At 59.1% G+C, this 230,686-nt stretch carries 201 protein-coding genes and 6 pseudogenes (2 of these 207 only partly in view); 93 read left to right on the top strand and 114 right to left on the bottom strand.

Translation table 11 applies throughout. The features are described from left to right. From JFT87_RS10575 to rpsB, 10 genes are all read right to left on the bottom strand, one after another. A protein-coding gene (locus JFT87_RS10575; protein WP_054047181.1) for an OmpH family outer membrane protein crosses the window boundary here: on the bottom strand, positions 1-35 show its start. Its footprint begins 469 nt before the window's first position; 35 of the gene's 504 nt are visible here — the first part of the coding sequence; its start codon is at positions 33-35; the stop codon falls past the left edge of the window. Positions 36-80: 45 nt separating this feature from the next. Continuing rightward, a complete protein-coding gene (gene bamA, locus JFT87_RS10570) occupies positions 81-2,471 on the bottom strand; it encodes an outer membrane protein assembly factor BamA (protein WP_201201075.1) in 2,391 nt (796 codons plus the stop codon). 74 nt (positions 2,472-2,545) lie between these two features. Beyond that, on the bottom strand, positions 2,546-3,898 hold the full coding sequence (gene rseP, locus JFT87_RS10565; protein WP_201201074.1) for a sigma E protease regulator RseP: 1,353 nt from the start codon (positions 3,896-3,898) through the stop codon (positions 2,546-2,548). Between the two features lie 54 nt (positions 3,899-3,952). Then, entirely contained in the window at positions 3,953-5,143 is a 1,191-nt protein-coding gene (gene ispC / locus JFT87_RS10560; RefSeq protein ID WP_201201072.1) for a 1-deoxy-D-xylulose-5-phosphate reductoisomerase, read from the bottom strand. Beyond that, a complete protein-coding gene (locus tag JFT87_RS10555; protein ID WP_201201070.1) occupies positions 5,140-5,946 on the bottom strand; it encodes a phosphatidate cytidylyltransferase in 807 nt (268 codons plus the stop codon). The genes ispC and JFT87_RS10555 overlap by 4 nt, the downstream gene beginning before the upstream one ends. Further along, the gene (gene uppS / locus JFT87_RS10550) at positions 5,946-6,701 is read right to left on the bottom strand and encodes a polyprenyl diphosphate synthase (protein WP_201201068.1); all 756 of its coding nucleotides are present in this window, start codon (positions 6,699-6,701) and stop codon (positions 5,946-5,948) included. Before uppS ends, JFT87_RS10555 begins: the two co-directional genes overlap by 1 nt. A 13-nt stretch (positions 6,702-6,714) precedes the next feature. Further along, positions 6,715-7,272 carry a ribosome recycling factor gene (gene frr / locus JFT87_RS10545; RefSeq protein WP_201201059.1) on the bottom strand — a complete coding sequence of 186 codons (558 nt, stop codon included), beginning with the start codon at positions 7,270-7,272 and terminating at the stop codon, positions 6,715-6,717. Beyond that, positions 7,269-8,012 carry a UMP kinase gene (pyrH, locus tag JFT87_RS10540; RefSeq protein WP_003172271.1) on the bottom strand — a complete coding sequence of 248 codons (744 nt, stop codon included), beginning with the start codon at positions 8,010-8,012 and terminating at the stop codon, positions 7,269-7,271. Before pyrH ends, frr begins: the two co-directional genes overlap by 4 nt. Before the next feature lie 212 nt (positions 8,013-8,224). Beyond that, positions 8,225-9,088, bottom strand: a complete 864-nt coding sequence (gene tsf / locus JFT87_RS10535) for a translation elongation factor Ts (RefSeq protein ID WP_201201057.1) — start codon at positions 9,086-9,088, stop codon at positions 8,225-8,227. Between the two features lie 189 nt (positions 9,089-9,277). Continuing rightward, positions 9,278-10,015: a 30S ribosomal protein S2 gene (rpsB, locus tag JFT87_RS10530; RefSeq protein ID WP_003219330.1), complete on the bottom strand. Its 738-nt coding sequence runs from the start codon at positions 10,013-10,015 to the stop codon at positions 9,278-9,280. Between the two features lie 373 nt (positions 10,016-10,388). Between rpsB and map the strand changes: the two genes are divergently transcribed. From map to JFT87_RS10505, 5 genes are all read left to right on the top strand, one after another. After that, the gene (gene map, locus JFT87_RS10525) at positions 10,389-11,171 is read left to right on the top strand and encodes a type I methionyl aminopeptidase (RefSeq protein WP_201201055.1); all 783 of its coding nucleotides are present in this window, start codon (positions 10,389-10,391) and stop codon (positions 11,169-11,171) included. 44 nt (positions 11,172-11,215) lie between these two features. Continuing rightward, positions 11,216-13,918 carry a [protein-PII] uridylyltransferase gene (locus JFT87_RS10520; RefSeq protein WP_201201053.1) on the top strand — a complete coding sequence of 901 codons (2,703 nt, stop codon included), beginning with the start codon at positions 11,216-11,218 and terminating at the stop codon, positions 13,916-13,918. A 196-nt stretch (positions 13,919-14,114) separates the two neighbouring features. After that, on the top strand, positions 14,115-15,314 hold the full coding sequence (gene dapC / locus JFT87_RS10515) for a succinyldiaminopimelate transaminase (RefSeq protein WP_201201051.1): 1,200 nt from the start codon (positions 14,115-14,117) through the stop codon (positions 15,312-15,314). Between the two features lie 164 nt (positions 15,315-15,478). Continuing rightward, a complete protein-coding gene (locus JFT87_RS10510) occupies positions 15,479-16,207 on the top strand; it encodes a M12 family metallopeptidase (protein WP_201201046.1) in 729 nt (242 codons plus the stop codon). A 101-nt stretch (positions 16,208-16,308) separates the two neighbouring features. Then, a complete protein-coding gene (locus JFT87_RS10505) occupies positions 16,309-16,950 on the top strand; it encodes a hypothetical protein (RefSeq protein WP_201201045.1) in 642 nt (213 codons plus the stop codon). Between the two features lie 12 nt (positions 16,951-16,962). Here the strand turns inward: JFT87_RS10505 and JFT87_RS10500 are convergent, their stop codons facing one another. Then, on the bottom strand, positions 16,963-18,594 hold the full coding sequence (locus JFT87_RS10500; protein ID WP_201201043.1) for a Na+/H+ antiporter: 1,632 nt from the start codon (positions 18,592-18,594) through the stop codon (positions 16,963-16,965). A gap of 294 nt (positions 18,595-18,888) precedes the next feature. On the opposite strand from JFT87_RS10500, the gene JFT87_RS10495 reads away from it, so the two are divergent. The 4 genes from JFT87_RS10495 to JFT87_RS10480 all read left to right on the top strand — a co-directional run bounded on the left by JFT87_RS10495 (position 18,889) and on the right by JFT87_RS10480 (position 22,086). Continuing rightward, complete coding sequence (locus JFT87_RS10495; protein WP_201201042.1) at positions 18,889-19,251, top strand: ArsC family reductase; 363 nt, start codon at positions 18,889-18,891, stop codon at positions 19,249-19,251. A 33-nt stretch (positions 19,252-19,284) separates the two neighbouring features. Continuing rightward, positions 19,285-20,319, top strand: coding sequence for a 2,3,4,5-tetrahydropyridine-2,6-dicarboxylate N-succinyltransferase (gene dapD, locus JFT87_RS10490; RefSeq protein WP_201201041.1), 1,035 nt, complete (start codon positions 19,285-19,287; stop codon positions 20,317-20,319). Positions 20,320-20,473: 154 nt separating this feature from the next. Next, a complete protein-coding gene (locus JFT87_RS10485) occupies positions 20,474-21,679 on the top strand; it encodes an aminotransferase class V-fold PLP-dependent enzyme (protein WP_201201040.1) in 1,206 nt (401 codons plus the stop codon). Next, complete coding sequence (locus JFT87_RS10480; protein WP_201201039.1) at positions 21,676-22,086, top strand: SufE family protein; 411 nt, start codon at positions 21,676-21,678, stop codon at positions 22,084-22,086. Before JFT87_RS10485 ends, JFT87_RS10480 begins: the two co-directional genes overlap by 4 nt. Positions 22,087-22,165: 79 nt before the next feature. On the opposite strand, the gene tcdA is transcribed toward JFT87_RS10480, so the two are convergent. Continuing rightward, a complete protein-coding gene (gene tcdA / locus JFT87_RS10475) occupies positions 22,166-22,972 on the bottom strand; it encodes a tRNA cyclic N6-threonylcarbamoyladenosine(37) synthase TcdA (protein WP_201201038.1) in 807 nt (268 codons plus the stop codon). A 228-nt stretch (positions 22,973-23,200) separates the two neighbouring features. On the opposite strand from tcdA, the gene JFT87_RS10470 reads away from it, so the two are divergent. The 4 genes from JFT87_RS10470 to JFT87_RS10455 all read left to right on the top strand — a co-directional run bounded on the left by JFT87_RS10470 (position 23,201) and on the right by JFT87_RS10455 (position 28,435). Next, a complete protein-coding gene (locus JFT87_RS10470) occupies positions 23,201-25,792 on the top strand; it encodes a glycosyltransferase (RefSeq protein ID WP_201201037.1) in 2,592 nt (863 codons plus the stop codon). A 220-nt stretch (positions 25,793-26,012) separates the two neighbouring features. After that, complete coding sequence (dapE, locus tag JFT87_RS10465; protein WP_201201027.1) at positions 26,013-27,164, top strand: succinyl-diaminopimelate desuccinylase; 1,152 nt, start codon at positions 26,013-26,015, stop codon at positions 27,162-27,164. Continuing rightward, entirely contained in the window at positions 27,164-27,973 is an 810-nt protein-coding gene (locus tag JFT87_RS10460) for a putative RNA methyltransferase (RefSeq protein ID WP_201201025.1), read from the top strand. The genes dapE and JFT87_RS10460 overlap by 1 nt, the downstream gene beginning before the upstream one ends. A gap of 84 nt (positions 27,974-28,057) precedes the next feature. Further along, complete coding sequence (locus JFT87_RS10455; RefSeq protein ID WP_201201024.1) at positions 28,058-28,435, top strand: hypothetical protein; 378 nt, start codon at positions 28,058-28,060, stop codon at positions 28,433-28,435. A gap of 92 nt (positions 28,436-28,527) precedes the next feature. Here JFT87_RS10455 and JFT87_RS10450 read toward each other — a convergent pair whose 3' ends face one another. Further along, positions 28,528-28,737 carry a cold-shock protein gene (locus JFT87_RS10450; protein ID WP_010462862.1) on the bottom strand — a complete coding sequence of 70 codons (210 nt, stop codon included), beginning with the start codon at positions 28,735-28,737 and terminating at the stop codon, positions 28,528-28,530. A gap of 166 nt (positions 28,738-28,903) precedes the next feature. Between JFT87_RS10450 and plsB the strand changes: the two genes are divergently transcribed. From plsB to JFT87_RS10435, 3 genes are all read left to right on the top strand, one after another. Further along, on the top strand, positions 28,904-31,405 hold the full coding sequence (plsB, locus tag JFT87_RS10445) for a glycerol-3-phosphate 1-O-acyltransferase PlsB (RefSeq protein WP_201201022.1): 2,502 nt from the start codon (positions 28,904-28,906) through the stop codon (positions 31,403-31,405). Positions 31,406-31,521: 116 nt separating this feature from the next. Then, positions 31,522-31,920, top strand: a complete 399-nt coding sequence (locus JFT87_RS10440; protein ID WP_201201013.1) for a YbaY family lipoprotein — start codon at positions 31,522-31,524, stop codon at positions 31,918-31,920. Positions 31,921-31,947: 27 nt separating this feature from the next. Further along, a complete protein-coding gene (locus JFT87_RS10435) occupies positions 31,948-32,637 on the top strand; it encodes a DUF4197 domain-containing protein (RefSeq protein WP_201201011.1) in 690 nt (229 codons plus the stop codon). 57 nt (positions 32,638-32,694) lie between these two features. On the opposite strand, the gene JFT87_RS10430 is transcribed toward JFT87_RS10435, so the two are convergent. The 3 genes from JFT87_RS10430 to JFT87_RS10420 all read right to left on the bottom strand — a co-directional run bounded on the left by JFT87_RS10430 (position 32,695) and on the right by JFT87_RS10420 (position 38,711). Continuing rightward, positions 32,695-33,819, bottom strand: coding sequence for a Fic family protein (locus JFT87_RS10430; protein WP_201201009.1), 1,125 nt, complete (start codon positions 33,817-33,819; stop codon positions 32,695-32,697). A 716-nt stretch (positions 33,820-34,535) separates the two neighbouring features. Beyond that, the gene (locus JFT87_RS10425) at positions 34,536-37,604 is read right to left on the bottom strand and encodes an efflux RND transporter permease subunit (RefSeq protein WP_201201007.1); all 3,069 of its coding nucleotides are present in this window, start codon (positions 37,602-37,604) and stop codon (positions 34,536-34,538) included. A 6-nt stretch (positions 37,605-37,610) separates the two neighbouring features. Continuing rightward, entirely contained in the window at positions 37,611-38,711 is a 1,101-nt protein-coding gene (locus JFT87_RS10420; protein ID WP_201201005.1) for an efflux RND transporter periplasmic adaptor subunit, read from the bottom strand. A gap of 94 nt (positions 38,712-38,805) precedes the next feature. Here JFT87_RS10420 and JFT87_RS10415 point away from each other — a divergent pair, with 94 nt between their 5' ends. Further along, positions 38,806-39,450: a TetR/AcrR family transcriptional regulator gene (locus JFT87_RS10415; RefSeq protein ID WP_201201002.1), complete on the top strand. Its 645-nt coding sequence runs from the start codon at positions 38,806-38,808 to the stop codon at positions 39,448-39,450. A gap of 119 nt (positions 39,451-39,569) precedes the next feature. Here the strand turns inward: JFT87_RS10415 and JFT87_RS10410 are convergent, their stop codons facing one another. Then, positions 39,570-40,352, bottom strand: coding sequence for a class I SAM-dependent methyltransferase (locus tag JFT87_RS10410; protein WP_207200186.1), 783 nt, complete (start codon positions 40,350-40,352; stop codon positions 39,570-39,572). 93 nt (positions 40,353-40,445) lie between these two features. Between JFT87_RS10410 and JFT87_RS10405 the strand changes: the two genes are divergently transcribed. Next, positions 40,446-41,066 (top strand): energy transducer TonB, encoded by a 621-nt coding sequence (locus JFT87_RS10405; RefSeq protein ID WP_201201000.1) that lies wholly within the window; start codon positions 40,446-40,448, stop codon positions 41,064-41,066. Between the two features lie 4 nt (positions 41,067-41,070). Here JFT87_RS10405 and JFT87_RS10400 read toward each other — a convergent pair whose 3' ends face one another. The 7 genes from JFT87_RS10400 to ppc form a co-directional block, all read right to left on the bottom strand. Further along, positions 41,071-41,763 (bottom strand): extensin-like domain-containing protein, encoded by a 693-nt coding sequence (locus JFT87_RS10400; RefSeq protein ID WP_201200998.1) that lies wholly within the window; start codon positions 41,761-41,763, stop codon positions 41,071-41,073. A 2-nt stretch (positions 41,764-41,765) separates the two neighbouring features. After that, entirely contained in the window at positions 41,766-42,587 is an 822-nt protein-coding gene (locus tag JFT87_RS10395; RefSeq protein ID WP_201200990.1) for an isocitrate lyase/PEP mutase family protein, read from the bottom strand. A 32-nt stretch (positions 42,588-42,619) separates the two neighbouring features. Then, the gene (locus JFT87_RS10390) at positions 42,620-43,480 is read right to left on the bottom strand and encodes a DUF72 domain-containing protein (RefSeq protein WP_201200988.1); all 861 of its coding nucleotides are present in this window, start codon (positions 43,478-43,480) and stop codon (positions 42,620-42,622) included. Continuing rightward, entirely contained in the window at positions 43,480-43,788 is a 309-nt protein-coding gene (locus tag JFT87_RS10385; RefSeq protein WP_201200986.1) for a hypothetical protein, read from the bottom strand. The genes JFT87_RS10390 and JFT87_RS10385 overlap by 1 nt, the downstream gene beginning before the upstream one ends. Before the next feature lie 233 nt (positions 43,789-44,021). Next, positions 44,022-44,696: a tRNA (adenosine(37)-N6)-threonylcarbamoyltransferase complex dimerization subunit type 1 TsaB gene (gene tsaB, locus JFT87_RS10380; protein WP_201200984.1), complete on the bottom strand. Its 675-nt coding sequence runs from the start codon at positions 44,694-44,696 to the stop codon at positions 44,022-44,024. A gap of 93 nt (positions 44,697-44,789) precedes the next feature. Further along, the gene (gene adk / locus JFT87_RS10375; RefSeq protein WP_054047246.1) at positions 44,790-45,437 is read right to left on the bottom strand and encodes an adenylate kinase; all 648 of its coding nucleotides are present in this window, start codon (positions 45,435-45,437) and stop codon (positions 44,790-44,792) included. 288 nt (positions 45,438-45,725) lie between these two features. Then, complete coding sequence (gene ppc / locus JFT87_RS10370) at positions 45,726-48,356, bottom strand: phosphoenolpyruvate carboxylase (protein ID WP_201200978.1); 2,631 nt, start codon at positions 48,354-48,356, stop codon at positions 45,726-45,728. Positions 48,357-48,556: 200 nt separating this feature from the next. On the opposite strand from ppc, the gene JFT87_RS10365 reads away from it, so the two are divergent. The 3 genes from JFT87_RS10365 to JFT87_RS10355 all read left to right on the top strand — a co-directional run bounded on the left by JFT87_RS10365 (position 48,557) and on the right by JFT87_RS10355 (position 50,535). After that, the gene (locus JFT87_RS10365; RefSeq protein ID WP_201195553.1) at positions 48,557-48,901 is read left to right on the top strand and encodes a pilin assembly protein; all 345 of its coding nucleotides are present in this window, start codon (positions 48,557-48,559) and stop codon (positions 48,899-48,901) included. 376 nt (positions 48,902-49,277) lie between these two features. Further along, on the top strand, positions 49,278-49,691 hold the full coding sequence (locus tag JFT87_RS10360; RefSeq protein ID WP_201200977.1) for a DUF4398 domain-containing protein: 414 nt from the start codon (positions 49,278-49,280) through the stop codon (positions 49,689-49,691). A 55-nt stretch (positions 49,692-49,746) separates the two neighbouring features. Then, positions 49,747-50,535 (top strand): OmpA family protein, encoded by a 789-nt coding sequence (locus JFT87_RS10355; protein ID WP_201200976.1) that lies wholly within the window; start codon positions 49,747-49,749, stop codon positions 50,533-50,535. 246 nt (positions 50,536-50,781) lie between these two features. Here JFT87_RS10355 and JFT87_RS10350 read toward each other — a convergent pair whose 3' ends face one another. From JFT87_RS10350 to JFT87_RS10285, 14 genes are all read right to left on the bottom strand, one after another. Continuing rightward, complete coding sequence (locus tag JFT87_RS10350; protein WP_201200974.1) at positions 50,782-51,111, bottom strand: hypothetical protein; 330 nt, start codon at positions 51,109-51,111, stop codon at positions 50,782-50,784. Further along, positions 51,108-52,022 (bottom strand): alpha/beta hydrolase, encoded by a 915-nt coding sequence (locus JFT87_RS10345; RefSeq protein ID WP_201200973.1) that lies wholly within the window; start codon positions 52,020-52,022, stop codon positions 51,108-51,110. Before JFT87_RS10345 ends, JFT87_RS10350 begins: the two co-directional genes overlap by 4 nt. Before the next feature lie 213 nt (positions 52,023-52,235). Then, the gene (locus JFT87_RS10340) at positions 52,236-53,513 is read right to left on the bottom strand and encodes a flavohemoglobin expression-modulating QEGLA motif protein (RefSeq protein ID WP_201195562.1); all 1,278 of its coding nucleotides are present in this window, start codon (positions 53,511-53,513) and stop codon (positions 52,236-52,238) included. A gap of 36 nt (positions 53,514-53,549) precedes the next feature. After that, entirely contained in the window at positions 53,550-54,110 is a 561-nt protein-coding gene (locus tag JFT87_RS10335; protein WP_201200972.1) for a hypothetical protein, read from the bottom strand. A gap of 144 nt (positions 54,111-54,254) precedes the next feature. After that, the gene (locus JFT87_RS10330; protein ID WP_201200970.1) at positions 54,255-54,971 is read right to left on the bottom strand and encodes a TetR family transcriptional regulator; all 717 of its coding nucleotides are present in this window, start codon (positions 54,969-54,971) and stop codon (positions 54,255-54,257) included. A gap of 102 nt (positions 54,972-55,073) precedes the next feature. Continuing rightward, a complete protein-coding gene (gene lysS / locus JFT87_RS10325; protein ID WP_201200969.1) occupies positions 55,074-56,576 on the bottom strand; it encodes a lysine--tRNA ligase in 1,503 nt (500 codons plus the stop codon). Between the two features lie 103 nt (positions 56,577-56,679). After that, positions 56,680-57,775 (bottom strand): peptide chain release factor 2 gene (prfB, locus tag JFT87_RS10320; protein WP_201195569.1). Its coding sequence is split into 2 segments (ribosomal slippage): positions 56,680-57,702 and positions 57,704-57,775, totalling 1,095 coding nucleotides; the frame shifts between segments, so codons are not numbered across the junction. Positions 57,776-58,071: 296 nt separating this feature from the next. Then, positions 58,072-59,073, bottom strand: coding sequence for a response regulator (locus JFT87_RS10315; RefSeq protein ID WP_201200968.1), 1,002 nt, complete (start codon positions 59,071-59,073; stop codon positions 58,072-58,074). Between the two features lie 48 nt (positions 59,074-59,121). Next, entirely contained in the window at positions 59,122-60,132 is a 1,011-nt protein-coding gene (gene cheB, locus JFT87_RS10310) for a chemotaxis response regulator protein-glutamate methylesterase (protein ID WP_201200967.1), read from the bottom strand. Next, positions 60,129-62,420 carry a hybrid sensor histidine kinase/response regulator gene (locus tag JFT87_RS10305; protein ID WP_201200966.1) on the bottom strand — a complete coding sequence of 764 codons (2,292 nt, stop codon included), beginning with the start codon at positions 62,418-62,420 and terminating at the stop codon, positions 60,129-60,131. The genes cheB and JFT87_RS10305 overlap by 4 nt, the downstream gene beginning before the upstream one ends. Then, positions 62,417-63,100, bottom strand: a complete 684-nt coding sequence (locus JFT87_RS10300) for a chemotaxis protein CheW (RefSeq protein WP_201200965.1) — start codon at positions 63,098-63,100, stop codon at positions 62,417-62,419. The genes JFT87_RS10305 and JFT87_RS10300 overlap by 4 nt, the downstream gene beginning before the upstream one ends. Further along, positions 63,097-64,368 (bottom strand): CheR family methyltransferase, encoded by a 1,272-nt coding sequence (locus tag JFT87_RS10295; protein ID WP_201200964.1) that lies wholly within the window; start codon positions 64,366-64,368, stop codon positions 63,097-63,099. The genes JFT87_RS10300 and JFT87_RS10295 overlap by 4 nt, the downstream gene beginning before the upstream one ends. Further along, positions 64,365-64,895 carry a chemotaxis protein CheW gene (locus tag JFT87_RS10290; RefSeq protein WP_201200963.1) on the bottom strand — a complete coding sequence of 177 codons (531 nt, stop codon included), beginning with the start codon at positions 64,893-64,895 and terminating at the stop codon, positions 64,365-64,367. Before JFT87_RS10290 ends, JFT87_RS10295 begins: the two co-directional genes overlap by 4 nt. Then, the gene (locus JFT87_RS10285; RefSeq protein ID WP_201200962.1) at positions 64,895-66,517 is read right to left on the bottom strand and encodes a methyl-accepting chemotaxis protein; all 1,623 of its coding nucleotides are present in this window, start codon (positions 66,515-66,517) and stop codon (positions 64,895-64,897) included. Before JFT87_RS10285 ends, JFT87_RS10290 begins: the two co-directional genes overlap by 1 nt. 525 nt (positions 66,518-67,042) lie before the next feature. Between JFT87_RS10285 and JFT87_RS10280 the strand changes: the two genes are divergently transcribed. From JFT87_RS10280 to JFT87_RS10240, 10 genes and pseudogenes are all read left to right on the top strand, one after another. Further along, positions 67,043-67,558: an Hcp family type VI secretion system effector gene (locus tag JFT87_RS10280; protein WP_054051032.1), complete on the top strand. Its 516-nt coding sequence runs from the start codon at positions 67,043-67,045 to the stop codon at positions 67,556-67,558. A 132-nt stretch (positions 67,559-67,690) separates the two neighbouring features. Continuing rightward, a complete protein-coding gene (gene tssI / locus JFT87_RS10275; RefSeq protein WP_201200961.1) occupies positions 67,691-69,775 on the top strand; it encodes a type VI secretion system Vgr family protein in 2,085 nt (694 codons plus the stop codon). Then, positions 69,772-70,317: pseudogene (locus JFT87_RS10270) on the top strand (DUF4123 domain-containing protein); the annotation flags it as partial. The gene tssI and the pseudogene JFT87_RS10270, both read left to right, overlap by 4 nt. A gap of 245 nt (positions 70,318-70,562) precedes the next feature. Beyond that, positions 70,563-74,354 carry a hypothetical protein gene (locus JFT87_RS10265; RefSeq protein WP_201200957.1) on the top strand — a complete coding sequence of 1,264 codons (3,792 nt, stop codon included), beginning with the start codon at positions 70,563-70,565 and terminating at the stop codon, positions 74,352-74,354. Then, the gene (locus tag JFT87_RS28360) at positions 74,354-74,611 is read left to right on the top strand and encodes a hypothetical protein (protein WP_242487246.1); all 258 of its coding nucleotides are present in this window, start codon (positions 74,354-74,356) and stop codon (positions 74,609-74,611) included. The genes JFT87_RS10265 and JFT87_RS28360 overlap by 1 nt, the downstream gene beginning before the upstream one ends. A gap of 152 nt (positions 74,612-74,763) precedes the next feature. Continuing rightward, positions 74,764-75,417 carry a hypothetical protein gene (locus JFT87_RS10260; protein ID WP_242487245.1) on the top strand — a complete coding sequence of 218 codons (654 nt, stop codon included), beginning with the start codon at positions 74,764-74,766 and terminating at the stop codon, positions 75,415-75,417. Positions 75,418-75,505: 88 nt separating this feature from the next. Then, the gene (locus JFT87_RS10255; protein ID WP_201200955.1) at positions 75,506-75,925 is read left to right on the top strand and encodes a hypothetical protein; all 420 of its coding nucleotides are present in this window, start codon (positions 75,506-75,508) and stop codon (positions 75,923-75,925) included. Between the two features lie 128 nt (positions 75,926-76,053). Beyond that, a complete protein-coding gene (locus JFT87_RS10250; protein WP_201200953.1) occupies positions 76,054-76,869 on the top strand; it encodes a hypothetical protein in 816 nt (271 codons plus the stop codon). Between the two features lie 282 nt (positions 76,870-77,151). Then, positions 77,152-78,303: a hypothetical protein gene (locus tag JFT87_RS10245; RefSeq protein WP_201200951.1), complete on the top strand. Its 1,152-nt coding sequence runs from the start codon at positions 77,152-77,154 to the stop codon at positions 78,301-78,303. A gap of 1,148 nt (positions 78,304-79,451) precedes the next feature. Further along, on the top strand, positions 79,452-80,120 hold the full coding sequence (locus tag JFT87_RS10240; RefSeq protein ID WP_201205148.1) for a hypothetical protein: 669 nt from the start codon (positions 79,452-79,454) through the stop codon (positions 80,118-80,120). Positions 80,121-80,137: 17 nt separating this feature from the next. Here JFT87_RS10240 and JFT87_RS10235 read toward each other — a convergent pair whose 3' ends face one another. After that, the gene (locus tag JFT87_RS10235; protein WP_201200948.1) at positions 80,138-80,857 is read right to left on the bottom strand and encodes a tellurite resistance TerB family protein; all 720 of its coding nucleotides are present in this window, start codon (positions 80,855-80,857) and stop codon (positions 80,138-80,140) included. 198 nt (positions 80,858-81,055) lie between these two features. On the opposite strand from JFT87_RS10235, the gene JFT87_RS10230 reads away from it, so the two are divergent. The 8 genes from JFT87_RS10230 to JFT87_RS10195 all read left to right on the top strand — a co-directional run bounded on the left by JFT87_RS10230 (position 81,056) and on the right by JFT87_RS10195 (position 91,182). After that, entirely contained in the window at positions 81,056-81,970 is a 915-nt protein-coding gene (locus JFT87_RS10230) for a LysR family transcriptional regulator (protein ID WP_201200946.1), read from the top strand. Positions 81,971-82,102: 132 nt separating this feature from the next. Further along, positions 82,103-83,560, top strand: coding sequence for a gamma-aminobutyraldehyde dehydrogenase (locus tag JFT87_RS10225; protein WP_201205146.1), 1,458 nt, complete (start codon positions 82,103-82,105; stop codon positions 83,558-83,560). Positions 83,561-83,642: 82 nt separating this feature from the next. Further along, the gene (ydcS, locus tag JFT87_RS10220; protein WP_201200944.1) at positions 83,643-84,794 is read left to right on the top strand and encodes a putative ABC transporter substrate-binding protein YdcS; all 1,152 of its coding nucleotides are present in this window, start codon (positions 83,643-83,645) and stop codon (positions 84,792-84,794) included. Positions 84,795-85,059: 265 nt separating this feature from the next. Then, positions 85,060-86,097, top strand: coding sequence for an ABC transporter ATP-binding protein (locus JFT87_RS10215; RefSeq protein WP_201200942.1), 1,038 nt, complete (start codon positions 85,060-85,062; stop codon positions 86,095-86,097). A 1-nt stretch (position 86,098) separates the two neighbouring features. After that, entirely contained in the window at positions 86,099-87,046 is a 948-nt protein-coding gene (locus tag JFT87_RS10210; RefSeq protein WP_201200941.1) for an ABC transporter permease, read from the top strand. Further along, the gene (locus JFT87_RS10205) at positions 87,036-87,863 is read left to right on the top strand and encodes an ABC transporter permease (RefSeq protein WP_108574865.1); all 828 of its coding nucleotides are present in this window, start codon (positions 87,036-87,038) and stop codon (positions 87,861-87,863) included. Before JFT87_RS10210 ends, JFT87_RS10205 begins: the two co-directional genes overlap by 11 nt. Before the next feature lie 174 nt (positions 87,864-88,037). Further along, a complete protein-coding gene (locus JFT87_RS10200) occupies positions 88,038-89,462 on the top strand; it encodes a gamma-aminobutyraldehyde dehydrogenase (RefSeq protein ID WP_201200940.1) in 1,425 nt (474 codons plus the stop codon). A 235-nt stretch (positions 89,463-89,697) separates the two neighbouring features. Next, a complete protein-coding gene (locus JFT87_RS10195) occupies positions 89,698-91,182 on the top strand; it encodes an APC family permease (protein ID WP_201200939.1) in 1,485 nt (494 codons plus the stop codon). 58 nt (positions 91,183-91,240) lie between these two features. Here JFT87_RS10195 and JFT87_RS10190 read toward each other — a convergent pair whose 3' ends face one another. The 3 genes from JFT87_RS10190 to JFT87_RS10180 all read right to left on the bottom strand — a co-directional run bounded on the left by JFT87_RS10190 (position 91,241) and on the right by JFT87_RS10180 (position 92,951). Further along, on the bottom strand, positions 91,241-91,798 hold the full coding sequence (locus tag JFT87_RS10190) for a hypothetical protein (RefSeq protein WP_201200938.1): 558 nt from the start codon (positions 91,796-91,798) through the stop codon (positions 91,241-91,243). A gap of 5 nt (positions 91,799-91,803) precedes the next feature. Then, entirely contained in the window at positions 91,804-92,385 is a 582-nt protein-coding gene (locus JFT87_RS10185) for a ComF family protein (RefSeq protein ID WP_201200937.1), read from the bottom strand. 380 nt (positions 92,386-92,765) lie between these two features. Beyond that, on the bottom strand, positions 92,766-92,951 hold the full coding sequence (locus JFT87_RS10180; protein WP_201200936.1) for a hypothetical protein: 186 nt from the start codon (positions 92,949-92,951) through the stop codon (positions 92,766-92,768). A 402-nt stretch (positions 92,952-93,353) separates the two neighbouring features. Here JFT87_RS10180 and JFT87_RS10175 point away from each other — a divergent pair, with 402 nt between their 5' ends. After that, complete coding sequence (locus tag JFT87_RS10175; RefSeq protein ID WP_201200934.1) at positions 93,354-94,979, top strand: glucan biosynthesis protein D; 1,626 nt, start codon at positions 93,354-93,356, stop codon at positions 94,977-94,979. 193 nt (positions 94,980-95,172) lie between these two features. Here the strand turns inward: JFT87_RS10175 and JFT87_RS10170 are convergent, their stop codons facing one another. The 3 genes from JFT87_RS10170 to JFT87_RS10160 form a co-directional block, all read right to left on the bottom strand. Next, complete coding sequence (locus tag JFT87_RS10170) at positions 95,173-96,279, bottom strand: NADH:flavin oxidoreductase/NADH oxidase (protein ID WP_201200932.1); 1,107 nt, start codon at positions 96,277-96,279, stop codon at positions 95,173-95,175. A 270-nt stretch (positions 96,280-96,549) separates the two neighbouring features. Further along, positions 96,550-98,259 (bottom strand): single-stranded-DNA-specific exonuclease RecJ, encoded by a 1,710-nt coding sequence (gene recJ, locus JFT87_RS10165; RefSeq protein WP_201200930.1) that lies wholly within the window; start codon positions 98,257-98,259, stop codon positions 96,550-96,552. A 66-nt stretch (positions 98,260-98,325) separates the two neighbouring features. Then, positions 98,326-98,868 (bottom strand): YaeQ family protein, encoded by a 543-nt coding sequence (locus tag JFT87_RS10160; RefSeq protein ID WP_008151638.1) that lies wholly within the window; start codon positions 98,866-98,868, stop codon positions 98,326-98,328. Positions 98,869-99,014: 146 nt separating this feature from the next. On the opposite strand from JFT87_RS10160, the gene JFT87_RS10155 reads away from it, so the two are divergent. Further along, the gene (locus JFT87_RS10155) at positions 99,015-100,214 is read left to right on the top strand and encodes a CaiB/BaiF CoA transferase family protein (protein ID WP_201200928.1); all 1,200 of its coding nucleotides are present in this window, start codon (positions 99,015-99,017) and stop codon (positions 100,212-100,214) included. Further along, a complete protein-coding gene (locus tag JFT87_RS10150; RefSeq protein ID WP_201200926.1) occupies positions 100,168-101,121 on the top strand; it encodes a TIGR02285 family protein in 954 nt (317 codons plus the stop codon). The genes JFT87_RS10155 and JFT87_RS10150 overlap by 47 nt, the downstream gene beginning before the upstream one ends. A gap of 170 nt (positions 101,122-101,291) precedes the next feature. Here the strand turns inward: JFT87_RS10150 and JFT87_RS10145 are convergent, their stop codons facing one another. The 8 genes and pseudogenes from JFT87_RS10145 to xerD form a co-directional block, all read right to left on the bottom strand. Continuing rightward, entirely contained in the window at positions 101,292-101,579 is a 288-nt protein-coding gene (locus JFT87_RS10145; protein ID WP_201200924.1) for a DUF3509 domain-containing protein, read from the bottom strand. A gap of 168 nt (positions 101,580-101,747) precedes the next feature. Then, positions 101,748-102,155, bottom strand: coding sequence for a DNA-binding protein (locus tag JFT87_RS10140; RefSeq protein WP_201200922.1), 408 nt, complete (start codon positions 102,153-102,155; stop codon positions 101,748-101,750). 117 nt (positions 102,156-102,272) lie between these two features. Then, on the bottom strand, positions 102,273-103,646 hold the full coding sequence (locus tag JFT87_RS10135; RefSeq protein WP_201200920.1) for a transporter substrate-binding domain-containing protein: 1,374 nt from the start codon (positions 103,644-103,646) through the stop codon (positions 102,273-102,275). Between the two features lie 120 nt (positions 103,647-103,766). After that, complete coding sequence (thrC, locus tag JFT87_RS10130) at positions 103,767-105,176, bottom strand: threonine synthase (RefSeq protein ID WP_201200918.1); 1,410 nt, start codon at positions 105,174-105,176, stop codon at positions 103,767-103,769. Between the two features lie 66 nt (positions 105,177-105,242). Next, positions 105,243-106,547, bottom strand: coding sequence for a homoserine dehydrogenase (locus JFT87_RS10125; protein WP_092281511.1), 1,305 nt, complete (start codon positions 106,545-106,547; stop codon positions 105,243-105,245). 131 nt (positions 106,548-106,678) lie between these two features. Next, a complete protein-coding gene (gene dsbC, locus JFT87_RS10120) occupies positions 106,679-107,410 on the bottom strand; it encodes a bifunctional protein-disulfide isomerase/oxidoreductase DsbC (protein WP_201200916.1) in 732 nt (243 codons plus the stop codon). A 367-nt stretch (positions 107,411-107,777) separates the two neighbouring features. Then, positions 107,778-107,903: pseudogene (locus tag JFT87_RS10115) on the bottom strand (tyrosine-type recombinase/integrase); the annotation flags it as partial. A 199-nt stretch (positions 107,904-108,102) separates the two neighbouring features. Then, positions 108,103-108,999 (bottom strand): site-specific tyrosine recombinase XerD, encoded by an 897-nt coding sequence (gene xerD, locus JFT87_RS10110; protein WP_201200906.1) that lies wholly within the window; start codon positions 108,997-108,999, stop codon positions 108,103-108,105. Positions 109,000-109,107: 108 nt separating this feature from the next. On the opposite strand from xerD, the gene JFT87_RS10105 reads away from it, so the two are divergent. Continuing rightward, complete coding sequence (locus JFT87_RS10105; RefSeq protein WP_201200904.1) at positions 109,108-110,916, top strand: cation:proton antiporter; 1,809 nt, start codon at positions 109,108-109,110, stop codon at positions 110,914-110,916. A gap of 117 nt (positions 110,917-111,033) precedes the next feature. Here JFT87_RS10105 and JFT87_RS10100 read toward each other — a convergent pair whose 3' ends face one another. From JFT87_RS10100 to ffh, 6 genes are all read right to left on the bottom strand, one after another. Beyond that, a complete protein-coding gene (locus tag JFT87_RS10100; RefSeq protein ID WP_122598059.1) occupies positions 111,034-111,447 on the bottom strand; it encodes an acyl-CoA thioesterase in 414 nt (137 codons plus the stop codon). A gap of 148 nt (positions 111,448-111,595) precedes the next feature. Further along, positions 111,596-111,946: a 50S ribosomal protein L19 gene (gene rplS / locus JFT87_RS10095; protein WP_003175895.1), complete on the bottom strand. Its 351-nt coding sequence runs from the start codon at positions 111,944-111,946 to the stop codon at positions 111,596-111,598. A 45-nt stretch (positions 111,947-111,991) separates the two neighbouring features. Next, positions 111,992-112,765, bottom strand: a complete 774-nt coding sequence (gene trmD / locus JFT87_RS10090; RefSeq protein WP_201200902.1) for a tRNA (guanosine(37)-N1)-methyltransferase TrmD — start codon at positions 112,763-112,765, stop codon at positions 111,992-111,994. Next, a complete protein-coding gene (gene rimM, locus JFT87_RS10085) occupies positions 112,747-113,283 on the bottom strand; it encodes a ribosome maturation factor RimM (protein ID WP_201195606.1) in 537 nt (178 codons plus the stop codon). Before rimM ends, trmD begins: the two co-directional genes overlap by 19 nt. Before the next feature lie 5 nt (positions 113,284-113,288). Continuing rightward, positions 113,289-113,540 carry a 30S ribosomal protein S16 gene (gene rpsP, locus JFT87_RS10080; RefSeq protein WP_201195607.1) on the bottom strand — a complete coding sequence of 84 codons (252 nt, stop codon included), beginning with the start codon at positions 113,538-113,540 and terminating at the stop codon, positions 113,289-113,291. Between the two features lie 250 nt (positions 113,541-113,790). Then, a complete protein-coding gene (gene ffh, locus JFT87_RS10075) occupies positions 113,791-115,167 on the bottom strand; it encodes a signal recognition particle protein (RefSeq protein ID WP_201200893.1) in 1,377 nt (458 codons plus the stop codon). Positions 115,168-115,377: 210 nt separating this feature from the next. Here ffh and JFT87_RS10070 point away from each other — a divergent pair, with 210 nt between their 5' ends. The 3 genes from JFT87_RS10070 (at position 115,378) to JFT87_RS10060 (ending at position 119,066) form a co-directional block, all read left to right on the top strand. Continuing rightward, entirely contained in the window at positions 115,378-116,190 is an 813-nt protein-coding gene (locus JFT87_RS10070) for a cytochrome C assembly family protein (RefSeq protein WP_201200891.1), read from the top strand. A 12-nt stretch (positions 116,191-116,202) separates the two neighbouring features. Further along, entirely contained in the window at positions 116,203-117,447 is a 1,245-nt protein-coding gene (locus JFT87_RS10065; RefSeq protein WP_201200887.1) for a transporter associated domain-containing protein, read from the top strand. A gap of 302 nt (positions 117,448-117,749) precedes the next feature. Beyond that, a complete protein-coding gene (locus JFT87_RS10060; protein ID WP_201200881.1) occupies positions 117,750-119,066 on the top strand; it encodes an MFS transporter in 1,317 nt (438 codons plus the stop codon). 116 nt (positions 119,067-119,182) lie between these two features. On the opposite strand, the gene purT is transcribed toward JFT87_RS10060, so the two are convergent. From purT to JFT87_RS10035, 5 genes are all read right to left on the bottom strand, one after another. Next, positions 119,183-120,364, bottom strand: coding sequence for a formate-dependent phosphoribosylglycinamide formyltransferase (purT, locus tag JFT87_RS10055; RefSeq protein ID WP_201195614.1), 1,182 nt, complete (start codon positions 120,362-120,364; stop codon positions 119,183-119,185). A gap of 99 nt (positions 120,365-120,463) precedes the next feature. Further along, positions 120,464-120,931: a VUT family protein gene (locus JFT87_RS10050; protein ID WP_201200880.1), complete on the bottom strand. Its 468-nt coding sequence runs from the start codon at positions 120,929-120,931 to the stop codon at positions 120,464-120,466. 177 nt (positions 120,932-121,108) lie between these two features. Next, a complete protein-coding gene (locus tag JFT87_RS10045) occupies positions 121,109-121,324 on the bottom strand; it encodes a DUF1289 domain-containing protein (RefSeq protein ID WP_201200876.1) in 216 nt (71 codons plus the stop codon). Next, positions 121,321-121,845: a gamma carbonic anhydrase family protein gene (locus tag JFT87_RS10040; protein WP_201200874.1), complete on the bottom strand. Its 525-nt coding sequence runs from the start codon at positions 121,843-121,845 to the stop codon at positions 121,321-121,323. Before JFT87_RS10040 ends, JFT87_RS10045 begins: the two co-directional genes overlap by 4 nt. Positions 121,846-121,900: 55 nt before the next feature. After that, the gene (locus JFT87_RS10035; protein WP_201195620.1) at positions 121,901-122,500 is read right to left on the bottom strand and encodes a CoA pyrophosphatase; all 600 of its coding nucleotides are present in this window, start codon (positions 122,498-122,500) and stop codon (positions 121,901-121,903) included. A 303-nt stretch (positions 122,501-122,803) separates the two neighbouring features. Between JFT87_RS10035 and JFT87_RS10030 the strand changes: the two genes are divergently transcribed. The 7 genes from JFT87_RS10030 (at position 122,804) to nagE (ending at position 131,438) form a co-directional block, all read left to right on the top strand. Next, complete coding sequence (locus JFT87_RS10030; protein ID WP_201200872.1) at positions 122,804-123,355, top strand: NUDIX hydrolase; 552 nt, start codon at positions 122,804-122,806, stop codon at positions 123,353-123,355. 52 nt (positions 123,356-123,407) lie between these two features. Next, on the top strand, positions 123,408-123,911 hold the full coding sequence (locus tag JFT87_RS10025) for a L,D-transpeptidase family protein (RefSeq protein WP_201200870.1): 504 nt from the start codon (positions 123,408-123,410) through the stop codon (positions 123,909-123,911). A 340-nt stretch (positions 123,912-124,251) separates the two neighbouring features. Continuing rightward, a complete protein-coding gene (locus JFT87_RS10020) occupies positions 124,252-124,983 on the top strand; it encodes a GntR family transcriptional regulator (protein ID WP_092272830.1) in 732 nt (243 codons plus the stop codon). A gap of 37 nt (positions 124,984-125,020) precedes the next feature. Next, the gene (gene nagA / locus JFT87_RS10015; RefSeq protein ID WP_201200866.1) at positions 125,021-126,127 is read left to right on the top strand and encodes an N-acetylglucosamine-6-phosphate deacetylase; all 1,107 of its coding nucleotides are present in this window, start codon (positions 125,021-125,023) and stop codon (positions 126,125-126,127) included. Next, complete coding sequence (locus JFT87_RS10010) at positions 126,108-127,130, top strand: SIS domain-containing protein (protein WP_201200863.1); 1,023 nt, start codon at positions 126,108-126,110, stop codon at positions 127,128-127,130. Before nagA ends, JFT87_RS10010 begins: the two co-directional genes overlap by 20 nt. 38 nt (positions 127,131-127,168) lie before the next feature. After that, a complete protein-coding gene (gene ptsP / locus JFT87_RS10005; RefSeq protein ID WP_201200862.1) occupies positions 127,169-129,685 on the top strand; it encodes a phosphoenolpyruvate--protein phosphotransferase in 2,517 nt (838 codons plus the stop codon). A gap of 43 nt (positions 129,686-129,728) precedes the next feature. Further along, on the top strand, positions 129,729-131,438 hold the full coding sequence (gene nagE / locus JFT87_RS10000; RefSeq protein WP_201200861.1) for an N-acetylglucosamine-specific PTS transporter subunit IIBC: 1,710 nt from the start codon (positions 129,729-129,731) through the stop codon (positions 131,436-131,438). Positions 131,439-131,614: 176 nt separating this feature from the next. Here nagE and JFT87_RS28810 read toward each other — a convergent pair. The 5 genes and pseudogenes from JFT87_RS28810 to purL form a co-directional block, all read right to left on the bottom strand. Next, positions 131,615-131,701 (bottom strand): annotated as a pseudogene (locus JFT87_RS28810) (DUF6124 family protein); the annotation flags it as partial. Then, positions 131,689-131,994, bottom strand: coding sequence for a hypothetical protein (locus JFT87_RS09995; protein WP_201200860.1), 306 nt, complete (start codon positions 131,992-131,994; stop codon positions 131,689-131,691). The pseudogene JFT87_RS28810 and the gene JFT87_RS09995, both read right to left, overlap by 13 nt. A 302-nt stretch (positions 131,995-132,296) precedes the next feature. Further along, positions 132,297-132,668, bottom strand: a complete 372-nt coding sequence (locus JFT87_RS09990) for a DUF6124 family protein (RefSeq protein ID WP_201200859.1) — start codon at positions 132,666-132,668, stop codon at positions 132,297-132,299. A 991-nt stretch (positions 132,669-133,659) separates the two neighbouring features. After that, positions 133,660-133,971 carry a YqfO family protein gene (locus JFT87_RS09985; RefSeq protein ID WP_201200858.1) on the bottom strand — a complete coding sequence of 104 codons (312 nt, stop codon included), beginning with the start codon at positions 133,969-133,971 and terminating at the stop codon, positions 133,660-133,662. 5 nt (positions 133,972-133,976) lie between these two features. Beyond that, the gene (gene purL, locus JFT87_RS09980) at positions 133,977-137,873 is read right to left on the bottom strand and encodes a phosphoribosylformylglycinamidine synthase (protein ID WP_201200856.1); all 3,897 of its coding nucleotides are present in this window, start codon (positions 137,871-137,873) and stop codon (positions 133,977-133,979) included. Between the two features lie 274 nt (positions 137,874-138,147). Between purL and mltF the strand changes: the two genes are divergently transcribed. Then, positions 138,148-139,608 (top strand): membrane-bound lytic murein transglycosylase MltF, encoded by a 1,461-nt coding sequence (gene mltF / locus JFT87_RS09975; protein WP_201200855.1) that lies wholly within the window; start codon positions 138,148-138,150, stop codon positions 139,606-139,608. A 126-nt stretch (positions 139,609-139,734) separates the two neighbouring features. Here mltF and pdxJ read toward each other — a convergent pair whose 3' ends face one another. The 8 genes from pdxJ to lptF form a co-directional block, all read right to left on the bottom strand. Then, positions 139,735-140,481, bottom strand: coding sequence for a pyridoxine 5'-phosphate synthase (gene pdxJ, locus JFT87_RS09970; RefSeq protein WP_201200854.1), 747 nt, complete (start codon positions 140,479-140,481; stop codon positions 139,735-139,737). A gap of 49 nt (positions 140,482-140,530) precedes the next feature. After that, entirely contained in the window at positions 140,531-141,220 is a 690-nt protein-coding gene (gene recO / locus JFT87_RS09965) for a DNA repair protein RecO (RefSeq protein ID WP_201200853.1), read from the bottom strand. 175 nt (positions 141,221-141,395) lie between these two features. Continuing rightward, positions 141,396-142,298 (bottom strand): GTPase Era, encoded by a 903-nt coding sequence (gene era / locus JFT87_RS09960; protein ID WP_123405550.1) that lies wholly within the window; start codon positions 142,296-142,298, stop codon positions 141,396-141,398. Further along, positions 142,291-142,980 (bottom strand): ribonuclease III, encoded by a 690-nt coding sequence (gene rnc, locus JFT87_RS09955; RefSeq protein WP_201200852.1) that lies wholly within the window; start codon positions 142,978-142,980, stop codon positions 142,291-142,293. The genes era and rnc overlap by 8 nt, the downstream gene beginning before the upstream one ends. Positions 142,981-143,164: 184 nt before the next feature. Next, complete coding sequence (gene lepB, locus JFT87_RS09950; protein ID WP_201200851.1) at positions 143,165-144,019, bottom strand: signal peptidase I; 855 nt, start codon at positions 144,017-144,019, stop codon at positions 143,165-143,167. Positions 144,020-144,024: 5 nt separating this feature from the next. Beyond that, positions 144,025-145,824: a translation elongation factor 4 gene (gene lepA / locus JFT87_RS09945; RefSeq protein WP_201200850.1), complete on the bottom strand. Its 1,800-nt coding sequence runs from the start codon at positions 145,822-145,824 to the stop codon at positions 144,025-144,027. A 171-nt stretch (positions 145,825-145,995) separates the two neighbouring features. Beyond that, positions 145,996-147,063 (bottom strand): LPS export ABC transporter permease LptG, encoded by a 1,068-nt coding sequence (gene lptG / locus JFT87_RS09940; protein WP_201200849.1) that lies wholly within the window; start codon positions 147,061-147,063, stop codon positions 145,996-145,998. After that, on the bottom strand, positions 147,056-148,174 hold the full coding sequence (gene lptF, locus JFT87_RS09935) for an LPS export ABC transporter permease LptF (RefSeq protein ID WP_201200847.1): 1,119 nt from the start codon (positions 148,172-148,174) through the stop codon (positions 147,056-147,058). Before lptF ends, lptG begins: the two co-directional genes overlap by 8 nt. Positions 148,175-148,481: 307 nt before the next feature. On the opposite strand from lptF, the gene JFT87_RS09930 reads away from it, so the two are divergent. The 5 genes from JFT87_RS09930 (at position 148,482) to rlmF (ending at position 155,195) form a co-directional block, all read left to right on the top strand. Beyond that, a complete protein-coding gene (locus tag JFT87_RS09930; RefSeq protein ID WP_201200845.1) occupies positions 148,482-149,972 on the top strand; it encodes a leucyl aminopeptidase in 1,491 nt (496 codons plus the stop codon). 60 nt (positions 149,973-150,032) lie between these two features. Beyond that, complete coding sequence (locus tag JFT87_RS09925) at positions 150,033-150,461, top strand: DNA polymerase III subunit chi (protein WP_201200843.1); 429 nt, start codon at positions 150,033-150,035, stop codon at positions 150,459-150,461. An 8-nt stretch (positions 150,462-150,469) separates the two neighbouring features. Next, positions 150,470-150,853 (top strand): DNA polymerase III subunit chi, encoded by a 384-nt coding sequence (locus JFT87_RS09920; RefSeq protein WP_201200841.1) that lies wholly within the window; start codon positions 150,470-150,472, stop codon positions 150,851-150,853. A 241-nt stretch (positions 150,854-151,094) separates the two neighbouring features. Then, positions 151,095-153,941: a valine--tRNA ligase gene (locus JFT87_RS09915; RefSeq protein WP_201200839.1), complete on the top strand. Its 2,847-nt coding sequence runs from the start codon at positions 151,095-151,097 to the stop codon at positions 153,939-153,941. A 219-nt stretch (positions 153,942-154,160) separates the two neighbouring features. Further along, positions 154,161-155,195 carry a 23S rRNA (adenine(1618)-N(6))-methyltransferase RlmF gene (rlmF, locus tag JFT87_RS09910; protein WP_201205144.1) on the top strand — a complete coding sequence of 345 codons (1,035 nt, stop codon included), beginning with the start codon at positions 154,161-154,163 and terminating at the stop codon, positions 155,193-155,195. A gap of 200 nt (positions 155,196-155,395) precedes the next feature. Here rlmF and JFT87_RS09905 read toward each other — a convergent pair whose 3' ends face one another. After that, positions 155,396-155,677 (bottom strand): HU family DNA-binding protein, encoded by a 282-nt coding sequence (locus JFT87_RS09905; RefSeq protein ID WP_007905514.1) that lies wholly within the window; start codon positions 155,675-155,677, stop codon positions 155,396-155,398. A gap of 486 nt (positions 155,678-156,163) precedes the next feature. On the opposite strand from JFT87_RS09905, the gene yejK reads away from it, so the two are divergent. Both yejK and JFT87_RS09895 read left to right on the top strand, forming a co-directional pair. Further along, entirely contained in the window at positions 156,164-157,168 is a 1,005-nt protein-coding gene (yejK, locus tag JFT87_RS09900) for a nucleoid-associated protein YejK (protein ID WP_201200832.1), read from the top strand. Continuing rightward, entirely contained in the window at positions 157,168-157,518 is a 351-nt protein-coding gene (locus JFT87_RS09895) for a glutaredoxin family protein (protein ID WP_201200831.1), read from the top strand. Before yejK ends, JFT87_RS09895 begins: the two co-directional genes overlap by 1 nt. A gap of 99 nt (positions 157,519-157,617) precedes the next feature. Here the strand turns inward: JFT87_RS09895 and JFT87_RS09890 are convergent, their stop codons facing one another. From JFT87_RS09890 to JFT87_RS09870, 5 genes are all read right to left on the bottom strand, one after another. Next, on the bottom strand, positions 157,618-158,553 hold the full coding sequence (locus JFT87_RS09890; protein ID WP_201200830.1) for a glutathione S-transferase family protein: 936 nt from the start codon (positions 158,551-158,553) through the stop codon (positions 157,618-157,620). 84 nt (positions 158,554-158,637) lie between these two features. After that, complete coding sequence (locus tag JFT87_RS09885) at positions 158,638-158,934, bottom strand: GIY-YIG nuclease family protein (RefSeq protein ID WP_201200829.1); 297 nt, start codon at positions 158,932-158,934, stop codon at positions 158,638-158,640. Positions 158,935-158,974: 40 nt separating this feature from the next. Beyond that, positions 158,975-159,445 carry a nuclear transport factor 2 family protein gene (locus JFT87_RS09880; RefSeq protein ID WP_201200828.1) on the bottom strand — a complete coding sequence of 157 codons (471 nt, stop codon included), beginning with the start codon at positions 159,443-159,445 and terminating at the stop codon, positions 158,975-158,977. Positions 159,446-159,559: 114 nt separating this feature from the next. Beyond that, the gene (locus JFT87_RS09875) at positions 159,560-160,867 is read right to left on the bottom strand and encodes a CynX/NimT family MFS transporter (protein WP_201200827.1); all 1,308 of its coding nucleotides are present in this window, start codon (positions 160,865-160,867) and stop codon (positions 159,560-159,562) included. Continuing rightward, positions 160,857-161,516 carry a FadR/GntR family transcriptional regulator gene (locus JFT87_RS09870; RefSeq protein ID WP_201200825.1) on the bottom strand — a complete coding sequence of 220 codons (660 nt, stop codon included), beginning with the start codon at positions 161,514-161,516 and terminating at the stop codon, positions 160,857-160,859. Before JFT87_RS09870 ends, JFT87_RS09875 begins: the two co-directional genes overlap by 11 nt. Before the next feature lie 165 nt (positions 161,517-161,681). Between JFT87_RS09870 and JFT87_RS09865 the strand changes: the two genes are divergently transcribed. Then, a complete protein-coding gene (locus tag JFT87_RS09865; protein WP_201200823.1) occupies positions 161,682-161,993 on the top strand; it encodes a type II toxin-antitoxin system MqsR family toxin in 312 nt (103 codons plus the stop codon). Continuing rightward, a complete protein-coding gene (locus JFT87_RS09860; RefSeq protein ID WP_201200821.1) occupies positions 161,990-162,472 on the top strand; it encodes a type II toxin-antitoxin system MqsA family antitoxin in 483 nt (160 codons plus the stop codon). Before JFT87_RS09865 ends, JFT87_RS09860 begins: the two co-directional genes overlap by 4 nt. 55 nt (positions 162,473-162,527) lie before the next feature. On the opposite strand, the gene JFT87_RS09855 is transcribed toward JFT87_RS09860, so the two are convergent. The 4 genes from JFT87_RS09855 to JFT87_RS09840 all read right to left on the bottom strand — a co-directional run bounded on the left by JFT87_RS09855 (position 162,528) and on the right by JFT87_RS09840 (position 166,690). Continuing rightward, complete coding sequence (locus tag JFT87_RS09855) at positions 162,528-163,292, bottom strand: amino acid ABC transporter ATP-binding protein (protein ID WP_003171943.1); 765 nt, start codon at positions 163,290-163,292, stop codon at positions 162,528-162,530. A gap of 11 nt (positions 163,293-163,303) precedes the next feature. Next, on the bottom strand, positions 163,304-164,401 hold the full coding sequence (locus JFT87_RS09850; protein WP_201200819.1) for an amino acid ABC transporter permease: 1,098 nt from the start codon (positions 164,399-164,401) through the stop codon (positions 163,304-163,306). Between the two features lie 10 nt (positions 164,402-164,411). Next, a complete protein-coding gene (locus JFT87_RS09845; RefSeq protein WP_201200817.1) occupies positions 164,412-165,593 on the bottom strand; it encodes an amino acid ABC transporter permease in 1,182 nt (393 codons plus the stop codon). Between the two features lie 65 nt (positions 165,594-165,658). Beyond that, a complete protein-coding gene (locus tag JFT87_RS09840) occupies positions 165,659-166,690 on the bottom strand; it encodes an amino acid ABC transporter substrate-binding protein (protein ID WP_201200815.1) in 1,032 nt (343 codons plus the stop codon). A 468-nt stretch (positions 166,691-167,158) separates the two neighbouring features. Here JFT87_RS09840 and JFT87_RS09835 point away from each other — a divergent pair, with 468 nt between their 5' ends. The 5 genes from JFT87_RS09835 (at position 167,159) to JFT87_RS09815 (ending at position 172,440) form a co-directional block, all read left to right on the top strand. Then, a complete protein-coding gene (locus tag JFT87_RS09835) occupies positions 167,159-167,815 on the top strand; it encodes an alpha/beta hydrolase (RefSeq protein ID WP_201200813.1) in 657 nt (218 codons plus the stop codon). A gap of 108 nt (positions 167,816-167,923) precedes the next feature. Continuing rightward, on the top strand, positions 167,924-169,411 hold the full coding sequence (gene rhlB, locus JFT87_RS09830; protein ID WP_201200811.1) for an ATP-dependent RNA helicase RhlB: 1,488 nt from the start codon (positions 167,924-167,926) through the stop codon (positions 169,409-169,411). 140 nt (positions 169,412-169,551) lie between these two features. Then, a complete protein-coding gene (locus JFT87_RS09825) occupies positions 169,552-170,499 on the top strand; it encodes an ornithine cyclodeaminase family protein (RefSeq protein WP_201200809.1) in 948 nt (315 codons plus the stop codon). A 96-nt stretch (positions 170,500-170,595) separates the two neighbouring features. After that, positions 170,596-171,723, top strand: coding sequence for an NAD(P)/FAD-dependent oxidoreductase (locus JFT87_RS09820; RefSeq protein ID WP_201200807.1), 1,128 nt, complete (start codon positions 170,596-170,598; stop codon positions 171,721-171,723). A 90-nt stretch (positions 171,724-171,813) separates the two neighbouring features. Continuing rightward, the gene (locus JFT87_RS09815; RefSeq protein ID WP_201200805.1) at positions 171,814-172,440 is read left to right on the top strand and encodes a helix-turn-helix transcriptional regulator; all 627 of its coding nucleotides are present in this window, start codon (positions 171,814-171,816) and stop codon (positions 172,438-172,440) included. Positions 172,441-172,545: 105 nt separating this feature from the next. Here the strand turns inward: JFT87_RS09815 and JFT87_RS09810 are convergent, their stop codons facing one another. From JFT87_RS09810 to JFT87_RS09785, 6 genes are all read right to left on the bottom strand, one after another. Next, positions 172,546-173,322 carry an ABC transporter substrate-binding protein gene (locus JFT87_RS09810; protein ID WP_201200804.1) on the bottom strand — a complete coding sequence of 259 codons (777 nt, stop codon included), beginning with the start codon at positions 173,320-173,322 and terminating at the stop codon, positions 172,546-172,548. 295 nt (positions 173,323-173,617) lie between these two features. Next, positions 173,618-174,070 carry a molybdopterin synthase catalytic subunit MoaE gene (moaE, locus tag JFT87_RS09805; RefSeq protein ID WP_201200803.1) on the bottom strand — a complete coding sequence of 151 codons (453 nt, stop codon included), beginning with the start codon at positions 174,068-174,070 and terminating at the stop codon, positions 173,618-173,620. 2 nt (positions 174,071-174,072) lie between these two features. Next, positions 174,073-174,315: a MoaD/ThiS family protein gene (locus JFT87_RS09800; protein WP_201200801.1), complete on the bottom strand. Its 243-nt coding sequence runs from the start codon at positions 174,313-174,315 to the stop codon at positions 174,073-174,075. Next, a complete protein-coding gene (moaC, locus tag JFT87_RS09795) occupies positions 174,312-174,785 on the bottom strand; it encodes a cyclic pyranopterin monophosphate synthase MoaC (protein ID WP_077430837.1) in 474 nt (157 codons plus the stop codon). The genes JFT87_RS09800 and moaC overlap by 4 nt, the downstream gene beginning before the upstream one ends. Positions 174,786-175,025: 240 nt before the next feature. Continuing rightward, positions 175,026-176,420 (bottom strand): PhoH family protein, encoded by a 1,395-nt coding sequence (locus JFT87_RS09790; protein ID WP_054049712.1) that lies wholly within the window; start codon positions 176,418-176,420, stop codon positions 175,026-175,028. Positions 176,421-176,767: 347 nt separating this feature from the next. Further along, the gene (locus JFT87_RS09785; protein WP_201200797.1) at positions 176,768-177,892 is read right to left on the bottom strand and encodes a polysaccharide deacetylase family protein; all 1,125 of its coding nucleotides are present in this window, start codon (positions 177,890-177,892) and stop codon (positions 176,768-176,770) included. Positions 177,893-178,218: 326 nt separating this feature from the next. Here JFT87_RS09785 and yaaA point away from each other — a divergent pair, with 326 nt between their 5' ends. From yaaA to JFT87_RS09720, 13 genes are all read left to right on the top strand, one after another. Then, entirely contained in the window at positions 178,219-178,998 is a 780-nt protein-coding gene (gene yaaA, locus JFT87_RS09780) for a peroxide stress protein YaaA (protein ID WP_201200790.1), read from the top strand. A gap of 823 nt (positions 178,999-179,821) precedes the next feature. Then, complete coding sequence (locus tag JFT87_RS09775; protein ID WP_201200788.1) at positions 179,822-181,138, top strand: nucleotide sugar dehydrogenase; 1,317 nt, start codon at positions 179,822-179,824, stop codon at positions 181,136-181,138. Between the two features lie 189 nt (positions 181,139-181,327). Beyond that, entirely contained in the window at positions 181,328-182,809 is a 1,482-nt protein-coding gene (gene alg8 / locus JFT87_RS09770; protein WP_416350750.1) for a mannuronan synthase, read from the top strand. 36 nt (positions 182,810-182,845) lie between these two features. Continuing rightward, positions 182,846-184,018, top strand: a complete 1,173-nt coding sequence (locus JFT87_RS09765; protein ID WP_201200786.1) for an alginate biosynthesis protein Alg44 — start codon at positions 182,846-182,848, stop codon at positions 184,016-184,018. 15 nt (positions 184,019-184,033) lie between these two features. Continuing rightward, positions 184,034-185,536, top strand: coding sequence for an alginate biosynthesis TPR repeat lipoprotein AlgK (gene algK, locus JFT87_RS09760; RefSeq protein ID WP_201200784.1), 1,503 nt, complete (start codon positions 184,034-184,036; stop codon positions 185,534-185,536). After that, the gene (locus tag JFT87_RS09755) at positions 185,533-187,017 is read left to right on the top strand and encodes an alginate export family protein (protein WP_201200777.1); all 1,485 of its coding nucleotides are present in this window, start codon (positions 185,533-185,535) and stop codon (positions 187,015-187,017) included. Before algK ends, JFT87_RS09755 begins: the two co-directional genes overlap by 4 nt. A gap of 26 nt (positions 187,018-187,043) precedes the next feature. Then, complete coding sequence (algG, locus tag JFT87_RS09750; RefSeq protein ID WP_201200774.1) at positions 187,044-188,630, top strand: mannuronan 5-epimerase AlgG; 1,587 nt, start codon at positions 187,044-187,046, stop codon at positions 188,628-188,630. 10 nt (positions 188,631-188,640) lie between these two features. Then, positions 188,641-190,104 carry an alginate O-acetyltransferase gene (locus tag JFT87_RS09745; protein WP_201200772.1) on the top strand — a complete coding sequence of 488 codons (1,464 nt, stop codon included), beginning with the start codon at positions 188,641-188,643 and terminating at the stop codon, positions 190,102-190,104. Between the two features lie 11 nt (positions 190,105-190,115). Beyond that, positions 190,116-191,249, top strand: a complete 1,134-nt coding sequence (locus JFT87_RS09740; protein WP_201200771.1) for a mannuronate-specific alginate lyase — start codon at positions 190,116-190,118, stop codon at positions 191,247-191,249. Positions 191,250-191,585: 336 nt separating this feature from the next. Next, positions 191,586-193,151: an MBOAT family O-acyltransferase gene (locus JFT87_RS09735; RefSeq protein ID WP_201200769.1), complete on the top strand. Its 1,566-nt coding sequence runs from the start codon at positions 191,586-191,588 to the stop codon at positions 193,149-193,151. An 11-nt stretch (positions 193,152-193,162) separates the two neighbouring features. Beyond that, positions 193,163-194,338, top strand: a complete 1,176-nt coding sequence (locus JFT87_RS09730) for an alginate O-acetyltransferase (protein ID WP_201200767.1) — start codon at positions 193,163-193,165, stop codon at positions 194,336-194,338. Positions 194,339-194,353: 15 nt separating this feature from the next. Next, complete coding sequence (locus JFT87_RS09725) at positions 194,354-195,007, top strand: alginate O-acetyltransferase AlgF (protein WP_201200766.1); 654 nt, start codon at positions 194,354-194,356, stop codon at positions 195,005-195,007. Between the two features lie 213 nt (positions 195,008-195,220). Next, positions 195,221-196,672 (top strand): mannose-1-phosphate guanylyltransferase/mannose-6-phosphate isomerase, encoded by a 1,452-nt coding sequence (locus JFT87_RS09720; RefSeq protein WP_201200763.1) that lies wholly within the window; start codon positions 195,221-195,223, stop codon positions 196,670-196,672. Between the two features lie 88 nt (positions 196,673-196,760). Here JFT87_RS09720 and JFT87_RS09715 read toward each other — a convergent pair whose 3' ends face one another. From JFT87_RS09715 to JFT87_RS09695, 5 genes and pseudogenes are all read right to left on the bottom strand, one after another. Beyond that, a complete protein-coding gene (locus JFT87_RS09715) occupies positions 196,761-197,345 on the bottom strand; it encodes a hypothetical protein (RefSeq protein ID WP_201200761.1) in 585 nt (194 codons plus the stop codon). A 281-nt stretch (positions 197,346-197,626) separates the two neighbouring features. Next, positions 197,627-197,776 (bottom strand): annotated as a pseudogene (locus JFT87_RS28355) (RHS repeat-associated core domain-containing protein); the annotation flags it as partial. A gap of 39 nt (positions 197,777-197,815) precedes the next feature. After that, a complete protein-coding gene (locus JFT87_RS09705) occupies positions 197,816-198,649 on the bottom strand; it encodes an IS3 family transposase (RefSeq protein WP_201200759.1) in 834 nt (277 codons plus the stop codon). Next, a complete protein-coding gene (locus JFT87_RS09700; RefSeq protein WP_201200757.1) occupies positions 198,646-198,942 on the bottom strand; it encodes a transposase in 297 nt (98 codons plus the stop codon). Before JFT87_RS09700 ends, JFT87_RS09705 begins: the two co-directional genes overlap by 4 nt. 48 nt (positions 198,943-198,990) lie before the next feature. Then, positions 198,991-200,811, bottom strand: a pseudogene (locus JFT87_RS09695) (RHS repeat domain-containing protein); the annotation flags it as partial. 179 nt (positions 200,812-200,990) lie between these two features. On the opposite strand from JFT87_RS09695, the gene JFT87_RS09690 reads away from it, so the two are divergent. Further along, the gene (locus JFT87_RS09690) at positions 200,991-201,455 is read left to right on the top strand and encodes a multidrug transporter (RefSeq protein WP_201200753.1); all 465 of its coding nucleotides are present in this window, start codon (positions 200,991-200,993) and stop codon (positions 201,453-201,455) included. A 33-nt stretch (positions 201,456-201,488) separates the two neighbouring features. Next, positions 201,489-202,313: an SDR family oxidoreductase gene (locus tag JFT87_RS09685; RefSeq protein ID WP_201200751.1), complete on the top strand. Its 825-nt coding sequence runs from the start codon at positions 201,489-201,491 to the stop codon at positions 202,311-202,313. Positions 202,314-202,327: 14 nt separating this feature from the next. On the opposite strand, the gene JFT87_RS09680 is transcribed toward JFT87_RS09685, so the two are convergent. Both JFT87_RS09680 and JFT87_RS09675 read right to left on the bottom strand, forming a co-directional pair. Continuing rightward, positions 202,328-202,732 (bottom strand): DUF3592 domain-containing protein, encoded by a 405-nt coding sequence (locus JFT87_RS09680; protein ID WP_201200750.1) that lies wholly within the window; start codon positions 202,730-202,732, stop codon positions 202,328-202,330. 471 nt (positions 202,733-203,203) lie between these two features. Continuing rightward, positions 203,204-204,085: a LysR family transcriptional regulator gene (locus tag JFT87_RS09675; RefSeq protein ID WP_201200749.1), complete on the bottom strand. Its 882-nt coding sequence runs from the start codon at positions 204,083-204,085 to the stop codon at positions 203,204-203,206. Positions 204,086-204,194: 109 nt separating this feature from the next. Between JFT87_RS09675 and JFT87_RS09670 the strand changes: the two genes are divergently transcribed. Continuing rightward, positions 204,195-205,565 carry an MFS transporter gene (locus JFT87_RS09670; protein ID WP_201200748.1) on the top strand — a complete coding sequence of 457 codons (1,371 nt, stop codon included), beginning with the start codon at positions 204,195-204,197 and terminating at the stop codon, positions 205,563-205,565. Next, positions 205,562-205,960, top strand: a complete 399-nt coding sequence (locus JFT87_RS09665) for a DUF4440 domain-containing protein (RefSeq protein ID WP_201200747.1) — start codon at positions 205,562-205,564, stop codon at positions 205,958-205,960. The genes JFT87_RS09670 and JFT87_RS09665 overlap by 4 nt, the downstream gene beginning before the upstream one ends. Positions 205,961-206,073: 113 nt before the next feature. Here JFT87_RS09665 and JFT87_RS09660 read toward each other — a convergent pair whose 3' ends face one another. From JFT87_RS09660 to JFT87_RS09645, 4 genes are all read right to left on the bottom strand, one after another. Continuing rightward, the gene (locus tag JFT87_RS09660; RefSeq protein ID WP_201200745.1) at positions 206,074-206,940 is read right to left on the bottom strand and encodes an efflux RND transporter periplasmic adaptor subunit; all 867 of its coding nucleotides are present in this window, start codon (positions 206,938-206,940) and stop codon (positions 206,074-206,076) included. Positions 206,941-206,950: 10 nt separating this feature from the next. Further along, a complete protein-coding gene (locus tag JFT87_RS09655) occupies positions 206,951-207,151 on the bottom strand; it encodes a DUF1656 domain-containing protein (protein ID WP_201200743.1) in 201 nt (66 codons plus the stop codon). After that, positions 207,141-209,345 (bottom strand): FUSC family protein, encoded by a 2,205-nt coding sequence (locus JFT87_RS09650; RefSeq protein ID WP_201200742.1) that lies wholly within the window; start codon positions 209,343-209,345, stop codon positions 207,141-207,143. The genes JFT87_RS09655 and JFT87_RS09650 overlap by 11 nt, the downstream gene beginning before the upstream one ends. A gap of 1,974 nt (positions 209,346-211,319) precedes the next feature. Next, positions 211,320-212,819 (bottom strand): efflux transporter outer membrane subunit, encoded by a 1,500-nt coding sequence (locus JFT87_RS09645; protein WP_201200740.1) that lies wholly within the window; start codon positions 212,817-212,819, stop codon positions 211,320-211,322. Positions 212,820-213,140: 321 nt separating this feature from the next. Here JFT87_RS09645 and JFT87_RS09640 point away from each other — a divergent pair, with 321 nt between their 5' ends. Together JFT87_RS09640 and JFT87_RS28805 are read left to right on the top strand one after the other, a co-directional pair. Beyond that, positions 213,141-214,109 (top strand): LysR family transcriptional regulator, encoded by a 969-nt coding sequence (locus tag JFT87_RS09640; protein WP_201200738.1) that lies wholly within the window; start codon positions 213,141-213,143, stop codon positions 214,107-214,109. Between the two features lie 114 nt (positions 214,110-214,223). Further along, positions 214,224-214,360 (top strand): annotated as a pseudogene (locus JFT87_RS28805) (DUF6124 family protein); the annotation flags it as partial. 112 nt (positions 214,361-214,472) lie between these two features. Here JFT87_RS28805 and JFT87_RS09635 read toward each other — a convergent pair. Both JFT87_RS09635 and JFT87_RS09630 read right to left on the bottom strand, forming a co-directional pair. Beyond that, positions 214,473-214,934: a hypothetical protein gene (locus tag JFT87_RS09635; protein WP_201200736.1), complete on the bottom strand. Its 462-nt coding sequence runs from the start codon at positions 214,932-214,934 to the stop codon at positions 214,473-214,475. Positions 214,935-215,308: 374 nt separating this feature from the next. Beyond that, positions 215,309-215,785, bottom strand: coding sequence for a hypothetical protein (locus JFT87_RS09630; protein ID WP_201200733.1), 477 nt, complete (start codon positions 215,783-215,785; stop codon positions 215,309-215,311). A 468-nt stretch (positions 215,786-216,253) separates the two neighbouring features. Here JFT87_RS09630 and JFT87_RS09625 point away from each other — a divergent pair, with 468 nt between their 5' ends. Next, positions 216,254-217,228, top strand: coding sequence for a 2-hydroxyacid dehydrogenase (locus JFT87_RS09625; RefSeq protein WP_201200731.1), 975 nt, complete (start codon positions 216,254-216,256; stop codon positions 217,226-217,228). Between the two features lie 75 nt (positions 217,229-217,303). Here JFT87_RS09625 and JFT87_RS09620 read toward each other — a convergent pair whose 3' ends face one another. Then, positions 217,304-218,209 carry a DMT family transporter gene (locus JFT87_RS09620; protein WP_201200728.1) on the bottom strand — a complete coding sequence of 302 codons (906 nt, stop codon included), beginning with the start codon at positions 218,207-218,209 and terminating at the stop codon, positions 217,304-217,306. A gap of 273 nt (positions 218,210-218,482) precedes the next feature. Between JFT87_RS09620 and JFT87_RS09615 the strand changes: the two genes are divergently transcribed. After that, positions 218,483-219,358 (top strand): helix-turn-helix domain-containing protein, encoded by an 876-nt coding sequence (locus JFT87_RS09615; RefSeq protein ID WP_201200726.1) that lies wholly within the window; start codon positions 218,483-218,485, stop codon positions 219,356-219,358. Between the two features lie 135 nt (positions 219,359-219,493). Here JFT87_RS09615 and JFT87_RS09610 read toward each other — a convergent pair whose 3' ends face one another. From JFT87_RS09610 to JFT87_RS09585, 6 genes are all read right to left on the bottom strand, one after another. After that, on the bottom strand, positions 219,494-221,923 hold the full coding sequence (locus JFT87_RS09610; RefSeq protein WP_201200723.1) for a TonB-dependent siderophore receptor: 2,430 nt from the start codon (positions 221,921-221,923) through the stop codon (positions 219,494-219,496). Between the two features lie 221 nt (positions 221,924-222,144). After that, the gene (locus tag JFT87_RS09605) at positions 222,145-223,134 is read right to left on the bottom strand and encodes a FecR domain-containing protein (RefSeq protein ID WP_201200721.1); all 990 of its coding nucleotides are present in this window, start codon (positions 223,132-223,134) and stop codon (positions 222,145-222,147) included. Beyond that, positions 223,131-223,697 (bottom strand): RNA polymerase sigma factor, encoded by a 567-nt coding sequence (locus tag JFT87_RS09600; protein ID WP_201200718.1) that lies wholly within the window; start codon positions 223,695-223,697, stop codon positions 223,131-223,133. The genes JFT87_RS09605 and JFT87_RS09600 overlap by 4 nt, the downstream gene beginning before the upstream one ends. 1 nt (position 223,698) lies before the next feature. Then, the gene (locus JFT87_RS09595) at positions 223,699-224,025 is read right to left on the bottom strand and encodes a DUF3325 domain-containing protein (protein ID WP_201200716.1); all 327 of its coding nucleotides are present in this window, start codon (positions 224,023-224,025) and stop codon (positions 223,699-223,701) included. Continuing rightward, entirely contained in the window at positions 224,025-225,608 is a 1,584-nt protein-coding gene (locus tag JFT87_RS09590; protein ID WP_201200715.1) for a PepSY-associated TM helix domain-containing protein, read from the bottom strand. The genes JFT87_RS09595 and JFT87_RS09590 overlap by 1 nt, the downstream gene beginning before the upstream one ends. Continuing rightward, the gene (locus JFT87_RS09585) at positions 225,605-225,910 is read right to left on the bottom strand and encodes a DUF3649 domain-containing protein (RefSeq protein ID WP_201200712.1); all 306 of its coding nucleotides are present in this window, start codon (positions 225,908-225,910) and stop codon (positions 225,605-225,607) included. The genes JFT87_RS09590 and JFT87_RS09585 overlap by 4 nt, the downstream gene beginning before the upstream one ends. A 190-nt stretch (positions 225,911-226,100) precedes the next feature. On the opposite strand from JFT87_RS09585, the gene JFT87_RS09580 reads away from it, so the two are divergent. Together JFT87_RS09580 and JFT87_RS09575 are read left to right on the top strand one after the other, a co-directional pair. Next, on the top strand, positions 226,101-226,589 hold the full coding sequence (locus tag JFT87_RS09580; RefSeq protein WP_201200711.1) for a sigma-70 family RNA polymerase sigma factor: 489 nt from the start codon (positions 226,101-226,103) through the stop codon (positions 226,587-226,589). Next, a complete protein-coding gene (locus JFT87_RS09575) occupies positions 226,586-227,518 on the top strand; it encodes a DUF4880 domain-containing protein (RefSeq protein ID WP_201200710.1) in 933 nt (310 codons plus the stop codon). Before JFT87_RS09580 ends, JFT87_RS09575 begins: the two co-directional genes overlap by 4 nt. Here the strand turns inward: JFT87_RS09575 and JFT87_RS09570 are convergent. Then, positions 227,515-227,700 carry a hypothetical protein gene (locus JFT87_RS09570; protein ID WP_201200708.1) on the bottom strand — a complete coding sequence of 62 codons (186 nt, stop codon included), beginning with the start codon at positions 227,698-227,700 and terminating at the stop codon, positions 227,515-227,517. The two genes, JFT87_RS09575 and JFT87_RS09570, sit on opposite strands and share 4 nt — an antisense overlap. Here JFT87_RS09570 and fecA point away from each other — a divergent pair. After that, positions 227,699-230,032 (top strand): TonB-dependent Fe(3+) dicitrate receptor FecA, encoded by a 2,334-nt coding sequence (gene fecA / locus JFT87_RS09565; protein ID WP_201200701.1) that lies wholly within the window; start codon positions 227,699-227,701, stop codon positions 230,030-230,032. The two genes, JFT87_RS09570 and fecA, sit on opposite strands and share 2 nt — an antisense overlap. Before the next feature lie 381 nt (positions 230,033-230,413). Then, positions 230,414-230,686, top strand: partial view of an endonuclease domain-containing protein gene (locus JFT87_RS09560; RefSeq protein WP_201200699.1) — the 5' portion only. The gene runs 96 nt beyond the window's last position; the window shows 273 of its 369 coding nt (coding positions 1-273); it begins with the start codon at positions 230,414-230,416; its stop codon lies beyond the right edge, outside the window.

The raw sequence follows: 230,686 nt of genomic DNA, 5'->3' as shown, positions 1-230,686 counted from the left end.
GTCGCCAGGAGAACCAATTGAGTCAACTTACGCACGATGCACTCCTACAAAATCCATTGTCGTTATCTTGGGTCAGACGCTTAGAACGTCTGGCCGAGGGAGAATTGGAAAATCTGGGTTTCAGCGTTATCCGGTTTCTTGACCGGCATGGCCAACGCGAAACTCAAAGGCCCCAGCGCGGTGACCCAAGTCAGACCAACACCAACGGAACTGGCCATATTGCTCAGGCTGATGTCGTTGCACTGCGTGTTGGACGGTGTTACCCCGTTAGAGTTTGTAGCTTGTTGGCACTTGGAATCGAACACGTTACCCACATCCCAGAATACCGACGTACGCAGGGAGCGCTGGTCCTTGACGAATGGCAGCGGGAACAGAAGCTCTGCACCACCTTGAATCAGAACGTTGCCACCGAATGGCAGTGGATCTTGATCCGGGTCCGCTAATGTTCCGTTGTTGCCCGTGGCAGTTTGACCACGGCTTGGAGTACTGCGCGGACCCAGGGTGCTGTCCTTGAAACCACGAACCGAGTTGAAACCACCAGCATAGTAGTTTTCATAGAATGGCAAGCCATCTGTCGAACCATAACCATCGCCATAACCCAATTCAGTGTGCAGGCGTACGGTGTAGTTTTCGCTCAGAGGCTGGAACAACTGGCCACGGTAGTCGAGTTTGAAGAACGACAGGTCGCTGCCCGGCGTGGTGGCTTCCAGTGTCAAGCTCTGGGAATGACCACGGGTCGCCAGTACACCTTTGTTCAGGGTGGACTCGGACCAGCCGGCCGAAGCCTTGAAGTTCAGGTAGCTATCGCCTTCGCGGTTAACGAAGTCGAAGATTTCGTCGACGGTGTACTGACCTGTCTTGATCTTGTCTTGTTGCGCAGTCAGGCCGAAGGTCAGGCGCGACGTCTCGCTGATCGGATAACCGACGCTTACGCCAGCACCCAGGCTATCTACCGCGTAGCTTGCAACGTTGACGTCGAGGTCTTTGTAGTCAGTGGTGCGATAGAACGCGTTGTAACCCAGGCTCACACCATCAGCAGTCCAGTACGGGTCGACATAACCGAAGTTATAGCGGGTCTGGTATTGGCTTTTGGTCAGGCCGATGCTGACCTTGTTACCGGTACCCAGGAAGTTGTTCTGGGTGATCGAACCACCGAGGATCAGACCGGCGCTCTGGGCGAAACCGACACTGGCGGTAATCGAACCGGAAGCCTGCTCTTCAACGCTGTAGTTCACATCAACCTGGTCATCCACGCCCGGTACGGCAGGCGTTTCAACGTTAACTTCCTTGAAGAAGCCCAGACGTTCAAGACGCGTCTTGGATTGGTCGATCAGGTAGGTCGAAGCCCACCCGCCTTCCATCTGGCGCATTTCACGACGCAACACTTCGTCCTCAGACTTGGTGTTGCCGCGGAAGTTGATACGGTTTACGTAAGCACGCTTGCCTGGATCAACAGCGAAAGTGATGTCTACCGTGTGGTCATCATCGTGCGGCTGAGGAACGCCGTTGACGTTGGCGAAGGTGTAACCCTCGTTACCGAGACGACGAGTGATCAGTTCCGAGGTAGTGGTCATCAGCTTGCGCGAGAACACCTGGCCTTTCTGAACCAGCAGCAGGGACTTGACCTGGTCTTCAGGCACTTTCAGGTCGCCGCTGAGCTTCACGTCACGAACGGTGTACTTCTCGCCTTCGTTGACGTTGACCGTGATGTAGACGTGTTTCTTGTCCGGGGTGATGGACACCTGGGTCGAAGCGATATCCATATTGATATAGCCGCGGTCCAGGTAGTAGGAGCGCAGACGCTCCAGGTCACCGGAAAGTTTTTCACGAGCATACTTGTCGTCGTTCTTGAAGAACGACAGCCAGTTGGTGGTCTTGAGTTCGAACAGGTCGATCAGGTCTTCATCAGGAAAGACCGTGTTACCCACCACGTTGATGTGCTGGATAGCAGCGACGGTGCCTTCATTGATATTGACCTTCAACGCGACGCGGTTACGCGGCTGCGCCACCACTTCGGTGTCGACAGTTGCCGAGTAGCGACCCTGAGCGACGTACTGGCGCTGCAGCTCGTTACGCACACCTTCGAGGGTGGCACGCTGGAAGATCTCGCCTTCGGCCAGGCCAGATTGCTTGAGGCCCTTCATCAGGTCTTCAGTGGAGATGGCCTTGTTACCGTCGATCTCGATACTCGCGACCGAAGGACGCTCGACTACCGTGATAACGAGGACATTGCCTTCGCGACCCAGCTGGATATCTTGAAAGAAACCGGTTTTGAACAACGCACGAGTGGATTCCACCAGGCGACGATCATCCGCCTGTTCGCCGACGTTCAACGGCAAGGCACCAAAGACACTACCCGCGGAGACCCGCTGGAGGCCATTGACGCGAATATCAGAGATAGTGAAGGACTCGGCGTGAACTTCGGCGATCATCAATACGGTGAGAACCGCAGTTAGCAGCAGACGTTTCATGAAGTCCTTTCTTATTCCAACTGGCAATAAACAAACTGCCGCAAAATGCGGCAGATTCGCAATTCAGCGAAGCGTTACAGTCGACCCAGATCATTGACCAGAGCAAGCAACATCACCCCGACCACCAAACTGATGCCGATCTGTATCCCCCAACCCTGCACCCGATCTGACAAGGGGCGACCACGCACCCACTCGATCAGATAAAACAACAAATGTCCCCCATCCAATACAGGAATGGGCAACAAATTCAGAACTCCCAGGCTAATACTCAGATAAGCAAGGAAATTCAGGAAATCAGCGACACCCGACTGGGCAGAAGCGCCCGCCACTTTAGCAATGGTTATCGGTCCACTCAAGTTTTTTACCGAGAGCTCGCCGAACAACATTTTCTTGAGCGAATCGAGGGTCAGTACACTCATGGTCCAGGTGCGTCGGGCACCCTCCCCAATCGCGGCCAGCGGACCGTAGCTGACCTCACGAATCATCTCTGGTGGCCAATCGACTGCTTTCACCCCGGCACCCAGATAACCCGTGGGTGCCTTGCTCTCGCCGCGAGCGGCCAGCGTCACAGGGACGTCGATTTGAGCACCATCGCGCTCAACGCGCAGCATGATTTTGGTATCCGGATGCATACGGACGGTATCAACCACCTGCTGCCAGTCATTGAGCGACTGGCCATCAAGGGTCAACAGACGATCACCGGTCTTCAGACCCGCCGCTTGCGCCGGCCCTTTCGAATCGAGTTCAGCCAGGATCGGCGGTAACGCCGGACGCCATGGGCGAATGCCAAGCGAACGAATCGGGTCCGGCTCATCGGCGCCCTTGAGCCAGTGATCCAGCATCAGCTCTCGAGGTGAATCGGTGGTTGAACCCTGCTCACGCACCAGCAACTGCAAGGCACCGCTCTCGCCAAGGCGACGGACCAATTGCAAATTAACGGCCGCCCACCCGGTAGTCGGCTCGCCATCGATGGCAACGATTTCCTGATTCGGGCTCAAGCCGGCCTTGGCAGCGATGCTGCCCGACTCGACGGCGCCGATAATCGGGCGTACCTGCTCGCTGCCGAGCATGGCCAATACCCAGAAAAAAACCATCGCCAGCAGAAAGTTGGCGATTGGACCCGCAGCAACGATGGCAATGCGTTGGCGGACAGATTTGCGATTGAAGGATTGATCGAGCTGATCGGCGGGTACTTCGCCTTCGCGCTCGTCGAGCATCTTCACGTAGCCGCCCAGCGGGATGGCCGCCAGCACGAACTCAGTGCCTTGCTTGTCATGCCAGCGCAACAACGGCATGCCAAAGCCCACGGAAAAGCGCAGCACTTTGACCCCACAGCGACGCGCGACCCAAAAGTGGCCGAATTCGTGGAAGGTGACCAGCACGCCCAAGGCTACCAGGGTGCCGACAATCATATAGAGCGCGCTCATCTACTTTCTCCGCAATCCTATCCGGTGCTGCATTGGGCCAGCGTACTGCAGCACTTATCGCCCGTGACGACTCAACCACTGCTCGGCCAGCACACGCGCCTTGGCGTCTGCCGTGAACACCGCCTCGAGATCGTTTACCGCAACCACAGGTTCAAGATTCAAGACTTCCTCGATGATACTCGCGATTTCCGGGTAACGAACCCGTCCATCGAGAAAGGCTGCAACAGCCACTTCATTTGCCGCATTGAGCACCGCCGGCGCGCTATTGCCAGCCTCTGCCGCCTGTCGAGCCAGGCGCAGACATGGAAAACGCTCTTCATCGGGCGCCTGGAAATCCAGACGTGCGATGGCAAACAGATCCAGCGGTGCGACCCCCGAGTCGATGCGTTCTGGCCACGCCAGAGCGTTGGCAATTGGCGTACGCATGTCCGGATTGCCCAACTGCGCCAATACCGAACCATCGACATAATCGACCAGCGAATGAATAACGCTCTGCGGGTGAATCACCACTTCGACCTGGGAGGGCTTGGCATCGAACAGCCAGCAGGCTTCGATCAGCTCGAGCCCTTTGTTCATCATGCTGGCCGAATCGACCGAGATCTTGCGACCCATGGACCAGTTCGGATGGGCACATGCCTGCTCGGGAGTAACATGCGCCAACTCAGCCATCGGCGTCTGTCGGAACGGACCGCCAGAGGCTGTCAGCAAAATCCGACGCACACCGACTGCCCCCAGACCACGAGCAAAATCCTGTGGCATGCACTGGAAAATCGCGTTGTGCTCGCTGTCGATCGGCAGCAGTACCGATCCGCTTTTGCGCACAGCCTGCATGAACAGCGCACCGGACATCACCAGCGCTTCCTTGTTGGCCAGCAGGATTTTCTTGCCCGCCTCGACTGCCGCCAGGGTCGGGCGCAAGCCCGCCGCGCCAACGATGGCCGCCATGACCGCGTCGACCTCAGGATCGGCAGCGACCTGGCAAAGGCCCTCCTCCCCCACCAGAACACGAGTCGACAGACCGGCCGCGTGCAAGTCGTCCTGCAAACCACGGGCAGCGCCCGCTTCAGGCACGACCGCATAACGTGGAGTGTGCCGTACACACAAGGCCAGCAGCTCACTCAGTCGAGTGAAACCACTCAGCGCGAAAACCTGATAGCGCTCGGGATGACGAGCAATGACATCCAGGGTGCTCAGGCCAATCGAACCGGTCGCCCCCAGAACGGTAATCTGCTGTGGGCGGCTCACGGTGCCGCCATCCACAACAGCACCGCAAACACGGGGATCGCCGCCGTCAGGCTATCGATACGGTCCAGAATACCGCCGTGACCCGGCAGCAGATTGCTGCTGTCCTTGATCCCGGACTGGCGCTTGAACATGCTTTCGGTGAGGTCGCCCACCACCGAAATGAACACGATCAATGCTGCGCCGATCAGACCTTTAAACAGCTCCGCCACCGTCCAGTCGCGAACCAGGCCGACAATCAACGTGATAACCAGGCTCAGCGCCAGGCCACCGTAGACGCCTTCCCAGCTTTTGCCAGGACTGACCTGCGGCGCGAGCTTGCGCTTGCCGAAAGCCCGACCGGAAAAGTACGCACCGATATCGGCACCCCAGACCAGCACCATGACCGCCATGATCAGCCAGTTGCCCAAAGGCTCTTGCTTGATCTGCACCAGACCTTGCCAGGCCGGCAACAGGATCAACAGGCCGATCACCAGCTTGCAGGCCGCGCTGGCCCAGTGTTCGCTGGAGCGTGGATACGTCAGCACCAGATAGGTTGCCACCGCCCACCACAGCACAGAGGCGCCCAACACCCAAGGCGCGAGCCCGGGAAGGATATGCATGACAAACAGCATCAGCGCGACCACAGCGGCATAGGCAACACGAATCGGCTGAGCAGTGAAACCTGCCAGACGAGCCCACTCCCATGCACCCAGGGTCACGACCAGCCCGATGAACAGCGCAAAACCGGAGCCTTCGAGCAGGAAAAACCCGCACAAGGCAATCGGTAGAAGGATCAGCGCAGTGATGATTCGTTGTTTAAGCATTAAACCCGGGCTCCAGCCTCGACCTGCTCGCTCGTCTTACCGAAGCGGCGCTGCCGAGAAGCGAAATCGGCCAGCGCAGTGCGCATGGCGTCGTGTTTGAAGTCCGGCCAGAACAGGTCGGAGAAGTACAGTTCGGTGTAAGCCAGCTGCCACAGCAGGAAATTGCTGATGCGGTGCTCGCCACCGGTACGAATGCACAAGTCCGGCATAGGCAGATCGCCAGTCACCAGACAGGTTTGCAGCAATTCCGGGGTGATGTCTTCCGGACGCAGATGCCCGGCCTGGACTTCGCGCGCCAGACGCTGTGCGGCTTGTGCGATATCCCACTGACCACCGTAGTTGGCGGCGATCTGCAGGATAAAGCGATTGGTACCGGCAGTAATCGCCTCGGCTTCGCGCATGGCAGCTTGAAGCTCGGGGTGAAAACGCGAACGGTCGCCAATGATGCGCAGGCTGATGTTGTTGTCGTTGAGGCGCTTGGCCTCACGACGCAACGCCTTGAAGAACAGGTCCATCAAGGCGCTGACTTCATCGGCCGGACGCTGCCAGTTTTCACTGGAGAAGGCGAACAGGGTCAGCACCTCGACCTTGGCCTCGGCGCACACCTCGATCACTGCACGAACGGCATCCACACCCGCTTTATGCCCGGCAACACCCGGCATAAAGCGTTTTTTCGCCCAGCGATTGTTACCATCCATGATGATCGCGACATGGCGCGGCACCGCGGACGGCGCAGTCTGCTTGGTCTTATCCATGAAAACGGGACCCTTATACGGCCATCAGGTCCGCTTCTTTTTGCTTGGTGGCTGCATCGATGTCAGCCTCAGCCTTGTCGGTCAGCTTCTGGATATCGGCAGCGCCACGACGCTCTTCGTCTTCGCTGATTTCCTTGTCCTTGACCAGTTTCTTAAGCTCACCCAGTGCGTCGCGGCGAATGTTGCGCACGGCAACGCGAGCATCTTCAGCTGCGCTACGCGCCTGTTTGGTGAAGCCCTTGCGGGTTTCTTCAGTCAGGGCAGGCATGGAGATCAGCAGTAACTCGCCCAGGTTGGTCGGGTTGAGGTTCAGGCCAGCACTCTGGATTGCCTTGTCGACGGCCGCGAGCATGTTGCGCTCAAACGCCACGACCTGCAGGGTCCGGGAATCTTTCACGGTAACGTTGGCAACGCCGCTCAATGGGGTGTCAGCGCCGTAGTAAGGAACCATCACGCTACCGAGGATGCTCGGGTGCGCCTTGCCGGTACGAATCTGACCAAATGCATGGGACAGAGACTCCAGGGATTTCTGCATACGCTCTTGAGCGTCTTTCTTGATTTCGTTGATCATTGTTGGCCTTCCTCGATCAGGGTCCCTTCAGCGCCGCCATGCACGATATTCAGCAGGGCGCCAGGTTTGTTCATGTTAAAAACGCGCAACGGCATCTTGTGGTCGCGGCACAGGCAAATGGCCGTCAGATCCATCACGCCCAGCTTGCGATCCAGCACTTCATCGTAAGTCAGATGATCGAACTTCTCGGCATGCGGGTCTTTGAATGGATCGGCGGTGTAGACGCCATCGACCTTGGTCGCCTTGAGCACGACATCGGCATCGATTTCGATTGCACGCAGGCAAGCGGCCGAATCCGTGGTGAAGAACGGGTTGCCAGTACCGGCCGCGAAAATCACGACTTCCTTGGCGTTCAGGTGGCGCATGGCCTTGCGACGATCGTAGTGATCGGTCACGCCAACCATGGAAATGGCCGACATCACGATGGCCGAGATATTGGCACGCTCCAGCGCATCACGCATGGCCAGGGCGTTCATCACAGTGGCCAGCATGCCCATGTGGTCACCCGTTACCCGATCCATACCGGCCGCGCTCAGCGCTGCACCGCGGAACAGGTTGCCGCCGCCGATCACCAGACCGACCTGTACACCGATGCCGACCAGTTGGCCAACTTCCAGCGCCATGCGATCCAGAACTTTCGGATCAATCCCGAACTCTTCCGAGCCCATCAGGGCCTCGCCGCTAAGCTTGAGTAGAATGCGTTTATAGCGAGCCTGATAACCACTGCCCTGCTGAGCCATTGCGAATCTCTCCTGCGGCGTATTTTAAAAATTCTTTGCGAGCTGTTTACAGCTGGCGTTCACTCTAGCTTGGCGCTGCTTCAGCGCCATCGGAACATGGCTTTGTAAGCCAGTTCCAAAGGGAAACCAATTAAAAAATTGATACCCCATCTGAAAAGAGGCTGCGCGCGTAAGCGGGCAGCCTCTTCAGGGCGACAGTTTAAAAAACCGTCTTATTGCTTGGCGGCAGCCAGCTGGGCAGCAACTTCTTCAGCGAAGTTGTCGACCGGCTTCTCGATGCCATCGCCTACTTTGAAGTAGGTGAAGGAAACGATTTCAGCACCGGCTTTCTTGGCCAGTTCGCCAACCTTGATTTCAGGGTTCTTGACGAACGCCTGCTCAACCAGGCTCGCTTCAGCCAGGAACTTGCTGATACGGCCTTTGACCATGTTTTCAACAATGTTTTCTGGCTTGCCGGCGATCTTGTCAGCGTTGAGGGTCAGGAACACGCCCTTCTCACGCTCAACCGCTTCAGCGGAAACTTCCGATGGCAGCAGGAATTCAGGGTTGGTCGCCGCTACGTGCATGGCGATGTCTTTGGCCAGCTCAACGCTGCCGCCTTTAAGGGCAACCACAACACCGATCTTGTTGCCGTGCAGGTAACCACCAACAACATCACCTTCAACGCGAGCCAGGCGACGGATGTTGACGTTTTCGCCAACCTTGCCGACCAGAACCAGGCGATCGGCTTCTTGAGCGGCGATCAGCGGAGCAACGTCAGTCAGTTTGTCAGCGAACGCTTTTTCAACGCTGGAAGCGACAAATGCCTTGAAGTCATCCTGCAAAGCCAGGAAGTCGGTCTGCGAGTTCACTTCCAGCAGAACGGCGGATTTACCGTCTTCCTTCAGAGAGATTGCGCCTTCAGCAGCCACGTTGCCTGCTTTCTTGGCAGCCTTGATAGCGCCAGAAGCACGCATGTCATCAATGGCTTTTTCGATGTCGCCGCCGGCCTTGGTCAAGGCCTTTTTGCAATCCATCATGCCTTCGCCAGTACGCTCACGCAGTTCTTTAACCAACGCTGCAGTAATCTCTGCCATTTCAAAAATCCTCTTGGATAGGTTATCAACCATTCCACCCGATCAAACGGGCGTTCAATTCTTCCCGAACCTTCTTGTAGCCGCTGCACGTTACAAAGCTGTAGCTGCGCTGCCGACAAACGGTTTTCGAGGTGGCAAAAAGGGGGCCAAGCCCCCTTTTTGCTTACTGAGTTAACGCCAAGGCGTCAATTACTCAGCTGCTGCTACCGGAGCTTCTTCAACGAACTGCTCGGTGCCGCCAGCAACGTGGTTGCGACCGCGGATTACAGCGTCAGCCATCGAACCCATGTACAACTGGATAGCGCGGATTGCGTCATCGTTGCCTGGGATGATGTAGTCAACGCCTTCCGGGCTGCTGTTGGTATCGACTACGCCGATAACCGGGATGCCCAGCTTGTTGGCTTCGGTGATCGCGATGCGCTCGTGATCAACGTCGATAACGAACAGTGCGTCTGGCAGACCGCCCATGTCCTTGATACCACCCAGGGAACGATCGAGCTTCTCAAGATCGCGAGTGCGCATCAGCGCTTCTTTCTTGGTCAGCTTGGCGAAAGTACCGTCTTCGGCTTGCACTTCAAGGTCACGCAGACGCTTGATGGAAGCACGGATGGTTTTGAAGTTGGTCAGCATGCCGCCCAACCAGCGGTGATCGACGTACGGCGAACCGCAACGTGCTGCTTCTTCAGCAACGATCTTGCCAGCGGAACGCTTGGTGCCGACGAACAGAATCTTGTTTTTGCCCTGGGCCAGACGCTCTACGAAAGTCAGAGCTTCGTTGAACATTGGCAGGGTTTTTTCAAGGTTGATGATGTGGATCTTGTTACGCGCGCCGAAAATGTATTTACCCATTTTCGGGTTCCAGTAACGGGTTTGGTGACCGAAGTGCACACCGGCCTTCAGCATATCGCGCATGTTGACTTGGGACATGATAGTTCCTTAATAAGTCGGGTTTGGCCTCCACGTATCCCAATGACCAACCAGCAGCATCAGCTGAAGGCACCCAGGTCATCGTGTCGACACGTGTGTGGATTTAAGCCTTTCGGGGTATACCCGGAAAGCGGCGCATTTTATATCACAAGGCTGTAAAAAACGGAACCCGGATTCTCAATTCCTGGCGCGCGCCTTCAATCGCGCCCTTGGAATCGCTCAAGAATGCGCCTATCTATAGAGAGAAGCGATGCACAGAGGCTCAGATTTGCGCTGATCGTCTGTTAGAATCGCGTTTTTCAGGGCCGCGAATATCAACCGCGCAACGCCCATTCCGAATTAGAAAGCGCCATTGAGCGCAGAGAGAGCCTGTATGACCGTCACCCTCAAAACCCCAGAGGACATCGCAAAAATGCGGATCGCCGGCAAACTGGCCGCCGATGTGCTGGAAATGATTGCCGAACATGTCAAACCGGGCATCACCACCGAAGAACTGGACCGCATCTGCCACGACTACATCGTCAACGAGCAGCAAGCCATCCCAGCCCCGCTCAACTACAAAGGCTTCCCGAAGTCGATCTGCACCTCGATCAACCACGTGGTCTGCCACGGTATCCCGAACGAGAAAGCGCTGAAGGATGGCGACACGCTGAACATCGACGTCACGGTGATCAAGGATGGCTACCACGGCGACACCAGCCGTATGTTCCACGTCGGTACCGTGCCGGTCTGGGCCGAGCGCCTGTCGCAGATCACTCAGGAATGCATGTACAAAGCCATTGAACTGGTCAAACCCGGCTGCCGCCTGGGCGACATTGGTGAAGTGATCCAGAAACACGCCGAGAAGAACGGTTTCTCGGTGGTTCGCGAGTTCTGTGGCCACGGTATCGGCAAGGTGTTCCACGAAGAGCCGCAGATCCTGCACTACGGCCGCGCCGGCACCGGCATGGAACTCAAGGCGGGCATGACCTTCACCATCGAGCCGATGATCAACCAGGGCAAGGCCGACACCAAGGTACTGGGCGACGGCTGGACCGCGATCACCAAGGACCGCAAACTTTCCGCCCAGTGGGAACACACCCTGCTGGTGACCGACACCGGTTATGAGATCTTCACCCTGCGCGCCGATGACACTATCGCGCGCGTTTCGGCCTGATCGACCCGTTCTGCCCATAGCCTTATAGAAAGGAAAGCCAATCGATGCCGCAGGTGGATCCCGAACTCTTCGACCGTGGCCAGTTCCAGGCTGAACTGGCCCTGAAGGCAAGCCCGATCGCGGCCTTCAAGAAGGCGATTCGCCAGGCCCGCGAGGTGCTCGACGGGCGCTTTCGCAGCGGCCGGGACATTCGCCGGCTGATCGAGGATCGCGCCTGGTTCGTCGATAACATCCTGCAAAAGGCTTGGGAGCAGTTCAACTGGAGCGAAGACGCCGACATCGCGCTGGTCGCGGTCGGCGGCTACGGTCGCGGCGAGTTGCACCCCTATTCCGACATTGATCTGCTGATCCTGCTGGACAGCGCTGACCACGAAGTCTTCCGCGATTCTATCGAGCGTTTTCTGACGTTGTTGTGGGACATCGGCCTGGAAGTCGGTCAGAGCGTGCGCTCGGTGGACGAATGCGCCGTTGAGGCCCGCGCCGACCTGACGGTCGTCACCAACCTGATGGAAAGCCGCACCATCTGCGGCCCCGAGCGCTTGCGCCAGCGCATGCTGGACGTCACCAGCACCGCGCACATGTGGCCGAGCAAGGACTTCTTCCTGGCCAAACGTGCCGAGCAGAAGGCCCGTCACCACAAGTACAACGACACCGAATACAACCTGGAACCCAACGTCAAAGGCTCGCCTGGCGGCTTGCGGGATATTCAGACGATTCTCTGGGTCGCCCGTCGCGAGTACGGCACCCTGAACCTGCGGGCCCTGGCCGGCGAAGGCTTTTTGGTAGAGAGCGAAAACGCCCTGCTGGCCTCGTCCCAGGAGTTCTTGTGGAAGGTCCGTTACGCCCTGCACATGCTCGCCGGGCGCTCCGAGGACCGCTTGCTGTTCGACCACCAGCGCTCCATCGCCGGGCTGCTGGGTTTCAAAGGCGATGACGCCAAGCAAACCATCGAAAACTTCATGCAGCAGTATTACCGGGTGGTCATGAGCATTGCCCAGCTCAGCGACCTGATCATCCAGCATTTCGAGGAAGTCATCCTCGCGCCGGAAGACGAAGCACCGCCGCAGCCGATCAACTCGCGATTCCAGCTGCACGATGGCTACATCGAGGCACGCAACAACAACGTGTTCCGCCGCACGCCGTTTGCCATGCTCGAGATCTTCGTGTTGATGGCCCAGCAACCGGAGATCAAAGGCGTTCGTGCCGATACCATCCGCCTGCTGCGCGAACACCGTCACTTGATCGACGACGACTTTCGCAACGACATCCGCAACACCAGCCTGTTCATCGAGCTGTTCAAGTGCAAGATCGGCATTCACCGCAACCTGCGGCGGATGAACCGTTACGGCATCCTTGGGCGCTATTTGCCGGAGTTCGGCTTTATCGTCGGGCAGATGCAGCACGACCTGTTTCACATCTATACGGTCGACGCTCACACCCTGAACCTGATCAAGCATCTGCGTAAGTTGCAGTACACCCAGGTGTCGGAAAAATTCCCACTGGCCAGCAAGCTCATGGGCAAACTGCCCAAGCCCGAGCTGATCTACCTGGCCGGCCTGTACCACGACATCGGCAAGGGTCGGCACGGCGACCATTCGGACATTGGCGCCGTGGATGCCGAAGCCTTTTGCCAGCGCCATCAGTTGCCGGTATGGGATAGCCGGCTGATCGTCTGGCTGGTGCAAAACCATCTGGTGATGTCGACCACCGCCCAGCGCAAGGACTTGTCCGACCCGCAGGTCATTCACGACTTCGCGCAGATTGTCGGCGATGAAACCCATCTCGATTATCTGTACGTGCTGACCGTCGCCGACATCAACGCCACCAACCCGACGCTGTGGAACTCCTGGCGCGCCAGCCTGTTGCGCCAGCTCTACACCGAGACCAAGCGTGCCTTGCGCCGCGGCCTGGAAAACCCGGTGGACCGCGAAGAGCAAATCCGCCAGACCCAGAGCGCTGCCCTGGACATCCTGGTGCGCGGCGGCACCGACCCGGACGATGTCGAGCAGTTGTGGGCGCAATTGGGCGATGACTATTTCCTGCGTCATACCGCTGGCGATGTGGCCTGGCACAGTGACGCGATCCTCCAGCAACCGGCCGACGGCGGCCCGCTGGTGCTGATCAAGGAAACCACCCAGCGCGAATTCGAAGGCGGCACGCAGATCTTCATCTACGCGCCGGACCAGCATGACTTCTTCGCCGTGACCGTGGCCGCGATGGACCAGCTCAACCTGAACATTCATGACGCCCGGGTTATCACCTCCAGCAGTCAGTTCACCCTCGACACCTACATCGTGCTCGACACCGACGGCGACTCAATCGGTGACAATCCGACGCGGGTCAAGCAGATCCGCGAGGGCCTGACCGAAGCCCTGCGTAACCCGGACGACTACCCGACGATCATCCAGCGCCGGGTACCGCGCCAGCTCAAGCATTTCGCGTTTGCGCCACAGGTGACGATCCACAACGACGCCCAGCGCCCGGTCACAGTACTGGAGCTGAGCGCACCCGACCGCCCGGGCCTGCTGGCGCGGATCGGCACGATCTTCCTCGAGTTCGACCTGTCGTTGCAGAACGCCAAGATTGCCACCCTCGGCGAGCGCGTGGAAGACGTGTTCTTTATCACCGACGCACACAACCAGCCGTTGTCCGACCCGCTGCTGTGCAGCCGCTTGCAGGATGCAATCGTTGAACAGTTGAGCGTCAGCCACGAACCGGATATCAAACTGTCGCGCATCAGCATTTGAACTAACAAATTTCCCCTGTTGGAGCGGGCTTGTGTGGCGAGGGGGCTTGCCCCCGTTGGGCTGCGAAGCGGCCCAAAAATCTGCAACCGCGGTGTATCAGGTACACCGCATACAATGTTTACGACAGCTGCGCAGCCGAACGGGGGCAAGCCCCCTCGCCACAAAAGCCAGCGCCCACATTGCATGAGATCTATCGATGAACAACGCTCTGAACCAGCTGCAACCCTACCCGTTCGAGAAGCTCCGCGCCCTGCTCGGCAGCGTCACGCCAAACCCGGACAAGCGCCCTATCGCGTTGTCCATCGGTGAACCGAAGCACCGTTCGCCAAGCTTTGTCGCCGAAGCCCTGGCCAACAACCTGGATCAGATGGCCGTGTACCCGACCACCCTCGGTATCCCGGCTCTGCGTGAAGCCATCGCCGCCTGGTGTGAACGTCGTTTCAACGTCCCAAGCGGCTGGCTCGACCCGGCGCGCAATGTACTGCCGGTCAACGGCACCCGTGAAGCGCTGTTTGCCTTCACCCAAACCGTGGTCAATCGTGGCGAAGACGCGCTGGTGGTCAGCCCGAACCCGTTCTATCAGATCTACGAAGGCGCCGCGTTCCTCGCCGGTGCCAAGCCGCATTACCTGCCATGCCTGGACGAAAACGGCTTCAACCCGGATTTCGACGCCGTCTCGCCAGACATCTGGAAACGCTGCCAGATCCTGTTCCTGTGCTCGCCGGGCAACCCGACCGGCGCGTTGATCCCGGTTGAAACCCTGAAAAAGCTGATCGCCTTGGCCGACGAATACGACTTTGTGATCGCCGCCGACGAGTGCTATAGCGAGCTGTACTTCGACGAACAAACCCCGCCAGCCGGTCTGCTCAGCGCCTGCGTCGAACTGGGCCGCAAGGACTTCAAGCGCTGCGTGGTCTTCCACAGCCTGTCCAAGCGCTCCAACCTGCCGGGCCTGCGTTCGGGTTTTGTGGCCGGTGATGCCGACATCCTCAAGGGCTTCCTGCTCTATCGCACCTACCACGGCTGCGCGATGCCGGTTCAAACCCAACTGGCCAGTGTCGCTGCATGGAACGACGAAGTGCATGTACGCGCCAACCGGGCGCTGTATCGCGAGAAGTACGATGCGGTGCTGGAAATCCTCAGCCCGGTGATGGATGTGCAGCGTCCGGACGGTGGTTTCTACCTCTGGCCAAGCGTTGAAGGCGATGACGAGGCGTTCTGCCGGGATTTGTTTGTGCAAGAACATGTGACTGTAGTGCCGGGGTCTTATCTGTCCCGCGACGTTGATGGTTTCAATCCGGGCGCCGGGCGCGTGCGTATGGCATTGGTTGCGCCGCTGGCGGAGTGTGTCGAAGCGGCCGAACGAATTCGTGACTTCATCACCCGCCAACGATAAGTACTCCACCGTGCCAGCAATACTGGCACGGTAACTTTCCATATCAAGAAACACTTCCAACGTATATATAAATCCACTTCTCACCGAGAGACGTTTACTCTTCCGGTGCGCACTTTCCTATGCCTGATAACAAACCAACCACCACTTCATGGAAGAAGTAAAACATGAATACCCTTCAAGACTGCACGCTCGTTCAATGGCCGGATGATCAAGCGGCCTATGAAGCCGCCATCAATGAAACTCCGGCGAATGCAGGTACTCGCAATAGCGGCCGTTCCAAACGTTCGCTTATCAACTATTCCAAACTATGGGCGAATGGTCGCACCTTAAAGATTGCGTTCATTGATGAGGTCGATGCGGATCACAAACAGAAAATCATCGACGCTGCCAGTCGCTGGTTACCGTTTATCAACCTTACTTTCGATTTCGTTGATGATCTGCAAGGCGATATTCGTATCGCCACGAAGAACAACGACAACAGCTCCATGCTCGGCACAGACGCGTTACTCATTCATCCGGACTGGCCCACCATGAACCTTGGGGTCACAACCGACCATGAGGATTTCGATGTCATCGTCACCCATGAATTTGGCCACGCACTGGGTGCCATGCATGAGCATCAACACCCGAAAGCCAACATTCCCTGGGATAAACCGAAGGTGTACGAATTTTATCAGAATCGCGAAATGAACCCGCTGACCCGCGCGCAAGTCGACCAAAACATGTTCACGCCCTTCGGGACCATCGAGGCGATTTATACCGATTACGATCGCAAATCCATCATGCATCATCCCGTCGCTAAAACGCTGACTCTGGGAGACTGGGAAAACCCAATCAATCGGACAATCAGCAAGAAAGACAAGAAGATGATGGCATTACTTTATCCGCGCTGAACACTGACTAAAAAAATGAAACAAGGAAGTTACAACATGCTTATCAAATCAACTTGCATCACCTGCATCCGTCTTAACACTCGCATGGAGCAAGACGCATAATGTGGGCCAAAAACAACCCTTGCAAACTCTGGACGCCCGGTCAGACGTTACGCATCGCTTTCCTCAACGGTACAGAGGAATTCAAGACTGCCACCATCGCTGCGGCCAACAATTGGCTGCCACACATCAATTTGAAGTTCGATTTCGTTGAAGGTATAGAAGGCGACATCCGCATACTCAGCAGGGAAGGCGAATTTTCGTCCAGCATCGGTACCGATGCACTGCTCAAAATCGACGAACAAACGATGACGCTCTGGCCCCACTCACCCATTCATGCTCGTTATTTCGCCGCCAATGTGATGCATGAGTTCGGTCACATGCTGGGCGCAGAGCATGAACAGACCAACCCTACGGCAAACATACCTTGGGACAAACCAGCCTTTTACAAGCAACATGGGCTGACTGCCCAGCCTGAAGAAGATGACGCCCAGGCGAGCGCCACGCGTCAAAGACTGCACGATTGGTATCTTGATCGTTCAGCTCCCAGTGAAAGCATTTATTCCGAGTACGACCGCAAGTCGATCATGCACTACGTCATCCATCAGTCCTGGACCGAGGGCGGCTTTCAGAACTTTTTGAATCTGGTTCTCAGCGAGAAGGATAAAGCCTTCATGGCAAAGGCCTATCCCTGTCCGGTATAAACCCGAAATCGGCTATTTGACCTGCCCCAGATTAGCCTCACTTAAATCCAGCTCCCCCAATACTTCACGCAGTACGTCATCACCAATTTGGTGATGACGACTGAGGCTGTACAACTCCAGGCGTTGCGCCCGCAGCGCTTTCAAACGCAAGCGGCGCTCCAGCAAATCCATCTGAAACGCCAAGGCCTGGGCTTCGGCGGAATCGTTAAAGACTTCCAGTTGATGACGATACTCGGACATGATTCGCGCCTTGAGCTCCGCCGCCAACGCCGCCTCTGCCGCATCTACAGGCTTGGCCTCTTCGACTTCCAGCGCATGGATCGCCGCTTCAGCGGTTTTTCGCCAGGCGTCGCGCACTTCATTGCGGCGCTTGTCGTCTGGGCTTTTCTCGATACCACGCAACAACAGCGGCAAGGCGATGCACGCGGCAATCAGCGACAGCAGAATCACCCCGGCGGCGATGAAAATCAGCAGGTCACGCTCGGGAAACGCGTCGTTCCCCATCAACAGCGGCACCGACAGCACACCCGCCAGGGTCACCGCGCCGCGTACGCCACCGACCGTCAGCAACCAGCAGGACCGCGCCGTGGGCACCAGCGTCAGCTCGCCCTTACCGCGCCATCGCCGCAGCAGCCCCGACACCCGCCAAATGCTCTGCACCCAGATAAACCGCAACACCAGTAACACCATAAAAACCGCCACAACGTCCAGGCAACGGTAGAGCAACGTCGGCCACATTGACGCTTCCTGGCTGGCCACCGCCTTGATGATGTCCGGCAGCTGCAAGCCCAGCAGCAGGAAGATCAAGCCGTTGAAGGCGAATTCCAGCAATGACCAGACGCTGCGATTGAGCAAACGCGTGCTGGTCTGACGCGGCAGCAGGTCGAGCCAGCTCTGCATCATCCCCGCTGCCACTGCCGACAAAATGCCCGAGGCACCGAGCCGTTCGGCCAGTACGTAAGCGGCGAACGGCAGCAACAGCATGAACACCACGTGAGTCGCCGGGTCATCCCAGCCTCGGGCGATCATCCACGAGCGCAAGCGACCGACCAGCCAACTCAGCGCCACACCGGTGGCCAGACCACCCACTGCCACCAACACGAACGTCAGACTGGCATTGGCCAGGGAAAACACCCCGGTTATGGCCGCCGCCAAGGCAAACTTGAAGGTCACCAGGCCCGAGGCGTCGTTCATCAAAGCCTCGCCCTGGAGCATGTGCATCAACGGTGTCGGCAAGCGGTTCTGGGAAATCGCCGAGACCGCCACGGCGTCGGTCGGCGACAACACCGCCGCCAATGCGAACGCCACCGGCAGCGCAATACTCGGCAATAGCCAATGAATGAAATACCCGGCGCCGACCACGGTGAACAGCACCAACCCCACGGCCAGGGTCAGGATCGGCCCGCGCAAGCGCCACAACTCACGCTTGGGCATGCGCCAGCCATCGGAAAACAACAACGGCGGCAGAAACAGAAAGAGGAACAGTTCCGGATCAAGCGCCACATGCAGCCCCAACGTCGGCCAAGCCAGCAAAGCGCCCGCACCGATCTGCACCAACGGCAACGGCAGCGGGATCACTCGCCCGATCAGGCGTGAAACGCCGACCAACATCAGCATGATCAGGACGGTGTAGGCGGTTTGCATAAAGCGCTTTTCCCAGGCTATCGACAGCATTGAAGTGCCATATTAGCCGCTTAGGCTGCGTAAGACCGTTGCACCTATGTCGCAGCCCTGCAACATATCCCCTTGTAGGAGTGAGCCTGCTCGCGATAACGGTTTAACGTTCAACAAAGTCAGTGGCAGGTAAATCGCCATCGCGAGCAGGCTCACTCCTACAGGGTTTTGCGGTGGGAAATCGACCTCAGGCGCCGCGAAACCGTTTGGTCATGGCATAATCCGTCACCTTTTTTTTCCAGCACCTGTAAAGGGGGCAATTCCTTGACCGTTTCAAGTAAAACGTTGCACCTTTTCGGCATCAAAGCCTGCGACACCATGAAAAAGGCGCGCACCTGGCTCGATGAACACGCTGCCAGCTATGACTTCCATGATTACAAAACGGCCGGAATCGACCGTGAACACCTGACGCAATGGTGCGACGAGCACGGCTGGCAAGTGGTGTTGAACCGCGCAGGTACGACCTTTCGCAAACTCGAAGACGAACGCAAAGCCGATCTCGACCAAGCGAAAGCCATCGAATTGATGCTCGCACAACCCTCGATGATCAAGCGCCCGGTGCTTGATCTCGGTGACCGAACCCTGATTGGCTTCAAGCCAGATATCTACGCGGCCGCACTCAAGTAAGGCAGCCCGTTCCTTTTTGTTAGAGGTATCAACATGTCCAATACTCTGTTCAGCCTGGCCTTTGGTGTCGGCACTCAAAACCGTCAAGGCGCATGGCTGGAAGTGTTTTACGCACAGCCACTGCTCAACCCGTCGGCCGAACTGATCGCCGCTATTGCTCCGGTTCTGGGCTACACCGAAGGCAACCAGGCCATCGCGTTCAGCACTGCACAGGCCTCGCAACTGGCTGAAGCGCTGAAAAGCGTCGACGCCGGCCAGGCCGCATTGCTGACCCGTCTGGCCGAGAGCCACAAGCCGCTGGTCGCGACCATTTTGGCCGAAGACGTGCAACTGACTTCCACGCCGGAGGCCTACCTCAAGCTGCACCTGCTGTCCCATCGTCTGGTCAAGCCGCACGGCCTGAACCTGGCCGGCGTGTTCCCGCTGCTGCCGAACGTTGCCTGGACCAGCCAAGGCGCTATCGACCTGACCGAACTGGCCGAGCATCAACTGGAAGCCCGTCTGCGCGGCGAGCTGCTGGAAGTGTTCTCGGTGGACAAGTTCCCGAAAATGACCGACTACGTGGTTCCGGCCGGCGTGCGTATTGCTGACGCAGCGCGTATCCGCCTGGGCGCCTACGTGGGCGAAGGCACCACCGTAATGCACGAAGGTTTCGTCAACTTCAACGCCGGCACCGAAGGCCCGGGCATGATCGAAGGTCGCGTGTCGGCTGGCGTGTTCGTCGGCAAGGGTTCGGACCTGGGCGGCGGTTGCTCGACCATGGGCACCCTGTCGGGTGGCGGCAACATGGTGATCAAGGTGGGCGAAGGCTGCCTGATCGGTGCCAACGCCGGTATCGGTATCCCGTTGGGCGACCGCAACACCGTTGAATCGGGCCTGTACGTGACCGCTGGCACCAAGGTCGCGCTGCTGGACGAAAACAACAAACTGGTCAAAGTCGTGAAGGCCCGTGAACTGGCCGGTCAACCTGACCTGCTGTTCCGCCGCAATTCGGAGACCGGTGCCGTGGAATGCAAAACCCACAAATCGGCCATCGAACTGAACGAAGCGCTGCACGCTCACAACTAAGCAGAGCGTCACACGATCACCTGTCCTCGTAGGAGCGAGGCTTGCCCGCGAAGGCGTCTTCACTGACGCCAAAAGCTTCGCGAGCAAGCTTCGCTCCTACAAGGTCAGGGAGGTCAGGCGTACACCCCGCCCATGTTCACCAGGGCCGAACAACATGATGATTCCTTCTCCCTGGCGCGCCGATTTTCCGGCGATCGCCGCATTGCAACGGCAAGACCAGACGTATCTGGACAACGCCGCCACCACACAAAAACCTCAAGCCCTGCTGGATGCCCTGGCGCATTACTACGCTAATGGCGCGGCTAACGTGCATCGGGCGCAACACTTGCCCGGCGCCCACGCCACCCAGGCGTTCGAGGACAGCCGCAGCAAGGTCGCCCAATGGCTTAACGCTGGCGATTGCGGGCAGATCATCTTCACCCACGGCGCTACCTCGGCGCTGAACCTCTTGGCCTATGGCCTGGAACATCTATTCAATCCAGGCGATGAGATTGTCATCAGCGCCCTGGAGCACCACGCCAATCTATTGCCCTGGCAGCAACTGGCCCTGCGCCGCGCGCTGAAACTGGTGATTTTGCCGCTGGATGCCGACGGTGTGATCGACCTTGAGGCTGCCGCGCAGTTGATCGGCCCACGCACCCGATTGCTGGCGGTCAGCCAGTTGTCCAACGTACTTGGCGCCTGGCAGCCGCTGCCCGAGTTGCTGGCGCTGGCCAAGGCCCACAACGCGCTGACCGTCGTCGATGGCGCGCAGGGCGTGGTCCATGGCCGGCACGACGTTCAGGCGCTGGGTTGCGACTTTTATGTGTTTTCCAGCCACAAGCTCTATGGCCCCGATGGCCTGGGTGTGCTGTTCGGGCGTAACGAAGCCCTTGAACAAGTGCGTGCGTGGCAATTCGGCGGTGAGATGGTGCTGGACGCCAACTACCACGACGCGCGCTTTCGCCCGGCACCGCTGGGTTTCGAGGCGGGTACGCCGCCAATCGCCAGCGTAATTGGTCTGGGGGCGACCCTGGATTATCTCGGCGGACTGGATCAGGAAGCGGTTTCTGCTCACGAAGCGGCGCTACATGACTATTTGCTCAAAGGTCTAGAGGCGCGCAATGGCATTCGACTGCTGGGTAAACCGCACTTGGCACTGGCCAGTTTTGTCGTCGAGGGTGTGCATAACTCGGACCTGGCGCATTTGCTGACCGAGCAAGGGATCGCCGTGCGCGCCGGTCATCACTGCGCCATGCCCCTACTCAAAAGCTTCGAGCTGGCCGGGGCGATTCGGGTGTCGCTGGCGCTGTACAACGATTCCGAAGATCTGGAACGCTTCTTTGAAGCGCTGGATCAGGCGCTGGAGTTATTGCGATGAGCTTGCCCGCCGAAGCCGTTACAGCGCTGGAGACTTTTCAGAATGCCGCTGGCTGGGAACAACGGGCGCGCCTGTTGATGCAATGGGGCGACCGCCTGCCAGCGTTGAGCGCTGTGGATAAAGTCGACGCGAACCGGGTGCATGGCTGTGAAAGCCAGGTCTGGTTGGTGGGCGCGTTGCGCGACGGTCATTGGCAATTCAGCGCGAGCAGCGATGCGCGATTGATTCGCGGGTTGGTGGCGTTGTTGCTGGCGCGGGTCAACGGGTTGTCGGCGGCCGAGTTGCAGCAGGTGGATTTGCCGGAGTGGTTTAATCAGCTCGGGCTCAGCCGCCAACTGTCGCCGTCGCGCAGTAATGGCCTCAATGCCGTGTTACAGCGAATGAATGAGTTGGCCGCGCCCCTGTAGGAGCAAGGCTTGCCCGCGATGCGTCTTGCCCGGTTCCAAATGGACACCGGAGCGCTACCTTCGCGAGCAAGCTTTGCTCCTACGGTTTGACCCGCTCTGCCGGGCGCCGCACGCCCGCCACAATCTTATCCACAGCTTTGGTCGCCGCGACCATGCCGAACGTCGCCGTCACCATCATCACGGCGCCAAACCCGCCGGCGCAATCGAGTTTCACGCCATCACCGACAAAACTCTTCTGCAGGCAAATGCTGCCATCCGGTTTCGGGTAGCGCAGCTGCTCGGTCGAGAACACGCACGGCACGCTGTAATGGCGGGTCACGGTGCGGGAGAAGTTGTAGTCGCGGCGCAACGTCGAGCGCACTTTCGAGGCCAACGGGTCGTTGAAGGTACGGTTGAGGTCGCAGACCTGGATTAGCGTCGGATCAATCTGCCCGCCCGCACCGCCGGTCGTGATGATCTGGATCTTGCGGCGTTTGCACCAGGCAATCAGCGCAGCCTTGGCGTTGACGCTGTCGATGCAATCGATCACGCAGTCGATGTTCGGCGTGATGTACTCGGCCATGGTTTCGCGCGTCACGAAGTCCGCCACCGCGTGCACCGTGCAATCCGGGTTGATCCCGCGCAGACGCTCGGCCATCACTTCGACCTTGGGTTTGCCGACGGTGCTGTCCAGCGCATGCAACTGACGGTTGGCGTTGCTGACGCAGACGTCGTCCAGGTCGAACAGCGAAATCTCGCCCACGCCACAGCGGGCAACGGCTTCCGCCGCCCAGGAACCAACGCCGCCGACACCGACGATCGCCACATGGGCCGCGCGCAAGCGCTCCAGGCCTTCAATGCCATACAAACGAGCGATGCCAGCAAACCGCGGATCTTCTGTACTCATGACCATTACCCCAAAAACCGGCGCGCATTATAGGGCCACAGCGCGAGAACTTTTAACCTTCCGGCTATAAGTGTAAGAACTTATGTGAAACCGCAGTGCCCAATGCCGGGCATTTCCCTGTTCGCTGTACGGTCAGAGAACCTCCAGTGTAGGATGCGCGCCCTGCCCCCCGGCAGCCAGCCGCCAACCGTTCCTTCGTTCCACAGCCTTTGGAACCCGAAAAAAACTATGTCATCGCGTAAATTTGGACTCAACCTGGTCGTGGTGCTCGCCATCGCAGCCTTGTTTACCGGCTTCTGGGCGCTGATTAACCGCCCGGTCTCCGCCCCCAACTGGCCTGAACAGATCTCCGGTTTTTCGTACTCGCCGTTTCAACAAGACCAGTACCCACAGAAAGACCAGTACCCGACCGACGATGAAATGCGTCGCGACCTGGAGATCATGAGCAAGCTGACGGACAACATCCGTACCTACTCGGTCGACGGCACGCTGGAGGACATCCCCAAACTGGCGGAAGAGTTCGGCCTGCGGGTGACCCTGGGGATCTGGATCAGCCCGGACCAGGAACGCAACGAGCGCGAGATCCTGCGCGCCATCGAACTGGCCAACACCTCCCGCAGCGTGGTTCGCGTGGTGGTCGGTAACGAGGCGATCTTCCGTAAGGAAATCACCGCCAAGGACCTGAGCGTGATCCTCGATCGCGTCCGCGCCGCCGTGAAAGTGCCGGTGACCACGTCCGAACAATGGCACGTCTGGGAAGAACACCCGGAACTGGCCAAGCACGTCGACCTGATCGCCGCGCACGTTCTGCCCTACTGGGAATTCATCCCGGTGGACAAGGCCGGTCAGTTCGTCCTCGACCGCGCCCGGGACCTGAAAAAGATGTTCCCGAAAAAACCACTGCTGCTTTCGGAGGTTGGCTGGCCGAGCAACGGCCGGATGCGTGGCGGCACCGATGCGAGCCCGGCGGATCAGGCGATCTACCTGCGGACTTTGGTCAACAAGCTGAACCGCCAGGGCTTCAACTACTTCGTGATCGAAGCGTTTGACCAGCCGTGGAAAGCCAGCGACGAAGGCTCGGTGGGCGCGTATTGGGGCGTGTTCAACGCCGCGCGCCAACAGAAATTCAACTTCGAAGGCCCGGTGGTCGCGATTCCGCAATGGCGCGTGCTGGCGATCGGCTCGGCCGTACTGGCGTTGCTGTCCCTGACCTTGCTGATGATCGACGGCTCGGCCCTGCGCCAGCGTGGCCGGACCTTCCTGACCTTTATCGCCTTCCTGTGCGGTTCGGTTCTGGTGTGGATCGGCTACGACTACAGCCAGCAATACAGCACCTGGTTCAGCCTGACGGTGGGCTTCTTGCTCGCCCTCGGTGCGCTCGGGGTGTTTATCGTGCTGCTGACCGAGGCCCACGAACTGGCCGAAGCGGTCTGGACCCACAAGCGCCGGCGAGAATTCCTGCCGGTCGAAGGTGATTCGGACTACCGACCAAAAGTCTCGATTCACGTACCGTGCTACAACGAACCGCCGGAGATGGTCAAACAGACCCTCAACGCCCTGGCCAACCTCGACTATCCGGATTTCGAAGTCCTGATCATCGACAACAACACCAAGGACCCGGCGGTCTGGGAACCGGTGCGCGATTACTGCGAAACCCTCGGCCCGCGCTTCAAGTTCTTCCACGTCGCCCCGTTGGCCGGTTTCAAGGGTGGCGCGCTGAACTACCTGATTCCGCACACCGCCAAGGATGCCGAAGTCATTGCGGTGATCGACTCGGACTACTGCGTCGACCCGAACTGGCTCAAGCACATGGTGCCCCACTTCGCCGATCCGAAAATCGCCGTGGTGCAGTCGCCACAGGACTATCGCGACCAGAACGAAAGCACCTTCAAGAAGCTCTGCTACGCGGAATACAAAGGTTTCTTCCACATCGGCATGGTCACCCGTAACGACCGTGACGCGATCATCCAGCACGGCACCATGACCATGACCCGTCGCTCGGTGCTCGAGGAACTCGGCTGGGCCGACTGGTGCATCTGTGAAGACGCCGAGTTGGGCCTGCGCGTATTCGAAAAAGGCTTGTCGGCGGCGTATTACCACACCAGCTACGGCAAAGGCTTGATGCCCGATACCTTTATCGACTTCAAGAAACAGCGTTTCCGCTGGGCCTATGGCGCGATTCAGATCATCAAGCGTCACACCGCCAGTTTGCTGCGCGGCAAGGGCACCGAGCTGACCCGTGGCCAGCGCTACCACTTCCTCGCGGGCTGGTTGCCCTGGGTTGCCGATGGCATGAACATCTTCTTCACCGTCGGCGCCCTGTTGTGGTCGGCAGCGATGATCATCGTGCCGCAACGGGTCGATCCACCGCTGTTGATTTTTGCAATCCCGCCATTGGCGTTGTTCGTGTTCAAGGTTGGCAAGATCATCTTCCTGTACCGTCGTGCGGTCGGGGTCAACCTGAAAGATGCGTTCTGCGCGGCACTGGCCGGGTTGGCGTTGTCGCACACCATCGCCAAAGCGGTGCTGTACGGCTTCTTCACCAGCAGCATTCCGTTCTTCCGCACGCCGAAAAACGCCGATAACCACGGCTTCTGGGTGGCGATTTCGGAAGCTCGCGAAGAGATGTTCATCATGCTGCTGTTGTGGGGCGCTGCGCTGGGGATCTTCCTGGTGAACGGCTTGCCGAGCAACGACATGCGCTTCTGGGTGATCATGTTGCTGGTGCAGTCGCTGCCGTACCTGGCGGCGCTGATCATGGCGTTCCTGTCTTCGCTGCCCAAACCGGTTGCCGAGCCTGAGCCTGCACCGGCTGTCTAAATCAGTACAGATGCACTAAACGGCGGCCAATGGCCGCCGTTTTGCTTTAAGATAACCGCCATTTTGCAGGCCTTGGCCGGGCCCGGTTTAACGGCCGAACGCCTTACCTGTGGGAGCGGGCTTGCTCGCGAAGCTTTTGGCGCCAGTGATGGCCCCTTCGCGAGCAAGCCCGCTCCCACATTTTAGTCCGCGCCCAAATTCATGTTTTTCGGAGTTTTCCATGACGGCCCACGCCGACCTTTCGCCGACCCTCCAACTCGCCATCGACCTGATCCGCCGTCCGTCCGTGACGCCGGTCGACGCCGATTGCCAGAAGCAGATGATGCAGCGCCTGGGCGATGCCGGTTTCAAACTGGAACCGATGCGCATCGAAGATGTGGATAACTTCTGGGCCACCCACGGTAAACACGACGGTCCGGTGCTGTGCTTCGCCGGTCACACCGACGTTGTCCCGACCGGTCCGGTAACCGCTTGGCAGATCGACCCGTTCAACGCGGTGATCGACGAACACGGCATGCTCTGCGGCCGTGGCGCGGCAGACATGAAAGGCAGCCTCGCCTCCATGACCGTCGCCGCCGAGCGTTTCGTCACCGACTACCCGGATCACAAGGGCAAGGTCGCTTTCTTGATCACCAGTGACGAAGAAGGCCCGGCGCACCACGGCACCAAGGCTGTGATCGAACGCCTCGCCGCCCGTAAAGAACGTCTGGACTGGTGCATCGTCGGCGAACCGTCGAGCACCACCCTGGTCGGTGACGTGGTCAAGAATGGCCGTCGCGGTTCCCTCGGCGCCAAGCTGACCGTACGCGGTATTCAGGGCCACGTGGCCTATCCGCACCTGGCGAAGAACCCGATCCACCTCTCCGCCCCGGCACTCGCGGAACTCGCCGCCGAGCATTGGGACCACGGCAACGACTTCTTCCCGCCGACCAGTTTCCAGATTTCCAACGTCAACTCCGGCACTGGCGCGACCAACGTGATTCCGGGGGATCTGGTGGCGGTGTTCAACTTCCGCTTCTCCACCGAATCCACCGTCGAAGGCCTGCAAAAGCGGGTGGCCGATATCCTCGACAAGCATGGCCTGGACTGGCACGTGGATTGGGCGCTGTCGGGCCTGCCGTTCCTCACCGAACCGGGCGCACTGCTGGATGCCGTGGCATCGAGCATCAAGGACATCACCGGTCGCGAGACCAAGGCTTCCACCAGTGGTGGCACCTCGGACGGGCGCTTCATCGCGACCATGGGCACCCAAGTGGTTGAGCTGGGGCCGGTCAACGCGACGATTCACCAGGTCAACGAGCGCGTGCTGGCCGCCGACCTCGATGTGCTGACCGAAATCTACTACCAGACCTTGATCAAGTTGCTCGCCTGATGCTGGCCTGCCCGATCTGCAGTGAACCGCTGAACGCGGTGGACAACGGCGTGGCCTGCCCCGCCGGGCATCGTTTCGACCGCGCGCGCCAGGGGTATCTGAACCTGCTGCCGGTGCAGCATAAGAACAGCCGCGACCCTGGGGATAACCTGGCAATGGTCGAGGCCCGACGCGATTTCTTGAACGCTGGCCATTACGCGCCGGTCGCCAAGCGTCTGGCGGAACTGGCGGCGCAGTACGCGCCGCAGCGCTGGCTCGACATCGGTTGTGGCGAGGGTTACTACACCGCGCAAATCGCCGAGGCCTTACCGAATACTGACGGCTACGCGCTGGACATCTCCCGGGAAGCGGTCAAACGCGCCTGTAAACGCAACCCGGCGCTGACCTGGTTGATCGCCAGCATGGCGCGGGTGCCGTTGGCGTCCGGCAGTTGCCAGTTTCTGGCCAGCGTCTTCAGCCCATTGGACTGGGAAGAAGCCAAACGCTTGCTCAGCCCTGGCGGCGGCTTGATGAAGGTCGGCCCGACCAGCGGCCACCTGATGGAATTGCGCGAAAGCCTGTACGACGAAGTGCGTGAATACACCGACGACAAGCACCTGGCCCTGGTGCCGGAAGGCATGGCGCTGGCGCACAGCGAAACCCTGGAATTCAAACTGACGCTGGAAAGTGGTCAGGACCGCGCCAACCTGTTGGCCATGACGCCCCACGGCTGGCGCGCCAGCGCTGAACGCCGAGCGGCAGTCATCGAGCAGGTCGAGCCGTTCGAAACCACGGTTTCGATGCGCTACGATTACTTTATTCTTCAGTAACTTTTCAATTTCTGGGTCTACGGCATTTGCCGTGGACCGGCTAAATCCGCGAATGGATTTTTCAAGACCGCAGTGAGGACATCCATGCGCCAACCCGATATCGAGATTTACCTGAAAGACGCCGACGTCGACTACAAAGCCGTCGCCGCCTGGCTGGGCGCCGCTCTGGGCCCGTGCACCGACTGGGTACAGAAAGGCCAGACCTACAAATGCAAGGCCGGTAACGTGCCAGTGACCTGGCTGCCAAAAGCCGTCGGCAAATGGAACAGCCTGTTTCTGGACAGCGACCAGACCCCATGGGAAGACGATATCGCCTGCGCCCGCGCAGCCTTTGCCGCGCTGAACGTCGAAGTGCGTTGCGCGCCGGGTACGTGGGTCGAGGAAGAAGGTGAAGAATTGGCCGATCGCTGGATGCGAATCAGCGTTGACGGTGAAGAAGAGATCACCTGGAAAACCGTGTAAAACCAAAAAGATCGCAGCCTTCGGCAGCTCCTACAGGGTCATGTGTACACCTGTAGGAGCTGCCGAAGGCTGCGATCTTTTGATCTTAAAGCTTACAGCCCCACCACATCCTCAGCCTGCAACCCCTTCTCGCCTGTCACTACGGCATACTCAACCTGCTGACCTTCAGCCAGCGAGCGGTGGCCTTCACCGCGGATCGCACGGTAGTGCACGAACACGTCCACCCCGTCCTCGCGTTGAATGAAGCCGTAGCCCTTGGCATCGTTGAACCACTTTACATTGCCGGTTTCGCGCGTAGCCATGTCTCGTTACCCCCTTCTTTTTATTTTGAGCGGTCGAGTATATGACAGCCGCCAAAACTCTCAACTCAAGTTTACTTAGCCGCTTTTTTGCCGATTTTCGATGAATCCGGCACACTATCGGCCTCCCGAGCAAACGCTCGGTTTTATTCACTCACGCAGAAGCCGTATGACCCGTTCCCCGTTTCGCCGTCTTGTGTTTGGCACCCTGCGCCGACTGTTGTACCTCTGGGTTCGCTCGGAGACGATCAACCAGTCGTCCCTTACCCTCAACCTCGACCGCAGCCGTCCGGTGTTCTACGTCCTGCAAAACCCTTCGCTGACCGACCTCGCGGTGGTCGACACCGAGTGCACCAAAGCCGGCCTGCCGCGCCCGGTGCTGCCGGTGTCGGTGGGTAATCTGTTGGAGCCCGCCGCGTTCTTTTACCTGACACCCGAGCCCGACTGGCTCGGCCGCCAGGACAAACGCGGCGCGCCGCCGACCCTGACCCGCCTGGTCAGCGCCCTGAGCCAGAACGCCGCCGAAGACGCGCAGATCATCCCGGTCAGCGTGTTCTGGGGCCAGTCGCCGGACAGCGAATCCAGCCCGTGGAAGCTGTTGTTCGCCGACAGTTGGGCGGTCACCGGGCGTCTGCGCCGCTTGCTCAGCATCATCGTGCTGGGGCGCAAGACCCGCGTGCAGTTCTCGGCGCCGATCCATCTGCGCGAACTGATCGACCACAATAAGGGCCACGAACGCACCGTGCGCATGGCTCAGCGGATCCTGCGGGTGCACTTCCGCAACCTGAAAGCCGCGGTGATCGGTCCGGACATTTCCCACCGCCGAAACCTGGTCAAAGGCTTGCTCAATCAGCCCTTGGTCAAACAAGCGATCCTCGATGAAGCCGAGCGTGAAAACATCTCCCCGGAGAAAGCCAAGGCCCAGGCCCTGCGCTACGGCAACGAGATCGCCTCGGACTACACCTACACCGCGATCCGTTTTCTGGAAGTAGTGTTGAGCTGGTTCTGGAACAAGATTTACGACGGGGTGAAGGTCAACCACATCGAAGGTGTGCAGAAAGTCGCCCAGGGTCACGAAGTGATCTATGTGCCTTGCCACCGCAGCCACATCGACTACTTGTTGCTTTCGTATCTGTTGTTCCGCAATGGCCTGACTCCGCCGCACGTTGCCGCCGGGATCAACCTGAACATGCCGGTGATCGGCAGCCTGCTGCGTCGCGGCGGTGCGTTCTTCATGCGCCGCACGTTCAAGGGCAACCCGCTCTACACCTCGGTGTTCAACGAATACCTGCACACTCTGTTCACCAAAGGCTTCCCGGTCGAGTACTTCGTCGAGGGCGGCCGGTCGCGCACCGGGCGCATGCTGCAACCGAAAACCGGGATGCTGGCGATCACCCTGCGCAGCTTCCTGCGTTCGTCGCGGATGCCGATCGTGTTCATCCCGGTGTACATCGGTTACGAGCGGGTTCTGGAAGGCCGGACCTACCTCGGCGAACTGCGTGGCGCGACCAAGAAGAAAGAATCGATCTTCGACATCTTCAAAGTCATCGGCGCGCTCAAGCAGCGCTTCGGCCAAGTGGCGGTGAACTTCGGCGAACCGATCAAACTGGCGGAGTTCCTAGACAGTGAACAACCCGACTGGCGCTCCCAAGAGCTTGGCCCGCAGTTCAAACCGGCCTGGCTCAACGAAACCACCAACCGCCTCGGCGAGAAAGTCGCGCAGCATCTGAACGAAGCGGCGGCGATCAACCCGGTGAACCTGGTGGCGCTGGCATTGCTGTCCACCAGCCGTTTGGCCCTGGATGATCGCGCCATGGCGCGGGTGCTTGATCTGTATCTGGCGCTGTTGCGCAAGGTCCCGTACTCGCCGCACACCACGTTGCCGGAAGGCGATGGTCGGGCGCTAATCGAGCACGTGAAGGACATGGACCTGCTGTCCGAACAGAGTGATGCCTTGGGCAAGATTTTGTACCTGGACGAGCAGAACGCTGTCCTGATGACCTACTACCGCAACAACGTGCTGCACATCTTCGCCTTGCCAGCGCTGTTGGCGAGTTTCTTCCAGAGTGCGTCGCGCATGAGCCGCGAACAGATCCTGCGCTACACCCGCGCGCTGTATCCGTACCTGCAATCAGAGCTTTTCATTCGCTGGTCCATGGATGAGCTGGATGGCGTGGTCGATCAGTGGCTCGAAGCCTTCGTCGAGCAAGGCTTGCTGCGTTTCGAGAACGATGTGTACCTGCGTCCGGCACCGAGTTCGCGGCATTTCGTACTGCTGACGCTGCTGTCGAAAAGCATCGCCCAGACCCTGCAACGTTTTTACATGACTGTTTCCTTGCTGCTCAACAGCGGCCAGAACAGTATTAGCGCCGAAGAACTGGAAGACCTGTGCACCGTCATGGCCCAGCGCCTGTCGATCCTCCACGGTTTGAACGCCCCGGAGTTTTTCGACAAGAGCCTGTTCCGTCACTTTATCCAGACCTTGCTCGACCTCGACGTGCTGCGTCGCGACGAAGCCGGGAAGCTGAGCTATCACGCGCAGCTCGGCGAACTGGCTGAAGGCGCGGCCAAACGCGTATTGCCGGCGGAGATTCGCTTGTCGATCCGTCAGGTGGCGTTGCATCGCAGTGAAGATGCGGCGGACCAGGTCGCCACACAACCCGAGACTTGATGAAATCCCTGTGGGAGCGGGCTTGCTCGCGAAGGCGGTTCAACATTCAACATCTGTGTTGTCTGGCGCACCGCTTTCGCGAGCAAGCCCGCTCCCACATTAATTGGAGATATTCGATGAAAAAACTCTCTCTATTGGCCATGACCGCGCTACTGGGAGCCTGCCAATCCATGCACCCCGCCGCTAAAACCAGCCTCGATGGCGAAGTGTTCTACCTGCAACGCATCGCTTTGCCGCCAAGCGCCACGTTGAGTGTCAGCCTGCAGGACGTGTCCCTGGCCGACGCCCCAGCCGTAGTCATCGACGAACAGAAAGGCCCGGTCAAAGGCCAGGTGCCGCTACCGTTTCATCTGAGCTACGATCCGTCGCAGGTCAAACCTGGCCATCGTTACTCGGTCAGTGCGCGGATCGAAGTCAACGGCGAACTGATGTTCATCACCACCGAAAACCACGCCGTAAAACTCGACGGCAACGATCCGCAACCGCTGAAAATCCGCGTCGACGCCGTTCGTTAAATTCCGCTCAAGATCAAGGAAGCTGCCATGTTCCGCCCTACCCTTCGCTTTGCCGGCCTGTGCGCAGGCTTGATGATTTCCGCCAACGCCCTGGCGCTGTCCCTCAGTGACCTGTCGCAAAACGATGCCACTGGCGGCCTCAAGGACGCGCTGACCCAAGGCGCGCAAATCGCTGTCAAGCAACTGGGCGCCCCTGGCGGTTTCAGCAACAACCCGGACGTGAAGATCGAACTGCCGGGCAAGCTGGGCAAAGTCGCGAAAAAAATGAAGCAGTTCGGGATGGGCGACCAGGTCGATCAGCTGGAAACCAGCATGAACAAAGCGGCTGAAACCGCCGTGACGCAGGCCCAGCCGATCCTCGTGGATGCGGTGAAAAAGATGAGCGTGGCCGATGCCAAGGGCATTCTCAGCGGCGGCAAGGACTCGGCCACCCAGTACCTGGACAAAACCAGCCGCGAACAGATCCGCGCCAAGTTCCTGCCGATCGTCAAACAGGCGACCGACAAGGTTGGCGTTGCGCAGAAGTACAACTCCTTCGCCGGCCAGGCTGCTGCATTCGGTGTTGTCGATGCGAAGAGCGCAAATGTCGAAAACTACGTGACCGAACAGGCATTGAATGGCCTGTTCGAAATGATCGGCAAACAAGAAGAAACCATCCGCCAGAACCCGGCCGCTGCGGCGACCAGCCTGGCGAAGAAAGTCTTTGGCACGCTGTAGGTTCTGACTCTGTAGGAGCTGCCGAAGGCTGCTCCTACAGGGTTTGTTTCGTCAGTGTCAGGCTGCATTGCTCGACGTTAAGGCATCGGAGTAAATCACGCTGTTGCGGTAAACGTCCGTGAGCCGGCTCACGGCTCGCTGAATCACCGAACACTGAAACTCGATGAAGTAAGTCAGATCGAGCTCGTCCGCCTCGGTATGCAAATAAGACCGCCCATACTTCACCGGCGCATTGCGCAGCAGCAAACTGATCGCAATGTAACGAAACGCGGCGAATTCGTTTTTGAACATCAACCAGTAGAACAACGCCCGCGCGACCCGCCCGTTACCGTCGCGAAAGGGGTGCTCGTAGCCCAAAGCAAAATGCAGCGTGATCGCCTTGATCAGCGGATGCACATAACGCCTGTCCTGAGGTAATCCTTGGGGCAAATTGATCCAGTTCGACAACCTCTCCAAGCGCAAAATCAGCCCAGCAGCGTGCGGTGGACGATGTACCGTGTTGCCTGAACCGTCCTGGACAACCACCTCATCATTTGTCCTGAAAACGCCCGGAGAATATTGCTCGTCAGCAATCCCCTCCACGCCCACCCGATGCATCGCTGCGATCAAATCCACGCTCATGGGCTCATAGCGTCTTTCCCAAGCGAAGTTCATCATCCTGTAGTTGCCCATCACCATGCGCTCATCCGGCGTACGCGGCTGACGCTGGTGCTTGAGCATGTCTTTGGCGACACGTGTAGTGGTCGCCGCGCCCTCCAACTGGCTACTGGCGATGGCCTCATCCTCGATCAGATCATTAAGCAGATAACTGAAATGCGCCCGCTCGCCGATCCGACGGGTCATGTCATCCAGGGCGGCGGTAGTCGTCTGCCGATCCACCACCGAAAGCGTCATCTGCGCCAACGGCGTCAGCAGATATTTCCCCCAGTGCACCGGGTCCCCCAGTGGCAGCAGATTGACGTACTGCGCCACCCGCGCCTTTTTGACCAAAGCCCAACACAAATTGACATCCAAACCGGGTGCCCAGCGATAGCGCAGTGCCTCGAACGGCAGATAACGCCCCTGATCATCAACAGGTTTAAGCAACGCCAGATAATCCGCCAGACGCTGCTTGTGCGGTGGGCGCGCCAACAGGTCGAACACGGGATCGGATCTGCCCTTGGAGACTGGCGGCTTTTTCATCAGAAGGTGTGCTCGAGGGCTGTGAAAGCAGAGGCAGAAGTACAACACCCGAGGGACACGGGCTCAATATCAGAGGTTTCTGAAAAAGATGTAGGAAGAAAGTAGAGGATATTCAGGGAGAAATTAGTCGGCTAGCAGGCCGTCATCGCGAGCAAGCTCGGCTCCTACAATTGGGTCGGATGCGGGCGGGGAGAAATGGGTCGGTTGGCAGGCCGTCTTCGCGAGCAAGCTCGGCTCCTACAATTGGGTCGGGTGCAGGCGGGGAGAAATTGATCGGTTGGCAGGTCGCTTTCGCGAGCAAGCTCAGCTCCTGCGAAGCCAAGATCAAAAGATCGCAACCTTCGGCAGCTTCTGCACCGGATGAGCGCAAGCTCGACAAAGCTCTTGATCTTGCCGTACTGGCCCCTTCGGCAGGCTGAGTGGAGGGATTGATCCGGGGGTGGGCGCGCAGCGCCGTTCGACGGAGTCGAATGCATCGAAAGGAGGTGCAGCGAAGCAAACCGGAAGCGATGCCCCCGGATCAATTCCGGAGCGAAGGAACCCCGAGCCCCAGCGAGCGGGCCGAACGCCGGGGCCCAGCCTTTTGGTTACTTTTTGGCGTCTGAAAAAGTGACCCGCCGTAAGGGCGGAACCGCCAGCCGCCGCACCCCAAAAAACGGATATTAACCAAGAACACCCAAAGCATGGTCGGCCCAAAGGCCGCCAAGCCCAAAAAATCAAGCCTCCCGCCGAACCCGGAACCACGCCGCATACAGCGCCGGCAGGAACAACAGCGTCAACGCCGTCGCCACAATCAACCCGCCCATGATCGCCACCGCCATCGGCCCGAAGAACACGCTGCGGGACAGCGGGATCATCGCCAGCACCGCGGCAAGTGCCGTCAGCACAATCGGCCTGAACCGCCTTACTGTCGCCTCGATGATCGCTTGCCAAGGCTTGAGCCCGGCGGTGATGTCTTGCTCGATCTGATCCACCAGGATCACCGAGTTACGCATGATCATCCCGGACAACGCGATGGTCCCGAGCATGGCGACGAAGCCGAACGGCTGACCGAACACCAACAGGAACAACGTCACGCCAATCAACCCCAATGGCGCGGTCAGAAACACCATCGCCGTGCGTGAGAAGCTGCGCAGTTGCAACATCAGCAAGGTCAGCACCACCACGATAAACAGCGGCACACCGGCCTTCACCGAGTTCTGCCCGCGCTCCGAGTCTTCCACCGTACCGCCGACATCCAGCAAGTAGCCGTCGGGCAGTTCGGCGCGGATCGGGTCGAGGGTCGGCATGATCTGCTGAACCAGGGTCGCCGGTTGTTCCTTGCCGTAGATGTCGGCGCGAATCGTCACGTTGGGCAAGCGATTGCGGTGCCAGATGATGCCCTCTTCGAAGCCGTATTCCAGGGTCGCGATCTGCGACAGGGCAACGCTTTTTCCGTTGTCCGTCGGCACCGCCAGGCTCGGCAGCAACGACAATTCGGTACGCTCATGCACGGTGCCGCGCAGCAGGATTTCGATCAACTCGTTGTCTTCGCGGTACTGGCTGACGCTGGAACCGGTCAGCGAGCTTTGCAAAAACCTCGACAGGTTGGCGGTACTCACGCCGAGTGCCCGGGCGCGGTCTTGATCGACGTTCAGGTAAACCACTTTGCTCGGCTCTTCCCAGTCCAGATGGACGTTGACCACGTGCGGGTTCTCGCGAACCTTGGCCGCGACTTTACGCGCCAGCGCACGGACTTCTTCGATGTGCTCGCCGGTAACGCGAAACTGCACCGGATAACCCACTGGTGGACCGTTTTCCAGCCGCGTGACTCGCGAACGCAGTTCCGGGAATTGTTCGTCGAGGGTTTCGATCAGCCAGGTGCGCAGGGCTTCGCGCTCCTCGATGGTTTTCGCCAGGACGACAAACTGGGCGAAGCTCGCCGCCGGCAGTTGCTGATCCAGCGGCAGGTAAAAGCGCGGTGAACCGGTGCCGACGTAAGCCACGTAATTGTCGATGCCAGCGTGTTCCTTCAGCAGGCCTTCAAGGCGTTTAACCTTCTCGGTGGTGTTGCTCAGGGACGCGCCTTCCGCCAGTTTCAGATCGACCATTAACTCCAGACGACTCGAAGCCGGGAAGAACTGCTGCGGCACGAAACGGAACAGCACGATGGAGCCGATGAACAACACCACGGTCAGCAGGATCACGGTTTTGCGCCAGCGCACACACCACTCGACCAAGCGCCGGACGCGCTGATAGAACGGCGTGCCATAAGGGTCGGGTTGACCGTCGCCGGTGCCGTGTTTGGCGGCATGAATTTTCGCCAGGTCCGGCAGGAGTTTTTCCCCCAGGTACGGCACGAACACCACGGCGGCCACCCACGACGCCAGCAGTGCGATGGTCACCACCTGGAAGATCGAGCGGGTGTATTCACCAGTGCCCGATTGCGCAGTGGCAATCGGCAGGAACCCGGCGGCGGTGATCAACGTGCCGGTGAGCATCGGGAACGCGGTGCTGGTCCAGGCATAGCTGGCGGCTTTGATCCGGTCGAAGCCCTGTTCCATTTTGATCGCCATCATTTCCACGGCGATAATCGCGTCATCCACCAGCAACCCCAAGGCCAGTACCAGTGCGCCGAGGGAAATCTTGTGCAGGCCGATACCAAGGTAATACATGCAGGCGAAGGTCATCGCCAGCACCAGTGGAATGGTCAATGCCACCACCATCCCGGTGCGCACGCCGAGGGAGAAAAAGCTCACCAGCAACACAATCGTCAGGGCTTCGACCAGCACCTGAACGAATTCGCCGACACTGGTTTTTACCGCGGCCGGCTGGTCCGAGACCTTGCGCAGTTGCATACCGGCGGGGAGGTTTTTCTGGATGCGGTCGAACTCGCCTTCCAGAGCCTTGCCGAGCACCAGAATGTCGCCACCGTCCTTCATGGCCACGGCCAGACCGATGGCGTCTTCGCCCATGAAGCGCATGCGCGGCGCCGGTGGATCGTTGAAGCCGCGACGCACGTCGGCGACATCGGCGATACGAAATGTACGATCACCGACCCGGATCGGGAAGTTCTTGATCTGGTCGACCGTCTGAAAATTCCCGGTGACCCGTAGCTGCAATCGCTCGCTGCTGGTTTCGAAGAACCCGGCGGTGGACACCGTGTTCTGCTCTTCAAGCGCTTGCTGTACTGCCGCCAGTGGCAGCCCGAGGGTGGCGAGCTTGACGTTGGACAGTTCGATCCAGATCTTCTCGTCCTGCAAGCCAAGCAGGTCGACCTTGCCCACATCCTTGACCCGTTGCAGTTGAATCTGCACCCGGTCGGCGTAATCCTTGAGCACCGCGTAGTCAAACCCGTCGCCGGTCAGGGCGTAGATATTGCCGAAGGTGGTGCCGAACTCATCGTTGAAAAACGGGCCTTGAATGCCCGGTGGCAGAGTCTGGCGGATGTCGCTGATCTTTTTGCGAACCTGATACCAGAGATCCGGGATCTGCGCCGAATGCATGGAGTCGCGAGCAATGAAGGTCACCTGGGACTCGCCGGGGCGCGAGAACGAAACGATGCGCTCGTACTCGCCGGTTTCCATCAGCTTCTTTTCAATGCGCTCGGTCACCTGGCGCGACACTTCCTGGGCCGTCGCCCCAGGCCAGCTGGTACGAACCACCATAGCCTTGAAGGTGAAAGGCGGGTCTTCGCTTTGGCCGAGTTTGGTGTAGGAAAGCGCGCCGACAATTGCCAGCAAGAGCATCAGGAACAGTACGATCTGGCGATTACGCAGCGCCCATTCGGAAAGATTGAAACCCATCGGGGATTACTCCTTGGCCGCCAGATTAACCACGCGGTTGGAGCGATCCACCGGGCGCACTTGCTGCCCGTCGTGAAGCACATGAACGCCGGCGGCCACCACCCAGTCACTGGCGTTCAGGCCTTCGAGTACCGGTACGGTTTTCTCACCGAAGGCACCGATCCGCACCGGGGCTTTTTTCAAGGTGTTGTTGGCGCCAACGATCCACACGTAGGTCGCTCCGTTTTCGGCGGTGACGGCTGACAGCGGCACAGACAGCGGCACGACCTGGGCGGTCTGGATAAACACTCGGGCACTCTGGCCAAGTTCGGCGGGGACTTTGCCGGAGGTGAAGGAAATACGCGCGGCGAAGGTCCGCGATTTGGGATCGGCCGCCGGCGACAGTTCACGAATGCGCCCGGTAAAACGTTGATCGGGTTGGGTCCAGAGCTCCACCGTCACCGGCTGATCAACCTTGAAGCGCCCAAAGCTTTGCTCCGGCAAGCTGATCAACACTTCACGCTCGCCATCGGTGGCGAGCGTGAACACGGTTTGCCCGGCGGCCACCACTTGGCCGACTTCGACCGCGCGTTTGGCGACCACACCGTCCTGAGGCGCGCGGAGCACGGCGTAGCTGGCCTGATTGGTCGAGACGTTGAACTCGGCTTTGATCTGCTTGAGGCGTGCTTCGCCGGATCGGTAGAGGTTTTCAGAATTGTCGTACGCAGAGCGGCTCACCATCTGACGGTCCATCAGCGTCTTGTAGCGATCGCGTTCGGCGCGGACCAGGCTCAGGTTGGCCTCGGCGGCGGTCACCTGGGCGCGAGTGGCTTCCAGTTGCAGACGTACGTCCTGGGGATCGAGCTCGGCCAACGGCTGATCGGCCTTGACCCGCTGGCCTTCCTCGACCAGTCGTCGGCTGACTTTGCCACCAATGCGGAACGCCAGATCCGGCTCGTAACGGGCGCGAACTTCACCGGGATAGCTTTCCATCGCCTGGGCCGAAGGCTCTGGCTGAACCACCATGGCCGGGCGCACGCTGACTTGCGGCGCCTCGTCGTGACCGCACGCCGACAATAAAAAAGCCAGGCTGACTGGCAATGCGAGGGGCAAGGCATAGCGGAACATGGTGAAGGACCTTTCGCTAATGGTGCTTGGAATAATTATACTGGCCGGTATGTTATTAATAGCAAACTCACCAGTCCAGTATTAAAAGCGAATAATGTCGAACAATCTTTCAGCACCTAACGGTCCGGGCCGCCCCAAGGATCTGGCCAAGCGCCAGGCCATCCTCGACGCGGCGAAAATTCTGTTTCTGACGAAGGGTTACGCGAGCACCAGCATGGATGCCGTGGCCGCCGAGGCCGGGGTGTCGAAGCTGACGGTCTACAGCCACTTCAACGATAAGGAGACGCTGTTCTCCGCTGCCGTGGTGGCCAAGTGCGAAGAGCAACTGCCACCGCTGTTTTTCGAATTGCCCGACGGCATCGCGGTGGAAACGGTGCTGCTGAACATCGCCCGCGGCTTTCATCAACTGATCAACAGCGATGAATCGGTGAACCTGCATCGTTTGATGATGACGCTGGGCAGCCAGGACCCGAAGCTTTCGCTGATCTTCTTCGAAGCCGGGCCAGAGCGCATGTTGAGTGGGATGGAGCGGTTGCTGAGCAAAATTGATCAGACCGGTGCACTGGGCATCGATAAACCGCGCAATGCGGCCGAGCATTTCTTTTGCCTGCTCAAGGGCGCGGGGAATTTTCGCTTGCTGTATGGCTGCGGCGAACCGCTGGAAGGGGACGCGGCCGAGAGCCATGTGCGGGAAGTGGTGGGGTTATTTATGCGGGCTTATCGGCCTGGGACAGCCTGATCATTTTGTAGTGTTTTGAAGGACGCTATCGCGAGCAAGCTCGCTCCCACAGGGGATTTGTGAACGCTACAAATCCAATGTGGGAGCGAGCTTGCTCGCGATGGGGGGGCGACTCGGTCTTAAGGCTTGAGCGCTTTCTTCGGATAAATGTCATACCGGCTGGATTTCCCGTCCAGCGCATGACTCGGCTTCGGCCCTTCAATGCATGGCGCCTTGCGCGGGCGCTTGACCACCACCCGGTGGCTGGCCAATGCCAATGCCGCTTCGAGCAATGCCGGCGCATCCGGGTCATCGCCCACCAGCGGGCGGAACAGACGCATTTCCTTCTTCACCAATGCCGTTTTCTCACGATGCGGGAACATCGGGTCGAGGTAGATCACCTGCGGCGGCTCACCTTCCCAATTGCGCATCACTTCAATTGAATTGCCCTTGAGCAAACGCATCCGCGCCACGATGGGCGCCACGTCGAAATCTTCCGCGCCACGGGCCAGGCCATCCTCAAGCAACGCGCCGATCAGCGGCTGGCGCTCGATCAGGCTCATTTCGCAACCCAGGCTCGCCAGCACGAACGCATCCTTACCCAACCCCGCCGTGGCATCCAGCACCCGTGGGCGCACGCCTTGGGCGATGCCGACCGCTTTGGCGATCATCTGCCCGGTGCCGCCACCGAACAACCGACGATGCGCCGCGCCACCCTCGACGAAGTCCACCCGCACCGGCCCCGGCGCGTCAGGCCCCAGTTGCTGGAGCTGCAAGCCCTGCTCGCCGACCTGCAGGGCAAACTCGCCGTCATCCACTTGCATAGGCAGGCCCAGGCGTTCGGCCCATTGCTCGGCCTGTGGCTGAAACGCCGGGGCCGAAGCCTCGACATGGATGCGGCAGGCCGCGGGTTGCTCAATCATGGGAAAAAACGCTCAAAAAATTAATGATCGGCAAAAACGGCCGATAACAAAACTATCGAGCATTTTGCCAGACCTGAGCGTCGACCGAGAGAAATGTCAGACATTCAACGCACATCCGTAGGCTACATATCGCGTCATGGCGATTATGGCCTGCGAAACTCCCAGGCACTGAGCGGCGTCAGTCACCTGTGGCAAGATTTTTTTGCCCAGGCCCTGTCCGAACAGTCGAGCGATGTTGTGCCTGCGTGCGGTACCTTTCCACCGGTTGATCTGGAAAGCCCGGTCGAGCCGACCGTCGGCAGCGAGCTGTTGGCGCACATCGTTTCCCAGCGTGAATGCGACGTGGTTGAAACCGAAGTCAAACCGCCAGAGCCGCTGTTCCTGCCGATTGCCGAGTTCGAAATGGACCTGGCCGACAAACCTTTCCCACCGTTCCCGCCGGAAGAGCTCAAGGCCCAGCAAGCGCAGCAGGATTTCGACAGCAGCTGGGTACGTCCGGTGGTGATCAACAACGGTCAACCTGTACCGGAACCTGGCGCCGCGCCGCAGAAACGTCCGCTGCACCTGCCAATCGCCGAGTTCGAACTGCACCTGCTGGACAAGCCGTTCCCGCCGTTCTCGCCCGCAGAGCTGGTGGAGCAACAGAAACAACTCGATTTCGATAACGGCTGGGCTCGCCCGATCGTTCTGCAGAACCTGCGCATCGCCGCTTAAGCTTTCAGCGACACACCCACCACGGCCCGACATCCAGATGAAAGTGATTACGATGGGCGGCGTTGTAGTCCGGGCTCAACACCACACTGAACATGTCGCAGGCGCCGTCACGCACTTGCCGCAGGAACCGCGCGTCCTGATTATCCTTGGGCCAATCCTTGAGCACGCTGATCGTTCGGCCGTCGGCCAGGCGAAAACCGGCGATGTCCAGCGCGTTGGCGCTGGCGTGCTGGCTGCGGGCGCCGTGCTCGCGGTTGTACATGTTGCGGCAGGCGAAACTGCCGAGGTGATCGACCCGCGTCACGGCCTGGCCGTAAACCGCCTGAGATGCTGGCTGCAAGGCGTGGCGCTCGAACAGGGCAAACGCTACCGCCAACGGGCAACTGGCGAGGAAACTGCTGCTCAGGGCCACCTCGCCGCCCTGAACGCGCAAAGCGCCGATCAGCGGGCACTTGGCGTCGGGACTGTCGGATTGTCGTGTGACGCGCAGATTGGAGCTGGCCAGCGCCTGCGCGCAGAGGTCGGGGTCACCACGCAAACGCATCAGCTTATAGCCGGTCAGCCAATTGGGCGTGGCTTTAACGTCCAGTGGCGCCCATGGATTCCACTCCGGCGGGATGTCCAGCCAACCGCGCCAGACACTGACCAACGCGGCGCCGATGATCAGCAATACGCTGAGTGCAAGCCAACGCGCCATGCTCAGCCTTTGAAAAACTTATTGGCCTGCGCGTACGGCATGGAGCGCGACGTAAAGCTGAACGTGCCCGACGTCTTGATCTCTTCAGCCGCGCGGAAGAACTCGCCATACGCCGCAAGGGCTAGCGCCGAGCCGACGCTGATGCGCTTGACGCCCATATCGCTCAGTTCCTCGACCGTCAACTTGCGCCCGCCGGACATCAACACATTGACCGGTTTCGGCGCCACGGCACGGACCACCGCCAACACCTCTTCGGCACTGCGCAGACCCGGCGCATACAACACGTCGGCGCCCGCTTCGGCGAACGCCTGCAAGCGGCGGATGGTGTCGGCGAGATCAGGATTGCCGTGCAGAAAATTCTCGGCCCGGGCCGTCAACATGAATGGGAAAGGCAGGCTACGCGCCGCCGCGACCGCCGCTTCGATACGCGCCACGGCATGTTCGAAGCAGTAGATCGGCGCCTCTTCACGGCCAGTTGCATCTTCGATCGAGCCGCCGACAGCGCCCGCCGCCGCTGCGCGCAAAATACTCTGCGCACATTCGGCCGGGTCGTCTGCGAAGCCGTTTTCCAGATCGACCGCCACCGGCAGATCCGTGGCCGCAACAACCGCCTGGACGTTCAGCAGGGTGTCGTCGAGGGTCAACGCACCATCGGCACGACCGTTAGAAAAAGCATAACCGGCACTGGTGGTCGCCAGCGCCTCGAAGCCAAGGCTGGCGAGCATTTTCGCCGAGCCGGCGTCCCAAGGGTTGGGAATGACAAAAGCCCCCGCGCGTTCATGCAGTGCTTTGAACGCCTGGGCTCGAAGGGTTTGCGCATCCATTGGCAGGCTCCTGAGAAGAGGAAGAATCCACCTCAGAGCAGACCAAGTTGCTCCGCGGCGGGTTCTCTGTATAGCTCAGGCAGCGGCGGCAAGCCAGGCAAACGCGTCATCAGCTTGGCGTGAAAACGTTGCGCCAGTTTCGCCGCCAACAGGTTGTCGGCGGTGTGCAGGAAGATATAGGGCGTACGACCCTCTTCGATCCACACGGCAATTTTCTCGACCCACGGCACCAGGAATGGATCGTTGGCCTCAAGCTGCGGATGGCCGATAAAACGCACCTGCGGAAATTGCGTGAATGCCGCCGGGCGCACTGGCACTTTGGGCTTTTTCGATTGGGCGTGGAGCACCGAAGGGTCGGTAGAAATACAGCTGAACAACGCGCGTGGATCGAGGCAGATACGCTCGACACCGCGGTCCAGCAGCAGGCGATTGAGCATGCGTTCGGCATCGCCCTTGGCAAAGAATGCGTCATGCCGCACTTCGACCGCCAGCGGTCGGTCGACGGCGTCGATAAAACCGGCCAGCTCGGAGAGTCGTTGCGGGGTGAAGCTTTTGGATAATTGCAGCCAGACCGGGGAAACCCGCTCGCCCAGTGGGCTGAGCAGTTGAAGGAAGGTTTCGGCAGCGGTCAGTTGTTCACGCAGGTCACCGCTGTGGCTGATGTCGCCGGGGAATTTGGCGGTGAAGCGAAAGTGTTCGGGCATGATCTCGGCCCAGCGCTGCACGGTGGCGGCAGACGGGCTCGCGTAGAAGGTCGTGTTGCCTTCGACGGCGTTGAACACTTGGGAATAGAGATTCAGGAATTCGGCGGGTTTGGCGTCTTGCGGATAGAGGTAATCGCGCCAGGCGTTTTCACTCCAGGACGGGCAGCCGAGGTAGTAAGGCAGCAGCATCAGATGTACAGGTCGAGGCCCAGCACATCAGCATCCCAATCGACAAAACCGGCGGTGCTCAGGTAGCTGGCCAGGGCCATCGCTACGCTTTTGCTCATGGCGCGGTGATAAATCATGTCTTGCTGACGGGCGGGGAGATTGCTCAAGCGTTGTGCGGAGGCTTTGGCAGCGCGGGCGGCCAGTTGCTCTTCAGTCGGAAATTCCAGCTCGCCGTCGATGTCATCGACGGATTCATCCAGCGCGACATTGCCTTTGCGAGGCTTGCGCTTGATGGGGTAGGACTGAGAGGAAAGGCCGTCTATACGCATAAGTGCATGCTCGGTATCAGTGATGGCAGTTTAGTGGCGCATTACCCACTTCGCAAACTGTCGAGTGATAACTAGAACACATAAAAGGAAAAAGGTTTAAAGCGGGCGGGTAGAAACTGACGATTGGCGTCGTCTGCAGAAATCTTTCGCGAGCAGGCTCGCTCCCACAAGGACGGCGCAGTACCTGTGGGAGCGAGCCTGCTCGCGAAAGGGCCAACTCGGTATCGAGTGAATCAACGGGCCTTGGGCGTGGCGACCTTGTCGCGCAGATAAACCGGCTGCGCCTCATCCGCCACAATCGCCTCCCCTCGCGCCCAGGCAAACCGCGCCAGCGTCAGCAGGTCTTCAGCATGGGGCAACATTCCCGCATCCTGCCCGATCAGGTTAACGCCGATACGCTCGGCATACCCCCAACCGGTGCCCGCGCCGAACCACTCGCCGCTGGCATCGGCCGGCAATGCTGCGACTTCCGGCGGCAACACGGCTTCGTTACCGACAAGCCGCATCTCCCCCGCCGTTTCGCGGTAGCAGCCCCAATACACTTCATCCATCCGCGCATCGATGGCCGCTGCGACTTGGCTTACGCCGTGTTCGCGATAGGCACGCTGGGCCAGTACGGCCAGATCAGACACCGGCAACACCGGACGCTCCAGCGCAAACGCCAAACCCTGCACCACGCCAATGGCGATCCGCACACCGGTGAAAGCGCCGGGCCCACGGCCGAACGCGATGGCATCCACCGCTTGCAGGGTGGTACCGGCGTCGGCCAGCAATTGCTGGATCATCGGCAGCAGCTTCTGCGCATGCAGGCGCGGGATCACCTCGTAATGGCTCGTGACCTTGCCGTCATGCAGCAAGGCAACGGAGCAAGCTTCAGTCGCGGTGTCCAGGGCCAGCAAGGTGCTCATCGATGTTTCCGTAAGAGAGGTCAGAAAAAGTGCGCCAGTATAAACAACTACGACCCGCAAGCGGGCCGTAGAAGATGAAGCGATTCAGACTTTTCAGTTCAGCGCTTCAAGCACTTTGCCGGTGATCGCTTCAACCGAGCCAACACCTTCGATGTGGCTGTACTTCGGTTTGCCCTGAGCGGTGGACAGCTCCTGGTAAAACTTCACCAGCGGCTCGGTCTGAGCGTGGTAGACCGAGAGACGATGACGCACGGTTTCTTCGGTATCGTCTTTGCGCTGCACCAGTTCGTCACCGGTGATGTCGTCTTTACCGGCAATTTTCGGCGGGTTGTAGACGATGTGGTACACGCGGCCGGAAGCCTCGTGAACACGACGCCCGGCGATACGCTGGACGATGTCTTCGTCTTTGACGTCGATTTCGACCACGTGGTCCAGTTCGACGCCGGCCTTCACCAGGGCTTCAGCCTGGGGAATGGTGCGCGGGAAACCGTCGAACAGGAAACCGTTGGCGCAATCGGCCTGGCTGATGCGTTCCTTGACCAGGTTAATGATCAGGTCATCGGAGACCAGACCACCGCTGTCCATGACGCTCTTGGCGATCAGGCCCAGCTCAGTGCCGGCCTTGACCGCTGCACGCAGCATGTCGCCAGTGGAGATTTGCGGAATGCCGAATTTTTCGGTGATGAACTTAGCCTGAGTACCTTTACCGGCCCCGGGAGCTCCCAGCAGAATGACGCGCATCGATGTGCTCCTCAATTTTTTATATAGATAACGTCAGATTCGCCTCGTGGGGCCAATCTCAAAAATAGGGTCGTGGCCGCCCAAACGGCCAAAGGCTGATCAAGATACACAGCAGGCCCTGCCCACACAAGCCGCCGAAAGTCGGAGAAACCCGCGCCCATCGTGACCTTGGGACGGGGTACCCCAAGTCGTAACCCCATCATTAACTGTCGCCTGCCAGACCTTTTCCGGCCTTCGCCCAAGGGCACCCGGCCTGCGTGCCGAGCGCCCGGACCCAAGAGGAAAACCTTAGCCGGTATTTCGCAAACCGGCGGCAATCCCCGCCACAGACACCAGCAGCGCCTGTTCTACCGGGCTGCCCTGCGCCACTTCCTGTTGCCGCGAACGGGCCAACAGCTCAGCCTGCAATAGATGAAGGGGGTCGAGGTAAGTGTTGCGCAGGCGAATGAATTCGAGGGTGTCTGGGCTATGTGCCAGTAGCTGCGACTGGCCAGTCAGGCCAAGGACCACCGCACAGGCCTGCGACAATAGGTCGCGTAAGTGCGCGCCCAAAGGTAGAAGATCCGGCTCCACCAGCCGCTCATCGTAAGACAGCGCGATGTCCGCGTCAGCCTTGGCCAGCACCATTTCCAGCATATCGATGCGCGTGCGGAAGAACGGCCACTGCTCGCGCATCTGCCCCAGCAACTCACCTTCACCACGTTCCAGTGCCTTGCTCAGGGCAGCCTCCCAACCGAGCCAGGCCGGCAGCATCAGGCGTGTCTGGGTCCAGCCGAAGATCCACGGAATCGCTCGCAGGCTTTCAATCCCGCCAGCGCGGCGCTTGGCCGGGCGACTGCCCAACGGCAACCGTCCGAGTTCCTGTTCCGGCGTGGACTGACGGAAGTACTCGACGAATTGTGGATTCTCGCGCACCACGGCGCGGTAAGCACTGACACCATCCGCCGCCAATTCGTCCATCAGATGACGCCAGGCAGGCTCCGGCGGCGGTGGCGGCAGCAAGGTCGCTTCGAGCACCGCGGCCAGATACAGATTGAGGTTCTGCTCGGCGATGTCCGGCAAACCGAATTTGAAACGGATCATTTCCCCCTGCTCAGTGGTGCGGAAACGCCCCGCCACCGAACCCGGCGGCTGCGACAGAATTGCCGCGTGCGCCGGGCCGCCACCACGGCCCACGGTGCCACCGCGACCGTGGAACAACAGCAACTCCACTTGCTGCTCGCGGCAGATATCCACCAAACGTTCCTGCGCCCGATACTGCGCCCAGGCCGCCGCCGTGGTGCCGGCGTCCTTGGCCGAATCGGAGTAACCGATCATCACTTCCTGCGGCCCTTGCAGGCGCGCGCGATAGCCCGGCAGCAGCAACAGCTTTTCGATCACCGGGCCGGCGTTATCGAGGTCGGCGAGGGTTTCAAACAGCGGCACCACGCGCATCGGCCGCAATACGCCGGCCTCTTTGAGCAACAGTTGCACCGCCAGCACATCGGAAGCGGCGCCGGCCATGGAGATCACATAAGAGCCGAGGGACGCGCCCGGTGCAGCGGCGATTTCCCGGCAGGTCGCCAGCACTTCGGCGGTGTCAGCGGACGGCTTGAAATACGCCGGCAACAATGGCCGACGATTGTTCTGCTCGCGCATCAGGAAGGCGATGCGCTCTTCCTCGCTCCAGTCTTCGTAGCGACCGAGGCCCAGGTAATCGGTGATTTCAGTCATGGCAGCGGTGTGCCGCGACGAATCCTGACGCACGTCGAGACGGACCAGGAACAAGCCAAAGGTCACCGCACGACGCAGGCAATCGAGCAGCGGACCGTCGGCAATCACGCCCATGCCGCATTCATGCAGCGAGTTGAAACACAGTTCCAGCGGATCAAGCAGGTCGCGGTTGTTTTGCAGCACATCGGCGGTTGCTGACGTGCTCACTTTCAAGGATGCCTGGGCCCAATTGCGAGTTGCCCGCAGACGTTCGCGCAATTGCTTGAGCACCGCGCGGTAAGGTTCGGCGCTGTCGCCGGCCTTGGCTTTCAGGGCTTCACTGGCCTGCTGCATCGACAACTCGGCGGCCAGATGATCGACATCACGCAGGTACAAATCAGCCGCCATCCAGCGCGCCAGCAACAGCACTTCGCGGGTGACGGACGCCGTGACATTCGGGTTGCCGTCGCGATCGCCGCCCATCCACGAAGCAAAGCGGATCGGCGCCGCCTCCAGTGGCAAACGCAGGCCGGTGGCGGCGTGCAGCGCTAGATCGGCCTTGCGCAAATAGTTGGGAATCGCTTGCCACAGCGAATGTTCGATCACCGCAAAGCCCCATTTGGCTTCGTCGACAGGCGTTGGGCGGGTGCGGCGGATTTCTTCGGTGTGCCAGGCTTCGGCGATCAGACGCTGCAATTTCGCCTGGATCTGCTCGCGCTCGGCGCTGGTCAGGTCACGATGGTCCTGGGCCGCCAGTTGCGCGGCGATGGCATCGTATTTCTGGATCAGCGTGCGGCGGGCCACTTCGGTCGGGTGAGCGGTTAACACCAACTCGATTTCCAGTCGACCGAGCTGTCGCGCAAGGGATTCGGCGCTGTGGCCTTCAGCACGCAGACGGGCGAGCAGTTCCGGCAGCACCCGGGCTTCGAACGGCGCGGGCTGCGACTCTTCGCGGCGGTGAATCAGCTGATATTGCTCGGCGATATTGGCCAGGTTGAGGAACTGGTTGAACGCCCGCGCCACCGGCAGCAACTCGTCTTCGCTCAATTGGTTGAGGCTGGCGCTGAGTTCGGCGTCCATCGAACCGCGACGGTCGGCCTTGGCGCCCTTGCGGATCTGCTCGATCTTGTCGAGAAAACCATCCCCGTACTGTTCACGAATGGTGTTGCCCAACAGTTCACCCAACAGGTGAACGTCCTCGCGCAAGCGTGCATCAATATCGGTCATCAGCAGTTCTCCAGCAAAAATCCGGGCGGCTATGAACGTTAAGAGTGCCGCCGTAAAGCGGTTCTTACAAGCAAACGACGAAGGGACTTTAAACCTTAGGCGTTAAAGCTAGTCTCAACAGTAAGCCGTACAACGGCTGCCGCCGGCCAAAGCCGGACACTCACCCTGCCTGCCACGAGCAGGTGTGCCATGAGGTCATTATGAAAATTCGCGAGCTAGCCCAGCATTGGGAAGAAAACGCCAAGGGTCGCCTGACCGACACTGGCTACACGATTCACCTGGACGTGGAAGCCGCCGCCCGGCTGGCAGCGATTACCGAGATGTACCCCAAACGGCATCCCGAAGAACTGCTGGGCGAGTTGATCGGCGCGGCGCTTGAGGAGCTCGAGGCGAGTTTCCCCTACGTGAGAGGCCAGACCGTGGTGGCGACCGACGAAGAAGGTGACCCACTGTACGAAGACGTCGGTCCGACCCCGCGTTTTCTCGCATTGTCCCGCCGTCATTTGCACGATTTATCGGCTGGTAGCGACAAGCAAAAACATTGATCCCGTCGCAGAACCTGTGGGAGCGGGCTTGCTCGCGAAAGCGGTGTTTCAGGCAACAAAGATGATGAATATCAGACCGTTTTCGCGAGCAAGCCCGCTCCCACATTGACTTGCATTCCCCTTCAAAAATGGCGTGTTCCCGAGTCTCGAAAAGACCGGCAATACCGCTGCGCATCGCCAAAGTTCCCGGTTTAGAGCCTTGTCCATTCGGTCAAAGTTTTTTCAGGCGATAGGCCATCTTCTCTGAACTTTTGAAAAACGCCTCGGGTCGTACCCATTAACCACGCCTGGTACGGCCGTTTCATTTCACGCTTTGAATGTTCGGTGACGGCTCCTTAAACCAGGATGGAATTTGATGTTTTTCAGGAGTTATCCAATGGAGTTGAAGACCATGAAGACCAGCACTGCCAAATCCTCGTTCACCCACCTGCGCGGTCTGAAACTGGCTGCCTTGGCGATCGGCAGCACCTTTGTACTCGCCGGTTGCGCTGGCAATCCGCCGACCGAGCAATACGCCGTGACCCAATCGGCCGTTAACAGCGCCGTCAGCGCCGGCGGTACCGAGTTCGCAGCCGTGGAAATGAAGTCTGCGCAGGACAAGCTCAAACAAGCCGAAATCGCCATGCACGACAAAAAGTATGACGAAGCCCGGACCCTCGCCGAGCAAGCCGAATGGGACGCTCGCGTCGCGGAACGCAAGGCTCAGGCGATGAAAGCCGAACAGGCTCTGAAGGATTCCCAGAAAGGTGTTCAGGAACTGCGTCAGGAAAGTCAGCGCACTGTGCAGTAAGCGCGCATCCGGACCACACGCCTGAAGCTCTTATCGATAGAAAGGACGAACCATTATGCGTAAACAATTGATGATCCCCGCTCTCCTGGCCGCAAGCGTTGCCCTGGCAGCTTGCTCCACCCCGCCGAACGCGAACCTGGAACAGGCCCGCGTGAACTACTCCGGCCTGCAAGCCAACCCGCAAGCGAGCAAAGTCGCGGCCCTTGAGACCAAAGACGCCAGCGATTACCTGGACAAGGCTGACAAGGCCTACCAGGACAAGGAAAACCAGGCCAAGGTCGACCAACTGGCGTACCTGACCAACCAGCGCGTGGAAGTCGCCAAGCAGACCATCGCCCTGCGCACCGCTGAAAACAACCTGAAAAACGCCGCAGCCCAACGTGCCCAGGCTCGTCTGGATGCCCGTGATCAGCAGATCAAGCAGTTGCAAGACAGCCTGAACGCCAAGCAAACCGATCGCGGCACCTTGGTCACCTTCGGTGATGTGCTGTTCGCTACCGACCGTGCTGACCTGAAGTCCAGCGGTCTGGTGAACATCAACAAACTGTCGCAGTTCCTTCAGGAAAACCCGGACCGTAAAGTGATTGTCGAGGGTTACACCGACAGCACCGGCACCGCGAGCCATAACCAGTCGCTGTCCGAGCGTCGTGCCGATTCGGTACGCACAGCGCTGGTGAAAATGGGCGTTGATCCAGCGCGCATCGTCGTTCAGGGGTATGGCAAGGAATACCCGGTTGCCGAAAACGGCAGCGTTTCGGGCCGTGCGATGAACCGTCGGGTGGAAGTGACCATTTCCAACGACAACCAGCCAGTGGTGCCACGTTCGGCAGTCAGTTCGAACTAAGCTTCACGCGGTAACGTAAAAGCCCCGCCTGATCTGATCAGGCGGGGCTTTTTGTTGCTGGTGACTTGATGGCTGCCACTGTTTTTGTGGCGAGGGAGCTTACTCCCGCTGGGCTGCGCTGCAGACCCTAAACCTCGCACCGTATTCCTTCAGGCAGACGGCATTAATGGGTTGGCGGCTGCTACGCAGCCGAGCGGGAGCAAGCTCCCTCGCCACAGTGGATCAGCGCCACGCCGGAATCGGGGGTTACGGCTCAAGTTTCTGCGGCGTTTCCTGCCCCATGCAGCGCACGGCTTTTTTCTGGCCGTTGATCAACACTCCACTCAGGCCTTTCTGTTCGGTGTCGAACAGCACCAGTACGCCATCGACGCACTGAGCGACTTGCGCGGCCGGTTCCAGGGCGATTTTGTAGTCTTCGCCCGGCACGGTCTTGAGCATGGTGAATTCGTTGAGCAGCAACGCATCCTCAGGCTTGGCGAAATGCAGGTAGCCGTAGTACCACAGCACCCCGACAGTACCGAGAATGGTGCAGATACCGGTGATGATCAGCGGGATGGCGTTACGTTCTTCACTCATTGCGGACTCTCTGGTGGTTCATCTTTTGAATTCAGGGGCACCGGGTAATTCGGGATTTCACCCAGGCGGCGCAGACCGTTGAAATGCTGCGGGTCTTCGAGGTAGCGCAGCATCACCTGACGCCAGACCGGGTCGGCGAAGGTCTGCACATGACCGCCACGGGTCAGTTGCAGCACCCGCGGTGGCGGCGCAGCTTGATACAGACGAATGCCGTTGGAAAGGGGCACGAGGTTGTCGTCGATGCTGTGGTAGATCAGTTTCGGCACGCCCTTGAGCTGCGCCATGGAGTTGATCGCGCTGTCACCGTCCGGCACCAGCCACGACAACGGCACCTGAAATGGCCAGGTCAGCCACGAGGTAGTCAGGGCAAATCGACCGACATCCCGGTAGCTGGCGGGCGCGCCATCGAGGACCAAGGCCTTGAGCTGGGGCTGACGTTCCGGGTGTTGGACCAGGTAATGCACGGCCATCGAGCCGCCGAGGCTCTGACCCAGAACGATCAACGGCTTGCCCTTGACCTCGGGCGCCTGGTCGAGCCATTTGAACGCGGCGTCGATGTCCTGATAGATCTCCGGCAGCGACGGTTTGCCTTCGGACAAGCCATAACCGCGGTAGTCCACCAGCAACACTTGGTAACCCTCTTTCGGTAACCACCAACTGCCACCCAAGTGGTAAGAAAGGTTGCCGCCATTGCCATGCAGGTGCAGCACCGTACCTTTGACTTCGACGCCTTTTGCCGCCGGTAGCCACCAACCGTGCAGCTTCAGGCCATCGGCGGTGGTCAGGGTGACGTCGCGAAATTCGAGCTTGGCTTTGTCCGGGGTGAATGGCTGGCCGGGCTCGGGGTAAAACAGCAGCGAGCTGCAACCGCCGAGGGCCAGGAGCAGGCAGAAGATGCCGAGGATTCTCATCCGTTGAAACCTCGCAGTGAATGTTGGAGTTCGTAACCTGACACATCATTGTGGCGAGGGGGCTTGCCCCCGTTCGGCTGCGAAGCAGTCGTGAAACCTGATTACGCGGTGTGACGAAACAAATGTTGGGGGCCGCTTCGCGGCCCAACGGGGTGGTACGGCATTCCGACAAGCCCCCTCACCACAGTAACCCTCCACATTCATCTGGTGTGATCACAGGATGTTGGAGTAATCCGCTTCGATCCGGTCCAGGCTCAGGTGATTGAGGAAGTTGGAGAAGCACATCCACGCCGACAGTGCGTTCAAGTCGCGGAACTGATCCGGCAAATACTTGGGCGGCACCACTAGGCCTTCGTCCACCAGCTGGCGCAAGGTCCGCATGTCTTCCAGCGTCGTCTTGCCGCAAAACAGCAGCGGTATCTGCTCAAGCTTGCCTTTACGCACGGCCAACTGAATGTAGTTGTAAACCATGATAAAGCCCTTGAGGTAGGACAAGTCTTTGGTAAATGGCAGCCCATTGGGCACCGAACCACGGAAAACCCGGCTGGCGTTGCCGTAGCTTTCGGCCATTTCGAAGCCTTGCTCGCGGAAGAACTCGAACACCTGCAAGAAGTCCGCGCCCTCCTCGACCATGTGAATGGCGCGGGTACGGTTAGTCAGTTTGCGCAGTCGGCTCGGGTACGAGGCAAAAGTGATGATTTCCATCAGGATCGCCAGGCCTTCCTGAGTCACGGTGGACGACGGCGGGCCCTTAGACAGGAAGGTGCAGATCGGCTGGTTCAAACCGTTGAGGGTCGTGCCCACATGCACCAGGCCTTCGTGGACTTCCAGCGCCCGCACATCACGGTCGTTGAACATCGCATCGGCGCGAATCTTGATGTAGTCGGCGCCCGCCGCCGCATCAGCGACGATCCCGTCGGACTCGAACACCCGAATGGTTTCCTCAGCCTCGCCAAACACCTTGTTCAAACGGGTTTGCAGCAAGTGAACGGCGTCCTTGGCGGTGAGGATTTTCGGTTCGTCCTTCAGGTCGCCACGGCCGTCGATGTTGTTCAGGTAGTCGGACATCATCAGGCCCAGGTCAGCCAGGGTCGGGTCGCCGGCGTGGAACGCGTCGGACGCGGCGCCATACAATTCCTGGGAAATCAGCCCGAAATCCTCGGTGCCGCGCGCTTCGAGCATGCGCACCACCATCCGGTATTCCTTGCACATGCGACGCATGATCTGGCCGACCGGGTTGAACTGGCCGAGTTGACGGGTGATGTCGCGCTCGATGTTCTGGAATTCCAGCTTCACCTTGCTGGAGTCAAAGGACAGCGGCCGGTTCAGGTAATAGTCGCGGTCCACGGCCGGCATTTCCTTGCCCTTGGCCTTGAGGAAACCCTTGCGGATGTTTTCGTCCCATTTGACCGCATCCAGAACGCGAATCGGCGTCTGCGCCAGCACTATGCGATCGGACAAAATGCGTATCGTCTGCTGGTAATCGTCCACCCGAAACTCCTGTAGAAAAACCGTAACGTACTGGATTTATTTGACTTTTGCTTTGGCCAGGCGCTGATAGCGCACCGCTTCAACGAATACATCGGAATTGGCCGGGTCGTCGAGGTAAGCGAAGACTCGGTCCAGGCTGTTGTTGATCAACACACCGTCGCCGTCGTCCGTCTGGAAGCCTTCGCCACTGAGGGCTTTTTGCCCCACGGCCTGGTTGATCTGCTCGAGGTCGAGGTTGTAGACCACCAGTTCATGCTGTTCGTTGAGCTCGAAACCGGCAATCGTGAAATGCCCGCCGAATTGGGCCGGCACTGCAGCAGACAGGTACCAGCGATTGCCGTGGCGCGACACAGTGAAAGGATAGGCTTCACGCTCGTGCGGCTTGGCCTTGAAGTAGCTGACAGCCTGATAACGGTTGTCGCCGATGCGCGTCAGCTCAAGGTTCATCGGTTCACCCCAGGCGTTGGTGCTGGTCCATTTGCCGAGCAGTCCTTTGGGCGCGGGTTCGCTCGAAGCCAGCGGTTCCTTGAAGGTCACCAGACAGCCACTGAGCAGCAGGAACGACAAGGCGATCACTACGACGCGCCAGGCTTTCATTCAACACTCCCTATGAACCTGAAACACTTTCCCCTGTAGGAGCTGCCGAAGGCTGCGATCTTTTGATCCTGATCTTCGGCAATGCTGAAATCGCCAAAGATCAAAAGATCGCAGCCTTCGGCAGCTCCTACAGGGGGATCGGCGTCAAACGGACGCGAGCACCAGGTGCATGTATCGAGTCAGAATGCCAAGCATGTCTTGCTCGGCCAATGGCTCGGCTTCGTTGAGAAGGCCCTGATATTCCATCCGTCCGATAATCGCCGTCAACACCTTGGCATCTTGTTGGGGTTCACGGGAACCCAGCACTTCAAAAAGCTGGCAGGTGCCCTGCAGCAAAATTTGCTGATGGGAGCGCACCAACAGCGCCAGGCGCGGGTTAAGCAACGCTTCCTGGCGGAAGGCTTGCTCGGCCATCAAGTGCTCGCGGCGGTTGATCAATTGCCGGTGAACATAGTCGGCCATCAGCTGTGCAATATCGTCTGCCAACTGCGAGCGCGACTCAGGCGTGCCATCGCCGCTGACAACCATCTCGCGCAACAGCCCTTCATTGCTGGCCCACAGTTTGCCCATGTAGGCCGCACTGCGTTCCACGTATTGAGCGAAGGTATCGGTGAGCAAGTCATCGATGTCCTTGAAATAGTAAGTGGTGGCCGACAACGGCACACCGGCCTCGGCCGCCACGGCACGGTGACGCACCGCCCGTACGCCATCACGCACGACAATGCGCATCGCCGCATCGAGAATTTCCTGTCGCCGCTGTTCGCTGCCCTGTCGGCTGGCCTTGCGGCCCTGGTACTGAACGCTTTCAGCGACCGCAGTGGCGATACCCGCTGCACCTTCTTGAGCCATTGCACGATTCACGACAGGTATTCCTCTCTCACGCCAAAAGTAACCAGTTGATACGTTTGTACCAGACAGGCAATAAAAAGCCGCCTGTTTTAGGCGGCTTTTTTACTGAAACGCTTACGCTTGCGGCCGCATGTGCGGGAACAGGATCACATCGCGAATCGACGGTGAGTTGGTCAACAACATCACCAGGCGATCGATGCCGATACCTTCGCCGGCCGTTGGCGGCATGCCGTACTCCAGCGCGCGAACAAAGTCGGCGTCGTAGTGCATGGCTTCGTCGTCACCAGCGTCCTTGTCGGCCACTTGAGCCATGAAGCGCTCGGCCTGGTCTTCCGCGTCGTTCAACTCGGAGTAGGCGTTGGCGATTTCGCGACCACCGATGAACAGTTCGAAACGGTCAGTGACGTTCGGGTTGTCATCGTTGCGACGGGCCAGCGGCGACACTTCGAACGGGTACTGGGTAATGAAGTGCGGCTGTTCCAGCTTGTGCTCGACCAGCTCTTCGAAAATCATCACCTGCAGCTTGCCCAGACCTTCAAAGCCCAGCACCTTGGCGCCGGCCTTCTTGGCAATGGCGCGAGCCTTGTCGATGTCGGTCAGGTCGTCAGCGGTCAGCTCAGGGTTGTACTTGAGGATCGAGTCGAACACCGACAGGCGCACGAACGGCTCGCCGAAGTGGAACACTTTGTCGCCGTAAGGGACGTCGGTGCTGCCCAGAACCAGCTGAGCCAGTTCGCGGAACAGCTCTTCGGTCAGGTCCATGTTGTCTTCATAGTCGGCGTAAGCCTGGTAGAACTCCAACATGGTGAATTCTGGGTTGTGACGAGTCGAAACGCCTTCGTTACGGAAGTTGCGGTTGATCTCGAAGACTTTCTCGAAACCGCCGACAACCAGGCGTTTGAGGTACAACTCAGGGGCGATCCGCAGGTACATGCCCATGTCCAGGGCGTTGTGGTGCGTTTCGAACGGCTTGGCCGCCGCGCCGCCCGGAATGGTTTGCAGCATCGGCGTTTCGACTTCGAGGAAGTCACGCTGCATCAGGAAGCTGCGGGTGTGCGCAATCACTTGCGAACGCACGCGGAAGGTCTTGCGCACGTCTTCGTTGACGATCAGGTCAACGTAGCGCTGGCGGTAGCGCTGCTCGGTGTCGGTCAGGCCGTGGTGCTTGTCTGGCAGCGGACGCAGGGACTTGGTCAGCAGGCGCACGTCGGTCATTTCGACGTACAGGTCACCCTTGCCGGAACGGGCCAGGGTGCCAACGGCTGCGATGATGTCGCCCATGTCCCAGGTTTTCACCGAGGCCAGGGTGTCTTCGGACAGGGTTTTACGGTTGACGTAAACCTGGATGCGACCGGTCATGTCCTGGATCACCATGAACGAGCCACGGTTGAGCATGATGCGACCGGCAACCTTGACCGGGATTGCAGCCTCTGCCAACTCTTCCTTGGTCTTGTCCGCGTACTGCTTCTGCAAGTCTTCGCAGTAGTTTTCACGGCGGAAGTCGTTCGGGAAGGCATTGCCCTTGGCGCGCTCGGCAGCCAGCTTTTCCTTGCGCAGGGCGATCAGGGAGTTTTCTTCCTGTTGCAGGGCTTGCGGGTCGAGTTCTAGGTCGCTCATGTCTTTAAAAATTCCATCACAGGTTCGTTGCCCCCGGCTGTGAGCCGGGGTTCGCGGGCAAGCCTCGCTCCTACAGGTATCCGCAGATTCTGTAGGGCGTGCCTTAGAGCCCTTGTTTCAAGCTGGCTACCAGGTATTCGTCGATGTCGCCGTCGAGCACCTTGTCGCAGTCACTGCGTTCGATGTTAGTGCGCAAATCCTTGATTCGCGAGGCATCGAGCACGTAAGAGCGAATCTGGTGACCCCAGCCGATGTCGGACTTGGTGTCTTCCAGGGCCTGGGAGGCGGCGTTGCGTTTCTGCACTTCCTGCTCGTACAAGCGCGCCCGCAACATTTTCATCGCGGTGTCTTTGTTGGCGTGCTGGGAGCGTTCGTTCTGGCAGCTGACCACGGTGTTGGACGGTACGTGGGTGATACGTACGGCCGAGTCGGTGGTGTTTACGTGCTGACCACCGGCACCCGAGGAGCGGTAGGTGTCGATGCGCAGGTCCGACGGGTTGATGTCGATTTCGATGTTGTCATCGATTTCCGGCGAGACGAACACAGCCGAGAACGAGGTATGGCGGCGGTTGCCGGAATCGTACGGGCTCTTGCGCACCAGACGGTGCACGCCGATTTCGGTACGCAACCAGCCAAAGGCGTATTCGCCCTTGATGTGGATCGTGGCGCCTTTGATACCGGCGACTTCACCGGCCGACAATTCCATGATGGTCGCGTCGAAACCGCGTTTGTCAGCCCAGCGCAGGTACATGCGCAGCAGGATGTTGGCCCAGTCCTGAGCCTCGGTACCGCCAGAGCCGGCCTGGATGTCCAGGTAGGCGTTGTTGGCGTCCATTTCACCGCTGAACATACGACGGAATTCGAGTTTTTCCAGGGATTCGCGCAGACGTTCGACTTCGGCAGCGACGTCATCGACGGCGGCCTGGTCTTCTTCTTCGGCGGACATCAGCAGCAGGTCTTTGGCATCGGCCAGACCGGTGTGCATTTCGTCGAGGGTTTCGACGATCTGAGCCAGCAGCGAGCGCTCGCGACCCAGTTCCTGTGCGTACGACGGGTTGTTCCAGACAGCCGGATCTTCAAGCTCGCGATTGACTTCAGTCAGACGCTCATGCTTTTGATCGTAGTCAAAGATACCCCCGAATAGTTTCGGAGCGCTCGGACAGGTCCTTGATACTGTTAAGGATCGGGTTGATTTCCATGGCGGGCAGCACTCGTTGGCGAACTTTTGAAAGCCGGCGAGTATAACGTAATCAAGCTGTCACGGCAGCCCGCCTGGCGCTTTAGGGGTGAATGATTAAAGCGAACGCCGAGTAAATCTGTGGCGAGGGAGCTTGCTGTGGCGAGGGGGCTTGCCCCCGTTAGGTCGCGAAGCGGCCCCCTGCATTCTTCCAGTCATACCCTGCAATCAGGTTTCACGACTGCTTCGCAGCCGAACGGGGGCAAGCCCCCTCGCCACAGGATGCGCTAGGCTGGAGAACTTCGCTCAAGCCACCCGCTACTCAATCCCCACCTGATTACGCCCATTGTTCTTCGCCAGATACAGCCCCTTGTCCGCCGCCGAGATCAATTGCCGGCAATCGCTGCCCTGTTGCGGGGTGATGGTCGACAGGCCAATGCTGATGGTCAGGTTCGACCCTTCCACCGGGAACACATGCGGAATCTTCAGCGCCGCGACCGTCTGACGGAGTTTTTCCGCCACCAGCCGCGCGCCGCCCGGCGAGGTATTGGGCAACACCAGCGCAAATTCTTCGCCACCATAACGGGCCGGCAAGTCCGAAGGCCGGGCGCTGGCGTCGCGAATCGCCGTGGCGACTTTACGCAGGGCTTCGTCGCCTTCCAGGTGGCCGAAGCTGTCGTTGTAGGACTTGAAGTAGTCCACATCGATCATCAACAGCGACAGTTGAGTCTGGTCTCGCAGGGAACGGCGCCACTCCAGTTCCAGGTATTCGTCGAAGTGCCGGCGGTTCGACAGGCCGGTCAGGCCGTCGGAGTTCATCAGGCGTTGCAGCACCAGGTTGGTGTCGAGCAACTGCTGCTGGCTGACACGCAATGCGCGGTAAGCCGCGTCGCGCTGCAACAAAGTCATGTAGGAGCGTGAGTGATAGCGGATGCGCGCCACCAGTTCAATGTTGTCCGGCAGCTTCACCAGGTAATCGTTGGCCCCGGCCGCGAACGCCGCGCTTTTGATCAGCGGGTCTTCCTTGGTCGACAGGACGATGATCGGAATGTCCTTGGTCGCCGGGTGATTGCGGTATTCGCGCACCAGGCTCAAGCCGTCGAGGCCGGGCATCACCAGATCCTGAAGGATCACCGTCGGCTTGATCCGAATCGCCTGGGCGATGGCTTGGTGCGGGTCGGCGCAGAAGTGGAAGTCGATGTTTTCCTGATTCGCCAGACCGCGCCGAACGGCCTCGCCGATCATCGCCTGATCGTCCACCAACAACACCATCGCGGCGTTTTCGTCGGTTTTGAAGTCGTCGAGCTGTAAGTCATTCATGTGCGGTCACCTGAGTACTACTTGGGCCAGGATTGCTGTGAAAAGCCTTCATTTTGGGAAAATATCCAGCAATCGTGGCGCTATCTTGTCCAGTGGGCGAATTTCCACGGCGGCGTCGATGGCCGCAGCCGCTTTCGGCATGCCGTACACCGCACTGCTGTTCTGGTCCTGAGCGATGGTCAGGTAGCCCTGTTGGCGCATGAGTTTAAGCCCCTGCGCACCATCGCGGCCCATGCCGGTCAGCAAAACGCCCACGGCGTCGCCGTTCCAGTAACTGGCCACACTCTCGAAAAACACATCGATCGAGGGCCGGTAAATCTCGTTGACCGGTTCGGCGGTGTAGGCCAGCGTCCCGTTTTTCAACAAGCGAATATGGTGGTTGGTGCCGGCCAGCAACACCGTGCCGGCCTGCGGCGACTCGCCTTCCTGAGCCAGGCGCACGTTGAGGCCGCTGGCACTGCTGAGCCATTCGGCCATGCCGGCGGCGAACACCTGGTCCACGTGCTGCACCAACACGATGGCCGCCGAAAAATCCCGCGGCAGGCCCTTGAGCAAGATTTCCAGCGCCGCCGGCCCGCCCGCAGACGAACCGATGGCGACCAGTTTTTGCCGGGAACCCGAGTGGCGCAACGGGCTCGGCGCCGAGCGCACCCGGTTACCCTTGTCGCCGATCAGCCAGCCAATGTTCAAAATCTTGCGCAGCAACGGCGCCGCCGCCTCTGCGGCATTGCCGGCACCGATGGCCGGCGTATCGACCACGTCCAGCGCGCCGTGGCCCATGGCTTCGAACACCCGGTGCACGTTCTGCTGGCGGTCGATGGTGACAATCACGATCGCGCACGGGGTTTCGGCCATGATTCGCCGGGTCGCCTCCACGCCATCCATCACCGGCATGATCAGGTCCATCAGGATCAGGTCCGGAGTGTATTCGGCACAACGTTGCACCGCCTCGGCCCCGTTGCTGGCGACCCAGATCACCTGATGCGCCGGTTCAAATGCCAAGGCCCGGCGCAGGGCCTCTACCGCCAGGGGCATGTCGTTGACGATAGCGATTTTCATGCCCGTGCTCCTCCGATGAGCTCAACCACTGCATCAAGCAGGGCATCGTCATGAAAACTGGCTTTGGCTAGATAATAGTCGGCTCCGGCGTCCAGTCCACGACGACGGTCTTCTTCACGATCCTTGTAGGACACCACCATAACCGGCAACGATTGCAAACGGTTGTCCCGGCGCAATAAAGACACCAGTTCGATGCCGTCCATGCGCGGCATATCGATGTCGGTGATCAACAGATCGAAATCCTCCGAACGCAGGGCGTTCCAGCCATCCATACCGTCCACCGCCACGGCCACGTCGTAGCCGCGATTGAGCAGCAGCTTGCGCTGCAACTCGCGAACGGTCAGGGAATCGTCCACCACCAGAATCCGCTTGCGCGCCACTTCTGCGACCTGGTTGCTGTGCCGGGCAATGCGTTCCAGACGCCCGGTGTTGAGCAGTTTGTCCACCGAGCGCAGCATGTCTTCGACATCAACGATCAACACCACCGAACCGTCGTCGAGCAACGCCCCGGCGGAAATGTCCTGAATCTTGCCCAGCCGCTCATCCAGCGGCAATACGACCAAGGTCCGCTCGCCAATAAAGCGTTCGACCGCCACGCCATAGATCGCATCACGCTCGCGAATCACCACGACCTTGAGGGTTTGCTGGCTGTTCTGGCTCGCCGGGCGCTGCAACAACTGACTGGCCGCGACCAGCCCGACATGCCGGCCTTCGTACCAGAAGTGCTGGCGGCCTTCGAGCTGGACGATGTCTTCGGGTTCCAGATCGCACATCCGCTCGATGTGCGCCAACGGGAAGGCATAGGCCTCGTCGCCGACTTCGACCACCAGGCTGCGGACCACCGACAGGGTCAGCGGCACTTCCAGATGGAAGCGGCTGCCCTCGCCCGCCGTCTGCTCCAGCACCACCGCGCCGCGCAACTGCCGGACCATGTGCTGAACCGCGTCCAGCCCGACGCCGCGCCCGGAGACTTCGCTGACCTTGTCCCGCAGGCTGAAACCCGGCAGGAACAGGAACGTCAGCAGCTCCTCTTCGCTTAACTGCGCAGCGGTTTCGGTCGGGGACAACTGCCGCTCAATGATGCTGCGACGGACTTTTTCCAGGTCAACGCCATTGCCGTCGTCACTCAGTTCCAGCACCAGCAGACCGGCTTGATGGGATGCACGCAGACGGATCAAACCTTCCGCCGGCTTCCCCGCCAGCAGCCGTTGTTCCGGGGTTTCGATGCCATGGTCCACAGCGTTGCGCAGCAAGTGCGTCAACGGCGCTTCGAGTTTTTCCAGGACGTCGCGGTCGACCTGAGTCTTCTCGCCTTCGATCTCCAGGCGAACCTGTTTGCCCAGGTCGCGACCGAGGTCTCGGACCATCCGCACCTGCCCGGTCAGCACGTCGGCAAACGGTCGCATGCGACAGGCCAGCGCCGTGTCGTACAACACTTGGGCGCGTTGACTGGCATGCCAGGCGAATTCATCGAGTTCGGCGTTTTTTTCCACCAGCAGTTGCTGGGATTCAGTCAGCAGTCGGCGCGCATCCTCAAGAGCCTCTTGGGCTTCCAGGCTCAAGGCATGGTCCTTGAGGTGGACATTGAGGTTTTCCAAGGCCCGTAAGCCGTTGCTCTGCATGCGTTTGAGGCGCTGCATGGTGGCCAGGTGCGGTTTGAGCCGCAGGGTTTCCACCAGGGATTTGCTCGACAGGTCGAGCAGGCTGTTCAGCCGTTCGGCGGTGACCCGCAGCACGCGCTCACCGTTTTCGGTGGTGCGTTTGGCCTTGCGTGGCGGCTCGGCGGGCGCGACGGCCAGCGGTTCGACGACCGGGGCGATCGGCTCGACGGTTGGTGGCTCCAACTGAAGCTCGGCCATAAACGGCGCAATCGGCGTGCTGATCGGCGGCGCCAGTGCCATCGGGTCGAGCAATCGCCCCATCAGCGCTACATAGGCATCAATTTCCACCGCCGACGGTGTATTGCTCGGCGTCGCGATACGCATCAACAGGTCAGTGCCCTGCAACAACGCGTCGATATGCTCGGGCCGCAGATAGAGGCGCCCTTCCTGAGCGCTGACCAGGCAATCCTCCATCACGTGAGACACGCTGACCCCGGCATCCACGCCGACAATCCGCGCCGCGCCCTTGAGCGAGTGGGCCGCGCGCATGCACGATTCCAGGTGATCGGCCTGGGTCGGATCGCGCTCCAGGGCCAACAGGCCGGCGCTCAGCACTTGGGTCTGGGCCTCGGCTTCGAGGCTGAACAGTTCCAGCAAAGAGGCGTCGCGCATTTGCTCGGGGGTCATGTGAGGCTCCGGGTCACGGCGGACAGCAGCTGTTCTTCATCCAGCCAACGCAGGCTGCGACCTTTGAATTGCAACACGCCACGGGTGTACTTGGCGCTGGCCTCGGTCCCGGATTGCGACGCGGCATCGAGGATGCGTTCGTCGATGGCGTGAATCCCGTCCACTTCGTCGACCGGCACCACCACCGGGCCACCCCGGGCGGCGATGATCAACATCCGCGGCATTACCCGCGCACCGGAAGACACATTATTCGTGGCGTCGAGCCCCAGCAATTCCACCAGCGACAGGCACGCCACCAAAGCCCCGCGCACATTCGCCACGCCGAGCAAAGCCCGGGAGCGCTGGTGCGGCAAGGAGTGAATGGTTTGCAGCGGCGCCACTTCAACCAGACTGCGAGTGGCCAGGCCCAGCCATTCTTCGCCGAGGCGGAACATCAGCAGCGAACGGGTTTTGACGTCGGTTTCGACCACCGTCAACACCTGCTCGCGATCTTCCTGCTGCAAGGCGTAACGGTCGAGCAAGCGGGTGGCGGCGGCCGAATACACCGCGCAATTTCGGCAGTGAATATGCTCGCTCAGCAGCGGGCAGGACTTGTCGCCGTGGATACCGATGCGGTTCCAGCAGTCGTCGATGGCCTGGGCATCTTCATGGGTGACGCTCAAGGTGTCGGAGACGCTCATCGTTTACGCTCACTGTCGGCGGCACGCTCGCTGCGGGCGGCACGTTCCTGCAATCGTCTGGCGCCCGCGGTGTCGCCCAGCGATTGCAGCAAGGCAGCCAGGTGCATCAAGGCATCGGGGTGTTGCGGTTCGAGGTACAACGCTTTGCGATAGAAACCCTGGGCTTCAAGCGCACGGCCGGCAACATCGCTGAGCAGTCCCAGCCAATAAAATACTTGGGCGACCGGTTCGTGGCTGCGCAGATAACTTTCACACGCGGCACGAGCCTCGGCACTTTTGCCTTCGTTGGCCAGGGCGGCGATGTTCGCCAGCAGCGTCGCGGCGTCGGGATTGGCCGTTTTCACGGTATTGGGCAGCGGTGCGACATTAGCGAACGGACGGCTGCGTACCGGTGGCGGGATCACGCTGCGCACCGGTTGACGCACCGGCAGCGCAGTTGGAGCGAAGGCCGGAAAAGGCTCGGGCTCCGGCGCGCTTTGGCGGCTGAAGGCAAACGACTGCGGGATGCCGATCGAGCGCATGCCGAAACGTCCGAGCAAGCTGCCTTCGGCCGGGCCGATAAACAGCACGCCGTCCACATGGGTCAGGCGTTTGAGCACTTCGAAGACTTGTTGCTGGGTCGGCTGGTCGAAATAGATCAGCAGGTTGCGACAGAACACAAAATCATAGGGCGGTTCGCTGGCCAGCAAGGCCGGATCGAGCAGATTGCCGACCTGCAAGCGGACTTGTTCCAGCACCCGCTCGCTGAGTCGATAGCCTTCGTCTTCGGCGCTGAAATGCCGCTCGCGATACGCGATGTCCTGACCACGAAAGGAGTTCTTGAAATACAACGCGCGCTTGGCCTTCTCCACCGAAAGCGGACTGACATCCATGCCTTCGACCTTGAATTGATGAGGTTTGAGGCCTGCATCCAGCAGCGCCATGGCAATCGAGTACGGCTCTTCGCCGGTGGAGCACGGCAGACTGAGAATCCGCAGGGCGCGCATATTGTTGAGGTCGGCCAGACGTTTGGCCGCCAGTTTCGCCAGGGTGGCGAAGGATTCCGGGTAACGGAAAAACCAGGTCTCCGGGACGATCACCCCTTCGATCAGCGCCTGTTGCTCGTCCCGCGAGCCTTGCAAAGTCTGCCAGTACTCGTCGGCCGTCAGCGCATAGGCTGCCGTCATGCGCTGACGCACGGCACGCTCAATGATGGCCGGCCCCACTGAGGCGACATCGAGGCCGATGCGATCCTTGAGAAAATCGAAAAACCGCTGATCGCTGCTCATGGCCGCTCCTCAAGGAGGTCCAGAGGCTGCGACGGAAACAGCAGCGCCCGGACTTGATCATCGAGCAGATCGGCAACCCTGACCCATTGCAGCAAGCCTTGAGCATCCTTGCGCACCGGACCGAGGTACGGCGCCTGGCGGTTGTCCAGGCCATAAGGCTGAAAATCCGCCGGGTTGCAGCGCACGGTATCGGTAGCCTGTTCCAGGATCAGACCGAGCAATCGCGCAGGCGTGGTTTCATCCGGTCGGTAGTGCACCAGCACCAGCCGCGTGCTGGTGCGGGCCTGCGCCGGTTGGCCGAAGGTCAGTGCACTGAGGTCGATCACCGGCACCACTGCACCGCGATAGGCGAATACTCCGGCGACCCAGGCCGGGGCCTGGGCAATCGGCTTCAACGGCAGGCGCGGCAGCACTTCGGCTACCTCAATGGCTTGCAGTGCGTAACGCTCGTTACCGACGCGAAACACCAGGAAAAGCGCCTGTCTGGCCGGTGCCACGGCAGTGCGTTTGGCCGTGAGTTCGCTCATCAGACTTTGAATCGCGAGACGCCACCACGCAGCCCGACGGCCACCTGGCTCAGTTCGTCAATGGCGAAACTGGCCTGGCGCAAGGACTCGACGGTCTGGCTGCTGGCATCGCCCAATTGCACCAGCGCATGGTTGATCTGTTCGGCGCCGGTGGCCTGGGCCTGCATGCCTTCATTGACCATCAACACTCGCGGCGCCAGCGCCTGAACCTGATGGATGATCTGCGACAGCTGCTCACCGACCTGCTGCACTTCGGACATGCCGCGACGCACTTCTTCGGAGAACTTGTCCATACCCATAACCCCGGCCGACACCGCCGACTGAATCTCGCGGACCATCTGCTCGATGTCATACGTGGCGACGGCGGTCTGGTCCGCCAGACGTCGCACTTCGGTGGCGACCACGGCAAAACCGCGACCGTACTCACCGGCCTTCTCGGCCTCGATGGCCGCGTTCAGCGACAGCAGGTTGGTCTGGTCGGCGACCTTGACGATGGTCACGACCACTTGGTTGATGTTGCCGGCCTTCTCGTTGAGGATCGCCAGTTTGGCGTTGACCAGATCGGCCGCGCCCATCACCGAGTGCATGGTGTCTTCCATCCGCGCCAGGCCTTGCTGCCCGGAACCGGCCAGCACCGAGGCCTGATCGGCGGCCGTGGAGACTTCTGTCATGGTGCGCACCAGGTCACGGGACGTGGCGGCGATTTCACGGGACGTCGCACCGATTTCAGTGGTGGTGGCGGCAGTTTCGGTGGCGGTGGCTTGTTGTTGCTTGGAGGTGGCGGCGATTTCAGTGACCGAGGTGGTGACCTGCACCGACGAACGCTGAGCCTGGGACACCAGCGAGGTCAGATCGGTCATCATGTCGTTGAAGCCGGTTTGCACCGCGCCGAACTCGTCCTTGCGATCGAGGTTCAGGCGGCTGCTGAGGTCACCGGTACGCATGATTTCGAGGATCTGCACGATGCGGCTCATTGGTGCCGTGATCGCGCGCATCAGTAGCAGGCCACAGAGACCGGCGGCGAGAATCGCGACCAGCAAAGAGAGGCCCATGCTGATTTTTGCCGCGGACACGGCATCGTCGATATTGGCCATGGCCTGATCAGCGACTTTCTTGTTTTCGCCGATGATGTCGTTGAGTTTCGTGCGACCGGTGTACCACGCTGGCGAGAGCTTCTCATTGAACAATTTCACCGCATCGGCTTCCAGGTTGCGTTTGTGCAAATCGAGCACCGCGTCCTGAATCTGCATGTAGTTATCGTGGTACTTCTCGAACGCGGCGAACTCAGTGCGATCCTCATCGGTCGCCATGGTCTTGCGGTAATTCTCCATCTGCTCCAGCAGACGGCTCTCAAAGGACTTGAACTCGGCGGCGTCTTCGCTGCTGATGCCTTCGCCTTCCTTGAGGCCGAGCAACTCCTGAGTCTGCAGATAGCTGTCGACCCAGGCGCTGCGAATCATCGAACTGTAATACACCCCCGGCGCTGCATCCGTTCGGACCGTTTCCTCGCTGGACTCAATCTTCAGCAGACTGGAGAACGAGACCATGACCATCAGCAGCATGATGGCAATAATGACCGCAAAGCTCGCCAAGATGCGTTGGCGCAACGTCCAGTTCTTCACAGTATGTCCTCGGGGCCATTTTCAAATGCTGGGGAGTATAGCTGAGGGCGGTGTTTCATTTATAAGACGCTTTTTAACCCTCGCGCCCATCGAGGTTAAACCGGGGCGGGCTCTGGACAGGGACTTTCCAGCAAGCGAGGTGCAACTGACCAGTGACGGATTGGCAGAAAGGGGCGCTGGATCGGTCATTTCTGAACGGACGGCTTCTTCGCGATGATGGCCACGAGCCATTGTGCGCAAGAAGTTGCGCACTTATTTTCGATTTTCATCTATCAACGCCTCTACAACCCACGTCCCACGTGGCCTGTAGACGAGTGCGCAAGAAGTTGCGCAGTACTGCGCAACTTCTTGCGCACTTTTGCCCTGATTCGCCTGGCAAAAATCCTCAAACCCACAGGCCAGAGCGGTTTAACCCCCGGCTGCCGGGCACTTCACAAAAGCTGGCACGGACCTTGATAACAGTCAGGCACCCACCAGGCGATTTCGCCTCTCGGGCACCCTAAATTTTTAGCAAGGAGCACATCCATGGCTACACCAGCGTACATGTCCGTCACTGGCGAAAAACAAGGTCTGATCACTGCCGGCGCATTCACCGCCGACTCGGTTGGCAATACCTACCAAGAAGGTCACGAAGACCAGGTCATGGTTCAGGCTTTCAGCCACGACGTGATCATCCCGCGTGACCCGCAATCCGGCCAACCAACCGGTCAGCGCGTTCACAAGCCAGTGGTGATCACCAAGGTCTACGACAAGGCTTCGCCACTGCTGCAAGCAGCTCTGACTTCCGGCGAGCGCATGAGCGAAATCGTTATCCAGTGGTACCGCACTTCGGCCCAAGGGACCCAAGAGCACTACTACACCACCAAACTGGAAGACGCGATCATCGTCGCCATCAACAACAAAATGCACAACTGCCAGGATCCGTCGAACTCCCACTTCACGCACCTGGAAGAAGTGCAATTCACCTACCGTAAAATCACCTGGACCCACGAAGTATCCGGTACTTCGGGTTCCGATGACTGGCGTCAGCCAGTCGCTTAATCGCGGCTGACCGCTTCACGCATCGGCCAGCTCTGCTGGTCGATGTTGTTTACGCTCCCCCAGAATTTCGCGTCCGTTGACCTGGTTTTCGGGTGTCGACGAACGCAGTAAGCACTGCACAAGGAACAAGGGATGTTCGCGCCGGCCAATCAGACTCACTTTGCCCTGACTATCGAAGGTCTGGATAACGATCTCCAGGTTCTTGCCCTGCAAGGTCGGGAAGCCATCAGCCAGCCTTTTGTGTTTGAGGTGGATCTGGTCAGTGAACAGCCGTCCCTGGACCTCGAAACGCTGCTGCACAAACCGGCCTTTTTGCAGCTCTCGCCTGACGGCAGCGGCATTCATGGCCAGATCTATCGCGCCGCCCAGGGTGATTCCGGCAAACGCCTGACCCGCTACGCGGTGACCCTGCGTCCGCAACTGTCCTACCTGGCGCACCGCATCAACCAACGCATCTTCCAGAACCTCACCGTACCGAAAATCGTCGGCATGGTCCTCGAAGAGCACGGCATTCAAAGCAACGCCTACGAATTCAAAGTCGGGGCGATTTATCCCGAGCGCATCTACTGCGTTCAATACGATGAATCGGACCTGCAGTTCATCCAGCGCCTGTGCGAGGAAGAAGGTATTCACTACCACTTCCAGCACAGCGCCACGGCCCACAAACTGGTGTTCGGCGATGACCAGACGGTGTTCCCGAAACTCGCGCCAGTGGCCTACCAGCAAGACTCCGGCATGGTCGCGACTAACCCGGTGATCAAGCGCTTCGACCTGCGCCTGGAAACCCGCACCAGCCGCACCACCCGCCGCGACTACGACTTCGAAAAACCGCGCCTGACCCTCGAAGCGGAAAACCGTGGCGACGCCCTGCCCGACCTCGAAGACTACGACTACCCCGGTCGCTTCATCGACCGCGAGCGCGGCAAGCACCTGGCCAAACGCGCCCTCGAACGTCACCGCAGCGACTTCCAGCTCGCCGAAGGCAGAAGCGATCAGCCGATCCTGGTCAGCGGCCACTTCCTGGCCCTGACCGAGCACCCGAAAGCCAAATGGAACGACCTGTGGCTGCTGACCGAAATCCTCCACGAAGGCAAACAGCCGCAAGTGCTGGAAGAGTCGGTCACCAGCAATACCACGGCGTTGAAGGACGACTTCCATCAAGGCTATCGCAATCGTTTCCAGGCGACCCCGTGGGACGTGCCGAACCGCCCGCCGCTGAACCACCCAAAACCACGGATCCTCGGCAGCCAAAGCGCCGTCGTCACCGGGCCCAAAGGTGAAGAGATCCACTGCGACCAGTACGGCCGCGTCAAAGTGCAATTTCACTGGGACCGCGAAGGCCAGGCCGACGACAAGACCAGTTGCTGGCTGCGCGTCTCCTCCGCCTGGGCCGGCGCCCACTACGGCGGCATCGCCATCCCGCGGATCGGCATGGAAGTGCTGGTTTCGTTTTTGGAAGGCGACCCCGACCAGCCGCTGATCAGCGGCTGCCTGTACCACAAGGAAAACGTCGTCCCCTACGACCTGCCGGCGAACAAAACCCGCAGCACTTTCAAAACCCTGAGCTCCCCCGGTGGTGGCGGCTACAACGAACTGCGCATCGAGGATAAAAAGGGGCAGGAACAGATCTTCCTGCACGCCCAGCGCGACTGGGACGAAAACGTCGAGCACGACCAGAAAATCCGCGTCGGCAACGAACGCCACGACACTGTCGAGCAAAACAGCTACAGCGAATTCAAGGCCGAAGAACACCACACCGTCTACGCCGACCGCAAAGTCGAAACCCGCGCCAACGACCACCTCACCGTGGGCGTTAACCAACACATCAAGGTGGGTACCGGGCAATTCATTGAAGCGGGTCAGGAAATCCACCTGAGCAGCGGCATGAAAGTGGTGCTGGAAGCTGGCGCTGAACTGACCCTCAAGGGCGGCGGCAGCTTCATCAAGATCGACGGCAGCGGCGTCACCCTGAGCGGGCCGGTGATCAACATGAACTCCGGCGGCAGTCCCGGGAATGGCACTGGCGCGGCGCCGTTGATGCCGGGGGCGTTGAAACAGGCCGATGCGGATAAGCCAGGCATGCTGCTGCAGCAACGCCTCGCTGAAAATGTCCCCATTGTTGAACTGTGCCAAAAACCCAAAGGTGGGACGCCAATGGAGTGTCCGTTGACTGACTGCCCTTGCAGAAAAGCCCTAATGACAGGAGCGCAAGAATGACAGTTTCGGTATTGCTGGAGCGCACGGACAATTTGTTGGAGAAACTCTATCAACATTTGCCTGACCCTAATCCAACGCTGTTGTTCGAATCAACCGAGCTGCAAGCGTACTCTGAACAGAGTCCTATCTGGCTGGAGCCGCCAGCCAGCACCACGGTTATTGATCTAATGCGTGAGAAGCCCTCCGCTTGGCCCGGATTGATAATTGAAAGCCAAGCAAAAAATAAGCATCTGCTGGGGCACCTCCGACGAATATTGTTCGTTCTTTTCGACACCGAACGCAGAGGTGTACTTCGTTATTCAAACCCTACGACTGCTAGCTACTTTTTTACTGTCGAGGACGAAACAACCTCACGTACCTGGATGGGCCCGATCTCGCGGTTGAGCTGGTATGGCGGCACGTGGTTCGATCTAGCAGAAGGAAACCTTAGCTGGTTCAATGCGCAGAGGGCGCAAGCCGGAGATTGGAAAGAATCGAACGAACCAAAAACGCTTCATCTTGATTTGCTTCACGAACAAGCGCTGCAACAGCAGCAAAAGGAACATTTCGTTTATCAGTGGTGGCAACGTCAGAGCGGTGTCTCCTTGGCTGATGCCGGCCGCTTTCTGGACGAAGGCATGAAGGATGGTTTTGTAGAGGCTCATGAGCTGAACGAATATCTGTCCCTGCGTGCCCAACACCCATTTGTCGAACCAGCGAAAACTCCCGCGGCAAGCTGTAGCGAGGAGCGCCTCGAACTTTTGAGGCATTTCTTCAAATCCAGTTCCAAGGACAAGGAGTCCCTGACATGAGTAAAATCGTTGGGAGCTTGAGCTCTGGCCCGGCTTGCGAAGCTGCAAAAGTAATCGTGCAAGTGATTGGCAAAGACCATTCTGAAAGTCAGAAAGTTGTACTGTGTGACGCGGCTGACAAAGTGCAGAAAGCACAAATGGAACTACTGGAAAAAGAAATCTGCAGTAGCGCCCTGCACGTATGGGATTGCACAGGGCAAAACAGGCGAAAACTCTGGCTGGAAATAGCTTCGACGGAGGGCAAACCCATCCGTTTGCCTCTACTAGCTGATGTTCGCTCGACTCCACGTGAAGCAGATGCGCAGTGGAATCAGCTCGTACCGGTTCTCCCTTTTGTTTCGCTTCCAGGATCGAAAAGTGCTAACGATTACGGCACGCCTGTACTAGCCCGCGCTGGATTCATCTACATCTTCTACCAGGAAAAATTGTGGCGTGAACTGGAAGTTCGAATTACAGAAGGGAAGACAACCTATCATGACGTAGATATTGCTCACTACCGCAAGGGCAACGCATTCAAAACCGGAGAGCGCAAAGTCACGGGATCTCCGCTGGAAGATATCTGGATTCCCGCACGCTGGAACAATCAACGAGTAGGTGGCCTCCAGATTTGTTTTTCTGAAATTCAACTGCCAGCGATACGCCTGCAACGCTTGGAAGAGGACAACCAGCTGCGCGGTCTGCGCTGCAAACGCTTTCAGGACCTGACGTGTTCAAACAAGGGATTCAAGGATCTGTATACCGGCAAGCCTGATGGAAACGCCATGCTGGAAGCGTTCTCGAATTTTGACGTGTACAACTACACCAATACTACGGCGGCGACTCAAGCCACCGTCGTCAAGCGCAATATGGAAATCGGATGTTTTCCTGTCAGAGTGGCGGCACCTCAACGAGCGCGTGAACCCGGTTTTGAATGGTTGCTCGATCATCCGGGCCGTTATCTGTGCGACCTCTCCGGGCAATTTCCAGTAACAGCCAGCCAGAAAGCCAAAGCCTTTCTCCAGGCCTGCGCCAAAGGCACTTCGGAAGACAACGATCCTGTACGTCATACCGAACTGCTTGAGTTGAGTGCCGTCGCTGATGCGCTGGCAGCGTCAATGCCCGCAACAGTTTCACCTGACAACAAACAAGAGTCCTCCGATCCCTGGCAAGCCCACGACAGCGCCACGGATGTCCTCGCCAACGCACGACAACGGCAAATTTGCGGTGTTGTCCTGGAGGATCCACGTTATCGACTGCACCATCTGAAGAATCGTCTCGAGACCCATCACAACCTTTTGCAAGTTTGCGCTCGTCATGCAGCAATGCAAGCAAACCATGCCAGTGCCTTGGTCATCCAACAATTGGTTGTCCCGCGTGCTTTGCAAGGCAGCCCCAATCCATTGCATGCAAGCTTGGAAAAAATCAGCGCAAAGGGAAAACAAAGCATCAATCGATGCACTGCGGTACTGGAACGAGCGATGGTCTGGCAGCACATGAACAGTGCTCAGAATTTACTGACCGAAAGTCTGCAGCAAGACATTACGCAACAAACGCTTGCCGATCACTTGAGTACGGACGGCTTTGATTATGTATCAGCCCTCTTCGTCATCAGTCAGACCATTGCCGCGATTGCCACACCGCCTTCGCGACTTGACCCCTTAGCCCCAAGCGGTGATGTCGTCGATGCGGTAAGCGGTTTCACTTTTTACAGTCCAAAAGCTACTCCGGGTCAGAAGTGGCTCTCTACTCAAGCCACTACGAAAACGCCGCTGCACCTTATGCTGTGGCCAGAGAGTGATTTGGAGCGAGCATGCAAGCCTTATGAAGTTCCGACCGAGACTTTGAAGAACAAAGGTGATGGCCTTTTCCGCCCCTGCGAATTGGCAAAACTTGAAAACAAAGCGGCACCTTCTCCTACCCAGCAAACGACGCTGGACGCCAGTATCGTGGCCAACCTGTTGGCGGGAGCAAGTCTCAACAGTTTCTTGATCACCAGCGGCAAGAACATCAACGGCGCATTAATGAGTATTTATGACACCTTGCAAGGTGCCGTAGATGCCGCATTTGCTGCAACCGAACCACCACGAACAGAATTCCGTCAAGCGCGCGCAGCAGCAAGTACAAGTCGTGCGGAGCAAACCCGGCTTGACGATCGTCTTGAGCGGACGCGCGCCCAGTTGGCGGCCCGCGCTCGTCCGATTAATGTAAAACTGCACGCCCAAGGTGTGGAGCAACTGCGTAGTATGTTGCCAAATACTTTTGGCCCAGCCTATTTCATGCGCAGAGGTCAGGTGACGCAGAATTATTACCTTTTTGGCCTCGAAGATCTGCCATCACGCCAGTCAGTTCCCAAGGCGTTCTATGGAGAGTTTTTGGATAACCGCGGCAAATTGCTAGGTAGTACTGATAGGACTCGCATGCCGGGTACCGGTGTCGAAACGGCGGACCATCTTGTACTTGCAATTCCGCGTAATCACAGCACTGCGCAACTGGTCAGCAATATGAACAAGCAGTTGACGGCAGCCCAGCAATCGGCGGCGTCGACAAGTGCAGCCAACAGCCGAGTAATGCAAGCCAATACCGCGCTGGCAAATGCAGTTGAACAACACGGTGCTCGTAGTAACGCTGCCGCCTTCCGAATACTGAATTCACGCCCCTTTTCCGTTGGAGTGTTGATGATTGAGATTTGGAATGTGAATGCGGAGTTGCAAGGTATCGAGCAAAATATACGAGAAAAGGGACGTGTCAGGGCTATGAGTGGCGTTGCCGGCGCGTACGTTGATCTCGTCATAGCGCTCGAAGCCTTAACGATAAAACTCGGAGGAACAAACTCGGCCTTGGCTGCTGCGCGAAAAACACTTTTTGAAATTTCAAGCAAAGATGCTGAAAGATTTTTCGGCAAATTGGCCGCTGGGCGAATCACGAAAATAGTTACCGCACGTTTGCTGGTTCAATCCTTTTCCGGAACTTTGTTTGCAGGGCTGAGCCTTTACGATGCCTGGTATGCATGGCAATGGAACGACGATGCAATGTACGGATATCTGCTCATGGCAGGAGGTGCCATGGCGGGTGTTGCCGCTGGATTAATGACGGCTACACCTGTCCTCGGACTGACGCCTCTAGGCTGGTTGGCACTTCTGTTAATCGGTGCTGGAGCTGGATTAGTACTTTGGCTCAGCAACACACCCTTAGCTGACTGGCTATCCAATGGCCCTTTTGGTTCAGGCAATAACGCTGCCGGACATCTTCAGGACCCGCAGGAAGCCTTCTATAGGCTAGTAGGCCTACTTGCGGGAATAAATATCTCCGTCGACACAGCAAATAGTTTTTTTGAGCCCAACGCAAAGTTCGACGTCAACGCAGAGTTGCCGTATGAAGTTCGTAGTTCCAACACAGTCATTCGCCTGACCAGCAGGCTGCCAGGGCTATTGGGAAGTTTAGGCAGTATCGGTATCTACGCCGATTGCCGTATGCGACAGATTGAAATAAATTATTTTAGAGGTGCGCCAATATCCACAACAAAGACATTATCCAATGCGCCAGCACCTTTTAAAGCACAGCGAATTTATGCAGACACTTTGGAACTCTATCTAGACACCCCTCAAAGTAGGTCTGTGCCTAATAGATATTCTGGTTTTGAATGGGCAGTTCGTGCACAATTCACTCTTAAGAGTGCGACAGAAATACGTTATTTCCCAGCACCAAGCGTTAAAGACTCTACACGATATGGCCCTGAATTTGCCAATGCGGATTTCAACAAGACTAACCGGCCTTTCTGGGCCGATGAACAGACTCATAAGGCCACGTAATGTATAGCATCAAACAACAGTTTTATTACGCGCAAAATGCATACGATTCACGTCAAATCCCCAATCAAGCAGATGCGTCACGCCGTAGTTTTTTACATAAAACTATCGGCTGCCGATTACCATGGGGCAACACTCAAGAAGTCGTACCTATAAGAATATTGGAGGATCCCACTCCTGAAACGATGCGCTTCTGGAAGGATCATGAGAGAAAAAAGAATGAAAAAAAGCGAATGGCACCTATGTTCCTCGCCCTTTAGAACATTTTGATCTTCACATCAAACATGATCACGAAGTTATACGTCATGCTCAATTACCTTTCCGATCTCAATTCTGGCTGTTCTTAAGAGGAGGAGGAAAATGGCTAACCATTATCTTAATACCAATCCTGATATTAACCCACTTTACGGTAATGTCTTCATCCGAAGAAACCGCATGGGAATTTACCAGCGGGTTGATTTTAAGCTTTTATTCTTGGGCTATTGGCGTACCGCTGGCGTCCTGGGCGATTGGTCATATAGTCATTAACAACTTTCCAGCATTTTGGTTCCGCCCTCCCGCTGGCCCTCTCTGGGAGCTAAACCGACGTACCGGCAAGTTGAAAATCTTCAATTACAAAAACTTTAAAACCCAAGGCAAAATAGAAGAGGCAGAAGCTCCTTTCTATGAATTCGATGCTTACATTATTACAAGCCCAGATCGCCAAGGCACGCCAATGAATGGATTATCACTAGCGCATCGTTATCGTGACATCGGCATTAATTTTAATGACTTAATAGCTCCAGACAATACTACACAGCAACCCTGCGCACTGTGGGATTTTTTACAAAACTTTATGGATATTAGCCGTCCATTGCCCGAGATTCCCGCACACGAACCCTATCGCCACTTGGATCCCGTTACAGCCTCCCACGATTTGAAAAATGGTCGAAACGCACGTTACTGGATTGACATGGAAAACGACACATTCAATATCAAAGTCAAACAAATGCGTACCCGAATAGATACCATCGACACATTCAACCGCCCAAATCTTATGGCAATGCATGTGAAATATCCCGACTGATGTTATCAGCATTAACAGCAACCGTTATCCTTTGTATGTGGCTGGAGCTATATTTGCCGCCCCAACTGAGATAGACGAAGATTAGACAGTGAATATTAACGATATAAAAACCCTATTAAACTCTAAATTTAGCGAAAGCCACCTATACAGCATTCTCCACGCCGACGAGCCCACCGGACAACTTCCGATGAGTTTACTCAGCATTGAAGATCAAAAAGAAAACTACATGGCGATAGCCGCAGGGGACGGGACCTACCGAGGAATGATCACTGGAGTCCTTGCGGGCGTCGGTGGCCTGCTATTTATCTTTTTGACTATATTCAATGCTTTAAACGGCGACATGCAGAGTGCTCTAGAAACGGGAGTGGTTGCACTACTACTGTTTCTACTCCCTTTATGTGGGAAACACTTCGCCCTCTTCCACTGCCAATATTATTCAATCGCCGCACCCAAGAAGTTTATTTCCAGCACGAAGATGACTTGTACCATACCCCTTGGGAAGGAATAGCAGCGACCTCCTATCAATTTGAAATGGTCGGCCCTAATAGCGGCCTTACGCGTCATGCAGCCTTGGAAGTTCTGGTATAAAACTTCGAAAACTCTGAAAACCAGATACTTATCAGCGTGGGATTACCAATGGGCAAAAGCCTGGACATGCAGAAAAGCTGCTGGGCACTGACTGCTCGCAGCGCACTTTTGGCGAAAGGATTGCAGAGTCATGCGATTGCACATCTTCAAGTCCAGATGGGTAAGTTGCATGTCGGCTTGGGATCAATGACATACCTATTCGGAGCATATGCTGCCGGTGCAAGTCTCGTAGGTTATCAAAGCAGTTGGGAGCAAGCTGTTAGAAGCGGAAATGAAGGTGCTCAGGCTGGAGCGATCATGTCGATGGCCGGTTCAGGTGGATTATTGGCAAGTAATATCTATGGGCTCGGCAGCACGCTTTACTCAAACTATACCGTGCTGGCGGCCGAGCAAGGGGCTGTCCGAACAGCTGCATGGGCTGCATCAGGTGTCCGTTTATCAAGTGTATTTTTCCGTGCAAACCTGGCAGGTGCTGTGTTTACCGCGCTGGAGTTGGGCGGGAACTATGTTTACAACTACTACAACACTACGCCGCATGATCAATGGCTTCAAAGTACTCCTTGGGGAGAAGACGCTAGCAAACGCAAGTCGTTGAGTCTTGCTGGTTACCAAAGCTCCTTGATAGCGATAGTACAGGCGCCTTCCGTGCAGGTCGGTCGTGTGGAATACGACTCCTGGTGGAAAAACCTGCTGCTAAGAGCCAAGATCGGCGACATACATTTATTGTTGCCCGGACTTGATACAGCTGCATTCAATAGCCCCGTTGGGAGGTCAGCCCAGTCACCAGTTAAAAATCGGTGCGTACCGTATCAACACGATCCTCGTCGATGCCAGACAGACCATCGAGCGCTGGGAAATTCTTAGTGAGCCCGTCGATGCGAGACTCCGCCGTATTGAAGACCAGCAGATTGTTCTCTGCGTCGGTTACCCTGAGACCGAGGAGCGAATTGTCGGCAAATCTCAAGAGGAATTGATGCTGGTTGTAGCGATTCAAAGCACAGGTTCGAATGGTATAGCTCAGCAGAGAACGCACTATATTCGTGTCGATCCAAGGAGCAGTGGCGCTTTTCCTTCTATTGATAGTTCCACCGCCCCCTCACGCGCCTCTGCTTCAAGTAGAGCCCCTGATGTTGGAATTGGCTTCGCATGTCTAAAAATCTTGAGCTTGAACCGATCGATATGACAGCAATAAAATTGCACAACGCAGGAGATGTCGAACAGTTCCCCTCTGGCAATACGACGTACCTGGCACCGCTACCTCTTCCAACAGAGGCATTGCCACACAGCCCTTACGTGAGCGAGCTCAACGAGACATATCTGGACTTCGGCGGAGGAAAACCTCAAGTATTTTCATGGCAGATGACGCTGGGCGGCCCTTTTACTGCTGCGTTCTTGATGATTTTAGGCATCCCTTTAATTGTTGGACTAATTGCTGCCTCAAGTGGTTTTGCGCTGACTGAGGTAATGGAGTTTAGTAAAGACCTTTTTATCACGGCCCGAAAACCAGCCATCTGTATGTTCATAGGTGGACTTACTGTTGGGTTAGCGGTGTGGATCTACCAACACAACAAATTCACAGAAGTCATCCCCACCCGTTTCAATCGCCAACGCCGAGAAGTCTGCTTCATGCCCACAGGCGCAGAGGCTCCAATCTTCGCCCCCTGGGAATCACTCTCTGCCTGGGTGGTTCAGGCTCAAGGCGCCTCACAGTACGGCGTCCGGCGTCAGTACGGTATGGGCATGGGGATTCACCATAAAGGGCAACTGGTCAGCATCGAGTTCATGTGCGGTGGGATGCCGCTGGCCATTGCCCATTGGGAAGCCGTCCGCGCCTACATGGAATACGAAGTTCACGACCTCAAAAGCATTCAAGACCCAATGGATTTACAAGGCTCTGACGATCCTGCTCATGAAGGCATGCACACCTTCCGCAACGCCCGCAGGCGCCTGCACCGCAGGATTGCTGAAAAAGAGGTTGGCTGGGTGTATGCCTTTTTCTGGTACCTCTACCACATCATGACGTTCTGGACTTTGCCCAACCGCCTCGTCGAATGGGAAGTGCGGCGCATCGCCAAGGTCGGCCGCAAAAAACTGCCTGAGGCCATGCAAGCATGGTCAGAATCGATCCCCGAGGAGCAATGGGCGAAGCCAAGCGAGGAACTGATTCGTCTGAGCAAATACGTCAAAGAACAGAAACAGCGCACGCCATTGCGCGCGATCACAGAGATTTTTGCAGAGGTTTATCAGCGCGAAAAAAATGCTGCCGGAGGTCATGAGCGAAAGTCCGGGCGTTCGTGAGGCGGCTCTGGAATTGACTTCGCATGTCTAAAATTTGAAATCGAACCGATCGATATGACAGCAATAAAATTGCACAACGCAGGAGATGTCGAACAGTTCCCCTCTGGCAATACGACGTACCTGGCACCGCTACCTCTTCCGACAGAGGCATTGCCACACAGCCCTTACGTGAGTGAACTCAACGAGACATATCAGGATTTCGGCGGAGGAAAATCTCAAGTATTCTCATGGCAGATGACGCAGGGCATTCCGTTTATTGGAGCACTCTGATGATCCTGGCAGCGCCTAAGGTAGCAGCGCTTTCGTTGGACTCGACTAGCGTGCTTTACATCGTCCCCGCAAGCCTACCCATAATTCAGCTAAGCCCCCTAGATCGTTACAATGTACGCGCAACTCAAGGTTTAAAAATTAGTGCTAATTTTCAACTAAGCTCAGATCAGCAAGGCGAGCACTTGATTTTACTCCAGCCCAGCCCAACCCTAAAAAATGGTCAGAATTTTCACCGTCAAACCGTCGACTACCGCCAGACAATCTGCCAGTAAATGAAACACCCCCTATTGGCAAATTGAAACCACTGAGCTCCCCGTGTGACATTTAAATTGGATATCCCATATGCTGTAAGCGCGTATTACAGCACCAACCAAGAAGCGTTGCCACCACCCAAATCGGCACAAGACCTCAATCGTTCAGGCACCTTTGATACTCATCTTGCTTTTGGTCACTACGCATACCTAGAGCCAGAAATGGAAGTTACTGCCCAATTAGAGGATAAAGAGCAGTCTGCACATAGCCGACAGCGGGAGGCGGGAAACACCGAAAATATATACTGCAACGCGAAGCGCTGGCAATTTCAAAGCACCACTAAGATTCCACACCTACTATTTATACTTAAATTAATTTGTATCTGTTTCGTATCAGCTGTTTGGGGACTCGGAATAGTCATTGAGTTCGTCCCCGACACAGGGAGAAGCGATGTTAATGCGTTTTATATGTTAATTGGATGCATAGCTATCGTGGCTGCCATGTATATTTCACTTGCGCTATTCATGAGCGGCAAAAAACTGGTGCATCAGATCCAAATCGGCGGTTTCGTGATTTTCGCCGGTATCGTTTTATGGAGATATGGTTCACTTTTTGGAACTGGCAGCATGCAAGTTTGCCTCTGGCTAGACACATTTCTTTATTTCGTAGCAACTATCGGGACTGATAGCCTGCTATGGCTGTACGGTAGAATAAGCACCCACGACGGAAGCGAGTTCAATCGCCTCGACGGAATGCTCCGTTTCAAGCGTCGTTTCCGTAAACTCTTTGTTGCCCCCTTCGAAGAGTTCGATCCTGTGCTGCAGATTCTACCTAGCGGTTACGGTTCCCACGACTACGCCCTGTGGCTGCACCACCGCTATACCGACAACAAGGTATGCCTAGCCACCAAGGTACATGCCTTGGGTCTCGACCAGCCAAATGCACTGGCTTTCTGGGATTGCCTGCAACGTTACATGGATGTCACGCAACCGCTACCTGACCTTCCTGTACTTGAGCAAAGTCGTCATCTTGATCTCGTCACTGTGACCCACGATGCCAAAACCGGACGTAACCCAAGACTATGGCGAGATCAATCGGAAAAAGCCTGGCTGGCAACGGGCTCCAAAGCGCTGAGCAAGCAGCTCGAAGAATATCCATGGCAACAAAAACCATGCATTGTTAAAGCACGTATTGACCCATCTTTAACAATTGAGGCGTATTACCGATCCCAAGAAGCGAAAGGTATATTTGCCACCCCCAAGGCCGATGATTTTGATGATGTGCATCGGCCCTGAAGAGGTAGAGGTAGGCTTCAGCCCAACTGGCGCACCTGTTTCTCCAGCTCAGCCTTCAACCCCGGCTCCAGCTTCAACTGCCGTGCCAGTTCATCGAGGTAGGACTTTTCCATGAAGCTCTCCTCATCCACCAGCATCACACTGGCGATATACATCTCGGCGGCCATTTCCGGAGTGCTGGCGGCGCGGGCGACGTCGCTTGGGTCGAGGGGCTTGTTGAGTTCGGTGTGCAGCCAGTGCTGCAGTTCCTGGTCGTTATCGAGCTTGGTGAATTCACCTTCGATCAATGCGCGCTCACGCTCATCGACGTGGCCATCGGCTTTGGCCGCGGCTACCAGCGCCTTGAGAATCGCCTGGCTGTGTTGTTCAACCTGCGCCGCCGGCAAGCGGTCGATGGTTTGCGGCTCAGCCTTCGGTGCCGTGCCCTGCTGGGCTTGCCAGTTGCCAAAAGCCTTGTAGGCAATCACGCCCAACGCCGCGAGACCGCCATAGGTCAGGACCTTGCCGCCGACACTGCGCCCCTTCTTGCTACCGAGCAACAGGCCCATTGCACCGGCCGCCAAAGCACCGCCCCCCGCCCCCGAGAGCAAGCTGCCGAGGCCGCCCGAGCCACCGCTGCCGCCAAGCAAACCACCCAATCCACCGCCGGATGACTTGTTCTGATGACCGCCGGCCTTGTCCTTCAACAGGTCCTGGCCGGATTTGAGTAGCTGATCGAGCAATCCACGGGTGTTCATTTGCTGCCTCCACGAATTCGGGATAACCGGATGATTCAGGCCCTCAGCCTAGATCGAAAGTGCCCGGTGCCTGCCCGCGAGAGTGCTTCCAGATGTTGCTCGGCCCTTGCGACTCGCCGAGGCGTCAGGCTGGGCCATCGATTAAAAAGATATACACTCGAACAAATCTATAAAAACCGCCCACCGGGTACTGTTCCCATGATGACTTTGCGTCAGATCCGTCATTTCATCGCTGTGGCCGAGACCGGTTCGATCTCCGCCGCCGCGCAAACCGCGTTTATTTCCCAGTCCACCCTGACTCTGGCGATCCAGCAACTGGAGCAGGAAATCGGCGTCAGCCTGTTCAACCGCCACGCCAAGGGCATGACCCTGACCCACCAGGGCCATCAATTCCTGCGCCAGGCGCACTTGATTCTGGCGACGGTGGACAACGCCAAGCGCAGCCTTCAGCAAAGCACCGACCAAGTGGCCGGGCAGTTGATCGTCGGCGTGACCAGCCTCGTTGCCGGTTATTACCTGGCGGATCTGCTCACCCGATTCCAGCGCGCCTACCCCAACGTCGAGATTCGGGTGATGGAGGATGAGCGCCCTTACATCGAGCATTTGCTGGTCAGCGGCGAGATTGATGTCGGCGTGCTGATCCTTTCCAATCTCGAAGACCGCCACGCCTTGCAGACCGAAGTGCTGACCCACTCGCCCCACCGCTTGTGGCTGCCGGCGCAGCATCCGTTGCTGGAACACGACAGCATCAACCTCGCTGACGTGGCCCGCGAACCTCTGATTCAGTTGAACGTCGATGAAATGGACCGCAACGCCCAGCGCATGTGGTCAGCAGCCTCGCTGCAACCGCGCATCACCTTGAGAACTGCGTCGACGGAAGCCGTGCGAAGCCTGGTGGCGGCGGGACTGGGCGTGTCGATCCAGCCCGACATGACCTACCGCCCCTGGTCACTGGAGGGCGACATCATCGAAGCCCGGCCGATTGCCGACCTCAGCCAGACCCTCGACGTCGGCCTGGCCTGGCGTCGCGGCACCGCCCGGCCGGCGCTGGTCGACCCGTTCCTGACCGTCGCCCGGGAACAACCCCACGGCGGGCGCAAGCCATCTATTTAATCGAACGTCACCTTCAGTATTTAGTATTTGTCGACCTCGGGCCCGCGCACTAGTCTTGTGACATCGACATAAGACGGCCGTGCCCCAGTCGCTGGGAGCACCATGGCCACACAAGAAAAGAGAACCCGAAAAATGGCTGGCGCGCAGACCCCGTTGTTCACCGCGTTGTTGATCGATGGCGAATTGGTCGCGGGCCAGGGCTTTGTCGAACCGATCCTCAACCCGGCCACCGGCGAAGTACTGACCCACATCGCCGAAGCCAGCACCGAGCAAGTCGAAGCTGCGATTCTCGCCGCCCACCGCGCCTTCGCCAGTTGGTCGCGCACCACGCCGCAGCAACGTTCGAATCTGTTGCTGGACATCGCCAACGCCATCGAAAAAAACGCCGACCTGCTCGCCCGCCTCGAATCCCTGAACTGCGGCAAGCCGTTGCACTTGGCCCGTCAGGACGACCTGAGCGCCACAGTCGATGTGTTCCGTTTCTTCGCTGGCGCCGTGCGCTGCCAGACCGGTCAGCTCAGCGGCGAATACCTGCCGGGTTACACCAGCATGGTCCGCCGCGATCCTATCGGGGTCGTCGCGTCCATCGCGCCGTGGAACTACCCGATCATGATGGCCGCGTGGAAAATCGCCCCGGCCCTGGCCGCCGGCAACACCCTGGTATTCAAGCCCTCCGAACATACGCCGCTGTCGATCCTCGCCCTGGCGCCAGCGCTGGCCGAAATCCTGCCGCGCGGGGTGATCAACATCATCTGCGGTGGTGGTGAAGGCGTTGGCAGCCATTTGGTCAGCCACCCGAAAGTGCGCATGGTCTCGCTGACCGGCGATATCGTCACCGGGCAAAAAATCCTCCAGGCCGCGGCGAAAACCCTCAAACGCACGCACCTCGAACTCGGCGGAAAAGCCCCGGTGATCGTCTGCAACGACGCGGACATTCAAGCGGTGGTCGACGGTGTGCGCACCTACGGCTATTACAATGCTGGCCAGGACTGCACCGCCGCATGCCGGATTTATGCACAGGCCGGAATTCATGACCGTTTGGTAGCCGAACTTGGCGCAGCCGTCAGCAGCCTGCGCTTCGCCGGTAAACGCGACGCCGACAATGAAATCGGCCCGCTGATCAGCACCCGCCAGCGCGACCGCGTGGCCAGTTTCGTCGAGCGCGCCCTCGGCCAGCCGCACATTGAACGCGTTACTGGCGCGGCCGTGCATTCCGGCGCCGGCTTCTATTACCAGCCGACGCTGCTGGCCGGCTGCAAACAGAGCGATGAAATCGTCCAGCGCGAAGTGTTCGGGCCGGTGGTCACCGTGACCCGTTTTGATGAACTGGCACAAGCCGTGGACTGGGCTAACGACTCGGAATACGGCCTCGCCTCTTCGGTCTGGACCCAGAACCTCGACAAAGCCATGCAGGTCGCGGCGCGCCTTCAGTACGGCTGCACCTGGATCAACAGCCATTTCATGCTGGTCAGCGAAATGCCCCATGGCGGCCTGAAACGTTCGGGCTACGGCAAAGACTTATCCAGCGATTCGCTTCAGGACTACAGCGTGGTGCGGCACATCATGGCCCGCCACGGCCAGCATCTCTGACTACGCTAACAACAAGCCGAAAACGGCACGCTTCACCACGTTCACAACTGCCCCGACCATAATTAAAGAAGAGGGAAACCCCATGTTCGTGCACAAGACCGCACTGCTCAGTGCAATCACCACCGCACTGCTGGCCAGTGCCAGTATCCAGGCCGCCGAACCGCTGAAAGCCGTCGGTGCCGGCGAAGGTCAGTTGGATATCGTCGCCTGGCCCGGCTACATCGAACGTGGCGAGAGCGACAAGGCCTACGACTGGGTGACCGGTTTCGAAAAGGAAACCGGCTGCAAGGTCAACGTCAAGACCGCCGCCACCTCCGATGAAATGGTCAGCTTGATGGCCAAGGGTGGTTACGACCTGGTCACCGCGTCCGGCGATGCGTCGCTGCGATTGATCGTCGGCAAGCGTGTGCAACCGATCAACACGGCGTTGATCCCGAACTGGAAAGGCCTCGACCCGCGCCTCAAAGATGCGCCGTGGTACGTGGTCAACAAGCAGACTTATGGCACTCCATACCAGTGGGGCCCGAACGTGCTGATGTACAACACCAACGTGTTCAAGACTGCGCCGACCAGTTGGAACGTAGTGTTCGACGCGCAAAACCTGCCGGACGGCAAGCCGAACAAAGGTCGTGTGCAGGCCTATGACGGCCCGATCTACATCGCCGACGCCGCGCTGTACCTGAAAAGCACCAAGCCGGAACTGGGCATCCAGAGCCCGTACGAGCTGACCGAAACCCAGTACAAAGCCGTGCTCGATCTGTTGCGCGCCCAGCAGCCGCTGATCCACCGCTACTGGCACGACACCACCGTGCAGATGAGTGACTTCAAAAACGAAGGCGTGGTCGCGTCCAGCGCCTGGCCGTATCAGGTCAACGGCCTGATGAACGAGAAGCAGCCGATCGCTTCGACCATCCCGAAAGAAGGCGCCACCGGCTGGGCCGACACCACCATGCTGCACGCCGAGGCCAAACACCCGAACTGCGCCTACAAGTGGATGGACTGGTCGCTGCAACCGAAAGTCCAGGGTGACGTCGCCGCGTGGTTCGGCTCGTTGCCAGCGGTGCCGGCGGCTTGCCAGGGCAGCGAACTGTTGGGCGCCGAGGGTTGCAAGACCAACGGTTTCGACCAGTTCGAGAAGATTGCCTTCTGGACAACCCCGCAGGCTGAAGGCGGCAAGTTCGTACCGTACAGCCGCTGGACCCAGGATTACATCGCGATTATGGGCGGCAGGTAGCTCTTGACAACGACGCGGTCTGCTCCCTTTCCCCCTCGCCCCCCTGGGGAGAGGGCTGGGGTGAGGGGGTAGCTTTTGACCTTGCCCTTGATCTCAGAGCAATGGCCGAAACCGCCACCCTCACTCCCCGCCCTCTCCCGGAGGGAGAGGGAGCTAAAAGCAATCTCAGCGCCCTGCACACCTACTGTAGGAGCTGCCGCAGGCTGCGATCTTTTCGACGCACACACGACTTTTTTGAAAGCCCGCTTTACCGGAGCACCGCACCATGACGCTTGCAGTCCAGTTCACCAACGTTTCCCGTCAGTTCGGCGAAGTGAAGGCCGTTGACCGGGTTTCCATCGATATTCAGGACGGCGAGTTCTTTTCCATGCTCGGCCCTTCCGGCTCGGGCAAAACCACTTGTCTGCGCCTGATCGCCGGTTTTGAACAACCGAGCGCAGGCTCGATCCGTATTCACGGCGAAGAGGCCGCCGGGCTGCCGCCGTACCAGCGTGACGTGAACACCGTGTTCCAGGATTACGCGCTGTTCCCGCACATGAACGTTCGCGACAACGTCGCCTACGGTTTGAAAGTCAAAGGCGTCGGTAAAGCCGAACGCCAGAAGCGCGCCGAAGAAGCCCTCGACATGGTCGCCCTCGGTGGCTACGGCGAGCGCAAACCGGTGCAACTGTCCGGCGGTCAACGCCAGCGTGTGGCCCTGGCCCGCGCCTTGGTCAATCGTCCGCGCGTGTTGCTGCTCGACGAACCACTCGGTGCTCTCGACCTGAAGCTGCGCGAGCAAATGCAAAGCGAGCTGAAGAAGCTGCAACGCCAGCTCGGCATCACCTTCATCTTCGTCACCCACGACCAGACCGAAGCGCTGTCGATGTCCGACCGCGTGGCCGTTTTCAACAAGGGTCGCATCGAGCAGGTCGACACCCCGCGCAACCTCTACATGAAACCGGCCACCACATTCGTCGCTGAATTCGTCGGCACCTCCAACGTGATTCGCGGCGATCTGGCGAAGCAGTTGAGCGGCAATCCGCAGCCGTTTTCGATTCGCCCGGAACACGTGCGTTTCGCCGAAGGCCCGCTGGCCAGCCATGAGATTGAAGTCAGCGGCTTGCTGCACGACATCCAGTACCAAGGCAGCGCCACCCGCTATGAAGTGAAACTGGAAAACGGCCAGACCCTGAACATCAGTCAGGCCAACGTCCAGTGGCTGGACACCAGCGCCCAGCACCAGACCGGGCAACGCATCAGCGCGCGCTGGGCACGCGAGGCGATGATCCCGCTGCACGACAATGTTGTGGGCGGGGTGTGAGATGAACAGCGTGGCTCTCCCTCAAACGTCGGCCAGCGGTTCGCCGTTGCGCAGGTTTTCCAATCTGCTGTATCGCCGGCCCAACTTCTATCTGTCGCTGCTGCTGGTGCCGCCGCTGCTGTGGTTCGGCGCGATCTACCTCGGCTCGCTGCTGGTGCTGTTGTGGCAAGGTTTCTACACCTTCGATGACTTCACCATGGCGGTCACCCCCGACCTGACCCTGGCGAACTTCGCTGCACTGTTCCAGCCGTCGAACTTCGACATCATCCTGCGCACCTTGAGCATGGCGATTGTCGTGTCGATTGCCAGCGCCATCGTCGCGTTCCCGATCGCCTATTACATGGCGCGCTACACCACCGGTAAGACCAAGGCGTTTTTCTACATCGCGGTGATGATGCCGATGTGGGCCAGTTACATCGTCAAGGCCTACGCCTGGACCTTGCTGCTGGCCAAGGGCGGCGTGGCGCAGTGGTTCGTTCAACACATGGGACTGGAGCCGGTGCTGCAATTCGTGCTCGGCATTCCCGGCGTTGGCGGCAGCACTTTGTCGACCTCGCACCTGGGCCGGTTCATGGTGTTCGTCTACATCTGGCTGCCGTTCATGATCCTGCCGATCCAGGCCTCGCTGGAGCGCCTGCCGCCGTCACTGCTGCAAGCCTCCGCTGACCTCGGCGCCAAACCGCGCCAAACGTTCATGCAGGTGATTTTGCCGCTGTCGATTCCGGGCATCGCCGCCGGTTCGATTTTCACCTTTTCCCTGACCCTCGGCGACTTCATCGTGCCGCAACTGGTGGGCCCGCCGGGCTACTTCGTCGGCAGCATGGTGTATGCCCAGCAAGGCGCGATCGGCAACATGCCGATGGCGGCGGCGTTCACGCTGGTGCCGATTGTGTTGATCGCCGTTTACCTGACCATCGTTAAACGCATGGGGGCCTTCGATGCGCTCTAAGCCAATCAAACAGGGCGATCAAGCCTCTCTGGGCCTGAAAATCGCCGCGTGGGGCGGGTTGGTGTTTCTGCACTTCCCGATCTTGATCATCTTCCTGTACGCCTTCAATACCGAAGAAGCTGCGTTCAGCTTTCCGCCCAAAGGCTTCACCCTGCACTGGTTCAGCGTGGCGTTTTCGCGCCCCGACGTGCTGGAAGCGATCAAGCTCTCGGCGCAAATCGCCGCCATCGCGACGTTGATTGCCATGGTCCTCGGCACCCTCGCGTCGGCGGCGTTGTACCGCCGCGAATTCTTCGGAAAACAAGGCATCTCGCTGATGCTGATCCTGCCGATTGCGCTGCCGGGGATCATCACCGGGATCGCGTTGCTGGCGACGTTTAAGACGCTGGGGATCGAGCCGGGGATGTTCACCATCATCGTCGGCCACGCGACCTTCTGTGTGGTGATCGTCTACAACAACGTCATCGCCCGTTTGCGCCGCACCTCGCACAGCCTGATCGAAGCCTCGATGGACCTCGGCGCCGACGGCTGGCAGACCTTCCGCTACATCGTCCTGCCGAGTCTAGGTTCGGCGCTGCTGGCCGGCGGCATGCTCGCGTTTGCGCTGTCGTTCGACGAGATCATCGTCACCACCTTCACCGCCGGCCATGAACGCACCCTGCCGCTGTGGTTGCTCAACCAGCTCAGCCGCCCACGGGACGTGCCGGTGACCAACGTCGTCGCGATGCTGGTGATGATGGTGACCATGCTGCCGATCCTCGGCGCCTATTACCTGACCCGTGGCGGCGAGAGTGTTGCGGGCAGTGGCGGGAAATAACTGACAACAATTACTCACTGTGGGAACCGAATTTACTGTGGGAGCGGGCTTGCTCGCGAAAGCGGTGTTTCAGCCAACATCAATGTTGAATGTGATGGCCTCTTCGCGAGCAAGCCCGCTCCCACATTGATTCGGTTTCGGCAGGAAAAATATAGTTTCGATGAGGACATAGAGATGCAAACCAAACTCTTGATCAACGGCCAACTGATCGACGGCGAAGGCCCCGCCCAGCAGGTGTTCAACCCGGCGCTCGGCCGAGTACTGGTCGAAATCAATGAAGCCACCGAAGCCCAGGTCGACGCCGCCGTGCGCGCCGCCGACAACGCCTTCGAAGGCTGGTCGCAAACCCCGCCGAAAGACCGCTCGCTGCTGCTGCTCAAACTCGCCGACGCCATCGAAGCCCATGGCGAAGAGCTGGCCAAACTGGAATCGGACAACTGCGGCAAACCCTACAGTGCCGCGCTGAACGATGAGATCCCGGCGATTGCCGACGTGTTTCGTTTCTTCGCTGGCGCCAGCCGCTGCATGAGTGGTTCGGCCGGCGGTGAATACCTGGCCGGTCACACCTCGATGATCCGCCGCGATCCGGTCGGCGTGATCGCCTCTATCGCGCCGTGGAACTACCCGCTGATGATGGTCGCCTGGAAAATCGCCCCGGCCCTGGCCGCCGGTAATACCGTGGTGCTCAAACCGTCGGAACAAACCCCGCTGACCGCATTGCGTCTGGCGCAACTGGCGTCGGAAATCTTCCCGGCGGGCGTGCTCAATCTGGTGTTCGGTCGTGGTCCTACCGTCGGCAGTCCGCTGGTTACGCATCCGAAAGTGCGCATGGTGTCGCTGACCGGCTCCATCGCCACCGGCGCGAACATCATTTCCAGCACCGCCGACAGCGTTAAACGCATGCACATGGAACTGGGCGGCAAGGCCCCGGTGATCATCTTTGACGACGCTGATATCGACGCCGCGGTGGAAGGTATTCGTACCTTCGGCTTCTACAACGCAGGGCAAGACTGCACCGCCGCATGCCGTATCTACGCCCAGGCCGGCATCTACGAAAAATTCGTCGAGAAGCTTGGCGCGGCGGTCAGCACCATCAAGTACGGTTTGCAGGATGACCCGGCGACCGAGTTGGGGCCGCTGATCACCGCGCAACATCGCGACCGCGTGGCCGGGTTTGTCGAGCGTGCCGTGGCGCAGTCGCACATCCGTTTGGTCACGGGCGGCAAGGCTGTGGAAGGCAATGGTTTCTTCTTTGAACCGACCGTATTAGCCGATGCGCAGCAGGACGATGAAATCGTCCGTCGTGAAGTGTTCGGGCCGGTGGTGTCAGTGACCAAATTCACCGATGAAGCGCAGGTGCTGGGCTGGGCCAACGATTCGGACTACGGCCTCGCATCGTCAGTCTGGACCGCCGATGTCGGTCGCGCCCATCGCCTCGCTGCACGCTTGCAATACGGCTGCACCTGGGTGAACACGCACTTCATGCTGGTCAGCGAAATGCCCCATGGCGGTCAGAAATTGTCCGGCTACGGGAAGGACATGTCCATGTACGGGCTTGAGGACTACACCACCGTGCGGCATGTGATGTTCAAGCATTAAAAGCTTAAAAGCTTCGCGAGCAAGCCCGCTCCCACATTCAACCGCATTCCCCTGTGGGAGCGGGCTTGCTCGCGAAGGCGTCACCGCAATCTCAGGGAAGAAACCGGCACTAAGCACCACCCAGGTTCCACCCCAACCAAGCCAAAACAATAACCACCGACCCGGGCGGCGCCTCCAAGGCCCCGTCACGGTTTCGGACATCCGAAATCTGCCGATTTTCCGGAGCTAACAGACCATGAGTGCATCACCCGATCTCTCCGCAGCCGTTGCCGACAGCGATGCCGAGCAGCTACGCAAGCTGGGCTACACCTCGAATTTCAATCGCAGCATGAGCCTGTGGGAAAACTTCGCCCTGGGCTTCACTTACCTCTCGCCGGTTGTAGGGGTTTATACCCTGTTCGGCCTGTGCCTGGCCGCAGGCGGGCCGCCGATGTTCTGGGCCTATTTGCTGGTCGGTTGCGGCCAGTTGCTGGTGTGCCTGATCTTCGGTGAAGTGGTTTCGCAATTCCCGATTTCCGGCGGCGTCTACCCGTGGGCGCGCCGCTTGGTCGGCAAAAAATGGGCGTGGATGGTCGGCTGGATCTACTCCATCGCCCTGTGCGTCACCATCGCCGCCGTGGCGGTCGGTGCCGGTCCGTACCTGGCCGCGATGATGGGTTTTGAACCGAGCAACAACACCAACATCATCATCGCGTTGTTCCTGACGCTGTTCGCCACCCTGGTCAACCTCAGCGGCACCAAAGTGCTGGCGCGGATCGCCATGTTCGGTTTCCTCTGTGAGCTGATCGGCGCGGTCATCGTCGGCGTCTACCTGCTGGTCTTCGAGCGTCATCAACCGATCAGCGTGTTATTCAACACCTTCGACATCCGCATCGACGGCTCATACCTGCCGGCCTTCCTCACCGCCTCGCTGGCCGGGATGTTCCTGTACTACGGCTTCGAGGCCTGCGGCGATGTGGCCGAAGAAACCCCGAACCCGAGCAAGCAAATCCCGATTGCCATGCGCATGACCATCTACATCGGCGGCATCTCGGCGATGTTCGCTTGCCTGGCGCTGATCCTCGCCGTGCCGGACATGCAAGCGGTGATCAACGGCACCGACAAAGACCCGGTCACCACCATCCTCAACAACGCCTTCGGCCCAGTCGGCTCGAAAGTAGTGATGGGCGTGGTGATGATTTCCTTCATCTCCTGCGTCATCAGCCTGCAAGCGGCAGCGAGTCGTCTGCTGTATTCCTACGCTCGGGATGAAATGGTCATCGGCAGCACACTGCTGAAGAAGATTTCCCCTACAACCCAGGTGCCGGTTGCGGCGCTGTTTGTGTCCGGCGTCCTGCCAGCGGTAATCATCGCCCTCGGATTTTTCCTGCAAGACGCCGTAGCGACCATCGTCAGCTTCGCGGCCATCGGCATCTATCTGGCATTCCAGATGATCGTCCTGGCAGCGCTGTACGCACGGATGAAAGGCTGGAAACCAAGCGGCAAATTCACCCTCGGCGCGTGGGGTTTGCCGGTGAACATTGGTGCGTTGATCTACGGTGTCGGCGCGATCATCAACATGGCCTGGCCGCGTACGCCGGATGCGGCTTGGTACATCAACTACGCGATGGTGCTGAGTACGGCGATCGTGATTGGGTTGGGGTTGCTCTACATGTGGCTGGCCAAGCCGTATGACCATGGGACTGCGCCTGCGGGGGATGCCTGGAAGGTTAGTCGGTAAGAGTGTTTGATCCCGGCACCGACAAGGTGCCGGGATTCAGGGCAGCCGAGAAAAACCATCAAAAAGAAAGCTCTGCCTGATCGTGTTTCAGCAAGGAAATACGGTCGAACAGTTTGATTTTTTCGTTGGCTTTTTGCTTGGCGTGATCGGACATGAATGCAATCAACTCTTCCAACTGACTGACGTCTCCGACGACTTTGAATTCCTTTTCCTTGTTGACGAAAACAAGCGACTTTTTCTTCCTCGACAACAGTTCAATGACGTTGCTGAGCGTACCGGTGCTCTTTGCATCCCAGATCATCAAACCGTAGTCGGCTGCTTCGGCCATGACGACGTCTTTCTCGGTGAAGAAGGCTCTCGACCCTTTGGCATGTTTGGAATCGACGGTCCTCGCGGGCCATTTCCCTAGGTTATTTCTCGGTGCCGTCCCGCTGCAGAACACCGTGGTTTTGGATCGTTCGAGACTCAGCAGGTACTCCTGAATAGAGGTATCGGCACCCCCTGCATCCCCCACCACCACCTCAAACTCAGACTCCACGATATTATTGATGCGCTCTTTAACCTTCGGATCAAGGTTCTTGATGTTGATAGAGCCGGCAATAAATACAGTCGTCATTGAGTTCACTTCCAAGTTAGCGCTGCGACGTAAATTTTCCCTACCTTCGGATATTTACGCAAAACAGCGCAGGCCGCGTCCATCGACGCCCCGCTATCAAACAAATCATCTACAACCAAAACATTCCAGCGCACATCGGTGGTGATTTCATCATTGACGCTGAAACTGTCTCCAATCGCCGCAACCTTGTCGGCTTTGGAATGCAAATCCTTCAGCGACTTTCCCGTGGTCGCTTTTCGAAGCAGATCCGAGTAAACCGGCCGCCCGATAATTCGTCCCAACGCTAGGGCAACCTCAGTTACCGGTTGTCGCTGACGAATATTTGAAGCGGGCATGGGCACCACGAACCCGACCTGATTCAGTTTTGGGAACACATTTGTCGCTAACGCCTGAGCAAGTGGGCTGACCTGAGTCCAATCCTTCTGGTATTTGAGCTGGTAGGTAGCCTCGCCAATCTCAGTGCGCTGATTATCGAAGCATGGGTATCCGCGATCATCGTTGCCAAGAAAGGTACTACTTACCATGTGTTTGTCCAGCACCCAGCCCTGATCCCAAGGGCCGTTGATCTGCTTGAGAGACACCTTCATTGAATTCTCCTTTATTCATAACAATCCTTTGAGCCCTGAAACCACGGGCCGAGCATCTGCAGCGATGCGCAAGATTCAAATAAATAGCGGAAAAATCACTGGTTAGGGTTGGTCTCGCTGGCGCCAATGCAAAAACAGGCATTTCCTACAGATATGGCCTTCGCAAACAAATCCTCTTTCCTACAGAAGGTATCGACAGAACCGACTTGGCGTCTTACGTGACCTGCCGATAGGCTTTTTCTTGGCAGCGAAATCAGCGGCAGGGTTGAACAAAAAAACTGTGGCGAGGAAGCTTGCTCCCTCGCCACAGGTTTACTCCGCAATTTGATTCATCTCGCCACCGTAAAAGCCAATTGGCTTTCACGGTACCTACCCCAGCGCTAAAACCGCGAAACACTCCGCATCGCATCCACCAGATAGCGCATCGCAATCCGGTCACTCTCCGAAAGCTCTCGATAGCGCTCCACCAGTTTCAGTTCGTCAGAGCTGAGCCGACGTTTTCTGCGGCCGCTGCCGAGGCAGGGAAAGATGCCCAACATGTCGGTGATGCCTTGTATTTTTGCCATGGACGATGTCCTTCTCTAATACTGCAAAGAATTGCTTAAACACCACATCGTCCTGCCCCTTACAGCAGCGCCGTGTGCCCTGCCGGCTAAATGGGTCGCGCCGGTCATGCTCATAGAATAGAAATTAATTCGGCGCTGAAAAGCGATTTTTAGAGTAATTAGTCGAGAAAAGCAGATATGCCGTGTAAATCAGAACGTCCTGTCAGATTTTTAACCGACATGTCTTGTTTCATTGACACACTCACGCAATGAATCAACGAATTTTGCATTGTGAGCGAACGGTTTAAGCTATTTGGCATCTGTTTAAAGTCCGTTGCGTTTGGCCGAAGGCATGTCCGAACCTCCATTTTTGATCCAGCAGTGCCAGGAACGGCGCGGGATTGTTCACGACAGGTTGTACTTATGCACCGCAGGAATTTGCTCAAAGCATCCATGGCCATCGCTGCCTACACTGGTCTGTCGGCCTCCGGCCTTTTGGCCGCACGCGCCTGGGCCGGGAATGGCGCGGCTGACGGCGACGCGCAGGCGTTCGACTTCGAAGCACTGAAGATCCAGGCCAAACAGCTCGCCACCAGTCGCTATCAGGACACCAAGCAGGTGCTGCCGCCGACACTGGCGACCATGACGCCGCAGAACTTCAATGCGATTCAGTACGACGGCAAGCACTCGCTGTGGAACGAGTTGAACGGTCAGCTGGATGTGCAGTTTTTCCATGTCGGCATGGGCTTTAAGCAACCCGTGCGCATGTACAGCGTCGACCCCAAGACACGTCAGGCGCGGGAAGTGCATTTCCGCCCGTCGCTCTTCAACTATGAAAAAACCACGGTCGACACCAAGCAGCTCACCGGCGACCTGGGCTTCTCCGGGTTCAAGCTGTTCAAGGCCCCGGAACTGGACAAGCACGATGTGCTGTCCTTCCTCGGCGCCAGCTATTTCCGCGCTGTAGACGCCTCTGGCCAGTACGGTCTGTCGGCTCGCGGTCTGGCAATCGATACCTATGCCAAGAAACGTGAGGAATTCCCGGACTTCACCAAATTCTGGTTCGAGACGCCGGACAAGGACAGCACCCGCTTCGTGGTCTACGCCCTGCTCGATTCGCCGAGCGCTACCGGCGCCTACCGTTTCGACATCGATTGCCAGGCCAATCAGGTGGTCATGGCCATCGACGCGCACATCAACGCGCGCACGGCCATCGAACAACTGGGCATCGCGCCGATGACCAGCATGTTCAGCTGCGGCACCCACGAGCGGCGCATGTGCGACACCATTCACCCGCAAATCCACGACTCCGATCGACTGGCCATGTGGCGCGGTAACGGCGAGTGGATCTGCCGTCCGCTGAACAACCCGGCGACCTTGCAGTTCAACGCCTTCGCCGACACCGACCCGAAAGGTTTCGGCCTGGTGCAGACCGATCACGAGTTCGCCAGCTATCAAGACACCGTCGACTGGTACAGCAAACGCCCGAGCCTGTGGGTAGAACCTACAACCGCGTGGGGCGAAGGCTCTATCGATCTGCTGGAAATTCCTACGACCGGCGAGACCCTGGATAACATCGTCGCGTTCTGGACGCCGAAGAAGCCTGTAGCGGCCGGTGATTCGCTGAATTACGGCTACAAGCTCTACTGGAGCGCCCTGCCGCCGGTCGGCACGCCGCTGGCGCGGGTCAACGCGACTCGTTCGGGCATGGGCGGCTTCGTTGAAGGCTGGGCGCCGGGCGAGCACTACCCGGAAGTCTGGGCCCGCCGGTTTGCCGTGGACTTCACTGGCGGCGGTCTGGACCGCTTGCCGGAGGGTGCAGCGATCGAACCGGTGGTCACTTGCTCGAATGGCGAGGTAAAGGACTTCAACGTGCTGGTGCTCGATGACATCAAGGGTTACCGGATTACGTTTGACTGGTACCCGACTAATGACAGCGTCGCACCGGTGGAACTGCGGTTGTTTATTCGCACCCATGACCGGACGTTGAGTGAAACCTGGTTGTACCAGTATTTCCCGCCGGCGCCGGATAAGCGTAAGTACACCTGAGGGTAAAGGGTCGGCTGATCCGGCCCCTTCGCGAGCAAGCCCGCTCCCACATTGGTTGTGTGTACACCACAAATCCACTGTGGGAGCGGGCTTGCTCGCGAAGACGGCCTTACAGACAACCAAAATCCCCGCATAGAAACTCAAAAGCCCCGATCAACCTGACCGGGGCTTTTTTTTGTTTCTACAGCTTCACTCAGTCGCGCAAATCCGACTCATGAATCGGCTGATCCCGATGCGTCGCCCGCTGATACTGCGCCGGCCAAACAGCCTTGCGCCCACCCAAATCATCATCGGCGTGCAGCGGCCAGTACGGATCACGCAGCAGCTCCCGAGCCAGGAAGATAATGTCGGCCTGACAGGTCCGCAGAATGTGCTCAGCCTGCGCCGGCTCGGTAATCATTCCTACCGTGCCCGTGGCGATACCTGACTCCTTGCGCACCCGTTCGGCGAAGCGGGTTTGGTAACCCGGCCCTATCGGAATTTCCGCGTTGGCCGCCGTACCGCCCGACGACACGTCGATCAAGTCCACGCCCAAGTCCTTGAGGCGTCGCGCCAACTCCACGGTTTCATCCGGATTCCAACCATCTTCCACCCAATCGGTGGCTGATACCCGCACAAACAACGGCAACTCCTCCGGCCAAACCGCCCTGACCGCTTCAGTCACCTGCAGCACCAGCCGGATGCGATTTTCGAACGAGCCACCGTACTGATCACGGCGCTGATTACTCAGGGGCGACAGAAATTGATGCAGCAGATAACCGTGAGCAGCGTGGATCTCGACCACTTTGAAACCGGCGGTCAGTGAGCGTTTTGCCGCCTCGACGAACGCCTGAATGACTTCAGCGATCTGCCCTTCATCCAGTTGTTTAGGCGCGGTGTGTTGTGGATCGAATGCAATCGGCGAAGGACCGACCGGAGTCCAGCCGCCATCATCCGGTTTGAGGCTGCCATGCTTGCCAAGCCACGGCCGATGAGTGCTGGCCTTGCGCCCGGCGTGGGCCAGTTGAATGCCAGCTATCGCACCTTGGGCCGCAATAAAGCGGGTGATGCGTTGCAGCGGTTCGATCTGTTCGTCATTCCACAGGCCGAGGTCCTCGGCGGTGATGCGCCCCTCGGCAGTCACCGCCGTGGCTTCGGTAAAAATCAGACCAGCCCCGCCAATCGCGCGGCTGCCGAGATGGACCAGGTGCCAGTCATTGGCCAGGCCATCGACGCTGGAGTACTGACACATCGGCGATACGGCAATGCGATTGAGCAGGGTCAATTGGCGAAGGGTATAGGGTTCAAGCAGCAGACTCATGGGGCACCTCTCGAATCAGTGGGCAGGCTCCAGGGTTCTGTTTGAAAAGTCGACGAGTGACAGGAAAAGGTGCAGCACCCGCCCCCGCGGGCAAAAAATTCGACAAGACGTCACAAGGCCAATCAAGCAGTGCTTAGAGCCTAGTCGACAACGGGGGATGAGGGAGGGTTCAGAGTGATTCAGCGTGTGAAAGGGTGCTTTCGCGAACAGGCTCGCTCCCACATTCGGGAATGCCTATCCCTGTGGGAGCGAGCCTGCTTGCGAATGGCGTCAACGCGGTTCGATGTGGGCAATCATCAACTGCACCGTCTCGTTCCCACGAAACTCGTTGAGGTCGAGCTTGTAGGCCAATTCCACCCATTTGATGGTCGGATTCGGCCAGATATCGCGGTCAATCCCGAAGGCAATGCCATCCAGTTTCACCGAGCCACACTCACTTTTCAGCACCACTTTGAGGTGCCGCTCGCCGACCACCCGCTGCTCGACTAACTGGAACACCCCGTGAAACAGCGGTTCAGGGAAGTGCTGCCCCCAAGGTCCGGCGTGGCGCAGGGCGCGGGCCAGTTCCAGGTGAAACTCTTCGACCGCCAACGTGCCGTCCGACAGCAGGCGACCGGTCAGGTCTTCTTCGCGAAGTTGCCTACGCACTTCAGCGTCAAAGGCCTCGGCGAACAGCGGAAAATTCGCTTCCGGCAACGTCAAACCCGCCGCCATCGCGTGGCCGCCGTATTTGCTGATCAGATTCGGATGCTGCGCCGCCACCACGCTCAAGGCGTCGCGAATATGGAAGCCCTGAACCGAACGTCCCGAGCCCTTGAGCAAGCCATCGCCGGCATCGGCAAAGGCAATCGTCGGACGGAAATAGCGTTCTTTCATACGCGACGCGAGGATGCCGATCACCCCTTGGTGCCACTCCGCATCAAACAGGCACAGACCAAACGGCATCGACTCCACCGGCAAGTCCTTGAGCTGCGCCAGCGCTTCACGCTGCATGCCTTGCTCGATGGATTTGCGATCCTGGTTCATGCCGTCCAGTTGCGCGGCCATTTCCCGGGCCAGATTGGCGTCGGCGGTGAGCAGGCATTCGATGCCCAGGCTCATGTCATCCAGACGCCCGGCGGCGTTCAGGCGCGGACCGACGATAAAACCCAAATCTGTTGAAGTGATGCGTGCATGGTCACGCTTGGCGACTTCGAGGATCGCTTTGATCCCCGGCCGAGCGCGGCCGGCGCGAATCCGTTCCAGCCCCTGATGCACCAGAATCCGGTTGTTGGCGTCCAGCGGCACCACGTCGGCGACGCTGCCCAGCGCTACCAGGTCCAGCAACTCGCCGATGTTCGGCTGCGGCTTGCTCTCGTACCAGCCCAGATTGCGCAAGCGCGCGCGCAGGGCCATCAGCACGTAGAAAATCACCCCGACACCGGCCAGCGCCTTGCTCGGAAACTCGCAACCGGGCTGGTTCGGGTTAACGATTGCATCGGCCAGCGGCAGTTCATCGCCGGGCAAGTGGTGGTCGGTGACCAATACCTTGAGCCCGGCCTTTTTCGCCGCGGCCACGCCTTCGACGCTGGAGATGCCGTTGTCCACGGTGATCAGCAGTTGCGGCGTGCGGGTCAGCGCCACTTCGACGATTTCCGGGGTCAGGCCGTAGCCGTACTCGAAACGGTTCGGCACCAGATAATCGACGTGAGCCGCGCCCAACAGTCGCAGGCCAAGCACACCGACGGTACTGGCCGTGGCGCCATCGGCGTCGAAGTCGCCGACGATCAGAATCCGCTGACGCTGTTCCAGTGCCGTCACCAGCAGATCCACCGCCGCGTCGATGCCTTTGAGCTGCTGGAACGGAATCAGCCGCGCCAGGCTCTTGTCCAGTTCAGCCTCGTTCTGCACGCCACGCGCCGCGTACAGGCGGGTCAGCAGTGGCGGCAGATCACCGAGGAATGGCAGGGTGTCGGGCAACAGGCGAGGTTCGATGCGCATGGGGTGACAGGTGCTTCTCTTGAATACGTAGGATAAAACCGGATAACGCGAACGGGCGGCGAAAAATCAGCCGCGCTCGCCGCTCAGCCACTGCAACTGGACTTCGTGCTGACCACGGTCATCGGTGACGAAAATCGTCCCTTCGCTGATCATCACGTCCCACTTGATAACGCGGGGCATGTCCTTGGCCAGGGTTTCCAGCACGTCTTGCGGCACGGCGGCGATGTGCACGTTTTTCAGGTTCTTGATCGCCGGGATCACTTTGGTTTCCCAGACACGCAGGCTGCCGTAGGCCAGCAGGCTGGTGCGTTCGGTGCGACGCGAACACCAGGTCAGGCGATCGGCATCCGGCTGGCCGACTTCGATCCAGTGCAGGACACGGTCATCCAGGCTCTTTTCCCACAGGGCCGGTTCATCCACGTCTGACAGACCGCGACCAAACGACAGTTGCTCGTTGTACCAGAAGGCGTAGGCCAGCAGGCGCACGGTCATGCGCTCTTCGGTTTCCGAAGGGTGACGGGCGATGGTCTGCTTCACGCTCTCGTAGACGCTGCGGTCGAGGTCGGTAAGGTTCAGTTCAAACTTGTAGGTCGTGGACGGCTGGGCCATGAACGGGCTTCTTGATACGAGGAAAGGCGGCAAGTCTAACCGATGCGGTAGGCAATCAACGAATTGACGACCATCAACCTTGGGCGACTGACACGCGGCTATGTTAAAACGCTCTATCGATCGCCCTTTGTCCTACAGGATCCGTCATGCCATTCACCGGAAAACCGCTCTCAGGTCTGAAAGTCATCGAATTGGGTACGTTGATTGCAGGGCCGTTTGCCTCGCGCATTTGCGGTGAGTTCGGCGCCGAAGTGATCAAGATCGAATCCCCGGACGGCGGTGATCCGTTGCGCAAATGGCGCAAATTGTATGAAGGCACTTCGCTGTGGTGGTTCGTCCAGGCACGAAACAAGAAGTCCCTGACCCTGAACCTCAAGCACCCCGATGGCCTGGCCATTCTGAAAAAACTGCTCAGCGAAGCCGACATCCTGATCGAAAATTTCCGCCCTGGCGTGCTGGAAAAACTCGGGTTGGGCTGGGAGGTCCTGCACGCGCTGAACCCGAAACTGGTGATGGTGCGCCTCTCGGGTTTCGGCCAGACCGGGCCGATGAAAGACCAACCGGGGTTTGGCGCGGTCGGTGAATCCATGGGCGGCCTGCGCTATATCACCGGGTTCGAAGACCGGCCACCGGTGCGCACCGGGATTTCTATCGGCGACTCGATTGCCGCGCTCTGGGGCGTGATCGGCGCGTTGATGGCCTTGCGTCATCGCGAAGTGAACGGCGGTCTGGGCCAAGTGGTGGATGTGGCGCTGTATGAGGCAATTTTCGCCATGATGGAAAGTATGGTGCCGGAGTTCGATGTGTTCGGTTTCATCCGCGAACGCACCGGCAACATCATGCCCGGCATTACGCCCTCCTCCATTCACACCAGCGCTGATGGCAAACACGTGCAGATCGGCGCCAATGGCGATGCGATTTTCAAACGTTTCATGCTGATTATCGGCCGCGAAGATTTGGCCAACGACCCGTTGCTGGCCAGCAATGATGGCCGAGACAGCCGTCGCGACGAGATTTACGGGGTCATTGATCGCTGGGTCAATTCACTGCCGCTCGACAGCGTGATCGGGCAATTGAAACAGGCCGAGGTACCGGCCAGCCGGATTTTCAGTGCCGAAGACATGTTCAGCGATCCGCAGTACCTGGCCCGGGAAATGTTCCTCCAAGCCAAACTGCCAGACGGCAAGGACTTCAAGATGCCAGGGATTGTGCCGAAACTCTCTGAGACACCCGGCACTTCCGAATGGGTCGGACCGCAGCTGGGTGAACACAATGCGCAGGTACTTCACGATCTTGGGTATGACGAGGGACAGATCGCAAAACTTCGTGAAGACGGGGCTATCTAAGCTGAAGCGCCGGCCGACATCGCACGCCAACCGCGCCCACCACGGGTGGCCGTGGCGCCTGTTCGGCCTGTTGCTTTTGCTGGCCCTGCCGGCTTGGGCGCAGGCGAAACCAACATTGATATGGCTGCTGCGCGACCTGCCGCCCCTGACGATTTTCGAAGGCCCGAAAAAAGGTCAGGGGGTGATCGATCAATTGATGCCGATGCTGATCGCCGGCATGCCCCAGTACGAACACACGCTGATGCGCGTCAATCGTGCCCGTGGCTTGCAAATGCTCCACGAAAACCCGTTCGCCTGCGACCCTGCGTTGTTGTGGAACAAGGAGCGTGCGCAGTGGGTGGCGTATTCGATCCCGGCGATTCGCGCGGTGAGCAATGGCCTGGTGGTCCGTCAGCAAGATCGGGCAGTGCTCAAACCCTATTTGGTGGATGGCGAAGTCGACCTCTCGGCGCTGCTGGCCGGTGGCGACAGAAAAGTCGGTGTTGTCGCCGAACGCAGCTACGGTGAGTTTCTCGACAGTATCCTGCATCAGGCGCCGAGCGCTGCGCTGACGGCGCATTACGGCAACGATGCATTGACCAATCTACTGTCGATGCAGCGCCTGGGACGCTTGCAGGTGGTGCTGGGTTATTGGCCGGAAATCCGCTATCAGGCCAAGCAGGCGCAGATCGCCGAGGATGAGCTGGAGTTCTATCCCATTAAGGGCACCGGGAAATATCTCTCGGGATATGTCGCTTGTTCCGACACCACATTGGGACGTCAGGCCATCAGCGAGATCAATCAACTGCTGCGCACCCTGCCCCACGAGCATTTGAATCAGCTGTATGCCGCGTGGCTGAATCCCGAGCGCCAAGCGGACTATCTCGAAGAGGCACGGCTGTTTTTCGAACAGCAGGCCACGCAATAGGCAAACGCCGGACAAAAGAAACCCCGAGAAGTGGGGAGACGACTCGGGGTTAAACGTGGCCTACATAAAGACCAGTAGCAGCAAGCTACAAGCACCGGAGCACAATGCTTGATCCTGCTGTTACAAGGTCTGACTGACCTTGGCGCAGGAAGGTTCCCACAAAAAACAATTCAATTACGATTGGCCAGGATCTTGTCCTGGGCCGCATTGCGCAACGCCGCGATTACGCAGGGCTCCAGACGTCCTTCGGCGATCAGCACATCGCGGTGCAATCCATCAACGACATCCGTCAGCAGCCACTTATCGGTCAACTGCGCCTGATTGAACGCACGTTCCACGACAATGGCACCGGCTGCACTTTTTAATGTCACCAGGCATTCGCCATGGGCACCCGACGGGGTCAACGTAACCTGATACGGGCTCAGAGCCTCACCGAGCAATAGACTGATACTTTCCATCTCGATCACCACTCAATAGTCCGAAAACAAAGTGCCTGGGAGGGCATGTCTACAGTAAATGACCACTGCCCCGAGAAGAAAGTTCTGCCTGCCGATTGCTCCCTCCCTGGAGCGTTACCGGTCTGTCGGAGCATGCACGGCGAAGATGACAGTAAAAATAACCGTGCTTCAGGCTCCGTCCGGCTGCTGCAGCGCGTTCAGGTAGTTGTCCAGCAAGCCTCGCATCAACACGGCCGATACCGGCGTTTGCAGGCGTCCGAGCAGTTTCAGTTCATGGGCCTGCAACAACGTCTCGAGATCGTCCAACACACTCGGTGCGACGGCGCCCAGCAGGATCAGTGCTCGCGACTGTTGCCCTATAGCCAAGTGCTGGATCAGCGCGATGCCATCGCCACCCTTTAGCTGCGGATTACAGATCGCGATATCGACAGCTCCGCAATGCCCCAGCGAACACACCGCCGACGCCAGTGACGGCGCCGTCAGCACGTTATAAATGCCGACGGCGTTGAACATCTGGTGCAGCGCCATCAGCTGGAACGGGTTGTGTTCAAGTATCAGGACTTTGAGTGAACGCATGGGCGGCCTCTGAAGCGACAAGCGCGGACTCTCACCGCAGGTACCGTTCACTCTAGGGCAGCCGTCCTCAGCCTCCCATCGGAAAAGGACTCACGTCGTATAGGACTTTTCCCAACTTCACTGCGGACATCGGCTGCCACTTTCCAGCGGCCGCTGGCCAGTGTCCGTCCAGCCGCCGAGCAGACCGCGCAATTGGCCATCGGCGCTGTAAAACGGCACCGTCCATTGGTAGATCTCGCGCGCCCCGTTTTTGAACTGCAATTGACGCCTGCAGAAGCGCATCTTGCGCGTGCGTACTTGCTGCATGAACTCGTCATGCAGCATCCGCGCGGTCGCCCCAGGCAGCGTGTCGGCTTCGATCAGTGATCGTCCCTGTACTTCGTGGAAGCGGATCGAGAGCGCCTCCTCATAGCTACGGTTGCACATGATCAACCGCCCTTGCAGGTCGCGGACGAAGATCGGGTCGGGCATCGACTCAATCAATGCATGCTGAAAGGCCAACTGGTCGCCGAGTTCTTTTTCGGCTTTACAGCGTTCTTTGATCAGGGCACTCAAGCGACGATTCCAGATCAATGACAACAAACCAAAAATGGCCATGACTGCCATCGCCCAACACCCCCAACCGGCAATCCGCTGCCACACCGTAGGCGTCGGGATCGGCGCAACACCGTCCAGCCATTTCAGCCGGATCGCACGCAGTTCATGCGCCGGAAATGCCTCGAGTGCCTTGTTGAGGATGCTCAACAACTTCGGCTGACCTTTGCGCACAGCCAGGTGATCGGCCTCCCACTTGCCCTCCAGCAGCTCTCCGACCCTGAGCAATCCTGAGGGGAACAACTGCGCGCCGATCTCGTTTTCGATGGTGGCGTAAGCCTCACCGCTTTCGACCAACGCTCGGGCTTCGCCGTAGGTTTTGACTGAGCGAATCTCGATCGATGGGTAGTCGCGCCGGATGATGCCTTCCAGTGCGTGACGACTTGGCAATACCAACACGCGCTTGGCCAACTGCTCCAACGACTGCAACAGCGGCGCCCCCGAGCGTCCGACCAACGCCCAGCCAGAACCGCCAAACGCATGACTGAAATCCAGAAACACTTTGCGTGGGTCATTCATCGCCAGCGTAGTGCTCATATCCGCCTCGCCGCTTTCCAGGCGCCCAAGCAATTGATCGGTGGAAAACGACTCTTCATGGATAAACAGCAGCCCTGTCATGGCACTGATCTGATTGAGCACATCGTTGTTCAAACCAACCCAGTGGCCATGTTCATCCTTGAACAGGTAAAGCGGGTACTGCATAGACGCGACGATCACCTTCGGGTGCTCGCGAACCCATTGCCGCTCCAGAGCGTCCAGCCCGATGGCTGTACCGACGACTGATTCCCGGGACTCATAAGTCGCCAACTGCGCGGCCAATCCACATGGGCCAAAGCCCAGGGTGCCCAACAAAAAAATCCAGCACATGGCTGGTCTGAACCCTCTCAAAAACCGCATTGCCACTTCCTTCGTGATCAACTCGCCCGTCCTTCAGGGGCGAAAACGCGACAAGTGTGGCACGCAGAAACAAGAAAGCCCGTCAGGAGACGGGCTTCAAAATGTGACAGCTTTGCGGGTTTAGAGAGGCTTGCCGCGGTTACCATGCTGACTGACAAAGGCCTGCACGGCTTTCAAGTCGTTCGGCAACACCGTGCAACGCTCTTCTCTCTCAAACAAATCAGAAAGATGTGCAGGTAGTTCGAGAGCTTTTCCTACACCGGCTTTTTCCACTGCATCCGGGAATTTGACCGGATGAGCGGTGCCCAGGATCACCATCGGGATATCCAGGCTACGGCGGCACTCGCGTGCGGCTTTGACGCCGATGGCGGTATGCGGGTCCAGCAACTCGCCCGTCTGTTCGAAGACCTCGGCGATGGTTTCGCAGGTTTGCGCGTCATCCACGGCCAGGGAATCGAACAGTTTGCGGGCTTCGGTCCAGCGTTCCTGTTCGACGCTAAAACCGCCACCTTGCTTGAAGCTGTCCATCAAACCGGCAATTGCAGCGCCATTGCGACCGTGCAGGTCGAACAGCAGACGTTCGAAGTTCGACGACACCATGATGTCCATCGACGGCGACAGCGTGGCGTGCAGGGTTTCCTTGACGTACTGATTGCCGCTCATGAAACGGTGCAGGATGTCGTTGCGGTTGGTGGCGACGATCAACTGGTTGATCGGCAGGCCCATATTGCGCGCCAGGTAACCGGCGAAGATGTCGCCGAAGTTACCGGTCGGTACCGAGAACGACACCGAACGCGCCGGGCCACCCAGTTGCAGGGCTGCGTGGAAGTAGTAAACGATCTGGGCCATGATCCGCGCCCAGTTGATCGAGTTCACGGCTACCAGGCGCGTGCCTTTCAGGAAGCTCTGGTCGGCGAAGCTGTTCTTGACCATTTCCTGGCAGTCATCGAAGTTGCCTTCGATGGCGATGTTGTGGATGTTCTCGCCGAAGATGGTGGTCATCTGGCGACGCTGCACTTCAGACACACGGTTGTGCGGGTGCAGGATGAAGATGTCGACGTTTTCGCAGTGCTTGCAGCCTTCGATGGCGGCCGAACCGGTATCACCGGAGGTCGCACCGACGATCACCACGCGCTCGCCGCGTTTTTCCAGCACGTAGTCGAGCAAACGACCGAGCAGTTGCAGGGCGAAGTCTTTGAACGCCAGGGTCGGGCCGTGGAACAGCTCCAGGACCCACTCGTTGCCGTTCAACTGACGCAGCGGTGCAACGGCGCTGTGGGAAAACACACCGTAGGTTTCTTCAAGAATCTTTTTGAAATCGGCATCAGGAATGCTGCCGGCAACAAACGGGCGCATCACCCGGAAGGCCAGCTCGTGATACGGCAGGCCGGCCCAGGAAGCGATTTCTTCCTGAGTGAAACGTGGCAGGCATTCCGGCACGTACAGGCCGCCGTCAGTGGCCAGACCGGCCAGCAAAACGTCTTCGAAATTCAGGGCCGGTGCCTGGCCGCGGGTACTGATATAACGCATGACTGGCTCCAATAGACAGTGTTCGCAAACCCGGGCCCGCACGCGAGCCCGGTGAACGATAACGGCTTAGTTCAGGTGCTCGACGCGGATCCGCACAACTGGACCGACCACGCCCGCCAGCGCTTCGAGGGCGGCGATCGCGTCGTTCATGTGCTGTTCCAGCACACGGTGGGTCAGCAGGATCATCGGCACCAGGCCGTCGTGTTCCTCGACTTCCTTCTGCATGATCGATTCGATGTTGATGCCGCGTTCCGACAGGATGCTCGCCACTTGGGCCAGCACGCCTGGATGGTCCTTGGCCTGAATCCGCAGGTAGTAAGCGCTTTCGCAAGCTTCGATCGGCAGGATCGGGTGCGCCGACAGCGAGTCCGGCTGGAAGGCCAGATGCGGCACACGGTTTTCCGGGTCGGAGGTCATGGCGCGAACCACGTCCACCAGGTCGGCGATCACCGACGAAGCGGTCGGCTCCATGCCGGCGCCAGCGCCGTAGAACAGGGTCGAACCGGCAGCGTCACCGTTGACCATTACCGCGTTCATCACGCCGTTGACGTTGGCGATCAGGCGATCAGCCGGGATCAGCGTCGGGTGCACACGCAGTTCGATACCGGCCGCAGTGCTGCGCGCCACGCCCAGGTGCTTGATGCGGTAGCCCAGCGCTTCGGCGTAGTTCACGTCAGCAGTGGTCAGCTTGGTGATGCCCTCGGTGTAGGCCTTGTCGAATTGCAGCGGAATGCCGAACGCGATGGACGCCAGGATCGTCAGCTTGTGAGCTGCGTCGATGCCTTCAACGTCGAAGGTCGGATCGGCTTCGGCGTAACCCAGGGCTTGCGCCTCGGCAAGTACGTCTTCGAAGGTGCGACCCTTCTCGCGCATCTCGGTGAGGATGAAGTTGCCGGTGCCGTTGATGATGCCGGCGACCCAGTTGATGCGGTTGGCGGACAAACCTTCACGGATTGCCTTGATCACCGGAATGCCACCGGCAACCGCCGCTTCAAACGCAACGATTACGCCCTTCTCGCGAGCCTTGGCGAAAATTTCATTACCGTGAACGGCGATCAGTGCCTTGTTCGCGGTGACCACATGCTTGCCATTCTCGATGGCCTTGAGTACCAGCTCACGGGCAACGGTGTAGCCACCCATCAGCTCTATAACGATGTCAATCTCAGGGTTCGTGGCCACTTCGAAGACATCGTTGGTAATCGCAATACCGGTCGTTTGGAACTGAGGCTTTGGCGTGCGCATGGCAATTTGTGCCACTTCGATACCACGCCCGGCACGACGAGCAATTTCCTCGGCGTTGCGCTGAAGTACGTTGAAGGTACCGCCACCGACGGTCCCTAACCCACAGATGCCTACTTTGACCGGTTTCACTGTGAACTCCCCATAAAACGGCCGACGCAAGGTCGGCCGTGAAAACAGCCGCATGCTGCGGCTCTCTATTAATGGTCCGGCGAAGTTACCGCCGAACCATGATCGTCAAAGGCTGACCGTGACGATGCGAATTATTTCGCGTCCAGCGCCAGTTTGGCGACTTGTGGCGCAGGCTGGTAGCCCGGAATGACCTGACCGTCGGCCAAAACGATGGCCGGCGTGCCGTTCACACCGATCGACTGACCAAGGGCGAACTGCTTGGAAACCGGGTTATCGCACTTGGCGGCCTTGATTTCCTTGCCATCGACCATCTTGTCCATCGCGGCTTTCTTGTCTTTCGAGCACCACACAGCTTGCAGCTGTTCGTCACCCGGCGAGCCCAGGCCCTGGCGCGGGAACGCCACGTAACGCACTTCGATGCCGCGCTTGTTCAGCTCAGGCACTTCGGCGTGCAGTTTGTGGCAGTACGGGCAGGTGGTGTCGGTGAACACGGTGATGTGCGACTTGGTTTCGCCGATGGCCGGGTAGACCACGGTTTCTGCGACCGGAATGTCGTTGATCAGTTTGGAAATGCCCAGGCGTTCGGTTTTCTCGGTCAGGTTGACCGGTTTACCGTCCTGGAGCTGGAACATATAGCCCTGAACCACGTACTGGCCGTCGGCGCTGGCATAGAGCACGCGACTGCCCTTGAGTTTGACTTCATACAGACCGGCCAGCGGGCTCGCGCTGATGGTTTCGATCGGTGTATCCAGCTGGAGGCTTTCCAGGCTTTTACGAATGGCTTTGTCAGCCGCGTCATCGGCGACGGCAAAGGTGCTGACCAACGCAATGGCTGCGGCGGCGAAAATATGGGTCAGACGCATGAGAACTCCTGAAGGCGGACAAATGGGACGATCAGAACGCCCGTGCCGAAACACCGGGTCATAAACGCCCATCGTGCAAACCGGCAAAGCCTACCACATAAGGCTGGCGTGGCCGAATGCGCCTGTCGCCATACATTCATGTGTAACTGACACAGCTTCATGCTTGTACAACTGACCCACAACCATATGTGGCTGACACACATTATTGTGGCGAGGGGATTTATCCCCGCTGGGTTGCGAAGCAGCCCTAAAACCATCCATCGCGATCTTTCACGCAAAACCGAGCCAGCCGGGTTTGCGACTGCTGCGCAGCCGAACGGGGATAAATCCCCTCGCCACAGGTTAGTGTTCCAACATTAGAGACGTGTCAGCCGCGCGGGTTGTGTTTGGCGTGCAGCTCTTGCAGGCGGGCGCGGGCGACGCGGGTGTAGATTTGCGTGGTGGAGAGGTCGCTGTGGCCGAGCAGCATCTGCACCACGCGCAACGCACTGCCTCTGCAACTGCTACACCCATATGTGACTGACACACATTATTGTGGTGAGGGGATTTATCCCCGATGGGTTGCGAAGCAGCCCAAAACCATCCCCCCAATCTATCAGTCAAACCGAGCAGCCCAAGATGGGGGCCGCTGCGCAGCCCGTCGGGGATTAATCCCCTCACCACAGGTAAGTATTTCAAACAAAGGGGATGTGTCAGCCGCGCGGGTGGTGTTTGGCGTGCAGGTCTTGCAGGCGCGCTCGAGCGACATGGGTGTAGATCTGGGTGGTCGACAGGTCGCTGTGACCGAGCAGCATCTGCACCACCCGCAGGTCAGCGCCGTGGTTGAGCAGGTGCGTGGCGAAGGCATGGCGCAAGGTATGCGGCGACAGCGACTTGCCGATCCCGGCGACCTTGGCCTGGTGCTTGATGCGATGCCAGAAGGTCTGGCGGGTCATCTGTTCGCCGCGCTGGCTCGGGAACATCACATCGCTGGGGCGCCCACCGAGCAGTTCGCCACGGCCGTCGCGCATATAGCGCTCGACCCAGACAATCGCTTCCTCGCCCATTGGCACCAGACGCTCCTTGCTGCCCTTGCCCATCACCCGCAACACACCCTGACGCAGGTTGACCTGCTCCAGAGTCAGGCTGATCAATTCGGTCACCCGCAAGCCGCAGGCGTACAGCACTTCAAGCATGGCGCGGTCACGTTGGCCGATGGCTTCGCTCAAGTCCGGGGCTTTTAACAGAGCCTCCACATCCGCTTCCGACAAGGATTTTGGCAGCGGCCTGCCGAGTTGCGGCATATCGACGCGCAAAGTCGGATCGACGCCGATCAGCTTTTCCCGCAACAGATAGCGATAGAAGCCACGCACGCCAGAGAGAAAACGCGCGGTGGAGCGGGGTTTGTAGTTTTGCTCAAGGCGCCAGGCCAAGTGGTCGAGGATCAGCTCGCGGCCGGAGTTGATCAGCTCCAGGTTCTTTTCCTGCAACCAACCGTTGAACAGCGCCAGGTCGCTGCGATAGGCATCGCGGGTGTTGTCGGAAAGGCCTTTCTCCAGCCACAGGGCGTCGAGGAATTGGTCTATGAGGGGATGGTCGATGGCGGGCATGGGGACTCAAGACACGCAGGCACAAGCACGGCGCGCAAATTTGAAGTGAACGTTAGAAATGGCCGCTAGTCTTTCATAGCCCGCTATTTCAAGGAACAGGGAGCATCAATGAACGAGCAGCAAATTCTTTTGGCATTTGGCGCCATTGGCGTGGCGGCGCTGGGCTGCCAATGGTTGGCCTGGCGCTTGAAGCTGCCAGCCATCCTGTTTCTGTTGCTGACCGGGATTCTCGCAGGCCCGGTACTGGGCTGGCTCGATCCGCAGGAAATGTTCGGGCCACTGCTGATGCCGTTGGTATCGCTGGCCGTGGCGCTGATTCTGTTCGAGGGCAGCCTGACCCTGCACCTGTCGGAGTGGAAGGAGATTGGCAGCGTTGTTCATCGATTGGTGACCATTGGCGCGATCTCGACCTGGATCGTCATCGCAGTCGCCACGCATTATTTACTCGGCTTCGACTGGATGTTGGCCATCCTTTTCGGCAGCTTGACGCTGGTCACCGGGCCGACAGTGATCGTGCCCATGCTGCGCGTGGTGCGACCGAAGGCCTCGATCGCCAATATTCTGCGCTGGGAAGGCATCGTCATCGACCCGATCGGCGCCCTCCTCGCTGTCGTGGTTTACAGCTTCATCATTGCCAGCGCTGAAGGCCATGGCCTCAAGCAAAGCCTGCTGACCTTCGGCGGCGTGATCGTGTGTGGCGCCGCGTTCGGCATTGTCGGCGGCTGGCTGCTCGGCACGGTGATTCGCCGTCAGTGGCTGCCGGAGTACCTGCATAACCTCGCCTCGCTGGCGGCGGTGCTGGGTATTTTCATCGCGTCCAATGAGGTCATGCACGAGTCCGGATTGTTGGCGGTGACGCTGATGGGCATGTGGCTGGCCAACATGAAAGGCGTGGATGTGCGGCACATCCTGCACTTCAAGGAAAACCTCAGCGTCTTGCTGATTTCCGGGCTGTTCATTCTGTTGGCGGCGCGGTTGGATCTGAACGCGCTGATCGGCCTGGGTCCACTGGTGTTGATTCTGTTGTTGGTGATTCAATTGATCGCCCGGCCGCTGAACGTGGTGCTGAGCACGGCGGGTTCCAGCCTGAGTTGGCGTGAGCGTGCCTTGCTGTGCTGGATCGCACCTCGGGGGATTGTTGCGGCCGCGGTGTCGGCCATTTTTGCCATTCGCCTGGATGAGGCCGGCCATGAAGGTGCGCTGTTGCTGGTGCCGCTGACCTTTGCGGTGATCATCGGTACCGTGGTGCTGCAAAGTGCTACCGCGCGGCCGCTGGCACGATTGCTCAAAGTTGCCGAACCTGCGCCAAGCGGTTTCCTGATCGTCGGAGCCAACGCACCTTCACGCTTGCTCGGCAAGTCGCTGCAGCAATTGGGCAGCCGCGTGCTGCTGACCGATTCAAGCTGGGAAAACATTCGTGCGGCGCGTATGGAAGGGCTACCGACCTATTTCGGCAACCCGGCTTCGCAACATGCCGACGCGCATCTGGATCTGGTCGGGCTGGGGCATTTGCTGGCGCTGTCGCCGTCGGGTGAGCTCAATACACTGGCGGCGATGCGCTTTCGCCATGACTTCGGTCATCAACGCCTGTTCGGGCTGGCGAGCGGTCAGGAAAGCCGTCGTAGCGACAAACACCGCGCAAGTCTTGAGCATCGCGGCAATCAGTTGGGCAGCGAGGCGTTCACTTACGCGAAACTGGCCAGTCAGATGGGCCAAGGGGCCGAGCTATACAGCACGACGCTGACGGATGGCTTTGGTTGGGAAGACTACTGCGCGCTGCATGGCAATCGGGCGACCCTGCTGTTCATGCGCGATGACAGTGGCTGGGTGCATGTGGTGACGCCGGAAACTACGTTGAAGCCCGGATCGGGGTGGACGTTGCTGGCGTTGATACAACCGGAGACTTCCAGCGCCTGACAGGACGATTCGCGAGCAGGCTCGCTCCCACAGTGATCGGGGTGAACACAACATTTGTGTCCGGCACAGAACCTGTGGGAGCGAGCCTGCTCGCGAAGGGCGCTGCCCGGATTCAGATCAGGCAGCAAAACCCGGGAGCACCGGCACTGGACGCTTATCGTCGTCAATCGCGACAAAGCTGAACTGACCGTGGATAGCCTTCTCGCGGCCATCGCAACTCATGCTTTCAACAAACACTTCCACCTCGACCTTGAGGCTGGTGTTGCCGACCTTGATCACTTTGCCTACCAGCTCGACGATCGAGCCGGCCGGAATCGCGTGGTTGAAGTCGATGCGATCGGTGGACACGGTCACCAGCGGCAAACGGCAGAAGCGTGTGGCGGTGATGAAGGAGACTTCATCCATCCATGCCAGCGCAGTGCCGCCGAACAGGGTGTTGTGGTGGTTGGTGGTCGGCGGGAAGACGGCTTTGGTGACGCGCGTTACCGAGAGTTCGGTACGGCGTTCGATTTCCTGGTCGCGGGTAGACATGGGAGATGACTCGTAAAGAGCAGACAGCAAATCGAAAACAAGATCAAAAGATCGCAGCCTTCGGCAGCTCCTACAGGATAAGGGCAGTTAAATTCAGGCAACAAAAAAGCAGCCCGTAGGCTGCTTTTTTCTGCATCGGAAGCTGGACTTAAGCCAGTTTTTCCTTGATGCGAGCTGCTTTACCGGACAGGTCACGCAGGTAGTACAGCTTGGCTTTACGTACGTCACCGCGACGTTTAACAGCCATGCTGTCGATTTGCGGGCTGTAGGTCTGGAAAGTACGCTCTACGCCAACACCATTGGAGATTTTACGAACGGTGAATGCACTGTTTACGCCGCGGTTACGCTTGGCGATAACAACACCTTCGAACGCTTGCAGACGCGAACGGTCGCCTTCCTTCACTTTCACCTGAACGACAATAGTGTCGCCCGGGGCAAAGGTAGGGATCTCTTTGGTCATCTGCTCTGCTTCGAGTGCAAGGATGATTTTGTTAGTCATGCTGTGCTCCTAAGGTAAATCGTCGGATCTACCATCGATACGTTGTTAACTATCGTCCCGCTCGCGGATGTATTCCTCGAGCAGCTTCTTCTCTTCTCCAGAAAGCGAGCGGCTTTCCAGAAGATCGGCGCGTCGTTCAAAGGTCCTACCAAGGGACTGCTGTAAACGCCATCGCCGGATATGCGCGTGATTGCCACTTAGCAACACGTCGGGAACACGCTGATCCGCATACACCTCCGGTCGGGTGTAGTGCGGGCAATCCAGCAGACCATCCGTAAAGGAATCTTCCTCGGCGGAGTCTGCATGCCCTAAAGCTCCAGGCAGCAGTCGTGTAACCGCATCGATCAGGACCATCGCCGGCAGCTCGCCGCCAGACAGTACATAGTCGCCAATCGACCACTCTTCATCGACATGAGCATCAATAAAACGCTCGTCAATGCCTTCATAGCGGCCGGCAATCAGGATCAATGCATCCGAATTCGCCAACTCGCGTACCGCCGACTGAGTCAGTTGACGGCCTTGGGGGGACAGGTAAATTACCTTCGCCGCCTCCCCGGCTGCTGCCTTGGCCTGAACCAGAGCATCTTCCAGGGGCTTGATCTTCATCACCATGCCCGGGCCACCGCCAAATGGGCGATCGTCCACAGTGTGATGTCGATCCGTCGTGTAGTCTCGCGGATTCCAACAGGTGAGCTGCAACAGCCCCTGTTTCACCGCACGACTGGTGATGCCGTACTCGCTGATGGCGGAGAACATCTCGGGAAACAAACTGATCACTTCTACGCGCAAGTTAGCCACGCTTAGAAGTCCGCATCCCATTCCACCTTCATCTCGCCTGCGGCAAGGTCGACAACCAACACGCATTGCTCCGTATAGGGCAACAGGCGTTCGCGATCATCCAGGCTGCCAGCGCAAGGCTTGACCACCATTACATCATTGGCGCCGGTTTCCAGAAGATGATCGATCTTCCCGAGCAATTGCCCGAGTTGGTCAATAACCTTCAGACCTTCCAGCTGGTACCAGTAGTACTCGCCGTCGGTCAATTCAGGGAACAGGTTGCGCGGCACGCAGATCTCATAACCGGCCAGAAGACGAGCTTCTTCACGGTCATCAAGATCCTTGAGCTTTGCGACCAGGAACTTGTCGTTCCCTCGTCCGCTGACCAGCTCAACCTGTTTGACGCTGCCTTCGCGCTTGAGCGTCCAGGTTTTGTATTGCAACAGGTTTTCAGTCGGATCAGTAAAGGAGTAAACCTTCACTTCGCCGCGAACGCCATGAACAGAATAGATCTTGCCGATAACGATCAAATCATCAGCAATGGCTGGCGTCGCGTTCATATTGCTCAGGCCGCAGCCTTAGATGCATCCTTCAACAACTGAGCAACACGCTCAGAAGGTTGTGCACCAACGCTCAGCCAGTAGGCTACGCGCTCTTGGTTCACGGACAGACGGATTTCTTGACCACGAGCAACAGGGTTGAAGAAACCAACCTGTTCTTTGTGCGAACCGTCGCGCGGGTTGCGGCTGTCGGTTACGGTCAAGTGGTAAAACGGGCGCTTTTTGGAGCCGCCAAGGGCAAGACGGATTGTTAGCATGTGAACATCGTTCCTGTAGTCGGTGCTGCAAATCTAAAGGCACAGCGGGCATAGGTGCCCGAAAGGCCGCATATTCTAAGGAATATCCGGACTTTTGCAAATGTCTTTTTCCGACGGCCTTTCGGTCGTCATCCAGATTTGCTATAGAGCCGTCGTTGAAAACGGCCAGTCAGCTCCCGCCAAGTGCGGGTTTGCTGGAGTTCCCACATTTCTGTGGTACTGCGCCGACATGACTGCCGGCGCGAATTCTTTACATTTTCGGCATGCCGCCGCCGGGCAACATACCGCCCATGCCGCGCATCATTTTGGCCATTCCGCCTTTTGCGGAGAATTTCTTCATCATCTTCTGCATCTGCTTGTGCTGCTTGATCAAGCGACCGATGTCCTGCACCTGGGTGCCGGAACCCAACGAAATCCGACGTTTACGCGAACCGCTGATCAGGTCAGGGTCGCGGCGTTCGGCCGGGGTCATGGAATTGATGATGGCTTCCATCTGCTTGAACTGTTTCTCTGCCGCGCCCTGGGCATTGCCCATTTGCGCCAGGTTCACGCCGCCGATGTTCGGCAGCTTGTCCATGAGGCCGCCGAGGCCGCCCATATTCTTCATCTGTTGCAGCTGATCGCGGAAGTCTTCGAGGTCGAAGCCCTTGCCCTTCTTCAGCTTCTTGGCCAGTTTGTCGGCCTTGTCCTTGTCGAGGGTCGCTTCGGCCTGTTCGATCAGGCTGAGCACGTCGCCCATGCCGAGGATGCGCGAAGCAATACGCTCAGGGTGGAACGGTTCGAGCGCTTCGCTCTTCTCACCCATACCGATGAACTTGATCGGCTTGCCAGTGATAGCGCGGACCGACAGGGCGGCACCGCCCCGAGCGTCGCCGTCGACCTTGGTCAGGATCACACCGGTCAGCGGCAGCGCATCACCGAAGGCCTTGGCCGTGTTGGCGGCGTCCTGGCCGGTCATGGCGTCGACCACGAACAGGGTTTCGACCGGGTTGATCGCGGCATGCAGCGCCTTGATCTCGCCCATCATCTCTTCGTCGATGTGCAGACGACCGGCGGTATCGACGATCACCACGTCGATGAATTTCAGTTTTGCTTCTTTAATAGCTGCTTGCGCGATGTCGACCGGCTTCTGGCTCAGGTCGGACGGGAAGAACGTCACGCCGATGTCGCTGGCCAGGGTTTCCAGTTGCTTGATCGCAGCAGGACGATAAACGTCCGCGGACACGACCATGACCGATTTCTTTTTGCGCTCTTTAAGGAAGCGCGCGAGTTTACCGGCGGTGGTGGTTTTACCAGCGCCCTGCAAACCGGCCATCAGCACGACGGCTGGCGGAACGGCGCTCAGGTTCAGGTCTTCGTTGGCCGCGCCCATCAGGCTTTCGAGTTCGGCCTGGACGATCTTCACGAAGGCCTGGCCCGGCGTCAGGCTGCGCGACACCTCGGTGCCGACGGCGCGTTCCTTGACCGAATTGACGAAGTCCTTGACCACCGGCAGGGCGACGTCGGCTTCGAGCAACGCCATGCGCACTTCGCGCAGGGTGTCTTTGATGTTGTCCTCGGTCAGCTTGGCCTTGCCGGTGACATGGCGCAGCGTCTGCGAGAGACGGTCGGTTAAGTTTTCAAACATTGCGCGATCCTTTCAGGCCCTGTGTAGACCGGGATAATGGCGGCCCAGACCGGAATAAACATGTGCTCGGCGAGCCTGCGGCGTGGGCAGGTCGCGGATTATAGCGAAGACTGCGTCCGGCGGACACCTCGCTGTCAGGTTGTATGGTCTTTCGTGCAATGAGGGTTCTATGCCAAACTCAGCGCCTTTCGGGCTTGCCTAACAGGATTTATGCTCCCCTTGTCACCGAGTTTGCTTACTACCCTCGCCGCCGCCTGCTTATATGCCGCTGCGACCCTCTATCAGGGCACTCGTCTGGCCAGTGGCGCCAAGGCGAACAAGCGCCTGTTGGTCACGCTCGGCGTATTGGCCGTGCTGGCCCACAGCGCCAGTCTGTTCACTCATTTGCTGACGCCGATCGGCCTGGGCCTGGACTTCTTCAGCGCCGCCAGCCTGATTGCCGCGGCGGTTATCGCCCTGACCCTGCTGGCCTGCTCGCGGATTCCGGTCGAGAACCTGCTGGTGTTGCTGTTCCCGCTCGGGGCCGCAACCGTGCTGCTGGCACAGTTCGCCCCGGCCGGTACGGTGCAGATCATCGATGAGGAGCCAGGCATCCTCGCCCACATTCTGTTGTCGATCCTCGCCTACGGCATGTTCACCATCGCGGTGTTCCAGGCCTTGCTGTTGCTGGTGCAAGACCACCAGCTCAAAAACAAGCATCCGTCCGGGCTGATCAAGAACTTCCCGCCGCTGCAAACCATGGAAAGCCTGCTGTTCGGCTTCCTCTGGGCCGGCTGGACGCTGCTGTCGCTGTCGCTGATCTCAGGCTGGCTGTTCGTCGAGAACCTGTTTGCCCAACATCTGGTACACAAGACCCTGCTGGCCTGCCTGGCCTGGATCGTCTTCAGCGTATTGCTCTGGGGCCGTAATCGCCTCGGCTGGCGCGGGCATAAGGCGATCCGCTGGACCCTCGCCGGTTTCTGCCTGCTGATGCTGGCCTATTTCGGCAGCAAGCTGGTTCGTGAATACATTCTGCACATCTGACGGGCGGCAATAATGGACGACTTGCCCATAGGGCCGATGCTCGCAGTGATGGTTCTGCTGATTCTGTGGTCGGGGCTGTTTACCGCCATCGAAGTCGCGCAACAGCACCTGCTGGCCCAACGCACGGCGTCGCGCGCCAGTGACAAACCTGTGGCGAAGCTGAACTTCCCGCTCAACAGCCTGATCCTCTGCAACACCCTGTGCCGTGCACTGGTCATGGTCATCGCCACATTGCTGGCGATTTTCGCCTGGGCGGAAAAGGGCCCATGGGCCGCCTGCCTCGGAGCCGGCGCCATCTTGTTGGTGCTCGCCGACTACCTGCCTCGCACCCTCGCCGTACGCTATCCGGACGCGATTCTGAGCCTGGGCAACACCTTGCTCGGCGCGCCGCTGAAAATCATCTATCCCATCGCCTGGCTGCTCAATGGCTTCAGTCAATTGCTGATGCGACCGTTCGCCCGCAAGGTCAACGTGGTGCAACAGAGCGAAGACGAGGCGCCGGCGGAGCGCCACGACGATCAGGAACACGCCAACTGCCGCCCGCACGCGCTGTCGGGCATCCACGCCCTGGACAACATCACGGTCAACGACATCCTGGTGCCGCGCAGTGAGGTCGACGGGATCAACCTCGACGACTCCATCGAAGAGATCATCGAACAGTTGCGCAAAAACCGCCGCACGCGCCTGCCGGTGTTCCATAGCGACATCAACCAGGTCGAAGCCGTGCTCAACACCCGGCAGATCCGCCATCTGCTGCCGGACGCAAGCCTGACGGTCGAAGCGTTGCTGGCGGCCAGCCACGAACCGTACTTCGTCCCGGAAAGCACTCCGCTGCAACTGCAACTGCTGAACTTCCACAAGCAACAGCGGCGTTTGGGCATGGTGGTGGACGAGTACGGCGAAGTGCTTGGCATCGTCACCCTGGAAGATATCCTCGAGGAAATCGTCGGCGAGTTCGAAAGCGAGCACAGCCTGGACAACCCACATGTCCACCCGCAGGCCGATGGTCGACTGGTGATTGAGGGCGCGGCGTCGATTCGCGAACTGAACAAGAGCCTGGGCTGGCACCTGCCCAGCGATGGGCCAAAAACCCTGAACGGCTTGGTGACCGAGGCGCTGGAAACCATTCCCGAAAGCGCGGTTTGCCTGAAGATCGGGCGTTATCGGTTGGAGATTCTCGAGACCGAAGACAACCGGGTGAGCAAGGTGTTGATCTGGCATACCTCTTCAGTGCCAGCTCTGGTGCCTGTCAGATAAAATCAAAAGATCGCAGCCTGCGGCAGCTCCTACATTTGGAATGCGTCCCCATGTAGGAGCTGCCGCAGGCTGCGATCTTTTTGCTCTTGTTCAATCGTTAGCCCCCTTCCTATAATCGGATCAGCTTACCCAAGCTTCGCCGAACCGCGTGCTTACCCCGCACTAGACCGGTTTTGGCCATTTCCGCTGTACTCCGACGACTGTTCCTACTCGAAACAGCGCTCGCGCCTCATCCCACATCCCTGGGTGTTCGACCATAATAATTCGCTCCAACGGAGCTCATGACTGTCAGGGATCACCGCATGACGACCAGCACCGTTTACAGCGACACCGCGCCTGCCCAACCGACCAATTCGGCCACGCGCGTGGCCACGGCGAGTTTTATCGGCACGGCCATCGAGTTCTACGATTTTTACGTCTACGCCACCGCTGCTGCACTGGTGATCGGGCCGGTGTTCTTTCCGCAGACCTCCGGCACTGCCCAGATGCTCTCGGCGTTTCTCACGTTCGGCATTGCCTTCCTTGCACGACCATTGGGTTCAGCACTGTTTGGCCACTTCGGCGACCGCATTGGGCGCAAATCGACACTGGTCGCGTCGTTGCTGCTGATGGGCGTCTGCACCACGCTGATTGGTGTGCTGCCGGGTTACGACAGCATCGGGGCTTGGGCGCCGATCCTGCTCTGTGTGCTGCGCTTCGGCCAAGGCCTGGGATTGGGCGGCGAATGGGGCGGCGCGGCGCTGTTAGCAACGGAGAATGCGCCCAAGGGCAAACGCGCCTGGTTCGGCATGTTCCCGCAGCTCGGCCCTTCGATCGGCTTCCTGGCGGCCAACGGTTTGTTCCTGACGCTGGCCATGACCCTGAACGACGAACAGTTCCGCGCCTGGGGCTGGCGGATTCCGTTCCTGTTGAGCGCCTTACTGGTGATGGTCGGCCTGTACGTGCGCCTCAAACTCCACGAAACTCCGGTGTTCGCCAATGCCATGGCCCGTCAGGAACGGGTGAAGATCCCGCTGGTCGAGCTGTTCAGCCAATACTGGGCGCCGATGTTGCTGGGTGCCGGGTCGATGGTGGTCTGCTACGCGCTGTTCTATATTTCGACGGTGTTTTCCCTGAGTTATGGCGTATCGACGTTGGGCTACACCCGCGAAACCTTCCTCGCGCTGCTGTGCTTTGCCGTACTGTTCATGGCCGCCGCTACGCCTTTATCGGCGTGGGCCAGTGACCGTTACGGGCGCAAACCAGTGCTGATCATCGGTGGCGTGCTGGCGATTCTGTCCGGGTTCTTGATGGAACCGCTGCTGACCCACGGCACGACCTGGGGCGTGGCGCTGTTCTTGTGCATCGAGCTGTTTCTGATGGGCGTGACATTTGCGCCGATGGGCGCGTTGTTGCCGGAGCTGTTTCCGACTCACGTGCGCTATACCGGTGCGTCGGCAGCCTACAACCTCGGCGGCATAGTCGGGGCCTCAGCGGCGCCGTTCTTTGCGCAGAAACTGGTGGCGATGGGGGGTTTGAGTTATGTCGGCGGGTATGTGTCGGGGGCGGCGGTGCTCAGCTTGATAGCGGTGCTGTGCCTGAAAGAGACGCGTCACAACGATTTGAATCGGGTGGCCTGATAGACCGCCATCGCGAGCAAGCTCGCTCCCACATGGGAATCGGGGGTGTACACACAATCTGTGGACAACCAAGAACCCTGTGGGAGCGAGCTTGCTCGCGATAGCCGCGCCTCGGTTTACAGCTCTACTACAACAGCCTGAGATGCACGGGTCGCTTTAGCACGAGCCGCTTCAATCGATTCATCCCGTGCCAACGCCACGCCCATCCGGCGCTGACCGTTAACTTCAGGCTTACCGAACAGACGCAACGCCGTATCCGGTTCGCTCAATGCCGCACCGAGGTTGGAGAAAGCGGTCTGAGTCGACTGCCCTTCCACCAGAATCACCGCCGAAGCCGAAGGCCCGAACTGACGGATCAACGGAATCGGCAGCCCCAGAATCGCCCGAGCATGCAGCGCGAACTGCGACAGGTCCTGGGAAATCAGGGTCACCAAGCCAGTGTCATGCGGGCGCGGCGACACTTCGCTGAACCACACCTGATCACCTTTGATGAACAACTCGACGCCAAACAGACCACGACCACCCAAGGCTTCGGTCACGGCTTTGGCGACGCGCTCGGATTCAGCCAGGGCAATCGGGCTCATGGCTTGTGGCTGCCAGGATTCCTGGTAGTCGCCCTTCTCCTGACGGTGACCGACCGGCGCGCAGAACGTGGTGCCGCCGACGTGACGCACAGTCAGCAAGGTGATTTCGTAGTCGAAGTCGATGAAGCCTTCGATGATCACCCGACCTTTACCGGCACGCCCCCCTTCCTGGGCGTAGTCCCACGCGGTTTTCACGTCAGCGGCGCTGCGCAGCAGGCTCTGGCCTTTGCCCGAGGAACTCATCACCGGTTTGACCACGCATGGGAAACCGAGGTCTTCGACAGCTTTGCTGTAATCCTCAAAGGTGTCGGCGAAGTGGTACGGCGAGGTCGGCAGGTCCAGCTCTTCAGCGGCCAGGCGACGGATGCCTTCGCGGTTCATGGTCAGCAGCGCGGCGCGCGCGGTCGGGATCACGGTGAAGCCTTCGGCTTCCAGCTCGACCAGGGTCGCGGTGGCGATGGCTTCGATTTCCGGCACGATGAAGTGCGGCTTCTCGGCTTCGATTACGGCACGCAGGGCGGCGCCGTCGAGCATGTTGATCACATGGCTGCGATGGGCGACTTGCATGGCCGGCGCGTTGGCGTAACGATCGACGGCAATCACTTCAACGCCCAGGCGTTGCAGCTCGATCACCACTTCCTTGCCCAACTCGCCACAGCCACACAGCAATACGCGGGTCGCGGTTGGCGACAATGGAGTTCCGATACGGGTCATCTCAGGTCCTCAAAGAAGCGGATCATCGAGGGAACAACGCTTGGCGCGCTTCCCATGGGGAGAAAGCGCGGCATTTTACATGAACCTGAGGGTTTGGCTTTAGCTGGCGACGGCCTGTTTGCGCAGGCGCCAGGCCATGATCAGCCAGACGGCCGTCACCCCGACGAACTTCGAGCCCATGGCGGTGAGGATGACGGCCGGGGTGAACGCGCCGATCATGCCAAAGAAGATGAAGGTATCGAGGGGAATGCTCAGGGCCGAACTTATCCACAGGCGATCGTGCAACGGGCGCTTGGTGATGCTGAACACCAGCCAGTCGATGCACTCGGACACTGCGAATGCCGTGGCACTGGCCAGGGCGATGGATGGATCGGACGTCACGTAAGACAGCACCAGCGCCGCCAGCATCGCGGCGATGGCGCCGTGGCCGAAGCGGGTTTGCACCATGTCGCGCAGCACAAACACCAGCCCGCCCCAGGCCGACCAGATGATGTCCAGGTGCGGGGCGGTGGAAAAGGCGTAGTTGATCAGCACGACGCTGCTGATGTAGGAGATCAGGAAGAGCATGGGGCGTGGGGATACCTGTCAGTTTGGTGGACAGGGTACTTCAGACAGGTGAATTGGGCCAAGAGAGGTAGTGAGGGTGATGGCCTCTTCGCGAGCAAGCCCGCTCCCACATTGGACCGCGCCCGCCAAGACAACTCGGTCTACTGTGGGAGCGGGCTTGCTCGCGAAGGCCGCACCTCAATTATCGGATTTGACCCCGATCATCCAAAGCAACCCGCTCGACTTGGCCCGCTCATGACACAAACCCAACACCTTGCGCCGCTCCGCATTGTCCATCCGGCTCCAACGGGTAATCTCTTCCACCGTGCGCTGGCACCCGGTGCAAATATCCTGCTCATCCAGTGCGCAAATGTTTACGCAGGGGGATAGCACCGGTCGTTCAGTGGCGTTCATTCTTCCTGCTCGACCAGATCGCGGGCGTAGCGCTGCGAGTTATGCACATAGTGGGCGGCGCTGGCTTCGAGCATTTTCTTCTGTGGCTCGGTGAGTTCGCGCACAACCTTGCCCGGCGAGCCCATGACCAGCGAACCGTCCGGGATCTCCTTGCCTTCACCGATCAGCGAGTTGGCGCCGATGATGCAGTTCTTGCCGATTTTCGCGCCGTTGAGGATCACCGCGTTGATGCCGATCAGGCTGTAGTCGCCCACCGTGCACCCGTGGAGCATGGCGTTGTGGCCGATGGTCACGCCGGTGCCGATGATCAGCGGGTAGCCCATGTCGGTGTGCATCACCGTGCCGTCCTGGACGTTGCTGTTCTTGCCGATCAGGATCAGTTCATTGTCGCCACGCAACACGGCGTTGAACCAGACATTGGCGCCCTCTTCCAGCTTGACCTTGCCCACCAGCACAGCATTGGGGGCAACCCAGCTCTGTGGATGGGTTTCGACGCGGGCGTCGCCCAGGCGATATTTCATCTTATTGTCCTCAAGGCTCAGGCAGCCGCGCTGTCTTGCCATACGAAAGATGGCTTCAAATATTGATAAAGCTTTTGGGTGGGTGGTGCAGGCTGATGTCGGCGTCATAAAGCAGGTTGATCAACTCGACGATCATGATCGCGGTCAAACCCCAGATCTTGTATTCACCATAACGATAGCTCGGCACATACCAACTGCGACCCTGGTAATCGATGCGATGCGTGTGTTCGCGCGGGTCTTCTCGAAAGAACTCCAGAGGCACGCTGAACACAGCCGCAATTTCGGCATCGTTGGCCAGGTATTCGACGTAATCAGGAATGACGCCGACATAGGGCGTGACCTTGATGCCGTGCAGGGAGATCAGCGGACTGAGCGGGCCGATCACTTCCACCAGCCCCGGCGGCAGGCCGATTTCTTCTTCGGCTTCGCGCAAGGCAGTGAAAATAAGGTCAGGGTCTTCGGGGTCGCGTCGCCCGCCGGGGAAGGCGACTTCGCCGCCATGGGTCGAGAGCCCGCTGGCGCGCAGGGTCAGAACCAGTTCCGGTTCGTCACTGCGGGTGATCGGCACGAGTACCGCCGCCTCGGGGAAACGCTTGTCGGTTTCCAGGGTGCGTGGCGTGTGGTTGCTTACCCGATGCAGTAGCTCGTCCAGCATGAGTGTTCTCGATCTGTGCCTGTAGGGTCTGTTGACGTTTGCTGACGACCGCGTTGCGCGCCAACGCGCGCGATGCTGCGTTGCGGGATTTGCCAAGGAAACAGACATTAGCTGCATCCCGCGCCTTGCCTCGCACGCGTTGGCACTGCAACGCGGTTCGCCAGCAAACGTCAACAGACCCTATGCATCATGCACCAATCACACCGACCGCCCAACCCCCGAACTACCGCATGTCGCGAAACGACAACTTGCCGACAGACACTGCCGCACGCCAAGATAGGCGCAGCATTCAGGAACCCAAGCATGAAATTTTGCAGCCAGTGCGGCAACCCGGTCACCCAGCGCATTCCCGAAGGCGATTCGCGCCTGCGATTTGTCTGTGACAGCTGTCAGACCATTCACTATCAGAACCCCAATATCGTCGCCGGTTGCGTCGCGACCTGGGGCTCGAAGGTGTTGCTGTGCCGGCGAGCCATCGAGCCACGACTCGGCTACTGGACGCTGCCTGCCGGCTTCATGGAAAACGGCGAGACTGTCGAGCAGGCCGCCGTGCGCGAGACCGCCGAAGAAGCCTGCGCCCGGGTCCGCAACCTGAGCATCTATACGCTGATTGATGTGCCGCACATCAGTCAGGTGCATGTATTCTTCCGCGCCGAGCTGGTGGACCTGGACTTTTGCGCCGGCCCCGAGAGCCTGGAAGTGCAGCTTTTCGAAGAAGCCGATATCCCTTGGTCCGAGCTGGCTTTCCGCACGGTGGGCCGTACTTTAGAATGCTTCTTCGCTGACCGGCAGACGGAGGTCTACCCGGTGCGTTCCGAGTCGATTCCGCCACTGACTCAGCCAGCCATCATCTAAGCTCTTATCAGTACTTATAAATAGTCGCGACACCTCTAGGGATATCGTTTCAATGCGCTGGTTGCTTGCCCTGTTTTGCCTGTCATTCGTTGTCGTGTCCCAGGCCTCCACCGTGGTCACTCTGGATGGCAAGCCCATCGAAAAAGTGCTGATACTCAAATCCGCCCATCAATTGCAATTGATCGCCGACGGCAAGCCGCTACGAACCTACCGTATCTCCTTGGGCAAACAACCCCGGGGCGCGAAGCTGATGGAAGGCGACAAGCGCACGCCAGAGGGTTTTTACTGGGTGGATTGGCGCAAGGTCAGTGACCGTTTCAACCTGGCGATGCACATCTCCTACCCGAACATTGCCGATTCCGCTCGCTCCCGGCGCGAAGGCGTCGATCCCGGCGGCATGATCATGATCCACGGCACCCCCGACACCTACGACTACCCGGAAAACCTGTTCCACACCCTGGACTGGACCGACGGCTGCATCGCCATGCGCAACATGGACATGCGCGAGGTCTGGGGACTTGTGCCGGATGGCACGATGATCGAGATTCGGCCTTAACCTGTGGCGACGTTTCGCTAAATCCCCTCGCCACAGAGTGCTGATTCAGCAGTACCGCTGGTCACCCGCAAAAAATAAATCAAAAGATCGCAGCCTTCGGCAGCTCCCACGGTGGAGATACCAATTCCCACTGTAGGAGCTGCCGCAGGCTGCGATCTTTGCTTCTGTAATCCCCGCCCGTAATACCACTTAAAGCCAACACCCACTAAACCAGCCCAGCAGGCCCGGTTTTCCTGCGCTCCGAGCAAAGTGGTCTCATTGACATGGTATTTAAGTGGTATTACGTTTCGTCCTACAACCGGGCGACAACAATCCAATATCCGCATCGGAAACAACCTACATGAATGACATCCAGGCCCTACGTCCTGACGACTCCCAGCCGACGCCGCTGTACCTGCAACTGGCGCGCAACCTGGAAGCGGCGATCCACGCTGGCCAATGGAAAGCCGAACAAGCCATGCCGTCGGAGCGCAGCCTCAGTGAATTGCTGGGCATCTCCCGCGTCACCGCGCGCAAGGCGCTGGAAGTCTTGTTCGATCAAGGCCTGATCCGCCGCAACCAGGGTTCCGGCACCTTCATCACCCCACGCCTGGAACAACCGCTGTCGCGCCTCTCCGGCTTCAGCGAAATGCTCCGTCTCAAAGGCTTCGTCCCCGGCTCGCAGTGGCTGGAGCGGGAAATCACCCCGCCAACCCACGAAGAACTGATCCGCCTCGGCCTCTCGCCCAACGACAAGGTCGCGCGGCTCAAACGCCTGCGCAAAGCCGATGACACGGTGATGGCGATCGAGATGAGCACCCTGCCCGCCTCGATCATTCCCAAGCCGCAAGCGGTGGGCGATTCCCTCTACGAATTCCTCGACGGCATCGGCAAACCGATCGTCCGCGCCTTGCAGCACATTCAGGCGATCAACGCCTCGGACGAATTCGCCGCGCTGGTCGGCATCGCCCCCGGCACTGCCATGTTGCTGATGACCCGGGTCGGCTATCTGGAAGACAACACCCCGATCGAAGTCACCGACACCTATTGCCGCAACGACTACTACGACTTTGTCGCAGAGCTCCGTAGATAAAGAGCGTCGTCGATAAATACGCAACCGAGAACCGATCATGTCCGAAGACAACATCCTCACCGCCCACGGCTGGGTTCGCGGCCGGCTGATTCACCAACACGGCAAAGTCGTGTCCATCGAAGGCGTGCCCTGCGATCCGGCCGACAACGACCTGCCTTACCTGCTGCCAGGTTTCATCGACCTGCACGTTCACGGTGGCGGCGGCAAAGACATCATGGAAGGCGCCACAGCCTTCGAAACCATCACCAAAACCCACGTGCGTTTCGGTACCACCTCGCTGCTGGCGACCACCATGACCGCGCCATCGGAAGAGATTTCCAGCGTGCTCAAAGCCGTCGGCGAATACTGCGAGCAGCGGCCGAAAGGCAGCGCCCGGGTGCTCGGCGTGCACCTTGAAGGCCCGTACATCAACCCCGGAAAACTCGGCGCGCAACCGAATTTCGCCCACACCGCGTTGATGACCGAAGTCGAAGAATACCTGGCGCTGGCGCCGATCCGTGTGATCACCATCGCCCCGGAAATCGCCGGCCACGACGGTTTGATCCGGGCCCTCAGCGCTCGCGGCGTGCGCATGCAAATCGGCCATACGCTCGGCAGTTACGAGGAAGGCGTGGCCGCACTGGATGCCGGCGCCACCAGTTTCACCCACCTCTATAACGCCATGAGCCCGCTGCATCACCGCGAGCCGGGCATCGTCGGCGCGGCATTGGCCCACGCCAAATACGCCGAACTGATTCCAGACTTGCTGCACGTTCACCCCGGCGCGATGCGCGTCGCACTGCGCTCGATCCCGTGCCTGTATTGCGTCACCGATTCCACCGCCGCCGCTGGCATGCCGGACGGTGAATACAAGCTCGGCAGCCACACCGTGACCAAATGCCTGGGCGGTGTGCGCCTGGCCGACGGCACCCTGGCCGGCAGCACCCTGACCATGGATCAGGCGTTGCGCAACCTGGTGAAGATCGGTTTGCCAATCGCCGAGGCCTCGCAACGTCTTTCGCAATTCCCCGCCGACTACCTCGGCATCACCGAACGCGGCCGCCTGCAACCCGGCAGCTGGGCCGACTGCGTGCGCCTGGATCGCTCACTCACACTGACCGCCGTCATGGTCGAAGGAGAAGACATTGACTTCAAAAATGCTTGAAGAGGCGCTGTCCTCGTTCGAGGCCGTGCAAGCCCAATTGCAACAACTCGACCCACAGATGATCGAGATCGCCGGACGCCTGCGCCGTCAGCCACCGCAAGTGGCGATGACCATTGCCCGTGGCAGCTCCGACCACGCGGCGAGTTACTTTGCCTACCTGACCATGCAGCAACTGGGCATTCCGGTGGCGTCGTTGCCAATGTCGGTGGTGACCATGCAACAGGCGCCGTTGAAGGTCAGCGGTCAGGTCGCGTTCGCCTTCTCGCAATCGGGGCAAAGCCCGGACCTGGTGAACAGCCTCCGTCTGCTGCGCAAACGTGGCGCCCTGAGCATTTCGATGGTCAACGCTGAAGGTTCACCGCTGGAAGCGGCGTGTGAGTTCAGCTTGCCGCTGTTGGCCGGCACCGAAAGCAGCGTCGCCGCAACCAAGAGCTTTATCGCCACCCTCAGCGCCAGCGCGCGGCTTATTGCGCACTGGAAAGACGACGTGGAATTGCTGGAGGCCGGCAACGCCCTGCCGCAAGGTCTGCGCGATGCAGCGCAACAGGATTGGAGCCTGGCCATCGACGCCTTACGCGATTGCCAGCGCCTGATGGTGATCGGCCGTGGCGCCGGTTTTGCCATCGCTCAGGAAGCCGCGCTGAAATTCAAGGAAACCTCGGCGATCCAGGCCGAAGCCTTCAGCAGCGCCGAAGTCCGTCACGGCCCGATGGCGTTGATCGGCGAGCAATACCCGCTGCTGGTGTTCGCCCCGCGCGGTGCCGAGCAGGCCGGTTTGCTGAGTCTGGCCGCCGACATGCGCCAGCGCGGCGCCCGCGTATTGCTGGCTGCGCCGGATGACGTCACTGAGCGCGACCTGACCCTGACCCGCGCAGAGCACCCGGCCCTCGACCCGATTCTGGCGATCCAGAGTTTCTACGTGATGGCCGCCGGTTTGGCCGTCGCCCGCGGCATGGACCCGGACCAGCCGCGACACTTGAGTAAAGTGACGCGCACGCACTAAGCCTGAACTTTGACTGCATTCCTGATGAGTACCGAGCCATGCACAACAATAATAAAGAGCTGACCTTAAGCGCCCCGCTCAGCGGCCCGGTGCTCACGCTCGCCAAAGTCCCGGACCCGGTGTTCGCCAGTGGCGCCATGGGTGACGGGATCGCCATCGACCCGCTGAACGACACGCTGCATGCACCCTGCGCCGGTGTCGTGGTGCACGTCGCCCGCACCGGCCACGCCATCACCTTGCGCGCCGACAACGGCGCCGAATTGCTCCTGCACCTGGGCCTCGACACCGTCGAGTTGCAGGGCGAAGGCTTCTCGGTGCTGGTCAAGGAAGGCGCGCGGGTCAGCAATGGCCAGCCGTTGCTGCGCTATGACCTGGACAAGGTCGCACAGCAGTGCAAAAGCCTGGTCAGCCTGATGATCCTGACCAACAGCCAGGACTTTCAGGCGCGGCCGATTACATTGAAATCGGTGAAGGTTGGTGATCCGCTCCTGCACATCGTTCGACGACTGGCCAATGGTGCCCAGGCTGAAGTCGAAGTGTCCGGTATTGAAGTTCACGGCCATGTGCGCATCGCTCATCGCGGTGGGTTACATGCACGGCCAGCCGCGCTGATTCGTCAGACAGCGCAAGGCTTCAAGAGCAAGTCGCTGCTGCATTTCGCCGGTAAGTCGGCGTCTTGCGACAGTTTGATCGGGCTCATGAGCCTGGCCATCGGCGAGCAGGAAGAAGTTCAAGTCAGCACTCAGGGCCCGGATGCTAAAGCGGCGTTGCAGGCGTTGTTGAGCGCGTTATCCACAGCCCTGGTCGAAGACAGTCACGCTGCGGCGCCAGTATCGATTGCCCAGCGTCATCGCGCGGCTGAAGTGGGTGTGTTGCACGGTGTTTGCGCGGCGCCCGGTCTGGTCGCTGGGCCACTGTTTCAGTTGAACGCGATCAGTCTGCCTGTGGACGCCGGCAGCCACGATCCCGAGCAACAACTGCGCGCCCTCGACACTGCGCTGAACGTCGTGCGCAGCGAAATCGATCACACCCTGACCCAGGCCAGAAAGCACAAAAACACCGACGAAGAAGCGATCTTCGCCGCGCACGTGGCGTTGCTCGAAGACCCGGCGTTGCTGGATGCGGCGGCACAATCAATAGGCCAAGGCATGGCCGCAACCCACGCCTGGAGCCAAGCGATCGACGTGCAATGCGACGTCCTTCAGCAACTCGGCAGCGCATTGCTAGCCGAACGCGCCAACGATCTGCGCGACCTCAAACAACGGGTATTGCGTGCCTTGCTGGGTGAAGCCTGGCACTACGACGTGCCGGCCGCTGCCATCGTCGTCGCCCACGAATTAACGCCTTCGGACTTGCTGCAACTGAGCCAGCAAGGTGTCGCTGGCTTGTGCATGGCGGCGGGCGGCGCGACGTCCCACGTGGCGATTCTAGCTCGCGGCAAAGGTCTGCCGTGCATGGTTGCGCTGGGTTCGGCGCTGCTGGATCAGAAGCAAGGCCAAGCGGTGGTGCTGGATGCCGACGGCGGTCGCCTCGAACTGACGCCGACCGCCGAGCGCTTGGCCGAGGTTCGTCAGGCACAACTCGATCACCAACAACGTCGCGCCGAGCAACAGGCCCAGGCGCACACCCCGGCGCGAACCCTCGACGGTGTGCACATTGAAATCGCAGCCAACGTGGCATCAAGTTCTGAAGCAGCCGATGCGCTGGCCAATGGCGCCGATGGCGTCGGTCTGTTGCGCACCGAGTTTCTCTTCGTTGATCGCAACACCGCGCCGGACGAACAGGAGCAGCGCCTCGCCTACCAAGCCGTGCTCGACGCCATGGGCGACAAGTCGGTGATCATCCGCACCATCGACGTCGGCGGCGACAAGCAACTCGACTATCTACCGCTGCCGGTCGAAGCGAACCCGGTACTCGGTCTGCGCGGTATTCGCCTGGCTCAGGTACGGCCGGAACTGCTCGATCAACAACTGCGCGCGCTGCTGCACGTCAGCCCGTTATCGCGCTGCCGGATCCTGTTGCCGATGGTCACCGAAGTCGATGAGCTGCTGCACATCCGCCAACGCCTCGACGCCTTGTGCACCGAGCTGGAACTGACGCAGCGCCCGGAGCTGGGCGTGATGATCGAAGTCCCGGCCGCCGCGCTACTGGCCGAGCAGCTTGCAGAGCATGCGGACTTCCTGTCCATCGGCACCAACGATTTGTCCCAGTACACCCTGGCCATGGACCGCGACCACGCCGGCCTCGCTTCACGAGTCGACGCGTTGCACCCGGCGCTGCTGCGATTGATCGCCCAGACCTGCGCGGGTGCGGCGGTGCATAACCGTTGGGTCGGGGTGTGCGGTGCGCTGGCCTCCGATCCGCTGGCCACGCCGGTACTGATCGGTTTGGGTATCAGCGAGTTGTCTGTAAGCCCGGTGCAGATCGGTGAAATCAAGGACCGCGTGCGCCATCTGGACGCGAGCGAATGCCGACGCATCAGCCAGGGCTTGCTCAAGTTGAGCAGCGCCGCCGCTGTGCGTCATGCCTGTCACCAACATTGGCCTCTGAGCTGAACAACAAAAGCTCTATAACAAAAAAGAATCAGGGAGAAACGCCATGTACCAATACTTCATCGAAGGCCTGCAGCGCCTCGGCCGCGCGCTGATGCTGCCGATCGCGATCCTGCCTATCGCCGGCCTGTTGCTGCGCCTGGGCGACACCGACCTGCTGAACATCGCGATCATCCACGACGCCGGTCAGGTGATCTTCGCCAACCTGGCGATGATCTTCGCCATCGGCATCGCGGTCGGTTTCGCCAAGGACAACAACGGCACCGCCGGCCTCGCCGGAGTGATTGGTTACCTGGTGATGATCTCCACGCTCAAGGTGCTCGATGCGAGCATCAACATGGGCATGCTCGCCGGGATCGTCAGCGGCTTGATGGCCGGCGCGCTGTACAACCGCTTCAAGGACATCAAGCTGCCGGAGTACCTGGCATTCTTCGGTGGCCGGCGCTTTGTGCCCATCGTCACCGGGTTCGCCGCTGTTGGCCTCGGGCTGGTTTTCGGCCTGATCTGGCCGCCGATCCAGCAAGGCATCAACAGCTTCGGCGCGTTGATGATGGAGAGTGGCAGTTTCGGCGCGTTCGTTTTCGGCGTGTTCAACCGCTTGCTGATCGTCACCGGCCTGCACCACATCCTCAACAACATGGCGTGGTTCGTGTTCGGCAACTTTACCGACCCGACCACTGGCGCCATCGTCACCGGCGACCTGTCGCGCTACTTTGCCGGCGACCCGAAAGGTGGCCAGTTCATGACCGGCATGTTCCCGATGATGATCTTCGGCCTGCCCGCCGCGTGCCTGGCGATGTACCGCAACGCCCTGCCGGAACGCCGCAAAGTCATGGGCGGGATCTTCCTGTCGATGGCACTGACCTCATTTTTGACCGGGGTGACCGAGCCGATCGAGTTCGCATTCATGTTCCTCGCACCGATGTTGTACCTGGTGCATGCGCTGTTGACGGGATTGTCGATGGCCATCACCAACGCCTTGAACATCCATTTGGGCTTCACCTTCTCTGGCGGCTTCATCGACATGGTGTTGGGCTGGGGTAAATCCACCAATGGCTGGCTGGTGGTGCCGGTAGGGCTGGCGTATGCGGCGATCTACTACGTGGTATTTGATTTCTGTATTCGCCGCTTCAACCTGAAGACGCCGGGACGTGAAGATGTGCCGACTGGCGACAAAGTGGTGTTCGCTGAAAACGAACGGGCCGGGGCGTATATCAAGGCGTTGGGCGGTGCAGAAAATCTGATCACCGTGGGTGCGTGTACCACCCGGTTGCGTCTGGACATGGTGGATCGCAACAAGGCAGACGATGCGCAGTTGAAAGCACTCGGGGCGATGGCGGTGGTGCGTCCGGGCAAGGGCGGGAGTTTGCAGGTGGTCGTTGGGCCGATGGCCGACAGCATTGCCGATGAGATTCGGTTGGCGATGCCTGCTTTGGGTCGCACGGTTATTGCTAACCCCGCTTTGGTTGTTGAAGTGGCAAAACCTGTCGCTCTGCCCGAAGCGCAGCAGTGGCTGAATGCGCTGGGAGGGGGGGAGAATGTGTTGCAGATGGATTGCATCGCCATGACCCGGATTCGGCTGCAACTGGCGGATGGCAAGGCGTTGTCGGAGTGTCAGTTGAAGGAACTGGGATGCCATGGCGTCAGCCAACTTGAGGGCGGTGTCTGGCATTTGCTGGTTGGCGATAAAGCGCCGAGTTTGAGTGGGGCGTTGGAGGCGCTGGTGAATAGCAGTGAGGTGAGTGCCAAAGTCTGAGCCCACACATCACCCATGTAGGAACTGCCGCAGGCTGCGATCTTTTGACTCTGTTTTTTGACAGCCAGAAGCAAGATCAAAAGATCGCAGCCTCGTTTCACTCGACAGCTCCCACAGGTTGCGCATTGTTCTCCTTGCGGGAGCCAGCCTGCTGGCGATGAACGATGACGCGGTCGTCAGGCTTGTGGATCGACTCGATCCAGTGCGCGGTTTACTGCGAGTTCGGCGAGCATGATGATTTGCTGGATGGCTAGAGCCGTGCTGCACGGGTGGCAACCACTTCAAACGTTGTTACAGCTGATTCACCCGCTTTGTTTTTGGCAAAGACCCTGTGCTTGCCAATACTCAATGACCGCAAATGACACGACCAAAATCCGCTGATACCCACAAAGGCCGTGCCTATCAAACCGTCGTCGTCGTGAATTTCGATGAAATTGCTAGTCGATGCGAACCCATCGATTGTCACTGGAGGATGAGAGGTGGTTGCCCCTTCCCCTAGTTTTGCTCCGTTAGCGTCTTTCAGCAAGGTAATGGTGGGAACGCTTCTTGGAGCCATCGCCAAGCTCCTTCTCGTCGATTTTCATGGAGAGCCAATCTGACACCAGTTCTACAACTTGCACCACTGTCAGTAGTAACAGGTAGGCAGACGGTTTCGACAAATGGTCGGCAGCATTCCCCCCAAAATCAAAAGATCGCAGCCCTCGCTTCACTCGATAACTGATACAGGGAATGCAATCAACGTGAAGAATCAGGCCGCCATCGCTGGCAAGCCAGGCTCCCACAGGTTGGGCAAGGTTCTCGAAATCGTGCACGACTTTGTGGGAGCCAGCCTGCTGGCGATGAACGATGACGCGGTCGTCAGGTTTGTGGATCGACTCGATCCAGTGCGCGGTTTACTGCGAGTTCGGCGAGCACAATGATTTGCTGGATGCCCAACGCGGTGTTGCGCTGCGGGCCGCTCAGGTTGTTAGCGAAGTCGCTGATCATGACGCTCGCTGACGCCAACGATTCGGTGGCGTGGGCCAGCAGGCTTTCGGTGTCGACGTTTGGGGCGATCTGGAACATGGTGCTGGGGCGACGGGGCTTGGCGGCGTTGGGGTCGGCGGGATTGAGGTAGTAGTCGAGGGCGCGTTGGGTGGCTTCGCGGTTTTTGGCGAGGTCTTCGGCGTGGATGGCGGCTTCGAGTGGGGTGGTGGTTTCGGGGAGTGGATCTGGTATTAGCTTGTCCAAAATCCAACTCCTGCTACTGCAAATGATGATGCCCGGCCAGACCGAAGTCTGCCCGCACACAGCTGCCATAACACAGCAGCAGATTGAGTTGGCGCCAATTATCGTAGTGTCGGCGCTAGTTGCAAGCTTTCCGGGGATCTCACGCCCGATCACTGAATGTGTCAGCGACAGACAAAAGACTAGAGATACCGCGTCCGACAGACAACCTGAAAACCTTGTGGGACGGTTCGGCGAATTCGACACAGATTTAAACAGATCCAATTTCCTTGGGGACTGGACTGGCCCCATCGCCAGCAGGGCTAGCTCCCACAGTTGGATTGGGTGCATTCAGACAGAGATTGGTCAGATGGCAGGCCGCCATCGCTGGCAAGCCAGCTCCCACAGGGATTGAGGTATTTCTGCGGGTTGGTTGGTTGTGAGGAGCAGGCTCACTCCTTGTAGGATTGGTCGACTGTCAGGCCGCCTTCGCGGGCAAGCCTCGCTCCTACAGAAAAGCAAAAGCAAAACCGCCCGCTCTTCACCACTCATTAGGCCGAGCGTTAGCTCGCCTGCTCTTGATCTTGCTCTACCCGCCCCTTCGGGAGGCTGAGTGGAGGTGTTCATCTGGGGGTGGGCGCGTAGCGCCGTGCGGCGAAGCCGCACACATCGAGAGGAGGTCGAAGCGAAGCCGACCGGAGGCGATGCCCCCAGATGAATACCGGAGCGAAGGAACGCCGAGCCTAAGCGAGGGGCCGGACGCTCGGGGCGAGACCTTTTGGTTCCTTTTGGGGCGTTTGCCAAAAGGGACTCGCCGTAAGGGCGAAACCCTAAGCAGCCGTTACCGCAGGAATGGATATGTACTCGGTCAACAGAAAACAGGTCGGCTATCAGGCCGCCTTCGCAGGCAAGCCAGCTCCCACAGTGGAATGAGGTCGCCCGGAAAAATCGCAGGCAACAAAAAACCCGCAGACAATCACTCATCTGCGGGTTTCCTGTTTCAGCAGCAAAAAGATCAGAAATCCTCCAACCGCCACACTTCATAAGCCGGCGTCTCATAGGGATGGCTTTCTTTCAAAGCCACCACCACCGCCCGAATCAACTCGTCGCTGACCACCAGTTCAACCTTCCATTCCTCAACCTGCTCGACCTGCCCCGCTTCACCTATAAACGGCTGACTGCCATCCAAAGGTCGAAACTGACCCAGACCCAGCACCTGCCACGCGCAGTGGTCGTAAGCACCGATCCGCCCGCCACCGGCGGCGAATACGGCGTTTTTGACCTGCTCCACATGACTGGCCGGAACAAAAAAGCTGAGCTTATACACAGCCCTTAGTTCACCCAGACGCGCGCATTACGGAACATACGCATCCAAGGTGCGTCTTCGTTCCAGTCTTCCGAACGCCACGAGTTCTGCACGGCGCGGAACACGCGTTCCGGGTGCGGCATCATGATGGTTACGCGACCGTCACGGCTGGTCAAACCGGTGATCCCGCGCGGCGAGCCGTTCGGGTTGGCCGGGTATTTCTCGGTGACCTTGCCGTGGTTGTCGACGAAACGCATCGCTACGCAACCCGACAGATCGGCTTCCAGCAACGCTTCTTCGCTTTCGAACTCGGCATGACCTTCACCGTGAGCGATGGCGATTGGCATGCGCGAGCCGGCCATGCCTTGCAGGAAGATCGAGTTCGATTCCTGGACCTGAACCATCGCCACGCGGGCTTCGAACTGCTCGGAACGGTTACGCACGAAGTGCGGCCAGAACTCGCTGCCCGGGATGAGTTCGTGCAGGTTGGACATCATCTGGCAACCGTTGCACACGCCGAGGGTGAAGCTGTCGTTACGTTCGAAGAAACCCTGGAACGCATCGCGAGCACGGCTGTTGAACAGCGCGGACTTGGCCCAGCCTTCACCGGCACCCAGTACGTCGCCGTAAGAGAAACCGCCGCAAGCGACCATACCCTTGAAGTCGTTCAGGTCGACACGGCCGGCCAGAATGTCGCTCATGTGCACGTCAATCGCGTTGAAACCGGCGCGGTCGAACGCGGCAGCCATTTCCACCTGACCGTTGACGCCCTGCTCACGCAGTACGGCAACTTGTGGGCGGATGTTTTTCTTGATGTAAGGCGCAGCGACGTCCTGGTTGACGTCGTAGCTCAGCTTGACGCTCAGGCCAGGGTTGTCTTCTTCCAGCAGCACGTCGAACTCTTGCTCGGCGCAGTCGACGTTATCGCGCAGACGCTGGATCTGATAGCTGGTTTCAGCCCACTGACGTTGCAGCAGACGACGTTGACCTTCGAATACGGTTTCACCATTGAAGGTGATGTTGATCTGGCCGTTGTTCATCGGCTGACCGATCACCGACACGCAGTCGCCCAGACCGGCCGCGCTGAACTGCGCGAGGATGTCCGGGGTGGCGTCCTGGCGAACCTGGATCACAGCGCCCAATTCTTCGTTGAACAGGATCGCGGCGATGTCGGCGGAGGTTTCAGCCAGACCGTCGAGGTTCAGGCTCAGGCCACAGTGACCAGCGAAGGCCATTTCCACCACGCTGGTCAGCAGACCACCGTCGGAACGGTCGTGGTAAGCCAGCAGGTGACCGTCGGCGTTGAGGCCCTGGATCACCGCGAAGAAGGCTTTGAGGTCTTCGGCATCATCGACGTCCGGCGCTTGCGAGCCGAGCTTGCCGTGAACCTGGGCCAGGATCGAGGCGCCCATGCGGTTCTGGCCACGGCCCAGATCGATCAGGATCAGGTCGGTGGTGCCTTTATTCATGCGCAGTTCCGGCGTCAGGGTCTGACGGATGTCAGCCACTGGTGCGAAACCGGTCACGATCAAGGACATCGGCGAAGTAACGGTCTTGTCGACGCCTTCATCGTTCCAGCGTGTGGCCATGGACATGGAGTCCTTGCCTACCGGAATGGTGATACCCAGGTCCGGGCACAGCTCCATGCCGACCGCTTTCACGGTGTCGTACAGACGCGCGTCTTCACCCGGGTGACCGGCAGCCGACATCCAGTTCGCCGACAGTTTGATGTCGGAGATCTTGTTGATGCGCGAAGCGACGATGTTCGTCAGGGTTTCGCCGATGGCCATGCGGCCCGACGCCGGAGCGTCCAGCAGGGCCAGCGGAGTGCGCTCGCCCATGGCCATGGCTTCACCGGTGTAGACGTCGAAGCTGGTGGCGGTGACGGCAACGTCGGCCACCGGAACCTGCCACGGGCCAACCATTTGGTCACGGGCCACGAGGCCGGTGATGGTGCGGTCGCCGATGGTGATCAGGAAGCTTTTGCTCGCCACGGCCGGGTGATGCAGAACGCGTTCGACGCAGTCGGCAATTTCCAGGGTGCTTGGATCGAAGTCGTCGCCCAGTTCGTTTTCACGAACGGCCGAACGGTGCATGCGCGGGGCTTTGCCCAGCAGCACTTCGAGTGGCATGTCGACCGGATCGTTGCCGAAGTGGCTGTCGGTGACCGTCAGTTGCGGCTCGGCAGTGGCTTCGCCGACCACGGCAAACGGGCAACGCTCACGTTCGCAGATCGCCTGGAAGCGTTCGAAGTCGGCCGGGCCGACTGCCAGAACGTAGCGTTCCTGGGATTCGTTACTCCAGATTTCGTGCGGGGCCATGCCCGGCTCGTCGTTTGGAATGTTGCGCAGCTCGAAACGGCCACCACGGTCGCCGTCGTTGACCAGTTCCGGGAAGGCGTTGGACAGACCGCCCGCGCCCACATCGTGGATGAAGCTGATCGGGTTTTTGTCACCCAATTGCCAGCAACGGTCGATGACTTCCTGGCAGCGACGTTCCATTTCCGGGTTTTCGCGCTGTACCGAAGCGAAGTCCAGGTCGGCCGAGCTGGTGCCGGTGGCCATGGAGGAAGCTGCGCCGCCGCCCAGACCGATCAACATGGCCGGGCCGCCGAGGACGATCAGCTTGGAGCCAACGGTGATTTCGGCTTTCTGTACGTGTTCGGCACGGATGTTACCCATGCCGCCGGCCAGCATGATCGGCTTGTGGTAACCGCGAACTTCGTCGCCACGCGGGGTGGTGATCGACTGTTCGAAGGTACGGAAGTAACCGGTCAGGGCTGGACGGCCAAATTCGTTGTTGAACGCGGCGCCACCCAGTGGGCCTTCGATCATGATGTCCAGCGCAGTAACGATGCGCTCAGGCTTGCCGTACGGCACTTCCCACGGCTGTTCGAAGCCCGGGATTTGCAGGTTGGATACGGTGAAACCGGTCAGGCCAGCCTTTGGCTTGGCGCCACGACCGGTTGCGCCTTCGTCGCGAATCTCGCCGCCACTACCGGTGGCTGCACCCGGGAACGGGGCAATCGCAGTCGGGTGGTTGTGCGTCTCGACTTTCATCAGGATGTGCACCGGCTCCTGCACCGCGCCGTACTGGCGGGTTTCAGGGTCCGGGAAGAAACGGCCGGCGACGTTGCCGACGATGACCGAAGCGTTGTCCTTATAAGCCGACAGAACGCCTTCGCTGTGCATCACGTAGGTGTTCTTGATCATGCCGAACAGGCTTTTTTCCTGGCTCTGGCCGTCGATGTCCCAACTGGCGTTGAAGATCTTGTGACGGCAGTGCTCGGAGTTCGCCTGGGCGAACATCATCAATTCGATGTCGTGCGGGTTGCGCTTCAAACCGACGAAGGCATTGACCAGGTAGTCGATCTCGTCTTCGGCCAGGGCCAGGCCCAGCTCGGTGTTGGCTTTTTCCAGCGCGGCGCGGCCGCCACCCAACACGTCGATGGCGGTCAGGGGCTTGGGCTCGGCATGGCTGAACAGGCCGGCGGCCTGTTCGAGGTTGCCCAATACGATCTGGGTCATGCGGTCGTGCAGCACATCAGCAATCAGCTGGGCTTGCGCGTCGCTGAACTGGCCGGCCACGTAGAACGCGATGCCGCGCTCCAGGCGCTGGATTTTTGCCAGGCCGCAGTTGCGAGCGATGTCGCTGGCCTTGCTCGACCACGGCGAGATGGTGCCGAAACGCGGCAACACCAGGAACAGACGACCGGTCGGTTCTTGCACCGGGACACTTGGGCCGTACTTCAGAAGGCGCGCAAGCACCTGCTGTTCGTCGCCGGTCAGGACGCCGGTGACTTCGGCGAAGTGAGCGAATTCAGCATACAAGCCGCTGACAGCCGATACCTTCTGGCTCAGTTGCTCAAGGAGTTTGCTGTGGCGAAAGGCAGAAAGGGCAGGAGCGCCGCGCAGGATCAACATCTTCGGGACAGCCTCGGGAAGGGGTGTGCTTTGAGGCCGTGCATTCTAGCCTAAACCGCCCGCGACATCACTCGAAACGGTACGGGCGGTGTCACCCGGGCGTCGGGCGGGGTATTCAGGCCTCAAACAGCCCCTGCCCGGGGGTTATTTTTACTGTCATAAATTTCCGCTCGAGCCCATTCCTGCGGGCTCCAGACAGGTTTTTGGTTGCCTAGCAGACAAGCCCTTCGCTGTCGAGATATGGCGCTCGCGGTCCTTTGCGTATACTGCGCAGATGTTTTCCCCAACGGCTTTGCGTCCGCGGTACGCCAAATGGCTGATCGCAACCGGACTCTTCCTGATGCTCAGTGGCTGTGTTGATAAACCCAACACGCTTGAGCGCGTAAAGGAGGATGGCGTGCTGCGGGTGATCACCCGAAACAGCCCCGCCACCTACTTCCAGGATCGTAACGGCGAAACCGGCTTCGAATACGAGCTGGTGAAGCGCTTTGCCGAAGATCTGGGGGTCAAGCTCAAAATCGAAACCGCGGACAACCTCGACGACCTGTTCAATCAGGTGGGCAAGCCTAACGGCCCGGTGCTGGCTGCTGCCGGCCTGGTCAGCAGCGAGGAACGCAAAAAGCAGGTCCGTTTTTCCCACTCCTACCTGGAAGTCACCCCACAGGTCATCTACCGCAACGGCCAGTCACGGCCGACGGAGGCCCGCGATCTGGTCGGCAAGAAGATCATGGTGCTCAAGGGCAGCACCCACGCCGAGCAATTGGCCGAGCTGAAAAAGAAATACCCCGGCATTGAATACGAAGAGTCCGACGCGGTTGAAGTCGTCGACCTGTTGCGGATGGTGGATGAAGGTCAGATCGACCTGACTCTGGTCGATTCCAACGAAGTGGCGATGAACCAGGTCTACTTCCCCAACATCCAGGTCGCCTTCGACCTCGGCGATGCCAGTAACCAGAGCTGGGCCGTGGCCGCCGGCGAAGACAACAGCCTGCTCAACGAGATCAATGCCTACCTCGACAAGGTGCAGAAGAACGGCACCCTGCAACGCCTGAAAGACCGTTACTACGGCCACGTCGACGTCCTCGGCTACATGGGCGCCACCACCTTCGCCCAGCACTTGCAGCAGCGGCTGCCGAAATACGAACAGCACTTCAAGGCCTACGCCAAGAAAGAGAAAGTTGACTGGCGCCTGCTGGCGGCAATTGGTTATCAGGAATCGCTATGGCAAGCGGCAGTCACGTCCAAGACCGGCGTGCGCGGCCTGATGATGCTGACCCAGAACACCGCGCAAGCCATGGGCGTGTCCAATCGCCTCGACCCCAAGCAGAGCATCATGGGCGGCGCGAAGTACCTGGCCTACATGAAGGATCAGTTGGACGACTCGATCAAGGAACCGGATCGCACCTGGTTTGCGCTGGCGGCCTACAACGTCGGCAGTGGTCACCTGGATGACGCACGCAAGTTGACGGCCAAGGAAGGGCTCGACCCCAACAGGTGGCTGGACGTGAAGAAAATCCTGCCGCGCCTGTCCGAGAAGAAGTGGTACAGCAAAACCCGCTACGGCTACGCCCGGGGCGGCGAACCCGTGCACTTCGTGGCGAACATCCGTCGCTACTACGACATCCTGACGTGGGTCACGCAGCCGCAGCTTGAAGGCGATCAAGTGGCCGAAGGCAACCTGCATGTGCCGGGAATCGACAAGACCAAGCCAAGTCAGGAAAACCCGCCGCTTTAACAGTCACCACCAATCAAATGTGGGAGCGAGCTTGCTCGCGATGGCGGCCTGCCAGTCAACATCTCTGCTGAATGTTAGGGCCTAATCGCGAGCAAGCTCGCTCCCACAGGGGTTATGCGTTGATGCTTAAGCTTTTGCAGCGGCGGCCAGGATCAGCGCTTTCATTTCAGACACGGCCGACTTGAACCCGACGAACAACGCATGTGCCACCAGCGCATGGCCGATGTTCAGTTCGTTGATGCCTTTGATCGCCGCTACCGCTTCGACGTTGTGATAGTGCAAGCCGTGACCGGCGTTGACGATCAACCCTTGAGTCAAACCAAACGCCACGCCATCCGCCACGCGCTTCAGCTCTTCAGCCACGTCAGTCGGCGTCTCGGCATCGGCGTAACGGCCGGTGTGCAACTCGATGGCCGGCGCACCGACACGACGGGATGCCTCGATCTGCCGCTCGTCAGCATCAATGAACAGCGACACTTCGCAACCGATCTTCGACAGGCGCTCCACGGCAGCCTTGATCCGCGCTTCCTGCCCAGCCACGTCCAGGCCACCCTCGGTGGTCAGCTCCTGACGGGTTTCCGGCACCAGGCAAATGTGCGCCGGGCGGATGCGCTCGGCGAACGCCATCATTTCTTCGGTGACGCCCATTTCGAAATTCATGCGGGTTTGCAGCACGTCCTTGAGCAACAGCACGTCGCGCTCCTGGATGTGCCGGCGGTCTTCGCGCAGGTGCACAGTGATGCCATCGGCGCCCGCCTCTTCCGCGTCCAGTGCTGCCTTGACCGGATCCGGGTAACGCGTGCCCCGGGCCTGACGCAGGGTGGCAACGTGGTCGATGTTCACGCCAAGAAGAATGCGATTGCTGGTGGTCACGGAAGCGCTCCTGAAGAGGGGAAAGTTCGGTGCACAGCATACGGGGTGATCAGGGCTTGCGAAACAACTCGCGACTAACGAGAGGACGACCGCCGAGATGCACGGCCAACGCTTGGCGCATCAAACGCTTGGCAGCAGACAACGCACCGGGCGCAGACCAGTCGGCTTCGGCCATGGCCAATAATTCAGTGCCGTTGAACAGCCCGGGTTGCAGCAGGTAGACCCGCTCCAGACCCGCATCCACCTGCAAACGGTAGAGCCCATCCGGCGCGATAGGCTCGCCGTGGATGTCGGTGTTCAGCGCAAAGCCGTACCCGAGATCGTCCAGCAGTCGCCATTCGAAGGAGCGCAGCAACGGCTCCAGCGGACGGCCTTCGGCCAAGGCGATCAGGGTCGCGGCGTAGTGATCGAACACCCCGGGATGGGGATCTTCTGACGGCAACAGGCGAATCAGCAGTTCGTTGAGGTAAAGACCGCTGAACAGCGCCTCACCGATGAGCCATGTCGAAGTACCCGCACTTTCCATGCGCCCGACATTCTTCAGCTCACCGCGCCCGCGAAACTCGACTTCCAGCGGCACGAATGGCCGCGCCAAGGTTCCAGCCTTGCCCCGCGCACTGCGCAACACCGCCCGCAGCCGACCTTGCGGCGTGAGGAAATCCACCAGCGCACTGCTTTCGCGGTAGGCGCGGGAGTGGAGCACGTAGGCGAGTTGGCCGATGGGTGGGGTTTGGGACATGGAAGTCAGGGTTCTCAATAGTGGAACGCGATCTTATGAACAACCAGAAACCAATGTGGGAGCGAGCTTGCTCGCGATTGCGGTCTGTCAGTCAACACGGATGTTGAATTTCAGGGCCTCATCGCGAGCAAGCTCGCTCCCACAGGGGTTCATCGGTGTAGCAGAAATCTGGGTGTTACAGGTCGCCATAACCCAGCGAACGCAGGGCGCGTTCGTCGTCGGACCAGCCGCCTTTCACTTTCACCCAGAGGTTGAGCATGATCTTGGAGTCGAACAGCAGCTCCATGTCCTTGCGCGCCTCGGTGCCGATGCGCTTGATGCGCTCGCCCTTGTCGCCAATGATGATCTTCTTCTGGCCATCGCGCTCGACGAGGATCAAGGCGTGGATGTGCAGGGTTTTGCCCTGCTGCTTGAACTCTTCGATTTCGACGGTGATCTGGTACGGTAGCTCGGCGCCCATCTGGCGCATGATTTTTTCACGCACCAGTTCAGCGGCGAGGAAACGGCTGCTGCGGTCGGTGATCTGGTCTTCCGGGAAGAAGTGCTCGTTTTCCGGCAGGTAGCCAGCGATCACTCGCTCCAGCGCTTCGAGGTTGTGCCCGTGCTGGGCCGAGATCGGCATGATCTGCGCGTTCGGCAGCTGTTCCTGCAACCAGCTCAGGTGCGGCATCAGCTCGGCTTTGTCTTCGATGCGGTCGGTCTTGTTCAGCGCCACGATCAGCGGGCCGGTCACGTACTGGACGCGCTCGAGGACCATTTGGTCTTCGTCGGTCCACTTGGTGCGGTCAACCACGAAGATCACCACGTCGACGTCTTTCAACGCCGCTGAAGCGGTCTTGTTCATGTAGCGGTTCAGGGCCTTCTCGCCACCTTTGTGCATGCCCGGGGTATCGACGTAAACCGCCTGAATGGCGCCTTCAGTCTTGATGCCCAGCATGTTGTGACGGGTGGTTTGCGGCTTGCGCGAGGTGATCGCCAGCTTCTGACCCAGAATGTGGTTCAGCAGCGTGGACTTGCCCACGTTAGGACGGCCGACGATGGCGACATAGCCACAGCGAGTTGCAGTTGAATCAGTCATGGCCATTCTCCACGCCCAGGGCAATCAGTGCTGCGGCGGCCGCTACCTGTTCGGCAATACGACGACTCACACCCTGACCTCGGCTTTTTTCATTCAGTAAGGTGATTTCGCATTCGACGAAGAAGACTCGGCAATGCGGCTCACCCTGGATATCCACCACTTCATAACGTGGCAGCTCACAACCGCGCGACTGCAGGAATTCCTGCAGGCGGGTTTTTGGATCTTTGTTGGTGTCGACCAGGGTCAGGCCCTCGAACTCCCCGGCCAGCCAGGCCAGCACGCGTTCGCGCGCCATGTCCATGCCGGCGTCGAGGTAGATCGCACCAATCAGCGCTTCCAGGGCATCGGCCAGAATCGACTCGCGACGGAAACCGCCGCTCTTCAATTCGCCGGAACCCAGACGCAGGTAGTCGCCCAGATCGAAACCACGGGCCAATACGGCCAGGGTCTCACCTTTCACCAGGCGTGCGCGTAAACGCGACAACTGGCCTTCGCGGGCCAGCGGGAAGCGATCGAACAGCGCCTCGCCAGCGACGAAGTTAAGGATGGCATCACCGAGGAATTCCAGGCGTTCGTTGTTGCGCCCGGCAAAGCTGCGGTGAGTCAGGGCCAGGATCATCAGTTCCTGATCCTTGAAGGTGTAGCCGAGCTGACGCTCTAGACGGCTTAAGGAGACGCTCACGGTTTACCCACGCTGAGTTCGTGGCTGGTTTCCACCGCCATCGCCGTGATGCGGCGCAGGCTTGGGACAATTAACGCTGTGTTCAAAAATAACGTCCTGAATATCGTTGGCTTCATGCTTTCGTGGTCGATTGTGTCGGATCCAGAAATGCATTCGGCGCTGTGTTCAACAGCGCCGTGGGTGATTACTTGATCAGGCCAACCCGCGAGAAATTCGGCAGGTGACTGAGTTTGGGTTCCGGCCAGCTCATCCAGACTGCGAAGGCCTTGCCGACGATATTCTTGTCGGGAACCATGCCCAGCAGATCCTTGGGAATAGTCGGATCATCCCAATAGCGACTGTCGTTCGAGTTGTCGCGGTTGTCGCCCATCATGAAGTAGTGCCCGGCAGGCACGGTCCAGGTATGGTCCGGCGTTGCGCGGTAACGGCTCATTTCCTTGCGGATCAAGTGCTCGGCTGCGCCGAGTTTTTCCTTGTAGAGCTCAGCGCTGCCCAACGTGCCCGGCTCGGAGCCGACCAGCTGCTCGGCGATCGATTCGCCATTGACGAACAGACGCTTGTCAGCGGTGTAGCGAATCTGGTCACCCGGCAAGCCGACGACACGCTTGATGTAGTTGACGTTCGGATCGCTTGGATAGCGGAACACCATCACATCGCCACGCTGTGGATCACCGACTTCGATGACTTTCTGGTCGATCACCGGCAGGCGGATCCCGTAAGAAAACTTGTTCACCAGAATGAAGTCGCCAACGTCCAGGGTCGGTTTCATCGAGCCGGAAGGAATCTGGAACGGTTCCACCAGGAACGAACGCAGCACCAGCACGATGAACAACACCGGGAAGAACGACTTGCCGTATTCGACCAGCAGCGGCTCTTTGTTCAGTTTCTCGACCACCACCACATCGGGCTGGCTGACGCTGCCCTGATAGGAGGCAATGGCAGCACGCCGACGCGGTGCCAGGAAAACCAGATCGAGCAACGCCAACAGGCCGCAAACGAATACGGCGATGACCAGCAACAGCGGGAAATTTAGTGACATAGGACCTAACTATCCAACCTGAGCACTGCAAGGAAGGCTTCTTGTGGAATTTCCACGTTACCGACTTGCTTCATGCGTTTTTTACCGGCCTTCTGCTTTTCCAACAGCTTGCGCTTACGGCTAACGTCACCACCGTAGCATTTGGCCAATACGTTCTTTCTGAGTGCCTTGACGGAGGTTCGCGCAATGATCTGCCCGCCAATGGCGGCCTGGATCGCGACGTCGAACATCTGGCGCGGAATCAGTTCTTTCATCTTCTCGGTCAACTGGCGACCTTTGTAGTGCGCGTTATCTCGGTGCACGATCAACGCCAGGGCGTCGACCTTGTCACCGTTGATCAGCACATCCAGCTTCACCAGACTAGCCGATTGGTAACGATCGAAATGGTAATCCAGCGAAGCATAGCCGCGACTGGTGGATTTCAGACGGTCAAAGAAGTCCAGGACCACTTCGTTCATCGGAATATCGTAGGTCACCTGGACCTGGGTCCCGAGGAACAGCATGTCGTGCTGCACGCCACGCTTCTCGATGCACAGGGTAATGACGTTGCCCAGGTGCTCTTGCGGTACAAGAATATTGGCCCGCACGATCGGCTCACGCATGTCTTCGATCGAAGACACGTCCGGGAGCTTGGACGGGTTGTCGACGTAAATCGTTTCACCGGTTTTCAGCAACAGCTCGAAAATAACCGTCGGCGCCGTGGTGATCAGGTCCAGGTCGTACTCGCGCTCAAGGCGCTCCTGGATGATTTCCATGTGCAGCATGCCGAGGAACCCGCAACGGAAGCCGAAGCCCAGAGCGTCGGAGCTTTCCGGGGTGTACTGCAGGGACGAGTCGTTGAGCGTGAGCTTTTGCAGGGCTTCACGGAAATCTTCGAAGTCGTCGGAGCTGACCGGGAACAGGCCGGCGTAAACCTGCGGCTGAATGCGTTTGAAGCCGGGCAGCACGTCAACGTCGGGGGTGGTGTTCAAGGTCAGGGTGTCACCGACCGGCGCACCGTGAATGTCCTTGATACCGGCGATGATGAAGCCCACTTCGCCGGCCTTCAGGTCGACAGTGGCGGTGTGTTTCGGGTTGAAGACACCGACGCTGTCCACCAGGTGGATCTTGCCGGTGGATTTGACGAGGATCTTGTCGCCTTTCTTCACACGGCCGTGGCGCACGCGAACCAGGGAGACAACGCCCAAGTAGTTGTCGAACCAGGAGTCGATGATCAACGCTTGCAGCGGATCTTCGTAGTTGCCGGTTGGCGCAGGAATGGTCTTGACCAGACGCTCGAGCACCTCGTCGACGCCCAGGCCAGTCTTGGCGCTGCACTCGACCGCATCGGTGGCATCGATGCCGATGATTTTTTCGATTTCTTCTTTGACGCGGTCCGGATCGGCCTGTGGCAGGTCGATCTTGTTCAGGACCGGCATGACTTCCAGGCCCTGCTCGATCGCCGTGTAGCAGTTGGCAACCGACTGCGCTTCGACGCCCTGACCGGCATCGACCACCAGCAATGCACCTTCACACGCTGCCAGCGACCGGCTGACTTCATAGGTGAAGTCGACGTGGCCCGGGGTGTCAATGAAGTTCAGCTGGTACTTGATGCCATCTTTGGCGGTGTAATAAAGGGTAACGCTGTGGGCCTTGATGGTGATCCCGCGTTCACGTTCCAAGTCCATGGAGTCCAGAACCTGGGCTTCCATTTCGCGCTCGGCAAGGCCGCCGCACATCTGGATGAAGCGATCGGCCAGCGTCGACTTGCCATGGTCAATGTGGGCGATGATGGAGAAATTGCGGATATGACTCAAATCACTCACGGATCAACACTCAAAAAGGCTGCAGGCATAGCCCGCCGAAAAATAGCCGGGAATTGTACCTGATCCACGGCGCAAGCGTCACGTTCGCAGGTCAGACGGAGAATACAAAAACGCCCCGGTCTTGCGACAAGGGCGTTTCGAGCAACCGGAAAAGTCAGGAAAGACCCGGAATCACCCGGCCCGACGCAACAACAGGACCCCGGCCAAGGCACAGACAGTGGCCGGCACCAGCACCGCAAATAGCGGCGAGAAACCGAACACCAGGCTCGAAGGCCCGAGCAAATCCTGAACGATGCGGAAGGTGAAGCCGACCAGTACGCCGGTAAACACCCGCTGACCCAGGGTCACCGAACGCAGCGGACCAAAGATGAAGGAAATGGCCATCAGCACCAGCGCGGCAGTGACCAACGGCTGCAATACCTTGACCCAAAATGCCAGCCAGTAACGGCCATTGTTCAGGCCCTGGTCAGCCAGATAGTGGATGTAACTCCACAAACCGCTGATCGACAGCGTCTCAGGGGTCATTACCACGGTATTGAGCAATTGCGGGCTCAAGGCCACATCCCAGCGTTCGACCGGGGCGCTCACCACTTCAGTGCGCTTTTCCTGTTCATGGAACAGCGTGGTAGTGACGTCGCTCAACGTCCAGTGATCCTTGTCGAACTCCGCACGCTTGGAGAAGCTGGCCGACAACATGTGACGCTCTTTGTCGAAGCGATAACGAGTCACGCCATACAGCACCCCATTGGGCTGCACGGAGTTGATGTGAATGAACTCATCACCCTGGCGATGCCACAAACCGTGCTTTGCACTTTGTGCATCACCACTGCCCTGTGCCAGGGAGCGATTGGCCTGAGCGACATTCTCGGTGGCGGGCGCCACGTATTCGCCGATCAACACACCCACGATCATCAGGACCAGCATCGGCTTCATCACCGCCCAGACGATCCGACCGATGGATACACCGGCGGCGCGCATGATGGTCAGTTCGCTGTTGCTGGCCAGGCTGCCGAGACCAATCAGGCAACCGATCAGCGCCGCCATCGGCAACATGTCGTAAAGACGTCGCGGCGCCGTGAGCAGCACGTAGCTCAAGACATCCATCAAGGTGTAGGTATCGCTGGCGTCACTCATTTCATCGATGAAGGCGAACAGCGTCGCCAGACCGAGAATGATCCCCAGCACCGCCAGGATCGCCATGAGAACGCTGCCACCAATGTAGCGATCGAGCTTAACCACGAGCCACCTCCAGCGCAGCGCGGCGACTCGCCATCTTCAAGCGCATGGGCTCCCAGTAGAGCAACCCCAGACCGATGACCAGGAAGATCGCATGCACCCACCACAGGCCAAGTGCTGTCGGGATCTTGCCCTTCTCGAGGGCACCGCGCGCGGCAATCAGGATGGTCAGGTAAGCCATATATAGAAGAATCGCCGGCAGCAGCTTGAGGAATCGGCCCTGGCGCGGATTGACCCGCGACAACGGAACAGCCATGAGGGTCACGATAAACACCAGCAATGGCAAGGACAGGCGCCACTCCAGCTCGGCGCGCGAACGCACATCGTCACTGGCCAGCAAGGAGTTGGTGGTCATTGCATCACGGTCCGTGACTTCGTCGCTGACGTCCGGCTTGGCCAGCAAAACGCCGTACTCGTCATATTTGATGGCCCGGTAGTCGGCCTGCCCCGGATTACCGTCGTAGCGATAGCCGTTGTCGAGAATCAGGTAGCGGTTGCCATCGGGACGGATTTCCTGACGACCCTTCTCGGCCACCAGCACGGAAATCCCGCGGTCCTTTTGGTCGGAGGAAATATTCTTCTGCGAAATGAACACGCCGGCCAGATTGACGCGATCCGCCGACAGCTGCTCGGTGTAGGTCACCCGCGTACCGTCACGCAAGGCCTGGAAGCGACCCGGTTCAAGGGTATCGAACTCGGTCAGGGCGTCCTGCTTGTTCAGCAACAACTGGAACTGATTAGCCCCTTGCGGTGCCAGGCTCAGGCTCAGCCAGGCCACGACCAGCGCCACCAGGGTGGCGGGAAACAGGGTGATGCGAAGCAGACGCTGCTGGCTCATGCCGGTGGCCGACAGCACGGTCATTTCGCTTTCCAGGTACAGCCGGCCATACGACAGCAGAATGCCCAGGAACAGACCCAATGGCAGGATCAGCTGCAAGAAGCCCGGCAGGCGAAAGCCCATGATCAGGAACAGTGAACTCGGGTCCAATTGGCCCGAAGCCGCCTGCGCGAGGTATTTAATGAAGCGACCGCTCATGATGATGACCAGCAGCACGGCGCTGACGGCGCTCAAGGTCAACAGGACTTCGCGGGATAGATAACGGAAGACAATCAAACCAGACACTCCAGGGTTGTCAGGCTAAGGCGGCCAAACAAGCAAACGTATCGGGTGGCCCGCAGGGCAGAGCCACCGAAAAAGATGGCGCATTATCCTGTGATTGGGTGCGCCTGTCACTGCGCATGCTCAAGCAGGTGGTCAAAGCACCGAAGATCGTACAACCGAGGGTTGTCAGGCGCCGGTAGCGGGGTTCAAACTGCGGCCTTTGTCGCGGGCCGTGACCTGCGTCTTTCTATCTATATAAGCAGGCGTTTGTGCACACTGCCGAACGCTGCGTGTTGACCATTAATTCAGGGACCCGGACATGGAACTGGTTGTAAAAAGCGTTAGCCCAGAAACGTTGAAAACCGCCACTCTGGTGGTCGCCGTCGGCGAAAACCGCAAGCTCGGCGCCGTCGCCAAACAACTCGACGAACTGACTGGCGGCGCCATCAGCGTCGTTTTGAAGCGCGGCGACCTGGCCGGCAAAGTCGGCCAGAGCCTGTTGCTGCACAGCCTGCCAAACCTCAAAGCCGAGCGCGTGCTGCTGGTTGGCGTGGGCAAGGATGAAGAACTGGGCGACCGTCCATTCCGCAAAATCATCGCCGGCGTCCTCAACACCCTGAAAGGCCTGGGCGGCACTGACGCTGTGCTGGCGCTGGATGAAGTGGTGGTCAAGGGCCGCGATAGCTACGGCAAGACCCGCCTGCTGGCCGAGACCCTGGTGGACGGCGAATACACCTTCGACCAGTTCAAGAGCCAGAAAGCCGAACCTCGCGCCCTGAAGAAAATCACCCTGGTGACCATCAAGGCTGCCCAGGCTGAAGTCGAGCGCGCCGTGGCCCACGCCACCGCTATCGCCAACGGCATGGCATTCACCCGCGACCTGGGCAACCTGCCGCCGAACATCTGCCACCCGACGTTCCTTGGTGAACAAGCCAAGAACCTGGGCAAAGAATTCAAAACCCTGAAAGTCGAAGTCCTCGATGAGAAGAAGATCAAGGACCTGGGCATGGGCTCGTTCTACGCCGTTGGCCAGGGCAGCGCCCAGCCACCGCGCCTGATCGTCATGCAATACAACGGCGGCAAGAAATCCGAGAAGCCGTACGCATTGGTTGGCAAGGGCATCACGTTCGACACCGGCGGCATCAGCCTGAAGCCGGGCGCCGGCATGGATGAGATGAAGTACGACATGGGCGGCGCGGCCAGCGTGTTCGGCACCCTGCGTGCTGTGCTCGAGCTGAAACTGCCGATCAACCTGGTGTGCATCCTGGCCTGCGCCGAGAATATGCCGAGCGGCAACGCTTCGCGTCCTGGCGACATCGTCACCACCATGAGCGGCCAGACCGTGGAAATCCTCAACACCGACGCCGAAGGCCGTCTGGTGCTGTGCGATGCACTGACCTACTCCGAGCGCTTCAAGCCACAAGCCGTGATCGACATCGCAACCCTGACCGGCGCTTGCGTCGTTGCACTGGGCGCCCACACCTCGGGCCTGCTGGGCAACAACGACGAACTGATCGGTCAACTGCTGAGCGCCGGCCAAGCGGCTGACGATCGCGCCTGGCAACTGCCGCTGTTCGATGAGTATCAAGAGCAGCTGGACAGCCCGTTCGCCGACATCGCCAACATCGGCGGCCCGAAGGGCGGCACCATCACTGCGGCCTGCTTCCTGTCGCGCTTCACCAAGAACCTGAACTGGGCGCACCTGGACATCGCCGGCACCGCGTGGACCAGCGGTGGCAAGGACAAGGGCGCCACTGGCCGTCCGGTTCCTCTGCTGACCCAATACCTGCTGGACCGCGCCAAAGCCTGAAACCAATGAACTTGTACGGCGTCACTTTCGAGTGACGCCGTACAAGGCTCAGGAACCGCAATGACCAAAGTCGACTTCTATATCCTGCCCAGCGCCGATCCATCAGCGCGGCTGGACTTTGCCTGCAAGCTCACCGAAAAAGCCTGGCGCATGGGGCACCGCATCTACCTGCATTGCAGCGATGCCGCCCAGCGTGACGACCTCGATGCACGCCTGTGGACGTTCAAAGGTGAAACCTTCGTACCTCACGGTCCCGCTGAAAGCGAACCGGACAGTTTGATTGTCCTGGGACTTGGCGATGACTGCGGTGCGCATCAGGATCTGCTGGTCAATCTCGACCTGAAAGTCCCGGCCTTTGCCAACAAATTCGCCCGAGTGGCGGAAGTGGTGGTGGAAGATCCGACGATTCGTGCGGCTGCGCGGGAGAGTTTCCGTTTCTACCGCGAACAGGGCTATCCTCTGCAAGATCACCGTTTACAGCGACTCTGAGCATTCCGATGGACACTCCAAAACCGCAGCAAAAGTCCGCGCACCTGCTGGATGACCTTGAGTCGATCCGCCAACTGCTCGGTGATGACAACCTGCAACCGCCGTTGCTGACCGACACGGTCCATGACGGTGATCAGGAACAGATTCCGATGTTGTTCGATAACGTTAGCGCCGCGCCGCAAGCCGTCGAACCGCCTCCCGCCCCTGCCGCCCAACCGGCAGCGGCCGCCAGCAAAGGCCCCGACGCCCTGCTGCACCTGGACAGCGAACTGCGCGCCGCCGCGCAATTGATCATGCAAGACGTGATCGACGACTTCGCTCCGCATATTGAAACCGAGATCAAACGTCGGCTGGATGCGCGCCTGGAACGCCTGCTCAGCCAATACGAATAACCCGGCTGGATCCCCTGTGGCGAGGGGATTTATCCCCGTTCGGCTGCGCAGCAGTCGTCAATCCTGTAATTGCGCAGCGTGATTGAAATCTTGGGGCCGCTGCGCGGCCCAACGGGGATGAATCCCCTCGCCACAAAGGCTCACCCTGACATTAGAGTCCCTGCCCCGCTCGCCCTGCGCCCCATGCCCCGCTATACTCGTCGGCTTTTCCTGAATAAATGCCAATAGGGTCCCGCCGCGCATGGATAAGACCTACCAGCCGCACGCCATTGAAACTTCCTGGTACAACACCTGGGAGTCCGAGAATTACTTCGCCCCGCAAGGCGCGGGCGAGTCCTACACCATCATGATCCCGCCGCCGAACGTCACCGGCAGCCTGCACATGGGTCACGGCTTCAACAACGCGATCATGGATGCCCTGATCCGTTTCCGCCGCATGCAGGGTCGCAACACCCTGTGGCAGCCGGGCACCGACCACGCCGGTATCGCCACGCAAATGCTGGTGGAGCGTCAGCTCGAAGCCAAAGGCCAGAGCCGCCACGACCTGGGCCGCGAGAAATTTCTTGAGAAAATCTGGGAATGGAAAGATGAATCCGGCGGCAACATCAGCCGTCAGATCCGTCGCCTTGGCTCGTCCGTAGACTGGAGCCGTGAGCGCTTCACCATGGATGACGGCCTCTCGGAATCCGTTAAAGAAGCCTTCGTGCGCCTGCATGAAGACGGCCTGATCTACCGCGGCAAGCGCCTGGTCAACTGGGACACTAAGTTGCACACGGCGATTTCCGACCTCGAAGTGGAAAACCACGACGAGAAAGGTTTCCTGTGGAACCTGAAGTACCCGCTGGCCGACGGCGCCAAGACTGCTGAAGGCAACGATTACCTGATCGTCGCGACCACTCGCCCGGAAACCATGCTCGGCGACTCCGCCGTCGCGGTTAACCCGAACGATGAGCGCTATAAAGCCCTGATCGGCAAGTTTGTCGAGCTGCCACTGGTTGGCCGCCGCATCCCGATCATCGCCGACGATTACTGCGACCCTGAATTCGGCACCGGCTGCGTGAAAATCACCCCGGCCCACGACTTCAATGACTATGAAGTCGGCAAGCGCCACAACCTGCCGCTGCTGAACATCTTCGACAAGAACGCCGCCGTCCTGCCGGCCTGTCAAGTGTTTAACCTCGACGGCACGCTGAACGAAAGCATCGACGGCAAGATCCCGGCAGAATACGCTGGCCTCGACCGCTTCGAAGCGCGCAAGCAGATCGTTGCTGCGTTCGATGCGGCCGGCCTGCTGGTCAGCGTCGACGATCACAACCTGAAAGTGCCGAAAGGCGATCGCTCCGGCACCATCATCGAGCCGTGGCTGACCGACCAGTGGTACGTGTCGACCAAGCCATTGGCCGAGCCTGCGATTGCTGCCGTTGAAGACGGCCGCATCCAGTTCGTGCCAAAGCAATACGAAAACATGTACTTCTCGTGGATGCGCGACATCCAGGATTGGTGCATCAGTCGTCAGCTGTGGTGGGGCCACCGGATTCCGGCCTGGTACGACGAGTCGGGCAAGGTCTACGTCGGTCGCGACGAAGCCGAAGTACGTGCCAAGCACAACCTCGGCCCGGACGTTGCGTTGCAGCAGGACAACGACGTTCTCGACACCTGGTTCAGTTCGGGCCTGTGGACCTTCTCCACGCTCGGCTGGCCTGAGCAAACCGAGTTCCTGAAGAAATTCCACTCCACCGACGTGCTGGTGACCGGTTTCGACATCATTTTCTTCTGGGTTGCCCGGATGATCATGATGACCATGCACTTGGTGAAGAACGAAGACGGCACGCCGCAGGTTCCGTTCAAGACCGTTTATGTTCACGGTCTGGTACGCGATGGCCTGGGCCAGAAGATGTCCAAGTCCAAGGGCAACGTCCTGGACCCGCTGGACATCATCGACGGTATTGAGCTGGAAGACCTGGTGCACAAACGCATCAACGGCCTGATGCAGCCGAAACTGGCGAAGAAGATCGAGAAGCAGACCCGCGACGAGTTCGCCGACGGCATCGCCAGCTACGGCACCGACGCTCTGCGCTTCACTTTCTGCTCGCTGGCGTCCACCGGTCGTGACATCAAGTTCGACATGGGCCGCGTCGAAGGCTATCGCAACTTCTGCAACAAGATCTGGAACGCTGCGCGTTATGTTCTGGACAAGGGCGAAGACTGCGGCCAGAACGGCGAAGCCTACGAACTGTCCCTGGCGGATCGCTGGATCATCTCGCAGCTGCAACGCACCGAAGCCGAAGTGACCCGTCAACTCGACCAGTTCCGCTTCGACCTGGCGGCACAAGCCTTGTACGAGTTCATCTGGAACCAGTATTGCGACTGGTACCTGGAACTCTCCAAGCCTGTGCTGTGGGACGAAAACGCCCCGGTTGAACGCCAGCGCGGCACCCGCCGCACCCTGGTTCGTGTGCTGGAAGTCGCATTGCGTCTGGCGCACCCGTTCATGCCATTCATCACCGAAGAAATCTGGCAGCGCATCGCGCCGCTGGCCGGTATCGAAGGCAAGACGATCATGCTGCAACCTTGGCCTGTGGCCAACGAAGCACGCATCGATCAGGGCGCCGAAGATGACATCGAGTGGCTGAAGACGCTGATGCTCGGCACGCGCAACATTCGCGCCGAGATGAACATCGGTCCAGGCAAGCCGCTGAACCTGTTTCTGAAAAACGTCAGTGCCGAAGACCAGCGTCGTCTCACCGAGAACGAAGCGCTGCTGAAGAAGCTGGCGCGTCTGGAGTCGATCACGGTGTTGGCTGCTGGCGAAGAAGCACCGCTGTCCGCTACCGCTCTGGTTGGCGAGATGGAAGTGCTGGTGCCGATGGCCGGCCTGATCGACAAGGACGCCGAACTGGCGCGTCTGGACAAGGAAATCCTGCGTTTGCAGGGCGAAGTCCAGCGCGTGGGCGGCAAACTGTCCAACGCTGGTTTCGTTGACAAGGCCCCGGCTGAAGTCATCGACAAGGAACGCGCCAAATTGGCCGAAGCTGAACAGGCTTTGGGCAAGTTGGCGGAGCAACATGCGCGGATTGCCAGTTTGTAACTGCTAAATCGCAATGAAGGAGGGAGGCCCTGTGGCCTCCCTTTTTTATTCCAGATCACCGCAAATCCCCTGTGGGAGCGAGCCTGCTCGCGAAAGCGGTGGATCAGTCAGCTAATTTTTTGACTGACAATCCGTCTTCGCGAGCAGGCTCGCTCCCACAGTTTCAACGGCGTTGCCCTTAGATGTGGGACAATACCCGCCACTTTCAGCCATACCCGAATCGACCACGCCCATGAACGCCCCCGCACACCCAAACCTGCGCGCAAGAAGCCTGACTCCGCCACCCCGGCCAACGCCGTGGAACCACGTCCGAAGGCCAGCCTGCACCCGCGCAACCGTCACCAGGGTCGTTACGACTTCCCGGAGCTGATCAAGAGCACGCCGGAACTGGCGAAGTTCGTGATCCTCAACCCGTATGGCAAGGAAAGCATCGACTTCGCCAGCCCTGACGCGGTGCGGGTGTTCAACCGGGCGCTGCTCAAGTCGTTCTACGGCGTGGCCCACTGGGACATCCCGGCTGACTACCTATGCCCACCGGTTCCGGGGCGTGCCGACTACGTGCACTTCCTGGCCGACCTGCTGGCCAGCGTCAACGACGGCGAGATCCCGCGTGGCGCTCCGGTCAAAGTGCTCGATATCGGCATGGGCGCCAACTGCGTTTATCCGCTGATCGGCTACAGCGACTACCGCTGGCACTTCCTCGGTTCGGAAATTGACCCTACGGCCGTAGCCGCCGCCAAAGCCATCGTCCAGTCCAACGGGCTGAACAAAGCCATCCAGCTGCGCCTGCAAAGCAATCCCAAGCACATTCTGCTGGGCCTGCTCGAGCCCGGCGAACGCTTCGACCTGACCATGTGCAACCCGCCGTTCCACGCGTCGATGGACGAGGCCACCAAGGGCAGCGAGCGTAAATGGCGCGCCCTGGGCCGTGCCGACCCGAAACGCAAACTGCCGGTGCTGAACTTTGGCGGTCAATCCGCCGAATTGTGGTGTGAAGGTGGCGAAGCACGCTTTGTGACCCAACTGATCGCCGAAAGCGCGAGCTTCCAACACAAAGTGCTGTGGTTCAGCACGCTGGTGTCGAAAGCCTCGAACCTGCCAGCGATCCAGACCGCGCTGAAAAAGGCCGGCGTCCTGGAAAGCCAGGTCGTGGAAATGTCCCAAGGGCAGAAGCAAAGTCGCTTCGTTGCCTGGACCTTCCAGACCAAATCCGAGCAGCAAGTCTGGCGCGAGCGCTGGGTTCGCAAGGGCTGAGTCACTAGCGACGCAGATCAACTGTGGGAGCGGGCTTGCTCGCGAATACGGTCTAACATTCAACATTGATGCTGAATGTTAAGGCCCCTTCGCGAGCAAGCCCGCTCCCACATTGGTTTCGAGGTGTTTTAAGGGCCGAATCGCAGACACAAAAAAGCCGTGCCCGGATCACTCCGGTGCACGGCTTTTTTTACTGCGTCTTACTTGTTAACAGCGTCGGTCAGGCCTTTGGCCACAACCAGCTTGATAACTTTCTTGGCAGCGATTTCGATGGCAGCGCCAGTCGAAGGGTTACGGCCAGTGCGGGCAGGACGCTCGGTCACTTTCAGTTTGCCGATACCCGGCAGAGTGATTTCGCCGCCGTTTTCCAGCTGATCGGCAACGATTTGGCCCAGTTGGTCCAGAGCGTTACGCGCGGTGGTTTTTGGCGCGTCGATAGCTTCAGCGATGTCGGCGATCAGTTGGTCTTTAGTAAGAGCCATGTAGTGTTCCTTCCCTATCAAATTCATATGGATTGCAGAGTGCAGTGTCAGCCATCGAGCCCGATCTTCTGGATCTGGCACCCTCGGCCATAACCGCGACGAGTCGGGGTTATAGATACCGAAATCAGGGTTTGGTTCGACCTGACAAATGCTGAATGCACGCTTAACGCAGTGACTTCGCGTAAGACGGGGCAAAACTAGCACAGAGACGGGGAAATATCCGCCTCTTGCTACCCATTTGGTCAGCTTTATTGCTCTAAACCGGTAAAAAACTGCATAAGGGCCATCGCGCACCGGCGATTTTGCCTTCCCGCCCCTGTAGGAGCTGCCGAAGGCTGCGATCTTTGGACTTTGATTTTAAAAAACAAGATCAAAAGATCGCAGCCTTCGGCAGCTCCTACAAAGGGGGCGTGCTGGCCTGTTTGCGGTACACTTGGCACTTTTTGGGGGAGCACGCCCTCCTCTCTTCAATCAGCCGAGAAGCCCATGCCGATCCGTCATTGCATCGTCCACCTGATCGACAAAAAACCCGACGGCACACCTGCAGTTCTTCACGCTCGCGACTCGGAACTTGCAGAGTCCACCGCCATCGAGAACATGCTCGCCGACCTCAACGAGAGCTACAACGCCAAACAAGGCAAGGCCTGGGGTTTCTTCCATGCCGAGTCCGGGGCGCATCCGTTCAGCGGCTGGCTGAAGGAATACCTCGACGGCGGCAAGGATTTCACGGCGTTCAGCCGGGTGGCGGTGGAACACCTGCAAAAGCTGATGGAGGAGTCGAACCTGTCGGTGGGCGGCCACGTGCTGTTTGCGCACTACCAGCAAGGCATGACCGATTACCTGGCCATCGCCCTGTTGCACCATAGCGAAGGCGTTGCCGTGACCGAAGCGCTGGACGTCACCGCGTCCCGCCACCTTGATCTGGGCCAGTTGCACCTGGCGGCGCGGATCAACATTTCCGAGTGGCAGAACAACAAGCAATCCAAGCAGTACATTTCGTTTATCAAAGGTAAGAACGGCAAAAAGGTTTCGGAGTATTTCCGCGACTTCATCGGCTGCCAGGAAGGCGTCGACGGCCCCGGCGAAACCCGCACCTTGCTCAAAGCCTTCAGTGACTTCGTCGAAAGCGAAGACTTGCCGGAAGAGTCCGCCCGCGAGAAAACCAAAACCCTGGTTGATTACGCCAGCAGCCAAGCCAAACTCGGCGAGCCGATGGGCCTGGAAGAACTCTCGGAGCTGATCGACGAAGAACGCCCGAAAGCCTTCTACGATCACATCCGCAACAAGGATTACGGCCTGTCCCCGGAGATTCCGGCGGATAAGCGCACCCTGAACCAGTTCCGCCGCTTCACCGGGCGCGCTGAAGGGCTGTCCATCAGCTTTGAAGCGCACCTGCTGGGCTCGAAGATCGAATACGACGAAGAAGCCGGCACGCTGATCATCAAGGGCTTGCCGACCCAACTGACTGACCAGCTCAAGCGGCGCAACTGATGCTGAACGGCATCCTGAAGAAATTCCTGCTGATCTTGCTGGTGGTCGTGGTTTACCAGAACTGGGGCAAGATCGAGCGGTACATCCACCCGGCGCAAGTGGTGTCCGAGCAAACGCAGGCCAAGGCCAACGTCGTGCTCTACGCCACCGACTGGTGTGGCTACTGCAAGCTGACCAAGCGCTTTCTCGATCAGAAAGGCATTCCGTACAAGGAATTCGATATCGAGAAGGACGCCGAGGCGCGCAAGGCCTATGAAGCGCTGGGTGGGCGTGGGATACCGTTGATCGACGTCAACGGCACATTGATTCGCGGGTATGACCCGGATGAAATCCTCGCCGCCCTGAAGTAAATCAATGCCTCACACAAAACCCGTAGAAGCGAGGCTTGCCCGCGAAGCTTTGAGCGCCAGTGATGACGCCTTCGCGGGCAAGCCTCGCTCCTACAGGGTTCAGTGTTTTTCGATCCGAAATCCGAACCGCGGAAAGTGCACATGCACCACACCCGCACGTTCGTCTTCACGGCGCAAAATCAATTCCTCACGCCCCGCAAACAGCAATTCACCAGCCACCGGGTCAACGCCGTAGTCAGTAGCCGCAATCACCACCTGCTGGCCCGCCTCAAAGCCGTTAGGCTCGTCGAACGCTTCATCCGGCAACGCAGCGGGCGTGGCATTGCGCGACACTTCCAGCGCCTCCTCAGCCGTCATCTCGCTAAACGCCCCATGACCAAACCCCATCACCCGACCGAACCACGCCGACACCGCCGGATAGGCGTCAACCAACGGCGAAGTGACGGGTGTTGCCTTGAGGAACCACAAGCAATGGGCCAGGGAAAAGTCAGCAATCGACGGCTCGCCGAACAGGAAATCGCCCTGCTCGCGCTGAAGCTGTAATTCCAGGCGTCCCATGATTGTCGGCCACTGGTGCCGAGCCTGTTCAGCCGACAGCGTCGTCGCGCTGCCACCGCTGAACAACCCGGCACGATCAGCCAGGAAGGCCTTGATCGCTTCCGGCGGCAATTTGCCGAAGCGCACTGCCACCGATTCCGGCTGGAACACCAGGCTCACCGCATGCTGGAACACCACCGAATCTACCCAAGTAGCGAAGCTCGCGGCGATCATTTCCTGACCTTCCGGGAAAAACGCCGGCAAGGCTTTTTCCTGCTCCAGACGCCGGGCGATCAATGCGGTGTCGCAATAAATATCGGCACCGATCTGCAACACCGGCGTCTTGCGGTAGCCACCGGTCAGCGCCGTCAGCTCGGGTTTTGGCATCACCGGCGAGATCTTCACCGAGCGCCACGACAGCCCTTTGAAGCCCAGCAGCAGGCAGGCCTTTTCGGCGAAGGGGGACGTCGGGTAGTGATGGAGAATCAACTCGGACATGCTCGGCTCCGCCGCTCAGAAAGTGAACCAGCAGCTTAGCGTGCATTTTGTTAGCAGCCTACAGATCTGCCTGATGGGAACCCATCAGTCAGATTGATAAGACGCGACCAGGCATTCCTTGGCGCTCTTGCGCAGTTTTTTGATCAGCCGTTCCTGGCGCAGAGCATCGCTTTTATCGCGGCACAGCTCGGTGTACACCAATGCCATGGCCGGGCTGGAGAGGAAAAACCGCGCGCCCTTGCCGCTTTGGTGCTTGGCAAAACGGCGCACCGGATCGTCGCTGATCCCGCAGTAGAGCGAACCATTGGCCGCGCGCACGAGGTAGACGAACCAGGGTTTGCTCACCGGGGTGTCGGCGGGGATTTCGCTGAGGGTGTTCACGTGGCGATCAAGGCTTGAAAGGAAACAAGCCGCGATCTTATCAGCGACTGGCCTGGAATGCCTTCAGCCCCTTCAACGCCTGGGCGCGAACGGCGTTGCGCACCAGCGGAGTCCAGCCCAGCAGCAGGCCTTTGGTGCCCAATGCCTGGCGCGACCAGCGCCACAGATCGAAGTTGTCATGGTGCTCGCAGATCTTGCCGTCGCGAAACACGAAACGCGCCTGAATGTCGTTGACCACGGTGTTGCCGGTCTGGCTGAACAGGTACGTCGCCATCCAATGGGCGCCGCCGGTGCGTTCGTCGCTGCGCACGTTATCGAAGGTCAGGGAAAAGTCTTTCGCACGGGTCGTGAGCATGCGCCACATATCGCCGGCCTGTTGGCCGCGCAACTCACCGAACGCCGGATCACTGAACACCACGTCATCGGTGTAGCAGGCGGCCATGGCCTCGGCATCCAGCCGCTGGAAGGCCTGGTAGAAACGGGTGATCAAGGCGTTGTGGGCATCACTCATGGGCAGACTCCCTAGGTTTGCGAAATGACTACAAAAGATTGCCTGCACGATAGTCTGCAAATGCGCGGAAAACTATCGGCATTCGTGGGCCGAATACCGATAGTGCGAGGGGCGTCAGATTTTTTCGCTGTTCACCTGCACGTACAGCGAACGCCCGGCGCCGAGGCCGGCGATGATCGCGCCCAAACCGATGATGCCGAAGATCCAGCCCAGCGCGTTCCAGCCGCCGGTCCAGTCGTGCACGATGCCGACGGCGAACGGGCCCATGGACGCCAGGGTGTAACCGAAGCCCTGGGCCATGCTCGACAGGTTGGCGGCCACGTGGGCATCGCGCGAACGCAGCACGATCAGCGTCAGTGCGAGGCTGAACGTACCGCCCTGCCCCAGACCCAGCAGGATCGCCCAACCCCACAGACCTTCGATCGGCGCGTAGAGGCAACCGAACAAACCGCCGAGGGTCAGCAGCATGACCACGACGATCGCCAGTCGCTGGTCCTTGCCGCGTGTTGCCAACCACGGTGCGGCGAGGGAGCTGGCCAATTGAATGATCACCGAACCCGACAGCACCAGACCGGCCTGAGTCGGCGTCAGTCCACGCCCAATCAGGATCGACGGCAACCAGCCGAACACGATGTAGGCCAGCGACGATTGCAGGCCCATGTAAAGCGTTACTTGCCAGGCCAACGGATCACGCAGCAGACCGCGGACGCGGTAGGCAACGTTGTGCGAGCCATGTTTTTGCCCCACTTGCGGCAACCAGAAAATCGCCGCGACCAGCGCCGGCAACACCCAAAACCCCAGGCCCAATGCCCAGCTCTTGTCGAAATGTTCGCTCAACGGCACGGTCGCGCCCGCCGCCATCGCCGCGCCCAGACACAGGGCCATGGTGTAGACACCGGTCATGGTCCCGGCCTGTTTCGGGAAGTCGCGCTTGACGATCCCCGGCAGCAATACGCCAATCACACCGATGCTGGCCCCGGCCAGAACGCTGCCGGCAAACAGCCCGACTTCACCGAAGGAGCTGCGCAGGATGATCCCGCCGGCCAGCACCAGCAGAATCCCGAGCACCACTCGCTCGGCACCAAAACGTCGCGCCAAAATCGGCGCTAGCGGTGCGAACAAGCCGAGGCAGAGTACCGGTAATGTGGTCAGCAAACCGGCCTGAGCAGCCGACAAACCAAGCGTCTTCGACACTTCACTGAGCATCGGCGCCATGCTCGACAGCGCCGGGCGCAGGTTCAGCGCCACCAGGATCAGCCCCAGCAACAACAGCCACGGCCGACGCAGGATCGGGTGACTTTGCTGGACCTGTTCGTCATCGGCCTCGGCGTCGATCAGCAGCTCTTCGAGCTCTGCCGTGCGCTTGGGCTGCGTGATGTTGCTGTGATTGGCAGGCATGGTTTTCTCGGTTTCAAGGTTCATTGATCAACTGCCTCGACAGGGCTTTGGCCCGTTCCGGGTCACGTTGCTCGACGGCATCCAGCAGTTCGATATGCAGATCGAACACCTCTTGGCGTCGCGGGGAAATATTCAGGGTCTTGCGCAGTTGCGCGCCGATGATGCTGGAGAAGTAGCGATACAACTCGCTGAGGGTCGGGTTGTGTGCGGCGTCCACCAGACGGCGGTGGAACACCAGGTCGCAGGCGATGTAGCTGTCGAGATCGCCGTGGTAATGACTACCGCTGACGCCCAAGGCTTCGCGCAGCGCCGCCAGGTCTTCGTCGGTACGGCGCAATGCCGCCAGGCCGATGGCTTCGACTTCCAGAATGTGCCGGGTTTCCCGGGCTTGTTCGTGGGTGCAGCGGGACAGCGCTTTCATCGTGTCCAACGGATCGAATATGGCCCGCAGGTAACTACCGTCGCCCTGGCGGATTTCGATCAACCCGGAAAACGCCAACACCCGCATGGCTTCGCGCACGGTGTTACGGCTGATGCCCAGCTCGGCGGACAGCTCGGGCTCTGTGGGTAGGCGCTGACCAACCACCCAAACACCTTCGGTGATGCGCTGACGTAACAGGTCCAAGGCCTGATCGACCAAGGATCGCTTAACGAGTGGAGAAATGTCTGACATAGGATTCGCCCTTTCATCCAATCATAGGATGAATTTTCTGACATGTTAGTCAGCATCTTCCGAGAGGACAAGCGCCTAGGGTTAAAGGGCAGGAAATGGAGCGGGATTCTCGATTGTCAAAATTACCCTTAAAGGGTAATTTTATGTTCAAGGTTGAAGTGTCTTATGGAAAAGAACACACCTCATTACGACTTGGCGGTGATCAAGGAGGATGTCAGAAGGCTCGGGATAAACGCATTTACCAGGACCGCTCGCAAAAGCGGTCGAGACATAGGCCTGAGTCTCAAGGAAATGCAGGACGTGGTTTTCGAACTGCAAAACAGGATGCTGTACAAATCGATGACGACTTATGGCGACTATCGGATTTGGCAAGACGTGTACCACATCACTTCGCATGATCTGGAGATCTACATCAAGGTCACTTATTGCTCAGGCGGTGAACCTCCGGTGATCTCCTTCAAGGAGAAAAAACCATGAACACTAAACAATGCTTCAGTTGCGGAGCACCTGAAGGAATGCGGCACTTCGAAGGTCGTGCCGAAACCATGAGCGTAAAAGGCATTGAGCGTCGTCTGGATGATTTGTCTGGATGGGAGTGTCAGACATGCGGGGAAGTCATATTCGACCCCGATAGCGCATTACGCTACTCGAATGCGAGTGACGAACTCGTCATTGCTGGCCGACAAATCATTGGTAACGAGATGAAGCGCATCCGCCGCAAGCTGCATCTGTCACAAAAGGAAGCGGTGCTGCTGTTGTCAGGTGGCGGACACAATGCGTTTTCACGATACGAGCGCGGCGACTCACTCCCACCTAAGGCCTTGATAGTGCTGATGCGGCTGCTTGATCGTCACCCCCACCTGCTCACCGATGCGCGCGCTTTGGGCGAAGGAGCAGATTTGAGAGGATTCAAGGACATAGTGCACGCAGAACAGGCAACGCTCTCTGTGTCATGACGCGAAAATCATAAAAAACCCGGCACAAGGCCGGGTTAGTTTTAAACATCCACCATCAATGCAGGATCTGGCTCAGGAACAGCTTGGTACGATCATTCTGTGGATTATCGAAGAAGTCGTTCGGCGCAGCCTGTTCGACGATTTCGCCCTTGTCCATGAAGATCACGCGGTTGGCCACGGTGCGGGCGAAGCCCATTTCGTGGGTTACGCAGAGCATGGTCATGCCGTCTTCGGCCAGGCCGATCATGGTGTCGAGAACCTCTTTCACCATTTCCGGGTCGAGTGCCGACGTTGGTTCGTCGAACAGCATGATTTTCGGTTTCATGCACAGGGCACGGGCAATCGCCACACGCTGTTGCTGGCCGCCGGACAGTTGCCCCGGGAATTTATGCGCCTGCTCCGGAATGCGGACGCGTTCCAGGTAGTGCATGGCGATTTCTTCGGCCTTGCGTTTCGGCATCTTGCGCACCCACATCGGTGCCAGGGTGCAGTTCTGCAGGATGGTCAGATGCGGGAACAGGTTGAAGTGCTGGAACACCATGCCGACTTCGCGGCGGATCGCTTCGATCTGCTTGAGGTCGTTGGTCAGTTCCACGCCATCGACCACGATGCGGCCCTGCTGGTGTTCTTCCAGGCGATTGAGGCAACGAATGGTGGTCGACTTGCCGGAACCCGAAGGGCCGCACAGGACGATACGCTCGCCCTGCTTGACGTTCAGGTTGATGTCTTTCAACACGTGGAACTGGCCGTACCACTTGTTAACGCCCTGCATCTGAATAATGCCTTCAGGGCTCACAGGCTGTTTGATCGCTTCACTCATAAACTACGCTCCTAACGCTTGTGGCCAGTGTCCAGCTTACGTTCCAAATGCATGGAGTAGCGGGACATACCAAAACAGAAAATCCAGAACACCAGGGCCGCGAACACATAACCTTCGGTGGCCATGCCCAACCATTTCGGGTCGGCGGCGGCTTGCTTGACGCTGTTGAGCAGGTCGAACAGGCCGATGATGATCACCAGGCTTGTGTCCTTGAACAGCGCAATGAAGGTGTTGACGATGCCAGGGATTACCAGCTTCAGGGCTTGCGGCAGAATCACCAGGCCCATGCTGCGCCAGTAACCGAGGCCCATCGCCGCAGCCGCTTCGTACTGACCTTTAGGGATCGCTTGCAGACCACCGCGCACCACTTCGGCCACGTAGGCCGACTGGAACAGGATCACGCCGATCAGCGCCCGCAGCAGTTTGTCGAAGTTCATGCCTTCAGGCAGGAACAACGGCAGCATCACAGAGGACATGAACAGCACCGTGATCAACGGCACGCCGCGCCAGAACTCGATGAAGGTCACGCAGACCACTCGAATCGCCGGCATGTTCGAACGACGCCCCAACGCCAGGATGATCCCCAGCGGCAGCGCACCGGCGATACCGACGGTAGCGATCACCAGGGTCAGCATCAGGCCGCCCCACTGACTGGTCGCGACATTGGTCAGGCCAAAGATCCCACCATGCAACAGGAAGTAGGAAATGATCGGGAACGCCACCAGAAAACTCAGGCCGTACACCGCTTTACGGTGAAAACGCGAGATAAACAGTGGTGCCACGCCGATAACCGCCAGCCACACGGTCAGGTCGACGCGCCAGCGCAGTTCCGGCGGGTAGTAGCCGTACATGAACTGGCCGAAACGCTGCTGGATAAACACCCAGCAAGCGCCTTCCTTGGTGCAGTCGGCGCGGGTAGTACCGACCCAATTGGCGTCCAGGATCGCCCAATGCAGCAGCGGTGGAACGATCAGGTAAATCAGGTAGAACGCGAACAGAGTCAGCAGGGTGTTGATCCAGCTGGAGAACATGTTGGCGCGCATCCACGCCACCACACCGATGCTACGGCTCGGTGGTGGCATGTCAGGTTTGAAAGTATGGGATGTCATGCGCGTTTCCTCACCGTTCGATCAGCGCAATGCGCTTGTTGTACCAGTTCATCAGCAGGGAAATGCTGATACTGATCGCCAGGTACACGCTCATGGTGATGGCAATAACCTCGATCGCCTGCCCGGTCTGGTTCAGCACCGTACCGGCAAACAACGACACCATTTCCGGATAACCGATACCGGCCGCCAGCGAGGAGTTCTTCGCCAGGTTCAGGTATTGGCTGGTCAGTGGCGGGATGATCACGCGCAGAGCTTGCGGGATGATCACCTTGCGCAGGGTCGGACCGTTGCGCAGCCCGAGGGAGCGTGCCGCTTCGGTCTGGCCGTGGCTGACCGACTTGATGCCCGAACGCACGATCTCGGCGATGAACGCCGCGGTGTACACGGTCAGGGCCAAGGTCAGCGCCAGCAGTTCCGGGATCAATACCCAGCCACCAACGAAGTTGAAGCCTTGCAGCTTCGGCATTTCCCAGTGCAACGGGGCACCGAAGATCAGCGCGCACAAAGCCGGGATCACCACGATGATCGCCAGGCCCACCCAGAACTTGTGGAACGGCACGCCTGTGGCTTCGAAACGCTTGTTGGCCCAGCGGCACATCATCACGATGGCAACGATGGCTATCACCACGCTGATCGCGAATGCCCAGAACCCGCTCGACATTTGCGCGGCCGGCATGTTCAGGCCACGACTGCTGACGAAGAAGGTGTCGCCAAAGTTGTGACTGGCGCGCGGCCCCGGCATGGTCAGGAACACCGCGAAGTACCAGAACAGGATTTGCAGCAGCGGCGGAATGTTACGGAAGACTTCCACGTAAACCGTCGCCAGCTTGCTGACGATCCAGTTCGGTGACAGCCGTGCAACGCCAACGATGAAACCGAGGAGGGTCGCCAGAACCACACCAATGACGGTCACCAGCAACGTGTTAAGCAGACCAATGACAAACACCCGGGCATACGTGTCCGATTCGGTGTAGTCGATCAGGTGTTGTGCGATGCCGAACCCGGCACTGCGATCCAGAAAGCTGAAGCCGGAGGTAATGCCCCGGTGTTGAAGGTTGGTTTGCGTATTGTTGAACAGATACCAGCCCATCGCGACGACCGCGACAATCGTGATGATCTGGAAGAGCCACGCACGCACTTTTGGATCGCTGAGGCTGAACCTCTGCTTTGGTGCGCCGATTGATTTTTGCATGAAGTGCCCCGCAAAGAATGGAACAGAACATCACCCGGTGGTTGGCCCACCGGGTGATAGAACCATCAGCGCACTGGTGGTGCGTATTGAATGCCGCCGTTGGTCCACAGCGCGTTCAGGCCACGGTCGATTTCCAGCGGAGTGCTCTTGCCGAGGTTTTTCTCGAAGATTTCGCCGTAGTTACCGACTTGGGAAACGATCTTGACGACCCAGTCCTTCGGCAGTTTCAGGTCTTTGCCGTATTCACCGTCGCCACCCAGCAGACGAGCAACATCCGGGTTCTTGGTGGACTTGGCTTCTTCCAGAACGTTTTTCGAAGTGATACCGGCTTCTTCGGCGTTCAGCATTGCGTAGCCAACCCAGCGAACGATCGCCAGCCACTCGTCATCGCCATTACGCACGACAGGGCCCAGCGGTTCTTTGGAGATGGTTTCCGGCAGTACGACGTAGTCTTTTGGCGAAGCCAGTTTGCTGCGCTGTGCGTACAGCTGCGACTTGTCGGAGGTCAGCACGTCGCAACGACCGGACTCCAGCGACTTGGCGCTTTCATCGGAGGTGTCGAAAGTGATCGGGGTGTACTTCAGGTTGTTGGCGCGGAAGTAGTCGGACACGTTCAGCTCGGTGGTGGTACCGGCTTGAATACAGATGGTTGCGCCATCCAGTTCCTTGGCACTTTTCACGCCCAGCTTGCTGTTGGCCAGGAAGCCAACGCCGTCGTAATAGGTAATGAAGCCAGGGAATTTCAAGCCCATGCCCGCGTCACGGGAGCTAGTCATGGTGGTGTTACGCGAAAGGATGTCGATTTCGCCGGACTGCAACGCGGTGAAGCGCTCCTTGGCGTTCAACTGGCTGAATTTAACCTTGGTAGCGTCGCCGAAAACGGCAGCTGCCACAGCGCGGCAGACGTCAGCGTCGATCCCGAGGATCTTGCCGGTGGAGTCCGGAACCGAGAAGCCCGGCAAACCGTCACTCACGCCGCACTGTACGAAACCTTTCTTCTGCACTGCATCCAGGGTTGCACCCGCCTGAGCGAACCCGCTGACACCGAGCACTGCAGCAGCAGTCACGATAGCCAGGGTGGATTTCAACATTTTCATTCAAACCTCCAGTTTTGCTCTTGTTGTGTCGGAGCGTGAGTCCCGTCGCACCCTTTTGAGGCGTTGTTGACCCGTGTTGGCTTTTTTTGGGGTCAACCGACGTAAGACTTTAGCTATGAGTCTAGTAGGAGAAAATCCACATCATGGATTACTCACTTCTCACCAATCGGCCGAACGGGCTGTAGCCCTTTCACGTTCGCTAAGCCCGTAACGGCCACTGGCGAACATCCATCACCGGATTCTTTGCTATCCCGTCGTCAGCAGTACACTGATAGTGTTACCGCCAGGCACGAGATTGGTTGCACAGGTTTTTCCATAGCAAAGCCCGTACCACACCGGACGCTTAAGCGATTCAGCGACAGGTCAATAGCAAAACTTGTAGCCTTGCGACATCTTCTTAACTGATCAACACGGTACGCACTCACATCACGCACTTAATGAGAGCGCCCGCACATTATTGGAGCAACCATGACCCAGCCCTTGATTCTTCAGCCCGGCAAGCCCGTAGACGCCTGCGTTATCTGGCTGCACGGCCTGGGCGCCGATCGCTATGACTTTCTGCCAGTGGCCGAAGCCCTGCAGGAAAGCTTGTTGACCACTCGTTTCGTTCTGCCACAAGCACCGACTCGCGCTGTCACTATCAACGGCGGCTACGAGATGCCGAGCTGGTACGACATATTGGCCATGAACCCGGCGCGCGCCATCAGTCTTGAGCAGTTGGACGAGTCGGCAAAAATGGTGATTGAACTGATTGAAGAGCAGCGAGCCAGCGGAATAGACGCCTCGCGGATCTTCCTGGCCGGTTTTTCCCAAGGTGGCGCCGTGGTCTTGCACAGCGCTTTCCTGAAATGGCAGGGAGCCCTGGGTGGCGTACTCGCCCTCTCTACTTATGCACCGACATTCAGTGATGAACTGGAGCTTTCAGCCAGCCAGCAGCGCATTCCCGTTCTTTGCTTGCACGGCCAGTACGATGACGTGGTTCAGAACGCCATGGGTCGCAGTGCTTATGAGCATTTAAAGCTGCGTGGTGTCACCGTGACATGGCAAGAATACCCAATGGGTCACGAAGTGTTACCCGAAGAAATTCGCGACATTGGCGTCTGGCTGGCCGAGCGTTTGCGTTAACTCTTTATATGAAAAGAACCTCCTTTAGCCTCCATTGATCATCCCGCTACGCCGCGCCCGGTTCTTGCATTACACTGGCCGGCGTATATTCCTTAACCAATTGATGAGATGACCGTGCTCAAAGCACTCAAAAAAATGTTCGGTAAGAGCGAGGCTGAGCAGCTCGCGCCAGTCGCCAGCGCTCCGTCTCACACACCCAGCCACCGCACCGACGGTCATCAGCCTGGCAGGACCGCAGCCGCAGCGGCACCGAAACACGAGCCGGTGACCACACCGACCGCCCCACCTGTCGAGGCCATCGCCGTAGAGCAACCGCTCATCGAAGCCCCGAAACCTGTTAAACCGCGTCGCGAACCGAAGCCCAAGGCACCGGTTATTCCCTGGAAACTCGAAGACTTCGCCGTCGAGCCCATGGAAGGCAAAACCCGCTTCCACGATTTCAAACTCGCTCCTGAACTGATGCACGCCATCCAGGACCTCGGGTTCCCGTACTGCACGCCGATCCAGGCGCAAGTCCTCGGCTTCACCCTGGCCGGCAAAGACGCCATCGGTCGCGCCCAGACCGGCACCGGCAAAACCGCCGCGTTCCTGATTTCGATCATCACGCAACTGCTGGAAACCCCGCCGCCCAAAGAACGCTACATGGGTGAACCGCGGGCGCTGATCATCGCGCCGACCCGCGAACTGGTGGTGCAAATCGCCAAGGACGCCGCCGACCTGACCAAGTACACCGGCCTCAACGTCATGACGTTTGTTGGCGGCATGGACTTCGACAAACAGCTCAAGCACCTCGAAGCGCGTCACTGCGACATCCTCGTGGCTACGCCGGGCCGTCTGCTGGACTTTAACCAGCGCGGCGACGTGCACCTGGACATGGTCGAAGTCATGGTCCTGGACGAAGCCGACCGGATGCTCGACATGGGTTTCATCCCACAAGTGCGTCAGATCATTCGCCAGACCCCGCCGAAGAACGAGCGTCAGACACTGCTGTTCTCCGCGACCTTCACCGAAGACGTGATGAACCTGGCCAAGCAATGGACCACCGAACCGTCGATCGTCGAGATCGAAGCGCAGAACGTGGCCAGCGAAAACGTCGAGCAACACATCTACGCCGTAGCCGGTGCCGACAAGTACAAGCTGCTCTACAACCTGGTCACCGACAACGGTTGGGAGCGGGTGATGGTCTTCGCCAATCGCAAGGATGAAGTGCGGCGCATCGAAGAACGCCTGGTGCGCGACGGCGTCAACGCCGCGCAACTGTCGGGCGATGTGCCACAGCACAAACGGATCAAGACCCTGGAAGGTTTCCGCGAAGGCAAGATCCGCGTACTGGTAGCCACCGATGTTGCCGGTCGCGGCATCCACATCGACGGCATCAGTCACGTGATCAACTTTACCCTTCCGGAAGTCCCGGACGACTACGTGCACCGCATCGGTCGTACCGGTCGCGCGGGTGCCGATGGTGTATCCATCAGCTTCGCCGGTGAAGACGACTCCTACCAGCTACCGTCCATCGAGGCGTTGCTGGGTAAAAAAATCAGCTGTGAAACGCCACCGACGCATCTACTGCGGGCGGTTGAGCGCAAACGTCCGTAAATCGGAACGTAGTGAAAGAGGCGCAGCCGGCAACGGACTGCGCTTTTTTTTCGCCTGGCTTTTTTCAACAGGAGCTTGCTCGAGACGACTAAAAGTCCATAATGGACAAATTAGTTTACTTATCGCTCCCGGAGCCGACCATGCCCAGTACGCCTTATGTGATCACCCAACCCCAGGCCTGCGAGCTATTGGCACAGGTCGACGTGCCGAAGATCCTGCGCAAGCTGTTCCGCGACCTGGCCGCCGGGCAAGCCGTACAACCGGCGCAGCAACTCGTGGAATTTCCTAAAGGTGCCGGCGACTTCATCAATTACCTGGGCGTGCTGGCAGAGGATGGGGTCTACGGGGTCAAGACTTCACCTTACATCGTGCGCGAACAAGGGCCACTGGTAACGGCGTGGACGTTGTTGATGTCGATGCAAACCGGCCAACCATTGATGCTTTGCAATGCCGCCGAGCTGACCACCGCCCGCACCGCCGCGACCACGGCCGTGGCGGTCGATGCCCTCGCCCCGCTGAAGGCCCAACGCCTGGCCATTATCGGCAGCGGCAAGGTGGCCCAGGCGCACTTGCACTACGTCAAGGACCTGCGCGACTGGCAGAGCATTAGCCTGTACTCACCCGGCCTGAACGAACTGGCTCCCGAAGCCTTGGCACAACTCAAAGGACTCGACTCGCGCCTGACCCTGGTCGACAGTCGTGAAGCGGCCATTCATGACGCCGATGTGATCATGCTCTGCACCTCCTCCGCCGGCCCGGTGATTGATCCGTCGACACTGACCAAACCGGCGCTGATCACCTCGATCAGCACCAACGCCCCCCGCGCCCACGAAGTACCGCCCCAGAGCCTCAATGACATGCAGGTGTTCTGCGACTATCGTCAGACCACCCCGGGCTCGGCCGGTGAAATGCTGATAGCCGGCGAACAACATGGCTGGGACAAAAGCGCGATTGTTGGCGACCTGCCCGAGCTGCTCAGCGACAGGGTCCTGCGCCCAGGCTATGACCGTCATGTGTTCTTCCGCTCCATCGGTCTGGGCCTGGAAGACATCGCGCTGGCCAATGCGATCTACCAACTAAACCGCTAACCCCCCGCTCCATGTAGGAGCAGCCTCGTTTCACTCGTCAGCTCCTACATAGGGATCACCACAATTTCAGCATTTACGCCCTTTCAGGAGAGGTTCATGAGCCAGGCAGATTTCATCATTATCGGCGGCGGGATCGCCGGCGCTTCCACCGGTTTCTGGCTGTCGCAGCACGGGCGAGTCATCGTGCTGGAACGTGAATCCCATCCGGCCTATCACTCCACCGGACGCTCCGCGGCGCTGTACACCGCCGCTTACGGCACGCCCCAAGTGCGCGCGCTGACCCAGGCCAGCCGCGACTTCTTCGACGCCCCGCCTGCAGGTTTCTGCGAGCACCCGCTGCTGACCCCGCGCGGCGAGATGACCGTGGACTTTACCGGCGACCCGGCCGAACTGAACAATCAATACTTGAGCGCCAAAGCCACGGTGCCGGAGATGCAACTGCTCAGCGCCGATGAAGCTTGCGCGCGTCTGCCAATCCTGCGCCGGGAAAAAGTCCATGGCGCGATCTACGACCCGACCGCCAGCGACATTGATACCGACGCCTTGCATCAGGGATACCTGCGTGGCATTCGCCGCAACAAAAGTGAAGTCCACACCGACAGCGAAGTGCTGCGCCTGACCCGTGATGCTGAAGGGCTGTGGCACGTGCAAACCAACGGTCAGACCTTCAGTGCACCTATCATCATCAATGCCGCGGGCGCCTGGGCCGATAAAATCGGCACGCTGGCCGGCGCCACGTCGCTGGGTTTGCAACCGAAGCGCCGTGCGGCGTTTATCTTCGCCGGCCCCGAAGGTGTGGACATCCACCATTGGCCAATGCTGGTGGCCCTCGACGAATCCTTCTATATGAAGCCCGATGCCGGCATGTTCCTCGGCTCGCCCGCCAACGCCGACCCGGTGGAACCGCATGACGTACAGCCCGAAGAGCTGGACATCGCCATGGGTATCTACCAAATCGAAGAAGCCACCACCCTGACCATCCGCCGTCCGACCCGCACTTGGGCTGGTCTGCGCAGTTTCGTGCGTGATGGTGATTTGTTGTCTGGCTTCGATCCCAAGGTGCCAGGACTGTTCTGGGTCGCCGCGCAGGGCGGCTATGGCATCCAGACCTCGCCGGCCATGGGCCAGGCCAGCGCTGCACTTGTTCGCGGTGAAGACTTGCCCGAGCAACTCAGCCGTTTCGGCCTGGACGCCGCGATGCTCTCCCCTGCGCGCCTGGGTTGAGTTTCGGACTTGGGTGACGTGTCGACGCGATTGCGGCAAACTTCCAGCGCCCTTTTTGATAGGGCGCTGACGTTGCCTGGAGCTCCCTGTATGAACGCCCCCGAAAAAGACCCGGCCCTGGACAACTACCGGGCGATTGCCGACGCGATCGCCACCCTGTTCTTTCCGCACGCCGAGGTCGTACTGCACGATCTGCGCACGCAAAAAATCGACTACATCGCCAACAACCTGTCGAAACGGGAAATCGGCGATGACGCGGCGCTGGAGGACATGCTCAGCGAGGATGTCAGCGAACGAAACATCGGGCCGTACGAAAAACTCAATTGGGATGGCCAGAAGATTCGCAGCCTCAGCAGTGTGCTGCGCGACAGCGAAGGTCATCCGCTGGCAGTGCTGTGCATCAATCTGAATATTTCGCTGTTCGAGAATGCCAAGGCTGCGCTGGATTTGTTCCTGTCGCCGACCAAGTTGATTCCGCAACCGGACTCACTGTTTCGCGATGACTGGCAGGAACGGATCAACACCTTCCTGCATGCCTGGCTACGCGAACGTCAGTTGAGCCTGAATGTGCTGAGCCGCGACCACAAACGCGAGCTGGTACTGGCGCTGCACGCCGAAGGGGCTTTCAAGGGCAAAAGCGCCTCCAACTATGTGGCCAATGTGCTGAACATGGGGCGGGCGACTGTGTACAAGCATTTGAAGGAATTGAAGGGTTAGGCATTTGGATGTGTGTTGTTTGATCGGGCCTCTTCGCGAGCAAGCCCGCGCCCACATTGGAATGCATTTCCCTGTGGGAGCGGGCTTGCTCGCGAAGCCGGCTGATCAGTCGCCGTAGATATCGGACTTGAAGTACTTGTCAGAAATCTTCTGATATTCACCACTCGCGCGAATCCCATCGATGGCAGTGTTCAGCTCACTGACCAACTCGGCATTACCCTTGCGCACCGCAATCCCGGCGCCTTCGCCCACGTACTTCGGATCCTTCAACTCCGGCCCGACAAACGCATAGCCTTTGCCACGCGGCATCGACAGGAAGTCACTCAGCGGGATGGTGTCGGCAAAAATCGCATCAAGACGACCGGCCGCCAGGTCCATGTAGATTTCTTCGTTGTTACCGTAGCGCTTGACGTTAATGCCCTTTGGCTCGAACACCTCAGTGGCGTAACGGTCGGTGGTGGTGGCGCGCTGCACACCAATAGTCTTGCCCTTCAGGCTCGCGTACTGGTCATCGACCACCGCGCCATCCTTCATCACCAGGCGCGATGAAGTGAAGTAGTACTTGTGGGTGAAGTCCACGGACTTCTTGCGGTCTTCATTGATGGTCATCGACGACAGCGCCATGTCGATTTTCTTCACCTTCAGGGAAGGAATCAGACCGTCGAATTCACCTTCGACCCAGGTGCACTTGACCTTCATCTGCGCGCACAGGGCATTGCCGATGTCGTAGTCGAAACCGACGATTTCGCCTTTGTCGGTTTTGGACGCGAACGGTGGATACGCCGCTTCAATGCCGATGCGCAGGGTTTTCTCGGCGGCGAACACAGTGCTGCACGCCAACAGGCTCAGGGCCAGACCGGTGATGAGGGGGAATTTCTTCATGTTCGTTCTCTCGCGGGTTGTTGTTGGTTTGGCAAGACAGAAGAAAGAGCAGCTGCGAGCTGTTAGCTACGAGCGGCGGGACGGAGCATTTTTTGTACTTATAAATCCATATTGGACTTGCATGTACATTTCGTCAATCGGGCAAAGAGAGAGGATTTTGGTGATTCAGATGATGCCTTCGCGAGCAGGCTCGCTCCCACAGGGGATCTGTGGCGACACAGAATATCTGCGCACATGAAGATCTAATGTGGGAGCGAGCCTGCTCGCGAAGGCTTACTAAAGGGTGCTACAGGGCTTAATTCTTCCAGCGATCCGCCGCCGCATGATCGCTGTCCCGCCCTTCCACCCAACGCGGGCCGTCGCTGGTGTTTTCTTTCTTCCAGAATGGCGCGCGGGTTTTCAGGTAGTCCATCACGAACGCGCAGGCATCGAATGCAGCCTGACGATGGGCACTGGCGGCTCCAACGAAGACGATCGGCTCACCCGGTTCCAGGGCGCCGATGCGGTGCAGCACTTCAAGCTTGAGCAGCGGCCAGCGCTGCTCGGCCTCGACGGCAATTTTGCCCAAGGCCTTTTCGGTCATGCCCGGATAGTGCTCGAGAAACATCCCGGCAACGTCGAGCCCGTCATTGAAGTCGCGCACGTAGCCGACAAAACTCACCACCGCGCCGACGCCGACATTGGCGGCGTGCATGGCGTTGACTTCAGCGCCCGGATCGAACGCCGTGGACTGCACGCGAATCGCCATGATCAGCCCCCGGTCACGGTCGGAAAGAACGCCACTTCATCACCCTCGACCACCGGCTCGTCGAGCTGACAGAGGTCTTCGTTGCGGGCGCACATCAGGTTTTGCTCGCTCAGTACCTCGGCACCGTCGCGCTGGACCAGCAACGCACGCACGTCATCCACCGTGGCGAAATCGCCTTCAACCTCGACTAAGTCCACGCCCAGCGCTTCACGGTATCGGGCGAAAAACTTCACCGTAAGCTTCATGACGGGTCTGCCTGGAAATGGCCGCTCTTGCCGCCGACCTTCTCCAGCAACCGCACGCTTTCAATGGTCATGCCGCGGTCCACAGCCTTGCACATGTCATAGATGGTCAGTGCCGCGACACTGGCAGCGGTCAGGGCTTCCATCTCGACGCCGGTCTGCCCGGACAACTTGCAACGCGCAACGATGCGCACGGTGTCGTCGCCTTCGGCACTGAGTTCGACCTTGACGCCGGTCAGCATCAACGGATGGCACAGGGGAATCAGGTCGCTGGTTTTCTTCGCCGCCTGAATGCCGGCAATGCGCGCCACGGCGAACACATCACCTTTTGGGTGACCACCGCTGACGATCATTTGCAGGGTTTCGGGCAGCATGCGCACCAGCGCTTGGGCCGTCGCTTCACGGAACGTCACGGCTTTTTCAGTGACGTCGACCATGTTGGCGCGACCTTGGGAATCGAGATGAGTCAGCACAGGGTTACTCCTGATCAGGAGCGTCGATTGTAAACCTGCGGGTCAAATTTTCGCACGCTTGATTATTGGACCACCGCAATCCTCCTGTGGGAGCGGGCTTGCTCGCGAAGGCGTCGTGTCAGCCAATATCAATGTGACTGACACACCGCTTTCGCGAGCAAGCCCGCTCCCACATTGGGTTTTGTGTCGGGCACAAAAAACCGGGCGACCCGTGAAGGCCGCCCGGTTCGGGTGAAGCGGTTACAAATGCGTTTCGGCGTATTCGGCCAGGATCGAACGTGGCACCCCTTGCAGGGTGATGTGTACACCGTTAGGGAAATCCTTGAAGCGTTCAGTCAGGTACGTAAGCCCGGAGCTGGTCGCGGACAGGTAAGGGGTGTCGATCTGTGCCAGGTTGCCCAGGCACACCACTTTGGAACCGGCACCGGCACGGGTGATGATGGTTTTCATCTGGTGCGGTGTCAGGTTCTGACATTCATCGATCAAAATCAGACTCTGCTGGAAGCTGCGGCCCCGAATGTAGTTGAGGGATTTGAACTGCAACGGCACTTTGCTGAGGATGTAGTCGACGCTGCCATGGGTGTTTTCGTCATCCATGTGCAAGGCTTCGAGGTTGTCGGTGATGGCGCCCAGCCAAGGCTCCATTTTTTCCGCTTCGGTGCCGGGCAGGAAACCGATCTCCTGGTCCAGGCCCTGCACGCTGCGGGTGGCGATGATCCGGCGATAGCGTTTGCTGACCATGGTCTGCTCGATCGCAGCGGCCAGGGCCAGGATGGTTTTACCGGAACCGGCCGCGCCGGATAGATTGACCAGATGGATATCCGGATCGAGCAAGGCGTACAGCGCCAGGCTTTGATAGATGTCGCGCGGTTTCAGGCCCCAGGCCTCCTGGTGCAATAGGGGTTCCTGATGCAGGTCGAGAATCAGCAGACGGTCTTCTTCAATCTCCTTGATCCAGCCGACAAACCCTTGTTCGTCGATGATGAATTCATTGATGTGCACGGCCGGCAGGTTGTCGATCAGCTTCACCTGGTGCCAGGTGCGTCCATGATCCTGACGGGTCTCGACCTTGCTCACGAGGTCCCAAAAGGAGCCGGTCATGTTGTGGTAACCATTGGGCAGCAGCGATACGTCGTCAACCAGTTGATCGGTGCTGTAGTCCTCGGCCGCAATCCCGCAGGCCCGGGCCTTGAGGCGCATGTTGATGTCTTTGGTGACCAGCACCACAGGCAGCTTGGGTTCGCGCGCGTGCAGGTCAATCAACTGGTTGATGATGATGTTGTCGTTCAGGTGCTCGGGCAGAATGATGTTCGGCTCAGCGCGCTTGCTCATCAGAATTGACAGCAAACCCTTGGGCCCACTCTTGCCGCGCTGGATCGGCACACCGAGCTCGACATCCTCGGGGCTGGCATCGCCCAAGGTCTTGTCGATCAGGCGAATTGCCTGACGGCATTCGGCCGCAACGCTGTGATGCCCGCTCTTGAGCTTGTCCAGCTCTTCAAGCACGGTCATCGGGATCGCAACGTGGTGTTCTTCGAAGTTAAGCAGGGCGTTTGGATCGTGAATCAGTACGTTGGTATCGAGTACATAAAGGATTGGCTGGTTGGAGGAAGAACTACGTCCGTGATCATCCATACTCGGTCACCTTTGTGGGAGCCAGTCGACGCAATACCGTGACAGTGCTGCGCCTCGAAGTGGCCACCGAATTCACCTGTTGGGACTCAAGTGAACTGCAAACAAGTAGGGTCTTGGAAGACGCCACCTGTGTTGCAGGTTTCGGCGGTCTGTCTTCGTAATACTCCAAAACCTGTGACAGGAAAAAGCACTTTGACGTTTTTTTGAAGTTTATTTTTCAGAGTGACGAATAGCCCTTGGCGTGCAGGCATTGTGCCGTTAAAGTCGGAAGTCCGCCTGCATCGAAATCTTCTCGAAAATCACCCCGCCCTGCCCTCTGCCCCAATGTTTGCGGGCTTTTTCAGTTTTCAGCGAAACGCACCCTGACAGTCTTCCCAACCGATCCCGCTTTGCGCCGTTTGCGTGATGAGCCAGGGCATCGACGTTTTCACGGCATCCTGCTTCACGTTGAAATTGATCACGCCGTGGCGCCACAGCAACATCAAAGTCAGCAACCGCTGAGCACTCTGGCTGCCCTTGAGCTTGCCGGCACCGTCCTGGGGATCGATGTCCCACAGCGCCACCTGCAAACCCTGCGACTCGAAAAAGCCCTGCGCATCGGAGCGACGCTGACCGTCGGGCGGACGAAACAGCGGCACGTAATTCTCCGGCAGTTTGTTTTTCACCAGTTCGACACTGCGCTTCACCGAGTCCTGCCAGTCTTGCCAATGGCTATGGGAACGGAACTCCCAGCCCTGCACGCCAATGCATTGCTGTGAATACAGCGCTTGCAGGCCAGACACCGAACGCTCGGCCAAACGGGCCTGAATGTCCTTGCCGAGGACGAAGAAGGTGCCGTTCATGTTCGACTTGCGCAGGTACTCGGTCGCCCAGGCCGTATTGTCCGGGACGGCGTTGGCCGCGCTGTCGAAGGTCAGCAAAAACAACCGGTCATGCATCTCGTCGCCGTTGCGCTCATAGTCGCCAAAACGATCGACTTCACTGCTGGTTTGCGGAAACAGCGCAGCCTTGCGCAATTGCTCGTCCAGGTACTGGGCATGGAACAGTCGGCTCGGCTCGGCCCACTTGGTGTAATAGCTGTCATCGCTGACCTGGAACTTGGCAGCTTGCTCGCGCAGGGTCGGTATGTCCTCGACCAGGAAACAGAACGATGCATCCTGATCACAGCTCTGCTGGGCGAAGTTGTAGTTGGCCAGCAGACGCAGCCACATACGTTCACGCAGGCTGTTGACCGAGTCCAGATTGACCGTGCGCAGGCCCAGGCGCTGGGCCAGGCCCGCCTCGTCCAGGGATTCGCTGGCCAGCAGGACGCGGGCGAACATGAGGATTTCAGCCCGTGACGCGACGTCGAACAAGGTCGGGCTGTTGAGTTGTTCTGGCCAGGTGCTGCGATCAAGGGTCGCCACATCGCCCGGCGCTGCCATGGCACCAAAGCTCAATAGCCAGGCCGAGAATAAAAAAACGATACGCAATGGGATGTCTCCATAACAAAACCCGCGCGGCACTATAGCTGATGTGCAAGATTCACGGACGCTGCCCTCACCCCAGCCCTCTCCCAGAGGGAGAGGGAGCCGATCTCCGTTGATTTTAAAATTTGAGTTCAACTCGATAGCTCAGGTCGGCGTAAATCGAAAGAATCACTCGGTCAGTCCCCTCTCCCTCTGGGAGAGGGTTAGGGTGAGGAAAAATCCACCAGCCGTCGCAAATGCCCGAGCTTCCCCACACCTATAGCCCCCATAGCTGGAGTCAACACGGACAACCCCCTAGAATCGCCCCCACGATTAAAGGAGACGACTTCATGCTGATGGTGATTTCCCCCGCCAAGACCCTCGATTACGAAACACCGCCGGCCACCCAGCGCTTTACCCAGCCGCAATACCTGGACCACTCCCAGGAACTGATCCTGCAACTGCGTGATCTCACACCAGCGCAGATCAGCGAGCTGATGCACGTCTCCGACAAGATCGGCGGCCTCAATGCCGCGCGTTTCGGCAGCTGGACCCCGGCGTTCACCGCGGAAAATGCCAAGCAGGCACTGCTGGCCTTCAAGGGCGACGTATACACCGGCCTGAACGCCCAGACCTTCAGCGAAGCCGACTTCGATTACGCCCAGCAACATTTGCGCATGCTGTCCGGCCTGTACGGCCTGCTGCGCCCGCTGGACCTGATGATGCCCTATCGGCTGGAGATGGGTACCAAACTGGCGAATGCCCGTGACAAGGACCTATACGCCTTCTGGGGCACACGGATCAGTGAATGGTTGAACGAAGCGCTGGCCGACCAGGGCGACGACGTGCTGCTGAATCTGGCGTCCAACGAGTACTTCTCGGCGGTCAAACGCAGCGCCTTGAACGCACGCATCATTAATACCGAGTTCAAGGACCTGAAAAACGGCCAGTACAAGATCATCAGCTTCTACGCCAAGAAGGCCCGCGGGATGATGAGCCGTTTTGTCATCGAAGAGCGCATCAACGACCCGGCCGCCCTCAAGCAGTTCGATGTCCAGGGCTACCGCTACAACGCCGAACAGTCCAAACCGGACAATCTGGTATTCCTGCGCGATCACGCGCCGGAGTAATGCATGCCCAATGCACGACTCTTTCTATAAAGAGTCGTGCACCTCGCACGATGTCAAAAATCCCTCGCCGTTTTTCGCCATTTTAATGGCGCCAGTTTTTCATCCCTGTCTTTTCTAAGATTTATTTCACTCGACAATTGCCATTTTTTTCAGTAGTGGCACCAAATATTTTTATCGATAGTGGCACTTACCCATCTAATTCGATAATGACCCTTTATATAAAGGCCCAAATGGTAAGTGCTATCAATATGAAAGCAGTGCCATCTTTTTCAATATTTCAAGAAATTTCAGAATTCGCGATGGGCGGGCTGGAACTATGTCCAAATGCGTAGCTCATACCACCGGTAACTATTCTCACCGAGCTTGTAAGAGATAACTTACGTTAGGCAGATAGCCATGTAACCAAGTTGTCACAGCAACTTGACTAGATGACTAACCAGTCTGAAAACAACTAGATGGACAGGAGATATGCACCATTACTATCCCCTACAAGGCCAAGGCTGCGCCCCAATAAAAATGCTCATTTGAGCATTGAAACGCTTGATTTCACTGGCTAAGCGCCAGGTATCGAGTGCGAAAGACCTTTGCACGAACATCTTCTGAACAGGGGATGGGCGGCATTACAGGGCACACCATAATAATAAGGCCACGTTGCGCACATTTTGAGTGCACCTCTCTATTCATTAGAGCGAGTCACTCAGAACTTAGTATGCCTGCATGCGGCACTGTGGCGCCTGTAAGCCGCACTTTCGAGTGCACTATCACCGCTGAACACCATTAACTCCTGCCATCTAATGGCTTGATCATTACAGAGGTAAATGCGATGCGCATCAGCATATTTGGTTTGGGTTACGTCGGTGCAGTATGTGCCGGTTGCCTGTCTGCACGTGGCCATGACGTCATTGGCGTAGATGTCGCCAAAGACAAGATCGATATGATCAACGCCGGCAAGTCGCCGATCGTTGAACCGGGTTTGGGCGAGCTTCTGACCAAAGGTATCGAGACCGGCCGTCTGCGCGGCACCACCAACTTCGCAGAAGCGATTCGCGACACCGACGTGTCGATGATCTGCGTTGGTACGCCGAGCAAGAAAAATGGTGATCTGGAACTGAACTACATCGAAGCCGTGTGCCGCGAGATCGGTTTTGTCCTGCGTGACAAGACCTCCCGCCACACCATCGTGGTTCGTAGCACCGTACTGCCAGGCACCGTAGCCAACGTAGTGATCCCGATTCTCGAAGACTGCTCCGGCAAGAAAGCAGGCGTCGATTTCGGTGTGGCGGTCAACCCTGAGTTCCTGCGTGAAAGCACCGCGATTGCCGACTACGACCTGCCACCAATGACCGTCATCGGCGAGTTCGACACCGCCAGCGGCGACGTGCTGCAAGCCCTGTACGAAGAGCTCGACGCGCCGATCATCCGCAAGGACATCGCTGTCGCCGAGATGATCAAGTACACCTGCAACGTGTGGCACGCCACCAAGGTGACCTTCGCCAACGAGATCGGCAACATCGCCAAGGCTGTCGGCGTCGATGGTCGTGAAGTGATGGAAGTGGTCTGCCAGGACAAAACCCTGAACCTGTCGCAGTACTACATGCGTCCGGGCTTCGCGTTCGGCGGCTCTTGCCTGCCCAAAGACGTGCGTGCCCTGACCTTCCGCGCCAGTTCCCTGGACGTTGACGCGCCGCTGCTCAATTCGCTGATGCGCAGCAACGTGTCGCAAGTGCAGAACGCCTTCGACATCGTTTCCAGCCACGACAAACGCAAAGTCGCCCTGCTGGGCCTGAGCTTCAAGGCCGGCACCGATGACCTGCGCGAAAGCCCATTGGTGGATCTGGCGGAAATGCTGATCGGCAAGGGTTACGACCTGAGCATCTACGACAGCAACGTCGAATACGCCCGTGTCCACGGCGCGAACAAGGACTACATCGAGTCGAAGATCCCGCACGTCTCGTCCCTGCTCAATTCCGACTTCGACGAAGTGATCAGCAACTCCGACGTGATCATCCTCGGCAACCGTGACGAGAAATTCCGCGCCCTGGCCCAGCAAGCACCGCACGGCAAACAGGTCATCGACCTGGTCGGCTTCATGGCCAAGGCCACCGACGCCGGTACGCGCACCGAAGGTATCTGCTGGTAAGGCAGCCCTGTAGGAGCTGTCGAGTGAAACGAGGCTGCGATCTTTTCGGGAACACCAAAATCCCAAGCGAAAGATCAAAAGATCGCAGCCTTCGGCAGCTCCTGCATGTCCTTGCAAGTTTTTGTAAGCCTGCCTTAACCCCATCGGGCCACCCAACAGGCTCGCCCGAGATAGAGACGGATGCAGATTATGCACAGGCTAAAGCACGGCCTACTTCAGGCCGCCGGTTGGCTGTTTTACCTAAGTTTATTGATGGGCATCGCCATGGCGTTGCCTGCGTCCACGTTCGACTCCGAGTCGAAGGACTTCATCTTCCTGATTGGTTTCATCGGGATCTGGCGTTACTCGATGGGTGCCACGCATTTTGTGCGCGGCATGATTTTTCTGTACATCGTCTACCCGCACCTGCGGCGCAAAGTACGCAAGCTGGGTAAAGCGGCAGACCCGTCCCATGTGTACCTGATGGTCACCAGTTTTCGTATCGATGCACTGACCACCGCCCAGGTCTACAGCTCGGTGATTCGCGAAGCGATCGACTGCGGCCTGCCCGCCACCATGGTCTGCTCAATCGTCGAAATGTCCGATGAGTTGCTGGTGAAAAGTCTTTGGGCCCGGATGAACCCGCCGGATCGGGTCAAGCTCGACTTCGTGCGTATTCCCGGCACCGGCAAGCGCGATGGCCTGGCCTACGGTTTCCGCGCCATCTCCCGCCACCTGCCGGACGACCGCGCAGTGGTTGCAGTGATCGATGGCGACACCGTGCTCGCCCCAGGCGTCGTGCTCAAGACCGTGCCGTGGTTCCAGCTGTTCGGCAATGTCGGCGGCCTGACCACCAACGAGTTCTGCGAAGTGCGCGGCGGCTACGTCATGGCTGAATGGCACAAACTGCGGTTCGCCCAGCGCCACATCAACATGTGCTCGATGGCCCTGTCCAAGCGCGTCCTGACCATGACCGGCCGGATGTCGGTATTCCGCGCCACCGTGGTCACCGACCCGGACTTTATCGCCGACGTGGAAAGCGACTCGCTGCAACACTGGCGCCTGGGCCGCTTCAAGTTCCTGACCGGTGATGACAAGTCGAGCTGGTTCAGCCTGATGCGCCTGGGCTACGACACTTTCTACGTACCGGACGCCGCGATCCACACCGTGGAACACCCGCCGGAAAAAAGCTTCATCAAGGCCAGCCGCAAACTGATGTTCCGCTGGTACGGCAACAACCTGCGCCAGAACTCCCGCGCCCTGGGCCTGGGGATGAAACGCCTCGGTCTGTTCACTTCGGTGGTGCTGTTTGACCAACGCGTATCGATGTGGACGTCCTTGCTGGGACTGACCGTGGCGATCATCGCCAGCTTCAAGTACGGCGGCGCGTTCATCCTCGCTTACCTGCTGTGGATTGGTATCACCCGCCTGATCCTGACCCTGCTGCTGTCGTGCTCCGGTCACCGGATCGGCCCGGCCTACCCGATCATTCTCTATTACAACCAGATCGTCGGCGCGCTGGTGAAGATCTACGTGTTCTTCCGCCTCGACCAACAATCCTGGACTCGCCAGGACACCAAATTGACCCGTGATCTCGCCAGCTTTCAACGTTGGTTCAACACCTGGTCGTCTCGGACCATGACCTTCTCCGCCGGCAGCATTTTTGTCGCCGTGCTGCTGATGATGGTCTGACCGCCCCCTTATTGAATTAGCCAGGAAATAGCCCATATGAATACCGCCGTGAACACCAACGTAGTGCATGAATCCGAAGCCCAGCGCCAACACGCCCGCGTGAAAATCCCGGCCAAGCTGCGCTTTTTCGGGACCACCGGTGCACCGCTCGAAGCGCGGGTCGAAGACCTTTCCGCTGGCGGCCTGTGCTTTAACGCCGGCACCCAGAAAGCCCTGACCGTCGGTGAAGTGCACAAGGCTCGCTTGCAGTTCGTCATCGATAACCTGGGCCTGGCGATGGACGTGGAGTTGCAGATCCGCTCCTACGATCGCCAGACCGGCCGTGCCGGTTGCCAGTTCCAGAACCTGGAAACCCAGGACATCTCGACCCTGCGCCACCTGATCACCTCTCACCTGGCCGGCGACATCGTCAGCATGGGTGAAGTGCTGGCAACGCTGCAGCGCGACAACTTCACCAAGGCGCGCAAGGTCAAGGATGGCGGCCACGGCATGACCCCGTTCGGGCGTCTGCGTGCGGTGACCTTCAGCTTCGCGATCTTCCTCGTGGGTCTCGCGGCGTTCGGTTTTATCTTCAAGTCGGTGTACGGCATGTACTTCGTCAGCCACGCCCAGGCCGGCATCGTCAGCGTACCGGGCATGAACATCACCATGCCGCGCGACGGCACTGTGCAAAGCCTGATCAAAGCCGACGGCGTCGCCGCCAAAGGCGCCCCACTGGCGACCTTCAGCACCAGCATGCTCGATGTCCTCAAGGGCCATCTGGACGAAGAGCAGTTGCAACCGGCCAAGGTTGAAGAACTGTTCGGCAAGCAAATGACCGGCACCCTGACGTCGCCGTGCGATTGCACCGTCGCCCAGCAACTGGTCGCCAACGGTCAGTACGCCAGCAAGGGCGACGTGATCTTCAACCTGGTGCCGCGCAACAGCGAAGCCAACATCGACGCGCGCTTCACCTATCGCCAGTTCGCCGACGTGCGTCCAGGTGCGCCAGTGACCTTCGAAATCGCCGGCGAAGACAAAACCCGCACTGGCAAAATCGTCAGCAGCACCAGCCTGAAAAGCGCCGACCTGTCCTCCGACATCCGCGTACAGATCAAGCCTGACGAGCCGCTGGACACCACCCTCGCCGGTCGCCCGGTGGAAGTGAACAGCGATCGTGGCCCGAACCTGAACTGGCTGATCGACAAAGCCATGGCCGCCGGTCTTTAAGTCGAGGACATGCCTGTGACCATCCAAAAAATCCTGAACACACCGCAGTCCCTGTGGGAGCGGGCTTGCTCGCGAAAGGGTCAACTCGGTTTGTCTGATACACCGCAGCGCCTGCTTCGCGAGCAAGCCCGCTCCCACATGGGCTCTCTGTGTGCCGTGGCATTGGCCGTGAGTCTGGCCGGTTGCGCCGGCCTGCCCGACCAGCGTCTGGCCAACGAAGCCCTCAAGCGCGGCGACACCGCGCTGGCGCAGCAGAATTACCAGCAACTGGCGGCCATGGGTTACACCGAAGCCCAGGTCGGGCTAGCGGATATTCAGGTCGACAGCCGTGACCCGGCCCAAATGAAACTGGCCGAGGCGACGTACCGTGCCGCGGCCGACACCTCGCCCCGCGCCCAGGCTCGCCTGGGTCGTCTGCTGGTGGCCAAGCCCGGCTCGACCGAAGCCGAACAGCATGAAGCCGAAGGCCTGTTGAAAAAAGCCTCGGCCAATGGCGAAGGCAACACCCTGATCCCGCTGGCGATGTTGTACCTGCAATATCCCCACAGTTTCCCGAACATCAACGCCCAGCAGCAAATCAGCAAGTGGCGCGCCGAAGGCAAACCGGAAGCGGGCCTGGCCCAGGTGCTGCTCTATCGCACCCAAGGCACTTACGACCAGCACCTGGATGAAGTCGAATCCATCTGCAAAGCCGCGTTGAACACCACCGATGTCTGCTACGTCGAACTGGCCACGGTTTATCAGAAAAAAGCCGAGCCAGAGAAACAAGCCGAGCTGATCAAGCAGATGCAAGCCGCTCATGCGCGTGGCACGGTTTCCGCTCAGCGAGTGGACAGCGTGGCCCGCGTACTGGGCGATGCGACCCTCGGCAAGACCGACGAGAAAACCGCGCAGTCGCTGCTCGAAGGCATCGCGCCTGGCTACCCCGCGTCCTGGGTCAGCCTGGCGCAGTTGCTCTACGACTTCCCGGAACTCGGTGACATCGACACGATGATGAAGTACCTGGACAACGGTCGCGCGGCGGATCAACCCCGCGCCGAACTGTTGCTGGGCAAGCTCTACTACGAAGGCAAATGGGTGCCGGCGGACGCCAAGGTCGCCGAAGAACATTTCCAGAAAGCCGTCGGCCGCGAAGTCGCCGCCGATTACTACCTCGGCCAGATTTACCGCCGTGGTTACCTGGGCAAAGTCTATTCGCAGAAAGCCCTGGACCACCTGCTGACCGCTGCGCGCAACGGCCAGAACAGCGCCGACTTCGCCATCGCCCAACTGTTTTCCCAAGGCAAGGGCACCAAGCCCAACCCGCTCAACGCTTACGTCTTCAGCCAGTTGGCCAAGGCTCAGGACACCCCGCAAGCCAATGAGCTCGCGACAACATTAGAAGCCCAACTGCCGCCTGCCCAGCTCGCCGAGGCCCAACGCCTGTTGAAACAAGAACAGGCCGTTCGGGGTGCCTCGAGCCAGAACAAGCTGGATTTGCATGCCCTGCAAGAAGAAGACGGCGAGGAATCCCTATGAAGTTGAATCCATTTGTACAGGCCGGTATTGGCCTGACATTCGCCCTGCTGTGGTCGTGTCCGACCCTGGCAGCCATGACCGAAGCCAAGAACTACGGCCTGGAAGTGAAGATCACCGGCCAGTCCGAAGATGACGCCGACCTCGGCACCGCGCCCGGCGGCGACGTCAATGGCATCGGCCTCGACCTGCGTCCATGGGTCTACGGTGAACGCGGTGCGTGGAGCGCCTACGCCATGGGTCAAGCCGTGACGTCCACCGACATCATCGAAACCGACACCCTGCAACAGGCCGACGACGTCAACCAGACCACCAACAGCGGTGATCGCACGTCGAAGAGAAACTACCTGGCCATGCGCGAGTTCTGGGTCGGCTACAGCGGCCTCACGCCTTACCCCGGCGAGATGCTCAAGTTCGGTCGCCAACGCCTGCGCAATGACGACGGCCAATGGCGCGACACCAACATCGAAGCCCTGAACTGGACCTTCGACACCACCCTGTTGCGCGCCAACGCCGGTGTCGCCGAACGCTTCAGCGAATACCGCACCGACTTGAAAGAGCTGGCGCCAAAAGACAAGGATCGCCTGCACACCTACGCCGATGCGGCGTACCAGTGGACGCCGGGCAACTGGGTCGGCATTCGCGGTCATCACACCCACGATGACGGCAAGCTCGACTACCCGGAACCGGGCGTAGCCGGCGACTCGCTGGACAAGAAACAGAACGGCGACCTCACCTGGCTTGGCCTCACCGCCGACAGCGACGCCTACAACTGGCGCAACACCAATACGGTTAATTACTGGGGCAGCATCACCGGCATGAGCGGCGACACCGACACGGTCAACGCGCTCAACGCCGATGGCACCCGCCCGGCCGAAGCCAAGCGTGGTGAAGACCTCAATGGCTGGGCCACCGATATCGGCGTGCGCCTGCGCCTCGATCCGCAATGGCAAGTCGGTGCAGCGTATGCCCGCGCCAGCGCCGATTACGAACAGAACGGCCTGGAAAGCAACCGCTCGAACTACACCGGTACTCGCTCGCGGGTTCACCGTTTCGGCGAAGCCTTCCGTGGCGAAATGAACAACATGCAAACCGCAACCCTGTTCGGTTCGTGGATGCTCAACGACGAATACGACGCCAGCCTGATCTACCACAAATTCTGGCGCGTGGACGGCAACAAACCGGTGGGCAGCAACGGCATCAACGCCGTCCAGAACAACACCGACGACGCCACCGGAGCGATCCTCTCCAGCACCTCGCTGCCTTTGGAAGATGGCAACAAAGACCTCGGTCAGGAAATGGACCTGGTGGTCACCAAGTACTTCAAGCAAGGGCTGTTGCCCGCCGCTTTGAGCCAGTCGATCGATGAGCCTTCGGCCCTGGTGCGTTTCCGTGGCGGCGTGTTCAAGCCCGGCGATGCCTATGGCAAACAAGTTGATTCGTACATGCACCGCGCGTTCATCGACGTGATCTGGCGCTTCTGATGCGAACCGCGAAGGGAGTCCCCGACATGACCCATCCGAAGAGAGGCTCGATCACCTTGCTGGCCGGCGCGATGTTGCTGGCCAGCTCGGTGGCCTTCGCCAATGCGGAACCGACTGCGCCTGTGCAAAAAGGCCAACCGGCGACCCTGGCCAAGGGCTTGCAGCAAGCCAAGACCTACACCGTCAGCAGCGCACCGACCGCGCCGCTGGACCTGGCCGCACCGAAACTGCCAGACCTGTCCGGCTACACCGCGGAGGCCATTGCCGCAAAAATCGTCCGCACCAAACCGGGCAAGATCAGCGTGCGCCGGATGATGCAAGAAGACGCCTTGAAGGACTTCATCGGCGGCGACAACAAGATGGCCGAGTGGGTGGTGCGTCAGCACGGCATCCCGCAGGCGATCTTCGTCGACGACGGTTACATGAACCTCAAGGACCTGGCCAAGAAAGAGCCGAAGTATTTCAGCGAAACCTCGCCGGGTGTGTTCCTGGCGAAGTTGCCGATCGTGGTCGGCCGCAAGGGCATCCTCGAAATCGATAAACAAACCCAGGAATTGCGCCTGTCCCAAGAGGCCGGTTCGTTTCTGGTCAACGACGGCCAGTTGTTTGTGCGTGATACCAAAATCACTGGGTGGAGCGAGAAAAACAATGGCCCGGCGCTGTTCAAGACGCCGAAGGAATTCCGTCCGTTCCTGCTGTCCTGGGGCGGCACCGAAACCTACATCGCCAACAGCAAGATCGCCAGTTTCGGCTACGCCAACAGTAAGTCCTACGGCGTGAGTATTTCCCAATACACGCCGAACATGGCCAAGGTGCTCAAGCGTCCTGAACCGACTGGCTGGATCGTCGGCTCCGAGTTCTCGGACATGTGGTACGGCTTCTACTGCTACGAAACCCGCGACTTCGTGGTCAAGGGCAACACCTACAAAGACAACATCGTCTACGGCATTGACCCGCATGACCGTTCCCACGGTTTGATCATTGCCGACAACACCGTTCACGGGACCAAGAAGAAGCACGGGATCATCATTTCCCGCGAGGTCAACAACAGCTTCATCTTCAACAACCGCAGCTACGACAACCACCTTTCGGGGCTGGTGATCGACCGTAACAGCGTGAACAACCTGATCGCCTACAACGAGATCTACAAGAACCACACCGACGGCATCACCCTCTACGAGAGTGGCGACAACCTGTTGTGGGGCAACAAGGTGATCAGCAACAAGCGCCACGGCATCCGGATTCGTAACAGCGTGAACATTCGCCTCTACGAAAACCTCGCCCTGGCCAACGGCCTGACCGGTGTCTACGGCCACATCAAGGACCTGAGCGACACCGACCGGGACATCAAGCTCGACCCGTTCGACGCGCAAGTGTCGCTGATCGTGGTCGGCGGCGAACTGGCCGGTAATGGCAGTGGACCGCTGTCCATCGACTCGCCGCTGAGCGTCGAGTTGTATCGCGTGTCCATGCTCGCGCCGACCAAATCCAGCGGCATCAGCTTCAACGGGATTCTTGGCGACCGTCAGGATGAAATTCTCGACCTGCTGGTGCGCCAGCAGAAAGCCGTGCTGATCGACCCTGTCGAACGCCAGACCGAAATGCGGGACTGAGGATAATTTTATGCACCCACACTTGATCAAATTACTCAGCCTGTCGGCCCTGACCGCCGGCATTCTCGCGGCCAGCGCCGGCGCCCGTGCCGACGATGCCGCCGCCAGCGCAACGGCGCCGAAGTTCACCGCCGACCCGTGCTGCAACCTGTGCCCGGAAGCCCACGACGCGAAGAACTACACCACCCGTTATCAGCAGAACTTCACCACGCTGGTGCAGGCCCAGGGCGACTGGTTGTTCCGTACGCAAGAAGACTTGCGCACCGAGTTCGACACCTCCCCGGCCGGCTACAAACGCATGAAAGAACTGCACGATGCGTTCAAGAGCAAAGGCGTGGAACTGGTGGTCGTCTACCAGCCGACCCGAGGCCTGGTGAACCGCAACAAACTCAATCCGGAAGACAAGGCCAAGTACGATTTCGACAAGGCCCTGAAGAATTACAAGACCATGCTCGGCCGTTTCGCCGCCATGGGCTATACCGTGCCGGACCTGTCGCCACTGACCAACGAAACGCTGCCCGACACCCTGCCGGCCCACGATTTCTACTTCCGCGGCGACCAACACTGGACGCCGTATGGCGCCCAGCGCACGGCGAAAATCGTCGGTGAGCAAATCAAGAAAATGCCGGCCTTCGCTGACGTGCCGAAACGCGAATTCGAGAGCCATAAGTCGGGTCGCATGGGTAAGACCGGAACATTGCACAACATGGCCGGTCAACTCTGTGGCACCAGCTACGCGATCCAGTACATGGATCAGTTCACCACGGAGCCCAAGGGCGAAGCGGCGGATGGCGATCTGTTCGGTGACTCCGGCAATCCGGAGATCACCCTGGTCGGCACCAGCCACAGTGGCAAGAACTACAACTTCGCCGGTTTCCTCGAAGAGGCCATCGGCGCCGACATCCTCAACGTGGCGTTCCCTGGCGGCGGTCTGGAAGGTTCGATGCTGCAGTACCTGGGCAGCGAAGAGTTCCAGAAAAAACCGCCGAAAATCCTGATCTGGGAATTCTCGCCGCTCTATCGCCTCGACCAGCAAACCATCTACCGCCAGATGATGGCGCTGCTGGACAACGGTTGCGAAGGCAAGGAAACCCAGATGACCGGCAGCACCACACTGAAGCCGGGCAAAAATGAATTGATGGTCAACAGCAAGAACCTGAACCTGCAAAACAGCGGGCATCAGGTCGACATCCAGTTTGCCGACGCGTCGGTGAAAGTCCTGCACGCCACCCTCTGGTACATGAACGGTCGCCACGAGGACATCAAAATCGAAAAACCGGAAACCTCCGACACTGACGGGCGTTTCGCCTTTGAGTTGCGCACCGACGAAGACTGGGCCTCGCAGAACTTGCTGGCCGTCGAAGTCCAAGGCCCTGAAGAACCGGGTGCCGCGCCGCAAAAAGTCGAAGCGAAAATCTGCAAACGCAACGTGTTCCCTGGCGCTGAGCAACACACCGCTCAAGCCGGACAATGAGGCTACCTCTTATGACATGCATGCAAACCCGAATGCTGAAAAAGTTACTCGCCCCATCCCTGCTGACGCTGGCGATGTTCGCCGGCGCCACCCAGGCCGCCGCGCCATTGCGCCCGCCACAGGGTTACTTCGCGCCGATTGAAAAGATGAAGACCGGCGACAACAGCGAAGGCTGCGATCCGATGCCGACGCCGTACACCGGCCCGCTGCAATTTCGCAGCAAATACGAAGGTTCCGACAAGGCCCGTTCGACCCTGAACGTGCAGTCGGAAAAAGCCTTCCGTGACACCACGTCCGACATCACCAAACTGGAACGCGGCACCAGCAAGCGCGTGATGCAGTTCATGCGTGACGGTCGCCCGGAACAACTCGAGTGCACGCTCAACTGGTTGACCGCCTGGGCCAAGGCTGATGCGTTGATGTCCAAGGACTTCAACCACACCGGCAAGTCGATGCGCAAATGGGCGTTGGGCAGCATGGCCTCTTCGTACATTCGCCTGAAGTTCTCCGACTCGCATCCGTTGGCCAACCACCAGCAAGAGTCGCAGTTGATCGAAGCCTGGTTCAGCAAAATGGCCGACCAGGTGGTCAGCGATTGGGACAACCTGCCGCTCGACAAAACCAACAACCATTCGTACTGGTCCGCCTGGTCGGTGATGGCAACGTCCATCGCCACCAACCGCCGCGACCTGTTCGACTGGTCGGTGAAGGAATACAAAATCGGCGCCAATCAGATCGACGCCGATGGCTTCCTGCCGAACGAACTCAAGCGCCAGCAACGCGCCCTCTCCTATCACAACTACGCCCTGCCGCCGCTGTCGATGATCGCCAGTTTTGCCTTGGTCAACGGGGTGGATTTGCGTCAGGAAAACAACGGCGCGCTTAAACGCCTGGGGGATCGCGTGCTTTCCGGTGTGAAAGATCCGCAAGAGTTCGAGAAAAAGAACGGCAAGGAACAGGACATGAAAGACCTCAAGGTCGACTCGAAATTCGCCTGGCTCGAACCGTTCTGCTCGCTCTACACCTGCTCGCCGGATGTGCTGGCACAGAAGCACAAGATGCAGCCGTTCAAGACGTTCCGTTTGGGTGGGGATTTGACCAAGGTCTACGACCCGGCCAATGAAAAAGGTAACAAAGGTTCTTGAAAGGCGAAATGCAAAAGCCCCTCACCCTAACCCTCTCCCAAAGGGAGAGGGGACTGGCTGAGGTGGCTGTGCGAGTTACGCCGAAATGAAATACCGAGTCGATCTCAGGCGTTGAAAAACAATCGAGATCAGGCTGCACAGAAATACCGAGTCGATCTCCATTTTTGAAAGCCCTGGAGATCAGGCTCCCTCTCCCTCCGGGAGAGGGCGGGGGTGAGGGAAAGATTTCAAGGCCCTGCACGACCCTGACAGAAACACCGTTTCATCCCTCCACTACCACGGGGGTTTGGGGGGGCCGTTGGCCCTTGACTGTTGGTTAAACATGGAGAGATCGGGATGGTATTTTCGTCCAATGTGTTCCTGTTTTTGTTCTTGCCGATCTTTCTCGGCTTGTACTACCTAAGCGGGATTCGCTATCGCAACTTGCTGCTGCTGATCGCCAGCTACGTGTTCTATGCCTGGTGGCGCGTGGACTTCCTCGCGTTGTTCGCCGCCGTCACGCTATGGAATTACTGGATCGGCCTCAAGGTCGGTGCCGCTGGCGTGCGGACCAAACCGGCCCAGCGCTGGTTGCTCCTGGGCGTGGCCGTCGACTTGTGCATTCTTGGCTACTTCAAGTACGCCAACTTCGGCGTCGACAGCATCAACGCGATGATGACCTCGGTTGGGCTATCGCCGTTCATCCTGACCCACGTGCTGTTGCCGATCGGGATCTCGTTCTACATCTTCGAGTCCATCAGCTACATCATCGACGTCTACCGTGGTGACACCCCGGCGACCCGTAACCTGATCGACTTCGCGGCGTTCGTGGCGATCTTCCCGCACTTGATTGCCGGCCCGGTGTTGCGTTTCCGCGACCTCGCCGACCAGTTCAACAACCGCACCCACACCCTCGACAAGTTCTCCGAGGGCTGCACGCGGTTCATGCAGGGTTTCATCAAGAAGGTCTTTATCGCCGACACCCTCGCGGTGGTGGCCGACCATTGCTTCGCCTTGCAAGCCCCGACCACGGGTGATGCCTGGCTCGGCGCCCTGGCCTACACCGCGCAACTGTATTTCGACTTCTCCGGCTACAGCGACATGGCCATCGGCCTGGGCTTGATGATGGGTTTCCGCTTCATGGAAAACTTCAAGCAGCCATACATCAGCCAGTCGATCACCGAGTTCTGGCGGCGCTGGCACATCAGCCTGTCCACCTGGCTGCGTGACTACTTGTACATCACCCTCGGCGGTAACCGTAAAGGTACGTTGATGACCTATCGCAACCTGTTCCTGACCATGCTCCTCGGTGGTCTGTGGCACGGCGCGAACATCACCTACATCGTCTGGGGTGCCTGGCACGGCATGTGGCTGGCGATTGAAAAGGCCCTGGGCCTGAACACCTCGCCGCGCAGCATCAACCCGATCCGCTGGGCGCTGACTTTCCTGCTGGTGGTGATGGGCTGGGTGATCTTCCGCTCGGAAAACCTGCACGTCGCCGGTCGCATGTACGGCGCGATGTTCAGCTTCGGCGAATGGTCACTGTCGGAACTCAACCAGGCCAGCCTCACCGGCCTGCAAGTCGCGACGCTGATCGTGGCTTACATGACCCTGGCGTTCTTCGGCATTCGTGACTTCTACACCAATCGTCCGCCGGAAAAGACCAAGCCTGCCGTGAATGTCGAGGCCGATGGCCCGGCGAGCGCCACGCCTGGAATGATCAAAGCCGTACCGGGCGACAACCCGGCCAGCATCCACGAACCGGGCTACACCGTCGGCGTTGAAGCCACCGTGCAACCGGCTTACTGGACCGCTGACTGGTCGCGCTACGTGATGCGCACGCTGGTACTGGTGTTGTTCATCGCCTCGATTTTCAAACTCTCGGCGCAAAGCTTCTCGCCGTTCCTTTACTTCCAGTTCTGAGGGATCTGACCATGACCCGCTCATTACGCATCCTCTACATCGCCCTGTTCCTGTTGACGCTGTTCGCCTTGGGCGTTTGGTCGACGCGCAGCTTCTTCGGCTTCAACACCAGTGCCGAAACCACGGTGCTCAACGGTCGCTGGACCAAAGCCGTGGAGACGCACTACGACGCCGAGTTCCCGATCAAGCGCCTGGGCACCAACCTCTGGGCTGCGCTGGATTTCAAACTGTTCAATGAAGGTCGTCCGGGCGTGGTGCTCGGTCGCGATCAATGGTTGTACAGCGATGAAGAGTTCAACCCGATCGTCAACGAAGAGCTGAACCTGCAAGGCAACTACGCGCTGGTCGAAGGCGTGCGCCAAACCCTGAGAGCCAAAGGCATAAAACTGGTGATGGCGATTGTCCCGGCCAAGGTTCGCCTGTACCCGGAACACCTGGGTGAAGTGAAACCGGCGAGCATCCACGCCAATCTCTACCAGGACTTCCATGCGCGTGTGGCGGCCGACAAGATCCTCGCCCCCGACCTGCTCGGCCCGTTCCAACAGGCCAAGCAAAGCGGTCAGCAAGTGTTCCTGCGCACCGACACTCACTGGACCCCGGAAGGCGCGCAAATCGCCGCCGAAACCCTGGCCAAGACTATTTCCGCGAAAACCCCGCTCAGCGGCGAACCGCAAAAGTTCGTCACCACACCTGCGGAAAAAGTCACCCACAAAGGCGACCTGCGACTGTTCCTGCCGCTGGACCCGCTGTTCGAAAACCTGATGCCGGCCACCGAGCCGTTGCAGAAGCGCAACACCGTGGCCGCTGACAACCCGCCTGCCGGTGATGACGCCCTGTTCGCCAACAACGAAGTGCCGGTGGCCCTGATCGGCACCAGCTACAGCGCCAACCCGAACTGGAACTTCGTCGGTGCGCTGAAACAAGCGCTGCACAGCGACGTGGTCAATTACTCCGAAGACGGCCACGGCCCGATCCTGCCGATGCTCACCTACCTGGAAAGCGATGCTTTCAAGAACAGCCCGCCACAGGTGCTGATCTGGGAGTTTCCTGAACGTTATCTGCCTGTGAACAACGAAATCGGTGACGCCGACCCGCAGTGGGTCGCAGAGCTTAAAGAAGCCGGCGTTCGCCAACAAAACGTAGCTGCAACCACTAAATCCGAGACGCCCGACCGGGCGCAAAACTGAAAGAGAGGTACACCCATGACTTTCACTACTACTCCTCGCCGTCTCGCCAAGACCTTTGCTCTCGTCGCTGGCATGAGCGTGTTGTCGATGTCCGCCTTCGCTGGCGACGCCGCACTCTACGGCCCGACCGCACCGAAAGGTTCGACCTTCGTGCGGATCTACAACGCCAGTAACGCGGAGGTCAGCGCCAGCGTCGGCACCACCGCGCTGAACGATGTTGCGCCACTGGCCAGCAGCGATTTCAGCTTCATGCCGGGCGGCGATTACAGCGCCAAGGTCGGCAGTCAGAGCCTGCCGGTGAAACTCGCCGGTGACCACTATTACACCCTGGTCAACAACGCCAGCGGCGCGCCACAACTGATCGAAGAGCCGCCGTTCAAGAACAAGCAAAAATCCCTGGTTCGCGTGCAGAACCTGAGCGACAAGGCCCTGACCCTGAAAACCGCCGACGGCAAGACTGAAGTGGTTCCGTCGGTCGCGGCCAAGGGGCGTGGCGAGCGTGAAATCAACCCGGTGAAAGTCAGCCTGGCCCTGTATGACGGCGCGACCAAAGTCGGCGACGTAAAACCGGTTGCCCTGGAACGCGGTGAAGCGGCCGTGCTGTACGTCACCGGCAGCGGCAGCAGCCTGTCGCCAGTCTGGGTAAAACGCCCGGTGTCGACCCGCTAACAAATTTCCCGAACTGACGCAGCTCCCTTTGTAGGAGTGAGCCTGCTCGCGATATCGGTTTCACATTCACCGAATGTGTTGATTGACCCACCGCAATCGCGAGCAGGCTCACTCCTACAGGGGATCGCAGTGACCGTTCGGATACGAGACAAGAACAAGAGTGAAACGACAGAACGCAGTAGCTCTAACCAATCGATTTTAAGGAGTAACAACATGATTCCGGTAATCTTGTCAGGTGGTAGCGGCTCACGTCTTTGGCCGCTTTCGCGTAAACAGTTCCCCAAACAGTTCCTGGCCTTGACCGGCGAGCACACGCTGTTCCAGCAAACCCTGGAGCGCCTGGTGTTCGAGGGCATGGACACCCCGATCGTGGTCTGTAACAAGGACCACCGCTTTATCGTCAACGAGCAACTGAGCACCCGTAAGCTGCAAGTGCAGCGCATCCTGATGGAACCGTTCGGTCGCAACACCGCACCGGCGGTAGCCCTGACCGCGATGATGCTGGTCAATGAAGGTCGCGACGAGTTGATGCTGGTGCTCCCGGCCGACCACGTGCTGGAAGACCAGAAAGCCCTGCAACGTGCGTTGGCCCTGGCCACCGTCGCTGCCGAAAACGGCGAAATGGTGCTGTTCGGCGTACCGGCTACCAAACCGGAAACCGGTTACGGCTACATCAAGTCGACCAATGATTCGCTGCTTCCCGAAGGCGTCAGCCGCGTGTCGCATTTCGTTGAAAAACCCGACGTCAAACGCGCCACCGAATACGTTGAGTCCGGCGGTTATTTCTGGAACAGCGGCATGTTCCTGTTCCGCGCCAGCCGCTTCCTCGAAGAGCTGAAAAAGCACGACCCGGACATCTACGACACCTGCCTGCTGACCCTTGAGCGCAGCGAGCAAGATGCCGACACCATCACCTTCGACGAAGCCACCTTCGCCTGCTGCCCGGACAACTCCATCGATTACGCAGTGATGGAAAAAACCCAGCGTGCCTGCGTCGTGCCGCTGACCGCCGGCTGGAGTGATGTCGGGTGCTGGGCGTCGCTGTGGGAAGTGAATGAAAAAGACGCCAACGGCAACGTCTCCAAAGGTGACGTGGTTATCCAGGACAGCAGAAACTGCATGATCCACGGCAACGGTAAACTGGTGTCGGTGATCGGCCTGGAAAACATCGTGGTCGTCGAAACCAAGGACGCCATGATGATCGCCCACAAGGACTCGGTCCAAGGCGTGAAACAAATGGTCAACACTCTCAACGAACAGGGCCGCAGCGAAACCCAGAACCACTGCGAAGTCTATCGTCCGTGGGGCTCCTACGACTCGGTGGACATGGGCGGGCGTTTCCAGGTCAAGCACATCTCGGTCAAGCCGGGCGCATGCCTGTCGCTGCAAATGCACCACCACCGCGCCGAACACTGGATCGTGGTCAGCGGCACCGCTGAAGTGACCTGCGACGAAAACGTGTTCCTGCTCTGTGAAAACCAGTCGACCTACATTCCGATTGCTTCGGTCCACCGCCTGCGCAACCCGGGCAAGATTCCACTCGAGATCATCGAAGTGCAATCGGGCAGCTATTTGGGCGAAGACGATATCGAGCGGTTTGAAGATATCTACGGTCGCTCCACCCCGATCGAACGCGGCGTGTCGGTGAAAACCATCGCGCAGTGATTAACCGGTAACACAAGAAGCCCTCGTCCAGCCCGCTGCGTCCCTATCCGCAGTGGGTTGGGTGGGGGCTTTTTCATACAGTTGTCAGTTACCGCGCAATCGCCACACGCTTGCTCATCGACTGGCGGATTTTGGTAGAAGCATGCGCGGATACACTGGCATTGGTTCTGGTGAACAAGCCCCTGTTGGCCGGTTCGTAACGTGTAATGCTGGCGGTTCCCTCAACGGTCTGATAGTGGATATTCCATGCCTGCTGTTTTTGATCGAATTTCATGAAGGCGAAAGCATTCTTAAACTCCTGCATTTGTCCGCTGTCGTTAGCGGCATAGCCGTAATCGGGATACTCCATTGCCGCACCGAGGCCTAAACCATGCTCGCTGCGAGGCAGATTATTGAACTGGGCATCTTCCTTGCCACCTTCCACGTGACGCACTCGAAGGACGTTTTCGTTCAACTGTTCGACCGTCAGCGAGCAGCCACTGAAGGCAGGGGTGAAGACGTGATCTGGCTGGGTCCCGGACGGATTGACGGGGATATCGACATACCCGCCCTGAGGCGCCCAATAGCCGGAAACCGCATTGGTTTTATCAGGCATCTGGCCGGCGGCGATGTCGATGATTCTCAATGCGTTGAAAACACCATTGCTTGCTCCTGAGTAAGTCAGCTTATCCATGGTGAATATGAATTCGGCTCCCCCGCAGTATTACTGAGGCCGTTGACCACCGCTTTGGAATAACGCCCGGGCGTCGGGTCTAGAAACTTGGTGTCGACCACCACCTTGCCGAACTCAGGCACTTGCAATGCTTTCCCGATATTGGTGGGGTTACCCATTGCAGGTACAAACCGATTCGGTTCGCCTTTATCCTTGAATGCGACGGCGGAAATTTCGCGGTTGGAAGCTGACGCAATGACGGGTTCCCATAAGCCATTGGCCAACGGTTTTCGCGTGATCGCTCCGTCGCTGTCGAGATAGGTAATCGGGTTGTTCAGCGCCATCCTGTAGAGATTGCTTCCATCGATAAAACCTTTGGGATCCGGGTTCATCCAGCGCTGCAACCACGGGATGTAATAGCGTAAACCGTAGTAATACAGCCCCGTTGCATCTGTAGTGGTTCAGTTTTTTTAAACCATTCCGTAGGAGCATTAGGCCGCCTGCCGCTCAAATAGCGCAGGTGGCAAGTGGTTTGAAGCAGAGTGGCAGCGGCGATGGTTGTAGTGCGAAATGAAATCCATCACATCCTTCTCCGCTTCCAAATGATTTTGGTAGCCGTTCTCCGGCATCCAGTCGTGCTTCAATGTTCTGAAATAGCGCTCTACCACGGCGTTATCCCAACAGTTTCCTCGACGGCTCATACTCTGCAAAATCCGGTTTTCTGCCAAGCAGGCAACAAATCGATCAGCTGTGTACTGACAGCCCTGGTCTGAGTGAAATAACAACTCAGGCATCGGTCGGCGAAATGCCACTGCCAACCTCAGAGCCTTCGCAGCGAGTTCGGCGTCGGCAGTTCTTGAGCACGCCCAGCCCACAATCCTGCGTGAAAAAAGATCCATCACTACGGCAAGATAAAGCCAACTGTTACCGACCCTGATGTAGGTGATATCGCCTGCCCAAAGAGTATCTGGCTGAGTCGGATTAAATCGACGATCAAGTATGTTGGGAGCAACGATTGCCGGCTTTGTGGCGCGGCGATAGTGTGCATAACGCGGTCTGCGCCGGTGCAGACCGAAGGTTTTAATCAACGTGCGCATTCGATAGCGTCCGATAAAGACCCCTTCTTTTCTCAACGCTTTGCAAAGGCCACGAGTACCTAAGGCTTCCCGATGCTGTTTGTGCAATGCACGAAGCTTGCGCCTTAGCCAACGCAGACGAGGCTTTAGTCGTTTGGTTTTACGCTTTGCGTAATAGCTGCTTCGAGCAATGCCAAGCACGGAGCACGTGCGCCGAATTGACAACGCACCTCTAACGCCATCAATCATTTGGTTCGACCGAACAGAACCTTCAGATGAGAGGGCAATTGCTTTTTTAACACTTGATTCTCGGTCTCAAGTAGCGCCAGTTTCGCTTGAAGCGACTCGATCAGTTCCTGATCCTGCAGTCGTGGCAATTGAGCAACGCCTTCCTGATCCCGGCGCCACCGTATTACCCATCGACGCAGGGCTGTAGGCCCTACACCGGTGGCCTCACAGGCTTTGGGGACGGAGTATTGCATGTCCACCACCAAGCGAATCGCCTCTGCTTTTTCTTCTGGTGTAACAACCCGATATCCCATGATGCTTCCTTAAATCGACGCTCCTACATCATGGTCTAAAAAAGTTCGACCACAGCAATCCCGCTCCTTGCCCGAGTATCGAATCGTTCGGTAACCGACTTCGGACTCACGTCTCCACGCCGTTTGGCCAAACGGGTAATAGATTTCCTGACTGATGATCCGCCCGTCCTCGGCCAATTCCAGGTTGGCCGACCCAAGGTGATCGGCCAAGATGTACCGATACTGATCATTGCCTCCCGACGGTGGCGGGCCTTCCCAGTGCAGGACGTTGACGCTGTTGAGTCCGGTCTGTGCCGAGATCACCTGCAGGACTTCGCCAGCACTGTCGACACGCAACTCCAACCCCGGCAGGTAGCGCACCTCATTGATCACGGTGCGGGCGCTGGTCTGCAGCGAACGGATCTTGCGCACTCGCTGACCACTGGCGTCGTACACATACAGTTCACGGTCGTTGACCCCGCCAACCCTTTGCACCGGGCTGATCGATTGCAGCTGATTGCGCAGATTCCATTGCACAAAGCGCCCTTGATCCAGCATCAGCAAGTTGCCGCGAGCGTCGTACGCCGCCGCGATCTGCGCTTCGGTGGGCGGTACACCGTTGAGGAAAGGCAAGCCGCGATTGCTGTAGCGGGCAACTTGCAACTCACGCCCTGGGCCTTGCACGCCTACGTGACTGAGCTTAAGCAAATTGCCACCGGCATCGTAGTGATACGTCTGCCGATAGTTGCTGAGCGCTGCCGGATCGACTCGACCGAGCGAGCCCGGCCCCTGATACGCTGCACCCGCCTCCCGGCCGGTCGCATCGATCAGTTGGTAGAGGCTGTCGTAAAAAAATTCGCTGAACGCTTCGATGCGCTGATTGGCGAAGTAGCGGGTCGGCTGCGCCTGATCCCGAATACTCAGCACGTTACCCATCCGGTCGTAGGCGTAGGTCAGGTCCTGCAACAGCGCACCGTCAGCCTTATGTGCGTGACGTCGCATGAGCCGACCGTCCTGCGGCCGATAGCTCAACGTCGTTCGCACGCCGTTGCCGGCTGTTTCCTGTTCGACCTGACCGTTGGCGTTGTAATGGATTTCACTGACCAGACTCTGCTCAACGGGCTGATTCTTGAGCTGCAAGCGGCAGGCGCGCAACCGGCCATCGACGGTCTGCTCGAATCGCTGCCGATGGCCTCGGGCATCAACTTGTTCAAGCATTTGCCCTTGCGCACCGAAACGCCAGCCAGTGGTCGCGCCGTCGCCGGGCTCGAGCCATTGCCAACGCTCGTCGATCGGTTCGGGCCAATCCGGGTTGTTCGGATCAAGCGCGAAGTGGCGGGTGCTTTCGAAATTCTGGCCGGTGATCGAAAAGCTATTGAATAGCACGCTGCCGGCCTGATCATCGTGGCGGATCAACTGACCAAACTGGTTGCGCGCCTGCTCGCCCTGCCCCGCCGCACCGTAGACAAAACGCTCGACACATTGCCGTGGCTGCGCAACAGACGCTTCAAACACCGCCAGCGGACGCAGCATCTGGTCATAGTCAATTTCGTGAACAGTACCGCGACTGTCCCAGCTCATCAGCACTTGAGCCGCTAGGCCCGACAGCATGACTTGCGTTCCGCCATCCACACTGTCCGAGCGCAATACCTGACCACTCAAGGTGTACACCGTGGTCAGATTGGGCGGCGTTTGCGGGTCGGTTTTTTGCAGCAGCCACAGTCGCGGATCCCACTGACGCGTCGCACGCCCGGCGGTGTCATACGTCGTGCGGTTGACACGGGATTCAGCTGGGAGACTGGCGTCTGCACGCCAGTAGTCAACGGCGCATGTCGTCAGACCGCGTGGGTCGAATAACAAAACTCTTGGCGTTCTGAAATGCGCATCCATGAACCTGCTCCAACACGACAACGGAAATTTTGAGTCCTGAAAACATGGGAGCAGGTGCGGGAGTGGCTGGCTACTGACAGAAATGACAGTACCGACCAACGGCAAAACTCAACGCCCTGAATGTCCATTTCCCTCACCCTTCGGTAGGATGAAGTTCACGTGCTTGCGGAGACTCGAACATGTTCATCGGCATCCTGCTGATCATCACCTGGCTGATCCTGTTGTTGCGCTACCCCGCCAAAGCCTTGCCGGTGTCCGTGGCCGCCGCCGTTGGCCTGGGCCTGGTCGCCACTTGGGTGATCTGGCTGGACAACCGCGAGGTCAAGCAACTGGCGCGCCTTGAGTTGCGCATCAGTTATGCCCCGGACCAGTGCCCGGCAGATCGGCCGCTGCAATTGAAAATGAACAACGGCAACGACGTGCCGCTGACCGAACTGCGCTGGCGCATCGCAGCCTACGCGCCGGGCGATACGGTCAACCTGGCCGACAATCAATACGCCGCCCCGCGCTATCGCGGCCCCGGCGAATTGCAGGCTGGCGCCAATTGGGAAGACTGTTTGCCGATGCCGCCATTGCGCCCCGGTTACCGCGCGCAAACCCTGGAGTTTCGCGCCGAGCGTTTGCAGGGTAGTTTCTCCGACTAATCCCCTCTCTTCACATTGCACAAGGACCGCGCCATGCCCGTTGCGTTGATTACCGGTTGTTCCAGCGGCATTGGCCGCGCCCTGGCTGATGTGTTCAAAGCGGCCGGTTACAAAGTCTGGGCCAGTGCCCGCAAGGCTGACGATGTGGCAGCGCTGGAGGCCGCCGGGTTTATCGCCGTACAACTCGACGTCAACGATGGGCCGGCGCTCGACGCGTTGAGCGAGCGGATCAACCAGCAACATGGTGGCCTCGACGTGCTGATCAACAATGCCGGTTATGGCGCCATGGGACCGCTGCTCGATGGCGGCGTGCCGGCCATGCAGCGCCAGTTTGAAACCAACGTGTTTGCCGTGGTCGGCGTGACCCGCGCACTGTTCCCGGTGTTGCGCCGGGCGAAGGGATTGGTGGTGAACATCGGAAGCGTGTCTGGGGTTCTGGTCACGCCGTTCGCCGGCGCTTATTGCGCCTCGAAAGCGGCGGTGCATGCCTTGAGCGACGCGTTACGTATGGAACTGGCGCCGTTCGGCATCCGCGTGATGGAAGTCCAGCCCGGCGCCATCGCGTCCAGCTTCGCCAAGAATGCCGGCCAGGAAGCCGAACAATTGATTACCGAACAATCGCCATGGTGGCCGCTGCGTGAAGGCATTCGTGCGCGGGCCAAGGCCTCGCAAGACAAACCAACGCCAACCCGTGGCTTTGCCGCTGTGTTGTTGAAGGCTGTGCAGCAGGAAAAACCGCCACGGCTGATCCGCATCGGCAATGGCAGCCGGGCGCTGCCACTGCTGGCGACGCTGCTGCCCAAGGGGTTGCTGGAGTCGACCTTGATGAAGCGCTTCGGTTTGAATCGCCAACTCTGAGCCTGGGAAAACACTCATTCCTCCCAGGCTATCTTGATCCCCAAAACACACAACAGTGCAAAGATGATCGATGCCAGAAACAATCCAAGTCCAAAGAACGTGCCCGCGATGACTTCACGGGGGTTGGCGGGGTTATAGAACACGCTGACCTTGTCTCCCGCCACGGCGCCGGAGAACTCATCTGTGAACTCATGAATGACCGGCGTGCCGTCCGCCGTGACAAAGGCAACCCTTCGGGTGGTGGTGTAACTGTTGCCGCTCCCGACATGAGTCATCCTCGAGCTGGAGGTGCTCAAGACTTGTGCAGGAGCCTTGAGGCCTCTGATTCTGAGATCGAACCAATCGTAGCCTTGGTAGACGGCGCCGACGGTACTGAACAGCAACATCAGTCCGAAGATAAATCCCCCGATGTACTTCATCCGCTTGCTCCTTGCAGGCTCGAAAGGGCCGGCAATATAACGATCCTGCCCTTTGCCAACAACCCTTGCGCGTCCTTGCGGTTGTGCCTTCGGGTGCATTCAGCAGAATGCGTGCACTTGAGACCTTCGCGGCGTTTGCCCGGCTCATGCAGCATGGAATCGCTGGCGTAACAATGCTGCGCAGATCGCTGAAGGCGACCAGCTCTACAGCGAACGGGTCACCCAGGTCACCAGCAAGAAAACTTTGTTCGATGAGGCGCGTGATGAAGACATCGGCCGCTACTCAGCCGCTAGCCGTTCACCAAAAGCCGTGGCGACGTTTCGGGGCGCATTGCGAAAGGCCATGTGTCGCCTTCGCGGGCAAGCCTTGCTCCTACAGGATTCGGCGCTGTTCGGAATATCAGGGAATAACGCAAAACCGGTAGGAGCAAGGCTTGCCCGCGAAGAGGCCAAAACAATCACCACAAACCCTTAACCCCAGCCCTTCATGAAGTCGATAAACGCGCGCACCTTCAACGGCAAATGCCGGGTGTCCGGGTACAGCGCATACACGCCTTGCTGCGCGAAGCGGAAATCGGTCAACACGCGCTGTAATCGCCCAGCCTCCAAATCCTCCTGAATCAGCCATTGCGGCAAAATCGCCACACCTTGCCCGGTCAAGGCAAACGCCCGCAGCGTCGCCGAGTTGTCGGCGACGATCGCAGTGGTGCCCGGTTTTGGCTGATAGACGAGTTCTTCCCCGGAAGGATTGGTCACGGTCATTTCCGGCACGCGTCCATGGCCCAAGGTCGGCATCGACTCCAGCGTGGCCAGCGTGGCAACCGGCGCATAACGCTCGACCAGACTCGGCGCGGCCACCGCAAACACCTCGAACGTCGACAACTGCACCGCACGCAGATTGGAGTCGTGCATGCGGCCCAGACGAATCGCCATGTCAAAACGCTCGGAGATCAGATCGGCATGGGTTGAAGACGTCGACAAGTGAATGTTCAGTTGCGGCTGCTGCTGACGAAACACCTCCAGCGCCGGCACCACTTGCGCCAGAGCGAACTCGACGGTCGTGGTAATACGCAACGTGCCCTTGAGCTGTGAATGCTCGGAGCGAGCCTCCTCAATGGCCAGCCGCGCTTCGTCCAACGTGCGCAAGCAGCGTCGATAAAAACGCTCGCCCGCATCGGTCAGCGCCAGTTGCCGAGTGTTGCGCGTGAGCAAGGTTACGCCCAACTCCTCCTCCAGCCGCTTGAGGTTGAAGCTCACCACCGCACGCGTCTGGCCCAATGTATCGGCGGCAGCGGTCAATGAGCCGGCCTCAACCACCGCTTTGAACGTGTCGAAACGATCGAGACTGACCATGTTCGCGGCACTCCTTGTCAAAATAATTTTGACAAACTAGCAGCCAAACCAGCGTTTTCCTATCACCTGAAGCGCCCTACCCTGCACGTCTTATCACAGGGAAGCTGCCATGGCTTATCGCTCGAAAGTCGCGCTGGTGTATCTGTTGGGGTTTGCCCTCGACTTGCTGAACATGTTCGTCGCGAGCATTGCCTACCCCGACATCGCTCAACAATTGCACGCGTCAGTGACCGAACTGGCGTGGATCACCAACGCCTACATGCTCGGCCTGACCTTGATCATTCCGCTCAGCGTGTGGCTGGCCGCACGGGTCGGCGAGCGACGGTTGATTCTTGCTTCGCTGCTGTTGTTCGGCGTGGGCTCTGCACTGGTGGCGCAAGCAGGATCGATTGAAAGCTTGATCGGCTGGCGCCTGCTGCAAGGGCTCGGTGGCGGACTGTTGCTGCCGGTCGGTCAGGCCTTGGCCTATCGGCAGTTTGCGCCGGCGCAGCGCGCGCATTTCACTGGCGTGGTTTTATTGGTCGCGCTGATGGTGCCTGCACTGTCTCCAGCGGCGGGTGGATTGATCGTGCAGGCGTTGTCGTGGCGGTGGATTTTCTACCTTAACTTGCCGGTCGCGCTGCTCGCTTTCGGGCTCGGCCTGTTCTGGTTGAAAGCCGATCAACCCGCCGGCGAACGGCCGACACTGGACGCTCGTGGCCTGTTGTTGGCGGCTGCGGCGCTCAGCTTGTTGCTGATCGCCGTCAGCCTGGTGAGCGAATCCGCTAGCCGAACCCTCGGCGTCCTGGTGCTGTTGCTCAGCCTGCTGACCCTGGGTCTTTACCTGCGCGATGGCTGGCACAAACCCGGCGCCATCCTCGACCTGCAACTGATCAAAAATCCGTCACTGCGCCTGGCGATGCTGATCTACCTGTGCGTGCCCGGAGTGTTCACCGGCACTCACATGATCGCCGTGCTGTACCTGCACGGCCTCGGCTTCGGGGCGGCGCAAACCGGCGCATTGATGCTGCCATGGGCGGTCGCTTCGGGCGTGGCGATCATGCTCGGCAAACGCAGTTTCAATCGTATCGGCCCCAAACCTTTGCTGAGCGCCGGCATGCTCCTGCAATGCCTCGGCATTGTGCTGCTGATGCGCATCGAACAACCCGCCAGCACGCCGCTGATCATCGCTTACGCGCTGATGGGCCTGGGCGGCAGCCTGTGCAGCGTCACCGCGCAGACGTTGGCCTTTGTCGGCATCGCAGCAGACAAAATGGGCCACTCCAGTGCGCTGTGGAATATCAACCGACAACTCGGTTTCTGCCTTGGTGCGGCGCTGCTCAGCTCACTGTTGGGCGCTTTGGGTGGCGCTGGTTTCCGCGCCTGTTTTATCGCCGCTGCGCTGCTCACGTTGCTGCCAATGATCAGCGTCCTGCGCTTCGACTCGACAACCGTGCTGGCGTTGTTGAGGCCAACACCCCTCAAGGAAAAATCCCCATGACTGACGACAACGAATATTTTCAGGAAGTGATTCAGGCACACGAGGCCATCGAGCGATGGTTTGCCGTGGCGGAAGAACAGGACGCGCTTGACCGATTGCTGACCCGGTTTTCGCCAGCGTTTTGCATGGTTTCGCCGCTGGGCCGGGTCTTGGATTTCGAAGCCTTGAGCGGATTGTTCCGCATGGCTGGCGGCAAGAAAACTGGCTTCAACATCGCGCTCAGCGAGTTACGCATGATTGCGGTGCATGAACGCGGTGCGACGGTGAGCTACCGCGAGCAGCAGACCGATGCGAGCGGTTTGCACACGGATCGGCGCTCGACAGTGGTGTTTGAAAAATCCGTTTGCGGGCGGGTGGTCTGGCGGTATTTACATGAGACGTTTTGCAGTGCGTGATTGCTCGGTATTTGTCTGAAATACCGAGTGGCTCCTATCGCGAGCAGGCTCACTCCTGCATTGGATCTGCGCACACAGAAGCCCCTGCTCGCGATTCAGACGACTCGGTCTACCTAGTTATCCACAACGTCCTGCTTCACCACCACCGTACACGTAATCCCCGCCGCCAACAGCACCCCCTCCGGCACTTCATCAATGTGAATCCGCACCGGCACCCGCTGAGCCAACCGCACCCAGTTGAACGTTGGGTTCACGTCAGCAATCAGCTCGCGACTCTCCGGGTTGTCGCGGTCGTAGATCCCGCGGGAAATACTCTCCACATGCCCCTTCAGCACTTCGCCGCTCATCAGTTGCATGTCAGCCTTATCGCCCACTCGCACGTGGGGCAATTTTGTCTCTTCGAAGAAACCGTAGACCCAGAACGAGTTCATATCGACCACGGCCATTTTCGCTTCGCCGATGCGTGCGTAGTCCCCGCGATGGACGTTCAGGTTGGTGACGTAGCCGTCCACCGCCGCGCGCACTTCGGTGCGTTTGAGGTTCAGCTCAGCAGCTTCCAGTTGCGCCTGGGCGTGTTGGTAGTCGGCCAGGGCCGAGTCGGCGATGTTGCTGGCGTCGTCGCGGTTTTCCTTGGAGATCACCAGCGCGTCCATGTCGGCGCGGCGGTGGGCGTTGACCTTGCGCATCTCCCATGTGGCCTTGCGCGACGCCACCATCGATTGCGCCTGTTTGACCGCGATGCGGTAGTGCTCGGGGTCGATCTGCATCAGCAGGTCGCCCTTCTTCACCAGTTGGTTGTCACGCACCGGCACGTCCACCACTTCGCCGGTGACGTCGGCGGCGACGTTGATGATGTCGGCGCGCACGCGGCCGTCGCGGGTCCACGGCGTGTCCATGTAATGCACCCACAGGGTCCGGCCGATCCATATCGCGAGGGCCAGCACCAACAGGGTGGCGAGCAGGCTGAAGAGCTTTTTCATCAGAACGTTCTCAACGGTAGACAGTCAGCGACAAGGCGCCGAACAGACAGGTAAACAGACTCAGGCGCAGCAGTGCCGGGTGCCAGAAGAAGCGGTACAAATCGAACCCGGACAAAAACCGGTCCAGCGCCCAGGCCAGCGCTGCGGCGATGAAAAACATCAGCGTCATGGTCGGCATGTACACGCCGTGGAAGGCGATTTCACGCGGCATGTTCAACTCCTTGGGGCTTGGTCTTTGCGGCCACGTTTATGAAGCCTGCAAGCGGTGATTGCGGGTCGAGCAACGAGGTGCGGATGAAGTGCAGATAGCTCTTCACCCGACGCAACGCCGAGGTGTCGAAGTGCGGGGCGAACGGTTCGTCAGTGGCTTGTACGCGGCTGATCGCATGGTCGACGGCGATCAAGCCGCGCTCCAGATTGCTCTGGCTCGGTTGCAGGAACAGCCGCACCAGCGAACGGCCCATGACGCGGATCGCCTGGCGCCACGGTTGGGATTCGGCATACGCCGGGTGCACCGGCAGAATCGCCTGTTCCTTGCGCAACTCGATGATTGCGTGACCGACTTCCAGCACCACGAACATCCAGCGCAGCAAGTCCCGTTGCACTTGCGGCTGGCCCACCGCCAAGCCGTAAGCCTGGTGCAGCAAATCCCGGGTGCGGCTTTCGAAACTCGAACCCAAGCCCTTGAGTTTGCCGCTGATGGCGTAGACCACTTGCCCGCGCAAATCCTGCTCCAACCGACGCCATAACCAGCGACTGTTGGGCGGCAGGATGATTGCCCCGGCGGCGGCGCACACCAACATGCCGAGCACCATGGCGATGTAGTCGTTGATAAAGGTGTAGGGGTTGTAAATGGTCAGGTTGTCCGGCACCGAACCGGTGCTGAAAAAGATCAACAAACCGAGGCCGACCCCGGCGTATTGCGGGCGTGAGGTCAGGAATGAGCCGAGCACGATCACCGGCGCGAGCATCATGCAGAGCAGCGGAAAACCATCGATCCACGGAAAGATGAAAAACATCTCGACGAAGCCGATCAACGCCCCGAGCAACGTGCCGCAAGCCATTTGAAACGCCATGCGTTTCGGGTTCGGCGTCGCGGCGGACAGGCCGACGGTGGCGGCAGCAATCATCGTCATCGTCGCCCCGCTCGGCCATGCAGTGGCCACCCAGTAACTGCCGAGCACCACCAGAATGAATGTCGCGCGAATCCCCGACGCTGCCGACGCCAGCCAGTTGGTTTGCGGGGTGAACGGTTCATCCCATTGCTCACGGGCGTGGGTGTGATCGGCCAGTGAGGCGTGGGTCTGTGCATAACTGTGCAGGTCATCGACGAAGCGATAGAGCAACTCGTATGCGGTGTGGAAATCCAGCTGCTCGGCGTCGCTCGGGTCGGTCTCCTGGAAGATCGTCCGAAGACCGCGAACCCGCGCCGGCAAGCCCTCCTTGTAAGCGGTCAACGCCGCGACCAGACGCGCGGCATCGGCGTTGGTGAGCGCCCGGCCACTGAAGCCGTCGAGCAATTCGGCGAGGTCCTGCAGACCCGGTTTGATCGCTGCCACCACGTGGTCCGCGTCGCTGCTGCGCAAGCGTTCGAGCAATTGGTGCAAGGCGTTGAAGCGGGTGGTGATGCTCATGAACTCGCTGTTCAAGCGACTGAGTCGACCGTTGCGTCGACGCATGTGCGGGTCTTCGAACACCGTCACGCTGCGCAAGCCTTCGATGCCCACCGCTTCGGCGATGAAACGCACGTTGCTCGCCTCAAAAGCTTCGCGTTGGCTGCGACCGCGCAAGCCGTCGGTGACGAACAACGCGAACACGCCGAAGCGCTGATACAAGGCGTTGCGCATCGCGGCGCTGGCGGTTTGCGGCAGGATCGCGGCGCTGATCAGGGTCGAGCAAATAATCCCGAGGGAGATTTCCAGCACCCGCCAGACCGCCGCCATAAACGCGCCGTCCGGGTGAGCCAATGCCGGCAAACCGACCATTGCGGCGGTGTAGCCGGCGAGCACAAAACCGTAGGCGCGGAAGTTGCGATAACGGGCGGCACCGGCCGTGCAGATCCCGACCCAAATCGCCAGCGAGCCGAGGAACAGTTCGGTGTTTTGCGCAAACAATGCGATCAGCGCGACCATCACCGTCGACCCGGCGAGCGTGCCGAGGAAGCGATAGAAACTCTTGGCCAACACGTGGCCGCTTTGCGGTTGCATGACGATGAATACGGTGATCATCGCTGTGCGCGGTTGCGGCAACTCCAGGCGCATGGCCAGCCACAGGGTCAGGAATGCTGCGATCAGCACCTTGAAAATGTAGACCCAGGTCACGCCATCGCTGCGCGCCCAGTCATAGAAACCCCGGCGCCATTCAAGGGAATGTAGCCAGCGCAGAGGTGCGGGCAAGGGAGTCATTAAATCCTGCTCAATGAACGAGAATTGAAGAATTTGCTACGGCGTACACAGTCCCTGTGGCAAGGGGATTTATCCCCGTTGGGCTGCGAAGCGGCCCCAAAACCTGCGACCCGATTCTCACAGTCGAACCGCGTGCACTGGCTTTGCGACGGCTGCGCCGCCGAACGGGGATAAATCCCCTCGCCACAGTTTTTGCGGTCCACTCCAAGGGAGGACACTCCCACCAGAGATTTTGGGTTCACCGCAGCAGCGCCGGGGTTTTCGGGGCTTGGGTTTTTAAGGGAGTCATTAAATCCTGCTCAATGAACGAGAATTGAAGAATTTGCTACGGCGTACACAGCCCCTGTGGCAAGGGGATTTATCCCCGTTGGGCTGCGAAGCGGCCCCAAAACCTGCGACCCGATTCCCACAGTCACACCGCGTGCACTGGCTTTGCGACGGCTGCGCCGCCGAACGGGGATAAATCCCCTCGCCACAGGTTTTGCGGTCCACTCCAAGGGAGGACACTCCCACCAGAGATTTTGGGTTCACCGCAGCAGCGCCGGGGTTTTCGGGGCTTGGGTTTTTAAGGGAGTCATTAAATCCTGCTCAATGATCGAGAATTGAAGAATTTGCTACGGCGTACACAATCCCTGTGGCAAGGGGATTTATCCCCGTTGGGCTGCGAAGCGGCCCCAAAACCTTCGACCCGATTCCCACAGTCACACCGCGTGCACTGGCTTTGCGACGGCTGCGCCGCCGAACGGGGATAAATCCCCTCGCCACAGGTTTTGCGGTCCACTCCAAGGGAGGACACTCCCACCAGAGATTTTGGGTTCACCGCAGCAGCGCCGAGGTTTTCGGGGCTTGGGTTTTTAAGGGAGTCATTAAATCCTGCTCAATGATCGAGAATTGAAGAATTTGCTACGGCGTACACAATCCCTGTGGCAAGGGGATTTATCCCCGTTGGGCTGCGAAGCGGCCCCAAAACCTGCGACCCGATTCCCACAGTCACACCGCGTGCACTGGCTTTGCGACGGCTGCGCCGCCGAACGGGGATAAATCCCCTCGCCACAGGTTTTGCGGTCCATTCCAAGGGAGGACACTCCCACCAGAGATTTTGGGTTCACCGCAGCAGCGCCGGGGTTTTCGGAGCTTGGTTTTTTAAGGGAGTCATTAAATCCTGCTCAATGAACGAGAATTGAAGAATTTGCTACGGCGTACACACGCCCCTGTGGCGAGGGGGCTTGCCCCCGTTGGGCTGCGAAGCGGCCCCAAAACCTGCGACCGCGATTCCTACAGGCACACCGCATTCGCTGGTTTTACGACGGCTGCGCAGCCGAACGGGGGCAAGCCCCCTCGCCACAGGTTTTGCGGTCCACTCCAAGGGAGGACACTCCCACCAGAGATTTTGGGTTCACTGCAGCAGCGCCGGGGTTTTCGGGGCTTGGGTTTTTAAGGGAGTCATTAAATCCTGCTCAATGAACGAGAATTGAAGAATTTGCTACGGCGTACACAGCCCCTGTGGCGAGGGGGCTTGCCCCCGTTGGGCTGCGAAGCGGCCCCAAAATCGGCAACCGCATTTTTTCTGACGCACCGCGTCGGCAGGTTTTACGACTGCTGCGCAGCCGAACGGGGGCAAGCCCCCTCGCCACAGTTTTTGCGGTCCATTCCAAGGGAGGACACTCCCACCAGAGATTTTGGGTTCACCGCAGCAGCGCCGGGGTTTTCGGGGCTTGGGTTTTTAAGGGAGTCATTAAATCCTGCTCAATGATCGAGAATTGAAGAATTTGCTACGGCGTACGCAGCCCCTGTGGCGAGGGGATTTATCCCCGTTGGGCTGTGAAGCGGCCCCAAAACCTGCGACCCGATTCCCACAGTCACACCGCGTGCACTGGCTTTGCGACGGCTGCGCCGCCGAACGGGGATAAATCCCCTCGCCACAGGTTTTGCGGTCCACTCCAAGGGAGGACACTCCCACCAGAGATTTTGGGTTCACCGCAGCAGCGCCGGGGTTTTCGGTGCGGCGGTCTGGCTGGCTGTCGGCACGTCGTTGCCGGCGCCTAATCCGCCGCCGAGCGCTGTTACCAACTCAGCATGAGCACTGAGTCGCGCCGCCTGAACCTGCTGCTGAACCTGCTGCTGCTTGAACAACAACGTCTGGGCATTCAGCACATTGAGGTAATCAGTGAGCCCACGCTGGTAGGCAATCATCGCGATGTCGTAAGTCTTCTGCGCCGTGGCCACCGACTCGGCGGCGAACACCTGTTGCTTGTCCATCGACTCACGGCGGATCAACTGATCGGAGATGTTCTTCAGCGCATTGACCAGCGTCTGGTTGTACTTGGCCACCGCGATGTCATACCCGGCTGAGGCTTCGCCCAGCTCCGAGCGCAAACGGCCGCCGTCGAAAATCGGCAGCGAGATCGCCGGGCCGACACTGTAGTTGAGCTTCTTGCCGGTCAAAAACTCCAGCGCCCCGCCGCCGGTGGCCATGTAGCCGAGGCTGCCGACCAGGTCAACGTTGGGGTAGAAACCGGCGTGCGCCACATCAATGCCTCGGGCCTGAGCCGCGACTTGCCAGCGACTGGCGACCACATCCGGGCGTTGGCCGAGCAATTGCGCGGGCAACGATGACGGCAATTTCAGCGCGGCGCCCAACGCCAGGGTCGGCCGCTGTAACTGCGCGCCCTCGCCCGGACCTTTGCCGGCGAGTGCGGCGAGTTGATTGCGGCTCAGGGCGATTTCTTCGTCCAGGGCATCGATCTGCCGATGGGTTTCCGGCAGCGGCGTTTCAGCCTGGCTGACTTCGAAATGGGTGCCGATCCCGCCGTTCAGGCGCTTTTGCGCCAGGTCGAGGATTTGCTGTTGCTGCTTCAACGTCGCGGCGACGATGTCCCGCTGCGCGTAATGCAGCGAGAGCTCGATGTAGGCGCGCACGATGTTGTTCTGCAATTCGAGCTGGGCCAGCCGCGCTTCGGCGGCCGTCATGTGTGCCATGTCCACGGCGCGTTCGGTGGCGTTGCTTTCGCGGCCCCAGAGGTCCAGGGCATAACTGAAACCCAGCGAGGCGTTGTTGTCCCAGGTGGTCGTATTCGCCAACTCGCCGGGGCCGTAGAACTGATCGGTCGCCCAGTTGTGGCGCTTGAGGGTCGCCTCGCCATTGATCTGCACCGACTCCGCGGCCTCAGCGATACCGGCCATGGACTTGGCCTGACGCACCCGGGCGGTAGCCATGGCCATGGTCGGGCTGCCTTGCACGGCGAGGTCGATCCAGCGATTCAGTTGCGGGTCGCCATAGGCCTGCCACCATTGCGCGGTGGGCCAGTGAGCGTCCTGTGCAGCGTTCTGGATGGCTTCGTCGGTGGCCAGTGAATCGGCCTCCAGCGCCTTGCCCTGTGGGGCAATACCTCCGGTACCGACGCAGCCGCTGATTGCCAGGGTTAAAGCCAAAACACTGAACGTCTTGAGCGCTCTGTTGATGCGACGCGGCACTGCTGCAAATTCCTGAGTGAGGGAGGCATGAGATTTTGGGGAACGGACACTGCCCCCTGTGGGAGCGGGCTTGCTCGCGAAGAGGCCCTGTCAGTCGACATCATTGTTGAATGACCCACCGCTTTCGCGAGCAAGCTCGCTCCCACAGGGTTTGTGCCGTACGCCAGTTCCTGCGGTGGCGCAATTCTATGGGGCGACCCGAACGGCGATAAGCTGGGATTCCTGTGAATCTTTGTTACCGTTAACGCGATAATCCCTTGGTCGGGGTCTCAGACCACGAAACTTCGTGTCACAATTTGCCATCGAACCCGAGAGCACCCCATGGACACTTTGCAAAACATGCGCGCCTTCAGTTACGTGGCCCAGGCCGGCAGCTTCACCGCCGCCGCCGTGCAGCTGGACACCACGACAGCCAATGTCTCGCGCGCGGTCTCCACCCTGGAAGCCCACCTGCAAACCCGTCTGCTCAACCGAACGACACGCCGCATCGCCCTGACCGAGGCCGGCAAGCGCTATCTATTGCGTTGCGAGCAGATCCTGGCCTACGTCGAAGAAGCCGAAGCCGAGGCCAGCGACGCCCACGCCCGCCCGGCCGGGCAGCTCAAAGTGCACACCATGACCGGCATCGGCCAACACTTCGTGATCGACGCCATCGCCCGCTACCGCAAGACCCACCCGGACGTGACCTTCGACTTGACCATGGCCAACCGCGTACCGGACCTGCTGGACGAGGGCTACGACGTGTCCATCGTGCTCGCCAGCGAACTGCCGGACTCGGGCTTCGTCTCCCAACGCTTGGGCATCACCTACAGCATCGTTTGCGCCTCGCCGGCCTATGTAAAAGCCAACGGCTGCGCGCACAAACCCAGCGACCTGCTCAACCACGCCTGCCTGCGCCTGGTCAGCCCGGTGATCCCGCTGGAGAAATGGACCTTCGACGGCCCCGAAGGCCAGGAAATGGTCACCATTAATAGCTCACCGTTTTTGGTCAACTCCGCCGATGCGATGAAAACCGCGATCACCAGCGGCATGGGCGTTGGCGTGTTGCCGGTGTACGCGGCGATTGAAGGGCTGCGCAATGGCACGCTGGTGCGGGTGATGCCGAACTACCGCTCGCAGGAATTGAACCTGTACGCGATCTACCCGTCGCGGCAGTACCTGGATGCGAAGATCAAGACCTGGGTCGAGTATTTGCGCGGGTCGTTGCCGGAGATATTGGCGGCGCATCAGGCGGAATTGGCGGCGTATGAATTGAGCGGGAGTTTGGGTGGGGTTCGGGTGGCGAATTGAAATTGGCGCTCTGCAGACGCGGGTGAATGTTTGGACGTTTGCGACGGGTCGCCTCGGTTGTCCCTCGCAAGTGAGTTGAATATGTTTTCGGGGGATGCAGGCTTTGGCCAGCGCAGTGACATTGCTGCTGACGTCGATCCGCCACAGCGGAATGCGATTCTGGCGATTCAGCAAATCATAATGCTGGCGGAATTGCCGGTGGATCGGGGCTGGATCATTTGGAAGTGATACTGCCAGCCATGCACCGCTGATCCCTTAGAGCAGCCTCTGTTCAGAACGGAACTTCCACGTCTATTGATCAACGAGGAAGTCCCGCTGGACCATGGCAGTCAGCAAAGCCCGTATTGCGTAAAAACAGATCTGTTACTTCTTGAGATGATCGAGATCAGAGACATCTCGGAATGCGCCCTTCGCTTTCAACCGTGGTTCCGTTGGATTGTTTTGAACATCCAGGTCAAATCCAAGCGCCAACGTACCTTTAACTAAATCGAAAGTCACATCTAACGTCCCACTCCCATAAACAGCCGGATACGGAGTGAATTTAGTTCCCAATTCGACTTCCTCGGACAGCATATAACTAATACGCAGGCCCGAATCCTCCTCATAATTATGCTTGCCATTGGTGATGTCAGCCTTGAATTCGCAGTGCAGGCTCGCTGATCGTTTTGCATCAAACTGCTGCTTTGCAATTACAACCACGTATTCACCATCCGTGCCGAAGGTGTCAACCACTCCAGTGAATGGAGCAAGACTATCAATGAGTACATTGGCTGTACCTTTCACGGCCATTTGTTTTTTTGAAGTTATAAAAAATTCATTTTTCATAAGAAGTCCCTTTATAAGAAATTAATCATCGCAAGATTACGAAACAGAAGACTGCCGTAATTAGTCCTCTTCCACACCTGTCAGAACTAACAGGCCTATATATCAGTCCGCAATAAACCACGACAAAAACAAGTCTTATTATTATAAGAAAACCATCAAAAGCTCAGCGCACCCTTCTGACCACTCAACAGGATGAGCGATAGCTCGGCTGCCGCTCCTGGTCTTGATCCACAGGCGACGTCGGAAGGCAGAGTGGCCGGGAAATGGTCACCATCAACAGCTCGCCGTCTCTGGTGAACTGCATTCAGCAGATCATCATGCTCGCGGAACTGGCGGTGAGTCAGGTGCTGGATAACGTCGAAATCCGCCAGCCCTCAGCACTGAAGCCTTGTGGAAGCGAGCCTGCTCGCGAAGGCGTCGGGAACTCCAACATGTAGGGTGGCGGACACACCGCTATCGCCAGCAGGGCTAGCTCCCACAATTGGACCGAGTGCATCCGGGAGAGATAGGTCGGCTGTCAGGCCGCCTTCGCGGGCAAGCCTCGCTCCTACAAAAGCCAGATCAAACGCCAGATCAAACGCCAGATCAAACGCCAGATCAAACGCCAGATCAAACGCCAGATCAAACGCCAGATCAAACGCCAGATCAAACGCCAGATCAAACGCCAGATCAAACGCCAGATCAAACGCCAGATCAAACGCCAGATCAAACGCCAGATCAAACGCCAGATCAAACGCCAGATCAAACGCCAGATCAAACGCCAGATCAAATGCCAGATCAAACGCCAGATCAAACGCCAGATCAAACGCCAGATCAAACGCCAGATCAAACACCAGATCAAAAGATCGCATCCTGCGGCAGCTCCTACAAAAAATTCGCGGCGCAGCCGCCCCACTCAACAGGATGAGCGTTAGCTCGACAGCAGCCCTTGATCTTGATCCAAGGGCGACGTCGGAAGGCTGAGTGGAGGGAATGATCCGGGGGTGGGCGCGTAGCGCCGTGCGGCGAAGCCGCACACATCGAGAGGAGGTCGTCGCGAAGCAGACCGTAGGCGATGCCCCCAGATGAATACCGGAACGAAGGCACGCCGAGCCTAGGCGAGGGGCCGGACGCCGGGGCGAGCCTTTTTGGGTACTTTTTTGGCGTTTGAAAAAAGTGCCTCGCCGTAAGGGCGAAACCCTAAGTAGCCGCTACCGCAGCAACGGATATGTACTCAACCACCAAGAACATGGTCGGCCCAAAGGCCGCCAAGACCACCAAGACAATCAAAGCGAGAAAATGTTAGCTTGCTTGCAATCAAGCCCGTCGAGCCCTCAGCAATGAAAAAAACCGTCCTCGCCTTCAGCCGTGTCACCCCGGAAATGATCGAACGCCTGAAACAGGATTTCGACGTGATCGTGCCGAACCCAAAAAACGGTGACATCAACGCCCAGTTCAACGAAGCCCTGCCCCACGCCCACGGGCTGATCGGCGTCGGTCGCAAACTTGGCCGCGCGCAGCTGGAAAACGCCGCCAAACTGGAAGTGGTCTCCAGCGTCTCGGTCGGCTACGACAACTATGACGTCGCCTACTTCAACGAACGCGGGATCATGCTCACCAACACGCCCGACGTGCTCACCGAAAGCACCGCCGACCTGGCCTTCGCCTTGCTCATGAGCAGTGCCCGCCGCGTCGCCGAACTGGACGCCTGGACCAAGGCCGGCCAGTGGCAAGCGACCGTCGGCGCGCCATTGTTTGGCTGCGATGTGCACGGCAAAACGTTGGGCATCGTCGGCATGGGCAACATCGGCGCGGCCATCGCCCGTCGTGGTCGGTTGGGTTTCAACATGCCGATTATCTACAGCGGTAATAGCCGCAAGACTGAACTGGAACAGCAACTCGGCGCGCAGTTCCGCAGCCTCGACCAGTTGCTGGCCGAAGCCGATTTCGTCTGCCTGGTGGTGCCGCTCAGCGAGAAAACCAAACACCTGATCAGCCACCGCGAACTGGCGTTGATGAAGCCGAGTGCAATCCTGGTGAACATCGCTCGCGGTCCGGTGGTGGATGAGCCCGCTCTGATCGAAGCGCTGCAGAACAACCAGATTCGCGGCGCAGGCCTCGATGTCTACGAGAAAGAACCGCTGGCCGAGTCACCATTGTTCCAATTGAAAAACGCCGTGACGTTGCCGCACATCGGCTCTGCTACACACGAAACCCGCGAAGCCATGGCCAATCGTGCCTTGACCAATTTGCGCAGCGCCCTGCTGGGCGAACGACCGCAGGACCTGGTTAACCCGCTGGTCTGGAACGGCTAAAAAAACGGGCAGGTGCAAACATGCACTTGCCCGTTCCAACTGACTACACAACTTGAAATTCAACAACAGCCCCACTCAAACTTCAGCGCTATAAGCTCTCGGCATGATCGTGGCTTTCGGTTTACGAAACACCAGCACGTTACCCAGCATCACCAGCACCAACCCCATCAGCGCCGGCGCGGTCCATTGATAGCCTTCGGCATACGCCGAGACGTTCAGCGCCACCACCGGAAACAACACCGTGCAATACGCCGCGCGCTCCGGGCCCATGCGCCCGACCAGTGTCAGGTAAGCGGTGAAGCCGATCACCGAACCGGGGATTACCAGGTACATCAGCGAGCCGATGTAGCGCGCATTCCATTCAATGTCGAACGGAATACCTTTGACCAGGCACCACACCGACAGCATCGCCGCACCATAAGCCATGCCCCAGGCGTTGGTGGTCAGGGGTTTGAGCCCGGCCTTCTGTTGCAGGCTCGACAGCATGTTGCCGGCCGAGAAACACAACGTGCCGCACAGGGCCAGGCCCAGGCCGAGCAGGGTTTGCGGGCTGGCGGTGTGGCCGGCCAGCTCTGGCCAGAACAGCAACCCCAGTCCGAACAAACCCAGAGCGCCGCCCATCAATACGTTGCGAGCGATTTTCTGGCCGAAGAACACCCGCGCATTCAGGGCGTTCCACAACGTAGCCGTGGAAAACACCACGGCCACCAGACCGCTGGGGATCCATTGGCTGGCCGTCAGGAAACACATGAAGTTGACGCAGAACAGGCACAACCCCTGCGCCAGGCAGATCAAATGCCCGCGACGGTTCATCACTTGCAGGCGCCGGCTGAGCAGCAACATCACGAACAACACCAGCGCGGCGAGGCCGAAGCGATAGACAATCGACACCGGAATCGCCACCACCCCCAGTTGCCATTTCAAGGCAATCCAGGTGGTGCCCCAGATCAGCACGGTCAACAAATACAACGACAGGTTCATAATCGAGAACTCCCGAAGGCAATGCCAAGCGCTGTTGTGGCGAGGGGATTTATCCCCGAAGGGCTGCGAAGCTGCCCCAAAAACTTGTGAGCGCTACGCACTCAAGCGGGACGTTGCGACAAGCTCCCTCACCACAAGGTTTGCGCTGAATTGAGAATCAGGGTGCTGCACCGAAGGTTGGAGCGCTTGCATAAACTTGCGCTTTTGTCGGCCGACAGGCTGGCAGGCCAAGGTCTACGGAGTAGGATGCAAGGCGTTGGAGAGAAAACGATCATGCCCGCACTGGAAACGCTGCAAGTCTTTCAAGCCCTCAACCGCTCGCCCAATGCTCGCCTCGAGCACAGTGCCGAGCTCGGTGACGGCATGGCTGCAGCCTTGTGGAGCAACCATCACGACGCCCAGGACTACGAAGCGCCGACTCACCACACCCTCTCTTGCTACATCGCCGGCGGCACCGGGACCTTTCGCCGTGACCAGCCCGGCAACAAGGGTAGCCCGGACAAACTGTGCATCCTGCCGGCCGAGCACCAGTCCGGCTGGGTGATCAACGGCGACATTCGCCTGGCCCACCTGTATTTCAGCCCCGAACAATTCGCCCTCGGCTGCGTCACGCTGCTGGACCGCGAACCGCGTGAGCTGCAATTGCGCGAAGCGACCTTTCTCGACGACCCACAACAAGCCCGGCGCTTTCGGCAGATGCTCACGCTCAATTGGGATGAACCCGGCGAGCGCGTGCTCACCAGCAGTCTGGCCCACGAAATGCTCAGCCATGCGCTGCTCAATCAGGTCGGCATGCGACAGGGTTTGCGATTGAAGGGCGGACTGGCCGCGCATCAGCGGCGGCAGTTGGTGGAGTTCATCGACAGTCAGTTGGCCGAAGCGATCAGCCTGGGGCAGTTGGCGGGGTTGTGTGCGCTGTCGGAATATCACTTTGCGCGGATGTTCCGGGAGAGCTTTGGCTTACCGCCACATCAGTATGTGTTGGCACGACGCATGAGCCGGGCGCGGGAATTATTGCGTTCAACATCGCAGCCGTTGGGGGAAATTGCATTGGCCTGTGGGTTTGCCAGTGCGAGTCATTTCACCAATCGGTTTCGGCAGGTGTTGGGTGGAACGCCTGGCGAATATCGCCAGGCGTTTTTGCGGTAATCCCGAAGATTGCTGGTGGCTTTGAGGCCGTCTTCGCGAGCAGGCTCGCTCCCACAGGTGACCGCGTTCGTCCACGCGAATGCGATCAAATGTGGGAGCGGGCTTGCTCGCGAAGAACGATGACGCGGTCTACTGTCAGAACTCCAGAGTGCTGGAGAGCGACACCTGCCGCGAATCGCCCATGGACACAAAGAACCGGCTCGCCGCCGAGGTGTAGTAGGTGCGGTCAAACAGGTTCTTCACGTTGAGTTGAAACTTGACCTTCTGCCCTTCGACTTTGGTGTCGTAGGTAGCGAAGGCATCGGCCACGGTGTAGCCCGGCAGGTCGAAATCGTTGACCGCGTTACCCGCCCGCTCACCGACATAACGCGCTCCGGCGCCGACCCGCAGTTGATCGCCGCCAACGATGGTGCCGAAGTCGTAGACCGCCGACAGCGAGCCGGTGTTCTTGGCGACGTTTTGCAGTCTCTTGCCCTTGTAGTCCGGGTCTTCGGTGACTTCGGCATCGGTGTAGGCGTAGCTGCCGATCATGCTCCAGCGGTCGCTGAGCTGACCGGTCAGGTCCACTTCCAGCCCCCGGGAACGTACTTCGCCGGCGGCGCTGTAAATGGTCGTCGGGCCTTCGGAGTTGGCGATCAGTACGTTGCGTTTCTTGATGTCGAACAGTGCGACGTTACCGGTGATGCGCCCCGGCATGTCGAGCTTGGCGCCGATTTCCCAGGACTTGGCTTCTTCCGGCGCAACGCTGCCGTCGAGCACGACGCTGCTGCCGCTCAACGGTGCGATGGTCGAGTTGGGTTTGAACGATTCGGTGTAGCTGCCGTAGAACGACAGTTCATCGGTGTAGCGATAGACCAGACCGGCGCGCGGCACAAATTTCTGGCCGTTGCTGTCGGTGTTGGCGTGGAACGGCACGCCTTTGCCGGCGTACTGGTCGTATTCCTGGAAGCGCCCGCCGGCCACCAGGATCCACTGGTCGGTGAGGTGAATCGAGTCCTGCATGAAGATCGAATCGCTGCGCAGCAAATCGGTCTGGGCGCTGTCGGCCGGGCTGACGGTGGTGCCGGCGACTTCGCGGCCGTAGACCGGGTTGACGTAGCTGAAGGTGCTCAGGCTTTTCTGGCGGATCAGGTCTTCGCGGTAGATCTTGCGGTACTCGTCGTCGACGCCGAACACCAGGTCGTGCTGCATGCCCAGCACGTTCACTTTGCCTTCGAGGCTGGCGGTGGTGAAACGGTCGGTGCTAATGGCGTTCTGCGTGCCGTCCATGCTGCGGGTCAGCGTGCCATTCTTGGTGTCGATGGCGGTGATGCGCACCTGGCTGGCGTCGTAGGTTTCGCGGTTCCAGCTGTAGCCAAAGTGGGCCTTCCAGTTGTCGTTGAGCTCGTGATCGGCCTCGAAGTGGTAAAGGTCCGAACGTCCTTCCATGTTGTTGAACGGCTCGTCGAGACGCTCATTGCGCGAGATGTCCAACGGGTGGTTGGTGCGTGGATCGATCACGGTGCCACGGTCGAACGGGGTCAAAAACTCACGGTGTTCGTAGGAGAACAACAGCTTGGTGCTTTCGCCGAACCAGGCCAGGGACGGCGCCACCAGGGTTTCGCGGCGGGTGCCGAAGTTGCGCCAGTAGTCTTCGTCCTCGTGGTCCAGAACCATGCGGTAGGCCAACCCGGAATCACCGAGTGCCCCGGTGCTGTCGAGGCCTCCGCCACTGCCGTTCTTGCCGTCGCCGTAGCTCGAACCGCGCAGGGTCAGCGCGTTGTATGGGGTCAGTTCCGGTTTTTTGCTGACCATATTGACCACGCCGCCCGGGTCCTGGATGCCGTAGAGCAAGGACGCCGGGCCCTTGAGCACTTCGACCCGGTCGACAGTGGCGTTCATGCCGCGACCCTGCACGATCGGCATGCTGTCGCGCATGATCGAGCCGTTGCGGTTATCGCCGAAGCCGCGGGTCATCACCGAATCCTGAGTGCTGGCCAGGGTGTTGCCCTGGGTGATGCCGCTGACGTTGGCCAAGGCGTCATCGAGATTGCGCGGGGCCTGGTCGCGAATGACCTGGGCCGGGATCACGTTGATGGTCTGCGGGATTTCTTGAATCAATGCCGAGCTGCGCATCACGTTGCTGGTCGGCGGTGGCTGGTAGCTCTGGGTTTCGTCCATCGCCGAGGTGATGGTGGTCGCGCCGAGGTTCAGGGTGCCGGCAGTGGGGATGGGCTCCAGCGCCAGGGTGTGCGCGTCGGTGCGACGGAAGGTGAAGCCCGAGCCACTGAGCAAACGCTGCATCGCCTGTTCGGCGCTCATCTGCCCGCTGATTGCCGGGGCATTGAGGCCGTAGGGCGCTTCGTCGGTATAGACCACGCTGGTGCCGGTGATGCGGCTGAAGTCGCTCAGGGCCTGGGGCAGCGGTTTGGCGGCCATGGCAAAGTTGAACGGCGTGCGCTGTTGCGTGCTGCTGGCTTCAGCGGCCAATGCCACGCTGAGCGGCAGCAGCGCCAATGCCGAAAAACTCAGTGCAGATGCGCCGAACCACTGTTTGACCGAACCCGATTTTGCCCTGGACTTCATTGCTAGTGACCTGTGTAGAACCGCTACGGAATGCGAATGACTCGCAGTTTCAGTCACTACACGGATCTGGGTTGGGTTTACCTCACTAATATTTTGAAAATATTTTTGGAGGTGTGTTGTCGGGCCCGACGCCTTCGCGAGCAGGCTAGCCCCCACAGGGATTTTGTGTCGATAACAGATCCAGTGTGGGAGCGAGCCTGCTCGCGAAGAGGCCAGTGGCCTCAACGCAAAATAATCAGATGCCCCAACACCTGATGCTGCTCAAACCCCAACACCCCTTGCAGGGAACTCAACACAGCCTGCGGATCCTTGCTCGGGAAACTGCCACTGACCTTGCGCGCTGCCAGCTCATCGTTGAGCAGCAGAATCCGCCCCGGGTAGTAGCGCCGCAGGTCTTGCACCACATCCGCCAGGCTCGCCTTGTAGTAATTGAGCCAGCCCTGGCGCCAAGCCAGTTGCGCCTCGCTGTCCACGGCATGCAGTTTTTCCGCCGAGCCCTCGCCATATGCCACTTGCTGGCCGGCGGTGAGAATTTGCTGCTCGGCATTGCGGTCCGCCATCACGCCAACCCGCCCGGACAACACCGTCACCCGCGCGCCGTGGGGTTGCAGGCGTACTTCAAACTGCGTGCCCAGCACCCGCGCCTGACCTTTTTCGGCCTCGACCACAAACGGCTCGCCGGTATGGGTCACGCTGAAAAAACCGGCGCCTCGACGCAACTGCACGTGCCGCTCGCCACGGCTGAAATCCACGGCAATCGCGCTGTCGGCATCGAGGGTGACTTGGGATTGATCGGCCAGGGTGACGGTGCGAATTTGCCCCGGTGCCGAAACATAATCCGCGCCCAGATCATCAGCCCAACGCAACGGCTGCCAACCCGCACCGAGGCCAACCATCAGCAACAGGCACGCAGCCATCACCAACGCACCGGACCAACGTCGCACGCTGGTGCGCCGCGAACGGTTCATCGCATTGAGGTAACCCTGTAGGGCAAACGCCTGTTCGTCGGCCAAGGTCCGCGCCGGCACTTCACTCAATTCCCACACCACTTGCGCCTGGGCATACGCCTCGGCGTGGGCGGGATCGGCCTGTAGCCAATGACTGAAGGTGAGCTGATCGCCACTGCTGGGCTGATCGTGCAGCAAACTCAGCCAGGCGAAAGCGGCCTGTTCCTGGGCGGGCGTCGGGATGACGCGTTCGGCGTGGTTCACGGTGCTTTCCTTGGCGTGCGCGGTTCGGGCTCTCGCAGGCTGGCCTTGCAGGCGTCGAGGGCGCGCATCATATGTTTTTCCACGGCGCTTTGGGACAAGCCCATTGCCCTGGCGATTTCGGCGTACTTGCGACCGTGAATGCGGTTGAGCAGGAAAATCTGCCGCGTACGCTCGGGCAATGCTCGCAGGGCCGCTTCGACGTGGCGCAAATCGTTGCCCGCCTCCAGCGCAGCTTGCGGTTCACTGCCCTGGCTGTCCGGTTCGTCCGGCATCCAGCCTTCGTTGACCCGAACCCGCGTGCCTTCGCTGCGCAAGTGGTCGATGGCGATGTTGCCGGCGCAACGCAGAAGATAGGTGCTGAGTTCTTCGACCTGCACCAGTGGCCGGCGCCAGAACCGCAGGAACAAATCCTGCACCAGGTCCGCCGCCGTCGCCCGGCAGCCGACACGACGATTCACCAACGCTTCCATTTGCGAACGCTGGGACAGGAATACCTGAAGAAAATGTGCGCGGGCGCCACGCGGCTCGTCGTCGCGTGAATCCGGCGGCAGACCGATCAGCATTTCAGCTCAGCGCCCATGCGACGACCGGACTGGCCAACAGGCTCGCAGCGGCCAACGCCAATGCCAGACGCGGGCGGTAAGGCAGCAGCAACACCAGCACGAGGGCGCTGAGCATCAACACCGCGAACCAGTCGACCAGACCGAAACTCCAGCCGCCCGCCGCCACCGCCGCCCACAGCGACAATGCCAGCAACGACCAGCCAACCAGTTTCAAGGCCTGAGCGCGGCGAACAGACGGTTTGTTGCCGAGCAATTCATCGTGGTGCCGAGGCATCGACAGGCACAGTGCGCTGAACCCGGCGTAAGTGAGCAATAGCGGCAACAACATCAGTTTGCCCCTTGCTCAAGCGAGACCGGCCGACTGGCTTCGCGCGGTGTTCTTTTGACCCTGACGGTGTTGCCGGCGCGGTGCATTTTCATCGCCGCCCAAACCAGCAACAGGCCTGTTGCGAGACACGTCAGGTCGAACCCCGCCAGCGCCCAATCGCCCTGCGCCAAGGTGGCCGCGAGATTCCACGGAGTCAGCGCATTGATCAGCGGCAGCGCAATAAACAGCAGCGCGCCGAACGCAAGTTGCTCAACCCAAGCCCTGCGCCCCCGACGCAGCAAGGCATGCACAACACTCAAACCCCAGGTGATGAAAAATGCATTCACTTCCCAGTCCGCACGCTCGGCCATACTCACTGGCAGTAGACGGTTGGCGAGGAAAAACATCGCCACCGCCGCCACCAGGCCGCTCATGCTGGCAATGTTCAGCACTTCTACCAAACGCAGTTCGAACGGCATGACGCCGCTCTTGGCGTGTTTGAGCTGACGCTTGCCGAGCCAGATCACCAGGCCGGTGCCGATCATCGCCGTGCCGGCCAGACCGCAGATGAAATACAGCCAACGCAACAGCGGACCGGCGAAGTGCCCCATGTGTAAGCCATAGAACGTCCCACCCACCGCCATCGCCGCCGGTTGATCAGGTGTGCTGCCGAGCATTTCGCCAGTGACACCGTTAAAGGTCACGGCACTGCCGAAATCGTGGACGATGCGATCACCCGCCCGGGACAACACTACCGTGGCATTGGCATCCCCCGGATTGTTCACCGAAAGCCGAGCAGTGTGGCCGCCTGACCATTGCTCGCTGGCTTTGCTCAACAGCGGCGCCATGGCTGCCAGCGGCGCAGCGACATTCGCCCGTTCCGGCGTCTTCGAGGCCGGGAAAACTTCGTCATAGAACGTGCGCACGTCACTGCCATAGGACGCCACGATGCTGGCGGGCATGACCATCGACATGAAAATCACCAGGCTGCTGTAGGTGATCATCAAGTGAAACGGCAACACCAGCACGCCCACGGCGTTATGCCCGTCGAGCCAGGAACGCTGGCCTTTGCGCGGTCGGAAGGTGAAGAAGTCCTTGAAGATTTTCTTGTGGGTGATGATCCCGGTGATCAGTGCGACAAACATCACCATGGCCGCGATGGTCGACAGCCAGCGTCCCCACGGATAAGGCATCTGCAACTGGAAATGAAAGCGGTAAAAGAACTCGCCGCCCATGCTTTCGCGGCCCTGCACTTCAGCGCCGGTTTGCGCGTCGAGGGTTTTCGATTCGAAGCGCCCGCGCTCGCCGTTTTTTGCCGGTGCCTGCTGCCAACGCACCGAGAGGCCGGGATCACGGGCATCGGGCAAATCGATCAGCCAGCGTGAGGCGCCGGCCGCATGTTGTTGCAGATAGTCCTCGGCCAACGTCAGGCTGGTTTCGGCATTGACTGATCGCGCCGCAATTTCCGGCTGCATCCAGTGACTGATTTCATCCTTGAAGTAGGCCAGGGTGCCGGTCAGGAAAATCGCGAACAACAGCCAGCCGAAGATCAGTCCCGTCCAGGTGTGCAACCAGGCCATCGCCTGACGAAAACCCTCTTTCATGCGTAACCCAAGCCGCGCGCCGCGCCAGAGACAGTTGCCAGAATCACGCTCGGCACCAGCAAACCGACCCACGCCGACCACGCGGTGCGGCAGGCGAAGCACCAGAGCACAGCCACCAGATAGACCAGAAACGAAACGGTCATGCCGGTCACCACGGCTTCGGCGCGGTTCATCGGCAACCACAGCGTCAGCGTGACACTGGCCAGCGCCGCTACCAGATAACCACCAAACACCGCCGCCAGCACCCGCGAGGTGACGGCCAGACGATAGGACATGGGAAGTGTGGCGAGTTTGGCTTTCATGTTTCGACCCTGAAACGAAAATGGCCGGCCGACAAGCCGAACCCACAGGCGAGCAATATTAATGATAAATATTCTCATACGCAAAAGCATCTGATTGCCGGCCAGGGTCTTCGCCCACTACAATGCGAACAGTTCTTGTTCTCTAACGCATGCTCTCAACCGCGTCACGAAAGCGCCCGGAGTCATACCGTTGTCGTCCGCCCATCCTGTCGAATCGCTCTACCAGGCCCACCACAGCTGGCTCACCGGCTGGCTGCGGCGCAAAATCGGCTGCCCGGACAGCGCAGCAGATCTGGCGCAGGACACGTTCATCAAGGTACTGACCGCCCGCGAACCACCGGTAATCATCGAACCACGCGCGTTCCTCACTACGCTCGCCAAGCGGGTTTTGTTCAATCATTACCGCCGTCAGGATCTGGAACGCGCCTATCTCGACACGCTGGCGCAGATGCCGGAAATGGTCGCGCCGTCGGAAGAACACAAAGCAATCATCCTGCAAACCCTGATCGAGCTGGATGAGTTGCTTGATGGCTTGCCGCGTCAGGTCAAACGCGCGTTTTTGCTGGCGCAGGTCGACGGCCTGACGTATCCACAGATCGCTGCAGAACTGGACATATCTGTAGCCACGGTCAAACGTCACCTGAACAAAGCGGCGCTGCGCTGCTACTTCGCGCTATGAACCGCACTGCGGATTTTTCCTCGCTAGTGGCCGAGCAGGCAGTGCACTGGCTGATGGAAATGCAGCAAGGTGCATTCACCCCGCGCCAGCAACAGGCGTGGCAGCAGTGGATGGATGCTCACAGCGAGCACCGACGGGCGTGGGAACACATTCAACGGGTCAACCAGCGCTTGCGTGGTGTGTCTTCGCCGCTGGCGCATGCAGCGTTGAACGCGCCGAAGTCCGGCAGCCGCCGCCAGGCACTGAAACTGCTGCTGATTCTTGGCGCCGGTTCGGCAGTGACCTGGGGCATGCGCGAGCACAATCCACTGCCGTCGCTGCTCGCCGACTATCGCAGCCCGATTGGCCAACGGCGCATGGTGGCGTTGGATGCGGGCGGTCAGTTGCAACTCAACACGGCCAGTGCGGCGGATGTCGATGGAGCGCAGCGGCTGATCCGCTTGCTCGAAGGCGAAATCCTCCTGACGGCCAGGCAACCGTTCGAAGTGCGCACGGCTCAGGGCATTCTGAAAACCCAGGGCGCGCGCCTCAATGTGCGGCAGTTTGCCGATCGCACGCAGGTGGCGGTGTTTGAAGGTCGGGTCGAGCTGGCCGCCAGCGGACGCCCGCCAATGCTGCTGCCCGTCGCCCGGCAACTGAACTTCACCTCGACGTCGGTCAGCGAAGCCAGACCGTTGGACGCCAACAGCGGTGCCTGGGCCGACGGCATGCTGGTGGCAGCGCACATGCGTCTGGGCGACTTCCTTGATGAGCTTGGACGTTATCGTCGCGGGCAGTTGCATTGCGACAAGAACGTCGCCGACTTGCTGATCTCGGGGACTTATCCACTGGATGACAGTGAGCGGATTCTTGATCTGCTGGAAATCAGTCTGCCGGTGAAGGTGAAGCGCTTTACCCGTTATTGGGTGACCGTCGAGGCACGGGTTTAACCCGCAAAGATCAAAAGATCGCAACCTGCGGCAACGCCTACCTGGGTGGACGCGTTTGCAATGCAAGCGCTGCCGCAGACTGCGATCTTTTGATCTGCAAAAATAAATGAGCCGTTTTTCAGATCTGGCGTGACAGAGAAGGAAAGCCCCCTTGATTCAACCTTCTCAGGATCACCCATCATGCACCCCACCCGCCTCACGCCACTGGCGCGCACCCTGCGCAATCTCGTTCTCGGCGCCAGCCTGAGCTTCAGCGCCCTGCCCGCCGCACTGGCTGCCGACGCCAAGGCGTATCACATCGCGCCGTCGTCGCTGGAAAATGCTCTCAACCAGTTTGGCCGTGAAGCGGGCGTGCTGATTTCCTTTGGCTCGCAAGTCACTCGTGGTGTGCAAAGCCGTGGTCTGGAAGGCAGTTACACGCCGGAACAAGGCCTCAATGCGTTGCTTGAAGGCACCGGCCTGCAAGCGCGCGCCGAAGGCAATAACGCCTTCAGCCTGCAACCCTTGAGCGAAGCGGCACTGGAACTGGACACCTCGAAAGTCGTCGGCGACTGGCTCGGTGACGCCGCGCAAATCAACGTCTTCGAACATCCCGGTGCCCGCGACGTGATCCGCCGCGAAGAATTTGAACGTCAGGGCGCGACTCAAGCACGCGATGTGCTCAACCGCATCCCCGGCGTCAACGCCCCGGAAAACAATGGCACCGGCAGCCACGACATGGCGCTGAACTTCGGCATTCGTGGTTTGAACCCACGCCTGGCGGCACGCTCTACCGTGCTGATGGACGGTATTCCGGTGCCGTTCGCACCTTACGGTCAGCCGCAGTTGTCGTTCGCGCCGATCAGCATGGGCAACATGGACGCCGTCGACGTCGTGCGTGGCGGCGGCGCGGTGCGCTACGGCCCGCAGAACGTCGGTGGCGTGGTCAACTTCGTGACCCGCGCAATTCCCGATGAGCCCACCGTCAAAGGTGGCTTGCAGACTGAAACCAGCCCATCGTCGAGCCATGACGGCTTCAAGACCAACGCCAATCTGTTGGCCGGTGGCACCGCCGATAATGGTCTGGGTGGCGCATTGCTGTATTCCGGCACCCGCGGCGGTGACTGGCGTGAACACAGCGACACCGAAATCGACGACCTGATCCTAAAGGGCAAATACCAGCTCGACGAAGCCAATAGCTTCAATGCCATGGCCCAATATTACGAAGGCAAGGCCGATATGCCCGGTGGCCTGAACGTCGCCGACTACGATGCTGATCCCTATCAGTCGACGCGCCCCAAAGACCAGTTCTGGGGCCGACGCACGATGTTCAACTTCGGCTATCGCTATCAGGAAGATCGCCGCGAGTTCACCGCCAACACCTTCTTCACCAAGACCTTGCGCAGTGGTTATCTGGATCAGGGCAGCTTCCTCTCGCTGTCGCCACGCGAGTACTGGGTACGTGGCCTGGAAACCCGTTTCGCCCAAGGCTTCGACCTCGGCCCGACCAGCCACGAAGTCGGCGTCGGCTATCGTTACATCAACGAGGCCGGTCACGAACTGCGCTATCGCACACCGATCGCCAGCAATGAATACCCGACCACCAATAGCCGCAACGACCGTGATACGCGCGGCGGCACCGAGGCCAATGCGTTCTTCGTCGATGACCGCATCGACATCGGCAAATGGACGATCACCCCGGGCGTGCGCTACGAGATGATCGAGTCGCAACAGACCAACAACCTGACCAACGTCAAATACAAGGGTGACTACAACACCGCGCTGCCGGCACTGAACGTGCTTTACCACCTCACCGACAGCTGGAATCTGTACGCCAACACCGAAGGCTCGTTCGGCAGCGTGCAATACAGCCAGATGCCCAATCGTGTGAGCAGCGGCGAAGTGAAACCGGAGAAGGCCCGCACCTGGGAACTCGGTACTCGCTACGACAACGGTGCGTTGCGCGCGGAAATCGGTGCGTTCCTGATCAACTTCGATAACCAGTACGAAAGCAACCAGACCAATGACTCGGTGATCGCCCGTGGCGAAACCCGTCACCAGGGCATCGAGACCAGCGTCAACTACGCGCTGGATGACTTGAGCCCGGCGCTGGCCGGCTTCGATGTCTACGCCACGTACGCATTCGTTGACGCGACCATTCGCGAAGATGGCCCGAACAAAGGCAATCGCGTGCCGTTCTCCTCGAAACACAAAGGCACGATTGGCGTGGGTTACACCGAAGGGGCGTGGAAGCTCAATCTGGACAGCAGCTTCCAGAGCGACCAGTTCGCCGACAACGCCAACACCACCAAAGAAAGCGCCGATGGCAGCACCGGCAAAATCCCGGGGTACATGCTGTTCAGCAGCCGCGCAGGCTACGACTTCGGCCCGCAGTTATCGGATTTGAACGTGGCAGTGGGCGTGAAGAACATCTTCAACACGCAGTACTTCACGCGCTCGTTTGATGACAACAACAAAGGTAAATATGTGGGGGAACCGCGCACGGTTTATGTGCAGACCTCCGTAGCGTTTTGAGATTGAAAAGCCCCTCATCGGAACGCCGCCCGCCTACTCCTCTCCGGGAGGGAGAGGAGACAGATTGGGGGATGCTGATGATTTTTCGCCGACCTGAAGGTGCTGTGCCGAATACATAGTCGACGCGGTTTTTCAGGTCGATGTACCTCTTCAGACACCTCGGTCGGCTCCCTCTCCTTCCGGGAGAGGGGACTGATTTGGGGAGCTGCAGAAATACATCGACCTGAAAGTACTGTGCCGAATCCATAGTCGACGCGGTTTTTCAGGTCGATGTACCTCTTCAGACAGCTCGGTCGGCTCCCTCTCCTTCCGGGAGAGGGCTGGGGTGAGGGTCATGGACTACATTAAAACTTCAAATCAACTTCACAAGGATCGTGAAGCATGCAAACTCGCCCCACCCTCGCCCAATTCGCCCGCCAGTTACGCCTTAATCAAACCGATTGCGAGCATCTGCTCTGGCAGAGATTGCGCTCACGTCAAATCGCCCACCTGAAATTTCGGCGGCAGTTTCCCTGTCCGCCCTACGTGCTGGACTTTTACTGTACTGAACTGAAATTGGCGATTGAGCTGGATGGTGGCCAGCACTATGAAACGCCGGGATTGATGTACGACCAGCGCCGAACAGATCATCTGTATAAGCAAGGCATTGAAGTC

The organism is Pseudomonas sp. TH15, assembly GCF_016651105.1.
Classification (GTDB): domain Bacteria; phylum Pseudomonadota; class Gammaproteobacteria; order Pseudomonadales; family Pseudomonadaceae; genus Aquipseudomonas.
This window is presented reverse-complemented; position numbering and strand designations above follow the sequence as displayed.

Bases quoted from the DNA above. Each gene is read 5' to 3' on its own strand.
- JFT87_RS10160 (WP_008151638.1), bottom strand. From the start codon at position 98,868: ATGGCCCAGCCGTCCACGACCTACAAGTTTGAACTGAACCTTACCGAC.
- JFT87_RS10040 (WP_201200874.1), bottom strand. From the start codon at position 121,845: ATGAAATATCGCCTGGGCGACGCCCGCGTCGAAACCCATCCACAGAGC.
- JFT87_RS09665 (WP_201200747.1), top strand. From the start codon at position 205,562: ATGACTGACGACAACGAATATTTTCAGGAAGTGATTCAGGCACACGAG.
- JFT87_RS09655 (WP_201200743.1), bottom strand. From the start codon at position 207,151: ATGCCGCGTGAAATCGCCTTCCACGGCGTGTACATGCCGACCATGACG.
- JFT87_RS09755 (WP_201200777.1), top strand. From the start codon at position 185,533: ATGAAGTTGAATCCATTTGTACAGGCCGGTATTGGCCTGACATTCGCC.
- map (WP_201201055.1), top strand. From the start codon at position 10,389: ATGACCGTCACCCTCAAAACCCCAGAGGACATCGCAAAAATGCGGATC.
- JFT87_RS10225 (WP_201205146.1), top strand. From the start codon at position 82,103: ATGGCTGGCGCGCAGACCCCGTTGTTCACCGCGTTGTTGATCGATGGC.
- JFT87_RS10435 (WP_201201011.1), top strand. From the start codon at position 31,948: ATGTTCCGCCCTACCCTTCGCTTTGCCGGCCTGTGCGCAGGCTTGATG.
- nagE (WP_201200861.1), top strand. From the start codon at position 129,729: ATGTACCAATACTTCATCGAAGGCCTGCAGCGCCTCGGCCGCGCGCTG.
- JFT87_RS10105 (WP_201200904.1), top strand. From the start codon at position 109,108: ATGAACGAGCAGCAAATTCTTTTGGCATTTGGCGCCATTGGCGTGGCG.
- JFT87_RS09835 (WP_201200813.1), top strand. From the start codon at position 167,159: ATGACCCAGCCCTTGATTCTTCAGCCCGGCAAGCCCGTAGACGCCTGC.
- JFT87_RS09870 (WP_201200825.1), bottom strand. From the start codon at position 161,516: ATGTCAGACATTTCTCCACTCGTTAAGCGATCCTTGGTCGATCAGGCC.
- JFT87_RS09660 (WP_201200745.1), bottom strand. From the start codon at position 206,940: ATGAAAAAGCTCTTCAGCCTGCTCGCCACCCTGTTGGTGCTGGCCCTC.
- ppc (WP_201200978.1), bottom strand. From the start codon at position 48,356: ATGACCGATATTGATGCACGCTTGCGCGAGGACGTTCACCTGTTGGGT.
- JFT87_RS10020 (WP_092272830.1), top strand. From the start codon at position 124,252: ATGAATGACATCCAGGCCCTACGTCCTGACGACTCCCAGCCGACGCCG.
- nagA (WP_201200866.1), top strand. From the start codon at position 125,021: ATGTCCGAAGACAACATCCTCACCGCCCACGGCTGGGTTCGCGGCCGG.
- rhlB (WP_201200811.1), top strand. From the start codon at position 167,924: ATGACCGTGCTCAAAGCACTCAAAAAAATGTTCGGTAAGAGCGAGGCT.
- JFT87_RS09650 (WP_201200742.1), bottom strand. From the start codon at position 209,345: ATGACTCCCTTGCCCGCACCTCTGCGCTGGCTACATTCCCTTGAATGG.
- tssI (WP_201200961.1), top strand. From the start codon at position 67,691: ATGTTCGCGCCGGCCAATCAGACTCACTTTGCCCTGACTATCGAAGGT.
- JFT87_RS10185 (WP_201200937.1), bottom strand. From the start codon at position 92,385: ATGAAGGTGTCTCTCAAGCAGATCAACGGCCCTTGGGATCAGGGCTGG.
- JFT87_RS10240 (WP_201205148.1), top strand. From the start codon at position 79,452: ATGCAAGTTTGCCTCTGGCTAGACACATTTCTTTATTTCGTAGCAACT.
- JFT87_RS10420 (WP_201201005.1), bottom strand. From the start codon at position 38,711: ATGTTCCGCTATGCCTTGCCCCTCGCATTGCCAGTCAGCCTGGCTTTT.
- xerD (WP_201200906.1), bottom strand. From the start codon at position 108,999: ATGCCCGCCATCGACCATCCCCTCATAGACCAATTCCTCGACGCCCTG.
- JFT87_RS09880 (WP_201200828.1), bottom strand. From the start codon at position 159,445: ATGAGTGATGCCCACAACGCCTTGATCACCCGTTTCTACCAGGCCTTC.
- JFT87_RS09575 (WP_201200710.1), top strand. From the start codon at position 226,586: ATGAACCGCACTGCGGATTTTTCCTCGCTAGTGGCCGAGCAGGCAGTG.
- algG (WP_201200774.1), top strand. From the start codon at position 187,044: ATGACCCATCCGAAGAGAGGCTCGATCACCTTGCTGGCCGGCGCGATG.
- JFT87_RS10235 (WP_201200948.1), bottom strand. From the start codon at position 80,857: ATGAACACCCGTGGATTGCTCGATCAGCTACTCAAATCCGGCCAGGAC.
- JFT87_RS09705 (WP_201200759.1), bottom strand. From the start codon at position 198,649: ATGATTGATGGCGTTAGAGGTGCGTTGTCAATTCGGCGCACGTGCTCC.
- JFT87_RS09735 (WP_201200769.1), top strand. From the start codon at position 191,586: ATGGTATTTTCGTCCAATGTGTTCCTGTTTTTGTTCTTGCCGATCTTT.
- JFT87_RS10345 (WP_201200973.1), bottom strand. From the start codon at position 52,022: ATGAGAATCCTCGGCATCTTCTGCCTGCTCCTGGCCCTCGGCGGTTGC.
- JFT87_RS09670 (WP_201200748.1), top strand. From the start codon at position 204,195: ATGGCTTATCGCTCGAAAGTCGCGCTGGTGTATCTGTTGGGGTTTGCC.
- trmD (WP_201200902.1), bottom strand. From the start codon at position 112,765: ATGGGATGCGGACTTCTAAGCGTGGCTAACTTGCGCGTAGAAGTGATC.
- JFT87_RS09790 (WP_054049712.1), bottom strand. From the start codon at position 176,420: ATGGATGATCACGGACGTAGTTCTTCCTCCAACCAGCCAATCCTTTAT.
- ptsP (WP_201200862.1), top strand. From the start codon at position 127,169: ATGCACAACAATAATAAAGAGCTGACCTTAAGCGCCCCGCTCAGCGGC.
- JFT87_RS09820 (WP_201200807.1), top strand. From the start codon at position 170,596: ATGAGCCAGGCAGATTTCATCATTATCGGCGGCGGGATCGCCGGCGCT.
- JFT87_RS09850 (WP_201200819.1), bottom strand. From the start codon at position 164,401: ATGACATCCCATACTTTCAAACCTGACATGCCACCACCGAGCCGTAGC.
- JFT87_RS10140 (WP_201200922.1), bottom strand. From the start codon at position 102,155: ATGCGTTCACTCAAAGTCCTGATACTTGAACACAACCCGTTCCAGCTG.
- JFT87_RS09865 (WP_201200823.1), top strand. From the start codon at position 161,682: ATGGAAAAGAACACACCTCATTACGACTTGGCGGTGATCAAGGAGGAT.
- frr (WP_201201059.1), bottom strand. From the start codon at position 7,272: ATGATCAACGAAATCAAGAAAGACGCTCAAGAGCGTATGCAGAAATCC.
- lysS (WP_201200969.1), bottom strand. From the start codon at position 56,576: ATGAGCGACCTAGAACTCGACCCGCAAGCCCTGCAACAGGAAGAAAAC.
- JFT87_RS10100 (WP_122598059.1), bottom strand. From the start codon at position 111,447: ATGTCTACCCGCGACCAGGAAATCGAACGCCGTACCGAACTCTCGGTA.
- JFT87_RS09725 (WP_201200766.1), top strand. From the start codon at position 194,354: ATGACTTTCACTACTACTCCTCGCCGTCTCGCCAAGACCTTTGCTCTC.
- JFT87_RS09810 (WP_201200804.1), bottom strand. From the start codon at position 173,322: ATGAAGAAATTCCCCCTCATCACCGGTCTGGCCCTGAGCCTGTTGGCG.
- JFT87_RS09800 (WP_201200801.1), bottom strand. From the start codon at position 174,315: ATGAAGCTTACGGTGAAGTTTTTCGCCCGATACCGTGAAGCGCTGGGC.
- JFT87_RS09845 (WP_201200817.1), bottom strand. From the start codon at position 165,593: ATGCAAAAATCAATCGGCGCACCAAAGCAGAGGTTCAGCCTCAGCGAT.
- JFT87_RS10505 (WP_201201045.1), top strand. From the start codon at position 16,309: ATGTGGGCCAAAAACAACCCTTGCAAACTCTGGACGCCCGGTCAGACG.
- JFT87_RS09625 (WP_201200731.1), top strand. From the start codon at position 216,254: ATGAAAAAAACCGTCCTCGCCTTCAGCCGTGTCACCCCGGAAATGATC.
- dapE (WP_201201027.1), top strand. From the start codon at position 26,013: ATGACGGCCCACGCCGACCTTTCGCCGACCCTCCAACTCGCCATCGAC.
- rimM (WP_201195606.1), bottom strand. From the start codon at position 113,283: ATGAACGCGACGCCAGCCATTGCTGATGATTTGATCGTTATCGGCAAG.
- rpsB (WP_003219330.1), bottom strand. From the start codon at position 10,015: ATGTCCCAAGTCAACATGCGCGATATGCTGAAGGCCGGTGTGCACTTC.
- purL (WP_201200856.1), bottom strand. From the start codon at position 137,873: ATGTTGATCCTGCGCGGCGCTCCTGCCCTTTCTGCCTTTCGCCACAGC.
- JFT87_RS09570 (WP_201200708.1), bottom strand. From the start codon at position 227,700: ATGATGGGTGATCCTGAGAAGGTTGAATCAAGGGGGCTTTCCTTCTCT.
- JFT87_RS10190 (WP_201200938.1), bottom strand. From the start codon at position 91,798: ATGACGACTGTATTTATTGCCGGCTCTATCAACATCAAGAACCTTGAT.
- JFT87_RS10510 (WP_201201046.1), top strand. From the start codon at position 15,479: ATGAATACCCTTCAAGACTGCACGCTCGTTCAATGGCCGGATGATCAA.
- JFT87_RS10300 (WP_201200965.1), bottom strand. From the start codon at position 63,100: ATGAGCGTCTCCGACACCTTGAGCGTCACCCATGAAGATGCCCAGGCC.
- JFT87_RS09855 (WP_003171943.1), bottom strand. From the start codon at position 163,292: ATGAGTGAAGCGATCAAACAGCCTGTGAGCCCTGAAGGCATTATTCAG.
- JFT87_RS10265 (WP_201200957.1), top strand. From the start codon at position 70,563: ATGAGTAAAATCGTTGGGAGCTTGAGCTCTGGCCCGGCTTGCGAAGCT.
- JFT87_RS10335 (WP_201200972.1), bottom strand. From the start codon at position 54,110: ATGAAAGCCTGGCGCGTCGTAGTGATCGCCTTGTCGTTCCTGCTGCTC.
- JFT87_RS10150 (WP_201200926.1), top strand. From the start codon at position 100,168: ATGACGAGGGACAGATCGCAAAACTTCGTGAAGACGGGGCTATCTAAG.
- tcdA (WP_201201038.1), bottom strand. From the start codon at position 22,972: ATGAGTACAGAAGATCCGCGGTTTGCTGGCATCGCTCGTTTGTATGGC.
- JFT87_RS09925 (WP_201200843.1), top strand. From the start codon at position 150,033: ATGACCAAAGTCGACTTCTATATCCTGCCCAGCGCCGATCCATCAGCG.
- plsB (WP_201201022.1), top strand. From the start codon at position 28,904: ATGACCCGTTCCCCGTTTCGCCGTCTTGTGTTTGGCACCCTGCGCCGA.
- uppS (WP_201201068.1), bottom strand. From the start codon at position 6,701: ATGGATAAGACCAAGCAGACTGCGCCGTCCGCGGTGCCGCGCCATGTC.
- JFT87_RS10390 (WP_201200988.1), bottom strand. From the start codon at position 43,480: ATGCTGCTGCCTTACTACCTCGGCTGCCCGTCCTGGAGTGAAAACGCC.
- yaaA (WP_201200790.1), top strand. From the start codon at position 178,219: ATGCTGATGGTGATTTCCCCCGCCAAGACCCTCGATTACGAAACACCG.
- dsbC (WP_201200916.1), bottom strand. From the start codon at position 107,410: ATGCGTCTGACCCATATTTTCGCCGCCGCAGCCATTGCGTTGGTCAGC.
- JFT87_RS09715 (WP_201200761.1), bottom strand. From the start codon at position 197,345: ATGGATAAGCTGACTTACTCAGGAGCAAGCAATGGTGTTTTCAACGCA.
- JFT87_RS10555 (WP_201201070.1), bottom strand. From the start codon at position 5,946: ATGCTTAAACAACGAATCATCACTGCGCTGATCCTTCTACCGATTGCC.
- JFT87_RS10480 (WP_201201039.1), top strand. From the start codon at position 21,676: ATGAGCTTGCCCGCCGAAGCCGTTACAGCGCTGGAGACTTTTCAGAAT.
- JFT87_RS10295 (WP_201200964.1), bottom strand. From the start codon at position 64,368: ATGAGCAGCGATCAGCGGTTTTTCGATTTTCTCAAGGATCGCATCGGC.
- JFT87_RS10360 (WP_201200977.1), top strand. From the start codon at position 49,278: ATGGAGTTGAAGACCATGAAGACCAGCACTGCCAAATCCTCGTTCACC.
- JFT87_RS10450 (WP_010462862.1), bottom strand. From the start codon at position 28,737: ATGGCTACGCGCGAAACCGGCAATGTAAAGTGGTTCAACGATGCCAAG.
- JFT87_RS09930 (WP_201200845.1), top strand. From the start codon at position 148,482: ATGGAACTGGTTGTAAAAAGCGTTAGCCCAGAAACGTTGAAAACCGCC.
- JFT87_RS10305 (WP_201200966.1), bottom strand. From the start codon at position 62,420: ATGACCCCCGAGCAAATGCGCGACGCCTCTTTGCTGGAACTGTTCAGC.
- JFT87_RS09635 (WP_201200736.1), bottom strand. From the start codon at position 214,934: ATGAAAAATGAATTTTTTATAACTTCAAAAAAACAAATGGCCGTGAAA.
- JFT87_RS10460 (WP_201201025.1), top strand. From the start codon at position 27,164: ATGCTGGCCTGCCCGATCTGCAGTGAACCGCTGAACGCGGTGGACAAC.
- JFT87_RS10520 (WP_201201053.1), top strand. From the start codon at position 11,216: ATGCCGCAGGTGGATCCCGAACTCTTCGACCGTGGCCAGTTCCAGGCT.
- cheB (WP_201200967.1), bottom strand. From the start codon at position 60,132: ATGAAAATCGCTATCGTCAACGACATGCCCCTGGCGGTAGAGGCCCTG.
- JFT87_RS10070 (WP_201200891.1), top strand. From the start codon at position 115,378: ATGCTCCCCTTGTCACCGAGTTTGCTTACTACCCTCGCCGCCGCCTGC.
- JFT87_RS10195 (WP_201200939.1), top strand. From the start codon at position 89,698: ATGAGTGCATCACCCGATCTCTCCGCAGCCGTTGCCGACAGCGATGCC.
- tsf (WP_201201057.1), bottom strand. From the start codon at position 9,088: ATGGCAGAGATTACTGCAGCGTTGGTTAAAGAACTGCGTGAGCGTACT.
- JFT87_RS10135 (WP_201200920.1), bottom strand. From the start codon at position 103,646: ATGCGGTTTTTGAGAGGGTTCAGACCAGCCATGTGCTGGATTTTTTTG.
- dapD (WP_201201041.1), top strand. From the start codon at position 19,285: ATGTCCAATACTCTGTTCAGCCTGGCCTTTGGTGTCGGCACTCAAAAC.
- JFT87_RS10440 (WP_201201013.1), top strand. From the start codon at position 31,522: ATGAAAAAACTCTCTCTATTGGCCATGACCGCGCTACTGGGAGCCTGC.
- JFT87_RS10215 (WP_201200942.1), top strand. From the start codon at position 85,060: ATGACGCTTGCAGTCCAGTTCACCAACGTTTCCCGTCAGTTCGGCGAA.
- JFT87_RS28360 (WP_242487246.1), top strand. From the start codon at position 74,354: ATGTATAGCATCAAACAACAGTTTTATTACGCGCAAAATGCATACGAT.
- JFT87_RS09595 (WP_201200716.1), bottom strand. From the start codon at position 224,025: ATGTTGTTGCCGCTATTGCTCACTTACGCCGGGTTCAGCGCACTGTGC.
- JFT87_RS10405 (WP_201201000.1), top strand. From the start codon at position 40,446: ATGTCAGACATTCAACGCACATCCGTAGGCTACATATCGCGTCATGGC.
- JFT87_RS09875 (WP_201200827.1), bottom strand. From the start codon at position 160,867: ATGAACCTTGAAACCGAGAAAACCATGCCTGCCAATCACAGCAACATC.
- yejK (WP_201200832.1), top strand. From the start codon at position 156,164: ATGCCGATCCGTCATTGCATCGTCCACCTGATCGACAAAAAACCCGAC.
- JFT87_RS10400 (WP_201200998.1), bottom strand. From the start codon at position 41,763: ATGGCGCGTTGGCTTGCACTCAGCGTATTGCTGATCATCGGCGCCGCG.
- pyrH (WP_003172271.1), bottom strand. From the start codon at position 8,012: ATGGCTCAGCAGGGCAGTGGTTATCAGGCTCGCTATAAACGCATTCTA.
- JFT87_RS09720 (WP_201200763.1), top strand. From the start codon at position 195,221: ATGATTCCGGTAATCTTGTCAGGTGGTAGCGGCTCACGTCTTTGGCCG.
- JFT87_RS09700 (WP_201200757.1), bottom strand. From the start codon at position 198,942: ATGGGATATCGGGTTGTTACACCAGAAGAAAAAGCAGAGGCGATTCGC.
- ydcS (WP_201200944.1), top strand. From the start codon at position 83,643: ATGTTCGTGCACAAGACCGCACTGCTCAGTGCAATCACCACCGCACTG.
- JFT87_RS09920 (WP_201200841.1), top strand. From the start codon at position 150,470: ATGGACACTCCAAAACCGCAGCAAAAGTCCGCGCACCTGCTGGATGAC.
- JFT87_RS10205 (WP_108574865.1), top strand. From the start codon at position 87,036: ATGCGCTCTAAGCCAATCAAACAGGGCGATCAAGCCTCTCTGGGCCTG.
- JFT87_RS10350 (WP_201200974.1), bottom strand. From the start codon at position 51,111: ATGAGTGAAGAACGTAACGCCATCCCGCTGATCATCACCGGTATCTGC.
- rseP (WP_201201074.1), bottom strand. From the start codon at position 3,898: ATGAGCGCGCTCTATATGATTGTCGGCACCCTGGTAGCCTTGGGCGTG.
- JFT87_RS10030 (WP_201200872.1), top strand. From the start codon at position 122,804: ATGAAATTTTGCAGCCAGTGCGGCAACCCGGTCACCCAGCGCATTCCC.
- JFT87_RS09775 (WP_201200788.1), top strand. From the start codon at position 179,822: ATGCGCATCAGCATATTTGGTTTGGGTTACGTCGGTGCAGTATGTGCC.
- JFT87_RS09620 (WP_201200728.1), bottom strand. From the start codon at position 218,209: ATGAACCTGTCGTTGTATTTGTTGACCGTGCTGATCTGGGGCACCACC.
- JFT87_RS10260 (WP_242487245.1), top strand. From the start codon at position 74,764: ATGTCTTCATCCGAAGAAACCGCATGGGAATTTACCAGCGGGTTGATT.
- JFT87_RS10145 (WP_201200924.1), bottom strand. From the start codon at position 101,579: ATGGAAAGTATCAGTCTATTGCTCGGTGAGGCTCTGAGCCCGTATCAG.
- JFT87_RS10500 (WP_201201043.1), bottom strand. From the start codon at position 18,594: ATGCAAACCGCCTACACCGTCCTGATCATGCTGATGTTGGTCGGCGTT.
- bamA (WP_201201075.1), bottom strand. From the start codon at position 2,471: ATGAAACGTCTGCTGCTAACTGCGGTTCTCACCGTATTGATGATCGCC.
- JFT87_RS09815 (WP_201200805.1), top strand. From the start codon at position 171,814: ATGAACGCCCCCGAAAAAGACCCGGCCCTGGACAACTACCGGGCGATT.
- JFT87_RS09890 (WP_201200830.1), bottom strand. From the start codon at position 158,553: ATGTCCGAGTTGATTCTCCATCACTACCCGACGTCCCCCTTCGCCGAA.
- rpsP (WP_201195607.1), bottom strand. From the start codon at position 113,540: ATGCTAACAATCCGTCTTGCCCTTGGCGGCTCCAAAAAGCGCCCGTTT.
- JFT87_RS09860 (WP_201200821.1), top strand. From the start codon at position 161,990: ATGAACACTAAACAATGCTTCAGTTGCGGAGCACCTGAAGGAATGCGG.
- JFT87_RS10065 (WP_201200887.1), top strand. From the start codon at position 116,203: ATGGACGACTTGCCCATAGGGCCGATGCTCGCAGTGATGGTTCTGCTG.
- JFT87_RS10180 (WP_201200936.1), bottom strand. From the start codon at position 92,951: ATGGCAAAAATACAAGGCATCACCGACATGTTGGGCATCTTTCCCTGC.
- JFT87_RS09640 (WP_201200738.1), top strand. From the start codon at position 213,141: ATGGACACTTTGCAAAACATGCGCGCCTTCAGTTACGTGGCCCAGGCC.
- JFT87_RS10430 (WP_201201009.1), bottom strand. From the start codon at position 33,819: ATGAAAAAGCCGCCAGTCTCCAAGGGCAGATCCGATCCCGTGTTCGAC.
- JFT87_RS10050 (WP_201200880.1), bottom strand. From the start codon at position 120,931: ATGCTCTTCCTGATCTCCTACATCAGCAGCGTCGTGCTGATCAACTAC.
- JFT87_RS09915 (WP_201200839.1), top strand. From the start codon at position 151,095: ATGGATAAGACCTACCAGCCGCACGCCATTGAAACTTCCTGGTACAAC.
- JFT87_RS10025 (WP_201200870.1), top strand. From the start codon at position 123,408: ATGCGCTGGTTGCTTGCCCTGTTTTGCCTGTCATTCGTTGTCGTGTCC.
- moaE (WP_201200803.1), bottom strand. From the start codon at position 174,070: ATGGCGATTCGCGTGCAGTCCACGGCGTTCGATCCGGGCGCTGAAGTC.
- JFT87_RS10290 (WP_201200963.1), bottom strand. From the start codon at position 64,895: ATGAGCGAACTCACGGCCAAACGCACTGCCGTGGCACCGGCCAGACAG.
- JFT87_RS09615 (WP_201200726.1), top strand. From the start codon at position 218,483: ATGCCCGCACTGGAAACGCTGCAAGTCTTTCAAGCCCTCAACCGCTCG.
- dapC (WP_201201051.1), top strand. From the start codon at position 14,115: ATGAACAACGCTCTGAACCAGCTGCAACCCTACCCGTTCGAGAAGCTC.
- JFT87_RS09765 (WP_201200786.1), top strand. From the start codon at position 182,846: ATGAATACCGCCGTGAACACCAACGTAGTGCATGAATCCGAAGCCCAG.
- JFT87_RS10355 (WP_201200976.1), top strand. From the start codon at position 49,747: ATGCGTAAACAATTGATGATCCCCGCTCTCCTGGCCGCAAGCGTTGCC.
- JFT87_RS09825 (WP_201200809.1), top strand. From the start codon at position 169,552: ATGCCCAGTACGCCTTATGTGATCACCCAACCCCAGGCCTGCGAGCTA.
- purT (WP_201195614.1), bottom strand. From the start codon at position 120,364: ATGACCCGTATCGGAACTCCATTGTCGCCAACCGCGACCCGCGTATTG.
- JFT87_RS09895 (WP_201200831.1), top strand. From the start codon at position 157,168: ATGCTGAACGGCATCCTGAAGAAATTCCTGCTGATCTTGCTGGTGGTC.
- JFT87_RS09630 (WP_201200733.1), bottom strand. From the start codon at position 215,785: ATGCGATCTTTTGATCTGGTGTTTGATCTGGCGTTTGATCTGGCGTTT.
- JFT87_RS10170 (WP_201200932.1), bottom strand. From the start codon at position 96,279: ATGAGTCTGCTGCTTGAACCCTATACCCTTCGCCAATTGACCCTGCTC.
- JFT87_RS10060 (WP_201200881.1), top strand. From the start codon at position 117,750: ATGACGACCAGCACCGTTTACAGCGACACCGCGCCTGCCCAACCGACC.
- JFT87_RS10200 (WP_201200940.1), top strand. From the start codon at position 88,038: ATGCAAACCAAACTCTTGATCAACGGCCAACTGATCGACGGCGAAGGC.
- JFT87_RS10415 (WP_201201002.1), top strand. From the start codon at position 38,806: ATGTCGAACAATCTTTCAGCACCTAACGGTCCGGGCCGCCCCAAGGAT.
- fecA (WP_201200701.1), top strand. From the start codon at position 227,699: ATGCACCCCACCCGCCTCACGCCACTGGCGCGCACCCTGCGCAATCTC.
- JFT87_RS10210 (WP_201200941.1), top strand. From the start codon at position 86,099: ATGAACAGCGTGGCTCTCCCTCAAACGTCGGCCAGCGGTTCGCCGTTG.
- JFT87_RS10245 (WP_201200951.1), top strand. From the start codon at position 77,152: ATGTCTAAAAATCTTGAGCTTGAACCGATCGATATGACAGCAATAAAA.
- JFT87_RS10385 (WP_201200986.1), bottom strand. From the start codon at position 43,788: ATGCGTATAGACGGCCTTTCCTCTCAGTCCTACCCCATCAAGCGCAAG.
- JFT87_RS10280 (WP_054051032.1), top strand. From the start codon at position 67,043: ATGGCTACACCAGCGTACATGTCCGTCACTGGCGAAAAACAAGGTCTG.
- rplS (WP_003175895.1), bottom strand. From the start codon at position 111,946: ATGACTAACAAAATCATCCTTGCACTCGAAGCAGAGCAGATGACCAAA.
- JFT87_RS10485 (WP_201201040.1), top strand. From the start codon at position 20,474: ATGATGATTCCTTCTCCCTGGCGCGCCGATTTTCCGGCGATCGCCGCA.
- JFT87_RS09690 (WP_201200753.1), top strand. From the start codon at position 200,991: ATGTTCATCGGCATCCTGCTGATCATCACCTGGCTGATCCTGTTGTTG.
- JFT87_RS10315 (WP_201200968.1), bottom strand. From the start codon at position 59,073: ATGAATGACTTACAGCTCGACGACTTCAAAACCGACGAAAACGCCGCG.
- JFT87_RS09680 (WP_201200750.1), bottom strand. From the start codon at position 202,732: ATGAAGTACATCGGGGGATTTATCTTCGGACTGATGTTGCTGTTCAGT.
- ffh (WP_201200893.1), bottom strand. From the start codon at position 115,167: ATGTTTGAAAACTTAACCGACCGTCTCTCGCAGACGCTGCGCCATGTC.
- JFT87_RS10175 (WP_201200934.1), top strand. From the start codon at position 93,354: ATGCACCGCAGGAATTTGCTCAAAGCATCCATGGCCATCGCTGCCTAC.
- lepB (WP_201200851.1), bottom strand. From the start codon at position 144,019: ATGTCACTAAATTTCCCGCTGTTGCTGGTCATCGCCGTATTCGTTTGC.
- JFT87_RS09610 (WP_201200723.1), bottom strand. From the start codon at position 221,923: ATGAAGTCCAGGGCAAAATCGGGTTCGGTCAAACAGTGGTTCGGCGCA.
- JFT87_RS10410 (WP_207200186.1), bottom strand. From the start codon at position 40,352: ATGATTGAGCAACCCGCGGCCTGCCGCATCCATGTCGAGGCTTCGGCC.
- JFT87_RS09740 (WP_201200771.1), top strand. From the start codon at position 190,116: ATGACATGCATGCAAACCCGAATGCTGAAAAAGTTACTCGCCCCATCC.
- JFT87_RS10425 (WP_201201007.1), bottom strand. From the start codon at position 37,604: ATGGGTTTCAATCTTTCCGAATGGGCGCTGCGTAATCGCCAGATCGTA.
- JFT87_RS09600 (WP_201200718.1), bottom strand. From the start codon at position 223,697: ATGCTGATCGGTCTGCCGCCGGATTCACGCGACGACGAGCCGCGTGGC.
- recJ (WP_201200930.1), bottom strand. From the start codon at position 98,259: ATGCGCATCGAACCTCGCCTGTTGCCCGACACCCTGCCATTCCTCGGT.
- JFT87_RS10045 (WP_201200876.1), bottom strand. From the start codon at position 121,324: ATGAACGCCACTGAACGACCGGTGCTATCCCCCTGCGTAAACATTTGC.
- tsaB (WP_201200984.1), bottom strand. From the start codon at position 44,696: ATGAGCACCTTGCTGGCCCTGGACACCGCGACTGAAGCTTGCTCCGTT.
- JFT87_RS10455 (WP_201201024.1), top strand. From the start codon at position 28,058: ATGCGCCAACCCGATATCGAGATTTACCTGAAAGACGCCGACGTCGAC.
- mltF (WP_201200855.1), top strand. From the start codon at position 138,148: ATGTTTTCCCCAACGGCTTTGCGTCCGCGGTACGCCAAATGGCTGATC.
- JFT87_RS09730 (WP_201200767.1), top strand. From the start codon at position 193,163: ATGACCCGCTCATTACGCATCCTCTACATCGCCCTGTTCCTGTTGACG.
- JFT87_RS10395 (WP_201200990.1), bottom strand. From the start codon at position 42,587: ATGGATGCGCAAACCCTTCGAGCCCAGGCGTTCAAAGCACTGCATGAA.
- JFT87_RS10155 (WP_201200928.1), top strand. From the start codon at position 99,015: ATGCCATTCACCGGAAAACCGCTCTCAGGTCTGAAAGTCATCGAATTG.
- adk (WP_054047246.1), bottom strand. From the start codon at position 45,437: ATGCGCGTCATTCTGCTGGGAGCTCCCGGGGCCGGTAAAGGTACTCAG.
- JFT87_RS09675 (WP_201200749.1), bottom strand. From the start codon at position 204,085: ATGGTCAGTCTCGATCGTTTCGACACGTTCAAAGCGGTGGTTGAGGCC.
- JFT87_RS09905 (WP_007905514.1), bottom strand. From the start codon at position 155,677: ATGGCTCTTACTAAAGACCAACTGATCGCCGACATCGCTGAAGCTATC.
- JFT87_RS10365 (WP_201195553.1), top strand. From the start codon at position 48,557: ATGAAAATTCGCGAGCTAGCCCAGCATTGGGAAGAAAACGCCAAGGGT.
- JFT87_RS10470 (WP_201201037.1), top strand. From the start codon at position 23,201: ATGTCATCGCGTAAATTTGGACTCAACCTGGTCGTGGTGCTCGCCATC.
- JFT87_RS09685 (WP_201200751.1), top strand. From the start codon at position 201,489: ATGCCCGTTGCGTTGATTACCGGTTGTTCCAGCGGCATTGGCCGCGCC.
- JFT87_RS09590 (WP_201200715.1), bottom strand. From the start codon at position 225,608: ATGAAAGAGGGTTTTCGTCAGGCGATGGCCTGGTTGCACACCTGGACG.
- thrC (WP_201200918.1), bottom strand. From the start codon at position 105,176: ATGCGTTATATCAGTACCCGCGGCCAGGCACCGGCCCTGAATTTCGAA.
- JFT87_RS09585 (WP_201200712.1), bottom strand. From the start codon at position 225,910: ATGAAAGCCAAACTCGCCACACTTCCCATGTCCTATCGTCTGGCCGTC.
- JFT87_RS10230 (WP_201200946.1), top strand. From the start codon at position 81,056: ATGATGACTTTGCGTCAGATCCGTCATTTCATCGCTGTGGCCGAGACC.
- JFT87_RS09745 (WP_201200772.1), top strand. From the start codon at position 188,641: ATGCACCCACACTTGATCAAATTACTCAGCCTGTCGGCCCTGACCGCC.
- era (WP_123405550.1), bottom strand. From the start codon at position 142,298: ATGACTGATTCAACTGCAACTCGCTGTGGCTATGTCGCCATCGTCGGC.
- alg8 (WP_416350750.1), top strand. From the start codon at position 181,328: ATGCACAGGCTAAAGCACGGCCTACTTCAGGCCGCCGGTTGGCTGTTT.
- JFT87_RS09840 (WP_201200815.1), bottom strand. From the start codon at position 166,690: ATGAAAATGTTGAAATCCACCCTGGCTATCGTGACTGCTGCTGCAGTG.
- JFT87_RS10035 (WP_201195620.1), bottom strand. From the start codon at position 122,500: ATGCTGGACGAGCTACTGCATCGGGTAAGCAACCACACGCCACGCACC.
- JFT87_RS09995 (WP_201200860.1), bottom strand. From the start codon at position 131,994: ATGGCTCCAAGAAGCGTTCCCACCATTACCTTGCTGAAAGACGCTAAC.
- JFT87_RS10250 (WP_201200953.1), top strand. From the start codon at position 76,054: ATGGGCAAAAGCCTGGACATGCAGAAAAGCTGCTGGGCACTGACTGCT.
- recO (WP_201200853.1), bottom strand. From the start codon at position 141,220: ATGTCCCAAACCCCACCCATCGGCCAACTCGCCTACGTGCTCCACTCC.